Source organism: Maribacter stanieri (assembly GCF_900112245.1).
Classification (GTDB): domain Bacteria; phylum Bacteroidota; class Bacteroidia; order Flavobacteriales; family Flavobacteriaceae; genus Maribacter; species Maribacter stanieri.
On record NZ_FOYX01000003.1, the window covers coordinates 1 to 230,686 of the forward strand.

The window sequence follows — 230,686 nt, forward strand, 5'->3', positions numbered from 1 at the left end:
TGGGTAGCTATGTCGGGATTGGATAAGCGCTGAAAGCATATAAGCGCGAAACCAGCCACAAGATGAGATTTCTTTAAAGGGCCGTGGGAGATGACCACGTTGATAGGCTATAGGTAGAAGGGCAGTAATGTCCGTAGCCGAGTAGTACTAATTGCCCGTCAGGCTTGCGCATACGCTCGTCCCGTTCTTAGGAACGGGGCGGACGACGATCTTTACTTCTTTCTTTTTATACCGAAAATTGCTTAATACTATAAGTGCTTCTTTCCTTTATAGGATCCTGTTCCATTCATGTCAACGATATTGCGGCGGAGGCCGCGCTCGGGAATGCCCGATCTAAAACTTAGGTGGCCATGGCGACGGGGCCCACCCCTTACCATTCCGAACAGGGAAGTTAAGACCGTTTGCGCCGATGGTACTGCTATACCAAGTGGGAGAGTAGGTAGCCGCCTTTTTCGAAAGCCCTTTACAGAAATGTAAGGGGCTTTTTTTTATACCATAAAGTCAAGGTTAGGATTCATACTCTAATCTCTTGTTCTATTTTTGTTCTAAACTTTATAGGAATAATCATTTAATTGAATGGTTGATAATACGATTGTTCGATATATTAAGAACCGATTTACATGTCTTACTTAAAATCCTTAGAGAAAGAAGAAAAGTTCAATACCATTTCACACGGTATAGGTGCATTATTGGCTATTGTAGGTATGGTATTATTGATTAAGTCAAATAGTCATAAATCTGAGTATGCAACGTGGGGAATAGTAATATATAGTTTGTCATTAATAAGCATGTTATTAATATCTACGATATATCATGCAGTCGATAATAAAATTTGGAAACTAAGAATAAGAATTCTTGACCATATAAATATCTATTATCTAATAGCGGGCACGTATACTCCTGTTGCTTTAATAACCCTTATAAATGGTAATGGATGGTTGATTTTCTTTGCTGTATGGGGTATTGCTATTATTGGGACTATTTTAAAGCTTTTTTTTACAGGTAAATATAAAATTGTTTCATTACTTCTTTATCTGGCAATGGGATGGTTAATAGTATTTGATTTTGAAAACTTAGTAGATAATACTTCTGAATTAGGAATTCAATTGTTGATGTTAGGAGGAGCTTTTTATACTATAGGTATCGTATTCTATGCTGTAAGAAAAATTCCCTACAATCATTTTGTTTGGCACCTTTTCGTTTTAGCTGGTGCAATATGTCATTGGTTCTTTATCTATTTAGACGTTATTTAAGGGCTAGCCCTTGTTCTGTTAATTATGAATCTATAATATCTTTATATTCTTCGTAAAATGACTCTATTTGATACATAGAAGTATTCAAGAATTCCATTGTTTGTCTCCAAGTGTTTTTATTGTGAATAGAAACATCGTTTATTTGAACGTAAACCCTTGAAATATCTTTTTGGCTATCTAGTATAAAGAAGTCTTCATAAATAGCCTCAGGAAGATATTCATCTATTAATATTGATTTTAGAGCTACCAGTTGGTCCCAAACTTTCACACGTTGTTCTAGATCTGAATCTACATCAATGGAAACCATTGCCATTTTTAAATTAAAATGAAACTTAAAGGATAGTCCTTTGACCTTAGTTTTATACAAAGTCCATTTATTTGGAAATGATTTTCCAAAAGCAATCCAAAATTCTTCACGTAATTTTCTAGAGTCTTCTTTACTGAACATTTATAAAAAATATGCGATTGTTATTCCTAGTATAATTACTAGTAACTTCCTTAAATTGAATTTATGACCTTCAGAACTTTCAAATAATATTACGGTAGAAATATGTAAAAATACTCCTATTACTAAAGCATTTAGATAAACACCGTATGTAGATAATAAATCAATGGTATGCGCTAAATAGGTACCTAAAGGAGTCATTATGGCAAACAATACCATAAAGAGTCCGGCTTGCACTGGCTTTAAATTAGAACCTAAAAGGAAAATACTTAATATAATCGCTATTGGAATTTTGTGAATTAGAATTCCATAAATAATAGTATCATTAGTGCCTATTGGAAGACCTTCAAGAAGTGAATGTATACAAAGACTGATAAAAAGTAACCATGGAAAATTTTGACTCTCTTTTGATATGTGTACATGACCGTGTTCTGCCCCTTTAGAGAAGAATTCTAAAAATATTTGAAATAGTATTCCTAACATTATGAAAACTCCAATTGACTTTGAATCAATAGTTGAATAAACTTCAGGTAGCATTTCAAATATTGTAAGTGCTAAAAGAAAAGCACCACTAAATGCTAGTAAAAGTTTAAAGGATTCATTTTTTTGTGGCTTAGCTATAAAGACAAAAAGAAAACTAATTAACACTCCTAGAATTGGTAAAATATAAATCATGCAGATGCTAATTAAGCTTTTAGAAAAGGAAATAGGTCATTAATTAAACTAGCGTCAAAATTAGCGTATTTTTGCGGTACGAGAAAAGATGAATATGGGTAATAATTTTAAAATGGTCGCTAAGACCTTATTTGGTTTTGAAGAGCTTTTGTCTAAGGAACTTAGAAATCTTGGTGCCAGCAATGTTGTAGAGGGAACTAGAAATGTATCTTTTGAAGGTGATACGGGGTTTATGTACAAAGCAAATCTTTGTTTGAGAACAGCTATAAAAATTATTAAACCTATTCATTCATTTCGTGTTAGGGATGAAAATGACTTATATAAAAAGATATATGCAATGGAATGGACAGAATATCTTTCTGTCAGTGAAACATTTGCTATTGATGCCACGGTAAATTCAGAACAGTTTACGCATTCATTATATGTCTCTCAAAAAACTAAAGATGCAATAGTAGATAAATTTAGAGATACTGATGGTACTAGACCGGATGTTGATGTAAAGGATCCAGATTTGCGTATAAATATTCATATCCACAATAATGATTGTAATGTTTCTTTAGATAGCTCTGGTACTTCATTACACAAAAGGGGATATCGTACAGCAACAAATATTGCGCCTATAAATGAAGTCTTAGCTTCTGGATTACTTTTATTAAGTGGTTGGGATGGACAAAGCGATTTTTTAGATCCAATGTGCGGTAGTGGAACTATGTTGACAGAAGCTGCTATGATTGCTTGTAATATACCTGCAAATATTAATAGGAAAGGTTTTGCATTCGAAAAATGGACTGATTTTGATGCTGAACTATTTGAAAAGATTATAGACTCTAGCTTAAAGAAGACCAGAGAGTTTCATCATAAAATTATTGGTTATGATAAAGCGCCTTCTGCAGTAAGAAAAGCCCAAGATAATATTGACAATGCTAACCTTACGGATTATATAACTGTTGAACGAAAAGACTTTTTCAAAACATACAAACCAACAGAAGGAACACTACATATGTGTTTTAATCCACCATATGGTGAACGATTAGATATAGATATGGAAAACTTCTATAGCGCTATAGGAGATACTTTAAAACAAGGATATCCTGGCACCAATGCTTGGTTTATAACCAGTAATTTGCCTGCTTTAAAGTTTGTAGGGCTAAGACCTTCTCGTAAGATAAAGGTGTTTAATAGTCATTTAGAATCTCGTTTCGTGAAATATGAGATGTATGAGGGTAGCAAGAAGGCAAAATATCAAAAAGGAAACGAAGAATGAAACCTAAGCATAAAGTTTTAATATATAATTTTTTAGGTTTTGCCAGTCTCTTTGTTTTGTTTCGCTTTGGCTTACAAGTATTACTAACAATAGACTCTTTCTACCTAGCTGTAATTTCAGCTATTGCGGCTTCTTTTTTAGCTCCAAAATTTGCCATTACTAAAATTGACAGCGTAGAGAAGATTGTAATGAAATGGATTTTTATAAAAGGGTTTAAAATATTATAAACGCTCTTTTGGTCTTGGTGGGTCTTGTGGAGGTGCCGATTCTTCAATTTTTTTCTTAACCTTATTTTTCTTTTTGTAAAGAGGTAAGAAATAAGATATGCTGTAATTGTATCCAACTCCAAAATTACTGTCCCAAGTTACTTTATTAAACCCTGGTACATAGAGATTAGGGAAGCGTTCGTCTTCTTTTTGGCTTAATATAAGACCTAGGCGTATACTGGCACCCATATATACATTTGATATTACTTCTATTTTAGTACCAAAAACAGCCTCAATCCAAGTGGCAGAAAGTCCTGAAAATTTTTCGGGCACATCAGAGCCGTTTGCAAAACCATCTGGATTCCAATATCTATTCGTATCAAAGTATTGATAATTATTTAATGTGTTTTCAAAGGTGCTAAATGCTAGTCTACCGCCCATGTAAATTAAATTATGCTCACCGTACCAGTTAGCATATGTATTTTTGTTTACACCTAGTTTTAGATAATTACCAGAAGTAGTAAAATTGTAAAGATCTTCTTGTCTGGTTTTTTCTTCATTTCCAAGTTCAGCGGCTAGATATAAATTCTGATTTAATCTGTAATCCGCAACTATTTCAAAACCTTTATAATTATCATCTAAAGCACCAGTAATGATTCTACTTAAATCTATACCTAACCCTAGACCATAAGATTGTTTATACTCTACCGTATCTTTTGGATTTAAATCTATGGGCTTGCTTTGACTAAGTGCTAAACAAGAACATAGTAGAAATAAAAGATTAATGAAAAATCTTGACATGTGTAGAATCTGAGTTTGTGACTAGGGATTGTGTTATTTCAATATCTTGAATCCAGTTATTATTATCGGCAGTAAGGCTTCCTTGTAATTCATCATAATTTATAACAAAACCACATCCGCGAGATAGAAAATCTTCTAAACGGTTATAGGAAAAAGTAATGGTATCAACGTTTCCAGTTTCTATGCCATCCTCATTTTCAGCAGAACTGCTAATCAATATGAAACTTGTAGCATCTTCATCTGTTTTTAAAGGAATGGATATTGTACTTACCGTACTTCTATCTGTTACAGTATTGATAGTAACATTTTGTCCAACACCTACAGCTCTTAAAGTGGTAACTTCTTTTAAAGCAGAAGTATCTGTAACATCGTAAAATTCTATAACCAAAAGAGGAGTATCTCCCTCAACACAGATATCATCTTTCTCACATGATGATGCGAAGATAATACCTAGGAAAATTAATAATCCGATTTGAAATCTTCTCATTTTAAACTTTCTTTTCTAAAAGTACAACATTTTCTACGTGATGAGTCTGTGGAAACATGTCTACTGGCTGAACTTTATTAATTGTATACATCTCTTTCATTAATTCTAAATCTCTAGCCTGCGTAGCGCTATTACAACTAACATAAACTACTTTTTTAGGAGCGATGTTTAGTATTTGCTGAACAACGTCTTTATGCATACCATCTCGTGGAGGGTCAGTAATAATTACATCTGGTACACCATTTTGAGTAATAAATTGTTCGTTGAATACATTTTTCATATCACCAACAAAGAAATCTACATTCTCGATATTATTACGGACTGCATTTGCTTTTGCATCTAAAATAGCTTCAGGAACAGATTCTATACCGACCACTTTTTTAGCCTTTTTGGAAACAAATTGTGCAATAGTACCGGTACCTGTGTAAAGGTCATATACCAATTCATCACCTTTTAAATCGGCAAAATTTCTAGTTATTTTGTATAATTCGTAAGCTTGTTCAGAATTAGTTTGGTAAAAGGATTTTGCATTAATTTTAAACTTCAACCCCTCCATTTCTTCAAAGATATGGTCCCTACCAGCAAAACAAATGATTTCTTGATCATAAATAGTATCATTCTGTTTTGGGTTAATCACATATAATAAGGATGTAATTTCAGGAAATGTTGTTGAAAGATGATTTAAAAGTAATTCTCTCTTTTCTTTATCATTTTCAAAAAACTGAACCAATACCATAATTTCACCGGTTGATGTGGTGCGTATCATTAAGGTACGCAACATGCCGTGCTGATTTCTTGGATTAAAAAAAGTCAACCCGTTTGCAGTAGCAAATTTTTTTGTTTCTAGTCGAATAGCATTTGATGGGTCTTTTTGTAAATGACATTTTTCTATGTCCAAAATTTTATCCCACATTCCAGGAATATGAAATCCTAATGCATTTTTATCTTCTATTTGATTGTCAGACTTTATTTCATCTAAAGTTAACCAGCGACTATCTGAAAAAGAAAATTCCATCTTATTTCTATAGAAATATTGCTTTTCTGAACCGAGAATAGGGGTTAATTCCGGTAAATCTAAATGACCTATCCTTTTTAAATTATTCTCTACTTCTTTTTGTTTGTAAAACAATTGGTGCTCATAGCCCATATCTTGCCATTTGCAACCGCCACATACATTGAAATGTTGGCACACAGGTTCTACACGCTTGTCTGAAAGGGAGTGGAAAGTTGTTGCGATTCCCTCAAAATATGCTTTACGTTTTTTGGTCGTTTGTACATCAACCACATCGCCTGGTACGGTGTTAGTTAAAAAGATAACTCTTCCGTCAGGTGCTTTACCAATAGTTTTACCTTTTGCTGCTGCATCTGTAACGGTAACGTTTTCAAAAACTAGTCGCTTTGTCTTTTTTCGCATAGCGCAAAAGTAAGCATCCGTTTGCATTTATTATAACAATTACATACACTAGGGTCTATTAATTTTAGTTAAATATGCCTTAGTTTATTTGGCTATAGATTGTTATTTACAATAGAAATTAAAAAAGTCAAGACACCTTATATTAAGGTTTCTTGACTTTTAGGATAAAGGTAATTGTGTTTTTTTACTATTTATTTTTGTTGAATTTATTCAAAATTCTTTCCATCTGTTTTCCTGCAGCTTCTCTACCGCCAAGACCAAAAGAAAGGGCTATTGTAACGGCGATCGTACCCAAGGTAATACCAAACGCCATGTTTATAATATCATCTCCAATTCCCATTGTTTTAAGTCCCATAGCCAAGAATATTGCTAAAATGCACATTCTTACGATTGATGCAACAAAAAGATTATTTTCATCTTTAGCCATTGTTCTATGAGCAATAGATGCAATCCAATTTCCTATAATTAAGATGACTAATCCAAAAAGAATATTACCAGAAACACCCACTAACGTATCAAGCACTTCTGTTAATTTTTGGAATTCTAATTTTTCTAAAGCTGTAGTAATACCAAAAAGTACTATGAAGAAGTAGACAATATTTCCTATTAATTTAGGTAGGTTGGTATTAGAAGAAACGCTACCTAAATTCATCCTGTTAACAATACCATCTAAATTTAAGCTTTCTAATAAATCAGTAACTAACCCAGAAACAAATTTACCTCCAATTACAAAGATTAAAAGTATAAGAACAGCTACTACAATTTTAGGGATGGCATTGAAAAATTGTTCTAGCATATGAGTTGCCGGTACAGAAATAGCATCCATATTCAATATATTCAAAGCAGTAATTAACAAGGGTATAAATATGAAAATAAAAACTACCTTTTTAAGAATGTTGACTAAATCTAAATTTTCTGGTAGTTTTAATTTAGGCACAAAACTCTGTATTGTTTCCCCAGAAAGCCCGACTAGCTCAGAAACTATAGTAGCTAGCATATAACCTATGTAACCTACTAAACCAGCACCTACAATATTAGGTATGTAGCCTGTAAATCCATTAAGTAGATTTTTTACAGGATCTAGAACACTGGTCATACCTAGTTTTTCTAAGGCTAGCATAAAAACAAAAATCATTATAAAAAAGTAAACTAGTTTACCGATAAATGAGGAGAGTTCAATTTTGCCTGACCCAAGTTTACTGTCAATATTGGTTCTTTTAATTAATTTGGTAATTAGTCTTTTTACAAACCCTGCAATAAACCATCCAATTATCAGTATCAATATTGCACCGATCGTACTCGGTAAAAAATCGCCAACTGAATTTGAAAGGCTAGACATCATGTTCTCTAAATAATTCATAGTGTTCTTTTTATATAATAAATTGGTTGTATTAAGTAGGACACAATTTTTTGTTAAAAGTCACATTTTACAGTACTTCATAGGGATTTTTTGTTTTTATGGTGATTCAAAAAAAATATTTGTTAAATTTGTAACTCTACAAGGATGATTTCTCTCCCACGCTGAATTTTCGACTCTTCGAAAGGAAAAAGGTATAGAAGGAATTGCTAAAGTTTTATTTAAAGTAATTTTTACCATGTCAATTTTAGAAAACATCTCTTCTAAGGATGCTATCGCATTAGAAGAAAAACACGGAGCCCACAATTATCACCCACTACCTGTAGTATTAAGTAAAGGTGAAGGTGTATTTGTTTGGGACGTTGAAGGAAAAAAATATTATGATTTTCTTTCTGCATATTCTGCAGTAAACCAAGGTCATTGCCATCCAAAAATTGTTGATGCAATGACAGAACAAGCAAAAACTTTGTCATTGACGTCTAGAGCATTTTATAATGATATGCTAGGCAAGTATGAGAAATATGCTACTGAAACTTTTCATTTCGATAAGCTTTTACCAATGAATACTGGTGCAGAGGCTGTAGAAACTGCACTGAAGATTTGTAGAAAATGGGCTTATGAAAAGAAAGGGATAGCTGAGAATAATGCGGAAATAGTTGTTTGTGAAAATAATTTTCACGGTCGTACTACAACTATAATTTCTTTTTCTAACGATCCTGTTGCCCGTAAGAATTTTGGACCATATACTGACGGATTCATTAAAATAGCGTATGATAATTTAACGGCTTTAGAAGAAGTTTTAAAATCAAACTCAAATGTTGCAGGTTTCTTAGTTGAGCCTATACAAGGTGAGGCTGGGGTTTACGTACCTTCTGAAGGTTATTTAAGTGGCGCAAAAGCATTATGTGAAAAGTATAATGTTTTGTTTATTGCAGACGAAGTACAAACAGGTATTGCTAGAACAGGTCGTTTATTAGCTACTTGTGGTAATTGCTCTTGTTCAGATAAACACTGTAGTGGAACTCCAGAAATTAAGCCAGATATTTTAATTTTAGGAAAAGCTTTGTCCGGTGGTGCTTATCCGGTTTCTGCTGTTTTGGCAAATGATGCTATTATGAATGTTATACGACCAGGAAACCATGGTAGTACCTTTGGTGGTAACCCAATTGCTGCTGCTGTTGGTATGGCTGCTCTAGAAGTGGTAAAAGATGAAAAGCTTGCAGAAAATGCATTTGTATTAGGTGAACTTTTTAGATCAGAGTTGAATAAATTCATACCAACTACAGATTTAGTAAACAGTGTTCGTGGTAAAGGTCTATTGAATGCAATTCTTATTAATGACAGTGAAGAGAGCTCTACTGCTTGGGATATATGTATGGCATTAAAGGAGAATGGATTGTTGGCGAAACCAACACACGGTAATATAATTCGTTTTGCACCTCCTTTGGTAATGACTAAAGAAGAGCTACTAGATTGTGTTTCAATCATTATAAAAACACTGAAAGAGTTTAAACAATAGAAATAAAAAATCCCCGATGTAAATCGGGGATTTTTTTTGTTTATAATTTTTCTTCTATTGAAAATCGGCTGATGCAAATATTGCTATAATTAAACCGAAATAGACTATAGAAAGAATTAAAAGGATAATAGCTATTGCAAGACCAATGTAAGATAAAATCCTGCCAGTATTTATATTTTCATATCCTCTATAATTACCAGGGTTATTTTCATAAAAGCTTTGTGCCTTCTTCGCATTATTTAAACCAATGATACTGAATATGGCGCCAAAAGGACCACAACAGAAAATGGATAAAACAATGGATAAAATTCCAAAAGTTAAAGCGTTACTAGAACCTGGTATTTGTTGATATTCTGAATTGTTCATTTATTCCATTGGTATTCCAAGTTGTTCATAAATTTCAGAGGTTTGTTCTATATATGCATCCCAACCACCCATAGAAACTATTGAGTATACCGTCCATACTAGAGAAAGTACTCCCAAGACTAGTCCAATTATAGCAACAATTTTAGTTGTCTTAAGAGTACTAAAATTGGAATATTCTTGAGGATTTTCCTGATAAGTTTTAGTGTCTTTGTTTACTAAAATTAATGCAATACCAGACAAAATAACACCTCCAATACCAGCACTTACACAGCAGCATAAAAAAGATACGATACTTAGGATAAGAGCGATAGTTACATTAGGTAATTTTTGTTGTTCCATAATTTAAAGGTTTAGTTAAATGAATTTTAAAATGTAATTGGTCAATATAAAACCTACGGTACTTACCATAAGAGTAATCGTAATTGTATTTGAATGTTTAAAGGAATAAATTTTATTGAGCCCTAAAAAACCAAAAAGTAGTAACATAGGGTAAATAGCTGGGTACATTAAAAAAGCAGAAACAAACTCGCCTTTTATTAAAAATAGCAATGAACGTTGTAACCCACAGCCGGGGCAATCAACGCCTAATATCTGTTTTGTAAAACAGGGAAGCATAAAACTTTCTAATCCCAAAAAAATAATTAATGCCTTAAGGCGCATCTTTAAATAAATTAATAGTCCGAAAATTACCATTATTTTTGTGTATTCAAAACAAAAACATGTCTCATTTTAAGATTGGCGATACCGTAGAAACAATTGACGATGTCATAAAAGGCGTAGTTGAGTCTATAAATGATCGCAGTGTCATCATTTTAAGTGATGATGGTTTTCCGTTAACTTTTGATTTTAAGGAGTTGGTTTTAATTTCTGACGATATTCGTGTTTCCAACTATGAAATTGCCAAAATCAAGAAAGAAAAAGAAATTCCTAAAAGAAGAAAAACTACTGTTTTAAGAACAAAGGAGCGTACTGCTCCAAAAATGGAGGTTGATTTACACATTAATCAATTAGTGAAGAATCCAAAAGCGATTAGCAAATTTGATATGTTGAATTTACAGTTAGATACTGCAAAAAGACAACTAGATTTTGCTATTAGTAAGAGAATTCAGAAAATTGTTTTTATACATGGCGTAGGTGAGGGGGTGCTGAAAGAAGAGTTGGGTTATCTCTTTAGAAAGTATGATAACGTTAAGTACTATGATGCGGACTACCAAAAATATGGGCTAGGGGCAACAGAGGTTTACGTTTTTCAAAATTTTTAAATTAACCGGCTGTAGTAGTAACGGTACCAAATTCACTCACTTGCAAATCGGTAATTCTACTTCCGTTTTCGTTTAAAAATGTAATTCCACTTAGTTGAATAGTATGGGTGAATGTTATACTATCTTCAGTAGTAGTGGTGATAATAATACTTCCGCCTTCTGCTTCAATTTCTTCTAAAACTGTTGGTGTAAGTGGTGGTGGCGAATCACAGAAATAAGTACTGGTTACTGTCTCTGAAAATATACGGTAGCTTATTTGAGAGCTGCCAGGAACAGCACTAGTTAATTCTGTAGTACTAACTTCATTTTTTAAAAGCCCACTAGGCAATGTTACTATTAAAGCTTCATCACCATTTATTTTAAACAATACATTTTCGGTTGAGACAGATACTGTATCACAACTTTGAACGGTTTCTATACTATCAAAATCTACGGTTTCTATTTGTAAGTCACCATCATTACATGCAAAGAACAAAATTGAACAACCAATTAAAAGGTATTTTTTCATAATTCAAATTTAATTTAAAATTTGGAAATCTGTCTGTAGCATCACAGTCATTTATGGGTTAATTAACTATTTTTGTGCTTTATTTATTTTTAGAGTATGCTTATATGAAACATGTATATTTAGATAATGCCGCCACTACACAAGTTCACCCTAATGTAATTGCTAAAATGCAAGATGCCTTAGGTACTTACGGAAACCCTTCTTCTACACATAGTTTTGGAAGAACGGCTAAAACTGCTATTGAAAGTGCGCGTAAAACAATCGCTAAATATATTAATGCGCAACCGTCAGAAATTATTTTTACTTCTGGTGGTACAGAGGCAGATAATATGATTATTAGATGTGCCGTTCGTGATTTGGGTGTAAAGACTATAATTACTTCTAGAATTGAGCATCATGCAGTTTTGCATACTGTGGAAGAATTAGAGCAAAAAGCTGCAATTCAATTATTATATGTTGATTTGGATGTATATGGTAATCCAGATTTGGCACATTTAGAAACACTTTTACAAAAAGATGATTCTAAAAAATTGGTAAGCTTAATGCATGTCAATAATGAAATAGGAAATAAAATTGATTTAGAAGAAATTACTTTTTTGTCAAAAAAATACGGAGCACTGGTTCATTCAGATACCGTTCAATCATTAGGTCATTATAATTGGGATGTAAAAGCATTTCCTATTGACTTTTTAGCTGCTGCCGCTCATAAATTTCACGGTCCTAAAGGCATTGGTTTTGCTTTTATTCGTAAAAACTCTGGATTAAGCTGTATGATTTCTGGTGGTTCGCAAGAACGAGGGTTAAGAGCTGGTACAGAATCATTCCATAACATTGTTGGTTTAGAAGAAGCTTTTATACATGCGTATGAGAACTTAGAAGCTGAAAAAAAATATGTTGAAGAGCTTAAGTCTTATTTTATAGCGCAAGTAAAGTCAACTATCCCCAATGCTAAATTTAATGGGCATTCTGGTGATATGGATAAAAGTACTTACACTCTAGTAAATGTATGTTTGCCAATTACAGAAGATAAAGCTATGCTACTTTTGTTTAATCTTGATATGAAAGGAATTGCCTGTTCTAAGGGTAGTGCATGCCAGTCTGGTAGCGATGCCGGTTCACACGTACTTACGCAAATACTATCTGCTGAAGATATGAAAAAGCCATCTGTTCGTTTTTCATTCTCAACATATAATACAAAAGAAGATATTGATTATACTATTGGGGTTATTAAAGATATTATAGAAGCGTAATTAATCTTTATTACGATCGCGTTTTCTTTCTCTTTCGTATGGGAATTTTCTAATGGCTAATTTCATCATTCGGTCAATAAGGTCTGTAGTGTTTTTACCAGTCTTCTTATTTATTTCTTTCTCGTATTTCCAAAGAAGTTTACCAGAATCGCCATCACTTATTTTAATTCCTATTCTACCATAATTGGCGCCACCAGAGAAATAATCTGTAAAACTAAATTCTGTAGGTATACCATTTGATAATAAAATATTTAAATCTAAAGTGCCACTTATAATGCCATCTACACCCAGTATTTCACTTAACTCTTTAGTAGTATAAACATCAATATTTTCATAGCTGATGTTTTCTTTAGCTAAAATGGCAGCGGTATTTTCAATGTTTTGAAAAGTAACAGGTAAATTTTTCTTTTTACTGCGTTTGGAAAAATAAGTTTCTAAAGCATTTTGTACGGCGTAACCTTCATTTTCTTCTAGTCTTTTTTGTTCAGATTTAGATATTTTTTCATTGAGGTCTAAATTGGTTAAAAAAGGTATTATAGCTAGTACGTTGTGGTCTGCACTTAATGCATCAAAGCTTGGGCTTTCGTAAATATTTTTTTGAGCTACGACGGCAAAGGAAGAAATTAGTGTAATTAAGAAAAGTATTCTTTTCATCTGTGTTGTTTATAAGCGAATTCCTAATCTTAAATTTAATACTCTTGATGTAAGGTAATTTGGCACAGCATATTCATTTTTACTGTCCGCATCCCTTACCCAAGTATTGGTAATTGAATTTTGATTATTGAATAAATTGAATATTTCAAAACCTAAACTCAACTCTTTAAAATTGTGAAGCCAATGTGTTTTTGGATATTGTTTGTCCTTATTTGCAAAAATATAGGAAATTCCTAAATCAGCACGTTTATAATCTCTTAATCTATTCTGAAAAATGTATGGGTCAGCATAACTGGGAGATCCACCAGGAACACCTGTTTGATAAACTAAATTCAAATACATTTTCAAATCTGGTATTGTGGGTATATAATCTTGAAAAAGTATTGCAAATTTTATTCTTTGATCTGTTGGTCTAGATATATACCCTTTATTATCTCTGTTCTCTTCTGTTTTTAAATAGCCAAGACTTACCCAAGATTCTGTACCGGGTACAAAAGCACCGTTCATTCTAACTTCCGCACCATATACATAAGCTTCTGTAGTATTATTTGCAGCATAACGTATTCTAACATCTTCTAGAGTATACGGATTTACATTATCCAGTTTTTTGTAATACGCTTCACTAATTAATGTGAACGGGCGTTCCCATAATAAGAAACTATATTCATTACCGGCAACAAGGTGAAATGATTTTTGAGCTTTTACATTTGGTTGAATTGTACCTGTACTATCTCTTAATTCTCTATAGAATGGAGGTTGGTGATACAATCCTGTAGATACTCTAAATAACATATCTTTCTCCCATTCTGGTTTTATTGCAAATTGGGCTCGTGGACTAAATACCGTTTGTGATACCTTTTCTATGTCAGTACCGCTAACCGTCCAATGATGAGCACGTACACCTACATTATAATATACATCTGCATTGTTCCATGTTTTGTGTGTTCCTATTTGAGTGTAGCCAGAAAATCTATTCGTTTTCACAAAATTCAAAGCATTTAACCCGTTATAAGCTATTAATGGGGCCGTAAATGGTTCTGAAGGTTGGTTGTTCACAAACTCAGGCCTTGGTGGTCGAATAGAGAATCCGGCAGAGTCTATAAATTCAGATTCCCGTAACTGATCCCTTATATCTTCATGCGTATATTTTGCTCCCCATTCTAAAACAGAACTGTTCATGACATGGGTTCCTTTATGTTCTAGATTAAAAATAAGGGCGTCTAAATCATTTCTTGTACGGTTAAATTGTGAGCCAATGCCACGAGATGTTAATACCTCGCCAGCCGTATCACTACCTAGATTACTGTCTACTTCGCCAAGTTCGTATGCCGCGACTACATCAGAATATTCTTCCTCGGTGGTGTGGTAGATGGATGAAATAAGTTTTAATGTGGTGTTTTCGTTTAAAAAATAGCTGCCTTTTAAAGCACCTAGTGCAGTTGTGTATTTGTTTGTTTCTTGACCTTCATAATACACAACCAACGCTTGCAGATTATCTATTGTACCAAAATTTGTTTGCCTATTTAATGGCTCGTTATTGTAATCATTAACTGCTATGTTCCCTAGAAAGTTAAGTTGAAACTTTGGAGATATATGATACGTTAAATAGCTTTGAACATCTGTGAATGCAGGGTTAAAATTACTTTTAGTTTGTTGGCTATTTACCAACAAAGAATTATTTCTATATCGAATTCCAGAAACAGAACTTAATTTTTTGTTTTTGGATACTGTTTCTAAACTTGCACTTGCACCTAAAAAACTTAAATCTGCGCGTAATGAAAATAGCGTAGGAGTCTTGTATTTAATATCTAGAACAGATGCCAATTTATCGCCATATTTAGCCTGAAATCCACCAGCGGAAAACTTAACATCTTGAACCAAATCACTGTTTACAAAACTTAATCCTTCCTGTTGAGCAGAACGTATTAAGAAAGGTCTGTAGACTTCAATTTCATTTACATACACTAAGTTTTCATCATAGTTGCCACCACGTACAGCGTATTGTGTACTTAATTCGTTATTTGATGATACACCTGGTAGAAGCTTTAGTATCGTTTCTACGCCAGAATTAGCTCCCGGAATTTTCCGTATACTTTCTGGAGATATGGTTAAAATACCATTTACAGTTTTTTCACCAGTAGCAGAAACAGTAACCCCATCTATTTGCGTAACCTCACTTTTTAATATAGGGTTGAACTCAAAAGTTTCGTTAGTTGTTAATATTAATTTTTCTAAAATCACATCTTTGTATGCGATATGGGAGAAAATTATAGTGGTTTCTTTGTCAGAAGTTATTTCTAAAAGGTAAAAGCCGTCAGGATCCGTTGTTGTGCCTAAACCATTTGCAGTGATATTTACATTTGATAAAGGCTCATTTTCACTACCTAATACTATACCCGAAATAGTAGCATTTTGAGCAAGACCAAAGGTGCCGCACAGCAATATTATAAGGCTTAGTACATTATGTAGTTTCAACTATATTATTTTCTATAAAAAGAGGTGGTTAGGGTATTTGTATTTCCTACATTATCTGTAACGGTAACTTTAAGAACACATTGCGTTTGGTCAGCTATCTTGTCATCAAAATTATAAGTTAAAGTATTACGTTTTGGCTCATATTCCATTAAGATCCATTCGCCATTTAAAGTTGCAGAGTAGGTGTCTACACCACTTAAATCATCTGCTATTTGCACACTCAGGTATTTATAATTGTTAAGCCATTGTTTTTCCTTGAAATTTTTTGTTCTAATTGTAGGAGCAACAGTGTCTCGTGCAAGAGTATATGTCCCTAAGTTTCGTGTCCGGGTGGTAAATTCATTACCTCGTTTATATGTATTTGCATGGTTAGGTCTAAGTTTAGAATCTAACCGAGCAATAAATAATTGTTTTTGTACTTCTTTTGAATATTTAGAGACATCGAAAGTAATAGTGAAATTTCTATGAGCAGGTACTGTGTTATTATGTATGGTTACAGTGTCTTTGCCTTTTTTTAATTCAATATAAAAATCCTCATAAAAGGTATTGGTTGGGAAGTAGACCTTAGCACCGCCCAAATCAAAATTATTCGGTTTTTTAGCGATAACATAATTGTCTGTTGTTTTCTTTTCTTTCTTGTTACCCAGTAAGTTTTTTACACCATCAACCGGAATATTCAATTCAACTTTATTACCGGCATAATCTTTAATCAATAATTTGGCAGTATAACTAAGACCTTCGTTTATATCAATTTTTCCATTATTATATAGTTCTTTATAGATGCTTAGATTGTTTCCGGCAGATTTAAAGCTCTTTTGAATACGCTGTCTATTTCTTCCGTAATATTCATAATCTACAAGTGTATTTATATATCTAGTTTCACCAAAAGAGAAAGATTCAAAGTCGTATAATGAGTATGTTTTACCATTTACACTAAGCTCAACACTATACACTCCGTTTTTGTTCGCAGCCATATCTAGTCTGTCAAATCCTATAAAACCTATGCCAATTTCGCCAAGTGCGGTAACCTTGTCAGCTAAGTAAGTACCATCATTTTGTTTGCTGAAATTCACCTGTGTTCTTTCGTAATTGTTGTTAACATGAGATTTGTCTGTCAACGGATACACGAATAATTTTTCTAGAATAGGATTTGTAGCGTCGGCGACATCCATACCATATAATAAAGGATTGGTCGGCTTTTCTGAAATACTACTTCTAATTTCAAAATGTAAATGTGGACCAGCAGAGCCTCCTGTATTTCCACTATAAGCAATAAGCTCGCCTTTGGAAACTTTTAGTTCACCATAGTCTGGAAATACCTCCACCTCAAAAGACTTTTTATTGTACTGTAGCTTTTTAATGTAGGCTTCAATAGAAGGTGAGAATTTTTGTAGATGCCCATATACAGAAGTATACCCGTTTGGATGCGCTATATACAGAACCTTGCCATAACCCCATAACGAAACTTTTATTCTTGTAATTGTACCATCACCAATAGAATTAACTGGTACACCTTCTCGTTGTTGCGTTTTAATATCAACGCCAGAATGAAAATGATTTGAACGTAACTCACCAAAAGTACCCGCTAAAATAATGGGTATATCCATTGGAGGTGCAAATGCGTCTTTAGGATAATCTTCTTGTGCAAAAAGTGTAAAGCAAAATAACAATAACAGGCTTAGGGATATTTTTCTCATAGGTAGATAGCAATACTGCGAAAATAATTAATCAATAACAATTCCAAGAAGTTGGTTACGCTAAAGTTATTATAAAGCGTTTAACCTAGTGTATTATTATATAAGAACTATTGATTTGCGAATATTTCACAAAACTATTGCTAAGTCATATAATGTATGTTAACTTTGTGTAAATCGCATTGACTGTAATGTATGAGCGAGTTAATTAAAATCGTTGATTCTTTAGAAAATAAAATTAGCAAATTGTTGCATAAACTTGAGGTTTTGAACAATGCTAATGTTGAATTGGAAAAAGAATTAAGGAATATAAAATCTTCACAAGAAAACGCTAGTAAGACGGTTTCAGAATGGGAAGAAAAATATAATTCTCTCAAACTTGCAAATTCAATGCTTGGCAGTAATACCAATAAAACAGAAGCTAAGCTTAAAATAAATACATTAATACGAGAGTTGGACCATTGTATAGCTCAATTATCGGAGTAATGTTTATAATAATATGTCAGATAAGCTCAAAATAAAACTTTCTATTGCTGATAGGGTCTACCCATTGACTATTGATCCTGCTCAGGAAGAAGGCTTGCGTAAAGCGGCCAAGAATATAGAACAGTTGGCTAAGAAATTTGAGCAAAATTATGCTGTTAGGGACAAACAAGATGTATTGGCCATGTGTGCCTTGCAGTTTGCCTCTAAAATTGAGCAAAATGGCATAGAGCAAACGGAAGGAACCAAAGAAGCCGAAGAGCGTTTAAAAGCGCTTGAAGATTTGGTGAGCTCTAAATTAGCTATGAAATAAAAACGTTCTTATAAAAACATTAAGTTACTGCCCACATTGGTAATACCTTTTGACAAACTCAACATTTATTTTTTTTAAAAAGGGTGAGTTTAGATTGTAAAAGCAGGCCCTACTCGTATAGGGATCCTTGATCAGTCTGTTAGCCCTAAACCTGTTTACCGGAGTTTGATCAAAACTTCTCCAATGTGGGCTTTTTTTTTATTAATAAATTACACTATGGATAGTACAATGATAATTATTGCCGCAATAGTTGGGCTGGCAATCGGTTTTGCAATAGCAAAATTTTTGGAAAAAGGGAAAGCCTCTAAGACCATAATAAATGCAAAGAAAGACGCTGAACGTATATTAAAAGATGCAAATGCAGAAGGAGAGAGTATTAAAAAGGAAAAGATTTTACAAGCGAAAGAGAAGTTTTTAGAACTAAAAGCTGAGCATGAAAAGGTCATCAATAGTAAAGACAGAAAGATAAACGAAGCAGAGAAGAGAACGAGAGATAAAGAGTCTCAAGTTAGTAGTGAGCTTGCGAAAAACAAGAACATGAACTCTCAATTAGATAATAAGCTGAAAGATGTAGAACAGAAAAAAGAACTTTTTGAAAAACGTCATGAGGAGTTGGACAAAATGCATAAAAGCCAAATTCAGCAATTAGAAGTAATTTCTGGATTATCAGCAGACGATGCTAAAAACCAATTGGTAGAGAGCTTAAAGGAAACTGCAAAGTCTGATGCCATGGCATATATTCAGTCAACTGTAGAAGAATCTAAACTTACCGCACAACAAGAGGCACGTAAAATAATCATTAATACTATTCAGAGAATTGGTACGGAAGAAGCTGTTGAAAACTGTGTATCTGTTTTTAATATTGAATCTGACGATGTAAAAGGACGTATCATTGGTAGAGAGGGTAGAAATATTAGAGCATTAGAAGCGGCTACAGGTGTTGAAATTATTGTTGATGATACACCAGAAGCAATTATTCTTTCTTGTTTTGATTCGGTTAGAAGAGAGGTTGCAAGACTTTCACTTCATAAATTAGTGACAGACGGTAGAATTCACCCAGCAAGAATTGAAGAAATAGTTAAGAAAACAGAAAAGCAGATTGAAGCAGAAATTGTAGAGATTGGTAAGCGTACTGTTATAGACTTAGGTATTCATGGGTTACACCCAGAACTAATACGTGCAGTTGGTAGAATGAAATACCGTTCTTCTTACGGACAAAATCTTTTGCAACACTCAAGAGAAGTAGCAAAACTTTGTGGCGTTATGGCTGCTGAGTTAGGACTCAATCCTAAGATAGCAAAACGTGCAGGTCTTTTACATGATATAGGAAAAGTACCAAATACTGAAAATGAAGTAGAAACCCCACACGCAATCTTAGGAATGCAATGGGCTGAAAAGTTTGGTGAAAAAGAGGAAGTTTGTAATGCCATTGGTGCTCACCACGATGAAATTGAAATGAAAACATTAATTGCTCCTATCGTTCAGGTATGTGATGCTATTAGTGGTGCTAGACCTGGTGCAAGAAGACAGGTATTAGATTCTTATATTCAGCGTTTAAAAGACCTTGAAGAGGTTGCTTTTGGATTTAGTGGTGTACAGAAGGCTTATGCAATTCAAGCAGGTAGAGAGCTTCGTGTTATTGTAGAAAGCGAAAAAGTAAATGATGATAGAGCAGCACAGTTATCTTTTGAAATTTCTCAGAAAATTCAAACAGATATGACTTATCCTGGTCAAGTGAAGGTTACAGTTATACGTGAGACAAGAGCTGTCAATGTAGCTAAGTAATTTATCTTCTATGTTATAATAAAAAAGCCTTCTATTAAATAGAAGGCTTTTTTATGTTTTATCAAGAGATTCAATCCATGTTCTTAGCATTTTCTCTTCAGTTAGTGTCAGTTTGTTTTTTCTGCCTTTTGGCATTTTCTTCTTTACAAATACTTGGTGTTCTATTACTTCAGCAAAAATATTCATATTTTCTAAAGTAAAAACAGAACGATTCTTCTTATCTAAATGACAATAATTACATTTCTTATTTAATACTGAAAATGCATCCTGTTTCGTATTATTTATCTGATGATTCAAACCTTCAAATTTCATATATGAAGGTTTAAGTGATAAATCAAAAACAGCTAAAATGATCAATAGTATTAGCCTCATAAGCGCAATCCTAATTAAACAAGGTTTTTAGAAAGTGTGAAATTGAAATTTACCCCGTCTTTATTTTCTTTTCTATTCCCAATTTTAATTTCACCGCCAAGTTTATCTATTAATGCTTTAATAGTGGTTAAACCTATACCAGTATCGCTAGCACCTTCGGTTCCAAGTTTTTCGAAAAGGGCAAATACTTTCTCCCAATAACGTTCAGGTATTCCGGGACCATTATCTTCATAGGTGAAGTAATAGAAGTCTTCATCTTCTCGAAATGAGATTATGATTTCAGTATTAGATTTATTGGAAAATTTTATACTATTAGATATTAAGTCTCTAAATATTTGACGAAAACTATTTAAAGAATGCTTGATGCTATGTGAGCAATTAATTAGCTGTAAGTCTGTCGAGCTACTTTCGCACAGTTGTCCATGTATGGTCTGTATCTCTTTTGAGATTTCAAAATCCTCTAAATTTATATCTGCATTGGTAATAGCATTATAATTAATGATTCCATTAATTAATGATTCCATATATTCTACCCTGTTATTTATGATACCTAAATAATTGGGTATTTCTGTCTCCTTGAAAAATTCTGAATAATCTTCTTTTATAAAGCCAACAATAGAACTAATACCCAAGAGTGGCATTTTCATATCATGTGCTAAGCGGTATGACAGATGTTTTAGTTGATTATTTTTAATACGTAATTCTTCATTGATTAGCCTTTGATGAATATTTTGCCGCCTAAGTTCAAATTGCGCCATAACCTGATTCGCTAAATCTTTTAAACTAGCTTGCTGTTTTTCTGAGAATTTAGCTCTAGGTTTTGTGTCAATAACACATAAGGTTCCAATAGATTCTCCCTCTTTGGTATTTAAAGGTGCACCAGCATAAAATTGTACTTTTGACCCACCAGTTACTAAAGGGTTATCAAAGAAGCGTTCATCTTTATTGGCGTCATGTACCAATAATAAGGAGTCTGGTGTGTTAATGGCGTGTGCGCAAAATGCTAAATCTCTAGGGGTCTCGGTAGCATTTATACCATGGTGAGATTTAAACCATTGTCTATCTTCATCTATCAAAGAAACCAACGCCATAGGTGTATTGCAGATATCTGCGGCGATACGGGTAATGGCATCGTATTCTTGTTCTTCTAAAGTGTCAAGAATATTAAAACTTTTTAACGCCTTTAGTCTTTGATGTTCGTTTATTGGTATTTCTGGTTTTAACATATATTAGGTATGACTAATATACCTAATATATAGAAGTAAGTATTTTCTTACTTAAATAACGTACAAAGTATACTATTGTTATATATGTTGTATGTTCAATAAAATGACTCGATATTTTAACCGAATCATTTTATTTTCTAAACTTTTTACTAATCATGAAGATTACTCATCGGCTTCAGGTTCTTCAGCATTTTCACCCTCTTCATCTTTAACCAAATTGTTTTTTAAGATGTTCAGTTTTTTCAATTTTGCCTTCCAAGCAGTCAATGATTCTTTATGTTGATTAACTCTTTTAATAACGTCTTGTACCAATGGATTGCTTTCAGAAGCATTTGAGAAAAATTGTAGGTTATTTTCTAACTGTCTAATTTCATCTTTGCTTTCTTCTATCTTTTTTCTAATGAAAGATCGCTCATTCTGTATAGCACGTTCTTGGTTGTCATTATTAGTGAGCTGTTGAATCTTGTTACCATATTTAAGTAATTCAGATTCTTGTTTGCTGATGCCTAATTTTTGATAAAGGGCATCTATAATTTTATCGAATTTCTGATTGATGTTCTTCTTTTTAAAAGGAACTCTACCGTAAGTTTTCCATTCTTCAGAGAACTTTTTAATGGAAGCTAAATCTTTGGTTTTATCTCCGCTTAGTTCAAATGCTTTAAGTCGATCAATACAATCTTCTTTTAGTTTAAAATTCGCTTCTTCCTCTTTAAAAGCATCATTTTTAAGAGCGTTTAACCTGTCAAAATAGTGATTACATGCTGTTTTAAACTCTTTCCATAACTTGTCGGAGTATTTTCTTGGAACATGACCAATTTTTTTCCACTGTCCTTGAATTCGCTTCATTTCTGAAGTGGCAGCATCAAAATCATCACTGTCTTTTATAGAAACAGCAATCTCTAATAAAGCCCTTTTTTTATCAAGGTTTTCTTGTTGCTCTTTTTTAAGGTTCTTATAGAAAGCATTTTTGTTTTGATTAAATGCTCGTACCGCGGCCTTAAAACTATTCCACGTTTTAGAATTTACTTTTTGCGGTACTTGACCGGCTTTAAAAAAAGCTTCCCTAAGCTCCTCTAATTTTTTAATCTGTTGTTGAAGCGTACCATGGTTACTAGATACATTTTCACTAAGTGTGTTTATTTCAGCAATAATAGCATGCTTGCGCTCTAAATTTTCCTCTTTTATTTTATCAAGATTTTTAAAATAATCTTGTCTTCTTTCGTGTATTATTTTGGTTGCAGCGCTAAAACGATCCCAAATTTCTTCTCTATGATCTTTGCCTACAGGACCTAAATCTTCTTTCCAAATTTTATGTAAAACCTGTAACTCTCTAAATGCTCTATTTAAGTCTGGCTCTTTAGACAACTCTTCTGCTCTAGCAACTATTTTACCTTTCTCTTCTAAATTATGTTTAAAGTCTAAATCTCTTAAATCTCTGTTGATATTTAAGAAATCATAGAAAATTTCAATGTGATGGTGGTAAGTCTTCCATACATTGTTATAATCTGCTCGAGGTATAGGACCAGCATGACGCCATTTTGCCTGTATATCCTTGAAATTATTGTACGTAGTATTTATATCTTCTTCAACGTTTACCAACGCTTTTAACTGTTCTATAAGGTCTAACCTATATGCTAGGTTTTCTTTATGACTTTTTTCTAAGCTTTTGTAATGTTGATTTCTTTTGTCTCTATACTCGGAATAAACTTCGGTAAACTGTCTTTTGTCGACAGAATTATATCTAAAATCTATTTCATTACCACCGTTAGCTATGAACTCTTCCTTTTTTTCTTCTAAAAACTCATCAAACTTTTGGTTGAATTCGTCTTTTATAGCGTCTACGTGTTTTCTTATTGCCTGAACTTTCTCGTTCTTCACCAAGCGTTGTAATTCGCCTACTAAATTTTCCATGTTCATTTCATGGTAATCTGGCATGGGAATTTCATGTCTCTTTTCCGTATCGGTATCCTCAGCATCTTCAGCATTAGAATCGTCAATTTCAACCATGACATCGGCTTCCACTACAGCCTCTTTTGAATCAGTAGATTCTTCTGGCTGTACTTCTTTTGAGATTTCTGGAGAATCAACTGTGTTTTCAGTAGTTTCTGTTACAGCTTTTTCATCAATTGAACTTTCTGGTAGTTCTTGTTTTTTATCCTCAGACATAATCCTAAATTATATGTTTACAAGATAGTGACAACCCCAAGACTAGCAAAGAATTGATTGTTCTTTTTAGTTATTGCAAAAAGTATTAAGCTTGCTGAAACCTATAATTTGCGATGACTGTTGTAAAATAGAAATTAAATATGTCTACTATTGATTCCAGATTTCCCAAGATTTTTCAGCTTGAAATTCTAGCATCTTATGCCCGTTACAAATAGTGGCTCCATTTGCTTTTCCGGCTGCTAGAAATGCAGTTACTTCTGGATTGTAGATAAGGTCGAATAAAAGATGTTCTTTATTGATTTTCGTATAAGGTATTGCTGGCTTATCTTTAATATTAGGGAATGTGCCAACAGGTGAACTGTTGATTATTAAAGTGTGGTTAATTATAATATCATCTGTTAATTCTTGGTAGTTGTAACCATTATTTTTTCCACTTCTGGAAACAAAACTAAAATCTATTTCCAATTCTTGAAGAACAAAGGCAATGGCTTTTGACGCACCACCTGTACCTAAGATTAATGCCTTTTTATGATGCTTTTTCAAGTGAGGTTCTAGAGACTTTTTAAAACCATAAGCATCAGTATTGAAACCAATTAAACCATTTTCAGAAACTTTTATAGTGTTAACGGCTCCAATTTTTTTGGCAGCAATATCTATTTCATTTAAAAATGGAATTACTTCTTCTTTATATGGGATGGTTACATTTAGACCTTTTACATCTGATGTATTTTTTAAAATAGAGGGGAATTCAGAAATGCTTTGCAAATCGAAATTTTGATATGAGTGATTGTTCAACCCCATATCTTCAAACTTCTTTTTAAAATATCCTCTTGAAAATGAATAGGAAATATCTTTTCCTACTAAGCCGAAATTAGCTTTCTGTCTTTCTGTTTTTTCCATACCAATCTAAAAGTAGTAAAATACTAATACCTATTATAATAAAGAATATCGCTGTCCAGTTTTCTACAGTGGTTAAATCTGGAAGAAACCGTTCGTAATTCATTATAATTTTTTTTCCGTTAGTGTCTAAAATCAATTCACCGTCTAATCCGGTTTTAAAAATAGTTTTCTTCCATGGCCACACCACACCTAAGGATCCAGTAATAAACCCTAATATAATTGCAGTTGTAACATGCTTGTAATGTTTCAACACATAAGTTAATAAATGTGATAAGGTAACCAGACCTGTAGCTGATCCCAACGTAAAAACGGCCAGAATTTTAAGGGTATGTAGTCTTTCTTGGTTAGAAGTGAAGCTGAAATCACCTACTAATAGCTCTGAAAATGTATCATATAGGGCATTTACAGAATCTACAAGTAGTAATACATAATTTCCTAATAATATTAAAATAAAAGAACCTGAAAGTCCGGGTAAGGTCATGCCAGATACACTGATCATTCCGCATAGAAAAATGAACAATAGGTTGTCGTTTTCTTTTGCTGGGCTTAGAAAACTAATTGCGACCCCAACACTTAATCCAATAATTGCAGCAGTAAATGTTTTCTTTTTCCAGTAATCGAAATCTTTACCTATATAATATATAGATCCCAGAATCATACCAAAAAAGGTAGCCCAAACAAATAGTTCTCGTTTAACTAAAAAATAGTCTAATACTTTTGATATGCTGAAATAACTAACCAGCATACCAAATATAAGAAGGGTCAAAAAAGAGCCATTAATATATCGGTAGAAACTTTTAAACCTGCCATTAATTAGGAGTTTAAAAGCTTTTGCATTTACTTTTTGAAGTGAATATATAAACTCTTCGTAAAAACCGCCCACAAAGGCAACAATTCCGCCTGATACTCCTGGAACTTTATTGGCCGCGCCCATGCAAAGACCCTTAATGACCAAGAAAAATTTATCGGTAAGGGATCGGGGTTGGTTCATGTATGTTTTCGCTTACTTCTTAGAAGCTGATTTTTCTAATATAAAAATAAGAGAAAAACCGATGATAGCGGCAACAATGGCAAAGGTTAATTGATTATCTCCAGAAAAAGCGAACGGAGAGATATTTTCGTCTATTATAATTTCTTTTTTTCCAATTTGAATGATCTCGATTATATTCTTCCAAGGCCAAATTTTATTCAATGAACCAAGAATAAATCCTGTTAATACGGCAAGGGTTGCATCTTTATAATTGGTGAACATCCACTTTAAAACTCTCGCAAAACTTAATATACCAAATGCGGCACCAAAGGCAAAGGTGATTATAATTCCAAAATCTTTTTCATTAACGGCTTCTAGAACAGTTTTATAAGATCCCAATAAAACCAAAATAAATGAGCCGGATATACCTGGTAGAACCATTGCACAAATTGCTATGGCGCCAGAGAAGAAAATAAAAGGCAAACTACCAGAACTAGCCGATGGGGGTAAGGTAGTTATGTAAAATGCACTTGCTGTGCCTATAATGAATAATAATATTGCTAATATGTTCCACTTTTTTATAGACTTAGCTACAAAAATGACACTTGCCAATACTAGTCCAAAAAAGAAAGACCAAGTTGGTATTGGGTGATCTTCTAAAAGCCACGCAATTAATTTTGATAAAGAGAAAATACTAATCATCATTCCAATGAGCAAAGCCAAAAGGAAATTACCGTTCAGTTTTTTCCAAAACATTTTAAAGCCTTCTTCCTTAAGTACTTTTAAGGTGGTTAGGTTTACATTGTTTATTGAAGTAATGAATTCTTCGTAAATACCTGTAACAAAGGCTATTGTTCCTCCAGATACTCCAGGTACCAATTCTGCAATACCCATTCCCATACCTTTTAATGATATGAAAGTATAATCTTTAAGTTTTCTATTCTCCATGAACTGTAGAACCCTTTCTATGAGGTTTTATTGTATTTTTTTACAATTTCTTGTGTCCATTCAGACTTGCCATATTTTGGAAAATTTTCTGTGAACAAATGTAGTTTTTTCTGCTTTTTATCAATTTTCAATGCATCCATCAACATTATACGTGCGTTAATAGGATCTTCTGCAAGTAAAAGATAGCCAACAGATCGGTATAGTAATTTTAAGCTCTCTGGGTAAAATTCTCTTCCTTGAGATAAAATCTCCACAGCTGCCGCAGGTTCCCCATTATTATGCACTACCTCAGCCCAACTTAGCCACGTTTCTAATTCGTAATTTCCTAAATCTACTGCTTGTTTGAATGCGAAATTGGCTTGGTCATAGTTTTTAAGAGCCATATGAATTTTGGCACACTTTTTCCAATATTGAGGATTTTCTCCATCTATATTCAGTGCCTTATTAATATAAAATACAGCCTTTTCATAATCCTTCTTGTTGTAATAAAGATTTGTAATGGCCAACCAACCCTTATCTAATTGAGGATCCTCGTGTACAGTTTGGTAGAAATAGTATTTTGCCATTTCGGTATCCTTCAACTTTTCATAACATTTTCCTATTCTTAAAAATGCATGAGATGTAGGGTCTTCAATAGAGATAGTTGTCTCGTAATTTTCGATAGCCTCTTTATATCTGCCTAATTTTTCAAGTACTTTTCCTTTTTCAAAATAGGCCCCTATAAAGGTATCATCTGAGATAATAGCAAAATCAAAAGCAGATAGTGCTTCATTAAACATTTCTTTATAGTAGTATTGTTTACCTAGTTGGTGCCAAGCTACCTCACAATAAGGATTCTTCTCTAAATATCCGTTTAAATAAATAATTGCGCCCTCATAATCTTCAAGAAACTCAAAGCAATAAATAACATTATATAATGATGAGTAATCTTGCTCGTCGAACTCTACGCACTTCATAAAACTTTCTTTGGCATTGTTGAAGTTGTCCATGAACAAATACTCCATGCCTAAAAGGCTATAAATGTCAAAACTGTTATTGGTGATGCTTAACGCCTTTTGAAGAAGTGCTATTGCACCTTCATGGTTGTCTAGTTTAGAATAAATATTTGCGCGTTGAATATAAATTTCTTCATTATGGTTGTCTAAAAGTTGAAGTTCATCTAAAAGCGCTTCAGCTTTATCCATTTGGTTTTCAAAAACCATGACTTCAACTTGAAGTAATTTTAACTCAATGGAGCCGGGGTGTTGTTGCAGACCAATCTTAATTCCTTTTTTAGCCAAAGAAATTTTACCATGATTTAAATAATGGTGTACAATATCTTCAAAATCCTCGGCATCAAAGAAATAGACATCATCTGTCTTTAACATTGATTCGAATTTTGTTATTGGCTTGTCCGGTCTCTCGTTAGATTCTAACGCCATAGGAACTTTTTGGGTTTACTAGATAATTTAAAAGTAAGTGTTTGTACGGGGGTTAGGCCATTGTAATCATCTATATTATTAACAAATTAGTTAACAACATTGATTTACAAAGAATTAAGAAGTGCTAAAATAATCTCACATCCTTCTTGAATCTCTTTTTTTGTTATAGTTAATGGTGGCGATATACGAACAGCCCTATTTTCAAATAATAACCAAAACAAGATTAGGTGTTTTTCTTTGGCTTGTAGTACTAACTGATTGGCTGTTTCTGGGGTATCCATAATAAGTGCCAACATTAAACCTCTACCTCTAATTTCTTTTATCTTCGGATGTTTTAATAGCTTCTTAAAAAGTGATTCTTTTTTTAAAGTATCCTCAATTAAAGAGGAATTTAATAACATATTTAAGGTGGCTAAACTTGAAGCGGCAATTACAGGATTTCCTCCAAACGTAGTAATATGACCCATTTTTGGATTTTCACTCAAGGTGTGCATTATTTCTATGCTAGATGTAAAGGCACCAACCGGTAAACCGGATGCCATTCCCTTTCCAATCACCAATATATCCGGAATACAATCAAAGTGTTCAAAAGCAAATAACTTACCTGTTCTGCCAAAACCTGGCTGTATTTCATCAAGAATTAATAAAGCACCCATTTCTTTACAACGATCCATCACTTTCTTTAGGTACCCATTTTTGGGAAGAATAAAACCAGCGCCACCTTGTATAGTTTCAAGTATTACACAAGCAGTTTTATGTGTTATCTTTTCTAAATCTTCTTCATTATTGAATTCTATATGATAGATATCTGGAAGTAAAGGTCTAAATACACTTTTGCGTTCTTCAAAATCCATAAGACTTAAGCTGCCCATCGTATTACCATGATATGCGGATTTTGCCGCTATAATTTCTGAACGTCCTGTATATCTTCGTGCCAATTTTAAAGCACCCTCTATAGCTTCGGTACCTGAGTTTACCAAATAAGTAACCTCTAAAGGTTCTGGTAAATTAGCAGCCAATAATTTTGTATACGTAGTTGCAGGAGATTGGGCATATTCTCCGTACACCATAACATGCATATATTTTTCTACTTGTTCTTTTATTGCAGAAACCACGTTAGGATGACAATGGCCTAGTGTACATGCAGATACACCTGCTACAAAATCTAAATGGGCATTGCCATCGGTGTCATAGATATAACTTCCGCTAGCGTGCGATACCTCCATACCTAATGGATAAGGAGAGGTTTGTGCTTGGTATTTTATAAAGTCTTTGTTCATGTGAAATCTCTATTTCACTTTTTTAGGCTTTACAGATTTTTTAGGGTCTGTAGCTTTATCTTGTGTAGGGATATTATTTACGGGGTCAGATTCGTTTTGACTTCGCTGCATTTCTTCGGCATCAATATCTATAGGGTTGTCAATTCCATTAATAATAACTAGCTCTAGGTTATTATCATCTTCATCAAAAATATCTTCTTTAGTCAATATGCGTTCATCGCCACGCCATACAAATCCTTTTAAAATTCTACTGTTTTTTGGTAAATCTTTCTCAGGGAAAATATCTCCATCAGGGTTTGTATAGAAAGTAAGGTCTTCTATATCGTTATCTACCATAGTAATACGAATCTTACTACAAACAGTTTTGTCAATGCCTATTAATTCGTCATCATCATTGTACATATAATATACAACTTCAGTATTTTGAACTAGGTCAATTAGTTTAAGTTCATTTTCAATAAACTTACCAAAGAGATTAATTCCCTTTGCTTGATTATAGCCCGTCATGCTAACACTATCAAGAGAAATAATGAATGCATTTTTCAGCACTTTTAAGGAGTCTAATTTTTCGGTTTCTAAATTTGATTTTAAATGTATGCTATCACCGGTCATTTGGTTGGCACCGTTCCAAATTATAGGATTTCTTATCAATTGCGTAATACCTGTTTTCTGCTCAGAATGTATACTATCACATTTGCCACTTAAATCTGTCTTGTAGAATTTTGCATTTCTAAATGCTCTTAAAACTCTATCTTCTGGTTTCCCGGTTACCATTAGTGTATCACCATGTACAAATAAAGAATCTTTTTCTTGTACAGAAATTGAAACGGCTCTTCTAGTAGCAAAAACGGAATCCTTGGCTTTGAATACTTCGGCATAATGAGCTCTAATTATTCCGTTGTTTATGGTATCTGTAACAGTAATATTATTGGTAGCGGAAGCAAACTCTTTTGCCTTGTTAAAATAGACGCTGTCACCTTCTATAATTCTATTGTTATAATCTATTCGGGTGTTCTTAATTCCGTAACCGCTTTCAATTTTAGTATCGTAAAAACCTCTCTCGCAATATATTTTATATGACTCGCCATTAATGGTGGATGGACCATACATGTAGGCATTTTTAGAGGTTGTATAATAATCTAATTGTTCAGAATCTACCGTGTATTTAGGGTTTTGAACATGTACACTATCTAAAAATTGATACTTTTTAAGTTCCATGAAATACTTGCCAATTTTACTAGTCAATGTATTCGTAGAATCTACCACCGTGCCATTATCTTGGTAAAATGCTTCTTGCTTTTCTCGATCTAAACGTAAGGTGTCCGTTCTTAAAGTCATGTCAGAATTTGTCAAAACAACGTTACCCCAAGCTTTTGCCAATTTCACATCACCTAAATAGTTGATTTTTTTACTTGTCATTTCAACGGAATCGCCTTGTTTTAAAATGACATTTCCAATAGCTTCTAAACGGTTTTCTAATTGGTAATAAATAGCCACATCGCACCATAGGTCAGCACCTTGGTGTTCAAATTGTACTTGGCGATCATCTTTACTAAAGATAGATGCACCTGGATATTCAACCTCATTTTTAGTGAAATTGGCACCGTAGACAATATTAATTTGTTTCGGTCCTTCTTCAGCTTTCTCTTCTTGGGCTATACCTAATATTGAGAAAGTGAAAAATAATAAGATGGCTACACAAAAGTTTTTCAATCTACTTTTTTTTCAAAAATAGAACATTTTAAAAGAGCGCATAAAACTATTAGCATACATTTAGTAAAGTGCTATAATATAGGCTCTGGTTTACGATTCTTTTTAAATTTTTGACCGAATCCAGAATTATTAGGTAGAAAAGGTTCATCTAAAGTGACATTAACGCCATCTTTGGGTATGCTATCTTCTTTACCTAAAGCCCAATAAATTCCGTTCATTACTATTTTTCGCGTAACAGGTAATTTTAAATCATAAGGATGCCCAAGGGTGGTAAAGAAAATTCTAGCCTTTTTGCCTGATGTTCCCGTATAACTTTTGGTCCATGCTACAGGGTTGTCCAAAGAGTACTCATCTAACTTACCATTTATTTCATGTTGAGATTTTGTTGAATGCCCCATTAAAATTGGTTCACTATCTCCTTGTAATTTCCAATCCCCACCGTCTACATGATATAGCCATGAATAAGCTTCAAATTCAGAAAAACCATTTAATATTGGGTTGTTTTCATGACCTTCTTTGATAGATATATTTGTCACCGGGTACTTGCCATCATCAAAATGACCATGGTGGGTAATCCATTGTTGACCAAAAACTTTTGCGGGCCAAGCATTATTAAATTCAATTAATGTAGAATCATTGTCATATTTAAAAGCATGTGAAGTGGTTCTAAAACCAACCATAGGCTTGCCAGATTCTACATAGTTGGTGATATAATCACGCTCGGTTTTAGGAAGATTTCTAAAACGCATAAATACTACCATTAAATCTGCAGTTTCTAATGCTTCTAACCCAGCAATATGGTCTGTTCTATTAGGGTCAATATAACCCAAACTATCTACAGAATAGACAACTGTAACCTTAGCGCCCAATTCTCTTTTTGCCAACTTGGCTAACATTGGGAAAGATTCTTCTGAACGATACTCTTCTTCTCCTGTAACAAATACAATGTGAGGAGGCTTAACTTCATCTCTCAAATTAGTCTCTTTGCTTTCTTTCGTTTTTTCGCCGCATGCGGTTAGTATACTTAAAAAAAGTAGTGCTATATATTTCAATTTCATAGGATTAATTTTATTATTATTTATTTCATTGGATGTTCATTAAGCAACTCATCTGGTGTATAAAAACTGTTACGATCCTTAGTTGCTGCTCTGACCTCTTTCACTTTATTGGGGTCAATAACTGATGCCTTGTTACCAAAGGAATTTCTAACATAAGTAAGAACTGCTGCAATTTCATCATCTTTTAAAAGTCCTTTGAAAGCCATCATAGGTACCTGACCTTCATAATGATTACCCATTATGTTCATTGGACCGTAAAGTCCGTGCAATGCTAATTTTATCAGCCGTTCTTCATCTCCTAGAACCCATTCTTGCCCTACTAAAGTTGGGTAGCCGGCTTTTTGTAAACCCGTACCCGCTTCTTGGTGGCAGGTTATACAATAGCCTTCGGTTTCATAAATTTTCTTTCCCTTTGCGAAAACTTCTAAATCATCGCCTTTTAGGTGGGAGGCAAGTATTTTTTCTGAAGCCTCTTCTAAAAAATTACCGGTTAACCTAGTTTCGGCAAAATTAAAAGAGTCTTGCATCCATTCATCTAATGGATACTTTCTAGCAACTTCTAATATTTCCATGCCTTCAGATTTTGGTAACCATGATGCAGCTGTAATAGCCTCTAAACGAACCCTTCCATGTTTATCTGTTGCGGCAATTTTCAATAAATCTTGAGAATTGTTCAATTGATGCCTCATATATCGAATTACCCTAACAACGGCAGCGCGAACTCTGTGGTCATCAGATTTTAATAAGGCTTCTAAAAGTGGTGCATCTACTTTATTTAATCCCCATGAAACCCATAAAGCTTCTAAACGGTTATGGTCGTAATTAGAATCGTCTTTGTCTAAGTTGTTCACCCAAGTATTTAAATAACCAAGCACTTCATCTGTATTTCTTCCTCGTAATTCACGACGGGTTCTATAACGAGTTCTGTATTCAGGTAATTTTAAATTTTCAAATAATTGCGCTATTGAAGCTCCGTCAATTTTAGCGGGTTCAACCAAAGGTCTAGAAGGGTAGGTAATTCTATAAATTCTACCATGTACATGATCTCTTAATGGATCACGGGCATTATGCTGCATATGACCTATTAATACATTGTGCCAATCAACTACATATAATGATCCATCAGGTGCAATTTCCATTTCAACAGGTCTAAAATTTGGATCGGTACTAGTTATTAAATCTTGTCTGTGTTTAGATTTGTAGCCTGTACCATTTTCCATCATTTGATGTTGCTTTAAACCTAAGAAACCGATAGAATTTGCTAATAACATATCTCCTTGAACTTCGTCAGGGAAATGGCTGCTAGATATAAATTCCATTCCAGAAGTTGGTCTAACCCGATGTGCTTCTTCAACCAATTCTTCGGTCAATGGAGATGCAATACCATAAATTGGTTTTAGCGAGCTTGGCATCATCCAGTTTACTTTGGGGCCTGAGGTGTGTAAAAAGAAATCTTGACCCCATTCGTCAAATGCAATTCCCCATGGATTTGGTATTGGAACCTGTAGTGTGCGTTCTAAGTGTTTTCTCTGTGGATTGTATCTGTAAAATCCACCATTGGTAGCTCTAACTGGTCCGTATGAGGTTTCAACATTCGTATGGAGAAAAACTCCTTCAGACATGTAAAATGCACCTGAAGGGTCTGCACAAAATGCTGAAATAGCATGGTGTGTATCGTGGTCGTCAAATCCACTTAATACTATTTCTACTTTATCTGCCTTGTCATCACCATCGGTGTCTGTGTAAAGTTTTAAGTTGGTGCCTTGACTTACATAAACTCCTTCAGGAGTAAATTCAAAGCCTATGGGTAAATGTAATTTATCGGCAAAGACAGTTTCTTTATCTGCCTTACCATCATTGTCGGTATCTTCTAATATGATGATTTTGTCATCTGGCTTTGTGTCACCAGGTTTGTAATGCGGGTAAGAGGGTAGGGTAGCGACCCATAATCTACCTTTATTATCAAAAGATATCTGTGCAGGATTGGCCAGATTTGGAAATTCTTTTTCTGAAGCGAATAGTTCTACTTTATAACCTTTAGGTACCGTCAAGGTTTCTATGGCTTCTTCACCATATTTATAATGAGTAATGTCTTCCCCGTTGCCTAAGTTGTAATTGGTTTCTACAATAGGTAGTTTGCTTGTGAGTGCATCAGCTGATTTTATATCATAGGTATTCCCTACTGCAGTTGCCCAAATAGATGAATCTCTAATTGTAGTAAGTTGTCTTGTTTTCTTTATTTCAAATGGATAGTTATCTGGACCATAAGGTGCATGTCTTCTACCAAAAACATGGACACCATTGGGAATTTTATAATCGTTGTGCCAATGGAAATTTTTCTCTTTAACAGCATCGTTTACCGCTACTCTTTTTTCTTCTGATTTTATAGCTTTATTCCCGGTAAGTTTATCGGCTAAGAATTCAGCGAGCTTATTATATCCTTCTTCGTTTAATTGAGAACCATCTATAGTGAAATCAGTTTCAGGGTTCTCAAACCATTTTTTTGAAGGATTGTATACGTCTATAAATGGTATATTATTACTTGCAGATATTGCTTTCATTGCATCTGCCAATAATTTGAGATTTTCATTTTCTAAATCACCATTTGGTACATCTACATGGTCTGATATATTTTCAAAAGCAATAGGCGAAACGATTACCAATTGTGGAGTGGTAGAACCATTATATTTCTGACTTAGGGAGTGTTTTATAAATGCATCTAATTCCGTCTTATAATTTTCTAAGCCAGCAGCACCTTCAAAAGATTCATTGTAGCCGAAAAAGGCTAAGATTATATCAGCTTCTAATCGTGATAGCCATTCATCTGGAGTTTCAAAAACTCCTTCGCTGCCAGAATTTTGTGCTAGTTCTGACTGAAATTTTTCTGCTCCGGGAAAAGCCCAAGGAGAAACACGACCTGAATGTGGTCTAAAACCAGGTGTGTCACCACCATCGCACATGTTTCTAATTATAAGTGAATCGTTTGGGTGCCGAAGTTGTAATTCAGTCTCTAGACTGCCATAATTTAGCATTCTAGAGCCTAAATTGTTTCCTATTAAAACAATGGAAGAATGAGGTGTTATCTGTACTAGCGGTTCTTTGTTTTCGGTACAACTGTAAATCATTAGAATACTAATGAATAGCAAGGCTAATCTAAAAGGTAAGGTAAAGATTTTTGTCATTATTGAGTATGTTGTTTGAGGTTGGTACCTTTAAATATAGATATAAAAAAACCACTCGAAAGTGGTTTTTGTTATTTTACAGTATGATTTAGAAATTTCTATAATCACCTTCTAGAAAAGCATTGGCTTCTTCTTCAGCGAACTTGGCATTTTCACTGTCCCAATGTAAAACTTGATTTGGGAATCTGCCGGCAATTACACCTAACAAAATAGTTTCCGTTAGTCTAGATGCATATGAAAAAGGTGCGGTGGTTTTATCGGTGCCCAAACATGCATCTACAAATTGATGATAATGTTTAGGTCCTTCAGTATCATAGTTACGGATAGGTTTGCCCATATTATTGGCTTTTTCTACAGCTTCTATTTCTGCAGATATATCTACATATTCACCATCTACTATTTTCTTAGGTAGTTGCATAAAGTGAGGAAGTAATAATCTACCCTTCTCGCCAATGAACATAGCCCCTTGGTCTGGTAACGTTCCTTCACCAGCTTCCTTGGTATCTAGAGACATTTTATCTTCCATTGATTCTTTTGAAGTATCTTCGGTAGAAGTCGTGCTCTTTGCGCCTGGTAATATTAAATCTTCATGATCTTCCGGAGCGCCAGGGCCGTCATACCACACCCATTTTAAAGTTTCTGCAGTATATTCAGTCTGTGGAAATTCATAGGTTACTACATTTTTCTGCGGAAAACCAAAACCGTTTGGTTCTCTACATTCATTTTTAATGGTTTTTGGAACTTGTAGGTTTAAAGCATTGTATGGTGTATCAAATATATGAACGCCCATATCCCCTAAGGTTCCACAACCATAGTCTACAAGTTTTCTCCAGTTTCCAGGGTGATAGAAACCTTCTTTATATGGTCTTTCTGCAGAAGTCCCCAACCATAAATTCCAATCTAATGATTCTGGAATGGGATCTGATCCTGTTGGCTCAGTTCCGTCATATCCCCAATCTTTTGGTGACCATGCACGTACTGTATGTACTTTTCCAATGATGCCTGATTGTATTAGTAAGGTAGCAAGTTTATAATCATAAAATGAATGTACTTGAATTCCCATTTGGGTAACCAAACCTTTTTCTTCTGCTAGCTTGTTCATTGCTCTAGCTTCAGATACATAATGGGTAAGTGGTTTTTGACAATAAACTGGTTTGTCCATTTCCATTGCCATCATTGAAGCTGGTGCATGAGTATGGTCTGGTGTAGAAACGACTACAGCATCTATTTCATCGCCCATTTCTTTTAACATCACCCTATAATCTGTATATGTTTTTGCATTTGGATGTAGCTCTTTTGCTGCGGCCAAATTATTAGCATCTACATCACATAATACAGTTACATCAACTTTAGCATGAGATGAAATTGCTTTCAAATCTTCCGCTCCCATGTTGCCAACACCAATATGTGCCGTACGAAGTCTGGTTAGTTTTTTTTCCTCTTTCTTACATGACCAAAGTCCAGAGGGTAATAATACGAATGTGGACAATGCGGCTGCGTTTTTTATAAAATCTCTTTTATTCATTGGTGTGGTGATTATAGTTTTTTAATTTTTATGTTGCGGAACCAGATAGGACTGGAATGATCTTGAAAACCAATGTATCCAGTTTTGAACTTGCCATAATCTTCGCTGTTCTTCCATTTGTCCGAATTCTTTTTTTCGTACCATGCATCGTCCCAAGGAACAAATGAAACTACTTTTTTCCCATTTAACCAGTGCTCAACTTGCTCTGGTGTAAATATGATTCTAGTAGTGTTCCATTCACCTACTGGGTGTAATATTTTACCTTCTGGGTCTGCAGCATGCATGGCATAGTCAGAAGCAGTTTGTTGTAAAGGTTTAAGCTCTTCCGGTTTATCAGTATATCCTAAGCTTAAGTTGTAATCGGTTAAATCATGAATACTGGCATAGTTTTCATCATCGATCAATTGATATTCTGGAGATACTTCTGGTGGACTGTCGTAACCCTCTTTTAAATGGTAGAAAATACCGCTATTGCCACCCTTTGGTAATTTCCATTCTACATACAGTTCAAAATTTTCAAATTCCTCATCGCCATATATAATGTCCGTACCGCCGGTATAATCTTGTTCTTTTCCTAACTCTGTGTCAAATTGTAGTTCACCGTCTTTTGCAATCCAGCCAGGGGGTAATTCTTTTCCGTTGTATGCGCGCCAGCCTTTCGTAGTTTCGCCATCGAATAAGGTTATCCATTCCCCTTCAGATTTTTGTTCTTTAGCGACCTGCTCTTCAACTTTTTCTTTTTTTTCTGTTTTGCATGCCGTAGCTAAAACAAGAAATAAAAGAAGCATAGTGTAGGTTGTTTTTTTCATTAGTTGATTTGTATATAAGTTGTTGTTGAATTGTGAAAATGTAAATTTTGCACAGTATGGAAAATACAAAAAAAAAGAATGGCGATAAAGGTATTTCCCTATATCGCCATTCTTGTAAGTTGAACAACCTGTTCTGGTCGCTAAATGTCTACCTTAGAATTGTTTGAGTTCTGTCTGGTCCTACAGAAACAATTTTAATTGGCACTTCTAATTCTTTTTCTAGAAAATCTATATACTCATTAAGTGCTTTTGGTAACTGATCAGCAGAAGTCATTTTTGTTAAATCTTCTTTCCAACCATCCATTTCTGAATACACAGGAGTTACATTTTCCGCTTCAATATTAAAAGGGAAATGCTCTATTTGTTCTCCTTTGTAGTTATAAGCGGTACAAACCTTAAGTTTTTTGAATCCGCTAAGTACATCACCTTTCATCATCATTAATTCCGTTACTCCGTTTACACGAACTGCGTATTTTAAAGCAACTAAATCTAACCATCCGCAACGTCTTGGTCTACCGGTAGTAGCGCCAAATTCATTACCTACACGACCCATAGTCTCACCATCTTCATCAAATAGCTCTGTAGGGAAAGGACCGCTACCAACTCTTGTGGTATACGCCTTGAAAATACCTTTTACATCTCCAATTTGATTTGGTGCTACCCCTAAGCCTGTACAAGCACCAGCGGCAGTTGTATTAGATGAGGTTACAAATGGATATGTTCCAAAATCAATATCTAATAAAGAACCTTGGGCGCCTTCTGCCAATATTTTTTTTCCTGCTTTTTGAGCTTGGTATAAATATTCTTCACTATCAATAAAAGTTAATTGCTTTAATTCATCTACAGCTTTAAAAAAGTCAGCCTCTAGTTCGGCAAGATCATATTGAATGTCCACATCATAGAAACTGATCATAGCTTCATGCTTATTGGCTAAACTGCGATATTTTTCTTTCCAATCGCTTAATTCTAAATCTCCAATACGCATACCGTTTCTGCCGGTTTTGTCCATGTAAGTTGGACCAATACCTTTTAACGTAGAACCTATTTTAGCTTTTCCTTTAGATGCTTCTGAAGCGGCATCTAATAATCTGTGTGTAGGTAAAATTAAATGTGCCTTTCTTGAAATGAATAATTTAGACTTTATATCTAAATTAAATTTCTTTAATGCATCTAATTCTTTTTGGAAAATAACTGGGTCTATAACCACACCGTTACCAACTACGTTCACTGCATTTTCATGAAAAATTCCTGAAGGGATAGTGTGTAGAACATGTTTTATTCCGTCGAATTCCAAAGTGTGTCCAGCATTTGGTCCACCTTGAAAACGAGCAATAATGTCGTAATCTTGAGTTAATACATCAACAATTTTCCCTTTTCCTTCGTCACCCCATTGTAGGCCTAACAATAAATCTACTGCCATCTAAATATTATATACTTGGTTAGTTCTATTTAATTTCTTTTTTGCCTGCGTCTTTAGCAGGAGTATTTTTAGTCCCATAAAAATAAAGGGAGTGTGTGTTGATTGTAATATCAAAAACCTCTTCTATTGTTTGCTTTATAGATTGTATACGCGGATCACAAAATTCCATTACCTCACCCGTATCTGTTAAAATTACGTGATCGTGTTGGCGATCAAAATAAGATTTTTCATATTGCGCCTGATTTTTACCAAACTGGTGCTTGCGAACCAATTTACAATCTAAAAGAAGCTCTATTGTGTTGTAAAGTGTAGCCCTACTAACGCGATAATTTTTATTCTTCATTTTAATATAAAGTGATTCTATATCAAAATGCTCGTCACTCTCGTAAATTTCTTGAAGAATAGCGTAGCGTTCAGGTGTTTTTCTATGTCCTTTGTCCTCCAAAAAGGCTGTGAAGACGTTTTTTACAATTTCTTGATTTTTATCAGAAGACATATTTACTTATTAATACACAAAGGTACAGTTAAATTTTAATTTCCTTTTTCTAAATACGTGTAACTTTATCAATACCGTTGATGTTCATAAGATTATCGGTCAGCTTTTTTAATACAGCTTTATTTTTGACCACTACGGTAATTTTTCCTTTAAAAGTTCCACCATCGGTACTGAAATTTAAATTTCGCATATTAACATGCATAATATCAGATATAACCTCTGTGATATCACTTACTAGTCCTAAGTTGTCAATACCCGTCAATACTATGTCCGCTTGGTATTCTTGTTGCGAAGAATCTATCCATTTAGCACTTATAATACGATAGGCATAATTAGATTGTAATGAAATTGCATTAGGGCAATTTTTCTTATGAACTTTAATTCCTTCAGATACACTAACAAAACCAAAGACATCGTCCCCAGGAATAGGGTTGCAACATTGAGAAAGTTTATATTCTAATTTTTCTTCTTCTTTACCAAAAACAAGCATATCATATTTAGATGTAATTTCATCCTTATTGATATCTTCTTGCGTAGGCGATTTTCGCATTCTGTTCTTAAAGAAGCTAATGAAAGCGTTACTATAAGAAGATGCGAAATCTTTGAGCATGGTATTATCGATAGAGCCAATGCCCACTCTATAAAATAAGTCTAAACTTGTTTTTAGTTTAAAGAAGGATACCATTTTATTAATGGAATCTTCGTTAAGCGAAATTTTTTGTGACTTAAGTTTTCTTCGTAATATTTCTTTTCCATCTTCGGCAACAGATTTCTTCTCCTCCCTTAAAACGGATTTAATTTTAGCTCTTGCTCTGGCAGTGGTTGCATAATCTAACCAGTTTTGATTTGGTTTTGCTTGGTCAGATGTAATAATTTCTACTTGGTCTCCACTAGAAAGTGTCGTGTTTAAAGGAACCAGTTTTCCATTGACTTTTGCACCTCTGGTTCGCATACCTACTTCAGTATGGATATTAAATGCAAAATCTAACGGTGTAGCGCCTTTGGGTAAAGATTTTAATTCCCCTTTTGGCGTAAATACAAATATTTCTTTTGAATATAAATTCAGCTTAAACTCTTCAACAAAGTCAACTGCATTGGTATTAGCATTTTCCAAAGCTTCTTGAAGTTTGTTTAGCCAAACCTCTATACCTTGTTCTTTTTGATCTCCATGTTTGTATTTAAAGTGTGCAGCATAACCTTTTTCGGCTATTTCATGCATACGTTCACTTCTAATTTGTACTTCTACCCATTTTCCTTTAGGTCCCATTACGGTAATATGCAAGGCTTCATAACCGGTAGATTTTGGAGACGAAATCCAATCACGTAATCTAACTGGGTTAGGGGTGAAGTGATCTGTTACTATAGAGTAAATCTTCCATGCAAGAAACTTTTCATTCTGTACATCAGATTTATAGATAATTCTTATTGCGAATTTGTCATAGATTTCCTCAAAAGTGACATTTTGGGCAATCATCTTTTTACGCATCGAGAAGATAGATTTCATCCTCCCTTTAATAATATAATTGAGTCCTTCCTTTTTTAGAGAATTATCAATTGTTCCAGAGAAAGCATCAATATAGGCTTGTTGCTCTTCTTTGCTGTCCTCTATTTTATCCTTTATGGAATTATAGACTTCAGGTTCCGTATATTTTAGACTTAAATCTTCTAGCTCTGATTTAATATTGTAAAGACCTATTCTGTGTGCTAAAGGGGCATAAATGTATAAGGTCTCAGAAGCAATTTTAACTTGCTTATGCTCTGGCATGGAGTCCATGGTAAGCATGTTGTGATATCGATCGGCAATTTTAATAATGATTACACGTACATCATCATTTAAAGTCAACAACATTTTTCTGAAGTTCTCCGCTTGTTGGGAGATATTCATGTCTTTCTTTAAATGAGATATTTTTGTGAGTCCGTCAACAATGCGTGCCACGGTTTCACCGAACATACGGTCAATATCATCTAAAGTGTACTCTGTATCTTCTACGACATCATGTAGTAATGCAGATGCAATAGATACTGCATCTAAACCAATTTCTGATGCTACTATTTTTGCAACCGCTATAGGATGAAAAATATAGGCTTCTCCAGATTTTCTACGTTGATTTTTGTGCGCATCAACAGCTATCTCAAAAGCACTACGTATTAGTTTTTTATCCTCATCCGTTAGGGTTTGGTAGCTAATACGCAATAATTCTTTGTACTCGTGAGCTATAAGCTTATTTTCTTCTTCTATTGCTGCCTGTGTCATACTAGATTAAAAATAAGATAATCTTATATGATGAGCAACAAAAATTATGCCTTTAAATTACGTATGCGGTCTATTAACGGTGGATGGGAATAATGCATGAAAACATATGCCGGATGTGGAGTTAAGTTGCTAAGACTGTTTTTTGATAGCTTCTTCAAAGATGTTACCAATGGTAATGCTGCATAAGTATGCTTTGCATAATCATCTGCTTGGTATTCAAATTTTCTAGAAAAATGGTTCATTAATAGTCCGGTAATTTCTGAAATAGGACTATATAGTATACCAAAGCCTATTAATGCCGCATGAAAACTAGGTCTATTTACACCGATAGCCAATGAAACTTCTGGGTTATTAATAAATAAGGATAGAATTAATAGCATTAGACCGGTTAACAGAATTGAAGTAGCCAAATTAAAAATAATGTGCTTTTTCTTATAGTGGCCTATTTCATGGGCTAAAACTGCAACAATTTCTTCTTCTTCTAAATCATTGATCAAAGTGTCATACAATGTCACTCTTTTTTCTTTTCCAAATCCTGAAAAATAGGCATTGGCTTTTGTAGAGCGTTTAGATCCATTAATGACAAAAATGTTTTGAAGATCAAAACCTACTTGAGCTGCATAATTTTCAATCTTTTCTTTTAGGCTACCTGCTTCTAAAGGTTCTTGCTTGTTGAATAACGGTACAATCAACTTGCTATAGAATAAATTCATGAATAAAGTAAAGACTGCAACAAGTGCCCAAGTGTAAAGCCAAAAGTTTGTTCCTGCCCATTGAAAAAACCAAATAACCAAGGATAAAATGCCCCCGCCAACAACAACCGTCATTGCCCATTGCTTTAGTTTGTCTACAAAAAAGGTGGCTTTAGATGTTTTATTAAAACCGAATTTTTCCTCGATTATAAAAGTCTGGTAATATGAAAATGGAATGTTTAGAATATCACTTCCAATCATAATAATACCAAAGAAAATTAGTGCTTGAATAATAATGTTTTCACTTTGGCTCTGGGCAATGTTATCTGCCCAAGCAAATCCGCCAAAAAATAAAAATAAAAGTATTAGTGTCAATGAAAAGATCGACGTGAAAATGCCAAACTTATAATTGGTTAGTTTGTAATCTTGAGATTTTGCATATTCTTCTAAATTGTAAACATCGCTAAGGTCTTTTGGTATTGGGTCTTTAAAACGTTTTGCGTTTAAGTAGTTCATTACCGTTGCAAGAATGAACTCCCCAATTAGAATAAAAAGAATGCAATAGAAAACTAGTGATTTATCCATATAGTGTTGTTCCAAACGGAAATTTCAATAAAAAAAGTATATGTATTAGTTGTTTAATTTACGTTGGCGTTTGGCTTCAAAGATAAGTATTGCCGCAGATACCGAAACGTTCATAGAATCTATTTCGCCTTCCATTGGTATAATTATGTTTTGGGTAGCATTTTGTAGCCACTCATCACTTAAGCCAGAATGCTCGGTGCCTACTACTATTGCAGTTGGTTCTTTAAAATCTACAGTAGTATAATCTTTAGAAGCGGAAAGTGCTGCGCAAAATATATTAAACCTTTCTTTTTTTAAATAGGAAATAATTTCCGTTGTACTCCCCATTTTAATAGTTCTGGAAAAAATACAGCCCACACTAGAGCGAATTATATTGGGGTTATATAAATCTGCCTTTGGGTTGGCAATGAAAACAGCATCTAAATTGGCAGCATCTGCAGTTCGTAATAAAGCTCCGATATTGCCGGGTTTTTCTGGTGCTTCGGCAATTAAAATTAAAGGGTTTTTAGTGTCAAAACTTAGACTTGCAAGTTGGTGGTCTTTACCTTTTACTATAGCTATAACTCCCTCTGTGGTATCTCGGTATGCTATCTTCTTATACACATCTAAGCTAACAGATATAAGTTTGTCTATGTTGTAAGATTTTAAAATAGTATTGCTTTCAGAATTTTCTATGATGTCATCACAGTAGAAAACTGTTTCTATCTCATATAAACTATTAAAAGCAATTTGCAATTCACGTAAACCTTCCAGAACAAAAAGACCCGTTTTTTTACGTTCTCTAGATTTTTCTTTTAATAGTAAAACCTTCTTTATTAGAGGGTTTTGTGTACTGCTTATATGTTTCGTTACTTGCATGTAGTGCAAAAATAAGTCAAATTAGTAAGTCTCATATAGTTTCTCGACTAAGCGGTTTCAAAAAATAATAAATAAGTAATTTAAATTATGAACAAGTTTTACCTTTTAGTTTTAGCTCTGGCTATTTTTTCATGTAAAGATGCTCCTAAAAAAGAAATGATAACTGAAGCTGCTGAGGAAGTTGTAGCACAGGTGAATTTAGATAAATATCCAGCGGAATTAATTAAGGTATTTGAAGCCCACGGAGGATTAAACACCTGGAAAGGCTACCAAACCTTAAATTTTGAAATGCCTAATACCGAGTTTAACGAAGTACAAACCATAGATCTTCGTAAAAGATTTGATAAAATTTCTACTCCAACATATGCGCTAGGTTATAATGGTAGTGATGTTTGGTTGTTAGATAATACAGGTGATTATGAAGGTAAGCCAAAGTTCTACCACAACTTAATGTTTTACTTCTATGCTATGCCATTTGTATTATCAGATGAGGGTATTAAATATGAAGAAGTTAGTGCATTAGAATATGACGGTGTTGCATATCCTGGTTATAAAATCACTTATAACAGCGGAGTAGGTGCTTCTTCTACAGATGAATATTATATTCATTATGATGCAAAAACGTATGAGATGAAATGGTTAGGTTATACTATGACATATTTCAGTGGAGAGCCTTCAACAAAAATTAATTGGATAAATTATGGAGAATGGGTAAAGGTCAATGATATATTGTTACCTAAAGCTATTACATGGCATAAAGTTGAAGAAGGTGTTTTAAAAGGAGCTGTTAAAACAGTAAATTTTGAAAATGCTAGATTGTCTAAAGAAGCGATGCCAATGGATTTTTATTCTAAGCCTGAGAATGCAGTAATTGTAGAGTAGAAGTATTTTCAAAATCATATAATTATTTTAAAATAGGTGCCATTTTTATGGCACCTTGTTTTTTATAAGTAACTTGGAATTAATCTAATTTTAGATGATTATGAATGTACTTTTTTTTGGCATTACAAAAGATATCGTAGGTAGTTCAGAAATCAGTTTTTCTAATGAGTTAAAACCTACTAGCGTTGCTTCATTAAAGAAGCGACTTATTGAAAGTTATCCTGAATTTTCAAAATTAAATTCATTAGCGGTAGCGGTCAATAGTGAATATGCTGATGATAGTGTACTATTAAACGGTAATGAAGAAATAGCAATAATACCACCAGTAAGCGGAGGCTAATGAAGAAAGTAATAGAGATAGTTGATGTAATAGATACCGCAAAGGTGTATGCTGAATTAAGCGATGCTAATAGTGGCGGAATTTGTGTTTTCGTTGGTGCTGTTCGTGAGTTTACAAATAATGAAGAGGTTGTTGCCTTAGAATTTGAAACATACGAAGCTATGGCTCTGAAAGAAATGGGTAAAATTGCTGATGCAGCTTTAGCAAGATGGGGTTTGAACAAAGTGGTTATAAGACATGCCGTGGGGGAAAAAAGTGTTGAAGAACCTGTAGTTATTGTAGGGGCATCATCTGCACACCGGGATGCTTGTTTTGAAGCCTGTCGGTTTTTAATTGATACCTTGAAGGAAACCGTTCCCATTTGGAAAAAAGAGAAATTCAAGAATAAAACCGTTTGGGTTTCTGCACATCCATAAATAAAATACTGCTTTCTTATTGGAGAAAAATGAATAGCGATTTTTGAGATTGAATTTGAAGAAAAAAAATGTTAGTAGATAATCATAATAGAGCAATTAATTACCTGCGGTTGGCGGTTACAGATCGTTGTAATCTGCGCTGTAATTATTGTATGCCTGAGGAGGGAATCAATTTTGCAAAAAATGACAAATTGTTTACCATCGATGAGTTGGTAAGGTTAAGTGAAATTGTAGTTGCTCAGGGCATTGACAAAATAAGAATTACGGGTGGCGAACCTTTTGTTCGTAAAGATCTTATGGTGCTGTTGCGTAGTTTATCCAAATTAGAAGGGCTAAATGATATATCGGTTACTACGAATGCTACGCTTATAGGTCCGCATATTAATGAATTGAAGGAGTTGGGTATTAAGAATATCAACGTAAGTATGGATGCTATTAATCGTGAGACTTTTGAACGTATTACACGACGTAATGAATATGATGTGGTGTATAATAATATCATTCGTTTAATTACAGAAGGCTTTAATGTTCGTATTAATTTCATAGCATTAGAAGGTCAGAACACAGAAGATATAATTCCGATGTTAGAGCTTACAAAGCATTATGATGTATCTGTGCGTTTTCTTGAAGAAATGCCTTTTAACGGCGGGTCTAAAAAATTCCAAACTATAAAATGGGATTTTAAGACAATTCTTGAACACATTAGAAATACACATTCTGAGTATTATAAATTAGAATCCCCAAAGACATCCACATCATTAAATTATAAAATTCCTGGTTTTAAAGGGACTTTTGGCGTAATTCCATCTTTTAGCAGAACTTTTTGCGGAAGCTGTAACCGGTTACGAATTTCGGCTACAGGGGATGTTATCACTTGCTTATATGCTAAAGCAAGTATGAATTTAAGAGATATAATGAGAGGTGATGATGTAACTGAAAATATCAAAGAACAAATTTTAAAGGCTGTAGGTAGTAGGGCTAAAACAGGTTTTGAAGCTCAAGAAAAATATAAAGACGTATTCAGTAATTCAATGACTTCAATAGGAGGGTAATGCAGAAAAAATTATCACATATAGATGAATCGGGTAATGCTACCATGGTAGATGTTTCTAAAAAGGTAGCTTCAGTTCGCACTGCCATTGCTAGTGGAACTATTAAATTTCCATCAGAAGTATTTAAATCGTTGTCTGATCAAGATTTTGTTGGTAAAAAGGGAAGTATAGTACAAACCGCTGTTATTGCCGGTATACAAGGGGTAAAGAAAACTTCAGAATTAATTCCTTTATGTCACCAAATAAACTTGTCTAAAATTAATGTAGAAATTGAACCAAGTATAGATTCATTTCAAATTATATGTACTGTAAAATGTAATGAGAAAACTGGTGTAGAGATGGAAGCTTTAACTGGAGTTTCAATAGCAGCATTAACAATTTATGACATGTGCAAAGCTCTTTCTCAAGATATCGTGATAGGAGCAATTCAATTAGAACAAAAAACAGGAGGGAAAAATGATTTCCAACGCTAAGTTATACGGATTAGTGCTTTCTGGAGGAAAAAGTACAAGAATGGGAGAGGATAAGGGGTTAATAACTTATCATGATTTACCACAACGTGAACATTTATATCATTTGTTGAACGAAGTTTGCGAGCAAACATTTCTAAGTATTCGAAAAGATCAAGAGAAAGAAATTCCAAATACTTTTAATACCATAATTGATAAGGATGATTTTAGAGGTCCATACAATGGCTTATTATCCGCGCATATTGCACATCCGGAAGCGGCTTGGTTAGTGTTAGCGTGCGATTTACCGTTAATGGATAAAAAGGCACTGCAAGAATTAATCGTTGCTAGAAATACGGAGAAGATAGCTAGCGCATTTGCAGATGCAACTAACCCATTACCTGAGCCACTTTGCGCAATTTGGGAACCAGAAGCGCTTAAGCAATCTATAGCTTATTTAGAAGCAGGCAATGGTTCTTGCCCTAGGAAATTTTTGATTAATGCCGATGTGAATTTGGTGTTTCCAAAACAAAAAGAAGTACTGCTCAATGCCAATTCAAGAGCAGAATATGAAGAAGCGCTACTTAAAATAGCTCTATGAACGAAGAACGTTATCAAAGACAAATAAATTTAAATGGTTTTGGAATTGAAGGACAGCAAAAACTTAACCAGGCCAAAGTGCTTGTGGTTGGTGCTGGCGGATTAGGAGTTCCTGTTTTAACCTATTTAAATGCTATGGGTGTGGGTACTTTAGGTATCGTAGATGCTGATGTGGTTTCTTTATCTAATTTACATCGTCAGGTATTGTATACGGAAGAAATGGTTGGTACTTCTAAAGTATTAGCCGCTAAAGATCAATTGTTGCGTCAAAATTCTAATACTCAAATAGAAACTTATCAAACCTATTTAACTGTCGCTAATGCTCTTGATATTATCAAAGAATATGATGTAATTGTTGATGCTACAGATAATTTTCCAACTAGGTATTTAATTAATGATGCTTGTGTAATTGAGAATAAACCATTTGTATATGGGGCATTACATGCTTTTGAAGGTCAGGTAAGTGTGTTTAATTATCTAGGAGGACCAACATATCGTTGTTTGTTCCCTACCATGCCTGCGGCAGATGTGGTGCCTAATTGTAATGAAAATGGCGTATTAGGTATTTTGCCTGGTATTATTGGTAATCTACAAACTTTAGAAGTAGTAAAGATTATTGCAGAAATAGGAGAGGTGTTATCAGGCGTACTGTTAATTTTTGACACGCTTACTCAACGAACACAACAAATGAAGTTCAAGTTGCAACCAGGTAACAATGAAATTAAAACATTCGCAACTAGCTACGAGTTTGACTGTGAGCTTCCTTTGAAATCAGTAAAAGCTGAAGAATTTAATACCATTCTGATGGAACAGGCTGTTGAGCTAATTGATGTGCGCACTGTAAAAGAATTTCAAAGACAACATTTAAAAGAAGCCAAACATATTCCTTTAGGTGAACTAACCAATAGAGTGGCTGAGGTTGATTTAGAAACGACGGTTTATGTTATTTGCCAATCTGGTGTACGAAGTAAAAAGGCAATTATCAAGATGCAAGAATTATTCCCAGGTAAAGATTTTGTCAATGTAAGCGGAGGTATGAACCAGATGAAAAATTATGTTGATACCTATTGAGCAATTGGTGTTTTTATGCATTGGTTTTTTTATCATTGCGACCTTGTATTCTTCTGTAGGTTTTGGTGGTGGCTCTAGCTATTTGGCATTATTGACACTTGTATTGACTAGTTTTTTTGCCATCCGGTCTATTGCATTGGTTTGTAATTTGGTGGTAGTTTCAGGTAGTACGTATCTCTATTTTAAAAATAGTCATGCAAAACTAAAAGATTTTCTTCCTTTTGTTTTGGCGAGTATTCCGTTAGCCTACATAGGCGCAACATTCCGATTAAAAGAAAGCGTTTTTTTTATAATTTTAGGATGCTCACTTATTCTTTCCGCATTGTTTTTGGCTGTTCAGACGGTTGAAATTGATAAATCAAAAAAAGAAGTGGAAGATTACCCTAACTATTTAAGTTATGTGTTAGGGGCGGGAATCGGATTCTTATCAGGATTAGTAGGCATCGGTGGAGGTATATTTTTAGCTCCCGTTCTAAATCATTTACGATGGAATAAAGCTATAAAAATAGCTGCTCTTGCCAGTTTCTTTATTTTGGTTAATTCGGTTTCCGGATTATTTGGATTGATAACAAGCGATTCATTGTCATTACCGTGGCGAGAGACTATTTGCTTGGTTATAGCGGTTCTTCTTGGCGGACAGTTAGGTATTCGCATCAGTCTTAAAAAACTATCGGCAAATGGTATTAAAAGGGTTACTGCTTTATTGGTATTTGTAGTAGGTATTCGAGTATTATTGGTTAATGGTTTGGGCTTGTTTTAAAATTTCAAATTAATATTGCTACAAATCTTCAAGAGTAAAGTTTATAATAGTTTTACCTTTAAATCTATGATAACATTTAAAGAAGCATTTCAAAAAGTATTAGATCATCCTCTAGACTTAGGTATAGAGATCGTTTCACTTATGGATAGCTTAAATAGAATATTGGCAGAAGACATTTTTGCCGATCGAGACTTTCCGCCTTTTGATCGTGCCACCAAAGATGGTATTGCCATTCAGTATTCAACTCTTATTAATAATGTTCACATTTTCACAATTGAAGGTGAAGCTGCTGCGGGTGTGGTTCAACAAGTTTTGAATGATAAGAACAATTGTTTAGAGGTAATGACCGGTGCAGTTGTGCCTGAAAATTGTGATACTGTGATTATGTATGAGCATATTTCTATTGAAAACGGAATAGCTACATTAAATAAGGAAGTTACTAAAGGTCAGAATATACATTACCAAGGTAGCGATGAGAAATTAGGAGCATTGCTACTTTCTAAAGGCACAAAAATTACACCTGCGGAAATAGGGGTGATGGCTACGGTAGGGAAAGCAATGGTAAAGGTTAAGGGCAATCCAAAAGTGTGTACAATAGCTACGGGGAATGAATTGGTTGCCGTTAATGAAACTCCCAAACCACACCAAATACGAAAATCGAATATGCTGACTATTGAAGCGGCATTATTGAATTCTAAAATTGAAGCCAGTTCTCTCCATTTATTAGATGAGAAAGAGCTAATAAAAAATGAATTGGAGAAAGCTCTAACTGAAAACGATGTGCTTTTACTAAGTGGAGGAGTGTCTAAAGGTAAGTTCGATTTTATTCCAGAAGTCATGGAATCTTTAGGGGTAGAAAAGGTATTTCATAGAGTTGCTCAAAGACCGGGTAAACCATTTTGGTTTGGTATTTACCCAAAACTGAAAACAGTTATTTTCTCTTTTCCAGGAAATCCCGTTTCGACGTTTGCTAATTACCATTTGTATTTTTTGCCTTGGCTACACACCTCTTGGGGAATTTTAATAGATAAATCGTATATTAAACTGTTCGTAGCATTTACAATTACACAACCCTTAACCAGATTTATTCAAGTGAGTACAATAGTAAAAGATGGTATAATTTGGGCTGTTCCAGTTAATGAGAATGGCTCTGGGGATTTAACCAGTTTAACAAAAGCTGATGGTTTTATATGCTTAGAACCTAGAGAGGATATTTATGAAGTGGGTGAAAGTGTACCATTTATAAAGACTAGATAATAACCAATAAAATTTTTCTATATGAATCCGATAGTAAAGAATATTTTGGCAGTCGTAGCCGGACTAACTATAGGTAGTGTTGTAAATATGCTAATTATTATGGTAAGTGGTTCCATTATTCCGCCACCAGAAGGCGGAGATATAACAACAATGGAAGGGTTAAAGGCTACTATGCATTTATTTGAACCCCAAAATTTTATTTTCCCTTTTTTAGCTCATGCCTTAGGAACTTTGGTAGGTGCTTTTGTAGCTGCTAAAATTGCGGCATCTAGAAAAATGCTCATGGCATTAATAGTAGGTTTATTTTTCTTAATAGGAGGTACTATTAATATTGTATTGCTTGGCGGACCAATGTGGTTCACAGCTTTGGACATAATTGTAGCGTATATGCCCATGGCATATCTTGGTTTTTTATTAGCGAAAAAGTAAATAAGTTAAAAAATAAAAGAGGCTGTCCACATTTGTGGACAGCCTCTTTTTATATATAAATTCCGGTTTTTATTTTCCTTCGTATTTACCCATATAACGTTTCCATAGTTCTGTTTGGTGCGTTTCTAAAGAAACTAACCTTCCGTCAATGAATACATGTGTTAATTGATTTCCTGACATCTCAAGTGCATCGCCTTCTGAAATAAATAGTGTTGCACTTTTTCCATTTTCTAAAGTACCATAAAGGTCATCTATACCTAATATTTTGGCAGTGTTACCAGTTAATAATTGTACTGCAATTTCTTTATCTAAACCTTGCTGTGCTGCTTGACCAGCATAGAATGGTAAATTTCTAGTTTGAAAGTTTTCTGCATCTGAATTTTGTATACCAACTAATAAACCAGCATCCACCAATAATTTTGGTAACTTATAAGGTAGGTCGTAATCATCATCATCAAAAACAGGTAAGTTATGTGTATACTGTACTAAAACAGGGATGTTGTTGCTTTTTAAAAACTCAGGGATTTTATATGCATGGTAACCACCTATTAATACAACATCTTTGGCACCATTACTTTTTAAAGTGTTGATGGCATCAATTATTTGTTTTTCATCATCGGCATGTACATATAGTTTTTGAGTACCATCAAATATACCTTGCATTGCTGCATATGCCGGGTTTACCTCTTTAGGAGTAGATTTACCGTATGCTGCCGCATTTTTAAAGAATGAGGTTACTTCTTCAATTTGATCGCTGTAATCTTTGTTTGGATGGTACCCTGGATCTTCACCAGCCCACCAACGACCTTGCTTAAAAGTGCTTGGCCAGTTTAAATGAACTCCATCATCAACTTTAATAGCTGCATCTTCCCAGTTCCAAGCATCAAACTGTACAATGCTTGATGTACCTGAAATACGACCACCAGTTGGGGCGATTTGAGCGATTAACACTCCATTAGGTCGCATGCTTTCTACAACTTTAGATTCAGCATTATAAGCGATTAAACTTCTTACATGTGGAATAAAATCACCGATTTCATCTTCATCATTGGATGCTCTTACAGCATCGATTTCTACCAATCCTAACGTTTTAGCAGGAGCAATAAATCCTGGATAAACATGCTTTCCTGTTGCATCTATTACCTTTCCTTTTCTGGCAATTCTCATTTTTGAATCACCTACGAAAGTGATTTTCCCATCTTCGAACATAATTAGGGAACTTTCTATTACTTCTCCGTTACCCAAATGTGCAGTAGCGCCTTCTATGGTAATCGCTTCCGTTTGCTTAGGTCCTGGTGTTTGTTGGCCTATGGTTGGTATAATAAAACCAATGGCTATAACTAAGGTTATTAATTTTTTCATTTTAATTGTTTTATATATTTTGATACGTAGCGTTGATTATGAGATTAAAGGCTTTCGCAAGTGAAATCTCTTTTTACACTTTGCTTTGGTCCTTGAGTTTTTTTGCCACCGCTTTTTTCTTTAAGCATCATGGTAACCAACTCGTTTCTTTCCTTTTTTATGGTCTCACGGTTTTTCTTATCTGTTTCTAAATCAAAATAAGTAACACCTTCAATCATTGTTTTTTCAGCTTTTGAATATATAGATAACGGACTACCGGACCATAAAACCAAGTCGGCATCTTTACCTTCTTTAATACTGCCTACACGATTATCTAGATGTAATAGTTTAGCTGGGTTGATAGTTACCATTTTCCAAGCTTCTAATTCTGACATGCCACCATATTTTATGGTTTTTGCAGCTTCTTGATTCAATCTTCTGATCATTTCACGGTCATCACTATTAATTGCGGTGACAACACCTTGCTTTTGCATAATGGCAGCATTATAAGGTATTGCATCATTAACCTCAAATTTATATGCCCACCAGTCACTAAACGTACCAGCACCAACACCATGTTCTACCATTTTATCGGCAACCTTATAACCTTCTAGAATATGAGTGAACGTATTAATTCTGAACCCGAAATGTTCTGCTACTTTCATCATCATATTAATCTCACTCTGTACATATGAGTGACAAGAAATAAAACGCTCCCCGTTTATGATTTCAGCAAGAACTTCCATCTCTTCATCATAACGATATGGCTCGCCATTTTTCTTTTTAGTATCATATTCCTTAGCTCTTTGAAAGTAATTCATGTACATCTGTTCAACACCCATACGAGTTTGTGGAAAACGAGAATAACTTCCCCAGTTACTTTGCTTTACGTTCTCACCCAAAGCAAATTTTATAAACTTAGGAGAGTTTTCATAAATTAATCCGTCTGCTTCTTCACCCCATTTTAATTTTAAGATGGCAGATCTACCACCTATTGGGTTTGCTGAGCCATGTAGTAGTTGTAATGAAGTTACCCCACCTGCAAGTGAATGGTAAATGCCCATGTGTTCTGGGTCTACAACATCTTCCATTTTTACTTCTGCAGAACTATTTTGACCTGCTTCGTTTACTGCTAAGGCAGCTATATGACTATGCTCATCTATAATACCAGCAGTTAAATGCTTTCCGGTCGCATCAATTACAGTTGCGCCACCAGCACTTAAATCTTTTCCTATCTTAACTATTTTACCATTTTTTACAAGTACATCGGTATTTTCTAAATTACCGGCTTCTTCACTTGTCCAAACTGTGGCATTTTTAAATAATGTATTCTCTGCTTTTGGTTTAGCTGCAAAACCATAACCCACATTAGGAAAAGTAACGGGCATTATTTTAACGCCTTCATTGGATTTGTTTTTTTCGTCTTCTTTTTTAGTGAATGATTTGGACTTGGTAGCAGTAAATTGAGATTCTGTACCATCTGGCAATACCAAACGACCAGTTAAGTTGTCTGATGTTTTGGTTACAGCACCTATCATTCTATAGGTTTTCTCACCTTTATCTGTCGCAAAAGACATAGTAACCCAATTAGCATCGTAAGCAATTTTAGAGCTTAATTTGGTAGTATCTTGTTTTACTACGATAGCTGGTTTTGAGATTTCGCCTGTAATAGAAACATCATATGTTTTGCCTTGTACGGTTAAATTATAATCTCCCCTAATGTCTTTCGCATCCATTGAATTAACTACACTTTTTGCTCCTTGAACCCAGTTTTCATAAAGCGTGGTCTCTTTGTCAAAAACATCACCAGAAGTAATTAAGAAGTTGGCAATTGAACCAGATTTTAAAGACCCAATTTCGTTAGATTTCCCTAAGATTTGAGCAGGAACCGTGGTCAATGCTTCTAATGCTTTAGTAGATGAAAGTCCGTATTCAATGGCTTTCATTAATTTCTCCTTGAATTTGGCAGGAGATTTTAAATCATGTGTAGTAAGAGAAAACTGAATTCCATTTTCAGCCAATACTTTTGGGTTAGAAGGGGCTTGGTTCCAGTAGCGCATATCTTGTAGGGATACATAACCAACCGCATAAGGATTAGATACATCATATGCATCTGGGAAGTTAAGAGGTAATATGTATTTTGCATTCGTAGCTTTTATTTCTTCTATACGTTCAAATTCATTTCCTCCACCTAAGATTGTGTATTGAATACCATTTGCATCACCAATTTTATCTGCACGTAAATCATGAGATTTATCTTTAGCTTCAAATATTTGAACTAAATCCTTGTTTGCATTCAAAGCTTCTAAAGATAAATCTGTAGTAGTGGCGTTACCTTTTGCATACCAATCGGCATCGCTATACATCTGTCTTAATAGTGCTAATGTTCCCATTAATGAACCTGGGTAAGATTGTCCTTTTGCAATACTTCTGGTCAGTGAAAAGTATTGGGCAGAACGATCGTCTAATATTCTGTTTGCATTGGTTCCGTTTCCATTTAGTGCAATTAAAACTCCTGTGCCTCTGGCAATACCGTCTTGTAGGTGTGAATTTACAACGCCAAAACCTGCTTCACGTAAAACCTTTGCTTCTTTATCATCATAAGTGAATTTTTCAATAGCCTTGGTTTCAGGCATAATATGGTCGTTCCAATAATAACCTTCTCTAGATGGTTCATATTCGGTAGACCTGCCTCTACCTGGTTTCTTTTTAGCTTGTTCTACACCAAATTTGGAGTACACATCAATAAAAGATGGATAGATAGATTTACCTTGCAAATCAATAACAACAGCATTTTTAGGTAGGTTTACCGAGTTAGATGCGCTAACAACTTTACCGTGTTGAATTAATAAAGTACCCTTTTCAATAATTTGAGTAGGGGTTACAAAGATTTTAGCATTAGTAAATGCCGTATAATTATTGTTGTTGACTTTTACTCCTGCGTTTTCAGGGAAATAGTCTTGTGCAGTTAAGAATGTGCCACACCCAAGTAGGTATAGCGCAAAAAATAGTTTTTTCATTATGTTTGGTTTGAATTAGTCTTTTAAAAATACTGGGAATCCACAGTAAAATAGGTCTATTTCACTTTTGTTTAACAGTTCTTAATGTAGTAATTAAGAATAGTCATTTTTTTCTTAAAATTTTAAAAGAAGGTGTTATATATCTTATTTGGATCACGAAGTTCTAATCTTTTATAAAGGGTGATCTTTATGGTAAGCAACTAAAAACAAAACAACGGCATTGTAACTTCTTATGCCCTCGGTTTGGTTATTGGCTTTAAGAAATGTGTCGAACATAGATTTAAAAACTGGCTCCATTGGATTCTCATACGAATTCCAAAAAATTGCCATTTCCTGAAAGTTACTTTTTACACCAGAATTTAATTTTAGCATTATTTGATCAAAATCTTCTGTATTTGCGCGTCGTATATCATTTAAACAATAACCTAATGCGTATGCATAAGCCGCGTATTTAAAATATGGGTCTTTATTATTAGAAGTAACTAGGTAGCCTATAAAGTTTGTTTCATTTTCTGCTGAGTATCCTAATTGATGACCTATTTCATGACCTGCAACAAAAGGAAACCTAAAATTTGGTAGTAGGTCATTTACTTGAGCTTCATTGGTAAAAGGATTTAAATATCCTGCGTAACCCATATATGTTAATCCAGTACTGAATAATGATTTTTTTATACTTGGTCGTTCGTAAGCCAAGAAAGGGTGAATAGTTTTTAGATGGTCGTAACCTTGAATCGTTTTATTAAAAATTTCCTTTTGAGAGTATGGTATTTTTACGGGTAATGTTGAGTCCTTTGTAATAATTACTTGTGATTCGTTTGTTTTTTGAATTAACCTTTGTGTGAATTCTAGTAAGTCTTGATAATCTTTATTTGGTACTAATGCCAATTTTTGAGATAAAGGCTCTCTGTAATAATTCATTCCCCACATTAAATGAAATGTAAAATAGGCGACAGAAAGTATCACCACTATGTTTTGTAAGAATTGAAGTTTGTGCTGCCAGATATTTTTCCGTTTTATTATTAAATAACCAATGGCAAGGGAAATTAATATGAAGTAAATAATATCGCCAATAGAGAAAGGTACCCAGCCAAAAAGGAATCTAAAAAACTTTGATATAACAGGGTATATTCCTGTACTGTAATATTGTTCAACTAAATCGGTACGCGTGCCTAACCATTTCACAATTATAATTTGAGGAATTAAGGATATAGCAATGGCGTTTTTAAAAGATATCTTCATTATCTCAAAAATAGCGAAATCCTTTTTCTATCAGTATTTTTGTAGACACTAACCTTGAAAAGAATAGAATGGATATTAATACATTAGAACCAACACCGGTTTGGTCAAATTTCTCTAAACTTAATGCGGTACCTAGACCTTCTAAAAAAGAAGAAAGGGTAATTAGTTTTATGCTAGAGTTTGGAAATAAACTTGGGTTAGAAACTTTTTTTGATGAAATAGGTAATGTTATCATAAGAAAGCCTGCTACAAAAGGCATGGAGAATAAAAAAATGATAACACTTCAGAGTCATTTAGATATGGTTCATCAAAAAAATGCAGATACTGTGTTTGATTTTGATACTCAAGGAATAGAAATGTTCATTGATGAAGATTGGGTAAAAGCCAAAGGCACCACATTAGGTGCGGATAATGGTATGGGAGTAGCCGCTATAATGGCACTTTTAGAAAGTGATTCTATTTCTCACCCAGCGCTTGAAGCTTTGTTTACCATAGATGAAGAAACTGGTATGACAGGAGCTTTTGAATTAAAAGCTGGTGTTTTAAAAGGGGAGATACTTTTAAATTTAGATACAGAAGAGGATGATGAAATAGATATAGGTTGTGCCGGTGGCATAGATGTAACAGCTACTAGAAAGTACAATGAAAAAGATGGAAGCCATGGTGATGCAGGAATTGAGATTACCGTAAAAGGATTAACTGGCGGGCACAGTGGTATGGATATTCATAGAGGTAGGGGTAATGCCAATAAAATCATGAATCGCTTACTTTTCTTAGGTCTGGACTATAATGTGCGTATTAGTTCCTTGAATGGGGGTAGCTTACGTAACGCTATACCTAGAGAAAGTGTTTGTAAATTGAATGTTGGTAGAAAGCATGCCGATAAATTCATGAAGAAAGTCAATAAGCTTTCTGAACAGATAAAAGCAGAATTAAGTGTTCAAGAGCCTAATTTAATAATTGAGTTGACCGATGTTAAGCCGGCAAAAAAAGTTATGGGACTTGGTGCCCAAGAGAAATTTATTAAAGCAGTTTATGCAGCTCATAATGGTGTTTACGCTATGAGCGGTGCAATTGATGATTTAGTGGAGACTTCTAATAATGTAGCTAAGGTTGAAGTAGAAAATGGAAAAATTTCTGTGGGTTGTTTAACCAGGTCATCTGTAGATACCGCTAAACTAGATTTGGCGAATTCTTTGCGTTCTGCGTTTGAATTAAGTGGATTTGATGTAGAGTTTAGTGGTGCTTACCCTGGGTGGAACCCTAACCCTAATTCTGAGATACTTACTATTGTTAAGAATACCTACACAGACTTATTTAAGGAAGAACCAAGAGTAGTTGCCTGTCATGCAGGTTTGGAGTGCGGTATATTAGGACAGAACTATCCGGATATTGATATGGTAAGTTTTGGACCTACAATCTTAGGGGCACATTCACCAGATGAACGTGTAAGTATTTCATCGGTTCAAAAATTTTGGAATTTACTTTTAGAGATTTTAAAGAATACCAATTAAGATAAAAAGATCATTTAAATTTAGAATCCTCAGTATTAAAACTGGGGATTTTTACTTTTAAGTTCTTCTCGAACCATGGTTCCGCTTTGGGTTAGGTCGCTAGCATTCCAGTTGCCTGTTGTGCTAGAGTTTGGTAAAAGTGCTGCAGAACTTTCATCTTTATCCGCTATAGACCAGTTACACCAAGATATTTTGTTCTCATCTAAAAATTCCCACCACGTGTTGGCTTCTTGAATATCAATAAAACCATCGCCAGAGGCATCTGTGGTTCCGAATTCAGTGACAAATAGTGCAATGTTGTTATCTAAAGCTTCTTGTGCGGTATCACGTAATTCTTGTTTATGTGTAGTAGCGTAATAGTGCAGCGTATAGGCTACATTTTCATCATCAATTTTGTTGCCAATAACATCATCTACATTTTGAGACCAGTTTCTGGTTCCACAAACAACTATATTATCTAGATCATATTTTCTTATTTCCGCTAGCACAGCTTCATGATATGGTTTTAGCACATTATCCCATGAAACATCTAAAGGCTCGTTATAGATTTCATAAATAATGTTTGGTCGATCTCCGTACTTCTGTGCTACTTCAGAGAAAAACGCTTTTGCCTGTTCTTCGTAATCTTCTGCATGATGACTATGCCAATCTACAATAACATATATGCCCTCTGCGATTGCAGCATCAATAACGGTAAATACTTTATTCTTTTCCGTTTCAGGATTGGTGATGTAACCTTCAGAATCTTCAACAGCCATAGCTGCACGTACGATAGTACATTGCCAGTCTTCTTTTAGCCAACGAACCGTTTGGGGTGTATAAAATTCACCTATCCATTGGCTCCAAAAAAAGGACATTCCTCTTAATTGAACTTCATTATTATTTTGGTCTAGAATTTTAGTGCCCTCAATATGCAATTGCCCGTGTAGGGATACAACGGTGTCTTCTGTATTAGGGTCTGTGGGAGCTGTTGGGGTAGTAGGAATTTCTTCAACCGAAGTTTCTGTTATTATTACCGGACTCGTACTTTCTGTATTTGAAGTGCCACAAGAAAGTATGATAATAGATAAAAGAAAAACTATAATCGTTACCTCATATTTTTTAAACATAACATTGTTTTTTTAAGGTTAACGATTATAGTTTACATAGTTATTTTATTGTGTAAGACCTGTAATTTCTAAATCGAAAACTAAATCTGCATCTGGAGGAATTGGACCTCCACCTTGTGGACCATAACCTAAATGAGAAGGTATGAATAAACGAACTTTATCACCAACTTTCATTGTTAAAAGTCCTTCTCTAAAACCTGCTATTAAACGAGATTCCGGAGTGTAATCCATTGGTACTGGCATGTAGCCACCACCTTGTTGTCTTTTAATATCGAACATACCGTATTTTTGAGCAACTTCTTCATAGTTACTGTCAAATAAAGTACCGTCCATTAAATAGCCTGCATACATAACATTGACTTTTTGACCAACCTTAGGTTTTTCACCGTCTCCGTTTTCTAAAGTTAGTACTTTAAGTCCAGAAGGTAAGGTAGTAGCTTTTGCTTTTTGAGCTTCAATAGAATAGGCAAATTCAGCTTTTATTTTTTGAACTTCAGCCAATTTTTCAGCTTTCTCTTTTTCAATGGCAGCAAGTCTATCTTCTTCGCCGTCAAAATAATCTGTCATAATCTGAACAGCATCAAATTTACGAGCCTCTTTACCGTTTCTGATAATCTCAACAGTATTCATAATTACTGGTTCCACAGGTTTGTTACCTGCGCCTACAGCAACATTTGCTATAGAATCTACCACATCCATACCTTCGACTACTTCACCAAAAACAGTGTGCTTATTATTTAACCAAGGTGTTTCTTTATGAGTAATAAAGAACTGACTACCATTAGTGGTTGGTCCAGAATTGGCCATAGAAAGAATACCTTTCTTATCATGTACCAAAGAATCATTGAACTCATCCATGAATTTATAACCAGGGTTTCCAGTTCCCTGTCCCAAAGGATCTCCACCTTGAATCATGAAATCTTTCATAATTCTGTGGAATGTTAATCCGTCGTAATATTTTTTTCCTTTGTATTCTTCACTAACAAAAGTATTTGTTCCTTCTGCCAGAGAAATAAAGTTAGCCACAGTAACCGGAGTCTTATCTTGCTCTAAACGAACTATAATGTCGCCTTTAGATGTTTTTATATCGGCGAATAAACCGTCTCCTAAATCGGCTCTTTTGCTAGTTTTACAGCTGGTTATTAGTAAACCGATAACTGCAAGCAAGTACATTTTTTTAATCATAATGGTCATTTTAATTTACTGTATTCTCTTCTTGTTTTTCTATTTGTAAAATTGTAATGGTGGATTTAAGAGGAACATTGCTTCCAATCTTATTTTCGTCGCCATGATAGCCAAAGGCTATTGATGAAGGAAAAAGAAAAGTGGCACGTTCATTTACTTTCAGCATCTTGATAGCATCGCGAAGCCCAAGGAAAATTTCTTGCTTGTCCACTTTATAAGTAACAACGCCAATATCTTCTTTAGAATAGATAGTATCATTATCTAAGGTTAAAATATCGTAATTGAATACTACTAAATCATCTGTTTTAGGCGTGTAATCACTATCCTCGTTAACCGTTAAATAATGGTACCACGAACCAGAATTACTGTGTGCGTAATGTTTTAAAGAGTCTAATTCTATAATTGCCTGAATTTTATTTTCTTCTGCTTCTAGAAGTTTACGGCTCCTTTCAATAGACGCTTTAAAAAAACTACCACTTTTTGTTTGAATAGGTTTTCTTGGCTCAGGTCCGTCACAGCTTGTTATGAATACCGCTAGAAATAAAAATAAAACTAATCTCATGATTGTAATTGATTCTTGTACAAAGGTAATAATGAAGTGAAGTATGCAATTGTCTCTTCTTTATTGTCATCACTTTTTCCACCAGCAGCATTTGTGTGTCCGCCACCATGAAAATGCTTCCTTGCAAAATCATTAACAGAAAATTCCCCGACAGACCTAAATGATATTTTAAAAATACCTTCTTCTTTGTTTTCTATGAATATAACAGCAAATTTAATTCCGTCTAAGGTTAAGCCATAATTTACAAATCCTTCTGTATCGCCTTTTTGATAATTATAGGTGTCTAATTCATTTTGGCTTAATGTGATGTATGCGGTAGAATAATCCTCTAAAATGACCATGTTCTTTAGCGCACAACCTAATAAATGCAATCTGCTTGGAGAATTGGTGTCGTAAATACGATGATGAATTTCTGTGCCTTCTGCGCCTTTGTCCATTAGGTCGGCAATAACTCTATGTGTATTACTTGTTGTAGCGGCAAATTTAAAAGAACCAGTGTCGGTCATAATACCGGTATAAATACAATTCGCCATTTCTGGGGTAATACTGTTTTCATCACCTAATTGATTGATAAGTACATACACCATCTCGCAGGTAGAGCTCATTTTTACATCTGAGTACATGATTTTAGCGTAATCTGATGGCTCTTGGTGATGGTCTACCATTACAAAAGTAGCCTTTGCAGATTCTAATATCTCGCTCATTTGACCAACACGACCTAGGTGGTTAAAATCTAATGTAAATATGATATCAGCATTATTAATGCATGATTTGGACTGCGAATTTTCTTTTTCAAAATTCAAGATTTGGTCTGAGCCTGGCATCCATTTTAAAAACTTCGGATAGTCGTTCGGTGCAACAATACTAGCTGTATGACCGGTATTAACCAAATAATGCCAAAGTGCCAATGTTGATCCAATAGCATCTCCATCGGGATTCTTATGTGGTATAATCGCTATTTTCTTTGGTGAAGAAAGTAGCTTTTTAAGCTCGTTTAAGTGCTCTAAATTCATGGCGGCAAAGATACAATTTAATAATATAGGCTTTAAAACGAAAGCCTTAATTTTACCCAGACTTAACTATCTCATATGAAAATTATGTACTTTTTTATCGCTACATTCTTATTGGCGGGGTGTTCTTCAAATAAAAAACCAATTGAAAATGAATCTGCCAAGCCCGATTTTACCTTGGCTTTCGGCTCATGTAATAGAATAGATTTGCCTAATCTTCTTTGGGATGATATTTTGAATACCAAGCCCGATGTATGGGTATGGGGCGGCGATAATATTTATGCCGATACCGATGATATGGAGGCTTTAAGAGCGATGTATAATAAGCAGAAGGAGCAGACGGAATATAAAAAGCTAGTAGAAACCACTGATATTTTAGGTACTTGGGATGATCATGATTACGGCTTGAATGATGGTGGAGTGGAATTTGAAGCTAAAGATGCTAGTCAACAAGAATTCTTGAATTTTATGAATGTACCAGAAGATAGTCCGTTACGTAATAGACAAGGAGTTTACAATTCAAAGAAGTTTAGTGTGGGAAAACATTCTATTACTATTATAATTCTAGATACAAGATATTTTAGAACACAGTTGACTCCTGACAATGAAACCAGTAAGCGAATTAAACCAAATGAATACGGAGAAGGAACTATTTTAGGTGATGTACAATGGACTTGGTTAGAAAATGAACTAAATACATCAAAATCAGATTTTAATATCATTGTAAGTAGTGTTCAATATTTGTCTAATGAACACGGATTTGAGGGTTGGGGTAATTTCCCGCATGAAGTTGATAAGCTGGCAACTATCATAGAAAGTTCTAATGCAAACGGTGTAATTGTATTGTCTGGAGATCGCCATATTTCTGAGTTTTCTAAAACTAATTTAAAGAGGATGAATTATCCTTTAATAGATTTTACTAGTAGTGGACTTACGCATGCGTATAATGGTTTTAGTGGAGAGCCAAATAAATATAGAGTAGGCGAGGTGATTTTTACCGAAAGTTTCGGGATTCTAGAATTTAATTTTAGCGCTAAAAAGGTTGATTTTAAAATAGTTGGAGATAACGGAATAGTGTTAGAGAAACTAGAACAAGTCTACGAATAGTTGTGAGATATGTATAAAAACGTATTTTTGCGCAAAAATTAAGATATGAGTACGAATAGAACGTTTACAATGATTAAACCAGATGCCGTTAAAAACGGACATATTGGGGCTATTTTAGAAAAAATTACTGCTGCTGGTTTTAAAATCGTAGCGATGAAATATACACAATTGAGCTTAAGAGATGCACAAGAGTTTTATGGTGTACATAGAGAGCGTCCTTTCTTTGGGGAGCTAGTTGAATTCATGACAAGCGGTACAATTGTAGCGGCTATCTTAGAGAAAGAAAATGCTGTTGAAGATTTTAGAGCATTAATCGGTGCTACCAACCCTGCAGACGCAGCTGAAGGTACTATTCGTAAAATGTTTGCTACTAGTATTGGTGAGAATGCAGTACATGGTTCTGATAGCGATGAGAATGCGGCTATTGAAGGTTCATTCCATTTTGCAGGTAGAGAAATCTATTAAGACTTTTTATACTATATTAAAAAAGCCAGTTCTTTAGAACTGGCTTTTTTTGTTTCAATAGTAATATAGTTTATCTCAAAACTAGTTTTTTAACTACTTCTTTTCCTATTTCTTCATTGATCATTCGTACAATTTTTGATTTCCCTAAACTTAATTCTTCGCGTAGTACAGAAGAGCTTAATGATACGTAAAGGGTGTCGAATTTTAATTCAATTTCTGTCGTGTAATTGTTTACTCCGTTGCCCATAAGTTTAGCCCATGCAGCTCTTGCATCTACTTTATCCATGCCTTTTTCTAATTTATTCTTTTGAATAAATGCGGAAAGTGCGTCTTTCATTGAAGTGTTATCGTTGCCTCTGCTTGCCATTATGGAGTTATATTTATAGGTTCAAATCTGTTATAATGATAAATTAAACCTTGGCTGTTTTTGACTGAAAAACTTTCTTCAGAGAGTTTGATCAGCACTTCTTCCCAAGTATTATTATCATTGTTGTAACTCATGTATATAGAATCATTCGAAATTCTTATTCGAAATGGTTCCGCATCATTCGATGTTTCAAAAGTACCATTGAATTTAGGGTCTACTTTTTTTCTGAATCCGGTTAAGGAATCCAGTTTAATGTAATCAACAGTACTATTTACGGAGTACTCTTTTTTTGCTCCATCTTTAAAAGTTACTTCTTTTATTTCCCAATACCCATTTAAAAGGTGCAATTGTTTCTTGTCAATCTTTGAGTTGCAAGAAATAAGAAATATAGAGCAGATTATAAAAATCTTTTTCATCATTACAATTTAAATATTTTATAGGATTGATGAATCTTTTTAACAATACTTTCCGTTCTTTCTGCATGTGTGTCACTAATGAAAATCTGTCCAAAGTTTTCATTGTTCACTAAGGTTATAATGTGCGATACCCGATGCTCATCTAACTTGTCAAAAATATCATCTAAAATTAAAATTGGGGTAGTGCCGCTTTGCGATTTCATAAAATGAAACTGAGCAAATTTCAAAGCAATTAAAAATGATTTTTGCTGACCCTGACTACCAAATTTCTTTATAGGGTAATTACTGATTTCAAAACTTAAGTCATCTTTATGTACACCTACACTTGTGTATTGTAAAGCGCGGTCTTTATCTAGATTTTTATTTAAAAGAGTTATTAGGTCAAAATCTTTCAATTTGCTATCGTAAGAGAGAGAGACATTTTCTGTATTACCAGTGATGGATTTATACTGTTCCTGAAAAATGGGAATAAAAGCTTCTAAAAAAGAAGTCCTTTTGTTGAAAATTTCAGTTCCGTAGGTATTCATCTGCTCATTATAAACAGCTAAAGTATCTTTATTGAAAGTTCTATTAGCTGTAAAGTATTTTAAAAGCGCGTTTCTTTGAGAAACAACCTTGTTGTAATTGATAAGGTTTTGCAAATAACTTTTGTCGGATTGGGAAATTACACCGTCAATAAATTTTCTACGAGTCTCACTTCCTTCAATAATAAGGTCTCTGTCTGCAGGAGAAATAATTACCAGTGGTAAAAGACCTATATGGTCGGCAAAACGGTCATATGCTTTTCCGTTTCGTTTAATAATCTTCTTGTTGTTCTTTTTTAAGCTACAAACAATTTTTTCTTCCCTATCTTCTTTTTCAAATGTGCCATCTATTACAAAAAAGTCCGATCCATGTCGAATGTTTTGAGATGATACTGGGTTAAAATAGCTTTTGCCGAAGGATAAGTGATAAATGGAGTCTAAAATGTTTGTTTTTCCAATTCCGTTATCGCCAACAAAACAATTTATCTTTGCATCGAACGTAAGTTCTTTAGACTCAAAATTTTTGTAATTAATCAATGATAATTGTCTCAGCAGCATTAAAAATATTGGATTTTGGATTGGGTAGGATGGTAACTACCTTAAAATATCCAAAAATAACGAATAAATACACTTTGCGATTTCAATAAAACCATTATTTTTGCGCGATCAATAAATTTAGAAATGGCAACATATAAGAAAAGAGGATTTAAACCTGAAACAAAGGCTGAAAAGCAAGAATTTGAAGAACAAGAAAGCACAACAGCAGAGGTGTTTAGTTCTTTAGACGAAGGCGCTTCTAGGTCAGAAGAGTGGGTTTCTAAGAATCAGAATTACATTTTAGGTGCCATTGGGGTTATAGCTATCAGCGTTTTAGGCTATTTAGCGTATAATCAATTTGTAGAAAAACCAAAGGAAGCTAGTGCAGCAAACGAAATGTACTACCCGCAACAATATTTTGACCAAGCTTTAGCTACTACAACGGCTAAAGACTCATTATTTACTTTGGCTTTGGAAGGAGCTGAAGGTAAATATGGCTTTTTAGATATTATTGAAGAGTATAGCGGTACTAAGGCTGCTAATTTAGCAAACTATGGTGCTGGTATGTCATATTTGAATATGAATAACTATCAAGAAGCTATTACTTATCTAGAAGATTTTAGTTCTGATGATGCAGTTCTTGGTGCTTTGGCTAAAGGTGGTCTAGGTGATGCTTTTATGCAATTAGGCCAAGCGTCTGATGCCTTAGGGTACTATGAAGATGCGGTAAAGCACAGTGGTAATGAATATACTGCTCCTAAATTTTTATATAAAGCAGGAATTACTGCTTTGGAAATGGGAGATAAGGATAAAGCATTAGATTTTTTCCAGAGAATTAAAGATGAGTTTCCAAAATCAGAAAATGCTGCTTCTATAGATGCTTTTATAGGAATGGCTAAAAGTGGTGAATAATGGCGACAAAAAATAAAAATTTATCGGCTTACGATAAAACAACAATCCCAAACGCGAACGGACTTCGGTTTGGGATTGTTGTTTCAGAATGGAATTCTGAAATAACTGAGGGTTTGTATTCCGGAGCAATTGATGCGTTATTAGATTGTGGAGCTCAAGAAGCCGATATTGTAAGGTGGAATGTGCCTGGTAGTTTTGAACTTACTTTTGGTTCAAAGAAAATGATTGAAACTCATAAGATTGACGCTGTAATAGCTATTGGTAGCGTTATACAGGGGGAAACAAAGCATTTTGATTTTGTATGTGAGGCTACAGCTCAAGGTATAAAAGATTTGAATGTTATTACAAACGTGCCTGTTATATTCTGTGTGTTAACTGACAACAATATACAGCAATCTATTGACCGTAGTGGCGGTAAGCATGGTAATAAAGGTACTGAAGCCGCAATTGCTGCTATTAAAATGGCGGTTTTAGGTAGCTAAACTTCTTTTTAACTTATCCATTTTTATCTTAAAGCTTAAATTCCGGGTTGGTAATTTAAGCTGTTAACAAATTTTGGCATTCGTAACATGCCCTATTTTTCTATTTTAAGTAACTTTGGAGTTATGGGGATGTTAAGCAAAATAACACGGTTACGAAAAAATAGGTCATTTGAATATAATCCTAGATATTATGATGGCAAGGGAAAAGGTAATCCATTTAAAATGGAACCTAAGTTTGACCAATTTCGTAGTACTCTAAATACATCTCGAGGTTTAAAAAGAAAACTTAATAGTGCTATAGAAGACACTAAAAGGAAAGGAGATCGCAACTTAAAGATTAGAATGATAGTTATAGTTGCCATTTTGGTTCTTATTTTTCTTTACATTATTGATTTTGACCTCTCAATTTTCTTTACTTCATAATGGCCGATATTATTAGATTATTACCTGACCATGTAGCAAATCAAATTGCTGCGGGCGAAGTGGTACAACGCCCATCATCTGTTGTTAAAGAATTAATGGAGAACGCCATTGATGCCGGTGCAACTGAAATACAACTTATTATCAAAGATGGTGGTAAAACACTGATTCAAGTAGTTGATAACGGTAAGGGTATGAGTGGTACCGATGCAAGGTTGAGCTTTGAACGCCATGCAACTTCCAAAATTCAGAAAGCAGAAGATTTATTCAATTTACATACTAAAGGTTTTAGAGGTGAAGCTCTTGCTTCTATTGCGGCAATTGCCCATGTGGAAATGCTGACAAAAACCGAAGATGATGATATTGGAACTAAAATTAAAATAGAAGGGAGTAAAATTGTTACTCAAGAAGTAGTTGTTGCTCCTAAAGGGACTTCTATGCTTGTTAAAAATCTATTTTTTAATATCCCTGCAAGACGTAATTTCTTAAAATCTGATCAAGTAGAATACCGCCATATTGCAGATGAGTTTCATAGAATCTCATTGGCGCATCCGCAGGTAGCTTTTAATTTTTATAATAACGGCAGTGACGTTTTTCAATTACCGGCGAATGACTTTAGAAAACGCATTGTACATATTTTTGGTAGAAAGACAGATGAGAAATTAGTTCCTGTCGAAGAGGAAACTCAGGTTGTGAAAATTTCGGGTTATATTCAAAAACCGGAATTCGCAAAAAAGAGTAGGGGCGAACAGTTTTTCTTCGCCAATAATAGATTTATAAAAAGTCCATATTTACATCATGCCATACTTGGGGCTTTTGAGGGGGTGATACGTCCAGGAACACATCCTGGTTATTTCTTAAACTTAGAAGTTGACCCTGCAACCATTGATATTAATATACATCCAACCAAAACAGAAGTAAAGTTTGATGATGAGCATACATTATATGCTATGCTTAAATCAACTGTAAAACATAGTTTAGGACAATTCAATGTGGTACCAGCTTTAGATTTTGAACAAGATCAGAATTTAGATACGCCTTATTCTTATAAAAATAAAGCGGTAGGTATTCCACAAGTTGTGGTGGACTCTTCTTTCAATCCTTTTGAGACTACCCAGCCACCAAAAGGAAATTCGGGAGGTAGTTATTCAAAACCAAAAGTAGATGGTTGGGAAAGCTTGTATTCTGGATTAGAGACTTCAAGTGATACTAATGCAAGTCACTTAGAGTTTGAGTCGGAGGTTGTAAATAGTAGTATTTTTGATGGTAAGAAGGAAGCAGTAGATCATACCACTACTACTTTTCAGTTGCGAAAAAAATATATTATTACTACGATAAAATCTGGTATGGTAGTAATTAATCAGAGTAGGGCACATCAACGTGTACTCTATGAAAATTTCTTAAAAAACATTACCATTAAAGAGGCTGTAAGTCAGCAACTGCTTTTTCCGCTAACGTTATCTTTTTCACCTAGTGAAATACATATCTTAAAGGAGATTAAAGAAAATCTATGCACGGTAGGTTTTGTCTTTGGAGAGTTGACAGAAGAAGGCGTAGAAATTAAAGGAGTACCTGTTTTAGTTGCGGAGAGTGAAGTGCAAATGATTATGGAGCAATTAATATCAGATTTTCAACAAGAGGTGCCTGGCGATAGTTTCTCTCAAAGTGATATGTTGGCTAAGACATTGGCAAAAACCTTGTCTGTGAAGACAGGAGAGTCCTTAGACGAGTTTTCTCAAGTGAAGTTGGTAAATGACTTATTTGCCTGTAAGGAAACTACCTTGAGCCCGTTTAACAAAAAAGTATACATTACCATTACTGAAAATGATATTGAACGAAAATTTATTTAAATGGGAAGATTAACAGAAACTATCAAGCACTTACTTATAATAAATGTGCTGTTTTTTGTAGCTACGCAAATGTACGGCGAGCAAATGTACGAGTGGTTTTCCCTCTACTTTCCAAAAAACGACCATTTTCAGCTTTGGCAAATTTTAACCCATATGTTCATGCACGGTGGATTTATGCATATACTTTTTAATATGTATGCATTGTGGGCTTTTGGAACTCCATTAGAACGTATGTGGGGTAGAAATAAGTTTTTGTTTTTCTACATCTCAGCAGGGCTTGGTGCAGCTTTAATTCATATTGGAGTAAATTATTACTATTATAATGCAGGAATGAGCGCTTTATTGGATGCGGGGTTGTCTGAGAGTAACATTCTTGAAATTATAAACGGCGGACAGTATAATACAGAATGGTACAAGATAGCTGGTCAGTCTACCATTGATAATTTTTTAGCAGCTTTCAATACGCCGGTTGTTGGTGCCTCTGGTGCTATTTATGGTATACTAGTGGCTTATGGAATGTCTTATCCGGAGAGCGAATTGTTTCTAATTTTCTTACCTGTCCCAATTAAGGCAAAATTCTTTATACCGGTTTTAATAGCGTTAGATTTGTTTTCAGGAGTAACGGGTTATAGTTTGTTTGGACAAGGAATTGCACATTTTGCACACGTAGGTGGGGCACTTTTCGGTTTCTTAATGATGTGGTACTGGAAAAAAAATCAATTTAATAAAAATAGGTGGAACTAAAATATGGCTCAACCAGATTTAAAATATCAATTTAGTAGGTTAAATATAGCAGAGAAGCTAATCGCAGTAAATGTGGTGGTTTTTATCATTAATGCGTTGGTTCCTTTTTTATTGGGAATACCTAAGAATAGTATTGTACAGTGGTTTGAATTACCAAATGATATCGTAGATATTGCATTTCAACCTTGGTCAATTGTCACCTATTCATTTTTTCATGGTGGAGTTGGTCATTTATTCTGGAATATGTTAATGATATATTTTGTTGGACGTATTTTTTTAAATCTATTTGATGCGAAACGATTTCTAAATGTATATATACTGGGAGTAATATTAGGCGGATTATTTTTTGTTTTAGGTTACAATATTTTTCCTGCTTTCTTTAATACAAGTGCTTATTTAATTGGAGCATCAGCCGGAGCTAGTGCAGTATTGATTTTTATTTGTACGTATTTACCTAATCAAGAAGTTAGGGTCGTTTTTTTTAATGTAAAACTTTGGATTGTTGGTGCTGTACTTGTGCTTAGCGATTTAATACAATTGCCATTAAGTAATTCTGGCGGACACTTAGCTCATTTAGGTGGTGCCTTTTTAGGATATTTATATGCAAGTCAATTGACCAAAGGAAATGACATAGGTTCTGGTTTTTCAAAGTTTATGGATAGCATAGCTAACCTTTTTAAAGGATCGGAAAAGAAGGCTCCGATGAAAACGGTTTATAAGAATAAAGCGAAATCTAACGCAGCTAATTCTACCGCTGATTATGATAGAAAAACACATCAGAAAAAGATTGATGCTATTTTAGATAAAATAAGTAAGTCTGGTTATGAAAGTTTGTCAAAGGCAGAAAAAGACTTTTTATTTAAAGCGGGTAAAGAAAATTAAGCATGAAAAGAATGTCTTTTTTTAAAAAGCTCATGTTGTTCTTAAATGTAATTGTAGCTTTTAGTTTGTTTTTGGCGTGCATTGTTCCGTATACATCTATAGCTAGTTTAGCATTTATCAGTTTAACAGTACCTGCACTGGTAATTGTCAATATGCTATTTTTCTTGTATTGGTTAGTTGGCAAAAAGATATATCTATTACTATCTTTTGCTATATTAGTTTTTGGTTACTTTACACTTGGTTCATTTATTGCCTTTAATGGACGATCAAACAGTATTTCTGATCCTAACACTATTTCTTTATTAAGTTATAATGCATTAGGTTTTCATAGTAAATATCATGGAGATTGGGCGAATATAACAAGCCCTGAAGTTATAAAATTTGTAGAAGGGGAAAACCCGGATATAATCTATTTTCAAGAATTTGAGCCTCATAATGTCAAGGGCGATATGTTGAAAAATTATCCTTTTAAAGCAAATAAATTTGAAATTAAAAACGGCGAGTCAAGTAAAAATTTAGCTATATTTTCAAAGTTTAAGATTATTAGTAATGGAGAACTTGATTTTCCTAATACTTTTAATGGTGGTGTTTATGCGGATATTGTATTTAAGAAAGATACTATTCGTTTCTATAATCTGCACCTGGAATCTTTAAGTATAAGACCAAACTATTTTAAAAGAGAGCGGTCAGATAAGCTGTTTGTTAGGCTTAGGGATTCTTTTGATAAGCAGGAAAGACAATCTAATATTGTTAGAGAGCATATTAAGACAAGTCCTTATCCTGTTATTGTCGGGGGTGATTTTAATAACACCCAATTTTCTAAAGTGTATTTTAATATTAAGGGAGATTTAAACGATAGCTTTTTAGAATCTGGACATGGATATGGGGAAACCATTAAGTTTTGGAAATTTCCTTTTAGAATTGATATGATTTTAGGAGATCCTAGTTTTACTTTCTTATCCCATAACAACTACAAGATAAATATATCTGACCACGAGCCCATAATGGCCACTTTTAAGGTGTCCCAGTAATAAACAAGCAATCAACAGTATCTGCTAAAATGTGAATGAGTAATGCTAATCCGAATATCCTAGTTCTTTTAACTGAAAATAATAGAGCATAAGCAGCGATTGCCCAATAGGTGTGGAGCGGGTGGAAATTTATGCTACATCGGTTAGGGTCAAACAATGGTGTGGCTAAAAGATGGTCCAAATCAATTATAATTCCTGATAAAAGTATAATCGCTGCCCAAAGTCTATTCTCTTTATAGAAATAAAATGCAATGATAATGGGAACTACAAAGTGTATCCCATAATGTGCAATAAATCTAACCATTAGAAGGGCTAATAAACTCGTGGTTTAAATAATCAATAGTATTCGGACCAAGATTAAAAAGTAAATCTAATATGCTCAAATTGGGAATAAAGCCATGACGATCTCCAAATACTTGTATGTATGGTTCTATATTTAATTGATGCTTTAATTTCGCACTTATTAAAAATCTGAAATCCTCATTATCTTCCGGCTTGACTTCAAAATGAGTCGATTTTGTTAAAGGCATTTCCATTTGTAAACATTCAAAAATGGTTTCTATAGTCTTTAAATTGAATTCTAACAATTTTTCGTAGGGCTTGTTATAAAGATGTTTTATATCGTCTTCATAAAATTCAAAATAAGGAGATGTCCTATATGCAGTTTGTAAAGTACGCCAATGCTGTCTTTGCCAAGGATACGAATTATCTATTAAGACATCTTCATATTTTTGCCTTCCGTTGGCTTTGCCAACATGAATTATTGGTATGCTTAAAATATGCTTGCCTCTATCATTAGAAATGTAAGTTCTGTTTCTAAAAGTTTGTTTCTGATAATTGTCATGCACCTCCCAACAAATGGGGTGGTGTAGAATATAGCTGAACGTAGTTATATTCGGAAAATAAGAGGGATGAATTAGTTTCATCTGTTTACTTTTTTTCTTTTTTGCGCTTCCAGAAATAGTTACCAACGAAATATGCTCCAAGAAGTATTAGGAAGTACTTGAAATAAGATTGTGGTTCACCATCAACGTTTACTGTAGTGAAAATTCTATCCCATCTAGGTCTCCAATTACTTATGCCCTCAGTAAAGTTGTCAAAACTCATCCATATAAAAATAGGGGTTCCGACAATGTGGTTTTCAGGTACGTAGCCCCAAGCTCTACTATCTTCTGAGTGATCTCTGTTGTCACCCATCATCCAGAAATAATCTTGTTTAAAAGTATAGCTAGTTGCAGGTTTTCCATTTATACTAATTTGATTACCTGATACTGAAATTTCATTCTTTTCGTATTCTCTTATAATCTTTTTATAAAGTGGCAAAACTTTAAGATTCAAGTCTACGGTGGCTCCTTTCTGAGGAATGTAAATAGGTCCCATTTGACTATAGTTCCATGGGTAGTCTGGACTTTGAGGAAATAGATTGATTCCTCTTCTTCCTTTTTCTGCAACATTTTGTACTACAGAATCAATACTTGGATTATTTCTAAGTGCATTGACCATGTCTGCAGTCAAAGGAACAGTTCGTTGGCGATCTGTAATTTCTTTTAATGCTAATCTATATCTAGAAATCATTTTTGCAGGAATTCCACTTCCTTTAGTAAATAATTCAATCTGACCATTATCTGTCTGATTAAAACCTAAAATGTAACTTCTAATACCGTTTACTTGTTCTTGATTTAAAGGGCTTGATAAATATTTTCTAGTGTAATCGGTTATACCCAAATCTTCAAAAGTTCTGGATGATACACCTTTTGAACTATAAACAGTATAGTCTAATTGTGGTTTTGCACTTTTTGGTAATTCTAATTGCTTACCATTTATGAATACATAACCATCACGTACTTCCAATGAATCTCCAGGAACACCTACACATCGTTTAACGTAGTTTGATTTTTTGTCAATTGGTTTGTCTACACCTTTTTCCTTCTTGAAGAATACGCGAACCGTATCTGCCGGCCAGCTAAAAACAACAATATCATTTCTTTCTACTTTAGTGAAACCAGGTAATCTAAAATAGGGTAGTTGCGGTTTTTTTAAATAAGATGGAACTCCAAGCACAGGTAATGTATCATGTACCATAGGAGCGGCAATTGTTGTCATTGGTGTTCTAGCTCCGTAATGAAACTTACTAACAAAAAGAAAATCTCCTACTCTTAAAGTACGCTCTAATGATCCAGTTGGTATTACATAAGGTTGTATGAAATAAGTATGTACCAATGTTGCGGCTACTACAGCAAATAAAATAGAACTAACCCATTCTCCAGTAGCTGTTTTAGGATGTAGGGAGCGGTCTTCAATATAGTTTACCTCTAAGGCGTAATTTACATAATAGATATAAAAACCTAAGGTTAAAACAACTATCCAGGTTTCTAGTCTGCTATTTCTTCCAAAACTTCTTATAGTTTCAACCCATATTACTGGAAACATCAATAAATTAATAATAGGTATGAACAACAGTATTGTCCACCATTTAGGTCTATTGATAATTTGCATTAAAACTATAGAATTGTAAACAGGTATAGCAGCTTCCCAAGCTTTTCTACCTGCTTTTACGTAAAGTTTCCAAGTACCTAAAAAATGTATTACTTGAACAATGAGAATAAAAATAATCCATTGAGTGCCGTTCATGTTCTTTAGTTTTTATTGAAATAGAATGAATTTTTGATGGTGATAATTACATCAATAGTTCATCAGTCTTTTAGATTGCTATTTGTTACGTTTTTAACCTAGGTTTAACACATCGCGCATTGTGAAAACTCCCGATTTACCAATAATCCATTCAGCAGCAGTAACTGCTCCTAAAGCAAACCCCTCTCTATTATGAGCGGTATGTTTTATGGAAATTCTATCAACAACGCTTTCATAATCAACGGTATGTGTTCCTGGTACTTTGCCAATTCTTTTAGAGGTTATTGGTAAAATAGTATCCGATGAATTATCTAATTTCCATTCGCTGTAATTAGAATTAGCAATAACACCTTCTGCCAATGTAATAGCCGTTCCACTAGGGGCATCTAATTTTTGGGTATGATGAATTTCTTCTAGAGAAACTTTATATTCTGGAAGATTCTGCATCATCTTTGCTAAGTAATTGTTTAATTCAAAAAAAATATTTACTCCTAAGCTAAAATTAGAGGCGTAAATAAATGCACCTTTTTTATCATTACATAAAGTAATTGCATCTTCATATTTATCTAACCAACCAGTAGTTCCTGAAATTACAGGTACATTATTGTTGAAACATTTTGTTATATTCCCAAAAGCTGCCTCTGGCATACTAAAATCTATGGCTACATCCATTGAATTGAAATCAATATCTTGGGTGTTCTCGTCAATTTTGGCTACAATTTCATGACCTCGATTTCTTGCAATTTGCTCAATCATTTGTCCCATTTTTCCGTATCCGAAAAGTGCAATTCTCATTCTTAAAATTTAATGGTTAATGCCATGCCGTAGTTTGGGCTATTGGTTATCTGGTTGTAATCAAAGTAAGGTTCAAAATCTATGCTAAGATCATCGTCAATATTGAATTGCTTTAGGTGGGCATCCACATTTGCATCAACTATGTTTAGTGCATACATACCTATTGCTACAACAAGCCAAAGATCACGATCACTTTGATAACGTTCTTGTTGATACTCCAAATCATCTGTATCTAAATCTGGGTCATCGCCAACAGCATTATTACCATCAATATCATAGTATTCATCATCGGTAAAACCAGCTTGTCTTCTTTTAAAAGCGGTTCTGAAGGTTTGATATTGATTGTTGTTCCAGGCGTACATGTAAGCACTACCACCAACAAGTCCCCAAGCAATTGGAGCTTTCCAGTATCGTTTATTGTATATCTGACCCATGCCGGGTAAAATTGCAGAATAGAAAGCGGCTTTACTTGGAGCTAAAGGGTTAAATTCTTCTTTAGCTTTTTTAAATGAAACCGAGTCTTTAATTACAACACCTTTTTTAGCAAGATCACTTTGTATACTATCTTTTTCAGTTTTAGGTATAGAATCCTGTTCCTCTTGAGAAAAAGTAATGTTTATAAATAATAATAGTGTACTAAATAATGTAAGATAGCTACGCACCTGTTATCAATTTTTTGATACGGTCAAATTCCTCTTGAGACTTAAATGGTATGGTTATTTTTCCTCTGGCATTATCCGTAGATTTTATATCCACTTTTACGGATAAGGCGTCGGTTAATTCTTTTATACCCTTACGAACAAAAACAGAAGCTTCTTTTTGAACAGGTTTTGTTATTTCCTCTGTAGGTACATCATCTGCATGATATGCTTTTACGGCACTTTCAGTATCTCTAACAGAAAGATTGTCGAAAATAATTTTTTCGTAGAGAGAAATTTGGTCTTGTTTTTTATCAATGTTTACCAAGGCTCTACCATGCCCCATGCTCAAAAAGCCATCACGCATGCCGGTCTGGATAATTGGATCTAATTTTAACAAACGTAAATAGTTCGCGATTGTAGATCTTTTTTTACCCACACGCTCACTCAGTTTTTCTTGAGTAAGATTTATTTCATCTATAAGACGTTGGTAAGAAAGCGCAATTTCGATAGGGTCTAAATCTTGTCTTTGTATATTTTCAACCAACGCCATTTCTAATGACTCTTGGTCGTTGGCTATACGTATATATGCAGGTATGGTGTCTAAACCTAATAATTTAGAGGCACGATACCTTCTTTCACCAGAAACAAGTTGAAATTCGTTAAAACCTAATTTTCTAACAGTAATAGGTTGAATTACACCAAGTTCTCTAATAGAAGTGGCTAATTCTTTTATGTGTTCATCATTGAAATTGGAACGTGGTTGAAATGGATTAACCTCTATATGGTCTAGATCCAATTCAATTATATTACCAACAACTTTATCTGCATTTTTATCAGATGCTGTGTTTATATCATTTTCCGGATCTTTTAAAAGAGCCGAAAGTCCTCTACCTAAAGCTTGTTTTTTTGTCGCTTTTGCCATACTTAAACCGTCTGCTTATTTTTTTTGACTATTTCATTAGCCATGTTCAAATAGTTTGTTGCCCCTTTGCTGGCAGCATCATACTTGATAATGCTTTCTCCATAACTTGGAGCTTCACTTAATCTAACATTACGTTGAATTACAGTGTCAAAAACCATATCTCCAAAATGCTTTCTTACCTCATCAACTACTTGGTTAGATAGGCGTAACCTAGAGTCGTACATAGTTAATAACATGCCCTCAATATCTAATTCGGCATTATGTAATTTCTGTACACTTTTTATCGTATTTAATAATTTACCTAATCCTTCTAATGCAAAATATTCACATTGGATTGGGATAATTACTGAATCTGCTGCAGTTAGAGCATTTAAGGTCAGTAGCCCTAAGGATGGTGCACAATCGATTAAGATATAATCATAATCGTTTTTAAGGTCTATAATCGCCTTTTTCATCATGTACTCACGCTCATCCTTATCTACCAATTCAATTTCAATGGCAACAAGGTCAATATGTGCAGGAATAAGGTCTACATTAGGCGATGTTGTAGATATAATTGTCTCTCTAGCAGTTTTAGTATGTTCCATAAGTTGGTAGGAACCTAATTCAACACCATCGACATCTATACCTAACCCAGAAGTAGCATTTGCCTGTGGGTCTGCATCTATTAATAATACCTTTTTTTCCAATACACCTAGCGAGGCTGCTAAGTTGACCGAAGTTGTAGTTTTACCTACACCGCCTTTTTGATTGGCTATAGCAATAATCTTGCCCATGTTCAAAGTAAGTTAGGTGGTAAAAATACAATTATTTATGAGGCTAATGAAAGCTTTTTGTTAACACTAAGTGAATAAGCCTAGAGTTTTCATTAATAAAGCGTTAAACTTTTAGTTATTAAATGGTTAGAAGAACATTTATAACGTAGTATAATAAAAGTGATAAACTTATTAAAAGGATATGAAAACTATTCTTTGTTCTTGAGTTTTAAACTGTCTTCGTATTCAATAAGATAGATTTCTTCATTCTTTTTCTTGAGGTAATATTCTTCACGGGCAAAACGTTCTAACTCATCTTCATCAGACAATTTTTCAATAATTTTTTTATCCCGTGCAATCTCCTCTTTTAAGAAATCTTGAGTTTTTTCAAGTTTTTTTATCTCTTTTCTAAGTTCCAAATGAATTAATAAAGAGTTAGTGTCAAAAAACAGCATCCACACAACAAAAACGGACAAGACCAATACATACATATTGGTCATGATTTTAAACCATTTCTTTTGTTTCAAATCTTTGAAGCCCATTATTCTTGCATTAGTTTTTCGTTGATAATACTCTTAACTATCTCAACTGCAACTGTGTTGTATTTATTGTTAGGTATTATAATATCTGCATATTCTTTAGTAGGCTCAATGAATTGTTCATGCATTGGCTTTATAATAGATTGGTATTTTTCTATAGTTTCATCTAAATCCCAACCTCTTTCGTTAACATCTCTTTTAAGTCTTCTAATAAGTCTTTCATCTGTATCTGCATGCACGAAAATTTTAATATCGAACATTTTTCTAATTGCAGAGTTGGTCATGATAAGAATGCCTTCTACTATTATTACTTTGGTTGGATGCGTTAAAACTGTTTTTGCCGTTCTATTGCATTCCAAAAAAGAATAAACGGGTTGTTCTATAGATTCTCCGTTTTTAAGAGCTATCAAGTGTTTTTCAAGTAAAGCAAAATCAATAGAACTTGGGTGGTCAAAATTGGTTTTTCTTCTTTCTTCTAAAGATAAGTGCGAAAGATCGTTATAGTAAGAATCTTGTGAAATTACCCCAACTTCTTCATTTGGTAATTCATTGATAATTTGATTTACTACTGTAGTTTTTCCACAACCAGTTCCACCGGCAATACCTATAATCAGCATACATTACAATTTATTGCAAAAGTACATATTTGAATTTCAAAAAGCATAATCTCAAAAATCAACTTTTAATAACATGGCTTGAATTGTTAAGCCTTATTTTTGCAGGATGCAGAATGAACAGGTAAAGCCTAACTTTGAATTTGTAGCCTTAATGGCATCATTAATGTCTATTGTAGCCTTAACAATTGACGCTATTTTACCAGCAATGGCAGATATTGGTATAGCTATAAACAGCTTGGATCCCACTAAAAATCAGCTACTTGTTACCATGATTTTTTTAGGCTTGGGCGTAGGGCAATTGTTTTTTGGTCCGCTGTCAGATAGTCTTGGTAGAAAACCAATTGTTTACTTAGGTTTTACTGTCTTTTTAGTAGCTAGTATAATTTGTTTATTTGCCCCGAATCTTGAAATAATGCTTGTTGGGCGTGTCTTGCAAGGTATTGGACTATCTGCGCCTAGAACAATAAGTATTTCTATTATTCGCGATACATATAGGGGAGATTATATGGCAAAAATAATGTCTTTTGTTACAGCGTTCTTTATTTTGGTTCCGGTGGTTGCGCCTGCTATTGGCAAAGCTGTTATGGGTATTACAGGTTGGCAGGGTATCTTTTATATGCAATTATTTTTTGCCTTGGTGGTAGGTATTTGGTTTTATAAAAGACAAGTAGAAACATTAAAGCCAGAATATAAGGTTCCCTTTTCTTTCAATGTCTTTATTAAAGGAACAAAGGAAATTTTCAGGTACAAGGAAACTGTTTCTTGTACAATGATATCAGGGTTAATTACAGGTTCTTTTTTGGTCTACTTAAGTTCAGCACAACATGTGTTTGAAGAACTTTATGGCTTAACAGAAACATTTCCTTATGTATTTGCGGGGCTAGCACTGTCGGTTGGTTTTTCAACTTTAATGAACGGTACTTTGGTATTGCGTTTTGGGATGCGGAACTTATCTTTTGCTGCACTTGTGGCATTTACAATAATTGCTTTATCCTATAGTTTGTTATTTCTTAACTCTAAAGATCCAAGTATTACTATCTTATTAATATTTCTTTCACTGCAGTTTTTGTGTTTAGGATTTATTTGGGGAAATATGCGATCTATTGCAATGGAACCTATTGGTCATATTGCGGGTATAGGTGCTGCCATAACTGGTTTTATCTCTACCATTTTATCTATCCCTATTTCTATTTTTGTGGGTAGTTTTATTGAGGATTCCGTTTGGGCACTCTTTGCAGGTTTAGGGGGCTGTGGTCTTATTTCGGTTGTGTTATTTATGATCTTTAAAACGAGACCTTTATTTGCCAATAATCATGCGTTTTCTAATCAAACATAAGATTTGGTCATTTACTTTAATATTGGTTTAAATTTTAACGATTTAGAAATATTTATTAAAGAATAAAAGCCATAAAATAAAAATTCACCAAGTTCTAGATGTTTCGGACTTGGCGAATTTTATTAATTACAGATATTATTTTATCGAAGGATAAATTATAGTGCGTTATCTATAATTTCTTGAACAATCTCCGGATTCAATAATGTGCTTGTATCACCTAAATTACTAGTGTCGTTACTGGCAATTTTACGTAGAATTCTACGCATAATTTTACCACTACGTGTTTTTGGTAACCCGGTTACAAACTGAATTTTATCTAGCTTGGCAATAGGGCCAACATGTTCGGTTATCTGTTGGTTGATTTCTTTTCTTAGATTTTCTCTATCTCTGCTTTCTCCTACTTCTTTTAAAATAACATATCCGTAAAGGGCATTTCCTTTAACGTCATGTGGAAAACCAACAATGGCAGATTCTGCTACTGCTGGGTGTTCATTTATAGAGTCCTCAATTGGAGCAGTTCCTAAGTTGTGGCCGGATACAATAATGACATCATCAACACGACCGGTAATTCTGTAATAACCCACTGCGTCTCTTAGGGCACCATCACCCGTAAAATACATATTCTCATATGCGGTAAAATACGTGTCTCTATAGCGGTCATGATTGCCCCAAATAGTTCTTGCGATAGATGGCCATGGAAATTTAATACATAAGCGACCATCTACTTGATTCCCTTTTATTTCTTTTGCATTTTCATTCATTAGAACAGGTTGTATTCCTATAAAAGGTAATGTAGCGTATGTTGGGGTAGTTGGAGTAACGTAAGGAATTGGTGTAATCATAATTCCACCAGTTTCTGTTTGCCACCATGTATCAACAATTGGGCTGTTCTTTTTACCTACATTGTTATTGTACCAATGCCAAGCTTCTTCATTAATAGGTTCACCTACAGAACCCAAAACTTTTAGGCTAGAAAGGTCATGTTTTTCAAGGTATTCTAACTTTTCCTTTGCTAATGCTCTAATAGCGGTTGGTGCAGTGTAAAACTGATTTACTTTATGTTTTTCAATGACATCCCAAAAGCGACCAAAATCTGGATAAGAAGGCACGCCTTCAAACATCAATGTAGTTGCTCCATTAGCTAACGGTCCGTAAACAATATAAGAATGACCGGTTATCCACCCAATATCTGCTGTACACCAATAAACATCATGTTCTCTATATTGAAATACGTTTTTGAAGGTATAGGCGGTATATACCATATAACCTGCCGTAGTATGTACCATTCCTTTAGGTGTGCCTGTAGAACCTGAAGTATATAGAATAAATAAAGGATCTTCAGCATCCATAATTTCGGCAACACAATCTGCATAGGCTTCATCTAACAATGGTTGTAGCCATTTATCTCTAGCTGGCTCCATATTAATTTTGGTTCCCGTACGTTTTACCACTAAAACATTTGCAACTCCTGGGCATCCTTCCAAAGCTTTGTCTACAATTACTTTAAGGTCAATTGATTTGCTACCACGAAACGAACCATCTGATGTAATTACAAGTTTACAATCAGAATCATTGATACGTGTTGCTAAGGCGTGTGAAGAAAACCCTGCAAATACTACGGAATGAATAGCGCCAATACGGGCACATGCCAATAGGGCTACAGAAAGTTCAGGAATCATTGGAAGGTAAATGCAAACACGGTCACCTTTCTTTACGCCATGATCCAATAGCACATTTGCCATACGACAAACTCGCTCGTGCAACTGCCTATACGTTATATGAAGTGCTTCTTCTTTTGGATTGTTCGGTTCAAATATAATTGCTGTTTTGTCTCCCCTTGTTGGTAAATGGCGATCTAAACAATTTTCAGTAATATTTAGTTTAGCACCTTCAAACCATTTTATTTCAGGTTTCTTAAAATCCCAACTTAGAACATTGTCCCACCGCTTACGCCAAACGAAATGTTCTTCGGCAATTTCTTCCCAAAACGCTTCAGGATTACGAACCGATTTTCGGTAGACTTGATAATACTCCTCCAAATGTTTAATGTGGTAATTACTCATGGTATGCGTTAATTTAATATGCAAAAGGTGTTGCTGCCTTTTGGTTGTTGTTAAATGTTGATTTGTTTGTGTTAATGTCCTGTGGCTTCACCGGCACCACTAGGTATTCTTATATTTTCTACAATTTCTTGAACATCTTCTGGTGGCTCTGGGGTAAATTGCAATACAATAATTGCTACTATAAAGTTAGCGATCATGGCGATACTACCAAACCCTTCCGGAGAAATACCAAACCACCAATCTGTAGCGGTACCGCCACCAAACCAACCAAATTTAAATTTGGTCATGTAGAATAGCATAAGTATAATACCTACTACCATTCCACTTATGGCTCCTTCCTTATTCATTTTCTTATAAAATATACCTAGAACTATGGCAGGGAAAAATGATGCTGCTGCTAAGCCAAATGCTAATGCCACAACCGCTGCTACAAAGCCTGGCGGATTAATACCAAAATAGCCTGCAATAACTACGGCAACTGTTGCAGCACCTCTAGCGACCCACAGTTCTGCTTTATCTGAAATATTAGGTTTAAAAACTTTCTTTACCAAATCATGAGAAACTGATGCGGAAATAACCAATAGAAGTCCGGCTGCGGTAGAAAGCGCTGCCGCAAGTCCGCCTGCTGCTACTAGTGCAATTACCCAAGCAGGTAAATCAGCAATTTCTGGATTGGCCAATACCATTATGTCATTATCAATGGTAAGTTCATTTTTGTTTTTATCAGCTACATATTGAATTTTACCATCCTCATTTTTGTCATCAAAAGATAATAATCCTGTTTCTTCCCAATTTTTAAACCAAACGGGCATGTTTGAGTATTCTTCGTTACTAACGGTATTAATTAAATTGGTTTTTGCAAATACAGAAACAGCTGGCGCGGTGGTATATAAAATAGCGATTAACAGTAACGCTAGCCCGGCAGATTTACGAGCATCCTTAACTTTTTTAACGGTAAAGAATCTAACGATAACATGTGGTAAACCCGCTGTGCCAACCATTAAAGCGAGTGTAATGGCGAAAACATCGGTAATAGATTTTGATCCATCGGTATACTCATTGAATCCTAGTTCTGTAGATAGTCCGTCTAATTTATCTAATAGAAAAGTGCCAGAACCATCATTAAGGGTTGAGCCCATGCCTAACTGTGGAATAGGATTTCCGGTCATTTGTATAGAAATAAATATGGCCGGTACCATAAAAGCAAAAATCAATACGCAATATTGAGCAACTTGTGTATAGGTGATACCTTTCATTCCCCCTAAAACAGCATAGAATAATACAATAATCATCCCTATAATTACTCCTGTATTAATGTCTACTTGAAGGAATCTGGAGAAGACCACACCTACGCCACGCATTTGTCCTGCAACGTATGTGAAAGATACAATCAGGGCGCAAATAACAGCAACTATACGTGCTGTCTTAGAATAGTAACGATCACCAATAAAATCAGGTACGGTGAACTTGCCAAATTTACGTAAGTATGGGGCAAGCAAAAGTGCCAATAGCACATAACCTCCTGTCCAGCCCATAAGGTATACAGAGCCGTCATAGCCAGCAAAAGAAATTATACCTGCCATTGAAATGAAAGATGCTGCTGACATCCAATCGGCAGCTGTAGCCATGCCATTTGCTAGTGGTGACACACCGCCGCCGGCAACATAAAAATCTTTTGTTGATCCGGCCCTAGACCAAATCGCAATTCCGATATATAAGGCAAAAGTTACCCCTACTAAAATATAAGTCCAAGTTTGAACACTCATGTTTTGGTTTTTTGGTTGTTGGTATATTTGGTGTTATTCGTTGTAGTTATATTTCTTATCAAGTTTGTTCATGAGCCTTACATAAACGAAAATTAAAATAACAAAAACATAAATAGACCCTTGTTGTGCAAACCAGAAGCCTAGTTTAAAACCTCCAATTCTAATAGAGTCTAAAGCATCTTTAAAAAGAATGCCTGCACCAAACGATACTACGAACCAAATCGTTAATAGTATAAAAAGATACCTTACATTTTCTTTCCAGTAAGCCGTTGCTTTCTTTTGTTTTTCTGACATTTTTAATGCTATTTTAATTAAGAGAATATTCTTAGTACGAACTAAGGATAATTTCAAGTAAATATTAATTTAAAAAAGAGGAAAACCTCTGGATGCTTAAATTTCGATTATCAAGTAAATTAGGTAAAAAAGTTCAATTGGGTATGAACAATACTCCACTAGAAGAATCTTTCTTTGCTCCCGTAACAGATGAAAGTACATTTGTTAATTGCTCCGATCTTAAAACGCCCATTAATGCGAATACCAAGGCTTCTTTAAATTCTATGATGATTTTTTCTGGTATTACTATTTTAGTGGTGTCACCCAATTTTTGCTGTAATGTTTCTATCAAGAAAGAGTTTAGTGCACCGCCGCCGGTTACTAGTAGTTGTTGTTTGTTATGTTTAAAATTTAGTTGAATTTGTTGTGCTATTTTATCACATATATGGTGAATGCTAGTATGAAGTAAATTTTCAATAGAATCATCAGTATTCTCAACAATAGGAACAACCTCAGCTAAAAACCATTCGTAACCAATAGATTTTGGATGTGGTAATAAATAATATTGAAGACCATTTAATTCTTTAAGCATTTCAGCATTTACCTGGCCACTTCGGGCAAGATTACCGTCTTCATCATACTCTAAATCTACTTTTCTGGTGATGTAGTTTAATATCATATTAGCTAAACCAATATCATAGGCTATTCTTTTGTCTTTTACGTCAAAAGATATATTGCTAATACCACCAAGATTTAAACAGTAATCATACTCATTAAAAAATATGCGGTCACCTATAGGAACTAAGGGTGCACCTTGCCCACCAAGAGCAATATCATTTGTTCTGAAATCAGCAATTACTCTTATGCCACTTACATTTGCTAAATGTTGTCCTGATCCTACTTGAAAAGTAAGTCCCATTTCTGGACGGTGGTGCGTAGTGTGGCCATGACTAGCAATAAAGTCTACTTCTAATTTATTATCGATTATAAAGTTCAGAGCTTGTTCTCCAAGCCATGTGCCATAGGTATTGTGAAGTTCAATTAGTTTTTCAGCAGATAGGTCAATAGCATTTTTCAAAGTATTCATCATTTCTGAAGAATAGCCTACGCTTTTGGTTTCTTTGATTTCAAATTCCCATATGCCTTTCTTTTCCCAAATGTGACAGTAGGCCAGGTCTAGACCATCTAAAGATGTGCCGGACATTAAACCAATAATTTTATATATTTTCATTTGTGATAGGTTGTTTTTTCTTTTGTACCTGATAATAATACATGACTAAAAACACTAATGACATTTCTGTAACTAGTGAAAAAATTGATCCTTCAAAGCCAAATTCACCCCCGTTAATTTTATTGGTTACTGGTATTGTAAATTCAATAATGGAGTAAATATCTTGACCACTTACGTTAAACCCGAATAATGATTGAAATAGGTTCCAGCTGAAATGAAATGCAATAGGGTACCATAAATTCTTGGTGTAAATGTAAGAAGCGCCCAATGCCATGCCCGCCAAAAACAGACCTAGTAAACTGAACCAGCTAATGTTTGGGTTGGCTCCATGCATTAGAGCAAATAGGGCGGCAGATATTGTTAATGCTAAATACTTATTGAAGGATAGCATCAAATTTTTTAAAATATAGCCTCTAAATAATACTTCTTCTAAAACAGCTACAAGTACAAAAAGCAAGGTGGTATAAAATAATTCAGAAAAATTAAAATTCAGTTTATCAAAAACAATTTCATTTGATAACGATAGTCCTAAATATGCTAAAAACATTATTGTTAAGCCAAGGATGGTGCCAATTACAATATCCTTTCCTTTATTCTTTATTTGTAAGCCTACTTCTATGAAAGGTTCTTTGTCAACAAATTTCATGAATAGCCATATTAGCAACAGGGTTCCCAAAAAGGAAAAAGTTATAATGATTAAATGCTGAGTGGTAGATTCTTGAAATTCCGGATTACTAAAGGGTACCTCGGCAATTACTGCTCCAGCAAATTGAAACAACCCTACTAAAATAAAATAGGGAAATATAATAGCAATTACTCTCAACCAGCCCGAATGATTCATATACCGTTCTCAAGTTTAAATGGTAATTCTCCTTTTGCTTCGAAGTTTCCTAAAAAATGCTCAGTTGCCACATCTTGAAATTCTTTGAAATTCTGATAAACAATTACAGTAGCGGTTGTTTTATCTGTATTGAAATATTTTAATGCATACGGGTTACCAAAGTGATAGAATACGACATTTTTAGAAGTTATAAGCTCATTAATAAAGTCTATTTCTTCTTGAAGAAAGCCAAATTTATTAGTTGGTTTTATTTGAGGAGGAGTTAAAAGTAGCAATATTTCAGTCTCACCTTTAACTTCATTTCTCATTTCAAAAATGTTAACTAAAATTTCTTGGTTGGTTTGATCGGTTCCAAAACGCTTTATTGTTAAGGTGCAGAAATTAGTAGCTTTGAATTTTGAAATATCGGCCGCAGTGCCATGATGTAAAGTAAGTGTACGATCCGCAATTTTTCTGTTCAGAGCACTTGGGTCTGTCAATTCTTGAATTGTACTTTCTTCATTAAAGGCTTTTTCTTTTAACTTCCAGATGCGCTCGAGACTTTTATTAATTTGGGTTTCTGAGGCATTTTTTAAAATCATCTGAATACCTTCTTCAATATGCTCTGCAAAGCATAAAACATCGTTTCCTGCATTAAATGCCAGCCATTCTAATTCTCCTTTAATAGGGTAATTTTTAGAAACGGCATGCATATTTAAAGCATCGGAAATAACTACTCCGTCAAAGCCCATTTCATTTCGTAAAACTCCGGTAATAATATCTTTATTGATACTTGATGGCAATTTGGAGTCAGTTGTTAATGAGGGTACAGAAAGGTGTCCTGCCATAACAGAATCAACACCTTCTTCAACTAATTTTTGAAAAGGATATAATTCATTTTCTAAAAGTTCTGCTTTGCTTTTTTCTATAACCGGTAGCCCTAAATGAGAATCTGTAGCCGTATCTCCATGACCGGGAAAATGTTTTATGCTTGTAAGTACACCTTCGCTTTGTGTACCTTTTACAAATGCAGTTGCCATTGCGACCACATTGTGCTTGTCATCACCAAAAGAGCGATAGCCAATTACAGGATTATTCGGATTTATATTGATGTCGACAACAGGAGCGAGATTCCAGTGTATACCTGCTGCCTTACAATCTTTGGCTATTTGTTTCCCAACTTCATATACTAAATCAATATTCTTAGTATTTGCTCCTAAAGTAATAGCATAAGGATATTGTGGTGTGTTTTCTATGCGCATGGCTAATCCCCATTCAGCATCAATGGAAATAAGTAGGGGGTAGGTAGCCGCTTTTTGATATCTCTTGATAAGATTTTTTAATGTATCAAAACTGTTTTCGTTGACAACGATTTTTTTCTTGCCTTCAAAATTGGTTGCCGCACTTGCTCTGGAATGAAAAAAACAGAGTCCGACAACATGTTGTTCTGAAATCAGTTTTTCAAGTTGTTGTATTTCTTCTTCCGTATCATTGATAAAGGCTGCTGGCATAAAAAGTTGTCCAACCTTTTCGGATAGGGAAAGTGTTTCTATAGCTTCTTTAGTAGATATACTATTACTCATTAGGTACTGTTGTTTTTTTACCGAAATCTGCCGGATAAGAAATGAATTTTAATAATAATAAAGCAGGTAAGGCAGCAATAACTACCCAAACAAAAAAGCCATCATAGCCTAGCCATTGTTGTATGTAACCACTGATCATGCCTGGTAGCATCATACCTAATGCCATAAAACCAGTTGCAATGGCATAATGTGATGTTTTAGATTTACCATCTGCTATGTAAATGAGGTACATTAAAAAAGCTGCAAAGCCAAATCCATATCCAAATTTCTCAAATATGACGGTTGCTGTAACCGCATAAATATTGGTGGTATCTGTGGCTGCTAACACTGCGTATAGAATATTGGGTAAATTCAGCGAAAGAACCATGGGTAGCATCCATTTTTTTAGTCCGTCCCGTGAAATTAAAATACCTCCTAAAATACCTCCAATTGAAAGGAAAATTACTCCCGCTGTACCAAATATAGTTCCTAATTGTTCTGTTGAATACCCTAATCCTCCTTTATCGGGTGTATCCAAAAGAAATGGTGATGCCATCTTTACTAATTGTGATTCCCCTAATCGGTAGGTTAAAATAAAGGCTAGGGCAATACCAATACCTGGTTTCTTGAAAAATGAAGAAAACACTTCAAGAAATCCAGCTGGTTTTTCCTTATCCTCAATATTTTCAGATTCGTATTTTGGAGTAACAAAAAAGTTGGCTACAGTCATTATCAACATTAGAAAAGCTGCTGCTGACATGGTTATGCTCCAAGCCTTGGTATTGTCTCCGTATTTATTTTCTAAGAAACCGGCCAATACAACAATTAATCCTTCGCCTGTAACCATTGCCAGCCTGTAGAAAGTACTTCGCATACCAACGAAGAAAGATTGCTTCTTTTCTGTAAGACCTAACATGTAATATCCGTCTGATGCTATATCATTGGTTGCAGAGGCGAAAGCAGCCATCCAAAAACAGGCTAATGATGATATAAAAAACATATTGGTTGGCAGTGTTAAGCCAACGCCTAATAGTGAAATAGCGATTAACAATTGCATTGCTAAAAACCATTTCCGTTTGGTGCTTTTTAAATCTACGAACGGACTCCATAAAGGTTTTAAAACCCAAGGTAAATACAAAAGACTGGTATAAAGACCAATATCTTCGTTGCTGACGCCTAGTTTCTTGTACATAATTACAGATACCGTGACAACCAGTACATAAGGTAAGCCTTGTGTAAAGTATAGAACAGGCACCCAAGCCCAAGCTCCTTTATCTTTTTGAACCATTTTAAGGAATATTCTTTAAGTTAATTACAGTTGGTATTGTTTCCACAGCATACAAATCAATAAAGCTAATACTGTAATATGTCTTTTTGAAATCTGATTTAGGTATGCGAATTGAATTTGAGTTGGAGTTTATTAAAACTTTAGTCACTAGTTTTTTAATGGGATATTCTTCCTTCACCTTTCTGCCAGATGAATAGATGAGCATGTAACGCATACTTTTCAAATCATCGAACTCAAATATTACTTCATCGCCTTCTTTAGTCGTATTTATAAGTTGAGGTTTAATAATACTATGATTTTTAGCTAAAGATGATATAGGGTTCAGCGCAGGTAGTTTGTAATATTTCTTGTTTATATATTCTACAACGTCATCTTTTTCGGTCATTAAAGATTTTGCACTGAACATAATGTTACCTTGAATCTGTGGTGTTTCTCGAGCAAGTTCTAACTGCATTGGTAACTCTTTACTGTCATTCCAAGCTTCGTCACTGTTATTTCTAATTTTGTAAGGACCATTGCCAACATAGAGGTTGGTGTCAAAATTGTTTTTTGACCACCAGTCTACAATTTTTCTATGTGAAGCAACCGGTAAATCCATACTCCAATAGACCTGTGGAGCCAAGTAATCTATCCAACCTTTTTCCATCCATAACAATGGGTCTGCGTATAAATCTTCATAGGTGGTTTGTCCTGCTTTAGTATCTGAACCTTTTGGGTCTGTTGAATTATTTTTCCAAACTCCGAACGGACTAATACCAAACTGTACCCATGGTTTGATAGCTTTAATAGTTTCATGAGATTGTTTTACCAATGAATCAATATTGCTTCGTCGCCAATCATCAATACTTTGATTGTTTTGAGCATAAGTTTCAAATGCTAATGAATCATTGAAAATGGCATCTTTTATTTTGTACGGATAGAAGTAATCATCAAAATGTATTGCATCTACATCGTAGTTGGATACTAATTCAGTTATAATGTTCGAAAAATGTTTTTGCACCTGGGGTAACCCTGGGTTGTAATAATTCTTTTTGCCATAATGTACTATCCATTCTGGATGTGTGCAATAATCATGGGTTTCTGCCAGCACCTCAAAATTCTCATCAAAAGTAGCCCGGTAAGGATTCAACCATGCGTGAAACTCCATGCCTCTTTGGTGAGCTTCAGATATCATCCATTCTAGAACATCTGTATTCCATTTTGGAGGAGTACCTTCTTCTCCGGTTAAAAATCTGGACCATGGTGCATACTCAGAATCATAAAAAGCATCACCGGCAGCACGAACTTGTACAATTACTGCGTTGTAATTTTCCTTTTCATAAAAATCTAGAATTTTAAGATAATCTGCTTTTTGTTTTTCAGAAGTGTCATTACCGTTTTTAGGCCAATCTATATTGACCACGGTAGCAATCCATACACCTCTAAATTCTCTTTTAGGATGTTTTTCGTAAGATTTGAAAATTCCGCAAGAATTAAAAAGTAGTATTAGAGCTAGAAGGGCGAGTTGTTTTGTCATAAATAGTAAAAAGGCCTATTTTATTATTAAAAATAGGCCTTTTAATTCAATTTTGTTGTTAGTTAAATTTATGTCTTACAAAGGCCTCGATTGCAGCATATGAGGATAAGCCCATAGCTTTATATTTATTGGCAGTATCGCGATTTCTTTCTTCTGCTCGCATCCAAAATTCTCTAGAATCGTCTCCTTGAAACATTACACCATCTTTTTGAGATTGGTGACAGAAAATAGCATACCGTTTTTTCAGAACTTGCCCTGGACTCATCGGTACGGCCATTTCAATTTCATTGATATCCCACTCGTGCCATGCACCTCTATACAACCATAACCAGCAATCTTTCATGAAATCTTCTAATTTTATCTTATCACATGCAGCGAAAATAGCATCTAAACACACTTTGTGCGTACCGTGTGGATCTGCCAAATCTCCTGCTGCATAAATTTGATGGGGTTTAATCTCCTTGATGATGTCTATTACAATTGCTATATCCTCATCAGATAAATTCTTTTTCTTGATAGTACCAGTTTCGTAGAAAGGCAAGTCTAAGAAATGTACATTTTCATCTTGTAGCCCCATATATCTTGTAGCTGCATATGACTCTCCACGTCTAATTTTCCCTTTTAAATTTCTAACTTCTGGTGAATCTATTCGGGTTTCGTTTTTATCAGAAATTGATTCAATGATGTTTTTAGCCGCATCGGATGGATTTATCTGCATCGCTATTTCCGCATATTTTCTAGCGTCTGTATCAGAAACCGCAATATTTCCAGAAGTCTGGTAAACGATATGTACATCATGACCTTGTTCAACTAACCTGTCAAAAGTACCGCCCATAGATATTACATCATCATCTGGGTGAGGACTAAATATGATTACACGTTTTTTGGCAGGTTTGGCTCTTTCCGGTCTATGCGTATCATCGGCATTTGGCTTACCACCTGGCCATCCGGTAATGGTATGTTGCAGTTTATTGAACATTTTTATGTTCAAATCATAAGCGTCTTCCGTTGCCAGAAGATCTGCCATTCCATTGTCATTATAATCCTTATCGGTTAAGCTTAAAATGGTTTTACCAGTATTTTCACAAAGCCAAACTATGGCTTTTGATCTTAATTCTTCGGTCCATTTGCATGCATCAACTAACCACGGAGTTTTGTTTCTTGTTAATTCGCTTCCTGCACCTGTGTCCAATACAAAAGTACAGTTGTCATGTTCCTGTAAATAAGTTGCAGGTACATGTGAAGAAATTTCACCTTCAATTGTTTTCTTTATAATGTCCGCTTTATTTTGACCCCAGCCTAATAAAACAATACGCTTAGCTTTTCTTACTGTAGAAATACCCATAGTAATCGCTTTTCTAGGTACATTATCGATTCCTAAAAATGACGGAGCGGCATCTACACGAGTAATATGATCTAACGTAATTACTCTTGTTCCTGAATTAAAGTGTGAACCTGGTTCATTGAAACCTACGTGACCTGTTCTACCAATTCCTAATAATTGAAAATCTAGTCCGCCGTGTTCTTTAATTTTTCGTTCATAACTTAAACAATAGGCCGTAGTTTTGTCAATACTTACGGTACCGTCTGGTATATGTATATTTTTTTCAGGAATATCTACATGATTAAAAAGATGCTCATGCATGAAGTAGAAATAACTTTGAATGTTATTTGGCTCCATTGGCAAATACTCATCTAAATTAAAGGTAATTACATTTTTAAAGCTCAGACCTTCTTCTTTGTGCATGCGTACCAATTCTTCATAGACTCTAATTGGTGAAGATCCAGTAGCTAAACCTAAGACACAATTTCTTTTTTGACCTTGTCTCTTTTTAATTAAGGCAGCTATTTCATGAGCAACTTGAATGGAAGCTTCATTGGAATCTTGAAAAATTACATTGTGAATTTTTTCGAATCTTGTTTCTTCAAACTGACCAATGGGTTTGTGGGTGATGTCGATTTTGGAGTCTTTTACGGCATTTTTCATAAGTCTATGATGAAATTTTTAGGTTTTTAATTCATGCAAATATATGCGTTATTTTAAATATTTGCTGTTTTTTGCAAGAAATAATGCTGTATTGTGCTGTTAATTAATCTTTAATTTATGTTTACATTACATTAACGTCATAAAACGGCATGTGATAAAATTCGCTATCTTTGTGTTATTCACAAGTATAAAAGTTGCTTTTAAATGTTAAAGGAAGAACGTCAACAGACGATATTAAACGAAGTTGATTTGCATAATAGAATTCTTATTACTGATATTGCGGAAGCTTTAGATGTATCTATTGACACTATTAGGAGAGATGTAAAGGAGTTAGATGCAGAGAATAAGCTTCGTAAAGTTCATGGTGGTGCTATTTCAATGGGGTACATGACCAATAGTGCCAGAAATACCAATATATATAAGTTAGAAGATAAAGCCGCAATTGCACTTAAGGCGGTAAGTATGTTGAGAGATGGTGCCGTTATTTTTCTTGATGGTGGTACAACATGTATGGAACTTGCCAGGATTATACCAGAAAATTTAAACCTTACGTGTTTTACTATTAGTTTACCTGTGGCAATGGAACTTTCTCATAAAGCCAATATCAATGTTATTTCTATTGGAGGGCAAATTTCAAAAGAGGCTCAAATTTCTATTGGTGCAAATGCCATTCACCATATATCTGAAATACGTTTCGACTATAGTTTTATTGGTACTGGTTATGTTGATGCTACTTTTGGCTTAACGGAGTTTGATTGGGATATTGTTCAAATAAAAAAAGCGGTAATAAAAGCTTCAAAAAAAACCGTGCTTTTGTCTATTTCTGAAAAGCTCAATTCTCAACATCGATACAAAACATGTGATATAAATTCTATTAATACAATGATTACCGAATTAAACCCCGATGATGAATTACTGAAAGCTTTTAAAAATCTAGATATTAAAATTATATAGTGAAAAATGGATTATAAGAAAATTACAGAAACTCCGTCTAATCATGACAATTTAGAGTTGATGGATACCCAAACCATTCTGCAAAAAATGAATGAGGAGGATAAAAAAGTAGCTGATGCAGTAGAAAAAACTATTCCGCAGGTGACTAAACTTGTTGATGGATTGGCAGAGCGATTTAATAAAGGAGGAAGATTGTTTTATATCGGCGCAGGTACAAGTGGTCGATTGGGTATACTAGATGCCTCAGAAATTCCGCCAACCTTTGGTATGCCTCATGAACGTGTAATTGGTTTAATTGCAGGTGGTGATACCGCTATTAGAAAGGCAGTTGAAAATGCTGAAGATGCCACAGCACAAGCTTGGGTTGATTTGAAAGCTCATGATATAAATGATAACGATGTTGTTGTGGGTATTGCGGCATCGGGTAGTACACCATATGTTATTGGTGGTTTAGAAGATGCCAAGAAAGCGGGTATTTTAACTGCTGCAATAACAAATAACCCTGGCGCGCCTATTGCCAGAATTGCTGATATTCCTATAGAAATTAATGTAGGACCAGAATTTCTTACCGGCAGTACTAGAATGAAAAGTGGTACGTCGCAAAAATTGGTGCTAAATATGATTTCTACTGCTTTAATGATTAAGATTGGCAGAGTGAAAGGAAATAAGATGGTTAACATGCAATTAAGCAATGATAAGTTGGTAGATAGAGGTACTCGCTATATTATGGAAGGTTTGAATATAGATTATACCGAAGCTGAAAAGTTGTTGAAAAAACACGGATCTGTAAAATTAGCAATAGATGCCGGTAAGGCATAAGTTGAGGTTTTTGATAATAAATTTTGAATAAAAAACGCCTGAAATTCCAGTAGTTATGGGAACAGGCGTTTTTTTAAAGTTTACATTTTAGGAATTAATTTATAAATTCCTTTTCCTTCAACGGCTACGTAAATAATACCATCTGGACCTTCCTTTACGGCACGTACTCTTCCTAAACCATCCATTAATTTTTCGCGAGCTATAACTTTGTTGTCATCTAATACTAATCTTTCTAAATATTGAAAAGCCAATGAGCCTACCAATAGGCTTCCTTTCCAATTTTTATAATTGTTCCCAGTAACATATGTCATTCCGCTTGGAGCTATAGAGGGTACCCAAAAATGAATTGGCTGTTCCATCCCTTTCATTTCTGTTTTATCGGTGATAGGTGTGCCTCCATAATTAATTCCATATGTAACTAATGGCCATCCATAATTGCCTCCTTTTTTTATAATATTAATTTCATCACCTCCACGTGGTCCGTGTTCATTATCCCAGATTTCTCCAGTTAGGGGGTGTTTAATTAGTCCTTGAGGGTTTCGGTGTCCATAGCTGTAAATAGCAGTCTTGGCACCGTTTACATCTACAAACGGATTGTCTTTTGGAATGCGACCATCATCGTGTAAACGATATATTTTACCGCCGTCTCTTTTTAAGTCTTGCGGGTTAATATCCCTGTCTCCACGTTCACCGATGGAGAAATAAAGATAACCGTCATTATCAAAGACAATTCTTGATCCAAAATGTTGTCCTTTAGTCGTATTTGGTACTGCTTTGTACAATAACTCTTTTTCGATTAAAGCATTATTTTTCAATTTTGCTCTCATTATTGCGGTATGTCCTCCTTTTTCATTTCCTTCAGTTGATGCATAGGAAAGGTAAATAAATCCGTTTTCCTGATAATTAGGGTGAATTTCAATATCTAATAATCCGCCTTGACCTCGATTATATACTTCTGGAACATTGCTGATAATCGTCTTTTTTCCATTTCTAAAATGAATCAATTTCCCTTCTTTTTCAGTTATTAAAATACTTTTATCTGGAAGGAAGGTAAACCCCCATGGTATCTGTAGCTCATCGACGAACAGCTCAGTAGAAAAAACAGGCTCTTTTGGTGTAATTACTTTGTTTTCAGGATTTTGTGCGCAAGAATAATTTAGCGATACAACGAATAAAAGTGCTATGGTAATACTATTTTTCATATACAGGCGTTAGAAATATGTTAGAGAACACATGATTATTTAAAAGATAAAATATAAGTATAAAAATTACACCAAAGAACTTTATAGATCCCAAATCGGTATTGTTCTTAAAAACGAAACTTAACCTATGCTCCCAAAACAACAGCGGTATGCGCTGTATGTACTTTTACTGATTGTTATATCAGTTATAGGTACTACGGCACTAGCCAACTCTAAAGTAACTACTTTATACGAAGAGGTGGCTCTTGTAATCGAAAAGGCTGTTTCGATTTCTACCAAAAACCAACCCAATTCAGAAAAAGAAGTCATAGTTACACGAAAGTCTAATTTAGCTGCTTCGGCAATGTTTTCAACAATAATTGTAGGTGCAGACGCTACTGAGACTTGTAACGATAACGGATTCACAATTGCACGATTCAATTTATGTGGAGATTATGATGATCGTATTATAAGTTTATCCGGTGGTAGTCATACTTCAGTTTCATGGCAAGTATTGGGAGGTTCTTGTACACCAAATGTAAATACTGAATGTCCAAATACTGGTTCTTGTTATACTGAAGTTTATAATGGGCCTACATTTTCGTTAGATGCTAGTTCGGTCTCTTCAACTACAGGTGGCGAATACCGAGTTGTTGTAGACGGTCAACCATATTACTTTAAAGTAAAGAAAAGTACAATTACCCAAACCTATGTAAAACAAGATTACATCTGTGGAGTAGATGGTAGAATTCAAATAACCAACTTATCTAGTGCCTACGAGTTTAGTATTGATGGTGGTACAACTTGGCAGGGTGCAATATTCTCTGGTCTAGCTCCTGGTACGTATAACGTTAAGGCAAGATTAAGAAATACAGCTAATACATGTGAGTATCCTTATGAGCCTATTGTAATAGAGGAGAAGGAGATCGAAATCGAAGCAACTTTTACCGATGCCTTATGTAGTGGTGATACAGGAAGTATAACAGTTACTGCTTCAAACGTTCCTGGTCCTTATAAATATACTTTATTAAATTCTAGTGGTGTTGCCCAAGAATTTACAGCTTACATAGCAACAAATCCTTATACTTTTTCAGCTGTAGGATTTGGTACATATACAGTACAAGTAGAAACACAACAATGTAAGGGAGACCCTTTAAACGGAATTAGTGCTCCAAGACAAACGGTAGATACCAGTGGAAATCCTTTAACAATAGGTGCTGGGGCTTCTGCCTTAGATGCCTCAACTGAAGTTAATAGCAGTTTTGGATGTTCAAATATTTCTAGCGTAGATATTACTTTAAATACTACAGGTGGTTCTGCCCCATATACTTTTACGGTTAACGGTGGTAGTGTGCAACCTTCATTTGGAGATGCTTCTACAGATTCTGGTACAACAACATATACGGTATCATCTGCAGGAACATATGATTTTGTTATTACAGATAGTAATGGTTGTATTATTAATGCTTCTTCTGATGTAGAGGATTTATTACCACCAGATATTACTGTTACAGGTATTGATGGTACTTGTAGTAATGGTGGTGCAAAATTAGAATTTACTATAAATAACGGTAGAGGTTATAATATATCGTATAGAGAAAGTGCTTCTGAACCATGGGTAAGTACTCCGCAGATTTCAGTAGCTGCAGGAACTTATAATGATATTGAAGTAAGATACCAACAAGGCGGATTTGAATGTACTTTAGATTTGGCTTCTGTAACGGTAGATACGGTTGGCTCATTAACAGGTAGTGCAACTAAAGTTACTGATGTTACTTGTACAGGTGCTGGTACTAATGGCGGACAAATTGATTTTGTTGGTCCATTTTCTGGTGGTTCTGGTAGTGGTTATGTTTTTAGTATTGACGGAGTTAATTTTACGACTACTACATCATATACAGACCTAGCAGCTGGTACATATACACCAATAATTCGTGATGCAGGTGGGTGTCGTTTAGAACTTACTGCTATAGAAATTTTAGACACAGATCCGCCAACAGATATAGATTTTGTAACATCAGATAGTAATTGTGGTAATAATACGGTAGATGTACAATTATTAACTACAAGTAATGCTTCTATTGCTAACTATAGCATAATTAGTCCAGCTTCTGAAGTTCATGATAATTTTGGTAATGACACTTTCGATGATCTTGATGCTTCTCAAGCATATATTTTCCAAATTACAGATGTAAACGGGTGTACTTATACTGAAGGATTTAGACCTGTAGTAATTAGTTCTATTCGTGTTCGTGTAAAGTCTGGCGGAGATTTAAGAGTTTGTAATGGTGAAACAGATGGTACAGGTACTTTTATTATTGACGGATTTGCTAATAACTATACCTATGATATAAATGGAGGTTTATTCACCGGCGGACCTCAAAGTGCAAGTGAAGTAGTTTTACCTTCATCGGGTGTTGGTACGTATACGATTACCGTAACAGATGCTGATACGGGTTGTACGGATACCACTTCATTTGATATTCAAGATGCACCAGTTTTAGATTTGTCTACAAGTACGGTTACAGATATGAGCTGTGCAAATGGCAATTTAGGTGCTGTTAGAGCAAATGCAACCGGCGGCTGGGGTGCATTCAGATATACTTTAACTCCACCGGTAGGTCCACAAGTTGGTCCTAAATCTGGAAGAACATTTAGTAATCTTTCTGCAGCAGGAACATACACATTAACTGTTGAAGATGCAGAAGGATGTACAGATACGTTTTCATTCGATTTAAATCCTATTGATGCGCCAAGTATTTCATTAGATGGTCCAGCTTCTGATTTCTGTTTTGTTGCAGGTGTTGGTGCAACAGTAGCAGTAACTTCTAGTGCAGGTACTGCAGCTATTGGAACGCACCAATATAGAATTAACGGAGGAACATTACAGGCTGGCGCTTCTTTTACAGGTCTTGCACCTGGTAATTATACGATTGAAGTGGTAGATGGTAATGACTGTTCAGATAGTCTACCTATTACAATAGCACCTCAATTAAGGGTAAATACAAGTATTACTACTGAAATACCTTGTGGTGGAGCTGATGGAAGAATTAGTGTAAATGTAAACGGAGGTTATACTTCTGGTGCTGGTGCAAAGCAATATGAAGTTAGTTCTGATGGAGGTGCTACTTTTGGTACTGCAATACCACTTACTTCCGATACTTTTGATTATGATACAAATATACCTGGAGATTATGTTTTCAGAATTACAGATAATAATACTACCAGCAGTGGTTGTATAGCACAATCTGTTTCTATTACTTTAAACCCACCACAGAATATTGCTGCTGCATCTTACGTAGCTAGACCTGTAAGTTGTAGTTCTACAAATAATGGTGCTGTTACAATCATTCCTGATGCAACAAGTGGCGTACCACCATATGAAGTTAATTTTAATGGAAATGGATGGGGTTCAGAAACTGTATTTTCAAATTTAACCGTTGGTACATATTCATACTTGGTAAGAGATGCAAGGGGTTGTGAAACGGTTGTAGATACTTTTGATATTGTTTTGGATACTACTCCACCGCCAGCAACAATTGTTTCTGAAATTCAGGCTACTTGTGGTGGTAGTGGTCCGGTAAGTGGGGGTATTACAGTGGATGTCACCCAAGGTACCCCAAATTTTGATTTTATTATTGAAGATAATACGGGCGTAGAAATTACACGTAGAGAAGATGTTGATCCTACTGCATTACCATTACAAATATTAGATGCGGGCTTGGTAACTGGTAACTATACGGTAATTACAGTAGATTCTAATGGTTGTACAGATATAGATACTGTTACCATTACTTCTGATGAAGTTGTGATAACACCTATACCACCGCCAGCACCAGTTGATTGTGATGATACAGCTTTTACTTATGCTGTTTCTGTTAGTGGTGGATCAGGTTCTTATGAGATAAGATTATTAGATCAACCTGCTTTTTATAACTTAAATAATACACCGGCCACTGATGATCATACATTCAGTAATGTTTCGGACGGTATTCAGTATGGTGTAGCTTATACCGTAGTTGTTTTAGATGTAGGTACAGGTTGTACTTATGAACAAGAAATACCACCAATAGACGGTTTTTCTGCTTTAGGTGTTATAGCAGAATCTACACCTGGCGCTTGTGATACTAATAGGAACGGAGAAATAACTTATGACATTACAGGTTATAATATTGGTGATTTATTAAGAATAGAATTGATAAACAATGAAGATGGGTCAAGTATTATACTTGAGAATTCAGTTTTAACTACAGGCTCAACTTATAATGGAGATTATCCAGAGTTACCAGGTGATTATCAAATATTAGTTACTAATATAACAGATACTTGTACAGCGGCAGATTCGGTTTTAGTCCTTCAAAATTTACCGGACATAGATATTTTACAAGAAGTTCCAGCCAATTGTAATGCATTTGGTCAAGTAACCGTACAAGGTAGAGGAGGTTCTGGCGGACCATATGAGTTTGCCTTTATGGACAATGGTATTTCACCAACTGCTTCAGATTGGACTAATGAAACTACATTCTCTGCGCCAGATGGTAATTATGATGTGTATGTAAGAGATGTAAGTGGTTGTACTTCTTTTGATATTGCGACTATTATATCACTAGATCCAGATTTGGCAGTGCCAGAATTTACAGTTGTAAATCAGTGTGATCCTACATCTACTGCTTTTGATATTACGGTGAGAGTGCCTAATACTATAAATACGCCTAGATTTACCTTAGGTGGTGATGAACAATTACCGACGATAGTAGGTAGTTTTTGGGAATATACGTACATAGTTAGTAGCCCTGGGGATTATGTAGTTGATGTGGTCGATGCTAATGGCTGTACTAGTCAAGGTACTGCTACAGTTTATGACTTTTTATCTGCTACAGGAGAGTTTTCTACAGACAGTACTTGTAATGATGCAGATGGCGTTATAACAATAAGTACTAACGGTGGTAGTGGTGATTTTACTTTTGAACTTACAGGAACGGATTATAATTCAAATTCAGTGGGTCCTATTACCCAAACTAATGATCCGTTATTCACAGGGTTGACACCAGGAACTTATGAGGTGTTAATTACTGACCGTGTTGTATTTGATGGAACTATATATTGTTTTACAAGAGTTTCCAATATCATACTTAATCAAGCTGCACAACCAGTTATTATTTCTGAAGAAGCAATTGATATTAGTTGTAGAGATGAAAATGATGGTTCTATAGAGGTTGTTGTTGGTCCGGCTAATGCAGCTGTTCCATTTACATCACAGGATACACCATTAACATATATTTTAAATAATTTAACGACAGCTACAGAGCAGGACAGAAACACAACAGGTGCATTTTCTGGATTGCCTGCAGGTGATTACCAAGTTCAAGTAGTAACCGCTCGTAATTGTGAAGTTTTATCTGCTATTCAAACAATCGATAATCCTGATGCTTTTAGTATTACTGCTAGCGCTCCGGATTTTGCTTGTGAACCTGGTGCAAATCGTTATAGTTCAACAATTATCACTGTAAATGTTGTTGATGCAGGGACAATTGGTTCTGGTTATCAGTATAGTATTACAGGATTTGAAAATTATCAAACAGGAAATACATTTGAAATAATTGATAACGGTTCACCTCAAAACATTACGGTTTACGCAATAGATGGTAATGGTTGTCAAACTACTTTTGATGTGCCAACTATTAATGAACCTACAGATGTTATACCTACTATTGTCGAGGTTGATATTTTAAACTGTAGAGATGATGAGCGTGTACGTATAGAGGTTAGTGGTACTAGCGATTTTACGGTAAATACTGTTTCTGTTATTCCTGTGGCTCCTGTTTCTAATTCTTCTGGTAATAACTATGTGGATGTTTACTTGCCTGAAGAGGGCGATTACTTATTCGAAATAACAGATAACACGGTTGGTTGTACCTATCCAATGCCGGTACACACGGTAAATGCACCAATAGTGCCTACAGCTTTAATTAGTGAAGCAAAACCCGTTAGTTGTGCTGTTCCTGGAAATGATGGGGCATTGTTTATAACAGTTGGTGATTATGTAGGTGAGTTTAACTATGTTGTCTATGAAGCAACTGATGACACTAGGTCTACACCATTGGCTTCGGGTACGTTTAATACAACTGATTTTCCAGATATTAATGGCGACGAAGCACGTATAAATAATTTACCTGGTGGTAATTTAGTTGTTGATGTTGTTTCTGTTGATACACCGTTTTGTTCAGGAACTAGTAATGTTACCAATATTAGAACTCCAAATGGTCCATTAGTAGTGACAGCGGATTCTATAGGAAATGTTAGTTGTACAAACGATACTGGAGAAATTGTTGCAATAGGTACGGGCGGTTGGGATACTACACCATATGAATATAGATTGTTAATGAGTACCGATGGTGGTGCAAGTTATACTTCTGAAGTTGCAGCATTCTCGGTTGATAATGAATTTACCGGCTTATCTTTTGGTTTCTATGAAGTTGAGGTTAGAGATGTTGAAGGTTGTACAAGTACTGTAGAAATTGAGTTGGAAGAAGTTCCACAAATAATAGCAGGAATTAGAGAGCCACAAAGTCTAGATTGTCCAAATGGTAACAATGCGGTGCTTGAAGCTTATGATACTACATCTGGAGATGCTATTACAGCTACAGCTGGAGCAAGTGGAGGTTTTGCAGGTGCAGGTTATAACTATACACTATTGTATTTAAGTGGTGACGATAATACAGCCGTTGTTTCGCAGAGTGGATTACAGAATACACCTACTTTCATTGGCGATAGTGGAGGATATATAAGCTCAGGTTGGTACGCTATTGAGGTGTCTTCTAGTTTTGGATGTTCATTTGTTACCGATGCTTATTTTGTAGATCCACCACCACCAATTCAGCCAGTATTGGTACAGACAAGAGTACCTGGTTGTGGTGGCGATGGTGAAATGAGAATGACGGTAGAGAATCCTGATCCTTTGTTTACGTATGAATACTTAAGGGTTGAAAACGGAGTAACTATTGGTACTTATGTTCCAATGACAGGAAACTCGGTAACTATTACAGGTGTTCAGGGTATAACGTATCAATTTGATGTTAGAAAGGTGAACTCAGCAGGTGCTTGCCCGGCAATTCGTTCTAATGGTATTACCATGACAGATGCTACGGATGTTACCTTGTTTACAAACTTAATAGATGATATTTCATGTGCTTCTGAATTGGATGGTAGAATAGAATCATTTGTTGGTGGTGGTGTAGGTGAAGATTTATTCTACTTATATATAGGTGATCCTGTAGATGCATTTAATCCTGCGGCTACGGCAACCCTAGTAAGAGGTCCTCAGGATAATGGTACTTTTGAAGGTCTTCCAGAAGAAACACAATATTATATCGCTGTAACTAGTGGGTCTACTTGTATGAGTATAGGTGGTCCGTTTGAAATCGTAAGACCTGATCCAATTATATTTGATGCTGTACCCACCAACGTTACTTGTAATGGTGAAGAAGACGGTACTATTACGGTTTCTGTAAGTGCTGGTGGCGAAGGATTAATTCAGTTTGCAATAGCACCAAACTTTAATGATTTCTTTAATGATTCTGATAATCCAGGTACATATACTTTTGAAGACTTGGCGGCAGGTACTTATGAAATATTAATTAAGGATGATAACGGTTGTTTTGAGAAAGATTTTATCACCGTTGAAGAGCCTGATCAAATTCAAGTTATAAACATTGAAACTACCGATGAATTATGTATTGGTGCAAACAATGGTACTGTTGTTTTTGAGGTTGTTGGTGGTACTCCTTTTGATGATGTGACTGTAAACCCTACACCATATTTTGAGTATAAAGTTGAAATGGTTGATCCCGTAGATGAGACAGGTACAGCTACATTTGCTCCTTATACTGGAGAAATTCTTGAAGATTTACAAGGAGGTGCATCTTATATTATTTATATACAAGATGTTAATATGTGTACTGCTTCAGAATTGTTCACAATAGATATAGGAGTTGATTTAACTGCAAACCCACAAGTACAATATGGTTGCGAAGGTATTTTCCCTACCAGTACCACAACTATTCAATTGGCAAATGGTAATTTGTTGCCTGAGTTAATGTTTGCAATTGATCCAATTGATCCAACCGATGCTATTACGGCAAATGCCACAGATGAGTATGTTTGGGGAGATTTACCGGCAGGTGATCATATTGTGTACATCTATCATGAAAATGGTTGTACGAATATGGTAGAATTTAGTGTAGAAGGATATGAACCTTTGAGTTTGGTCGTAGATAAAACAGGACCTAATGAAGTTTCTGCTTCTGCGGCAGGTGGTTATGGAGAATATGAATTCTTTTTCAATGGTCGATCTTTTGGAGACGAGACTATCTTTACTACCAATGAAAGTGGATTAGTAAATGTACGTGTAAGAGATGCTAGAGGTTGTGAGTTAGAACTTAGTGTACCATTTGAATTTACAGGAATGTTAGAATTCCCTAATTTCTTTACTCCGGATGGTGATAATTTAAATGATATTTGGTCACCTAAAAACAGAGATCTTTTTGATGGTGTTGAGGTGAGAATTTATGACCGTTATGGTAGAGTAGTTGCTGTATTAGATGAAGTAAGCGGTTGGGACGGTACCTACGAAGGTAAAGAAGTGCCAACAGGAGATTACTGGTATGTAGTTAATGCAAATAGTGATGCAATTAAGTATGTAGGTCACTTTACGTTATACAGATAAAGAAGGAATATAATTTTGAAAAAGGAGATGCAATTTGCATCTCCTTTTTTGTTTTACTAAATTCTTATATGTTTAACTTTTTAATCAGGAATTGATCTAAAGATACTTTAACTTCAAAAGAACTTGTTTTTAGGGTACATTTGGTTGAAAATTTTGCTGTCAATGATGAGGTCTATTGTTTATATTATTTTACTAGTTATTTTTCAAAGTTGCGCATCTCAGGTAAAACCAATTCTGATAGATTCAGAAATGGAAACCAATGTAAAAGAAAATCTTGCCTATTACTTGTACTACCCAGAAGATTATCAAGAAGAACCAGAGAAAGATTTTCCAATCTTATTGTTTTTGCATGGTGGCGGTGAATCTGGCGATAGTTTGGTTACCGTGAAAAGAAATGGACCGCCAAAGCTTATTGTACAAGGCAAAAAATTTCCTTTTTTAATACTGGCACCTCAAAATCCGAATGCAAAAAAATGGTGGAATACTAGGGCTGTAAAACAATTGTTAGATTCTATTGTTGACAATAATAGAATAGACAAACGTAGAATATATTTAACAGGATTGAGTAGGGGAGGTGGTGCCGCATGGGAATTGGCAGTGCAATATCCAGAAACTTTTGCAGCAATGGCGGTAGTCTGTGGTATGACACCTTTGCCTTATGCTTCTTGGATCAATAGAAATATGCCTATATGGGTATTTCATGGGGAGAAAGATAAATCTATTCCTATTTCTGAATCGGAAACTATGGTCGCCAAATTAGAGGAAATGGGTTACGAGGTTATCTTTACAAAGTATCCGAATGTTGGGCACAATGCATGGATAAAGGCTTATGAAACTGATGCTTTATATGATTGGTTCATGAATCAAGAATTGAAATAATAATAGAGTTTAAAATGAATAATAGCAAGAATGTAAAATATATCATATTAAGTATTCTTGGGTTATTATTGATTTATCTTTTTTGGTATGTAAAAAATGCTGTTGAGATTTCAGAATACCTTGAGCCCGAAATAGTAGCCACTCATTATAATGGTACTAATTATGTAGGGTCACAAACTTGCCATGAGTGTCATGCAGATATTTACAAAACGCATTTAGAAACTGCTCATTTTAATACTTCATTTTATCCTAAAGAGGGCTCGATTAAAGGAAATTTTAGTCCAGATTCAAATGAGTTGGATTTAGGGAGTGTTCGATTAAAAATGGTTGCGGATGAAGAGGACTATTATCAACTGTCAAATGTTAAGTATAAAACTAAGGAAGTAGTAAAGTCGAAAATTGATATTGTAATTGGCTCAGGTGTAAAAGGACAAAGCCACCTTAATTGGAAAGGGAATGATTTATATCAATTACAGGCTTCTTATTTTCAACCCACGGACTCTTGGGTAAATAGTCCTAATTTTCCAGAAAGTGCATTGAATAGAAAGGTTGATGATAATTGTTTAAAATGCCATGTAACCTTTGCTCAGCATAAAGATGAAACTAGCGAGAGTAAATCTTATGATAGAGAAAGAATAATTTTAGGTATAGATTGTGAACGTTGTCACGGTCCTGCAGAGAATCACGTAAAATATCATCGCCAAAACCCAGATGTTTTAGTTGGGAAGTTTATAGATGATTTCAAGAAATATAATAGACAGCAGCGTTTAGATGCTTGTGCAGTTTGTCATTCTGGTTTACAGGCTCAACAGATAAAAGGAAATCCATTTTCATTCATTGCAGGAGACACCTTGTCTTTGTATTCCAAAAATTATAGAAATGTTAATTCAAATACTAAACTAGACGTTCATGGAAATCAAATGGGACTGTTGAGTGAAAGTTCATGCTTTATAAATTCCCCGAAAATGGACTGTATTACATGTCATAATCCTCATGAAAATCAGAGGGGTAATGCTAGTGTGTTTAATGCCAAGTGTTTATCGTGCCATGAAGTTAATTCTATAAATAAGGTGGTTGAGGGGCAAGAACATACTGCATCTCAAAATTGTATTAGCTGTCATATGCCTTTAGTGCCTTCTGAAGTTATGAAGTTAAAAGCAGAAGATGGAATAAATGAGATACCTGTTTATATAAGAACACACCTTATTGGTATTTATGAATGATTCTAGTAGTATATAAAAATATAAAGAGTGGTTAAAACTGTTTTAACCACTCTTTATGCAACTAACAATTAACAATACTATTTATACTTTAATAAGCTGGATCTTGTGTTAATGTAGGTTGCCCGTCAATAGCTGATCTGTCAATAGCCTCAATAGGAATAGGGAAAAACTCATTCTTGCCCTCTACAAATGATCTACCTTGTAAATAACTTCTCAATTGAGATTCACTTGCGATATAAGCATTAAGTGTTTCTGCAGCGATTCCCCAACGTTGAAGATCAAATAAACGGTGTCCTTCCAATGCAAACTCTAATCGAGTTTCAAATCGTACTGCTTTTCTTGCTACTGCTGGATCTGTCCATGCATCGTCATACGTTGCTATTTCATAATTAGCGGCAGGAGTTCCTTCAACAATTGTAAAGTCATTACGTTCTGCGCCTTGTGTTGCCCTTGGTACAAAACCAGCAGGGTTAGCAGCTCTTGATCGTATTTCATTTACTAATTCTCTAGCTCTTTCTAAGTCACCTAATTCAACTTCAGCTTCAGCTAACCATAAATAAATCATGTCTAATCTCATGATTCTATAATTATTGGCAGAAAGATTACCCCAGCCACCTTGACCAAAAGCTTCTGGCTCTGCCACATGCTTCATTGAAAAGAAAGGTCCTGCATACGTTAAATCACGTACAAAATCAGTTTGGTAAATTTTGAAACCTTTGTATAATATACCTGGTCTACCAACTGAATGATCTAGTCTAGGATCTAATGTGCCTGTATAGGTAGATAGCGTGGTAGTTTCATCAGTTTCAAACGGAACGTTAGAATCATTGAAAGTATCCAACATTGGTAATCCATTTTCCGTTTTGTATGCATTAACTAAGTTCTGTGAAGCTTGGTAGAATCCACAGCAGCCCCAAGGATCAGTGTATGGATGAGCTAACCCAATACCTCTATTAGAAGCACCATCTGCAGCACTACTAATTGCATACTGTACTTCAAAAATTGATTCTGTATTGTTTCGTGTTCCAACTTTGAAATTATCTTCAAATTTATCCATTAATATAAATGGACCATTGTCAATAATATCATCTAGAATAACCTTTGCTTCACCCAATTTAGTGGTGTTTGCGTTACCTGCTTCATCCCATCCTTGGTACATTTTTGCTTTTGCTAAAAATGCTTTTGCTGCCCATTTTGTTGGTCTACCAACGTCACTTTGTGTGGTTGGTAATGTGGCTACCGCTGCCTCAAAATCAGCTTCAATTAGTGGCCAAATTTCTCTGTCATTAGGTATTTTGGTGCTTTCAAGATCATTTAATTGAAAATTTGTGTCATCAACATATACAGGTGATCTCCACATTTTTCTAGCCTCAAAATGAAATAATCCTCTTAAAAATCTAGCTTCAGCAATTATTTGAGCTCTTCTTTCTTCAGATATACCTTCTTCTACCGATGCAAGTGTGGTTAATGTAATATTAGCATTTGCTACACCTTTGTATAAACCTCTCCATTTATCACGTATGTGAACGTTAAATGATTGAAAGTCATAAGCTTCTATGAATGATTGTTCTGGTTGATCCCCAGCATCTGTACCTTTTAAAGCATCATCAGAAGCTATATTGAATACCCAACTATGAATATCATTATGCCATGTTTGTCCTTCAAGACCACCACCTGGCACCATGTTATAAGTACCTATAAGTAAGTTTTCAACACCATCTGGAGTTGCCACGTCTGCCTCACTAAATTGACCTTCGGGCTGTCTGTCTAAAAACTCATCACTACATGCAACGACAAAAAGGAGTGCTGTAATTAATGAGGATATATAAATCCAATTTCTCTTTTTCATGATATATTTAATTAGCATTTTCAAATTATTTTAAAGTTACATTTAAACCTAAAGTAAATGTACGGGCTACAGGTAAACCACCACCATCATAACCTAACGTTAGGTTTCTTCTTGAATCATCAGTATTACTTAATTGTACTTCTGGGTTAAGCCCTGTGTACTTAGTAAACGTTACCAAATTTTGACCTTGAACATAAATATTAGCATTAGCAATACCGCCAATAGATTCTAATAAATTTTGATCAAAATTATAAGTAAGCTGTATGTTTTTCAAACGGAAAAACGAAGCATCTTCAATGAAGTAAGATGAAGGACGACTACTAACAGCATCGTTACGATCCATTATTGGAGTAGTAGCATTTGGATTAGCCGCTACCCAAGTTGAAGGGTCAGATTGTGGATTTGTTGGTTGCCATGCATCATAAAGTGCTCTTGTTGATTTATTACCTTGAAAGGTATTGAAATCCGCAAAATAACGAGTGTAGTTAAAGACATCATTACCTTGAGATCCATTACCGAACACATTAAGCGCAAGGTTTTTATAAGTAAGGTTTATGTTTATGCCATAAGTGAAGTCTGGGTGAGGTGTACCTATTACCGTACGGTCATCATCATTGATTACTCCATCATTATTTACATCTTCAACTTTAAATTTACCAGGAGCGTTGTAATCTCCGTAAGGAGCCCATGCATCTGCTTCTGCCTGAGATTGGAAAAGACCTAAAGTCTTAAATCCATAAAAGGAAGAAACTGGTAAACCTTCTTGTGTTATTGATAAGGCAGGAATTCTTTCACTTCGTCCAAAAATACGAATGTTCTCACCACCTAATTCAGTTACTTCATTATCATAAGTTGACCAGTTTACATTTACACTATAACCAAAATCACCCTTATCATCACTATAACCTAATCCTAAATCAAGACCTTTATTTACCAATTCACCAACGTTAAAAGAAGGTACGGTTGCTTGACCTGCAGTATAAGTTGGTGGAACCTCAATCAACATATCAGAGGTTGTACGACTGTAAATGTCCAAGTTGAAATTCACCTTGTTATCAAACATAACGGCATCTATACCAAAGTTACCTTGAGTTGTAGTTTCCCATTTAGCATTTGGGTTACCGAAGGCTTGAGTAGAGAACCCTATAGTTGGTGAACCTGTACTGCCGTCTATTGGGTAGCCACCAGTATTAATATCTGAACGGAAGGTCGTATAGGCATTGTAATCTCCAATTTGTTGGTTACCTGTTTGTCCCCAACCATATCTAAGTTTTAAGTCATTTATCCATTCAACGCTATCCATAAAGCTCTCGTCAGATGCTCTCCAACCTAAACTAAATGCTGGAAAAACTGCACTATTTGCTGCTTGTTGAAATCTGGATGAAGAGTCATTTCTTAATGTAACTTGTGCAAGGTATTTACCATCATAATCATAGTTTAATTTTCCGAATTGTGACCATAAAGAATAATCTTGCCATACATAACCACGGTTACTTGATGTGGTTGCATCTCCTAAGTCTAAATAACTTATAATATTATTGGTTTCAAATTTGAAACGTTGACGAGATGCTTCAAAACGCTCCTCAAATTGTTGAATAGATTCAACCCCAACATAGGCAGCGAAATTATGCTTTTCATTAAATGTTTTAGAATAACTTACCGTATTGGTCCATGTCCATTGATATTCATATTGCTCACGAGCTGTAGAACTATTGATAAAGTTACCTTCTACATATTCTGGTTGTGGTCTTCCAATATCTCTATTTCTTTCCACTCTACTATCTAAACCAAAACTAGAACGAACACTAATGTTAGGTGTAATGTCATAATTTGCAAAAACATTCCCTAATAAACGTAATCCATATGTACGATCGTCCTGGTTTCTAGATAAGCTTGCAAAAGGATTGAAATTGTTACCCAAGTTAGCACCTCTACTTCCTGCAAAGTTACCGGCAATATCATAAATAGGTAATAGAGGATGATGTTTATACGACCCTTGAACAGGACCTTGTTCATCAAAATTATTTACAACGCCTTTTTTGTTTTCAAAAGAAGCGGTAAAATTTTCACCTAAAGTTAATTTTTGGCTTAGAGCTTTAAATTCTGTATTTGCTCTAATAGATACTCTATTGTAATCAGAAAATTTAATAATTTCTGATTGCTCAAAATAGTTTAAACTAAAAGCATATCGTGCATTTTCAGTAGCACCCGAGGCAGAAAGATTATGACTCATTATAGGAGCGGAACGTGTTATGGCATCCCACCAATTTGTATCTGCCGATTCTGTGATTGCATAGATATTATCTGGTGTCAAAGAATATAAACTTGGGTCAGTACCATCATCACCAGCATTTGCTCCACTTGGAAAAACAAAATCTGGAATAGTTACTTCTCCATTTGGTCCATAGCTATATTGACCGTGACTTGGTGTTACACCAGCGTATAAGTCAGCTAAATATAAATATTCACCCAAATCTGCTGCGTTTAAAGCATCAACATCCTCTGCCGCAGATTGTATTCCATAAAAGGTATTGTAGGTAATTTGTGGTTTGCCCATTTTACCTTTTTTTGTGGTAATGATGATTACCCCATTAGCAGCTCTAGAACCGTAAATAGATGCGGCAGAGGCATCTTTTAAAACCTGTAATGATTCTATATCATTTGGGTTTAGGTTAGATTGTGTCTGAGAAGGAACCCCATCAATAATATATAATGGGTCATTGTTTCCTAAGGTACCAAAACCTCTAATACGCACGGTAGCTTCACCACCAGCTCTTGCGTCGTTAACAATATTTACACCAGCAGCCCTACCTTGAAGTTGTTGGGCGAAGGTTGTTGCCGGAATAGCTAAAAGGTCATCCGTATCAACTACAGTTACTGCACCGGTCAAGTCTTTTTTCGCTTGAGTGCCGTAGCCAGTTACTACTACTTCATCTAACTTACTGGCATCTTCCTGAAGAGTAACGCTAATAGTTGTTTGATTGTCAATAGCAACCTCCATGGTTTTAAAGCCAATATAGCTAATTACTAGTGTCGCGTTACTTGGTGCGTCAATAGTATAATTCCCATCAAAATCGGTTTGGGTACCGTTAGTTGTACCTTTTACAAGTACACTAGCCCCTGGCAAGGGACCCATTTCATCTGAAACCGTTCCTGTAACGGTATTTTGAACAATTGTTAGTTTAACTTCCTCGGAAGTTGTTAATTTCTCATTTGCAACGATTTCTTGCGTGCAAATACAAGCTAAAATCAGTAGAAATCCGTTGCTTAGGAATGATGAGCGTCCTTTGGATTTCACTGATTTAAAATCTAATTTTTGATTCATAATAAGTGGTTGTTTAGTTAATTGTTGAATTATTATCAATTCTTAATGTGTGTTAAGAATTACATAATATTTATATAATATTAGTTAATATTATATCAAATAACCAGTATAAATGCTAAATTTTTAAGAAAAATACACTTATGTGTTGATAAGTGTTACTTATCGATTTGGAGGTGTTGTCTGTCGTTAGTATTGGAAGTATCCTATTGCACTTTTCATCTTTTTTGGTATCTTAAAATATGCAATTAGAGGTATTTGTGTTAAAATATTTTGCTTTTGTAATTATAGAACACAGTATTTTTTTAGTTATTAGGAAATTTTTAATGAAAAGAAATCGGCTGGCACATTTTAAAAATATGCCAGCCGATTTCTTTAGTTTAGTTGCAACTTTTAGTTCTTCTGAAATACCCGAACAGAGTCTCTATTCTGAGTAACGACATAGTATGGATAATTTTCTTTGTTACTTTTAACGGTAGCTATACTTTTTGAATCGCCTGGTACTAAAAATCCGCTTTCTTGAGTAGGTATCGTTTTAAAATTTCCTTTGCCATCATTCTTTAATAATAAGCCGTTGAATGCGTCATATCGTCCTATAAAAACTTCATTTCCAAAATCGTTACCAACTAATAAGATATCTTCATTGCCGTCATTATTATAATCTAATGTTGCAATTCCGTTGATTGGAGCAACTTGTGCTTCTATTGGAAGTAGTTTGTAATTAAATTTTCCACCACCAAGGTTTTCGATATATATACTTTTATCGAAATTGATAGTCAGTTTTTCAACTCCGTCTAGTTCTTCATCTGTAAAAAGTGTCGTTTGTGTTGTATTTGCATAATCTTTATATAAATTAAATTTTGATCTAAATAATGGACTTTGCCCAAATAGGTCTCCTCCAAAATTAACAGGAGCAGAGATATAAGTGGTATCAGAGTAGTTTTTTTTCAAGTATGCAAAAGCTATTGGGTCTACAGTTCCATTCTTGTCAAAATCCTTATAAAGCACATCTACGGGTTTGTTTTTATTTGGCTGGAAAATATTGTTGTTTCCTAGATTGCCTACTATGAAATCTATGTCTCCATCATTGTCAAAATCATGAGCTTTAATATTTTGCCACCATCCAAATAAATGATCAAGCCCTGTTTCTTTAACAGTTTTAAACCCGCTCTCTTCATTTTTAAAGAATGTAATAGGCATATATTCTCCTACTACTATTAAGTCTAACCTGTCATCATTATCAAAATCTAGCCAAATTGCATCCGTTAACATTCCAATATTCCTTAATTCTGGAGCTAACGTGTCTGTTACGTCTTTTAAAACTCCTTTTTCATTAACCAATAAGAAACTTTTTTCTGCAATTGGAAATTTTGCAAATGGGGTTCTACCTCCAATAAATAAATCTGTATATCCATCATTATTGAAATCACCTGCCGTTACAATAGATCCACTAGCTTGTATAACTGGCATTTTGTCTTTGCTCAATTTAAAGTTACCTTTTCCATCATTGATCATTAGGCGATCAGTGTAAAATTCTAACCCTTTCATGAACTCATTACTTCCAGATACTAAGTAAAGGTCTAAATCACCATCGTTGTCAAGGTCAAATAAAACCATACTTTCTTCTTCAAACGTTTTATTATAAACATCAGTAAATAGGGGAGTGTTAGAAAAAATTCCAGCTTTATCTTGTGTAAATAGTCGCGGAGAGGCACCAGAAGAGCTTCCAATTATAAAATCCTCATAACCATCACCATTAATGTCACCCTTTACAATACATGGACCGTTTTGGGTTAGTTTTTTAGGTAAAATTCGCTGAACATTAAAATCAACCATATCCAGTTCATCATGAGCATAAGCAATACCAATATCATTTGATATTTCTTCAAATATTGGAGAATACTCCTTTTTCGCTAGGGGAAAAATTAATGTGTTTGAAGTTATTTCGCTTGCATTATTATAATCTAAGTTAATGGTAGTGTCTATACTTAATTGATCTATTTTTTGATACTTACCATCTGGCCATACTATTTCTAAAGATGCAACTTGGTTTTTATCATTCAACCCAAAATGAATAACATCATCTACACTAGACATGTATCCTCTGGTAAGATATTGCTCATGGTATTGAAACTCCTCTTCATTTGTTCTTAATACTATTTTAGAGCCAATTCCATTTTTATTATGATTTAAACCACTAAGCTTTACTTTTAAAAAGTGTGAATTCGTCTTTTCTGCATTATTAGTATTGTTTTGGAAAAGAAATGCTTCGTCATTTATGTTGTTGACCACATAATCTAAATCACCATCATTATCAAAATCACAATACGCTGCACCATTAGAAAATGAAGGTATATCTAAGCCCCAGTCATTGCTTGAATCATTGAAAGTGCCCTTTTTAGTATTCTGAAATGAATAATTTGGAATTTTAACTACCGGTATAGAATCAAGTATTTGACTTGGACTTAAAAATCTACGTACGTTAAAATTAAACTCTCCAAAATCCAAGTCGGTAATGTCTCTTGGAAATCCGTTGGTAATGAATAAATCCTTGTAACCATCATTGTCTGCATCAAAAAATAGGGGAGACCAGCTCCAATCTGTTCTAGATACTCCGGCTAATAAACCTATTTCACTATATGGCACATTTGGTCCTTGGCCAACTTGTAACATGTTACGCATATATTGGTGGCTGTAACCATACCTTTTGTTCATGACATAGTCATTATATTTTGTATCTCGTATGGTAGTTTTTAGTCTGTAATTTGTTTCTCCTAACATATCTAAAGTGATGATATCTAAATATCCGTCATTGTTAAAATCGGAAATATCATTACCCATAGAAAATTTACTTTGATGCTTTATTAAATCATCTATATTGTTGTTAAAAGTCCCGTCTTGATTATTAATATATAGGATGTCATTGGTGAGGTAATCATTACTCACATAAATATCTGACCAACCATCATTGTTAATATCAGATATGGCAATACCTAAACCATAACCTTCTATGGTTATGCCTGCTTCAATAGTTACATCTGTAAATGTGTTGTCTCCGTTGTTGTGATATAAACGGTCATTACTTAGTGCAGAACCATCCGTTATTTTCTTTCTATAATTGGAAGGGAGAACATGAACGTCAACGTTATTTAATACATATAGGTCTAGTAGTCCATCTTTATCATAATCAAAGAAAGTAGCGTTCATACTATTGCCCGTATCTGCGATACCGTACTCTTTAGCTAATTCTTTAAAAACAGGAACTCCGTTTTCGTCTAGTCCTTGATTTACAAAGAGCATATTAGCTTTGTCTTCTTCCGATGGATACATGGCTGCACATATATAGATATCTAAAAAGCCATCATTATTTATATCTACTACAGCTACACCGGTTTTCCATTTACTTTTTGCGGCTGTTCCACTTTTTTCTGTTACATCGTTAAATTTTAGATCACCTTTATTTAGATAAAGTTTATTACTGACTTGATTTCCGGTAAAAAATAAATCTGGTTTATCATCATTGTTAAAATCACCAATGGCAACACCGCCACCATTAAATATATATTCACTGGTAAGAATATTAAAACTATCTGTCTCTACTATTTTATTAATGAAAGTTATGCCTGAGTCGTCAGAATCAACTTTAGAAAATAGTTTAGGATCTGTTTTGTTGCAAGAAGAAAGTGTTATTAAAACGAGTAACGAAAGTGATAAAATATTTTTCATGCTGATAGGGAAGAGTGGTAGTTGAATACTTTATTGGACTATAAATTATAGACAAATAAAAAGTGATTTGTTTTGTTGATTTTGATAGGCTTAAAGATAATAAAAAAGAGGCTGTTTGTTGAAACAGCCTCTTTCTTTGTACTAAGAATAATTGAATATTATTTTTAATTAATATCCAGGATTTTGAGTTAAAACTCCACCACTTTGATCAATCGCGTTGATTGGAATAGGGAATAAATCAAATTTTTCAGTGTAAGTTCCAAAACGACCGTAGTTAGACTGAGAAATATCTTCAGCCTCTCTTGCTATATAAGCATTGATAGTTTCTTGAGCTATACCCCATCTTCTTAAGTCAAAAAGTCTATGACCTTCCATACCAAATTCTAAACGACGCTCAAAACGAACAGCATCACGTGCGAATTCTTGAGTAGCAAAAGTACCATAAGGCTCTATTTGATAGTTAGCAGCAGCAGCATCTCCAGCTTCGTTTTGAACATAAGTCATACTTTTTGCTCTTTCTCTAACTTGGTTTACATAACTTAAAGCTAATGGTAAATCTGGAGTAGATTTTTCAACAGCAGCTTCTGCAGCCATTAAAAGAACATCTGCAAAACGCATTACGTTGTAATTGATACCAGACCAGTCTGATCCCCAACCACCCGTACCACGGTTGGCATCTACTTCATCAGCTTGATAAATATTCTTCTTAGGAAGGTATGGTCCAGATATATCTGTAAAACCAGCTCTAATCCACTCTTTACCTGGGTTAAGACCAAATCCGTTATAATCTATACCTCTTCTAGAAACTGTATAATCTAATCTTGGATCTAAAGGACCTTCAAAAGGAGTAAAATCTGTTGGTGTTTCACCATCTTCTTCAAAAGAAGCCAAGCCATAATCACTAGTAACATCTGTGTCATAGTAGTTATTCAATAAAGGAAGTCCAGTACCATCTGTTTGGTAAATGTTTACCAAATCTTGAGTTGGTTGATAGAAACCACAACAAGTACCTAATGGTCCACCACCAGGAAAGTTTAATGTACCTGCACCGTTACCATTGAAAGAACGACCGTCATCTGATACAAACTGAATAGCGAACATAGATTCAGAACTGTTTTCTCCAGCAAAGTTGAAATTATTAACAAATTCTGGGTTCAAAGAATATGGACCTTCAGAAGCTACATTGTTTAACAATGTAAATGCATCATCCCATTTTTCTTGATATAAGTAAGCTTTACCAAGAAACGCCTCAGCAATCCATGAGTTAGCTCTACCGTTTACAACATCAGAACTTAACAAGCTCATTGCTTCTTGGAAATCAGCTTCAATCTGAGCCCAAATAGGACCTGGATTTGGTTGATTAAATTCTTTATTGGTTAAATTTTCAACTGAAATAAATGGAACGTTTCCATAAAATTTCTGAAGTTCAAAATTATAATAACCTCTTAAGAAAAGTGCTTCACCTCTTTGTTGTGAAAAATCTCCATCAGGAATCTGACTGATTAATTCAAGAACAGCATTACATCTATTTACACCCCCAAAAAGAGCACTCCATCTACCTAAAAACCAGCTATTACCTGTTTGCCAATCTAAAGTTTCTAATTGAAACAGTTCAGTATTATCACTATCGGTACTACCTCTATGTGCATCATCTGCAATTACATCGGTCCACCAGTTATCACCACCTGCAGAAACACCTTCACCTTGACGGTTAATACGTTCTCCATCCAATACAGAATAAGCAGCGGTTAATTTTAAGTCAACACCAGTGGCATTTTGTAATGCTTCATCTGAAAGAGCTCCTGTTGGAGCAATTTCGGTAAAGTCATCACTACATGCACCTAGCATCATGCATGTGAGTATAGTTGAATAAATTAATTTCTTTTTCATTTTTTTAAAATTTTAAATTAACTCCTAAAGAGTAAATTGAGGCTAAAGGATAGTTGTTATCAGATACGCCTATTGTTAAGTTGTCTATTGCTCCATTATCACCAAATCTTGGTTGTAATTCTGGGTCAACCCCATCATAACCAGTTATAGTAAGCAAGTTGGTTCCTTGAAGATAAAAACGAACACTATCCATACCTAATAAAGCAGAAACTTGCTCATCAAAAGTATAACCGATTTGAAGGTTTTTTAATCTCATGTAAGAACCATCTTCTACGAAGAAAGAGTTAGAGTTTCCTTCGTTGTTAGTAATACTAGCACTTAGTGCAGGTAAAGATGCATCTAAGTTATCTGGAGTCCAAGAATCTAATACTCTTGTACTTCTGTTAGCATTAAAGAATGTTGGAAAATCTGTATAAACTTTATCATTGTTAAAGATTTCATTTCCTTGAGAACCTTGTAAGAAGGCAGACATATCAAAACCTTTATAACCCATAGTTAAGTTGAAACCATAAGTGAAATCTGGGTGAGGACTTCCTATGAAAGTTCTATCGTCATCATTAATAACGTTATCACCATTAATATCACTGTACTTGAATCTACCTACACCGTCAGCAGCAGTTGCGAATCCTTGATCAGCACTAGCGCTAACTTCAGCTTCTGTTGCGAAAATACCTTCAACAATTCTACCGTAGAAAGAAGAAAGTGGCTCACCTTCTTGAGTTCTTGTTACAGTACCAGTAGTTCTAAAACCACCCCAACCTGGTTGGAAAGCATTAATTAACTCGGTAACTTCATTTTTATAACTAGAGAAGTTAACATCAATACCGTATCTAAAACCTGATTCAGTTTGGTCTGCGAAACTTAAAGTAGCATCAATACCTTTGTTTTGTATTGATCCAAGGTTAACATAAGGTGGAGCAGCATCAATTGCAGTTGAGCTAATTAAGCTACCATCTTGGTTAATTAAATCTTTAGTGTTTATAACAAAGTATTCTGCTTCAAGATTTAATTTGTTATTAAAGAAGCCAAGTTCTACACCAAAGTTGGTTGTTTCACTAGTTTCCCATTTTAAATCTGGGTTACCTACAGCATTTAATACAGCTCCTTGAGAAACACCGCCACTACCATTAAATCCGTAGTTACCATATTGTTCACTCAAAACAGAGATGTTAGTTGTAGGGTTGTTTACAGGTAATGTTTGGTTACCTAATTGACCCCAAGATCCTTTAAACTTTAAACGGCTAACTACGCCATCGGTAGGCCAAAAGTTTTCATTACTTACTACCCAACCAGCACTGAAAGAAGGGAAGATGTCACTCTTGTTGTCACCTAAGAATCTAGAAGACTCATCTTGTCTTACTGTTGCAGTTAATAAGTATTTACCATTATAGTTATAGTTTACAGTACCAAATAATGAAAATAAAGATGATGCGTTATCATAAGCATATGCTACGTTTGGAGCACCACCACCATTACTTAGCAAGTAATATTCAGGAGTTTCAAAGAAGTAATCAGTTCTGGTAATTTCCTTTCCTTTACCTGTTACATTAACTGCTTCAACACCTACCAATGCATTAATGTTATGGTCGCCAAAAGACTTGTTATAGCTTAAAGTGTTAGACCAAACCCACTCGTAAGAATCTTGATCAGCTTCCCTTAAAGTGTTTGTAGAAAGTGGCTCTGATGATTCTGGAATAAGAGCTCTAAAACGTCTATCATTATATGCTCTAATAGATCCACCAATTGATGTTTTAAATTGTAAACCTTCAATGATGTCTAAAGTCGCATAAATATCACCAAAAACTCTTAGGGTTTTGTTGAAATCATCTGCTTGTCTGTTTGCTTCAGCTACTGGGTTGTTTGGATTAGAAAGTCCAGTATCATTACTGTAATTACCTGCATAGTTTCCTTCATCATCATAAACAGGTACTAAAGGAGACATTCTAGTTGCAAAGTTGAACCAAGATTGACCACCACTTCTTCTATCAAAAGAAATATTTGTGTGTTCACCAATTTTGATTTTGTCACCAATTTTAAATTCAGAGTTTAAACGAATAGAACCTCTTTTAAAACCAGTTGCAATTTGAATACCTTGTCTGTTTAAATAACTAGCAGAGAAAAGAAATTTAGATTGCTCGTTACCATTTTCTAATGTAATAGAAGCATTTTGGGTAATAGCTGTTCTGTAAATTTCATCTAACCAATCTGTTCCACCGCCTGGTTTTACCGTAGCGCTAACAGGAGCTCTTTGTAAAGTTGCAGGAACCACAGGAGTTGGACCATCACCATATTGAGCGTGAGATGGTACCGCACCGTCGTTTCTTAAACTTTGAAAAATCATTTCACCGTGTTGCTCAGTATTTAAAAGCTCAGGAACATTGGTAGCTTGTGAGAATCCAGTATACATATCTACTGATACTCTAGCAGAATCCATATTGTATCCACCACTTTTAGTTGTAATAATAACAACACCATTAGATGCTCTTGCTCCATATATTGCTGCAGCACCATCTTTCAAAACGTTCATTTGATCGATATCTGCAGGGTTAATAGAATTTAGGATACTGGCATCATCAGTTTGTACACCATCAATAATATATAATGGGTCATTACTGTTACCTGTACCATAACCTCTAATTCTTACTACAGGAGATGCTCCAGGAGAACCGTTATTTGTAATTGTTACACCCGAAACTCTACCTTGTAATGCTTCAGCAGCATTTACAATAGGAGCTTTAGTTGCTTCAGAAACATCTACACTACCTACAGAACCAGTTAGGTCACCTCTAGTTTGTGTTGAATATCCTGTTACAATAACTTCATCAAGTGCAGCAGCATCTTCAGCTAAAGTTGCATTAACGCTTGATTGGCCGTTTACGGCAATTTCAGTGCTTTTAAATCCTATATAGCTGAAAATTAATGTAGCACCATCATTTACATTTAAGCTATAGTTACCATCAAAATCTGTTTGTGTACCATTAGTAGTACCTTTTTCTACGACGTTGGCACCAGGTAATGGTTGTCCAGACTCATCAAGAACGGTTCCGGTAATAGTAGATTGAAGCATTTTTACTTCAACTTCGTTTGAAGTACTTGTGTCTTCATTTGCTTGGGCCAGTTGGGCTCCTAAGCAAACAAGCATTGATAAAACCCCAGACTTAATAAAGGAAGACCTTTTTCTGGATTTCATCAACGTGTAATCACGTTTTTGACTCATAATCATTGTTGTTTGTTAGTTTAAATTAATTGTGTAGAATTTGACCTTTTAAAATTTAGTATTGCAATAGTTAAATGTTAAAAAAATCAAAATCCGGTATAATAATAGCAATTTTAGTTCAAATACCGATAATTCAATAGCGTTAAATTATGAAGCTAATAATACTATTGTGGATCATTGTAAATGTTATAATCTGTGTTTATATACGTAATCATTAAGGTATCAATAATTTAGGGCTATTGAAATTTTCAAATTGTCAAGTTAAAATTTTAACAACTTTAGTTGATTATGTAGATAAAAATTACGTTAAAAGGTAATATATAACGTTGTAGTATTTGATTTTTTCCTTTCGAAAATTTGAAAAAAGGCAAGATGTTTTTAGATTTAAAAGGGTTTTTTTAAGGTTTAAAAGATTTGCGAACAAGAAATAATCGCATAATTATCATTGATATTTGTAGTGCAAAATAGGTAGTTCTCGCCACCGTCTTTAATACCTAATTTTTTTCTAATATTAATAACGGAATCAGGGAAATTTCTAGTTGTAACATTTGCTTTTTTTATACCTGATTTTTTGAAGGATTTCTTAGAATAGTCATATGTATTTTTCATTTTGAAAATGCGACCAGGAAAATCAATTAATTGATCAGAAGTATAAAGGTGCGAATTTGGGTGTATTTTGTGAAGATTATAATTTGTGCCCAAATATTGAAAAGAGCCAGATTTTAAAATAGCGGCATTTGGTTCATATATATAGGTCAGTGGTTGAGAATAAGAAACTAAGGCATTTTGTTCTTCGCTTAATTTAAAACTGAATTGCTGTACTGTGTCGGATTTATAATTAAGTGTTTTAATTATGGGTTCTAAGGCATATTCCTTTTCTATTACCCAAAGAACTTCCTTTACGTCATTGTTAATAGCAACAATATGAATTTCTTTTACATTCTTTAATTCTCTTAAACCCACTTTTAAATCTAATAAAGGACCGGTTTTAATGAGAATATTTAAAGTTTTCGAAAATAAAAAATCCAAATGAGTTGTAACATCTGGTTCGCAGTCAGATAGGTAGAAGACTTTTTTATTATCCTTATCTCTTCTAGACGGATCAATATATATCCAATCAAAAGTTCTATTGCTCTTTTTTAGAAATGATAAACCATCGGAAGAATAACATTCTATATTTTCTCTTTTCAACTGTTTAAAGTTATGAGCGGCAATTTTAGATAAGTCATCATTTTTTTCAATATGAAATACATAATCTAATTTTTTGCTGAAGGCAAAGCAATCAACACCAAAACCAGCGGTAATATCAATTAGGGTTTTACCGATTACAAGTGATGCTTTGTAATTTGCTGTTATCTCAGAGGAAGTTTGAGAAAGATTAAGCTTGTTGGGGTAATATATATTATCTGTGGCAAACCAAGTGGGAAGTTTGGATTTCGATTTTACTTTAGATTCAATTTGTTCTACTAATTCTTTAGAAGATACATCAGTAAATTTCGATTTAGATAAAAGAATTTTATGAATGTCCATATTAAGGTTATCATAGATAAACTGTTGCACTTCACTAGAGAGTATTTCAAAATTCACCAATGTTCTAAAGATTGTGGGTCAAAGATTTTACTATCTGGTTATCTGATAAAAATTCCTTTAATATCACCTTAATAGCTGTGTAACCAGGTACGGCAACAATCATACCTACAACACCAAACAATAAGCCGGCTATTATAATTACTAAGAATATTTCTAAAGGATGAGATTTTACACTATTAGAGAATATGAATGGTTGCGAGAAAAAATTATCTACCAATTGTCCGAATAAAAGACCTAAAAAAACATAACCTGTTTTAGGAAGAATAACTTCACTGAAGTTTGAACCTAAGTTACTGGTCATTGTAAGAGTTAGCATAATAACACCTCCAATAATTGGACCTATGTATGGTATGATGTTGAATAGGGCGCAGAGAAAAGCGATTACAACCGCATTTTCTATACCTACAATTAAAAGCACAATAGTATAGATAACAAACAAGATGAAAATTTGAAGCAACAGACCAACAAAATACCTAGATAGCAGTCCATTGATTTTTATTAAAGAATTGGTGGTTCCTTTCTTTTTTGTTTTAGGAATAAAAATTAAAAGTCCATGTTCAAATAACTTGCTGTCTTTTAAGAAGAAAAATGAGATAAAGAGAACTGAAAACAAGCTAATACTCGCTGTACTTAGTACATTCAAGAAGGAATTTAAAAAGTTGGGTATAAAACCAATATCCAATCCTTCTAAAATATTCTTTTCAAGACCGGCATCATCAATAACGTCTTCAACAATATGTGATGAAAGCCCTAAATAGTTAGTGATTTGATGATACAATGTGTTTAAGCTTGTTTGTAATTCATCAATGTCTAATAGGGATAAATTTTTACTTTGCTCGGATAACAATGGAATAAATAGTGCGACAATACCGGCTAAAACTCCTACCATTAAAAGCATTGTAATGATGACGGCAAGTATATTAGGTAATTTAAGTTTTAACCTAAAAAAACGGACTAACGGACTTCCTATTAAAGCAACGACAGCTGCGATGGCTAAATAGGCCAAAACGGACTGTATGGTGTAGAGAAAATAAATTAAGATAACAATACCTACTATTACCCCTATGGCTCGTAAAATGCCTTGTGAAATTGTCTTTGAAGTCATTGGTTAATTTTTAAAAGCGTAGGTTATAATATTTGCACCCATTTGTAATGCTTTCTCCCTTGTTTCAGGAGTGTCGTTATGTACGGTAGGATCTTCCCATCCATCACCTAAATCTGATTCAGAGGTGAATAATAATACAATTCTATTATTATGGGAAATGGCAAATGCCTGCGGGCGTTGGCCATCATGCTCATGAATTTTTGGTAATCCCTTTGGGAAAGAATAACTATTTTTAAAAATGGGGTGCTCAGATCCTAACTCTTCTAAAGTTATTTCAGGAAATAGTCTTTTTATTTCTCGGGTAATATATGGTTTCATGCCATAATTATCATCGATGTGTAAAAAACCGCCAGAAAGAAGATAGTTTCTCAAGTTCTCTAACTCTTCATCTGAGAACACAACATTACCATGACCTGTCATATGTAAAAACGGGTATTGAAAAATTGAGCTATTACCAACTTCTACAGTTTCGGGTTTAGGGGATAAGGTTGTGCCAATATTGTTATTGCAGTACTTTATTAAATTGGGTAAAGCTGTAGGGTTGGCATACCAATCACCGCCACCTTGATATTTCAAGATTGCTATTTCTTGCGCGTTAATAGGCACGTTTGATAGTACTATGAAAAAGATGAAAGTTGAAACAATTTTTTTCATAGTCAAATCTACAAAATTAGACGGTCTTAAAAAGAAAGGATTATTTGTTCAATAATAGGTGTCATATTTTGATTACCCATTATTAATTGAAGCAACTATTGTGCAAGCGACAATTGCTGCCGTTTCTGTTCTTAATCTTGTAGTTCCCATAGCTACAGGTGCATAACCTTTTGCTAGGGCATTTTTAATTTCATTCGGTGAAAAATCACCTTCCGGACCAATTAAAATTGTGACATCTTTATCTGCGGCAACCCTTCTTTTTAACTCATGACGCTCGCTATCTTCGCAATGAGCTATAAATTGCAGCCCAGTAACTGGCTTATCTAAAAAATCAGAGAGGTTAATTGGTTCATTTAACTTGGGTAAATATGTTTGTAGGGATTGTTTCATGGCAGATTCTAAAACCCTGTGCATGCGTTCTAACTTTAATACTTTACGCTCAGACCTATCACAAATTATAGGAGTTATTTCGTCTACACCTATTTCGGTTGCTTTTTCTAAAAACCATTCAAAACGATCGTTCATTTTTGTAGGAGCAACAACCATATGTAGCCAATGAGATTTAGCATGCGTTTTTTTTGAAGAAATGAGCTCAACCTTACACTTCTTTATATGATCATCGATTATTTTAGCTTCAAACAAATAGCCATTACCATTGGTGATCCATAATTCATCACCATTTTTTTTTCTTAGTACTTTAATGATGTGCTTACTTTCATTGCTGTCAAAAGTGAATGAAGTATCGGTGGCTTGTATGTTTGGGTTGTAAAATAGTTGCATAGAATTTTTCGTTTAAATCAAGAAATTACATATCTGGCTTTTGCCGTAATATCTTGATCGGAAAAAGATTCGTTTTTGTACTTGTGATACCCTACAATACCTATCATAGCAGCATTATCTGTACAGTATTCAAATTTGGGTATATATGTTTTCCAACCATATTTGGTCTGGGCTTCTATTAGTGTTTTTCTAATACCAGAATTAGCAGAAACACCACCACCAATTGCAATTTCTTTTATACCAGTTTGTTTGACTGCTTTTTTAAGTTTTTTCATCAAAATGGTAATAATGGTGTATTGAATTGATGCACAAATATCCTCTAAATTGTTTTTGACAAAATCAGGGTTTTCCTTTGTGTTTCTTTGAATAAAATAAAGAATATTAGTTTTTAATCCGCTAAAACTAAAATCTAATTCTTTGACATTAGGTATTGGAAACTCAAACTTATAAGGGTCACCGTTTGCTGCATATTTATCTATTAATGGTCCGCCAGGGTAGGGTAGCCCTAAAATTTTTGCGCTCTTGTCAAAAGCTTCACCAACGGCATCATCTAAGGTTTGTCCTATGATTTTCATATCAAAGAAATCGTTCACTTGAACAATTTGTGTATGCCCACCACTAATAGTCAAAGCTAAAAAAGGAAATGCAGGTGCCTTCATGGTCTCATCATTTATAAAATGAGCCAAAATATGGGCTTTCATATGGTTAACTTCAATAAGAGGTATGCCTAAACCTAACGATAAAGATTTTGCAAATGAAGTACCTACCAATAAAGATCCCATTAGTCCAGGTCCGCGAGTAAATGCTATGGCTGATAATTGTTTTTTATCGATATTTGCTTTGGCTATGGCTTGATGAACGACAGGGACTATATTTTGCTGATGTGCTCTTGAAGCCAGTTCAGGGACGACCCCTCCATATTCTTTATGAATAGCCTGGGTAGCCACAACATTACTGAGCACTTTATCGTTCATTAAAATTGCCGCAGAAGTGTCATCGCAAGAAGATTCTATAGCAAGTATATATATTGTTTCGTGTTCCAACATTTTTGGAATAAAATTTGAATAACAAAGGTAAAACATAAAGACCTATCAAAAAACTGAGAAAAATATTGGTTAGAACATTATTGGTGCTTTTGCTGATATGTGTTTTAGGTACCATCATTTTTTCATTGCCAATGGTACAAACCTTATTGGCACAGTTTGCTACGAAAAAAATTAACGATCAATATGGTACTCATATTAATATAGACCGTTTAAAAGTTTCATTAATTTCTTGGAATACAGGTTTAGAAGGTGTTTTTATAGAAGATTATAAAAAAGACACGCTCTTCTATGTAAATGAGCTTAAAACTTCCATTTTAAGTATTGGAAATTTAGCCCAAGGTAATTTGGAGTTTGGTGATATTTCTGTAGATGAATTAAACTTTAAACTAAAAACATATTTTGGAGAAAAGAATACCAATTTAGAGGTCTTTGTAGATAAACTTGATGATGGTAAGCCAAGGGCACCTGGTACTCCGCCTTTTAGATTATCTTCTTCCTATATAGCTATTAAAAAAAGTAGGTTCAAATATATCGATGAGAATTTAGAAAAGACCACTGTTTTAAATTTTGATAGTCTAAATATTAATGCCGCAGATTTTTTAATACTTGGACCAGAAGTTTCAACAGATATTCAAGAAATGTCCTTTTTTAGTAACCGTGGACTGAAAGTAGATAGGTTAGCTACTAATTTTAAGTACACGAAACAGCAAATGCGTTTTGATTCTCTAAAGATAAAAACGCCACTTTCAGCTTTAGATGGTAATCTGGTATTTAATTACAACCGTGAAGATTTTAAAGACTTTTTGAATAAAGTAAATGTTGTAGCAGATTTTAAGGAGTCTAAGGTAGCATTTGACGAAATCAACTTGCTTTACAATGAATTTGGTAAAGGAAAAGAAGTAACTTTTAATGCGAATGTAAACGGAGTATTAAATGATTTGAATACCGATAATCTCTTTTTGTTTTCTGATGATACAGGTATACGTGGAGATTTTAATTTTAAAAATTTATTCAGCAAACAAAAGCCATTCAGCTTAAATGCTGAAATGAAAAACGTAACCAGTAGTTATTATCAATTAAATGCATTGTTGCCTAACTTAATAGGTAATTCACTGCCATCTTCTTTTAGTAAATTAGGGCAGTTTACTATCCGTGGTAATGCTTTTATCACAAACTCTTCTGTAGATGCCAAAGTAAACTTGAATACTGCGGTTGGTAGTAGTTATGCCGATATTGTTTTGAGTGATTTTAACAACATTGATAATGCAACGTACAAAGGTTTTATTTCTTTAATAGATTTCGATTTAGGTGATTTTACAGAGAATAAAAATTTAGGAAAAACTACTTTAGATTTTAATGTAGAAGGTAAGGGTTTCATTAAAGAGAAGTTGAATACGGAAGTAATCGGACAGATATACTCTATAGAATTTAATAATTATAATTATCAAGATTTACGGGTTTCTGGTATAATTAAAGACCAGTTGTTTGATGGTTCTTTAGTGAGTAATGATGAGAATTTCAAATTCGATTTTAAAGGGTTGGCAAATGTTGCCGAAGCCAGAAATAACTTCAACTTCATTGCATCTGTAGATTATGCCGATTTAAAAAAATTGAATTTTATTAAAGATAGCGTTTCTGTGTTTAAAGGAAATGTTAGTATGGACATTACGGGTACTACGCTAGATAATATTGTGGGTGATATCAATTTTACCCAAACTAGTTATCAAAATGTAAACGATACTTATTATTTTGAAGATTTTGCCGTAACCTCTAGTTTTGATAGTGAGCGAGCACGGACAATTAATATTAATTCTCCTGATATTATTACCGGTTTTATGAAAGGTAATTTTAAAGTACGCGAATTGGGTAAACTTGTGCAAAATTCATTGGGTAGTATTTATACAAACTATAGGCCTTTTCAAATTTCAGACGGTCAAAGCCTTTCCTTTAATTTTAAAATTTATAACAAAATTGTAGATGTATTTTTTCCAGAGGTACGGTTTGATCCAAATACTTTTATAAAAGGAAATATTGTTGCTGATGAAGGGGACTTTAAGTTAAATTTCGAATCTCCAAGCATAGAAGCTTTTGGTACTGCTGCAGATAATATTGAGGTTAGAATAGATAATAAGAATCCGCTGTTTAATACATTCGTTTCTGTTGGTGAGTTAGATACACCTTATTATAATTTCAAAGATTTTAACCTTATTAACACTACTTTAAAAGATACGCTATTCTTTAGGTCTGAGTTTAAAGGAGGTAGTAATTTTAATGATTCTTATAACCTGAATTTCTACCATACATTCAATAAAGACAATAAGTCTGTTATTGGTCTTAAAACGTCAGACGTTAATTTTAAGGGTAATAAATGGGTATTAAATAAGGATGGTGATACCAAGAACAAGGTTATTTTAAATAGGGCATTAGACAGTATTACAATTCAGGAAATTGTAATGAATAATGAAGAAAAAGAACAAATTCGGTTGAAAGGTCAGTTGGCAGATTCCACCTATAAAGATCTTCAATTGCAATTTAAAATAGTCTCTTTAGATAAAATAACACCAGTCATTGATAGCCTTAAGCTACAAGGCGAGGTCAATGGTACTTTAAATGTTTTGCAGAAAGACGGTATATATTTGCCTTCCTCTAATCTGAATATAGAAAAGTTTGGCATTAATGATATTCCTCTTGGAGATTTAGCCATAAGTATCATTGGTAATAAGGATTTATCAGAGTTTCAAGTTAATTCTCAATTGTCAGACAATGGGCTTGAAAAGTTTAGTGTAGTTGGTAGTGTAGAGAATAAAGGAGACGTGCCTAGGGCAAATTTAATTGCCAATTTTAATAACTTCGGATTAGAACCCTTTAGTCCATTAGGGGAGGGTGTTATTGATCGGATTAGAGGTGATATAGATGGTAGGGTAAGTATACAGGGTAATGTGGATAACCCTAGTTTTAACGGACTCCTTACTTTAGATAATGCCGGTATTGCAGTGCCTTATCTGAATGTGGATTATGGTTTTGCGCCAAGGTCTAGGGTAATACTTAAAGATCAGACATTCGACTTTGAAAATATAGCTTTAGAAGATGTAGCTAAAGGTACAAGAGCAAATTTAGACGGAACCATTACCCACAGTTTTTTTAAGGATTGGGTATTAGACTTAAATGTGGACACTAAAAATGATCGATTCTTAATTCTTAATACCGAATTTAAAGAGGGAGATTTATATTATGGAACTGGTTATTTAAACGGAACAGGGCGTATTTATGGTCCAACTACGGCCTTAAATATTACTGTTGATGGTGCTACTGCTAAAGGAACTTCATTAAAAATTCCTTTAAGTGATGTGGCTAGTTTAGGTGACTATTCATTTATCAATTTTATAGAAAAGAATGATGAGAAAAGAATTGAAGGTCAGCGTCAATTAAAAGATTATCAAGGGCTTGAGCTAGAATTTAACCTTGATGTTACACCAGATGCTGAAATTGAAATTGTAACTGATACTAAAACCGGAAGCGCATTAAAAGGTACGGGTGTTGGTATTATTTTGATACAGATCAATACCAACGGTAAGTTTGAGATGTATGGAGATTATGTTGTTGTTACGGGAGAGTTCAATTATAAATTTGGCGGTATAATAGATAAGAAGTTTAAGGTGGAACCTGGTGGAACTATTAATTGGGATCAAAAGCCCTTAGAAGCCATTCTTGATATGGAAGCGGTTTATTCTTTAAATGCCAATCCTGCACCGTTACTTGATGATGCCGGTTTTACACGTAGAATTCCAACAGATGTAATTATAAGTTTAACAGGGCAACTTCAAAGTCCAGATATTGATTTTGGAATTGATTTTCCCGGTACTAACTCAATTGTGAAATCAGAATTGGAGTATAGATTACAAGATCCAACAGTAGAAGAAAAGAATGCCATTTTTCTATTGGCACAAGGTACGTTCGTGAATTCTCAAAGTGGAATTAATCAACAAGCAATTACGGGTAATTTGGTGCAAAGTGCTTCCAGTATCTTAAATTCTATTTTAAGTGGTGGTAATGATAAATTCAATCTTGGTTTGTCTTATGAACAGGGAATACTAGATAGGTCTGCAGATATAGAAACCGATGACCGTATAGGTGTTACAGTGTCCACACAGATTTCAGATAGAATTTTATTCAACGGTAAAGTAGGGGTTCCGGTAGGTGCATCTAGCGAAACATTGGTTGCAGGTGATTTTGAAATACAAGTTTTGTTGAATGAAGAAGGTACCTTAAGTGCGAATTTCTTTAGTAGACAAAGCGAGATTCAAGCATATTTATCCGATCAGCAAGGGTCTACACAAGGTGCTGGTTTGTCTTACGAAGTAGATTTTAATAATTTTAGAGAGCTTTTTCAAAAAATATTAGGAACAAAACCAATTGAAAAAGTGGAGCCCTTACCTGTAAAAGAAATTGAAACCCCATCTTCTGTAATGGGCAATGATAGTTTAATTCGTTTTTACGATAAACCAAAATCATTGAATCAGTAGGTTATTTCATGATTATTGTTAATTAATAAACAACTTTAAGAGTTTAGGTTAGAATGTGTTAACACGAAATCCTTTTCGTTGATTTTTTCTTAAAATGAGTCTCATCTTTATTCCTTTTTAGCATAAGATTTCTTACTTTCGTTGGCTTAAATTTTTCAATGTCTTCAGAAATAAAAAAAATAGCGGTACTGACTTCAGGAGGTGATTCTCCAGGCATGAATGCTGCCATAAGATCAGTAGTTCGTACATGTGCCTACTTAAAAGTGGATTGCGTTGGAGTCTATAGAGGGTATCAAGGTATGATAGAGGGCGATTTTAAACCAATGGACGCCCGTAGTGTAAATAATATAATTAATAAAGGTGGTACTATACTTAAGTCTGCCCGGTGCGATGATTTTAGAACTCCAGAAGGTAGAAAAACAGCGCATGAGCAATTACTTAAAGCTGGTATAGATGCGTTTGTTGTAATTGGAGGTGACGGTAGTTTTACTGGTGCAATGATATTCAATAGAGAATATAATTTCCCCGTAATAGGTATACCTGGTACTATTGATAACGATATTTTCGGAACCACGTTTACCTTAGGTTTTGATACCGCTTTAAATACGGTAGTAGAGTGTATCGATAAAATTAGAGATACAGCTAGTTCTCATAACAGACTTTTCTTTGTGGAAGTTATGGGTAGGGATGTTGGCCATATTGCATTAAATGCAGGTGTTGGTGCTGGTGCGGAAGAAATTCTGATTCCGGAAGAGAACTTAGGTTTAGATAGATTGCTTGAATCTTTAAAGAGAAGTAAGGAATCTGGTAAGTCTTCTAGTATCGTAATCGTTGCGGAAGGTGATAAATCTGGTAAGAACGTATTTGAACTTAAAGAATACGTTGAAGAACATTTACCAATTTATGATGTTCGTGTATCTGTATTAGGGCATATGCAAAGAGGAGGAGCTCCTTCTTGTTATGATCGTGTACTAGCTAGTAGAATGGGAGTGAAGGCTGTGGAAGCTTTGTTAGAGGGGAAAACTAACTTAATGGTTGGTATCCAAGACAACAAACTGACATTGACGCCTATTAATAAAGCAATCAAAGGACATACTAAGATTGATAAGGAACTTATTAGAGTTTCAGAAATAATGACTACATAATATTAAATAATAAAAATAGAGAAAATGTCAAATTTGAAAATAGGAATAAACGGATTCGGTAGAATAGGTAGATTGGTCTTCAGAACAACGGTAAAACGTGGTGATGTTGATGTAGTAGCTATCAACGATTTATTAGATGTTGAGCACTTAGCTTACTTATTGAAATATGATTCAGTTCACGGTAAGTTCGATGGTACTGTTGAGGTAAAAGATGGTCACTTAATCGTAAACGGTAAAACTGTTCGTATTACTGCTGAGAGAGATCCTAAGAACTGTAAGTGGGATGAAGTTGGTGCTGATACTGTTGCTGAATGTACTGGTATTTTTACAACTTTAGAAACTGCTCAATATCATATTGATGGTGGTACTAAAAAAGTTGTAATTTCTGCTCCTTCTAAAGATGCCCCAATGTTCGTAGTGGGTGTAAACCATAAAGATGTTAAAGCAACGGATACTATCGTTTCTAATGCTTCTTGTACTACAAACTGTTTAGCGCCTTTGGCTAAAGTTGTTAATGATAACTTTGGTATTGAAGAAGCGTTAATGACAACAGTTCATGCGACTACTGCAACGCAAATGACAGTTGATGGTCCTTCTAGAAAAGACTGGAGAGGTGGTAGAAGTGCAATGTTGAATATTATACCTGCATCTACAGGTGCTGCGGTTGCAGTAACTAAAGTAATACCTGCATTGAAAGGAAAACTTACTGGTATGGCTTTTAGAGTGCCAACTGCAGATGTTTCTGTAGTAGATTTAACAGTGAAAGTTAAAAAAGAAACATCTTTAGAAGAGATTAAAAAAGCTTTTAAAGCAGCTTCTGAGGGTGAATTAAAAGGTGTATTAGGTTATACTGAAGAGAGCGTTGTTTCTCAAGATTTTATTGGTGACCCTAGAACTAGTATTTTTGATGCTGGTGCTTGTATCGAATTGAACTCTAGTTTCTTCAAGTTAATTTCTTGGTACGATAATGAAGCTGGTTTCTCTAATAAAATGGTAGACCTAATTCAGCACGTTAACACGTTATAACCTTCATTTTAGTATAACATAGATAATACCTGAAAATGAGGCTTTTTTTCCTTATTTTCAGGTTTATTTTTTAAAGACATTCGGTATATGATTTTAATAGTAGATAGTGGTGCAACCAAGTCAGATTGGATTGCTTTGAATGAAAATGGCGAACAACTTTTTTTGACACAAACTTTAGGTTTGAGTCCAGAAGTGTTGACAAAAGATGTTATCGAAGATCGCCTTGCAAATAATTTTGAGCTTTCTAAAAATAGAGATAAGGTATCTCACCTTTACTTCTATGGTGCAGGTTGTGGAACCGATCGTATGAAATTGTTTTTGAAAGGCATTTTCAAAGACTTTTTTCCTAACGCAAAAGCAGATGTTAAAGAAGATACTTATGCTGCCATATTTGCTACAACAAAAGTTGGTCATCAAGGTATCGTTTGTATTTTAGGTACAGGTTCTAACTGTAGTTATTATGATGGAAATCAACTTTTTCAGAAAGTTACATCATTAGGCTATATACCTATGGATGATGGTAGTGGTAACTTCTTTGGACGTAAATTAATACGTGATTATTATTTCCATAAAATGCCTGCAGATTTAGCTCATAAATTTGCAAAGCAACACGATTTGGATGCCGATGTTATAAAAGAAAACTTATACAAACAGCCAAACCCAAATACTTATTTGGCAACATTTGCTAGATTTTTGATTGAAAACAAAGAGCATCCTTATGCTAAAGGTGTTATTGATAAAGGTTTTCAACAGTTTATAAATAACTATGTTATGCAATTTGAATTGGCAACTAAAGTTCCAATCAATTTTGTGGGTAGTATTGCGCATTATCTAAGAGATGAATTAACATCTGTATTACTTAGAAACGATTTAATAGTGGGTGTTATTAGACAAAGACCTATTGAAGGTCTTGTAGATTTTCACCGTGCCAACATGTAAATCTTATTTTACAGCAATCATAGAGATTTCAACATTTACAAATTTCGGTAAATTTGCAACCTCTACTGTTTCTCTTGCAGGTGCTGTTTCAGCATTAAAATAAGAAGCATATATTTCGTTTACTTCAGTGAACTGATTCATGTCACTAAGAAAGATAGACGACTTAACAACATTTTCAAAGGTCATTTCAGCTTCGGTTAAAATGGCCTTTAAATTTTCCATAGATTGTTTGGTTTCAAGCTTGATGTCTCCAGAAACTAATTCGCCACTTTTAGGATTCAAAGGAATTTGACCTGAAATATATAAAGTCCCATTGCTTAAAATTGCTTGATTATACGGTCCTATAGGAGCAGGAGCATTCTCTGTATTTATTACTTTTTTCATGTTGTTTAAAATTTAGGGATTAGTTTTGACTTCTGTTTTCCCATTTAAGATCTTTAAGAATAGAAGAATCTATACCAATAAAGAAATACCATCTTTTATAAGTTCCAAATGGTGTCCAGTTAAAACGCATGGTAAAACTTTTTAGATCTCTTTGAAAACGTAGCTGGGTTAATGTAAAACCTTGATTTTTAAAATCGTAACCGGAAGAACCACCTACAGACCAACGTGGTGCAAGTTCTATATCGCCTGAAAACATTAGGGAATGACTGCTAAATTCATTTTGTCGCGCAGAGTTACTATAATTAGCGGAATATGCTAATCTAAAGTTCCAAGGGATTTTTGTCCCGAAAATGGGGTTTTCTACATCGGAATCTTTTTCGCCTCTTTTAACAGGGTTGGAATTGAAATCATCTGCCCTACCAAAAAGATCATCATCTCTACCACCACTTTGAGCTACATAATCAAAAGGGTCCTCTTCTTCTTCGTCTCTATTCTTATCATCTTTCTTACCGAACATTTCACTGCTTATAGAGTACGAAACGTTTGCATTTGCTCTTGTAAGTCTAAAGAGGCTACCTCCATTATCTATGTTGAAAGTATTTATTCTAGTTCCATTGTTATCAATAGCATAAGGGTCTAAGCCAGCAGAAAAGTTAATCGACATTTTATTGTCAAGAATATTGGTACCACCATTAATGCTTAAAGGGTTTAATCGTAGGGAATCAGATTCAAAATTATACCCAGTTGAAATATTGAAATTGCTTAATAATGATATTTTCTTAGGTTCTGTTTTAGTGGAATCTTTATCTTTTACCTTTGCTTCTAAAGTATTTGCCAATGAAAAACTTAAGCTATTAGATTTGCCTAAAGATGGTGCTCCATTTAATGTCCCTTGAAAACGACTATATTGTACTTCAACTCCATCTTCATCTAAATACTCATCATAAAACTGTTCAAAAGATGGGGCATAGCCATAACTTATAGATGGTCTTACGGTATGTCTAAGTGCTTGAAACTTTTTGTCCTCACCAAAAACATATGTTCCGTACAGCGTGGTACCAATACTTGCGCTAAAATTATAGGTGTTGTAACGGTCAAATCCACTAATGGAATCTATAACCACCTCTTCCAAATCATTGTCATAGCTTCTGTTGTAGGTCTCTAAAGCCCAAACATCTTCATAATTACCACCGACACTTACACTGAAAAATTTAGCTACTTTAAAGTTTGTAGCTATTGGTATACTGTGGCTAACACCTGCACGAGCATTATCAAACATTTTACTGGTTAAAAAATCTTCATCATTGGTGGTAAGCCTGTTTTGGGCATTTACGCTATACTGAAAATTGATGTTATCTATAATTCCCTTTTTTATGCCATCACGCTTTACGAAAGGGTAAATACGCTCTACACTTGCTTGAAAAGTAGGTAAGGTCATGGTAATATTATCTGTGTCAGACTCTGTAGCTGTTGCTGAAGTCAGTTGCGAATGTGTAGCGGTTAAACTCATATTCACCGACGGATAATTAGGGAATGTTTTTGAGTATGAAATTGAAGATGATAAAGTATTATTCTGTGTGTTAGGTAAATTTCGTTGTTGTAAAGAATTTCTATAATACTCACTACTACCTAAGTTTACAGATGCAGAAAATCTTGAATTAGGACTTGATTTAGTATCCTGTGAATGCGAAAATTGAATATTATAATTACGTGATAAACTATAATCGCTAAAACCTTTTTGACTGTTAACTTGATTTTCGAATCGTAAGTTTACATTACCTCGATATTTATATCGTTTTGTATAAATAGAAGCTGTTCTGAAAGCATAACTACCATTTGTATAAAAATCTCCTGAAAGTGTAACATCGGCATAATCACCCAATGGTACATAGTAGCCCATATCTTGTAGAAAATAGCCAGTGTCTGGGTCGTTACCAAAAGAGGGCATTAAAATACCAGCAGATCTACCTTGAGAAAGAGGGAAATAAGCAAAAGGCATTGCAATAGGGGTAGGTACATCTGCAATATATAAATTACTGAAACCCGCAATAACCTTTTTCTTGGGTACGAATTTTGCCTTTCTTACCCTAATGTAATAATCCGGGTTTATAGTATCTGTCGATGTGGTAAGTTTACCTTCGCTTAAGAAATAAACAGAATCATTTTCTTTTTTGGTAATCTCTGCATATACCTTCATGGCATCACTGCCTAAAGCACCTGCGGCAGCTTGTTGTTCCGTTCTTGAATTCCAAATTAAGGCTTTTTGTGTATCGAAATTAAATCGTATAGAATCTGGAATAACAATGTTTGAACCTTGTTTGAAATAAGGTAATTGGGAATAATTACCAAGAGAATCTACCATTCTACCAGCATAAACTTCATTTTTAATGTAGTCCATGATGATGATGCCAGCTTTAAGTTCGGTATCTTGATAATAGATTTCTGCTTCGTTGTATAGATATATTTTATTTTCTTTCTGGCTTAGTTTAACGTAATCCTTTGCTTTATATGTAATTTTATCTAATAGCAAAGGTTGTTTTTGATTGAGAGAATCTGATGCTAGCGAATCTGTTGCTGTTGAGTCTTTTAAAGCCTCTGGTGGGAATAATGGCGCGATTATTGAATCTCTTTCAGCAGTTATTTTAAGAGGCGTAATTTTACCTTCTTGACCGATAGCAGAAAAAGCACCGGCAAGAACCATGAATAGGAAAAGTAAGTAATGTTTGTTTGATTGCAAGGCTATATATCCTATTTTTGTAAAGGTTTGGCGGTCCAATGAGCCGTTGTTTAAGATGTCAAACTTACATATATTTTTTAATCTCTATATAGGGTCTTACAATAAATTTAACCATAATAAGGGCGATATAATCCCTAACACATATGAAAATAAAAGTCTTTAGCATTGCATTAGTTTCAATAACAGCGTTATTACTACTGTCTTTTTCGGTTTCTGAACAAGAAGTGAAATCAGATGATCCTTTTATTGTTGTATTAGATGCGGGGCATGGTGGTCATGATCCAGGAAACTTAGGTAATGGTTATTTAGAGAAAAAAATAGCTCTTAATATAGTTTTGAAGGTTGGTGAGATTCTTTCTAAAAACAAGGATATTAAAGTAATCTATACACGTAAAGATGATACTTTCATAGATTTATACGTTAGGGGAGAGGTAGCTAATAAAGCAAATGCAGATTTGTTCGTTTCTGTGCATTGCGATTCTCATACCTCCGATGCTCATGGAGCCGGTACTTTTGTATTAGGACTTCATGCTAACAAACAAAATTTTGAGATAGCGAAGAAAGAAAACTCCGTTATCTACTTAGAAGATAATTACGAAAACAGATATGCGGATTATGATATTAATTCACCAGAATCTGTTATCGGACTAACTATTATGCAGGAGGAGTTTTTAGATCAAAGTGTTGCGTTGGCGACGATGATCCAAGATAATTTTTCAAACAAACTTAAAAGAACAGATAGAAAAGTTAAGCAAGCAGGTTTTATAGTTTTACATCAAACTTTTATGCCAAGTGTACTAGTGGAAACTGGATTTTTAACGAATAAAGATGAAGGAGCTTATTTAAATTCTACTAAAGGGCAGAATGATATGGGCGATGCTATTGCGAAAGCAATTTTACATTATAAGGAAGGTGTTAAACCAACTATAAAGAATGTAGAAACTAACGTTGCCAAGCCAAACGCACCACCGATTAAGGAAGAAATTGTAGAAAAAGCAGAGGAGAAAAAAGAAATTATAACAGAGGCAGTTGAAGAAAAAGTTGCTGAAGTAAAAAAGCCGGAGGTTACTAATACTCTGCCTAAAGTTGAAGAACCAAAGAAAGTAGTGGAAGTGCCAGCGGTTAAGGTGAAAGAAGCTATAGATGCTAATGAAGTAGCGAAATCTATTGTTTTTAAAATTCAATTAATGGCTAGTAGTAAAAATGTAGCTCTTAATCCAAGTAATTTTAAAGGACTTTCTAATCTTTCTCAAGAACCGTATAAAAATCTATATCGCTATATGTATGGTGAGACAAGATCATTTAGAGAGGCTAAAATGATGCAAACTCAGGCAAAAGAAAAAGGTTACTCGTCAGCATATATTGTGGCTTATAAATTAGGTAAGAGAATTCCAATTCAAGAAGCAATAGACGAGGTTTCTGAATTTACTCCATAAAGTGTAAATATTATTCATAATTTTGAGTATACTAAAAATATAATTTCTTGAAACTATCTAGAGAATTAAAAACAGGTATTATTGTTATAGGTGGCATATTACTGTTCATCATGGGATTCAGTTATCTGAAGTCGACCCCAATTTTTGACAACAGTAAAACCTTCTATGCTATTTACCCAAATGTTGGCGGATTACAATCTGGTACAACCGTTTCTATTAACGGTTTTAGTGTTGGTAAGGTAAACGATATTAAGTTTTTAGATGAAAAAGGGAATTTGTTGGTGACATTTACTGTTGGCAATGACTTTAAATTTTCAAAAGGCAGTACCGTTGAATTATACGATACAGGTATTATAGGTGGTAAAGGCTTACAGATTAAACCCGTTTTTGATCAAGTAGAGGCTCAATCTGGCGATACTCTGCGAACAGAAACAAGACCTGGTATTACAGATTTGGCTCAACAAAAGTTAAATCCATTAGTCCGTAAGGTAGAATCTGCCATTTCAGGTGCAGATTCTGTACTAGTAAACGTTAACTCTGTTTTAGACGAAAAAACTAAAAAAGAACTTAAAGAGGTTATTGGAGGTTTAAATGTTCTAATATCAAATCTTAATAACACGGCCTTATCCTTAAATACCGTTTTAGGAAATAATAAGGAAAAGCTAGATAGCTCAATTGAAAATTTTGAAAAGCTTACTGCTAATTTTGCCAAACTTTCAGATTCATTAAATTCTGCAGGTCTTGGACGAACTTTGGCAAGTCTAGAATCTACAATGGCAAGTTTAGATAAAGTAACAGAGAAAATTGAGAATGGCGATGGAACATTAGGGTTACTAATGAACGATAAGGAAATGTATACTAATTTAAATAATGCATCACGAGAATTAGACTTGCTGCTTCAAGATTTCCGTTTAAATCCAAAGAGATATGTAAATGTTTCAGTTTTTGGTAAAAAGCAAAAAGAGTATGAAGTTCCAGAAGATGATCCTGCTGCAAGTTCTATAGAGAATAAAGAAGATTAATTTATATGCAATATCTCCCTAATATTATTTTCATAATCCTACTTATTGTAGGTGTTGGTTTTTTTGTAAAGAATATTTCAAAGTTAAGACGCAATATATTTTTAGGTAAAGAAGCCTCATTAACTGATAATAAACCACGGCGTTGGAAGAACATGGCAAAGATTGCTCTTGGGCAATCTAAAATGGTTGTACGCCCAATTGCAGGTGCATTACATATCATAGTATATATTAGTTTTGTCATTATTAATATTGAAGTTCTAGAAATAATTTTAGACGGTATTTTTGGAACCCATAGGTTATTTGCTGTTTTAGGTCCTGTCTATAGTTTTTTAATAGGATCTTTTGAAATTTTGGCTTTTCTAGTCATTGTTGCTGTTGTAATTTTTTGGATAAGAAGAAACGTAATTAAACTGAAACGTTTCTTTAAGCCAGAAATGGAAGGATGGCCTAAAAAAGACGGAAATCTAATTCTTTATATAGAATTGGTATTAATGTTATTGTTCTTAACTATGAATGCGGCAGATTATCAGTTGCAACAAATGGGGGCGGATCATTATGTAGCTGCTGGGTCATTTCCTATAAGTAGTTTTATCGCTCCAATTTTTGAGAACGTATCTGTATCTACATTGATAATAATAGAACGTACAGCATGGTGGGCACATATTGCCGGAATTTTGTTTTTTCTAAACTACTTATATTACTCAAAGCATTTACATATTCTATTGGCGTTTCCAAATACATACTATGGAAGACTAACACCAAAAGGACAGTTTAAAAATTTACAATCTGTAACGGATGAAGTTCGTATGATGATGGATCCTGATGCAGACCCATATGCTGAACCTGCGGAAGATGCGGCAGTTCCAGATAAGTTTGGTGCGTCTGATGTACAAGATTTGAGTTGGGTACAACTTATGAACGCCTATACGTGTACCGAATGTGGTCGTTGTACTAGTGAGTGTCCTGCAAATCAAACTGGAAAAAAATTATCTCCTCGAAAGATAATGATGGATACACGTGATCGATTAGAGGAAGTAGGTAAAATAATTGATGAGAATAATGGCGAGTTTAAAGATGATGGCAAACAATTATTAAACGATTATATCTCTCCAGAAGAATTGTGGGCATGTACATCTTGTAATGCCTGTGTTGAAGCTTGCCCAATCAGTATTGATCCATTATCTATTATTATGGATATGAGACAATATTTGGTGATGGAACAATCTGCTGCTCCTACAGATTTGAATAACATGATGGGTAATATTGAGAATAATGGAGCACCTTGGCCATTTAACCAAATGGACCGTTTAAATTGGAGTAAAGAATCTTAAAGATAAATATGGCAAGTGAATTAAAAGTGCCTACAATGGCAGAGTTTTTTGCGTCGGGAACTGTACCGGAAGTTTTATTTTGGGTAGGTTGTGCTGGTAGTTTTGATGATAGAGCAAAGAAGATAACGAAAGCTTTTGTTAAGATTTTGAACAAGGCAAATGTATCTTTTGCAGTTCTTGGGACTGAGGAAAGTTGTACCGGAGATCCTGCAAAACGCGCGGGAAATGAATTCTTGTTTCAGATGCAGGCGGTAACAAATATAGAGGTTTTAAATGCCTATGAAATAAAGAAGATTGTTACAGCTTGTCCACATTGTTTTAATACGATTAAAAACGAGTATCCTGGGTTGGGTGGGAATTATGAAGTAGTTCACCATACACAATTCTTAAAACAGTTACTTACCGAAGGAAGAATATCAATGGAAGGCGGTACCTTTAAGGGTAAGCGCATTACATTTCATGATCCATGTTATTTAGGTAGAGCAAACGGTGTTTATGAAGCTCCTAGGGACTTAATTAGAAAACTGGACGCAGAGCTTGTGGAAATGAAAAACTGTAAGCAAAAAGGTCTATGTTGTGGTGCTGGTGGTGCGCAAATGTTCAAAGAACCAGAGAAAGGTGATAAGGATGTTAATATAGAACGTACGGAACAAGCTTTAGAAACTAAACCGGATATTATTGCCGCAGGTTGTCCTTTTTGTAATACAATGATGACAGATGGGGTTAAGAACAAAGAAAAGGAAGATGCTGTTGAAGTAATGGATATTGCTGAAATGATTGCAACTGCAGAAGATTTATAATACTAAAACAATAAAATTTGCTAGTAGAATTTAATACATTACCCGAAACCGCAAGAGTTTGGATCTATCAATGTAGCCGTTCATTTTCTGATAGTGAAATGGAAGAAATAAGTTTAGATCTTGATACTTTTCTAACATCATGGACCGCACATGGTAATGATTTAAATGCTGGGTATGAAATAAAGTATAAGCGTTTTATTGTTATTGCACTTGATCAAACTACCCAAGGAGCTACAGGTTGTTCTATAGATGCCTCGGTACATTTTATACAAGCTCTTGAAAAGAAATACAATGTACTTTTATTAGATAAAATGAATGTTTCCTATAAACAAGGTGAATTTGTTGCCTATAAAAGTTTATTGGATTTTAAGGCTATGGCAAAGCAAAAAGCAGTTTCTAAGAATACAATTGTGTTCAACAATCTGGTTACCAATAAAGGGGAGTATCTTGAGTACTGGGAAGTTCCTGCTTCTGAGAGTTGGCATGCTCGTTTTCTTTAACATAAATTCTTCTTAAGTATCAGAATTTATTGGGTTTTATCGATGAAATGCAATAATTTCAATCCGTAATAGTTATCTCAGTACATATATTTTTATGCGCTATATTTTTATTCTTATTTGTGGGTTATTTTGCTATTCAAATGCATTTGCTCAAAACCCTTTAGTGACCAAAGACAGTATTGCCCAACAAGCGTGGGTAGATGGTCAATATGCTCAAATGAGCTTAGATCAAAAGCTTGGCCAGCTATTTATGGTTAGCGTAGCTTCTAATCAAAGCAAGCAGGCTACCGATCAAATCAAAAACCTTATAGTTAAAGAGAATTTAGGTGGTGTAATATTTTCTAAAGGTGGCCCTGTAAAGCAGGCTAAGCTTACGAACAACTATCAAGCAGCATCAAAAATTCCTTTGTTAATTGGAATGGACGCTGAGTGGGGACTTTCCATGCGGTTAGATTCAACTTACGCGTTTCCTTGGAATATGACCTTAGGCGCCATTCAAGATAATTCAATTGTTGAAAAAGTAGGCTATCAAATAGGTAAGCATGCAAAACGATTGGGTGTTCACATTAATTTTGCTCCAGATTTAGATATTAATACCAATCCGAAGAATCCTATAATTGGTAATCGTTCTTTTGGTGAAAATAGAGACAATGTAGTGGATAAAGGTACAGCCTTTGCTAGAGGAATGGAAAGTGCTGGTGTTTTGGCAAATGGTAAACATTTTCCAGGTCATGGCGATACAGAGGTAGATTCTCATCATAATTTGCCTGTAATTCCTTTCTCAAGACAAAGGTTAGATAGTTTAGAGCTATATCCATTTAAGAAATTAATTAGTTCTGGTTTAAGTAGTATTATGGTAGCTCATTTAGAAGTGCCATCTCTTGAAATGAAGAAAGGTTTGCCATCTTCATTATCAGAACAAATTATAACCGGAATCTTAAAAGAAGATTTAGGTTATGAGGGTTTAATATTTACTGATGCCCTTAATATGAAAGGTGTTTCTACTACAGGTAAAGATGGTAGTGTAGAACTTGCAGCGTTCATGGCAGGTAACGATATGTTATTAATGCCAGAGAATATTGTTAGTGCCAAAGAAAAGTTGACTAAAGCGTATGAGAAGGGTAAGTTGTCTGAAGAGCGCTTGGCGTATTCGGTCAAGAAAATATTAATGGCAAAATACAAGGCAGGTTTACACAAGTATAAGCCTATTCCTTTAGAGAATTTATATGAGGATTTAAATAGTCTTGAAGATGATATTATATATGAACAAGCTATAGAGAATGCCATTACAGTTGTAAAGAATAAACTTGATTTACTATCTATTAAAAATCTTGACAATAAAAAAATTGCTTATGTGAAAATGGGTAGTTCTGACAATGAAGCATTTGTAAATGGTTTAAAAAACTACGCAAATGTCACTGTGGTTGAGGCAAATGATATTAATTCACTGAAAATAAAATTAAAAGAATTCAATCTAGTTATTGTAGGTCATCACACCAGTAATGAGAGTCCTTGGAAATCGTATAAATTCTCTACCAAAGAATTAAATTGGTTGCAAGAAATTGGTAATGAGAGAACCTCTAACCTAATCCTATGTGTATTCGCAAAACCTTATGCTTTATCAGATGTAACTTCTTTCAGTAATATAGATGCTGTAGTTATGTCTTACCAAAACAGTGCGATTGCACAAGAGAAAACTGCCGAAATTTTATTTGGTGCAGTAAGTGCAAAAGGCAAATTACCTGTAAGTGCCCACCCAGATTTTCCTGTACAGACGGGTGTTCAGGTGAAATCTTTAAGTAGATTAGGATATAGCATACCAGAACGTGTTGGTATGAGTTCTAAAGGATTAGAGCGAATAGATGAATTAATGGGTAATGGTCTAGATAGTTTAATGTTTCCTGGAGCTCAAGTTTTGGTAGCTAGAAAAGGAAAGGTTATTTACCAGAAAGGTTTTGGGAAGCCTACATATCATTCAAAAGAAAAAATCACCAACGATTATATATATGATTTAGCTTCTCTAACAAAGATATTAGCCACATTGCCTATGGTTATGAAGATGGAGGAAGAAGGTAGAATTGGACTCAATAATACTTTTGAGGAACTGGTTCCAAATTATTCAAATACAGAAATTAAGAACGTAACTGTTTTAAAAGCGTTGTCTCATTATGGACGGTTACCAGCATGGATTCCTTTTTACATTAGAACGTTAGATGAGAATAAAAAACCATCTGGCGAATTTTATAGAAATTCTCCTTTACCAGGTTTTTCTACCAAAGTGTATGATAACTTGTACTTAACCGATGCATACCAAGATTCTATATATAATAGAATTGGAAGACAAGATTTGAAATCTAACAGATACCGTTATAGCGATGTACCGTATTACGTAATGAAAAAAGTGATTGAAGATAGCTATAATCAAAGGTTAGATGGTTTGGCAAATAGTTTTCTGTATAGTAGATTAGGTGCGAATCATACATCTTACAATCCGTTGGAAAAGTTCGAGAAAAAGATGATTGTACCTTCTGAGGAGGATGATTATTATAGATATGGAACTGTACAAGGTTATGTGCATGATATGGGTGCCGCAATGCAAGCAGGAGTAGGTGGTCATGCCGGACTCTTTAGTAACTCAAATGATATAGCTAAGATTATGCAAATGTATCTTCAAGATGGATATTATGGCGGAACTAAATTTTTTGATTCTAGAACAGTAAAGAAATTTAATACCTGTTACTTTTGTGAAAACAATGTGCGTAGAGGAGTAGGTTTTGATAAACCTCAATTACAGCATAGCGGACCCACTTGTGGTTGTGTTTCAAGAAAAAGTTTTGGTCATAGTGGTTTTACAGGTACATATACTTGGGCCGATCCAGAAGAAGAAATTGTTTATGTGTTTTTATCTAATAGAACATATCCATCTGCATCAAACACACTTTTAGTTAAATCTGGGTTAAGAACTAGAATTCAACAGGCTATTTACGATTCAATTCTGAATTAAAAAAGTTAGTTTTGTTGTGATGAAAATAGCAATAGTATGTTACCCTACCTTTGGTGGTAGTGGTGTTGTCGCAACAGAATTAGGAATAGCATTGGCTAATAGAGGTCATGAAATTCATTTTATAACGTATAAGCAACCTGTAAGATTAGAGTTGCTGAGCAATAAAATATTCTTTCATGAAGTTCATGTGCCAGAATATCCACTCTTTCACTATCAGCCTTATGAGCTTGCTTTGTCTAGTAAATTGGTAGATACTATAAAGCTTCATAAAATAGATTTATTACATGTGCATTATGCCATACCTCATGCTTATGCTGGTTATATGGCAAAAAAAATGTTGGAGGAAGAGGGAATTTATGTGCCAATGATTACAACATTACACGGTACTGATATTACGTTAGTTGGAAAACATCCATTTTATAAACCAGCGGTTACTTTTAGTATTAATCAATCTGATGTGGTTACATCGGTATCAGAGAGTTTAAAACAAGGAACATTAGATATTTTTGATATTCATGGGGAAATAGAGGTTATTCCTAACTTTATAGACGCAAAAAAATATAGTACATCTTTTACCGATTGTCAGCGTTCTAATATGGCAACTGAAGATGAGCGCATTGTTACCCATATTAGTAACTTTAGAAAGGTAAAACGCATACCTGATGTAATTAAGATTTTTAGTAAAATTCAGCTAGAAATTCCATCAAAACTTATAATGGTCGGTGAAGGACCGGAAAAAGAAGGAGCAGAGCGTTTGTGCGAAGAATTAGGTATATCCAATAAGGTTATATTCTTAGGCAATAGTAATGAAATTGATAAAATTTTATGCTTCTCAGATTTATTTCTTTTACCATCAGAGTCAGAAAGTTTTGGACTTGCGGCATTAGAAGCTATGATTAATAAAGTACCGGTTATTTCTAGTAATGCAGGCGGAATTCCAGAAGTTAATACAGAAGGAGTAAGTGGTTTTTTAAGTGATGTTGGCGATATTAATGATATGGCTGCTAAGGCAATTACTATTTTAAAGAATGACAAGGTATTAGAAAGGTTTAAGCTTAATGCATTAAAAGAGGCACAGCGTTTTGATATTCAAAAAGTGGTCCCTCTTTATGAAGAAGTTTATGAAAGGGCCTATAAAAGAAGATTTAAAAATGTTTAAATATTTTATTTGTTTTTTTCTATTAGTAGTAGTTCAATTAAATTCTTGTAAGAGTATAGCTCAAAGTAATTTACAAGATTCTAACGATATGGGCATGGAGCTAATCTTAAATGAAAACTACAGTGGTTTTGAACAAGAAGAGTATATTCTAATTAAAAATCAAAAACAATTAAATGCTTTCTACGGTAAAATTAACCGAACAAGAAAACCGGGATTAACACCACCAATCATAGATTTTACTACCGAAATGATTTTAGTTTGGTGTGGAGATAGTTCTGCTTCAAATTATGCTAGTTTAGAACTGAACGAAAATGATGATTTTTTACAAGTGCAAAAAATTAATTCTAAAAAATCTAAAGACAAATCTAATTTAGTAGTAAGTCCTTTTAGTATTTATAAATTACCATTTAACTCTAAAGACTTAAAAATTGAAAAGTAATTAATCGATGAATATTCTACATTCAACTATCAATCGGTTTTAATTGCTGTATACAGTAATTATTTGTTAACTATCTCTTCTTCAATTAATTTTACATTTTGTAACCCAAATTTTATATTATGAAAAAGGCTAAAATCTTTAGTTTATTATTATTTCTCATGGTATCGTCTATAGCATTTGCCCAAGATGAACTTCAAATAACGGCAAAGGATAGTATAGTACAGAGCTCTTGGATTTTCGGAGTTGGCTTAAATGCTGTCGATGATTCAGGTAATGTTTTTGACGGAATCTTTAATGTAGGTCAAGAATGGAATATTGTTCCTTATCCGTCACGTGTAAGTATTGGTAGATACTTTAAAAGTGGCTTAGGTTTGGAAGCTATTGGTACTTATAATCAATACAAAGAAGGGAATATTATTGATGCAAAAGTAATTACAGAAAATGTAAGTTATTTTGGTTTTGATGGTAGGGTTACTTATGATATTAATAAAATAATTGGACAAACTGGTTGGTTTGATCCATATGTGGGTGTTGGAGCAGGTTATACCGATGCTAATAACTTAGGTAGGGGAACTTATAATGCTGTCGTAGGCTTTAGAACATGGTTTTCAGATAGATGGGGATTAGATTTTAGTTCAACAGGAAAATGGGCTATGAGTCAAAGTGACGGCGCTACAAATCATATACAACATGCAGCGGGAGTGGTTTATCAATTCGGAATCGAAAAAGGCCTTTCTAAACGAGGAGAAGAGAAATTAGAGCTATTAGCCGCTATAGAAAAGGAAAAACGACGTCAAAATGATTCTATAAACGAAGTTAATCGTTTAAAAGATGAAGCTTTATTGGCAGAAAGACTCAAAAAACAACAAGAAGAAGATGCATTGGCTGCTGCTGAGAAAGCAAAAGTAGATGCTATTAATAAGCGTAAATCAGAAATTAAGTCTAGAATTGAGAATTTAGGAAACGTATATTTTGGTTTAAATTCATCTGTAGTGAGTACGTCATCTAAAAAAATATTAGATTCTTTGGCTCAAGTATTAGAAGAGATACCAACATTAAAATTAAAGATAACTTCACATACAGATTCTCGAGGAAGCTCGAAGTATAATGATTGGTTATCTCAACGAAGAGTCGATAAAACCAAGGCTTACATGATTTCTAAAGGTGTTTCTGAAGATAAATTAACTACAGAGGCATATGGGGAATCTATGTTATTAAATGAATGTGATGACAATACCTATTGTCCAGAAGAGAAACATGCGGTAAATAGACGTTCTGAGTTTGTTATTTTAGAGTTTTAAATGTTAATCTAAATAGCTGTTGTCCGTGTTTTATATACATTTCTGTTTTATATAGAAATTGAATTAATCGGTTTTCTATACATAGGGAAAAAATCGTTTGTATTTGGGTCTGAATAATTAATGGAGCTCATTGTAAGTGAATTTTTAATTTCTTCATTTAAATACTTGTATATTTCTTGGTTAACGATTTTTCTTCCGGTATAGAATGTAATATCATTTTCTTTTGGGAAAAATGATTTTTTATAAGCATAAAGATTGTCATTGTCCATTCTTCCACCACCTAGAACATAGGTTTTATAGCCGTTTTCTATTGCCCAATTAATAATATTTACTTTTAAAAAATCATTTGGACGACAATTAAAGAAATCTGCATTGGTACCGCCAAGGTAAGAGTATATTGTATCTCTTGATAATAATAAAAATTCCGCGGAAATAGGGGTGTTACTTTTAGAAACTATAGCGATAGCGCAATGTTGTGGATTCAATTTTACATAATTTTGGAAATAGTTTAAAGAAAAGTATAAATCAATATCCGCATTGCGTCTAATCATTGTGTTTTTGTATATGTCATAAAATTGAGAAACGATTTTAGGTTCCATGTTACCTGAATATATATGAAATGTTAATTGATTTTCTACAGACTTTCTGTAGTTATTTCGAACCTTTTTATCAAACTTATTCCATATGGTATTTGGATCTGTGAGTTCCCCACAAACATTTTTTAAGGTCGGTATTATTTTACCATTATAGCCTAAGGTGTTATTGTTAAAGCTAAACCTTATAAATTCTGTAATAACATTATTTTCCTTATACCACAGGTCAGCAAGTTGCCAAAACTCATTCATGTCTTTTTCGTTGGTCTCTTTTGATATTAGTGGACCGCTATATCCATATGGACTAATAACGTCATTAAATGTTGTTTGTTTATTATTGATTGTAATAGGCCGAAGAACTATTGGCATTAGGATTATGGGATTGTTGGCTTTATGCAATACAAAATAATGGATTGAGTTTTTTGAAAATTTATTGTTAAGGTTTAAATCAAATTTGAAAAAAGGGTTGTCATCGTTAATTTTTGCACATTCTTTTAGGTAAGAACTAAAGTTCTTTGGTGTGTCTATATTGAAAACTTTAAAAGTGTTGGATTTCATTATTTATTTTTAATGGCTTGAAATTCATCAGTGATTTTAATAATTGTTTTGACAATTATTTTGAATCCTTTTTTACGAAATTTTGTGTAAAGTAATTCAAAATTATCATTGTCATTTATTTTAATAGCTACTTGATTTAATATGATTCCTTTGTCATATTCATGGTTTATGATGTGAGTGGTAATTCCTGTAATTTTTACTCCATATGCCAAAGCATCTTGAATAGCAGTCTTTGTTCCTAAAAAGCTAGGAAATAGAGACGGATGAATATTTATTATTCTGTTTGGAAACGTACTTAACATTTCTTGTTTAATTAAGTATTTATAGTTCAGGAGAAATATAAAATCTATTCTTCTCGATAGTATTTCGTGGATTAGTTTTTTTTGATGTTTAATAGAATCTTTAAAAGTGTTTCTTGATATTTGCAAAACATCAATATGGTTACTCTTTGCTATTTCAATCGCACTAAAATCGCTTGATTCGTAAATGATTAAAGAAATATAGAAGGAGTTTTGATGAGGATTTTTTTGATAATAATTAATGATGTCATATACATTATTACCTTTTCCGCTACACAATAATGCCCATTTTACTTTATCGGAATTCTTCATGTAATCTCATTGAAGTAAGTTTAATCTATGATTACAAAGAGTAAGATTATATAGTAAATGTATATTTAATTAAATACATTATATCCTCTCATTAAGAATATTTTAAGAGAGAATTTAATTTCCAACATTGAAATTGAAAACCGATGAGGAAGTTTCATTTCCAACATAGTCTCTTGTTACTATTTTCCAATAATATGTATTACCGGCCTCAACGGGAATATCGTTATATCTAGTTGTTTCAATATTCTCGGTAAAAAGTTCGGGAATCTCAGATTCACCAAAATATAAATCATAGTTCAATATGTCATTGTCTTCATCTTCGCCCTTCCATATTAAATTTACGGTGGTACTGGTTTGCGATATTGATGCTCCTGATACTGGTGATATTGCAATTGCAGCCAAAGGGGCCGTTGATGTACCCCAAGGACCTATATTTTTAAAAGTCCAAAGGGAACTTCCGTGATTCATAGAATCACTTACTGACCATGAATAAGAGTTGTTTCGTTTAAGTGGAATTGAAGCTTTATTACCAGTATTTTCATACACTTGAACAATTTTGTTATCGAGGTTGATCAGCTCTAGGTAAAATATTTGATTCTCATCTTCAGTTGAAGATTCCCATTTGAATTCAAGTGAATTGGTTGAATCTGTAAGTATAATTCCTTCTTCAACCTCAGAATTGTCTTCTGGATATAATAATTTAATGCTATTTTTTTGGTATTCAAGAACTTCAGTATCAACACCACATGAATATATTCCAAGTAAAACTAAGAATATGAAGATTATTGTTGTTTTTCTCATTTTAATTAATCGAGTGTGGAGTTGGTAAAAGTGCAAAAAGTCTAAAATTAAAGATTATATGTTCAACGCTCTAAGTATTGATTGTAAATGTAACTATTTCATGTTAATTGATTTAAATGGTTTAACTAATTCAAAGAAAATAAGTAATCAATGTATATTTTGACAAAGTTGCAAGTAACTAGTTCATATAGTAGTTGTTGACTTGTAAACAATAGTAGATAAATGTAAATTTATTGTAAGAATTATTCGGTTAAATCGTTGTTTTTAAATCCCCTTAAATAAGCTATATATATTGAAATTAAACGTTTTTATATGGCGTTGAACGATATTAATCGAGTGTTCGTTATTATTGCTTTTTTTTTGTTTTATAATTATACCCATCTCTATATTAATTAGAATTATGATTAAAAAAATTACTTCATCTTTTCGTAATGTAAAAAAATTACTGTTAGCAACAAGTGTTGTAGGTTCAGTAGCGGTTTTTATGAGTTTCAGTCCAATGTTTTTTGGACCTGGTTTAACTGAGGCTACTCCTTATTTAGCATTTTCGGATACCAACTTTCCAGATCTTAATATTAGTACTCAGCCTTATGAAGTTGCATTTGAAAATTTAACTTTTGATTATCCTTTAACATTTAATCCTGTACCAACTCAAAATCGTATTATAGTTGGTCAACTAAACGGGGAGATTTTTTGGTTTCAAGATGATCAAAATGCAAATGTTAAAAACTTAATTGTTGATTTTTCTGAAGAAGTCGGCTCTGCTGCGGGTACTAGAACTGATGGAAATATTGAAGTTTGGGACGGTGGTCTATTAGGACTAGAATTACATCCTGATTTTGGGACAGGTAGTAATAATTATGTATTTATTTATTATACAACAGAATCAGAAACAGGTGACGATACCTTAAATGATGGAGGAAATGGTACCTTCGGATGTGATTTCAATAATTTTCATGGAAATTACATTCATTTAGAGCGTTTTGAAATTGACCCTGTTGATCTTTCCTTTGTTGAAGGTTCTAGAACCAGGCTAATAAGACGTAGAATGTTAAACACTGCACACCGTGGTGGGGCTTTGGTATTTGGAGATGATGGTTTTTTATATGTAGCAATAGGGGAACAAGGACGTGCTATTAGCTCTCAAGATATATCTGAGAATATAGATGGAAGTATTTTACGTATAGATGTGGATATGGACATTACTAAAAGTCATCCGGCAATAAGAAAAATGCCTGAAGACATAGGAGCTGCAGAAGAAGTTACAGGGCAGAACTATTTTATCCCTAATGATAATCCTTTTTTAGATGCAACAGGTGAAAATTTTGAAGAATTTTATGCCATAGGAATAAGGAGTCCTCACCGTATGAGTAAAGACTCTGACACTGGTTTAATATATATAGGTGATGTTGGGCTAAGTACTCATGATGAAATAAATGTACTTTCATATGGAGGAAATTATGGTTGGCCTGTATATGAAGGAATGGCTCAAGGTCCAGAAAATGGTTGTGGAATTGTTACTTTATTGAATGATATGGAGCATCAAGAACCATTAACTGCATTCTCTAGGGAGGATGCTGGTTCTATTATTGGCGGTCATGTATATAGAGGTTCAGAATTCACGTCTTTTAATGGTAAGTATATTACAGCGGACTACATTACTGAAAAGATATTGTCTGTTGATATATCATCGGGAGAGGTTTCCACATTGGGTTCTATGCCTAGAAGAGCTATTTCATTTGGAGAAGATTCTGATGGAGACATATTTTACCTTACTGCAGGTAATAATATACAATTACTGAGATTTGTGGAACCAGGAGTTGTTACTGGTGTACCCCAAACCTTGACAGCAACAGGAGCTTTTACCGATGTTGAAAATTTGGTGGTTAAAGATGGTTTTTTACCGTACGAACTAATTGACCCTTTCTGGTCAGATGGAGCATTGAAAAAGCGTTGGATGGCTATACCAAATGATGGTAATCCAGATTCGGCTACTGAACAAATTAATTATTCTGAAAATGGTATTTGGGAATTTCCTGTTGGTTCTGTAATGATTAAACATTTTGATTATCCTATTGATGAGAATAATCCTAATATTACCCAAAAAGTAGAAACCAGATTTTCTATAAAAAATAGTAATGGAAATTGGACTTTCTTATCATATAAATGGAATGCTGCTCAAACTGAAGCAACACTAATTGATATGAGTACTGGTGATGAACAAGATGTTCAAGTTACTTTAGAAGGGGGAGGTAGCAAAACAATAACTTGGCAGTATCCATCAACTAGTGAATGTTTAAGTTGCCACAATGAAATATCAAAAGGTACTTTAGGACCAAGAACTAGGTACCTGAACAGTGAATTTGATTACGCTGAAGTTGGTGGTGTTGTGGGCAATCAATTAGTGACATTAAGTGAGCTTGGTTTTATAGAAGAGACCATAACTGATGGCGACACACAAAATTTCTTAACTCATGCTTCCATTAATGATTTAAATGCAAGTATAGATGATAAGGCAAGATCTTACTTAGATTTAAATTGTGCCTATTGTCATCGATCAGATAATAATCTTCGTGCAGACTTTGATTTAAGGCTAGCAAATAGCTTGATAGAAACTAATTTATTAGCTGCTTCAATAGCAGAGCCAGTTGAAGAAATGTCAACTGATCAGCAAATTATTTTTGTTGGTGATGCATCTAAATCTCAAATTTACCATAGAGCAAATAGCATTACACCAGGTGTAATGATGCCATGGTTAGCCAAAGGTCAAGTAGATGAAGCAGGTGTAGCCTTATTGGAGGAATGGATTAATAATTTATCAATTCCACCTACCCCGGTAATTACGGCTGATAAATCACTTGGTAATATAGACTTGATAGTTAATTTTACGGGTAATGAATCTTCAGATGACGAATCTATAGATTCGTATGATTGGACTTTTGGTGATGGTGGGACATCTACAGAGATGGATCCTAGTCATACGTATACAGTACCTGGTATCTATACCGCTACTTTGGCGGTTACTGATAATGATGGTCAGACAGAATCAAAATCAATTGAGATTACTGTTACTGGTGGTGCTATTGATAATGTTGCAGATGAAAATATAAATATAGCTTTGGCTGGTGATGCTATATTATCTAGTCAAATCCATGGAGAAGAGGGGCGTGGTGTAGCTCAAGACATTTTATATGACCCTTCAATAAATGACTACGTTGTTGCTACGGATTGGAATGAATTTGGAGTCCTTCGTTACCATGATGCAGGTACATTGCCCGTAGATGAGGCCATTACTTGGAGAGTAGATTGGTTGAATAAAAAGTTAGTTAACTATATCACTTTTGGGGGGGCTTATGAAAACCAAGCTCAACCCAATACAGCTTGGAGACTTAGTTATCGTCAAGGTGATAATTGGATAGTAATTGAAGAAGGTATTGGTGGTTGGATAGATTCGGGAATTTATGAATGGGGAGGTAAAAATCAAGAGCCAGTTGAAGCTGATGCTTTCCGTATGCAATTATATAGTGATGGCGTAAATGATATTGAAAGTACGCATTTAAGGGCACGAGGAGGTAATTCTTTAAGAATTGACGACACTGACCAACCTATAAAAGCAACCTTGTTTCAATATTTGGAAGATGATGGTGCTCCAACGGCAAGATTTGATTATGCGACTAATGATCTGGAGGTAACTTTTGATACTTCCGAAAGTACTGATGATGTTGGTATTGTTACCTTTGATTGGGACTTTGGAGATGGTGAATCTTCAACCGAACAGAATCCAATTCATAGTTTTGTAGGCCCTGGGACTTATGATGTTACTTTAACGGTTACGGATGCTGATGGTTTAAGCGATAGTTTTACTCAAAGTATAACTGTTGATGGTGTTCCTGTTATACCGGTAGCCAATGCTTCTTCCAATGTTCAATCGGGTCCTGCGCCTTTGACTGTTGAGTTCACGGGCAGTGGTTCTACAGATGACGTTGGCATAGTATCATATGTTTGGGATTTTGGAGATGGCTCTACTTCTTCGGAAGAAGATCCAATGTATGAATATACGGTGCCTGGTACTTATAATGTTACATTAACGGTTACCGATGCAGATGGTAACGCTGATGAATCAACAATCAAAATTGTTGCAAATGGAGGTGCTGTGGATAATAATGCAAACGCTAATGTGAATTTAGCTTTATTGTCAGATGCTGTGTTAAGCGGTTCGGTAGAAAATGGTCGAGGTACACCTGAAGCTATATTATATGATCCATTACAGGAAAATTACTTTGTTGTAACTGATTTTAATGAATATGGTGTTGCTAATGGTGAAAACTTAGGAACCCCAGATGTAGATAACGGTTTTAAATGGCAGGTAGATTGGGCCAATAGAAAGGAAGTGAATTATATCACCTTTGGTGGAGTATATCCTAATCAACCACAACCAAATTCTGAATGGAAAATTAGTTATAGAATTGGTAATGATTGGACTATCTTAGAAGAAGGAACTGGTGGGTGGATTGATGCTGGCATCTTTGAATGGGGTGGTGCAACTACAACACCAATTCAGATGGACGGTCTTAGGGTTCAAGTGTATAGTAATGGTGTAAATGAAGTGGTAAGTATTCATCTAAGAGGTCGAGGTGGTATTTCTAATAGGTTGGATGATAGTGATACCCTAACAAAAGCTACCTTAATACAATTTTTACCAGATACCGGTGCACCAGAAAGTGCTTTTGATTACACTATAAATAATTTAGAAGTAACTTTTGATTCTTCTGAAAGTACAGATAATGTTGGAATTGTTTCCTATACATGGGATTTTGGAGATGGTAACGGTTCTACCAGTGCAAATCCTGTACATACTTACGAAACTTCTGGTACATATGATGTTACTTTAACGGTTACGGATGGCAATGGCTTAAGTGATATTTCAGTTCAAGAAATTACTGTAATGGAAGATAATTCTATACCAGTGGCGATTGCTACTTCAGATGTGTCCGTAGGTCCTGCACCATTAAATGTACAGTTTACAGGTAGTGATTCTAGTGATGATGTTGGTGTGGTCTCTTATTTGTGGGATTTTGGAAATGGAGAAACTGCTAATGTGGCGAACCCAAATTATACTTACTTGGTATCTGGTAACTATACTGTTACTTTAACGGTTACCGATGCAGATGGTAACACCAATATAGACGAACTTAATATTTTAGCTAATGGAGGAGCTGTGGACAACAATCCGAATGCCGGTTTAAATTTGGCATTACTTCCAGATGCAGTATTAAATGGATCTGTTTTAAATGGTAGAGGAACACCGCAAGCTATTCTTTTTGACCCATCAAGAAATAATTACTATGAAATAACTGATTTCAATGAGTATGGGATTGCAAAAGGTGAAAACCTTGGTACACCTGATGTTGATAATGGATTCGTATGGCAGGTAGATTGGGCCAATAGAAAGAATGTTAATTACATTACGATTGGTGGTGTTTTTGATAACCAACCACAACCAAATTCATTATGGAGAGTTAGTTATAGAGTTGGAAATAGCTGGACTATCTTAGAAGAAGGTATAGGAGGTTGGATCGATGCTGGTATATTTGAATGGGGTGGTCAAACTCAGGCACCAATAGCTATTGATGGACTTCGTGTGCAAGTTTATAGTGACGGTGTAAATGATTTAATTAGTGTTCATTTAAGAGGTAGAGGTGGTGTATCTAATAAAGTAAATGATAGTGCAACGGAAACAAAGGCAACGTTGATCCAATATTTGCCAGATACCGGGGCTCCCGAAAGCAATTTCGATTATGTCATTAATGATTTAGAAGTTGATTTTGATGCTACTTCTAGCACTGACGATGATGGTATTGTATCTTATGAATGGGATTTTGGAGATGGAAATACGTCAACTGAACAAAACCCAAGTAATGTGTTTGCAAATTCAGGTTCTTACAGTGTTATGTTAACGGTAACGGATACGGACGGTATAAGCGATACTTCAACTCAGGTTATTAATTTGGGTGCGCCGGATAATGAAGCGCCAGTTGCTATTATCGAAACAAGTTTAATTACCGGGACGGCACCACTTACTGAAGATTTTATCGGTAGTAACTCAACAGACGACGTAGCCGTAGTATCTTATAATTGGAATTTTGGTGATGGTAATACTTCTACAGAGGCAGATCCATCATATATTTACACCCAACCTGGTAATTATACAGCGACCTTAACAGTAACGGATGAACAAGGGTTGACCGATCAGGTTTCAGTGGACATTGTTGTAACCAGTGACCAACCGGACAATGTACCAAATGCAGGTATTAATATTGGATTATTACCAGATGCAACAGTAACTGGATCTGCCACGAACCCAAGAGGAACTGTTCAATCTATATTGTACGACCCTTCTAGAGATGATTATTTTGTACGTACAGATTATAATGAGTATGGCGAACAGTTTGGCGCTAATTTGGGCACACCAGATGCTGATAATGGTTTTAGATGGCAAGTTGATTGGGCTTCACGTAAATTAGTGAATTATATCACCTTTGGTGGAGTTTATGCTAATCAGCCACAACCAAATTCACTTTGGAGAATAAGTTATCGTGTTGGTAATGATTGGATTATTTTGGATGAAGGAGCAGGTGGCTGGATTGATGCAGGTATATTCGAATGGGGTAGTGAAGAACAAACTCCAATAGAAATGGACGGATTAAGGGTTCAAGTCTATAGTGATGGAATTAATGATTTGGTAAGTATTCATTTACGTGGAAGAGGTGGCGTGTCAAATTCTGTAGATGATAGCGCAACGGAAACAAAAGCTACATTAATACAATATTTGCCAGATACCACTGCACCTGAAAGTGCTTTTGATTATACCATAGATGAACTTCAAGTAAGTTTTGATTCTTCGTCTAGTACGGATGATAACGGAATTGTATCCTATTTCTGGGATTTTGGAGATGGAAACACTTCTGACGAACCAAATCCAATTCATGTATACGCTGCCTCTGACACCTATAATGTTTCCTTAACGGTTACGGATGCAGATGGTAAAGTAGATACTTCTGCCGCTAATATTTCTGTGGCTGGTAATGGTATTCCTATAGCGCTTGCTACCGCAGATGTATTGGAAGGTGATGCTCCGCTAACGGTTTCCTTTAATGGTAGTGGGTCTTCTGATGATAATGGTGTTGCATCCTATTTATGGGATTTTGGAAATGGTGAAACTTCAAATGAAATAAATCCTGTATATACTTTTGATGAAGCTAATGTTTATGAGGTGATATTAACGGTAAGCGACGCTGAAGGTCAAACTCATAGTACTTCATTAACCATTACCGTAAATGAACCAAATGTGGCACCAGTCGCCATAGCTAGTTCAGATATTGTTTCTGGTGAAGCGCCATTTACTGTGTCTTTTGTAGGTAGTAACTCAACAGATGATGTGGGTATAGCTAGCTATACATGGGATTTTATTGATGGAGGAACATCAAACGTAGCAGATCCAGAGCATGTTTTTGAAACTGCGGGTGTATATGACGTAGCCTTAACCGTTACAGATGAAGAAGGATTGTCCAATACCACAACGCTGACTATAACGGTTGAAGAGGGCATGGTTGTAAATGAAGCACCAATTGCAATAGCTAACGCAGATATCATATCAGGTGAAGCACCGCTTTTAGTATCCTTTGTAGGGGGTAATTCTACCGATGATAATAGTATTGCTACTTATTCATGGAACTTTGGTGATGGTGGAACTTCTATTGAAGCCGATCCTGAGCATGTTTTTGAAACTGCAGGTGAGTTTACAGTGGTATTGACCGTGACCGATGATGAAGGCTTAACAGATGAAGCATCCCTAGTGATCACAGTGGTTGTTGAAAATGAATTCAACGAAGCACCAGTTGCTGTGGCTAGCTCAGATGTGGTTACAGGTGAAGCTCCGCTCACGGTATCATTTACAGGAAGTAATTCAATTGATGATAACGGTATTGTTTCATATGAATGGAATTTTGGTGATGGTAACATAGTATTTGAGGCTGATACTGAATTTGAGTTTGAAGCAGCTGGTACATATGAAGTTGTTTTAACGGTAACAGATGGGGAAGGTTTAACGGATTCAACTTCATTGTCAATTGTGGTAGAAGAAAATGAAGTACTTGAAGAAGTAGCATTGGATATGGTATTATCACCTAATCCTTCTGTAGATTTTGTTGAAATAACTTTAAATGGTATTGTTGATGATGAAGATATCATCGGTTTTATGCTCCATGATTCCGCTGGTAGATTAATTAAGCAGTACACCCCGAATGAAATTTTTGTAAGTGGCATTTATAGAATATCATTAGAAATTTTAACGGCAGATGTATATGTTGTTACTGTTGTATTGAATAATGATGAACCTGTTTCTAAAAGACTAATTTTAAGAAGGTAAAATTTGTTTCATAATTTAAGTCGTGTTAAAGATTTTTACTTTAGCACGACTTTCTTGTTTAAATCATGTTATGCTATTAATTATATAGTTTTATCGAATAATTATAATAAAACTTATTATTTAGGGTTTAATTTGTCAGCAGGCATAGGTATTAATGTTTAGAACTTAACCAGCTTTTTAGATTATATTTATTAGTAGCCATTAAAACAATTCAAATTGAACAACACAATACAAAATATCAAGAATAATTCAGCAGTAAAAGTTGTTTTTACCGACTTATTTGACACCTTGATTCATAGAGGGGTTCACCCAAATTATGTATATAGAATTTGGGCTAAATTTCTTATTAGAGAATTAGGGCTTACTATAGATATTAATGCCTTATTTAAAATTAGGGCAAACGCAACAACCAAGTTAGCATCAGATATGAAACTTAATAAGGTAGAGGTACCTTATGAATTTGTAATGAAAGAGGTTTATAAGAGGCTGGTCAATTCAGATAATTTAAATGGGGTTGAGTGGAGTACATTTCAGAAAATAAGCAAAGAATCAGATTATAGAAGTGAAACTTCTGTTCAGTATATTAATACTTCTTTGGTAGAAGGGCTTAAAACATTGAAGTCTGAAAATTATAAAATCTTTATTGTATCTGATTATCATTTATCTAAGGATGTTATAATGAGGTTATTAGAATTTCATGGTATATCTTCTATTTTTAATGATGTATTTATTTCTTGTGATTTAAAAAAGAGTAAAGAGAGTGATGGTAGTTTGTATCCATTTGTACTAGAAAAGACTGGTTCATTGGCAGAACATACAGCGATGATGGGAGATAATAAAATTAGTGATGTTATAAACTCTTCAAAGCATGGTCTTCATGGTTATTTTTTAAAACATTATTCTCATAAATTCAGAAATAAAAAGAATTTATTTGGCAGTGAGGAGAAAGAATTTAATAAGGCATGTAAAGAAATAGAACAAAATTGTAGAAAAAGTGATTTCCCTTTTAGTGAATATATTATTCATTTTTACTTCTTTACGGAAAGGCTATATACCGAAGCTAAAAGGAAAGGAATAAAAGATTTATTCTTTCTGGCAAGAGAAGGTCATTATTTAAAACAGTTATTTGATACTTATCAAAAGTTTAATGGTTTAAATGATGAGGATTATATAAAAACTCATTATTTCAAGGCATCTAGACATTCTGCCAAACAAGTGTCCCTTAAGCCTATTGAAGAAGAGAAATTTGCGCCTATAAAAAAGAACTATGATGTAATGACTACTGGTCAATTTTTATCATCCTTTAATTTAAATGAAGATTCTATTTTAAATATTGCCAATGAATTAGATATTGATAAGGATTTAGAAATTGAAAATTTCAGTACTTCCAGTGTATTATTGAAACTTAAGAATAATAAAAATTTTAGTGTAGCTTATGAGTCTCATAGAATTGGACAGCGCAATGCATTTAATAATTACCTAAATTCATTTAACGTAGATTTTAAATCTGACGGTATGGTTTTAGTAGATGTGGGTTGGGGAGGTACTATGCAAGAATGTATCTATGAGTATTTAGGAGGTAATGTACCTGTAACAGGTTATTACATTGGATTACGTGAAATATATAATATAAAAGATAAGACAAGAAGATATGGTTTAAACTTTTCAGTTTATCCCAAGAAAGGATATTCTGATTATATTCTACAAGCTAACGGTCAGTTATATGAACAATTATTGGCCGCTCCTCATGGAAGTACTTTAGGTTATAATGGAGACCCCAGTTCGCCAACAATTGAATATCATGAACCAAATGAGAAAAGAGTTTTTGATGAATTCATATCTTCTATACAAAATTTTATGGATGGGCAATTTGATGAATTGTGTAATGGCTTAAACGGGCTTTCCTATACTGAAATTATGGTTCAGGATTATTTAACGGCTATGGCTCTTAGATTAGGATTGTTTACAAATAGGAAGAAATTAAAATTCATTCAATTAATTTCTAGAGGTTTTTATCAAAATGTAGGAGGTAATAAAGTAGGTATGGTGTATGATCCAAGTCAACTTTCCCAGACTAAAGCACAGTTGGTTAAGGAGTTTTTATGGAGTCCGGAAAAAACTTTTAGATACATAGTAAAACTAAAACCACTTTTATATGATAAAAAACTTGCGTGGTTAGGTTGGATGGTTAGTAGTACATACTACTATATAAAAGTTAACAGGTCTATTAAGAAACGAATCTTTAGTAAAGATTTAATTACCTAATAAAAAAGTCAACTACGAATTAAAATTCGTAGTTGACTTTTTTTATAGATATATTAGATAGTATATTGTTCAACAGTAAGTATTATCTATTTCTTATTAAGAATTAGATAATACTTACTTCTTCAAAAGAGCGAATAAGGTATTCAGGTACGTTTAATTGAAAATCACAACTATTAGGGTGTATGTTCATTCCGTTGTCCATGACACCGACTGTATGCCAGCCCAATACTAAAGGAGCAATAAAGTCTTTTTTGAAATTATCACCAAAATAATAGTAAGTATTTAATTTTAGGTCTTCTTCAACCAATTTAAAATTTTTCAAATTTGGTTTCTCACTACCTATACTTTCAGAAATAATGCAGCAATCTATGTCTTCCCAAATACCCAAAGATTTTAGTTTGTTAGATTGAGTAATTATACGACCATCTGTTATAATACCAAGTTTCCCGTTTTTTTTCTTAACCTCTTTAATGACGTTTAGAACACCTGGAAAAGGTTTTATTTTAGGGGTATGGGTACGGTAAGTATTTAATAATTGCTCAATAGGAACACAAAAAGTTTCCGAAAGGTACAGAAACGGATTTTCACCATTTCTGTACAACGAAAATACGAAGTTAAAAAGTGTATAAACATCCTTGGGTTTCAAATTAAAGCAAATTTCCCAGTATGCAGATTTTAAAAACTCTAGTTCGTTATACAACGTATCATCTAAATCAAATACTAGCGCGGTATGTTTATCAATCTTTATATCCATGTACTAAAACTTCACCATCATAACGTAACATAAGTAAATCTTCTGCCCAATCTTCATAGTAATTATTAGATAAATCTTCACCAAGAAGGTACTCTTTTAAAATCCATTGTACATAATTAGCACCAGAGCTATGTGTTAAAGGATAACCTCCTCCAAATCTTGGGTTAACCTCAATACCATATATATCTTTGGTTTCTTTATGCATAAAGAATTGCACGGTTAAACATCCCCTTACTCCATCTATTTTATTTAATTGTTTTTTAATAAAAGGTACCAATTCATTTTTTTTGATAAGCCCTTTATTTACTTCCCCAGCCCTTACAAATAGTCGTTGTCTAGGTACAACACATTTTAAATACCCATTTTTTGTGTAATATAAATCACAAGTGAACTCATCATAGAAATCATGGTCTAAATATTCTAAAAACATTAATTTCTTGTTTTCAAAGTGATACTCTGTCATTTCATCTTTGTTTTTAATAACATAGTTATCTACACTACTACTACCGTCATAGGGTTTAATATATAGAGGAAGCTGAAATGTGTTCTTACAATATTCTTCAGCTACTTGAATACCTTTAGACTCAAAAAAGTCGTGTATCATCCTTTTGTCTCTACATTTATGTACAAAATCGGTATCTGGTACCACAACCCTAATATTATTTTCCAAAAACAATTCTTTGTTTTCTGATAATGGTAATAATGATGGGTCAATTGTAGGAACAATTAAAGTAATCCCTAATTTTTTGCATTGTTCTAATATGACTTTAATGTAGTCTTCATGTTTTACATTTGGAACTTTAATAAATCCATCTGCAACCATGCATCCCGCAGATAGTTCGGGGTTCATATCAGAACCGTATACTTTAGCTTCTGGAAATATTGCTTTTAATTCTTTTTTAAAAAATCTGACCAAAGACACCCTTCGACCTACTGAGGTAATTAAAATATTGTTCATTTTACTAGTTTGTCTGGGCTAATTTATTGTATATAAATAGTGTGGGGGTTAATAAAAACATATAATTTTTAAGTTTATTTTAACATAATAATCAAAAATACTATTTCTTTATACAATTTCAATTGAATAAATCTTTTCTTTCAATATCAAGGTCCGCCATGTAAGAACTTTGATCCAATTCCACATCAGAGGTTTTAAATACCTTAATTAAAGTTTTATAGAATATTTGCACGTCTTGCACAAAACCTAAGTGTTCAACATAATAAATGTCTTTTGTAAATTTTTCATCCCAGCTCATGTAATTACGACCTGAAATTTGTGCTAATCCAGTAATACCGGGTCTAACAGAAAATCGAATTCTTTCCTCAGCCTTGTAATAGGGTAAGTATTTTACCAATAATGGTCTTGGACCAATAAGGCTCATATCACCTTTAAGTACATTAATTAATTGAGGAAGCTCATCTATAGAAGTTTTACGAATAAATATACCAAGAGGCGTTAACCTAATAGTATCAGGAAGTAGTTCACCATTTTTATCCCTTTTGTTATTCATAGTTTTAAATTTTAAAACCTTGAATATTTTCTCATTTTTACCTGGTCTTTTTTGAGTGAAAAATGGGGTGTCTTTGAAATCTATGGTTAAGATGATGGCAACTATCATTAAAATCGGAAATAATAGTAAAAGACCTATAAATGATAAAATAATATCAAATAAACGTTTAAGAATTGGGTACATTTTTAATTTTTAATTTTAAGTATTATAAAATCACTAAATTTTAATTGAATCTACGACGGCGGCAAATTGCTTGCAAAGCAGAGATTTATCGTAAACTGTCTCTGCTAACTTTCTTGAGTTTTTGCCCATAACCTTTAGTTTTTCTGGCTCTTTTTGTAATGCAATTAATTTTTCAGCAAATTCTTTAGGCGATTCTGGATCAACATAAACACCACAATTATGCTTTTCTACCAAATCTTTTGTCCATCCATTAGAATTAACAATAATAGGTTTTTCGGCAGATAAAGAATCGAATAATTTGTTAGGTGAGTTAGTGCCTAGTATCGGTATATTACTAAAAGTCACCAATGATATATCACAGAAATTTACAATTTCAGAGGTTTTCTCCATATTAAAAAAACCTAAGTAAGTTACATTGTTACAACTTTCTTTAGCTTGGTAATTTTGAATTAATTCTTTACCAGGACCACTGCCTATAAATAAAAACTCAATTGTTTTATTTTCTTTTAAAAGATGAGCTGTTTCTAAAATGTATTCTATAGCATTAGCTTGCCCTAAAGCACCAAAGTAAATAACTTTGAAGGTTTCCTCACTTATATTTAATTCCTGCATGAGAGCCATATTAGGTTCTCTAGACCAAAATGCGTCAATTTTAGCCATATTAGGTATCATACTAACTTTACTATTTGGCGTGCCTACTTTTAAAACTCCATCTTGCATTCCTGGCGATAGGGCAATGACATGAGAGGCATTTTTGTAAATACTTCGTTCAAACCATTTAGCAAGCTTAATAGCAGTCTTATTAGTAAGACCCCCCATTTGAATAGGAACCTCCGGCCATAAATCTCTTACCTCAAATAAGTAAGGTATTTTTTTAAACTTTTTTAAAACTAAAGCCGGAAATCCAATTGTTAATGGGGTAGAGGTGGCAATTACAAAATCTATATTTTTTTCTTTTAACGCTAAATATGTAGAGTAGAACATAAAATGCAAAAATGATTTCAGTCTAGATGCAATACTCATGGTTTGGGAATATGGCACTCTAACATAGATGACATCAATACCATCTACGGTTTTTCTTTCAAATCTTTTTTTGTTTTCTTTACCTAATGATATAACAGTAACCTTATGACCATTTTTAATAAGTTCTAAACTGTTCCAATAAGATCGGGTACCACCTGGTTGATCAGGTGTTGTGAAGTATTGATGTAGGTATAGAATGTTCATGCTCAAGTTGGTTTAATATTTTAATTGCTTCCGCCGGATTTAAATTCCAATACTTAGATTCTTTTATACTTTTAAAAGTCTCATCACTTAATCTTTTTTTGTAAAATTTTGCAGGGCTTCCGAAATAAATTGAATTTTCTGGTATATCTGTATTAACAAAAGACATAGCACCTATTACCGCACCATCTCCAATAGTTACACCTTGTTTAATAATACAGCCTGCTGCTATCCAAACGTCATTGCCAATTGTTGTAACTTTATCATATACACAATGCTTACTTAACCTTGGTGATGTACTTCCCCACCAATATGAGTGTTGCATACCACCTATTTGTACGCCAGGAGCTATGGATGAATAATTACCTATTCTGGTATTTATTATTACAGTATTACAAGCAATATAATTTTCTTTGCCAATTTTTGAATCAGAGATTAACGTATTATTACTAATTTTAGTAGTGTAATGAATTTTGTTCTTTTTGATATAATCTTTAGGTATTCTTAATATTACTTTTATAAAAAAGAATATATTTTTAATTATTTGCATGTTTATTATAAAGTTGTGTGTATTTCGTTGCTATATTACTCCAACGAAATAAAGAGAAATCTATTTTGTCTAAATTATATACTTTGTAATTATCAATAAGATTTATTAGACTTATTTTAATTTGTTCATAATCATCAATTTTACATTTTTCACCTACAGGAAAATTAAAAACCTTATCGATTCCATCATTTTCTAAATAAAGTAATGGTAAGCCTTGAGATAAACTTTCAATATATACTAAACCAAAAGTTTCGCCTTTTGAAGGCATTGCAAAAATATGATTTTCGTTATAGATTTGCTTTAATTTATTTTTATCATTAACACTACCTATTAAATTAATAGAGTTTTTATTATTAATTGATAGTTCTTTTATTTTTTGTTCATCCTTACCGCCAGAGCCAACAATATTTAATTGTAAATTATATCCAGATTTATTTAAATTAATAATTACTGTAGCTAATTTTATTAAATTTTTTCTTGGAATTAATCTTCCAACATAAAGAATTTTAAATGGAACAATTTCTTTTTTCTTTTCCTGATTATCTAACCAAAAATCATTGATGCCATTGTAAATTATTTTAGACTTGCTTTTTAGAGCATCTTTATTTCCTAATATTAGTGGATGTTTAAAAAATTTATTTTGTAGCGAATCACTTATGAAAATTATTTGCTCCGCTTCATTTAATATCTCTTTTGCCATGAAAATTAAATCAGGGCGAAATTTTAAAAAAACCTCCAAATCAGTTGATCTTACCGCTACAATATATGGTATGTTATACTTTTTTTTTAATAAATATGATATACCACCATCGCTAAATAAAGTAGTAGCATGTGATATTGTTATTTTTGTTATGTCAATTTTAGAAATTAAATCATCACATAAATATGAAATTTTATTACGATATAAAATTTTATGTGCTTTTTTAAGTTTTTTCGAATATAAAATTTTACTATAACTCGTTTTAAAATTTATATTGTTATTACCAATTGGTGTTGCTTCTCTAACTGGATTAAATATTATTTGGGGAATATTTAATTCATCTATAGACTTATATAGGTTGCTATGAACCTTTGTTAAAGAAAAATCATTACAAATATGTAATATCATAATATTACGTTCTAATTAAGGTTTTTTTAATAAGGTTGACCTAAAAATTATTTCTATAATTAAATAGAATTTAAGGTTTGAATCCATTTATCCATAATAAAGTTTAAATTAAATGAATTTACTAAAGGCAAGTTACTGTCGCTAAATTGGGTTCGTAAATTAGTGTTGGCTATCAAGTCGGATATTTTCTCTGCCATTTCATTAACGTCAAATGCTTCAATTAAGTATCCATTCACTTCACTTTGTATTATTTCATTTGGTCCAGTAGGAATATCAAAACTAACTAACGGTAACTTGCATGCTAATCCTTCAATTAAGCTCATAGGAAAACCTTCATATCTAGAAGTCATTACCATCATAGCGTAATCTTCATATAATTTATATAAATTACTGCTTTGCCCCATTAGGTTTACTCTGCCGATTAATTTTTTTTCTTCAATTTTGTTCTTAAGCATTTCTTCTTCTTCCCCAGAACCATAGATATCCCATGTAAAATCATGGTGTTTATTTAAAACAATATCCGCAACGTCAATTAGCGTTTCAAAATTTTTCTGGGCAGTTAGTCTGCCTACACTTATAATTTTTTTAGATTCTGTATTGTATGTTATATTATTTTGTTGTAAACTTTTGTCTATTGGGTTATAGATTTGGACTATGTTTTTAGCCCTAGTTTCTTTTTTGTAATTAAGTTCATCTGTTTTGGTAAGGCTTATTAAACAATCAGCAAAGTATGCTGTAAAATGTTCGTTGAACATTCTAAATTGTTTATTAGAAGTGCCCTTAAAACTTGAGTGAGACCAGTATATTAGCTTAGTGTTTTTAAAAAGAGTGGCAAGAACTCCTAGTGGACCAACTATAGCGCCACAGGATATTAGAATATCAATTTCATTGTCGGTAATTATTTTACGTAATTTCTTGGAAGCATTGAAAATACCTTTTTTCATAGGTATTTGATCTTCTAATAAATAGTGATATGGTAATTCATGATTCCAATCGTAAGAATTTTGTTTCTTTTTAGCATAGCTAATAATATGAATGTCAAAATTAGGGTTAAAATTTAATTCATTTGAAATTATTGAGGTAACCCTACCTATACCTCCTCTTTCAGTTATTATACTTAAGAGGAATCCAATTTTTAACTTACCGTTCATTGATAATATTTTTTCAAAAGAGACAACAGTTTGTTTCTGACTGTCAAATATTCATTATGTTTTAAAAGTTCATTTGCAAGAATAAAAACGGTAATGCCTATGATAAGTTGTACAGAGATCATTAAAAATAAATTTATAGCTGTAAATGTTACCCCTAGCATTGAAATAAATGTTAAAACCGATATTAAGAAAAAAGGTAAAAAATCTTTAAATTGGTCTTTAAGATTGTAATCGATGATTTTTTTAGTATAAAAACTATTGATAAAATATTCAAGTATAGAGAAAAATATAAGCCCATAAATCATATAATCAATACCAAAATTTACGGTAATTAAAATAATTGGAATTAAGATAACTTTCTTAATAATTTCCAACTTAAGGTTTAGGTTAGAATAGCCTTTAATAAGTAAAAGATTCAAATGTAGAATCTGCAGGGGATACAACATACCCGGAATACATAACAACTGTAAGTAGAAAATTGAAGTTTCCCATTTTTCTCCTATAGTAATTAAAATTAATGGTTTAGCAATCGCGGCAATAGCAAGCATTATTATAAAATTTAAAAACATGCTAAAACGAATGAATTGTATGAACTTTATTTTTAGGTTTTTTTTGTCATTTTGGTAATTTGATAATATTGGAAAACTAATCCTTCTTATAGCGAATGTTATATTGGTAGAAAATGGGGTTTGAAATTGATCTGCTCTAGTATAAAATCCTAATGATGTTGGTGAAAAATATTTCCCGATAACAAAATAATACACGTTTTTATATGCGGTATTAACTAAATTGGTGATTAAAAGTTTATAACCGAAATTAAATAATTCTTTAAAGCTATTCTTAGAAAACTCAAGTTTAGGTTTCCAGTTAGAGCTTAACCATAGCATTATACTATTTAAGAAAGGTCTTAGGACAGAAAAAGCAATTAAACTCCAAACTCCATAATCTCTATATGCCATAGCAATGGCTATACTGCCAGCCAATAAAGAAGAAACAACAGCAAAAATGCCTAATTTTTTAAAATCTAGTTGTTTTGTTAAAATTGTTCGTTGTATAATAACTAAGCCATTAATAACGAGAATAGTCCCAGAAACCTTTATTAGGTTGGTTAGTATTGGTGTATTGAAAAAAGCGGCAATATTATTTGCGACTGCCCATAGTAAAAGATATAATAAAACAGCAGTAATTATATTGGTATAGAAAACAGTATTATAGTCTTTTTCAGTAGCATCTACCTTGCGTATTAATGCACTTCCAAAACCTGCCTCTACAACTGAATTGGTGACTGTTATAATGGCAGTTATGATGCCCACAACACCAAAATCTTCAGGTGTTAATAGTCTGGCTAAAATAATTCCGACGATGAATATTGCGCCTTGGCTAAAAACACCTTCAAATACGGTCCAACTAAAGCCTTTAATGGCCTTTTTTTTTATTGACACAATATTTGGATTAAAGAGTTAAGAGGTTGGTTCATCTTACTAGTTTAATTTAGTTATAGTGTCATTTTTTTGTAAGCTAATTATCAGGAAAAAATACATCATGGAAAAAGGAAATTTATAAAACACATAAAAATTGTTGTAAATTAAAAAAGTTATAAAAAATAATAAATAGAACTTGTATAAAGGATTATTTTTATCTGATCTGTAGTTTTTAATACTTTTAAAAGTTGGAATTAAATAAAAAGAAAACAGTAAAATACCTCCAATGACGCCTTGTTCTGCTAAAATTTCTGTATAGGAATTATGTGTAAATAACCGGTATTTACTGTAAAAAGGAAACTGGCCTAAACCAACTCCTAGAATTGGATTTTGTATAAAAACTTCTATACCTTCTTCAATAAGTATTTCTCTCGAATCTTTCTTGTTTGCAGTTTGTGTAACTCTGTTTTGTATACGTGATCCTTGATAAATTTTTAAGAACTGAAAACCTAATATTATTAATGCCAAAATAATGACAAATTTTCTTGTTATTTTCCTAAATTTTGATGGATTAATCGGTTTGTTGATAAATAACCAAAAACAAATATTAATTGTAGTTATTAATAATAGACCAGCTCTAGATTGGGTTGTAAATGCAATTACTAAAAATAATAAAGGAAGAATTAGTGTAGATAAAAATAATAATTTATTCTTAAATTTTAAATAAAGATAGAACAAAGAAAAATTAGCAAAAATACAAAAGTAGGAATATGCATTAGCGTTTAACATGAATCTGTCACGAAAATCAATTGCTGATGCAAAATTTGCACTTATATTACCATTGATAATCATTATAATAAAAAGAGTTAGAATTGAAAAAATATAGCCGATATGGAAAAACAAACTGAAATCTACTTTTTTTGTTAATCCAATAGCAATATATGCCGCTACAACAGCTCCAAATAATGAACTTAAAGTTGTGGTAAATTCATCAAAGCCTTTGAAATAATAAATGGTGGTAAAACTTAAAAGTAAAATCATTAAGAAAATGATAAATTCCTTATTCTTGGTGTGAATAGATTTACCATCATATAAAAATGCAATACCTGCTAAGATAGGTAGTAAACCCATTGTAGCTATTTGTTGCAGTTGAAAGAATGGACCTAGTGCATTTAAAAAAACAATTACAAAAATTATAAAAATCCCAAGTAATGTTTTTGATTGTTTGCTTTTTTTCATTTTACTTAACTACTAAGGTTAGTTCTTGCTTTACCTGATTTGTATTTTTTAACAAAAATAGGAATATCAAAAGAACAAGTATGCTATAAAGGATAAATATAAAAGGAGCGAATTATTGTTTAACAACAACAATGTAATTTAAGTAAAAGCCTTTTTGGATTTATATATTTTTAAGTTTTATTATAACTTCCTTGAAGCAAAAATAGTGCTCAAAATGATTAGAAAGATAAAAAATCGATGTTTTACTGCTATCTACGTTATTTATCTCAAAAAAGGTAAATAGTAGGAATAAAAAAAGCCCATAAAATGGGCTTTTTTTACTCAAAGTAAAATTTATTGTTCTGGATAAACAGGATGTCCATCTTCCAGTATTTTTGCATTAAGGGCAGCAATCCCTAATGGTTGTATGCCATAGTAAGTTAAATTTTTACCAGTATAATCGTTTTTAATTCTGTTTTGAATTTCGCTGTCATAACTACCTAAAATAAGCCATTCATGTATTCTGCCGTGTAAATCGAATTCCCCCGTACCATCAACATTGGACATGAAGTTCGACCCATATTCTTTCTTCCAAATAACATTTTTAAGAGTTGATTTTAAAGAATTGATATCAGCTTCATTCCAATACATATCATTCTCATAGGCAGTTACTATAAAGCTAACTATAGCACCTGCATGGTCCGTATCTTGTATTGAATTAATGTCCCAACGTTGGCTCCATGTAACTGCAGAAGAAACTTTGTTATTAGATTGTAATTGATTCCTTAGGTTAGAAGGACGCCCCACCATTGTACCGAAAGATATATTGTCAAAAACTGTTTTGTATTTTTCCTTTCCAGTAATGATGTAAAGCTCCATTCCAATTCTAGCCCAATGTGTAGTCATGTGGGTGTTGATTCTATAAAAATTATTAAGGCCTTGAGCCTCATATCTTTCCCATATGTTCTTTTCGGAAAAAGCCAAAAGATTTTCATATTGCTGTTGATAGTTTCCGGTTGCTCTTAAATTTGGGGATTGGTGCATTATTCTAGTTAAAGTTGCAACATATCTCCAGTAATAACTATCCCATAAAGCATAACCATTATTATCATTATTAGGCCAGCCTAAGTAACCATTCCCAACATTTACTGCATCATCAATTGTAAGGTTTATTAATTTTAGTGCTTCATCTAAATAACTGTTATCTCCTGATGCCTGCCACATTTTTATTAGTCCATCAACATAGTATGCTAGAAAATAATATTCTTGACCAACATTTGCAGTTTTAGCTTTTGATAAGGCATCGGCATAATCGACTTGGTTGTCATTTTCTAACCATTCTTTATCAAATTTTTCTTGCCATTCCATTACTGTCTCACTAATTTCATTTATTGCTCTGTGGGTATCTTCAACTATAATGGACTCGTCATTTGTAATTGTTACAGTAGCCTCTTCTTCAGTTACAGTACCTACTTCATCTACTTCTTCTGCTGTATAAGTGAATGTGTCGGTAAAATCTTCTGTTTCAATAATTTCTTCTTGTGGTGTATATGTTAATGTATTGTCATTATTAATAACAATAGAACCGTTTTGAGCCACAGAGGTTTCCGTGATATTTACATTACTTAAGTCGGTGAAATTATCATTGTTTAAAACATCCAAAATTATATTATTGGAACTTGAAAGATAAAATATATCATTGACTACATAATTTTGTATTTCAATACTATTGTCTTTTGATATTACATATTCCGATAATAAATCAGAATCTTTACTGCAGGATTGGAAAATAAATAGAAGACATAAAAAGACTGCCATGCGTGTAGGGTTTTGTAGGTTTCGCATCATGGGGTAAAATTGTTTAATTACTTAAGATTTAGGAATTTAAAAATATTTCTTTTTTTTAAAATAACGATGAAATAAATGGTTTATTCGATGAACTACTTTATATCAACTTTATTATTACGTATTGAAATTACGTTTTGGATTAAAAAAAAATCTTTTTTCGATAAAATACTGTTTTCTTTAACATTTTACCTCTAATTACAGAGTAACTGTTCGTTTTTAAAGTCTTGGTGTTTAATAATATTTTAACAAGCAAGGTTTAAAACCTTACTATAATTGGGGAAATATTAAATGCCTGGACTTTACACATTAATTGAAGATGATTGTAAATAACGATACATTTGTTATAATATTATTTTAGAACTACAATAGTTGTTTTATAAAATTCTTTCAAAACAAAAGGTGTTGTTATCCAAATTTATAGAATAACAACACCTTCAAAATATAATTTGCAATAAGTGACTAAATCTCTAACGTATCCATTTTCTTGGTTAAAGTTGCGCGGTATTGTGGAAAGAAACTTATTTGATTTTTATCTACCTCAGGATATTGGTTGAATTTTTCATTTGTTAGTTTGTTATATATGTCATGGTTAACAATATATTTCCAAAGTCTGAAATTTTTAAATTCTTTTGAAAACCCACTTTTAAAACGAAATAAAGAATCTTCGTTACTGCCGCCTCTACCGCCACCAAGATTTAATAATTGGTACCCTTCAGCCGTACTTATAAGGCGCATTTCGTCAATAATAAGTTTTATAGGGTTTAATTCGTAAAAATCGGCATCTAAACCTGATAGGTGGTATTGAACAATATTATCTTTTTTTATAAAAATTGCAGCACCAATTATTTTCTGACTATCATTATCTCTACATATCATTAATTGTGGATTGTAGTCTTTGCTTGCCATAATGCGTTCAAAGTATGTTTGATCGAAAAAATAACTATCAGTAGCATCTACGCGCCTCATATTTTCGTGATATAATTCGATAAAGCTTTTCAAGTCCTCTTGATGATTACCTTCCGAAACAGTGCATACCTTTCGCGCTTTATTTAGGTAGGTTTTTAAGCGTCTGTTGAAATTTGCACGTTGTATTTCAATCGGTAGGGATAAATCTAGATATACAACCATTCCTTGATCTGAAATTTCACCTAAACCTGAGAGCAACGATTCTTGATTATCTAAAAACGGATGTAATCTTGAGAAGACAGAGATAATTTTGTTATCCATTAAATAGCTATGAAGAATCTCTTGAAATTTAGATTTCTCAAAAGAATTGTCATTTATATTTGATAATACACCAGCATATCCATATACTGAAGTTGCATCAATATATGATGTTCCCTTTATATTTCTTAATAAAAGAGGCAATAAGATGGTGGAGTTCCCTTCGTTATACTTTAATAAAACAGGGTTTTCATCATCATTTTTAGATAATTGGTGATAATCATACGTAAAATAAAAATCTGTATTACCAATTAATTCTAATTGTTTTACCCATTCTTCTTTTTGTTTAATTGTCTCAATCATAAGATGTAAAATTGTATTATTAAGTATAACTAAATACCTATTTTATTTATTATTCTGGTTTACTAAATTTTTCTAATTCTATTATAATTTGAATTCTATCAAATTTAATTTATAACCAATTTTTATATTTTCAATATATTTAAATTCTAAACATCGCCGCTGTTGGTTTTAGGCCAACATAAGCCATACCAGCTTGATTCATCCAATGTGGTTGAATAATTCCGTGCTGAAGTACCGCATGAACATCTCTATGTATTCTTTCAATTCTAAATTTTGTATATAAAGATGAAGTGCCCGCAACTGCGTAGATTTCAGATATTAAAAATCTAGCTGCTGTAGCTGCTTCACAAGATGCTGCCCATACATCAGCTAGTTGAACGTCCGTATAAATGTTTTCATTTACAGATTCTTCCCATAGCGTAGATACAGAGCTATGTAATTGAGCTCTATTTGCTGCTAAAGCTGAATTAGCTTTGGCTAAAACAGTTTGTACTGTTAATCTATCACGTAAATCGGGATTTTTCCCTGGTGTTACCCTATCTAAACACATTTTGGTCAACTCATCAATGGCACCTTTAAGCAAGCCTAATGACATTGCAGCACAACCAGAAGCATTTATAGCTCCTATGGGAAGCCTATTATAAGCAGTATTATTTTCTACAGTACTTTCAAAATCTACAGCATAACTTTCTTGTACAAAAGCCTCTTCGATTTCAATATCATGGCTTCCTGTGCCTCGTAAACCACCAACATTCCATGTATCTATAATTTTTACGAATTTTTTAGGAACATACATTAACTTTAATTTTGCTCCAGGTCCTAAATTGGTAGGTAAGTCTCCTCCAGTAACCAAACAACGTAAAACAAACCAATCAGCTAGTTCACAACCTGAAACTAAAGTCCAACGTCCAGAAACCATATATCCGTCAGGAACAATTTTAGCAAACCCTTCTGGTCTAGTAGAATTTGCATATATATCAGTTTTATTCTTATAAATCTCATTAATGCTTGTTTTATTTAGAAATTTACCAAAAGTACATGCTAGATGGTTGTTCCAAACAATCCAAGCTACAGAAGTTTCTGCGCTGGCTAGGGTCTCGTAAGTTTTTAATGTTTCTACTGGATTATCTTCAATACCGCCTAAGTGTTTAGGTAATGCCATTCTAAATAACTCATAATCAGTAAGCTTCTCTATTATTTCAGGTGCAAGTTTTCTGGAATTTTCGCTTAGTTCTCTGTTTGCAAGTGCGATTTTGTAAATATCTTTAGCAGCTTCAGATGGTTTTATTTTAAGAGTATCTGATGATTTTGTATAGCTCATTAGTTTGAAGTTTATTTTTATTTAATGAATAGATTTCACTCGTATTATTAAAACTCAAATTTTCATTAAAAATTATAAGTTATTAAAATTTACAGTAAAGCTATGTAGTAATTTTAATACAATAGTAAAAACTAGTTCAAAAGCAATAAAAGGGGATGATTAGAATTCTAATCATCCCCTTTTATTTTTAACGAAATAGCTTCTTAACTTCTAATTAGGAATTAAAAGTTTAAAAATATTAATATTTAAGTTTATTATAACCTTCCATGAACTTTACCAGGAAGTGTTCCTTTCACGTCATAAATTATACCGTTTACATTTAAAAGGTCAGCAATATTTATAGTTTGAAATTTTTTGTGAGCTACAGCGGATATTACTACATCATAAGTATCTCGTGGCATTTCTTGCGTTGTTGTTATTCCATATTCTTTTAGGACTTCTTGAGGCTCTGCCCATGGATCATAAATCGTCGTATGCACTTTGTAATCATTTAAGCTTTTAATCATATCAACAACTTTGGTATTTCGTATATCTGGACAATCCTCTTTAAATGTGATGCCCATGATTAAAATTTTTGAATCTTTAACCATTAAATCATGTTTGAGCATTAATTTAATTATTTGTAAACTTAGATACTCACCCATACCATCATTTATTCGTCTACTAGCTAATATTAAGTCAGGATTATAGCCGTTTTCTTGAGCTTTTTGAGCTAAGTAATATGGGTCTACACCTATACAGTGCCCGCCAACTAAACCTGGTTTAAAAGGAAGAAAGTTCCATTTAGTACCGGCAGCTTTTAGGACATCATTCGTGTCGATATCTAATAAATGAAATATTTTTGCTAATTCATTCATAAATGCAATATTGATATCTCGTTGTGTGTTCTCTATAACTTTAGATGCTTCAGCTACCTTAATGGTGGGGGCTAAATGTGTGCCGGCAGTTATAACTGAGGAATATAAATCATCTACTAGTTTAGCGGTTTCTGGAGTAGACCCGGCAGTCACTTTTAGTATTTTTTCAACTGTATGTTCCTTGTCACCCGGATTAATTCTTTCTGGAGAATACCCGACGTAGAAATTTTTATTAAAAGTCAATCCACTAGATTTTTCTAATTCTGGAACGCAAATTTCTTCAGTAGCGCCTGGGTATACTGTGGATTCGTAAATAACAATGTTGCCTTCTTTTAAAACTTTACCTACTGTTTCACTTGCTTTAATTAATGGAGTAAATACTGGTCTTTTAGTGTCGTCAACAGGAGTTGGTACAGTAACAATATAAAAATCACAATCTTTTAATTCGTCAATATTCGCAGTACAAAACAATCCATAATTATCAATATTAGATGTTTTTTTGAGTACATTGTCCAAATCAAGATCTGACAGTTCTAAGGTTGTATCTTTTCCAAGGTTAATTTCTTGTACTCTCTTTATATTAATGTCATAACCTATTACTGAGTACTTTTTAGCAAATAATGCTGCCAAAGGCAAACCAACATACCCCAAACCTATAATTCCTATTTTCATATTTAAATATCTATAAAAGGTTAAATTGCCACGATTTTTAATATAATAATTTACGTGAATTTAACTATCAAAGTTGGTTATTTGGATGTTAGATACCAGTTTATAAACATTTTAACACCATCATCTAAATTTATCTTAGGGGAATAATTGTAATTTTCGGTGAGTTCTGTGGTGTCTGCCCATGTTTTAAAAACATCACCGTCTTGCATTGGCTTCATTATTAAATTTGCCTCTTTATTCAAATTTATCTCTATCGTCTTTATAAAATCCATCAGTTTTACTGATTTTCCTCTGCCAATATTATATATAGCCGCATTGCTTTTAGAATTTGAATTAGGTATGAAGCCTTTTTCTATAATCAAACAGATTCCGTTAACTATATCATCAATATATGTAAAGTCCCTTGCTAATTCTCCATTGTTATAAACATTAATAGGCTTATTTGCTAAAATATTTTTAGTAAATGAAAAATAGGCCATATCGGGTCTGCCCCATGGACCATAGACAGTGAAAAACCGAAGTCCTGTGCATTGGAATTTATAAAGATGGCTATAGGTATGTGCCATTAGCTCATTACTTTTTTTGGTAGCAGCATATAGGCTAACTGGATGGTCTACCGGGTCGGTAGTTTTAAAAGGTACTTTGTCATTTAACCCATATACACTAGAACTACTAGCATATACTAGGTGTTTGATTTCATTGTTACGGCAACATTCTAAAACGTTTAAAAAACCAACTAGATTACTATCTACATAGGCTTCTGGGTTTTCTAAACTATAACGAACACCTGCCTGCGCAGCTAAATTACAAACTACATCAAAATTCTGTTGCTTGAATAAAATGGGTAAATTTTCACGGTCTTCTAGTGCCAACCTTATAAATGAAAAAGGGGCTTTTGTAGTACTATTAGTTAAAATATTAAATTGTTCAGCATCATTTTTTTCTATACCAAGTTGATTTAATCTCGCATATTTAAGATTTACATCATAATAGTCGTTGATATTGTCTAAGCCAATAACTTCATGACCTTGCGCGACTAAATTTTTAGAAACAAAAAAACCAATAAACCCAGCAGCCCCAGTTACTAGAACTTTCATGATTGCCCTATTTTGTAGTAATTAAAGCCAATACCTTTCATAGTGTCAGTTTCTAATAAACGTCTACCGTCAAACACAAAAGCAGGTTTAAGCATTTGCTTATAAATTGTTTCCCAGTCATAGGTTTTAAATTCATCCCATTCGGTTAAAATTGCAATTGCATGCGCATCTTTCGTAACTTCAATAGGTTCTTTTGTCACCTTTAATAATCTTCTATTCTCTTCTGGTGATCTTGTATTTAGGTAGTCTAAATCGGCATAAATGCGTTCTTCTGATACCTTAGGGTCATATACTATTATTTCAGCACGTTCTTCTAACAAAGCATCGGCAACTGCAATAGCGGCAGATTCTCGGGTGTCATTCGTGTCTTTTTTAAACGCCCAACCATACATAACAATTTTTTTACCTGAAATGGTATTATAAAGATTAGTTATAATATTTTCAGCAAAGCGACTTTTTTGATAATCATTAGCTATAATTACCTGCTCCCAATAATCGGCTACTTCATTTAAACCGTATGACCGTGCAATATATACTAAGTTTAATATGTCTTTTTGAAAACAAGACCCACCAAAACCAACGGATGCATTTAAAAATTTTGATCCTATTCTACTATCAAAACCAATGGCTCTAGAAATTTCTTGAATATTGGCATCTGTTTTTTCGCAGAGAGCCGATATGGTATTGATAGACGAAACACGTTGCGCTAAAAAAGCATTAGCAACTAATTTTGATAATTCTGAAGACCAAACATTCGTCTGTAAAATACGTTCTTTTGGTAGCCAATGCTCATAAACAGCACTTAATGCGTCTTTGGCTGCTTGTCCACTAGGCGTGTCATTTCCACCAATTAATACACGGTCTGCATGAATTAAATCTTCAATGGCAGTACCTTCAGCTAAAAACTCTGGGTTTGATAAAATTTCAAACTTAACAGAGTTGCCAGTATTATCCAAAATATTTTGAATTGCCTGGGCTGTTCTTACCGGAAGTGTAGATTTTTCAACTACTATCTTATCATCTTTAGCAACTTTGGCAATGTTGCGGGCACAAAGTTCTATAAATTTTAAATCTGCAGCTTGCCCTTTACCTTTTCCATATGTTTTAGTAGGGGTGTTTACAGAAATAAATATCATTTGAGCTTCATCGATGGCTTTATCTACTTCGGTAGAGAAGAATAAATTCTTTCCTCGTGTTTCACCAACAATTTCTTTTAAACCTGGTTCATATATAGGGAGTTCATCTAAATTAACAGTATTCCATTGATCGATACGATCTTGATTAATGTCTACTACTGTTACTTGTATTTCTGGACATTGTTTTGCAATAACCGACATTGTTGGGCCACCTACGTAACCAGCACCAATACAGCAAATTTTTGTAATTTTTTTCATTTTATTTAAATAGGATTTAAAAAAGCAAAGATTAAAAAATAACGTTCGATTAGAAAATATATTTTAGATGAAGTCGTTATTTACTGGGTTTAAAAGTCTGAGAAGACGGTAAATGGTAGATAGTATTTCCTTTAACCGATAATTTACACATATTAAACGAAATATAATGTTAATTCACTGTTTTGATTAAATCTATAGTTAATTTTGAGCCTTATATTTGTAATCCTAAATTGACAACTATTGAAAACCGTTTCAAACCTAACCAAAGTATGGCTTTCTTCTCCGCATATGGGAGGAACAGAGCAAAATTATGTTAATGATGCCTTTGATACTAATTGGATTGCTCCATTAGGACCGAATGTTAATGCTTTTGAAAAGGCAATTAAAGATGAGTTAGGCAACGCTGTTCATGTTGCCGCTTTAAGTTCGGGGACTGCAGCCATACATTTAGGCCTTGAGTTATTAGGTGTAGGAAAGGGTGATGATGTCATTTGTCAAAGTTTTACATTTTCTGCTTCTGCCAATCCGATTTCTTATTTAGGTGCTGAACCAGTATTTGTAGATAGTGAAACCGATACATGGAATATATCTCCAAAACTTTTAAGAAAGGCTATTGAAAGCGGAATCAAAGAAGGTAAAAAGCCAAAGGCAATTATTGCTGTCCATTTATATGGAATGCCTTATAAAGTTGCTGAAATTAGAGCATTAGCGGATGAATTTGAAATACCTATTTTAGAAGATAGTGCAGAAGCCCTTGGTAGCTATTTTAACAACAATGCATGCGGAACTTTTGGCGATATTGGAGTTTTGTCTTTTAATGGAAATAAAATAATAACTACTTCCGGTGGTGGAGCCTTAGTCTCTAAAAATAAGAATTATATCGAAAGGGCTATATTTTTAGCTACACAAGCAAGAGATGATGCACCCCATTATCAACACTCTAATATAGGCTATAATTATAGGATGAGTAATGTATTGGCCGGTATAGGTCGTGGGCAAATGGAGGTTTTAAAAAACCGAGTAAATGCCCGTAGAGCCAATCATCAGTTTTATATGGAGTCTTTGGATCAATTTAAAGAAATTAAATTTCTTTCTGAGCCTGAAGGGTATTTTTCAAATAGATGGTTAAGTTGTATCTTAACACCATCTTATGAAATAAGAGAAAAACTCAGGTTAGCTCTTCTTGAAGTTAATGTTGAGTCTAGACCATTATGGAAGCCACTACACTTACAGCCGATTTTTAAAACTTCAAAGCAGTTTGTAGATGGTACCTCAGCATCATTGTTCGAGAGAGGTCTCTGTTTGCCTAGCGGTTCTAATTTGTTAAATGAAGAATTAGAACGAGTTGTAACAACTATCAAAAACGTTTTATCATGATACAAAAATATCTAAATTATAATGCGCAACGTTATGCCTCTAAATGGCTTGTGTTATGCATTGACCTACTAACGGTAGTTTTCGCTTTTATATTATCTTATTTTATTCGATTTAATTTAACCTTAAATTTTGATGTTCATAATTTTTTGGTTCAAATACCTTTGGTAGCTGTAGCAGCATTAATGGCTTTCTTAATTGTAGGGTCTTATAAGGGAGTTGTTCGGCATACAGGGGTTAGAGATGTATATAATATTTTTAACGCAGTATGTTTCTTTAGTATATTGGTCATTTTTATTGTAATGATTAATAGGCAGATGGATATTTTAAGTCAGTTTACAATACCGCTATCTATTATTATTATAAATAGTTTAATTGCTTTTATAGGTCTTGCCGCTTCTCGTTTTGTTTTTAAATCATTTTATAACAAAATGAATAGCACTATAAAAGTGACTAAGAATATCTTGATTTATGGTGCTGGAGATTCTGGAGTGTTAACACATGGTGCGATTGAAAATAACAGTAAAAGTCGTTATAAAGTTATTGGATATATTGATAGAGATGCCAAAAAAATCGGTAAGAATATTAATGGAGTACCTGTATTTGCTAGAAGAACGTTAACTGAGGCTTTTATAGTTAAGAATAATATTTCTGAAATTATTTTTTCAATACAAAATATTGATTCAGTCAAATTGAGAAAAACAGTGGAAGGCTTAGTTGATTTACCTATTGTTGTTAAAATTGTTCCACCTATTGAAGATTGGATTAACGGAGAGTTGAAAGTTTCTCAAATAAAGCAAGTTCAAATTGAAGATTTATTAGATCGAGCTCCAATTACTATTAAGAATAGTAAAATTGCAATGGAGTTGATGAATAAAACTATAATGGTAACAGGTGGAGCAGGGTCTATAGGTAGTGAAATTGTTCGACAGATTTGTAATTATGGTTATAAATCGTTGATTATTATTGATTCCGCTGAATCAGCATTATATGATTTACAACAAGAATTAAAACAAAATGGTTTTCATAATTTTATACCGATTGTCACAGATATTCGAGATAAAAATAGGATGAATGCTCTTTTTGGAGAACATAGGCCAAATATTGTTTTTCATGCTGCGGCATATAAACATGTTCCATTGATGGAATACAATTCTTATGAAGCCATAAAAATTAATATTGGAGGAACTAAAAATGTTGCAGATTTATCTGTTTTACATGGAGTAGAAAAATTTGTTTTTGTTTCTACGGATAAAGCTGTAAACCCAACTAATGTAATGGGAGCAACTAAGAGAATTGCAGAAATTTATATTAGTTGTATGCAAAAGGAAAATAAAACCAAATTTATTACTACCAGATTTGGAAATGTTTTAGGTTCTAACGGTTCAGTTATTCCACTATTTAGAAAACAAATAGAGAAAGGTGGACCTTTAACTTTGACACATAAAGATATAACGAGATATTTCATGACCATACCAGAAGCTTCACAGCTAGTTTTAGAGGCAGGGGCAATGGGAGAAGGAGGTGAGATTTTTATTTTTGATATGGGTGAATCGGTTAAGATATTTGATTTGGCTAAAAACATGATTAAATTATCCGGTTTACGTTATCCAGAAGATATTGATATTAAGATTACAGGTTTGCGACCGGGTGAAAAGCTATATGAAGAACTTTTGGCAAATTGAGAAAATACCTTGCCTACATATCATCAAAAGATAAAGATTAGCAAGGTTCGAGAGGTAGAATATGCTAAAGTAAGGTCAAAAATTGATGAATTGTGTATTACCAATATGTTTTTCAGCGGTAATACAGTAAAATTGATGAAGGAGATTGTACCTGAATATATATCGAAAAATTCTGATTTGTGTGACTTTGATAAAGAAGAGTCAAAGAAAGACTCGGAACAAAAGCTTAAAATAGTAAAATCTTAAAATCAATCTAAAATTAAAATTAAATGAATCGTTTATCTGTAATTAAATCAAAAACATTTCTTTTTTTGAGTACAATATTTTTATTGCACTCGTGTGCTTCTCATAAAGATGTTGTGTATTTTCAAGGTGTTGGAGATTATGAAACAAATGTTGGTGAGAATAATCATTCTCAGACATTCAAGGTAGATGATGTTGTTTCTATAAATGTATCTACTTTGGATCCCCAAGCGAGTATGCCATTTAATTTAGTTAAAGGTATGGATGAAAGTAGTTTAAGAGCAGAACAATTAGATTACATTATAGATAAAAGTGGGAATATAGATTTTCCGGTTGTTGGTCAAGTGAAAATTGCTGGTTTAACAGCAGAAAAGACTAAAGAATTATTAAAGGAAAAATTAAGTAACTATTTGAAGGATCCAATTATAAATATTCGTTTAAAGAATTTTACTGTTACAATATTAGGAGAAGTAAAATCTCCGGGAACTTATCCTGTTATTGGTGAACAAATAACTATTCTTGAAGCTTTAGGCTTGGCAAATGATTTAACTATAAAGGGTAAAAGAGATAATGTTTTAGTAATTCGTGATTTTGATGGTACTAAGGTTTATCATCGCATTAATTTGACAAGTAAAGAAGCTCTTGACTCTCCAGTATATTATTTGACACAAAATGATGTAGTATATGTGGAACCTAATAAATCAGCGATTACTGCTTCATCATTGGATAATAGAGCTACCATTTTGGTATCTATAGCTTCTGTTTTAATCACTTCTTCCGTTTTAATTTTAACTAGAAATTAAGTAGTTATAAATTATATCAATATAATAATATATTTTCATGAGTGAAACTGTAAATACAAATCAAACCTTAAGTGAAACACTTAAGGTTTATACAAAAAAATGGAAATGGTTTGTAGTGGGTGCAATAATAGCCATTTTGTTGGCCACAATTTATTTAAGGTATGCTACTCCTCAATATGCAGGGCAAGCTAAAATTCATATTATTGAAGAAAAAAATGCCTCGTCAGAATTAGCTGCTTTTAGCGATTTAGATATTTTGGGTGTGGGTGGAACGAATAAAGTTGAAGACGAAATTGAAATATTAAACTCAAGGTCAAATTTTATTGAAGTTGTTAAAGATTTAAAATTAAATATTAGATATAATGTACTCGGTAATGTAAAAACATCTGAGGTATATAGAAAAAGACCTTTTAACATAAATTTTATTGCTAATGATTCTATTATCAATAATTCTCAATTGACATTTTATGTTGATATTCAAGATTCTAATAATTTTGGATTTAATCTTTTGGAAGATGGACCTGTTAAAATTTATTCTTATGGTAAGAATATTGAAACACCAATTGGGGATATAGTACTAACTCCAAATACTGAATTTCTTAAACAATTTTCAGGAAAGAGAATATTCATTGAAATTATGCCAATTTTTACTGTGGCAGAAGCTTATCAACTTAATACGTTGATAAGTGCTATAGGTGAAAAATCTAATATAATTAATATCGAATTAACGGATCCAATACCTCAAAAGAGTATAGATATTCTAAATGGTTTGATTAATGAATATAATGAAAATGGGATTCTTGATAAAAAAATAATAGCTGATAGGACTTCGAATTTTATTGACGATAGAATTAAAGAAATTTCAGGTGATTTGACTTCGGTGGATCAAGATGCACAAGATTTTAAAACTTCAAAAGGGGTTACTGATATTGCCAATGAATCTAATATTGCTCTAAATTTAAGTGCAGCCAATAGGCAAGAACTGGAGAATGCTAAAACACAATTAAATATAGCTAACGGAATGAACCAGATTCTTTCTGATGAGAATGGATTTGATGTTATTCCTTCAAACGTTGGTCTTTCTGACCCTAGTATTGCAAATACTACAGCTAAATATAATGAACTTGCTTTAGAACGTAAGCGTTTATTGAAAAGTGCAGATGAACAAAATCCTATTATTGTTAATCTAGATGAACAATTAGCTGGTTTAAAAGGTAATATTAAGAGCAGTTTGTCCGGTATGGAGAGGAATTTAGGAATGCAAGTGAATAATTTGAGCGGACAATTATCTCGTATAAATTCAAAAATCTACTCTGCCCCCAGTAATTCAAGACAGCTTAGAGATATTGAAAGACAACAGCAGACTACGGAGTCATTATTTCTTTATCTTCTTCAAAAGCGTGAAGAGTCTCAGATTGCCATGGCTTCAAGTTCACCTAAATCCAAGGTTATAGATAGTGCTCATCTTGTGCAACAAGAACCAGTTAAACCTAAAAATGGGTTGGTTTATTTATCATCGCTGATATTAGGACTATTAGTACCTTTTGGATTCATTTACGCTAAAGATTTATTGGATACTAAAATTCATAACAAACATAGTTTAGAGAAATTTACAAATGAAGTACCAGTATTAGGTGAATTACCTAGACTGTCGAAAAAGGATAGTAAGATTATTATTAATGATGATCGATCGGTTTTAGCAGAAGCTTTACGTATTATAAGGGCTAATTTAGATTTTTTAATTAAAACTAAACACGCTAACGATAGAAATAAGAACAATATAATATATGTTACCTCTAGTACACCTGGTGAAGGAAAAACGTTTGTTTCTTCTAATTTATCAATGATATTAGCAAGTACTGATAAAAAAGTTCTTTTAGTAGGTGCAGATATTAGAAATCCTAAATTATATTCTTTCTTTTCTGGAGATGCGGTCGATAAACTTAAAACTCCTTCTAGAAATAAGGATGCAGGTTTAACGGAATTTTTACTAGACGATACTATTCAAGTTAAAGATATTATTAGACCAATGTTGGTACATCATAATACTATTGATGTTATATATTCAGGTAAAATCCCGCCAAATCCTGCGGAGCTATTATTGAGTACTAAAGTGAATGATTTATTGAAGGAAGTGTCTGAAATGTATGATTATGTAATTGTAGATACAGCGCCAATGATGGTTGTAAGTGATACCCTAATGATAGCACCTTATGCAGATCATATTATTTACGTAACTAGAGCAGGGGTTACGGATGAAACTGCTGTTAAGTTTCCATTAAGTCTTCGTGATGAAGGTAAGTTGAAAGGAATATCTTTTGTAGTAAATGATGTAACTTTAGACGAATTGGGCTATGGCGGTAAATATGGTTACGGTTATAGTAAGACAAGTAAAAAATGGTGGAAATTTTAATCTACCTTATTTAAAATTATAAATAGTTTTTTCTATTACAGGTTTTATAAGCATCAGTGTTTTTTCATTGATGCTTATTTTTTTTAAATAATTTAGTTGAGAGATTTTGTGAACGTCGCTCGCCATAAAATCTATTAAATTATTTTTAAGTAACCACAGGGCTGTCTTATTTACTTCTTTTCCGTAATAATCACTTAAAGACAATATATTCAATTGAAATAATAATCCTTCATCTTTATATTGCGTATAATTTCTAAGATTTTTATGTAAATACGCATACCGTTCTGGATGCGCGAAGATTGGAAACAACCCGGAACTCTTAATTTTTTGAACTGCACTATCAAAATTAATAGAAGCCTGTAAATACGACATCTCAATTAGAAGGTAGCTTTTGGTTAAAGGCATTATATTTTTCTCGTCAAGTAGTTTTGCAAAGCCAGAATCAATCATATGTTCTGCTGCTATATCAACATTTACGTGCTCTAAATTATTCATATTGAGAGCATTCTTAAGTATTGATAGGGAGCTATTGATAGTTAATGGTGTATTGGGATAATAATTCTCCATAATATGAGGGGTACAAATAAAATCTGTCACTCCAAATTCATTAAAACCTTTAATCAGTTCAATGGAATCTTCAACAGTCTTTGCACCATCATCTATACCTGGTAATAAATGGTTATGAACATCTATAAAACCTTCTAAATGATCTATTAAAAAATGTTTCTTGGAGAAAAAATTAAACATAAGTAAGAATTAGATTTTTGTTATTTACAAGCACAAAAAAAAGTGCCTGAAATTGCATAGAAATTAGCGTTTATAGGATAGCTCTGTACGAAATTAACTATTCGTCTTTGATTATATAGAGATATAACTAAATTTTCTTATCATAATTGTTTGGTGTTTTTCAACGAATCTATTTGCAACACCATAAAACTTATGTCCTTATGGCTTAATGCCTTAGATGATTGTGAATTATGCTTATTTATAAAATTCAAGCTATTATGATAGATATACACCTATTTTTACGGTAAAATAAATAGTCATGCTTCATTTAAAACTTGCCACAGACCCAAGATGGGTGAATATCGTTGAAAAGAACATAGAAGAGATACTAACTGATCATGCATGGTGTGAACAAAAGGCAGCTACTAATGCTATTACTATTATTACTCTAAATTCTGAATACCCGGATTTAGTGACAGATTTGCTTCTTCTAGCTCAAGAAGAATTGGTTCACTTTCAAATGGTTCATGAAATTATTAAAGAGCGTGGGTTCACACTAGGTAGAGAGCGAAAGGACAGTTATGTAAACGAACTTTATAAGTTTATGAACAAAGGTGGTAATAGGTTACAATCTATGGTAGATAGACTTTTATTTTCTGCTATGATAGAAGCAAGAAGTTGTGAACGTTTTAAATTACTTTCAGAGGAAATTCAAGATCCAGAATTATCTAAGTTTTATAAGGATTTAATGATTAGCGAAGCAGGTCATTACACCACATTTATTGGTTTTGCCCGTAAATATGGTAAAGATGTTGATGTGGATAAACGCTGGAAAGAATTAGTAGAATTTGAAGCAGAAGTAATTAAGAATTACGGAAAAGATGAAACCATACACGGCTGATATTTTGTTGCTTAGTTTTACTTCCCGATACAAAAATTAGCAAAAATATTCCCTAGCAACTCATCATTGGTTACTTGTCCTGTGATTTCTCCTAAATGGTAAAGCGCTTCCTTAACATCAATAGCCATTAAGTCACTAGAAATATTTTCTTTCATACCAAATTGCACTTTTTCTATTTCTTCAAGTGATTTAAGTAATGAATCATAATGTCTAGTATTTGTGACAATAGTTTCGTTGTTACGAAGTGCGCCTGTATTAACAAATTCTAAAAGGCTATTTTGTAATTCTTCTACTCCTTCCCCTGTTTTTGCAGAAAGGTATTTAACGCTATCTAAGTGCTTTCCTATCTTATCTTTATCTAATTCTGAAAGCGTATCTGATTTATTTACCAAAAGAACTAAAGGTTTCTGAGGATTTTGATTCTTTATTTTTTCATAATCTATTACAATGTTCTTAAGTTTCTGATCATCGTTTAGAAGCTTTGAGCCATCAACTAGCAGAAGGACTACTTGAGCCTGTTCAATTTTCTCAAAAGTTCGTTTTATACCCATTCCTTCAACGACATCCTTTGTTTCACGAATACCGGCTGTGTCTATAAACCTGAAACCAATTCCGCCAATAGAAATCTCATCTTCAATAGTGTCACGGGTTGTGCCTGCAATATCTGAAACCAATGCACGCTCCTCATTTAAAAACGCATTTAGTAGCGTTGATTTTCCAACGTTGGGTTCGCCTACAATAGCTACAGGTATTCCATTTTTAATTACATTACCAACGGCAAACGAGTCAATTAAGCTCTGTAATACTTTTTGAATTCGTGTTAAGAGTTCTTTGAATTGGGTGCGATCGGCAAATTCTACATCTTCTTCAGAAAAATCGAGTTCCAGTTCAATTAAAGAAGCAAAGTTTAATAGTTCGGTACGTAATTGTTTTATTTCATTACTAAACCCGCCACGCATTTGTTGTACTGCAATTTGGTGGCTAGCGGCATTATCACTAGAGATTAAATCGGCTACAGCTTCGGCTTGACTAAGATCCATTTTTCCATTTAGAAATGCTCTTAATGTAAATTCTCCTGCATCGGCTGTTCTACATCCATTCCTTAAAAATAATTGAATGATTTGTTGTTGAATATATGGAGAGCCGTGGCAAGATATTTCAATCACGTTTTCTCCAGTATACGAATGCGGATCTTTAAAAATTGATATTAATGCTTGATCTAGTACATTTTTTCCATCCTTAATATATCCTAAATGAATAGTATGGCTTTTTTGATTTTTAAGAACTTTACCAGAGACTGACTCAAAATGGTTAGAAGCTATGGAAATAGCCTCTGGTCCAGAGAGTCTAATAATTGCAATGGCTCCAGCGCCTGCTGGAGTTGCTAAAGCTATTATGGTATCAGTTTGATTCATCGTGCAAAAATAATCAATTATTAACTGTTGTAGTTTTCTTAATTTAAATGCATTTTGTTTTCAGTATTCAATTATATAGTAATTTCGCATGTTATAAAATGTAATCAAAAAATGAAAAAAATAGTATTGTTGGTAGTGTTTATGTTTGTTTGCTCATTTGGTATTGCTCAAAGTGATACTCAAGAAACTTCAACTGAGGTTACCATTGAGCAAGAAAAGGAAATGGAGCAGGTAAGGAAACAGGTTGAAAAAGCTGAAGCTGAAGCTAAAAAAGAAAAGAAGGAAGCTGCCGAGAAAAAGAAAGAAGAAAAGCTGAAGAAACAAATCAACTCAAAAGAAAAATCTATTTCTAAGGAGGAAAAACAAATTGATAAATTAAAAAATCAACTTGAAAAAGGGAAATTAAAAGGAACCCTTTCTCCAGTAGATATACAGAAGATTGAGGATAAAGTTGCTAAAAGTCAAATGAAGGTTATGAAAGAGCAGGAGAAGTTAAATAAATTGAACAGAAAATTATAACTGCTTTAATGTGTAACATTTAAAGGACTTCTGCGTCATATTTATAGTATTCATCTAAAATCAATCAAAAATGGAACTAGTAAATAAAAACGCAGTAGTAATTCGTGAAGATCGAAATCTTTTGGTCATTACACATTTATCTCAATATTTAGACTTTATAACAGGATTTGGCGGACTGGTTGTACCGCTGGTAATTTGGTTAACAACTAAAGATTCGGTTATAGGTATGGAAGAACATGGTAAATCTGTCATTAACTTTCAGCTTACTTTAATCTTATACCTGATAATAGGTATACCTGGTATTTTGTTATTCGGACTCGGTATTTTATTATTAATATTTGCAGGTGTGTTATCCATAGTAATGCCCGCAGTAAATGCCATAAAAGCCAGCAATGGAGAATCTCCAAGTTATTTTGGAACTATACGTTTTATCTCATAGAAAAATATAGTAATAAAAAAAGGGTCAGTTAAGTAACTGACCCTTTTTAGTTTTATCTGGTTTATGTTAGCTGTTAAGCATAACAGGCATTACCAACATTGTAACATATTCGCCCTCATCTAAACCATCTGTAGGAGTAAGGATACCTGCGCGGTTTGGTAAGCTCATTTCTAATGAAACTTCATCAGAACCCAAATTGTTCAACATTTCTGTCAAGAATCTTGAGTTGAAACCTATTTGCATATCATCACCTTGGTATGAACAAGTTAAACGTTCTTCTGCCTTGTTTGAGTAATCTATATCTTCTGCAGAAATGTTCAATTCAGCACCCGCTATTTTTAAACGTATTTGATGTGTTGTCTTGTTAGAGAAAATAGAAACCCTTCTAACTGAACTTAAAAACTGATTTCTAGCTATTGTAAGCTTATTAGGATTCTCTTTTGGTATTACTGCTTCATAATTAGGATACTTGCCATCAATTAGTCTACAAATTAATTCAGTTTCTTCAAAGCTGAATTTAGCATTGCTCTCGTTGTATTCTATAAGTACATCAGACTCACTACCTGCCAATATCCCTTTTAATAATGTCAAAGGTTTTTTGGGCATAATGAATTCCGCTACTTGAGAAGCCCTAACATCTGTACGTTGGTATTTTACCAATTTATGTGCATCTGTAGCAACAAACGTTAAGTTCTCTGGAGAAAATTGAAAAAAGACTCCGCTCATTACGGGTCTCAAATCATCGTTACCAGCAGCAAAAATTGTTTTGTTGATAGCAGTGGCTAAAATATCTCCAAGTAATGTTGTGGAACTTGGATTAGATAAATCAACCGCTTTTGGAAATTCTGCACCATCTGCATACGCAAGTGCATATTTACCATGGTTAGAACTAATCTCTACTGTATTGTTATCCTCAACAACAAATGTAAGTGGTTGCTCAGGAAAAGTTTTCAAAGTTTCTAAAAGCAATCTTGCCGGTACAGCTATGGTACCTTCGTTGTCAGAATCAACTTTAATAACCGAACTCATGGTTGTTTCCAAGTCAGAGGCAGATACTGTTAGTTTATCCTTTTGCAAATCGAATAGGAAATTATCTAAAATTGGTAACGTATTACTGTTATTGATAACACCTCCTAAAATTTGAAGTTGTTTTAGCAAATAGGTACTTGAAACTATAAATTTCATTCTTTTGATTTTATTGATATTATTCTTAAATTAATCAAGAACAATAGGTTTAAACTCCTAATCGTTGGCAGTTTTAGTTACCAACAAAGATATTTTAATTGGTCTTTTTAAGGAAACAAACTTATTAACAGTTTCTATGTGCTAAAGGTGATGTGTAATACTAGGTTTTACTAGTTAAACCCCATCAATATTAGTTCTTAAAAATAGTTATTAACTTTTGTTTTCTTTTGCCAAACTATAGATTCAATTTATAAACTGAATAATATACTTTTTTAATTTATTCAAAATCGACCATAATGGTGTCTCTATAATCTAATCCTAATAGGGTAGATGCACCACCTACGGTAGTCAGATTACTTTTATAAATAGCCAGCTCAATATAGTCAGAAGAATTGAATATGGCTAAAAGATCACCTGCACTTTTACGTTGGTTTTTTTCTAAACTATAATCTATAAATTCGTTATATGCTTTATGAATGGTCGTAATCTTGTGATTGCGAACTAATAGTGTATAATTTCGGTCTTTACGGTAAGCATCAAACAGGTTTTTACGAATATTAGTAATGACATTACCATAGTTATCAATATAGATAACACTACCAATAATCTTTTTACCATCTTCTGCAATTCTAGGTGCAAATTCTCTCAAATTATTCAATGCTGTGAATGGCTTACCAACAATTTCTAAGGTGCCGCCACGCGCAATATGACATGCAACTTGAATGAACACATTTAAGACAGGAAATGAGTTTGCGATGGAGTCTGGTAAGTTAATTTCCACTACTTTATCAGGAGTCATTTCTGAGGTGATAAGCCCAATGACACCAGTGTTTGCACTAATAAAATAATGGCCGTTAACTAGAGCTACTACATGCTTATTGTCGGGCGTTTCTTCAGAATCTACGCCTACAATATGTATAGTTCCTTTTGGGAAGCTTTTATAAGAATTAGAAAGAATATATGCGCACTCTTGAATGTTGAAGGGCATGATGTCATGCGAAATATCAACAATCTTAGCATCGGGCAATTCACTATATATGGAACCTTTTAATACGGCAACAAAGTGATCTTTTAATCCGAAATCTGTTGTTAGGGTGATGATTGCCATACAGCAATGTTGATATGTTTTTGGTTAGTCAAACTTAAAATTTGCTTAAATTTGATATACAAAATTAAACAAAAAAACAGCGATTAGAAATTAATCTTCGCTAACTATAAATCATTATAAAACTGACTGTTTGAACGAGATAATTCTAGAACTTACCGAAATTAGCCCGAGAGAGTTTTTTGGGCAGCAAAATGAACATATTGATTTATTGAAAAAGTATTTTCCAAAACTAAAAATTGTTGCACGTGGCAATAAAATCAAAGTTTTTGGAGATGAAGAGCTTTTAGAAGAGTTTGAAAAACGATTCGATATGCTTACCCAACATTACATAAAATTTAATAAGCTGGACGAAAACAGCATTGAAAGGATTTTGACAAGTTCTGAAGAAGATGAATCTAAATCATCGAATAACAGCGGCGAAACTTTAGTACATGGTGTAAGTGGTAGGTTAATTAAAGCCCAAACTGCAAACCAAAGACGTTTGGTTGATGCTTCTAAAAAGAACGATATGGTTTTTGCCATAGGACCGGCTGGTACAGGTAAAACCTATACAGGTGTAGCTCTTGCTGTAAAAGCATTGAAAGAGAAGCAAGTAAAGAAAATTATATTAACAAGACCTGCTGTTGAAGCTGGTGAGAATTTAGGGTTTTTACCAGGTGATTTAAAGGAGAAGCTTGATCCTTATATGCAACCTCTTTATGATGCGTTAAGGGATATGATACCCGCTGAGAAGTTGGTACATTACATTGAGAACGGAACTATACAAATTGCCCCTATGGCATTTATGCGCGGTAGAACGTTAGATAATGCCTTTGTTATTTTAGATGAGGCACAGAATACGACCCACGCACAAATGAAAATGTTTCTTACCAGAATGGGAAGAAATGCTAGATTTTTAATAACCGGTGACCCTGGTCAGATCGATTTACCTAGAAGAACAGTATCAGGATTAAAGGAGGCTTTGTTGATTTTGCAGAATGTTGAAGGTATAGAAGTAATCTACCTTGATGATAAAGATGTAATTCGCCATAAGCTTGTTAAGAAAGTAATTGAAGCTTATAAAACTATTGAACACCACAATTAATAAAATACATGTCTAACAATACTATTTACGAAACCGAATTCAATTTCCCAGGTCAAAAGAATGTCTACAAAGGCAAAGTAAGGTCTGTATATACACTTGAGAACGATATGTTGGTGATGGTGGCTACAGATAGGTTATCTGCTTTTGATGTAGTAATGCCAAAAGGAATTCCTTATAAAGGTCAAATTCTAAATCAGATTGCAACGCAAATGATGGCTTCTACAGAAGACATTGTTCCTAATTGGTTAACTGCCACTCCCGATCCAAATGTGGCTGTAGGGATTGCTTGTGAACCTTTTAAAATTGAAATGGTTATACGTGGTTATATGTCTGGTCACGCGGCTAGGGAATATAAAGCTGGGAAAAGAATGCTTTGCGGAGTTGCTATGCCCGAGGGAATGAAGGAAAATGATAAATTTCCGACTCCAATTATTACTCCAGCAACTAAAGCAGAAATGGGAGATCATGATGAGGATATTTCTAAAGAAGACATTTTAAGCAAAGGCATTGTATCTGCTGAAGATTATGCTATTCTTGAAAAATATACTTACGCACTATTTGAAAGAGGTACAGAAATAGCTGCAAAAAGAGGATTGATTTTAGTTGATACAAAATATGAATTCGGAAAAACGAAAGACGGTAAAATTGTATTGATAGACGAAATACATACTCCTGATTCCTCTAGATATTTTTATTCTGAAGGATATCAAGAAAGGCAGGATGCCAATGAACCACAAAAACAACTTTCTAAAGAGTTTGTAAGGCAATGGTTAATCGCAAATGATTTTCAAGGATTAGAAGGACAGACCGTACCTCATATGACTGATGAGTATATTGAATCTGTTTCTGAGCGATACATTGAGCTATATGAACACATTACAGGCGAACCTTTTGTAAAAGCGGATACTACCCATATAAATGACCGTATCAATAGAAACGTTTTAAATTACCTGGAAAGCCTTTAAGAACTTACCTAATTAAAGATTTAAGGGAGAAGTTTTTCTTCTCCTTTAATCTTGATATAATTTTTAAGAATGCTACTGCAGTAATATAGGCATCTCCCAAAGCTGTGTGCCTATCTTTTTTAGAGATGGAAAACTTCTCCGCCAATTCATCTAAAGTATAGCTAGGTTTAGGTTGTACTAAATAAGATTTTATCAGCGTTTTTTTATAGATAACACTTGTGTCTAATACAGTGTTTTTTAATTTAGGCAATCCATGTCTTATGAGTGCGGTATTGAGCATTCCCATATCAAACCCCGCATGGTGGGCAACTATGATGGCATTTCCAACATAATCTAAAAATTTTTCTAAGGCTAAAATTTCACTGATGCATTCTCGCTGACCGTTTTTTAATAGACCGTGTACATGCACGGTGTCTTTATTAAACTTTTCTTGTTCTAAATAAATATCAAAAACCTCCTGTACGGAAATAGTCTCTTTTTTGATTTTTACAGCTCCAATAGATAGTACTCTATCATCCTCAAAACTAAAACCTGTTGTTTCTGTATCAAGAACAACAAAAATTAAATCATCGATGTTTTTGCTCTGCGAGTCCTTAAAAAGGGTCTCATATTTCAACCAATATTCCGGTAAATTCTTAGGTGCTTTTTTAAATAGTCCCATTACCCTAAAATATTAGTAACCTTAAAGCGAAGTGTAATTAATTCTTGAATTTCCTTAATAGCTTTGAACGTTCGCTTTAATTTCATTTTTTCTTGTTTTGTCAATTGATCTAGTTGAATAAACCTTCCTGAATCATGATTGGCTAGCCCTTGACGTGTTCTAAATTTTAATAAAGCTTTAGTGGCATAAGAACAAGCCAAATATAACTCTTGATTATTGGGTTCAATTTCCGCAAGCTTCTCATATCTTTCCCAAGTATTACTGATAGCCTTAACGGAATGCGATAGTATCAAAACTCTAGCAGCATCAATTAACGGTCTTAGTGCTCTACTTTTTAAGTCAAAAGAATCTTTGTGTTGTCCATCTTGCTCCACAACAAATTGTCTAAAAAATCCTGTTGGTGACGGACTTTGTAATGCCCCGTTTGCCAAATGCACTAAGAAAATAGGGTATTTTTCAACGGTTCTAAATATATGTTCAGACATGTTGTCCAATAAGCTACGTTCACCATATGCCAGACTATAATCAAAAAAGATGGAAGACATTAATACCTCATTAGGTCCTGGGTTACTAATCCAATACGATAATTTGTTTTTCCATTCTTGTAAGCTCAAGCACCATTTTGGATTGGAAGCCATCATATCTGCCGGGCAATATTCGTATCCTATTGTATTTAGTCCTTTAGTTATGTGCTTTGCAAGGTCTAAAAAGTAAGTAGTGGTCTTGGGTAAATCTTCTTCGGGAACATCTTCAAAAACTAGTGCATTATCTTGATCTGTGTGCAAAAGTTGCTCACTTCTACCTTGGCTACCTAATGCTAACCATGCAAACTTTGCAGGTGGCGGAGAGTCCATTTTTGCGATGGAGATTTCAACAACTTGCTTAATACAAGTGTCGTTCAGTTCAGAGATAATTTTAGCAATTAATCCCAAAGGAATATTTTGTTCCAAATACCCCGTTAAAAGTACCATGACACTTTTTCTGAGCTGCTTTATTTTTTTAATTTTTGAAGTACGTTTAATAGCTTTTACCAATACGGCTGGGTTGTCACCCAATGAAACCATAACATCATGCTTGGATAAAATACCTAAGGCAGCAGAATTAGGCGTCCCATCTTCCGTAATGACCAAATGACTAATGTTACTTTTCATCATTGCCATTTGTGCCTGCGTAATTGTTAGATTCTTTGGATAGGTAATTACAGGCGTAGTCATTATAGATTTAACCGTGGCAGTAATTGGTTGCTTACCAGATATTACTTTGTTCCTAAAATCTTTATCTGTTATAATACCTACTGGTAAATATTTTCTGATTACTAAAATAGACCCAATTTGTCTCTTGGTCATTATTTCAGCAGCCTTCTGTATGGTTGTTCTCGTAGAACATGTCACTAGTTTTTTTGAATAGCTGGCTAATTGTAAATCTGGGATTATTACCTCGCTACTAGCAGTCTCTTCACCTTCGCTTTCATAGAGTTGTCCTTTTTGATTTTTAGCATATGGGTTACGAGTGTTTGAAGCAAAACTCTCCATTAGAAAAACAGTTACTTCTTCGTTCTGCTTAGCAATAGGTCTAAAAATATCTATAGGTATACCGTACAGAATAGATTCTTCATGGGCTCTAGCTTCTAACTTGTAGTTTTCATTGGCAAATAAGGGGCGTAGACCAAAAATATCTCCCTCGTCACAAAAATCGAGAATGTTAGAAGTGGCAGGATTGTTTAATGTTACAGCTCCTTTATGTACTAAGTAGAAGTGAGAATGCTGACTTTCATCTACCGAAAATATAATACTGTTCTTTTCCTTATAAACTATAAGGACTTGCTCTGCTAACTGAAATAAAGATTTACCATCTAGAACATTAAAAGGGGGGTAATTTTTAATAAAATCGGCTACCCTTTCAGAAATCAAGTTTTTCATAAATTAAATTTAGCGAAACTATAGTTTATTAAAAAGGCGATTTTATAAATGACTATAATATATAAGGTTATAAGATAAAGTGTATTTAGCAATCACTTAGAAAAACACCAACGGCTAATCCGCCTTCAGAAGTTTCTTTGTATTTAGAGCTCATATCTTTTGCGGTTTCCCACATGGTTTGCACCACCTTATCTAGAGGTACTTTCGCTGCGGAAGGGTCTGAACCTAAAGCTAATTCTGCGGCGTTTATTGCTTTTATGGCACCCATAGAATTTCTTTCAATACAGGGTATCTGAACTAATCCGCCAATAGGATCACAGGTAAGCCCTAAGTGATGTTCCATGGCAATTTCTGCTGCCATAAGTACTTGTTCTGGTGTACCGCCCAATAGTTCTGTAAGAGCGCCCGCTGCCATTGCCGATGATACGCCAATTTCAGCTTGGCATCCACCCATGGCGGCAGAAATTGTAGCTCCTTTTTTAAAAATACTGCCAATCTCTCCGGCAACAAGTAGAAATTGTTTTACATGCTCAAAATTTCCTGCATGATTTTCAATAACCATATAATACATTAATACGGCCGGTATTACACCTGCACTACCATTTGTAGGTGCGGTTACTACACGACCCAACGATGCGTTCACTTCATTGACACTAAGGGCAAAACAACTTACCCATTGTAAAATCTGTCTAAATTTCACTTCGGTTTGGCGAATGGTCTGTAACCATTCTTCAGGGGTAGTGTAGGGGATGTCACTTTTTAATTTGTTGTGCATTTCAAAAGCCCTGCGCTTAACATTTAATCCACCCGGTAAAGTTCCTTCTGTATGGCAACCCGTATACATGCATTCTAGCATGGTGTTCCATATTCTCTCTAGCTCATGGTCAATTGTCTTATCGTCTCGTAATGACTTTTCATTTTCCAGGACTAGTTCCGAAATCATTAAGCCTTCTTTTTTACAGAAATCTAAAAGTTCGGTTCCTTTTTGTACAGGAAAAGGAAACTTGTTGAACATGTCAACTTTGCGTTTGGCATTTTTTCGTTCTTCACTAATAACAAATCCGCCACCAATGGAATAATAAGTTTTAGAAATCTTTTTACCGGATTTTAGTATTGCTTGAAACTTTAATCCGTTGGCATGGAAGGGAAGAAATTTTCTATTGAAAACAATATGTTTTTTCGGATTGAAAGTAATCTTATAAGTACCATTTAAACGTAGCACATGCTCATTCTTTATAGTGTTGATTAAAGAATCAATGGAGTCTATTGGTATTAATTCTGGATCTGCACCCAATAAGCCTAACATTACCGCATAGTCAGTGGCATGACCTTTACCTGTTAATGATAGAGAGCCATATAGGTGAACTTCTACTTCTTCAACTTTTTCAAGATTGTTTTTAGAATTTAAACGCGCCAACCATCTTTCGGCAGCACGCCATGGTCCAAGAGTATGTGAACTAGAAGGACCCACGCCAATCTTTAACATATCAAAAACACTAATACTTTCTATCTCCAAACCTTATGTATTTTGTAGGCTAAGGTACAATGTTTCAATAACCTTTTATCAAACAAAATTGGCATATATCTAGAGGGATTAATGATAATAATGACATCATGTCAGTTTTTCTTGCTTGGCATATTGTTTGTCATTTACAAATCGATTGTAAAATAAAGCACTTAATTTAAAACATATAATAATGAGTAAGATTATAGGAATAGATTTGGGTACTACCAACTCCTGTGTTTCTGTTATGGAAGGTAACGAGCCAGTAGTAATTCCGAATGCAGAAGGAAAAAGAACAACACCATCAGTGATTGCTTTCGTTGAAGGTGGTGAGATCAAGGTAGGTGACCCAGCAAAAAGACAAGCGGTTACTAACCCAGAAAAAACCATTTATTCTATTAAAAGGTTTATGGGTAACAAATATTCAGAGTCAAGTAAAGAAGCTGAAAGAGTACCTTATAAAGTAGTAAAAGGAGATAACGATACACCAAGAGTAGATATTGATGGTCGTTTATATTCTCCACAAGAATTATCAGCTATGATTCTTCAGAAAATGAAGAAAACTGCTGAAGATTATTTAGGACAAGAAGTAACTCGTGCGGTAATTACAGTACCAGCTTACTTTAACGATTCTCAAAGACAAGCGACTAAAGAAGCTGGTGAGATTGCAGGTTTAACTGTTGAGCGTATTATCAACGAACCTACATCTGCATCTTTGGCGTACGGTATGGATAAGAAAGATACCGAGCAAAAAATTGTAGTATTTGATTTTGGTGGTGGTACACATGATGTTTCTATCTTAGAATTAGGAGATGGTGTATTTGAAGTATTAGCTACTGATGGTGATACTCACTTAGGTGGTGATGATGTTGATCAAAAGATTATTGATTGGTTGGCTGATGAATTCAAATCTGAAGAAGATATGGATCTTAGAAAAGATTCTATGGCACTTCAACGTTTACGTGAGGCTGCTGAAAAAGCTAAAATCGAATTATCATCTTCTGCTCAAACAGAAATTAATTTGCCATATGTAACGGCAACTGCTTCTGGACCAAAGCACTTAGTAAGAACTTTGACAAGATCAAAATTCGAGCAATTAATTGCTGATTTGGTTAAAAGAACAATAGAGCCATGTGCAAGCGCAATGAAATCTGCAGGTCTTACAAATAGCGATATTGATGAAATTATCTTGGTTGGTGGTTCTACTAGAATACCAGCTGTACAAGAAGCTGTAGAGAAATTCTTTGGTAAGAAGCCTTCGAAAGGAGTTAACCCAGATGAGGTTGTAGCGATAGGTGCTGCAATACAAGGTGGTGTATTAACTGGAGATGTAAAAGATGTATTATTATTAGACGTTACTCCTCTTTCTTTAGGTATTGAAACAATGGGAAGTGTAATGACCAAATTAATAGAGGCCAACACTACTATCCCAACTAAAAAGTCTCAAGTATTCTCTACCGCTGCTGATAACCAACCATCGGTTGAAATTCACGTATTGCAAGGAGAAAGACCAATGGCAAACGATAATAAAACTATTGGTAGATTCCATTTAGATGGTATTCCACCAGCACAAAGAGGTACACCTCAAATTGAAGTTACTTTCGATATTGATGCAAATGGTATTATTAAAGTATCTGCTACAGATAAAGCAACTAACAAATCGCAAGATATTCGTATTGAAGCTTCTTCAGGTTTAACCGAGGAAGAAATCAAGAAGATGAAAGCAGAGGCAGAAGCTAATGCAGAGTCTGATAAAAAAGCGAAAGAGACTGCTGATAAGTTGAATGAGGCAGATGGAATGATTTTCCAAACTGAAAAGCAATTAACTGAATTTGGTGATAAATTATCTGATGATAAGAAAAAACCAATTGAAGATGCTTTGGCAGAATTAAAGGCAGCTTACGAAAGTAAAGACCTTGCAGTTATTTCTCCAGCTTTAGATAAAATCAATGAAGCTTGGAAAGTAGCATCTGAAGAAATGTACAAAGCACAAGCTGAGGCACAAGGTGGTGCTCCTCAAGGAGAGCCTACTGCTGACGGTGGAGCTTCTGAAGGAGATAATGTTGAAGACGTAGACTTCGAAGAGGTTAAATAATATAACTCTAATTTGTTATGGAAAAGGGACGGTATTTACCGTCCCTTTTTACTTTTACGGTAATTTTTTTCTAACCCAGTATTATTAAAGTAATTTTGCAGTATGATTAATAAATACTTACAGACAATTTTTTTGACTTTAGTAGTAGCCTTAGGAACTATGCAAGGGCAAGAAATTCAGATTTTTACCCTTGACGATTTTGATTTAAAGGGAGAGGTCAAATTCTGTTTGGTAAGTACTGATTATGGTAAAGAGGAATATGATTTTAATAAGAAAGGATTTTTAACAAAGGCTGTTACCAGGTACAATGCCCAAGACTATGATGTTGTACATTATAAGTATAGCAATGGTGAATTAATTGAAAAACGTTCAGAATCTTATAGAAATAATGCGTTTGATTCTAGTACGTCAATTGCTCATTTTTATGAAATTGATTCTACTGATAATATCAAAATAGAAGAGCGAATTTTTTCATACGATAAAGAGTTTTTAGATGAATATATTTACGGTTATGATGAGTTCGGTGATTTAATTAGTATTAAAAGAACTAATAATGACGGTACAGATATTACATTAATTGAACACAAGAAGTTTAAAGGTGAGAATACAGTTACTTATATGATTAATGAAGTGCCACTAAAGTCCATTCGTACGTCAACTCAAAAACCAAAAAATAAACCAGCTCAAAAGATTGTATTGACAAAAGAGTACTTAAAAGGGGAGGAAAGTTACGCCTTTGAAGAAGTCTTTAGCTTGGACGGAAAGTTAATGGCACAGCAAGAGTTTGAATTCAATATTCAAACAAAAAAGTTTGAGCCTACAACACGTACTAGTTATGAGTATGATGATAAAGGTATGCTAATAGCTGAGGTAGCTAAAAGAGGTGCTGGTATTATCAAGAAAGAGTATGTTTACCAATATGATAAAGCAGTAGAAGGTAATTGGATTAAACAGATAGTTACTCCAGACAATACATATACAACTAGAAAAATTACTTATTACCCTGAAGAAACTAAAGTTATTAAGGAATAATTCTATTGATTCTTATCAAGCCATTCTTCACGTAGTAATCCATAGCAGCAAGTGTTTCTTTTGAAACCATCTAATAAATAAACATCTTTGCGGAGAATACCTTCTAAAGTGCATCCTAATTTCTCAACAGCTTTTCTTGAAGCTATATTGCGTTCGTCTATACGAAATTCCACTTTTTCAAAATTCAAATTGTTAAAGGCAAAATCAAGCATTAATTTTTTCATTTGGGAATTTAACCCAGTGCTTTGAAATTCTTTGCCAATCCAAGTAGACCCAATATGTAGAACTTTGTTCTTATGATTTATATTCATATAACGGGTACAACCTGCATATTTTTCATAAAGCTTGTCATATACAAGAAACGGTATACTGGTGCCTGCTTCTAATTGCTGCATTGCAGTATCTACGTAGCTTTTTAAACTACTTGGCGTTTCTATGTCTGAAGGTGAGAATTGAACCAATTTCTTTTGTGAGGCAATAGGGATAAGATGCTCAAAATTATCTAATGTGAGGGGACTTAATTGTACTCTTTCATTTTCTAATGTAATATCGTTTTTCATATAGCCAATTGATTAATAATTTCTTTTTTTACTTCGTGTGCGCCCTTAAAATTTATATGCCTAATATTAACTCCAAAGAGTGAGTTAAGCTTTCTGTTCTCTTCCTCTAATCGTTTTGGAGTAAGGTATTCGTCATGATCACCAATTATAGATACTATTTCTGTTTTATTTTCAAAATAGCTGAAATCGGTCTTATTTAGTTCTTTTGGAATTCCGCCTGCGTAAATAATTATTTTTGAGCATTGTAGTTTAGAGTAAGCCAAGTAGCGCAATGCTATGGATACTCCTTGTGAAAACCCAAAAACAATGATTTCACAGTCAGTAGGTAGATTTTCATTTTCTAAAACAGCATCTAAATAGTTAAATAGATTTTCTGTTTCTATTGCAGTATTCTCTTTCGTCAACCAACTTGCACCTACATGTTTATATTCATTTTTCAGATAATATTTAGAAGGTGCCTGTGGTGCAAGTATGTAATTTTCTTCTTTAGGTAATTCATTAAAATATTTCAAAAAAAATCGACTTAAAAATCCAATGCCATGGAATACTAACCACACGCGTTTTGTGTTGCTATTTATTTCATTTAAAGTCTCATAGGTGTTAGTGGTTTTATAAGTGACATTTTTTATTTGGTTTTCCATAGTATGTACAATTCAATCAAGCTTTTCAGTTGGTAATGTAATGCTTAATTTTACAAAAAAAAGGATGAACGACTACAAAGAAAAAATTCTAAAGATTTGTAACGAAACTTCTAAGAATACCTTAATGGAAACCTTAGAAATAGACTATATAGATGTTGGTGAGGATTTCTTGTTGGCCAAAATGCCGGTAACTACAAAAGTGCATCAACCAGATGGAGTTCTACATGGTGGTGCAATGGTAGCTTTGGCAGAGAGTGTTGGTAGTGCGGCATCCTATATTTTTTTAGATGCTAGCAAGTTTTTTGTAAGAGGTATTGAAATTTCAGCAAACCATGTAAAAAGCGTCAAAGATGGTTTTGTTTATGCCAAGGCTGTAATATTGCACAAAGGTAGAACAACTCAGTTATGGGAAATAAAAATTACTAACGAAGCAGACGAACTTATTTCTCTTTGTAAACTAACAACAATCGCTTTACCAAGAAGTTAGTATGATGCAAGAACTTTTTAATCGTGCTGCAACATGCTTGAAAGAGCAGTTACCCTTTGTTCTGTATAGAAAACCAAATGAAATTGAGTTGACCGGTGTTTTTCAGAATAATGATGAGGTGCATAAGATTAAGGATTTTACAGAAAAAGGATTCGTATTTGCTCCCTTCAATTTAAAATCAGATGCTATTCTTTTAAAGATGGATAGTATTCAAAAGGAGTCGAATTCAATTGTTGATAGTGTGATGGCTAAGGAGATGAGTTCTAAACCTCTTGATGCTGTTGAGAAATCTAGATATCTTAAATTGATAGGGAATGCTTTAGATAAAATAAACGACGGAGAAATTAATAAGGTTGTTTTATCAAGGAAAATTGAAGTTGATTATAAAGATGATTACAGTGAAACCTTTAAAAGACTTTTAAAACAATACCCAAAAGCTTTTTGTTATTTCTGGCATCATCCTAAAATTGGTACTTGGATGGGGGCTACACCAGAAATATTGGTTAAAACCAATGGTTCACAATTTACTACAATGTCTTTGGCTGGTACTCAGAATTCAACAGGTTTAGAAAAACCTCAATGGTCTAAAAAAGAAATAAACGAGCAACAATTGGTAACCGATTATATTGTTGATGCTCTAACAGAGAAGGTTGTATCTATACGAGCTTTGGAACGCGAATCTATAAAGGCTGGTTTGCTTTGGCATCTTAGAACAGAGTTGAAAGGTACATTTTCTCCTAATCAATTTGGTAATGTTTTAAAGGCATTACACCCAACACCGGCAGTATGTGGAAGTCCGTTACAGAAAGCTAAAGAGTTTATTTTGGACAATGAGCTTTATGACCGTTCTTTTTACACAGGGTTTTTAGGAGAATTAAATGTGAAATCTGAATTACCAAGAAATAGAAACCGAAGAAACCAAGAGAATAGCGCTTACCGAAGTGTTACTAATACCTCAGAGCTTTTTGTAAATCTACGTTGCATGCAATTACATAAAAGTAAAGTTTCTATTTATGTGGGTGGAGGAATTACAAGCGATTCTATACCTGAAAGTGAATGGCATGAAACCTCTTTGAAAAGTAATACCATGTTACGTGTCTTGGGTAGTAATTAAGTATTCAACTTTTGGGTAATAACAAGCATTGGTCGTATTTTTGAACTACATGAAATACTCCGCTATACCTACCGCACAATCTATTGTTCAACATTGCCAGGCAAAGAATATTTCTAATATTGTTATATCGCCAGGTTCAAGAAATGCACCATTAACAATTGCCTTTGCAGAGAATCCGTTTTTTAACTGTTACAGTATTGTTGATGAGCGTTGTGCTGCATTTTTTGCATTAGGTATGGCGCAACAATTACAGGTTCCCGTAGTAGTTTTATGTACATCTGGTAGTGCGCTTTTAAATTATTATCCTGCTTTGGCGGAAGCTTATTTCAGCAACATTCCTCTTGTAGTTATTTCTGCAGATAGACCTATTTATAAACTAGGAATAGGGGATGGGCAAACTATTAATCAGCAGAACGTATTTAAGAATCATATTGGATATTCGGCTAATTTAAAACAAGATGTAAGTCATGCTACAGAAAAGGTTTTACATTATAAACCAGAATGGATTATAGATGAGAATGTTAGTGAGGTTCAGCAGAAAATTCAAAGCTATAATGATGTTGAGCTAAATCATGCTTTTGAAATAGCAATGAATTTAAACCATCCAGTTCATATAAATGCTCCTTTTGAAGAGCCCTTATATAATACGTTAACTGAAAATATAATTACACCAAGAATAGATGCTGTTAAAGTTGGGGAAGTTACTCAGCCGAATATAGAGTATCATAAAAATATTTGGAATATTGCTGTTCGAAAAATGATTCTAGTAGGAGTGAGCACTCCTGGTACTGTTAAAGATTATATTTTAGAACATTTGGCAAATGATCCAAGCGTTTTGGTTTTGACCGAGACTACATCAAACATACATCATCCTAATTTTTTCAACAGTATAGATTCGCTGATTGCACCTATTGATATGCATGAAAATAAATTTGAGCAATTCAATCAATTGCAACCTGATGTATTGGTAACTTTTGGTGGTTTAATTGTTTCTAAAAAAGTAAAAGCATTTTTAAGAAAATATAAACCAGAACATCATTGGCATATTGGTGGTCAACAAGCTAATGATACTTTTTTCTGTCTAGAAGAGCATATCAAAGTTTCTGTAAATACTTTTTTTGATAAGATGTATGCAGATTCAATTGTATTAAAGAGTGATTATTTTGAAAAATGGAATCAAGTAAAACAGAAGTTTGAACAAAAAAGAGATTTATATTTAAAAGAGATTCCTTTTTCAGATTTCTTGGCTTTCAGTGAAATATTGAAATCTGTACCCAATGAGTATATGCTTCAGTTGGCCAATAGTTCTACAATTAGATATACTCAGTTATTTAATTTCAATACTACTTTAAAAGTCTTTTGCAATAGAGGTACAAGTGGTATTGATGGTAGTACATCTACAGCTATAGGGGCATCTATAGGTAATAACTCTCCAACACTTTTTATTACGGGTGATCTTAGTTTTTTCTATGATAGCAATGCATTATGGAACAACTATATCAAAAGTAATTTTAGAATCATTGTAATAAATAATAAAGGAGGTGGTATTTTTAGAATACTACCTGGAAAAGAAAACTCAGATGTTTTTGAGACTTATTTTGAGACTAGGCACACTTTAACTGCAGAGCATCTTTGTAGTATGTATGGGTTGGATTATAGAAAGGCAAAATCAACTCAGGAACTCCAGGATGAATTAAGTTACTTTTTCAAAGAATCGGCTCGTCCGCAATTACTGGAAATTACTACGCCTGCATTAAAGAACGATAAAATTTTGATTGATTATTTTCGTTTCATATCTTAGGGGTGTATTAACCATTAATTATACATTTAACATGAGTAAAAGAGACGATTTAATCGAAAAGTATGCTGCGGACATCAAAGATAAATTTGGTGAAAATGCAGATATGGACTTGCTTAAAAAAGTAACCGTTGGTTTAGGACCATCAATTTACAATATCGATGCTTCAAAAGTATCTGGTAGTGATCAAAAAGAATTGGATACTGTAAAGAACAATTACTTGATCAAAAAATTAGGTCTTGCCGATGATTCTAAATTAGATGACGCTATAAAAACTGTTATGGACAAGTACGGTTCTTCTAACAGAAATAAGCATAGAGCAGTTATCTATTACAAGCTTTGTCAACATTTCAATAAAGCATCTGTTTACGATAAATAGTCAGATGTCAAATATTTTGAAGACCGTTACCATTTTGGTAACGGTCTTTTTTTTTTACGTGAAGATTTTTAATATTTAAAAATGTAATTTTGCAACATGATAGAATTAGGACGTAAAAACAATCTTGAGATATTAAGAGATACCAGTGTTGGTCTTTTTTTAGGTGATGAAGAAGGAAATGATGTTTTGTTACCAAATAAATATGTTCCTGCCGAATATGAAATAGGAGCTAAAATAACAGTTTTTTGTTATTTGGATTATGATGAAAGACCTGTTGCAACTACCTTAGAGCCAGACATTATGTTGGGTGAATTTAGGTTGTTACAGGTGGCTGAAGTAAATGAATTCGGTGCCTTTATGCAATGGGGTCTAGAAAAGCATCTTTTAGTTCCTTTTAGAGAACAACGTGTAAAGATGAAAGAAGGACAGTGGTACGTGGTACACTGTTATTTAGATGACCGTTCAGGTAGATTAGTGGCTTCAAACAAATTAGATAGATTTTTAAGTAATGATACTATTGACCTTAAAGAATGGGAGCAGGTAGATTTGGTGGTTACAAGACAAACCGATTTAGGTTGGGAAGTAATTGTAAACGAAAAACATAAAGGTCTAGTTTATTTTAATGAAGTATTTAAACCAATTAATATTGGCGATGTAATACCTGGTTGTATTAAGACCATTAGGAAAGACAATAAATTAGATATCTCATTACAACCTTTAGGTGCTAAGGTTTTAGAACCTGCTGCTAATAAGATTTATGAAGTTTTGGTTGAGAGCGGTGGCTTTTTAGGTTTGCACGATAAATCTGCTCCAGAGGAGATTAGAGATGTTTTTCAAATGAGTAAAAAGACCTTTAAAAAAGGATTAGGTACTCTATATAAAGAAAGAAAAATTAAGATTGAATCTGACGGTATCAGTTTGCTGGATGAATAATAACTAAAAGTAAGAAAATTCTTATATATTTGATTTTCAACCGAATATCTTAAAAAAACATCGTGTTTATTGCGATAAATTACTTTTAATTTTATTTTTGTATGAATTGAAAAGTTATTAACAATTTTTGACTTACATTTAGGTTTTAAGCTTAAAAATTACCCCTGTATATGCCTTTTATAGAAGAAAGCGATTTATTAGAATTACATAAAGACGTCGATAAAGCACAAATTATTAATGAGCGTTTATTAGATCAGATAAAGTTCAAGAACAAAGAATTAAAGAAGAGTAAGATACAGCGTAATATTTTAGCTGGTATTACTGGTCTATTCTTAATAGGTGGTTTGGCTTTTACATCTTTTACAGCAGGCTTGTCAAGTTCAGGAGGATTCAATAGAAAAGCTTCTAACGATTTAGTTTTGACATCTATTGATAGTGTTGATGCTATTAGAACTCGTTTAGAAAACTTAAAAGAACAAAATGAGGAATTAAGCTTGGTAAAGGAATTTTACTTGGCTAAAGAGTTTTTACAAAAAGAGAAAATTTATTCAGTACAGGTTAAATCCTTTGTTGATAATAATGTGACTTTAGCTTCTGAAGCACTTACCAATACACTATTTGTTAAAACCAATCCTTTTTATTCCTACTCTTTAGGAAACTTTGAAACTTTAGAAGAAGCTCAATCTTTTAGAAAACAGTTGGTAGATATTGGCTTTGGTGATGCCTTTGTTGCTTCTTATCAAGACGGTAAGAGAATTCAAATAGAAGATCCTTTTTAGTGACTAAAGTTAAAGCTTGGCTTAACGCAGCAAGACTTAGAACGCTTCCTTTGTCAATTTCGGGTATTCTTGTAGGTACTGCTATTGCAGCATTTCATAATGCTACTAATGTTTGCATTTTTATTCTTGCCATTCTTACGACTATTGGTTTACAGGTAACTTCCAATTTTGCCAACGATTATGGTGATGGGGTTAAAGGTACTGACGGTGACGATAGGGTAGGGCCAAAACGAGCAATGCAAAGCGGACTTTTAACCGCTAAGCAGTTAAAGAGTGGCATATATATCAGTGTTGTTATTAATGCTATTTTAATTATTCTGTTAATTCTTACCTCCTTTGGATTAGATGATATTTTATACCCTATATTATTTTTAGGTCTTGGTGGTTTTGCTATTTGGGCGGCAATTAAATATACAGTTGGCAAATCTGCATATGGCTATAATGGTCTAGGTGATATTTTTGTTTTTATATTCTTTGGATTGGTAAGTGTTTTAGGTTCAATATTTTTGTTTCTGAAATCTATTCCTTTTAACTCAATTTTGCCGGCAATCGCAATAGGGCTATTAAGTGTTGGGGTTCTTAATCTCAACAATATGAGAGATATAAAATCTGATACCACAGTAGGTAAAAATACGATGGTAGTAAAAATGGGATTGTCTAAAGCAAAAAAATACCATTATTCGTTGCTGATAATCTCAGTATTATGCCTGTTTTGGTATGTATTTACAACAAATGCATCGCTGTTACGTTATGTAAGTCTTATTGGCTATGTGCCAGTGTTCTTTCATATGAGAAAAGTAGCGGTAACTTTAAACGAGGCAGAACTTGATCCTGAGCTTAAAAAAGTGGCATTAAGCACCTTTTTGATCGCACTATTGTTTTTTATTAGTTATTATTATTTTTTGTAATTTTGAGTATAACCCACAAACCATTTTAAGCCTTGGAACAACCCATAAAAATTCTAATTGTTGAGGATAATGTCATCATAGCAGATGATATGCAATCTATGCTAGAGGAAATAGGATATGAAATTGTTGATAACGTAATTGTTTATGAACAGGCTGTTGAAGTTTTAAAAACCCAACAGGTAGATCTAGTTCTTATTGATATCATTTTAGCTTCAGATAAAACGGGTATTGACTTAGGTAAGCATATTAGAGAGAATTACGATATTCCTTTCATTTTTGTAACATCTAACTCAGACCGTGCTACGGTTGAGAATGCTAAAACTGTAAAGCCGAATGGATATTTGGTAAAACCTTTTGAGCAGCAAGATTTATATACTTCTATAGAAATAGCATTATCTAATTTTATATATGGAAAGCAAAATGCTAGTAATAGTACTGCTCCACAAGATAATACCGAAGATGTGCCGTTGTCAAATTCAATCTTGAAAGATTCAATTTTTGTTAAAAAACAGCATTTATACTATAGAATACAATTCGGGGATATTCAATTTATTAAAGCCGATAATGTATACTTAGAAGTTAATACGATTGATAAGAAGTTTTTGGTACGATCGCCTTTAAAAGATTATTTAGAGAAATTACCGCAGAACAAATTCTACAGAGCACATAAATCTTACATTGTAAATGTAGATCATATTGATGCTATTAATTCTAAAGATATCATGATTAACAATACGTTGATACCAATTTCTAAAGATTTTAAAGAATTTATTATTTCAGCTATGAATTCATAAGCCACGATTTATAACATATAAAAACACCTTTTTAAGGTGTTTTTTTTTGAATTAATTTCAGATAAAAGGTGTTTATTCATCGTTAAAAGGTATCTTTTTGCCGTTGTATAACGTATTTGTAAAGGTGAAAATCGTTTCACCACAATTATTGATAGTTACACAACAAATAATGCGAGTTCCTATGGCTTATTTATAATTTTGAGGTAATAGGAATTGAAGCGTTTTTATCCCTAAATGTGTTTTTAAAATAGGGATTGACCACAATTTTTATAGAATTTTTAAAAAGTACGTAGAACACGCTTTTTGAACTTATTGTTAGTTGATGGTCAATTAACAATAGCTCACAACAAAAATTTAGTAGGATCAGGTATTAGGTTTAAGTTTGATTCTGCTTTTATTGAGATATGAAAAAACATTTTATTTTGAGATTTATATGCACTGTGTTTTTTAGTGCTTTTACGTGCCTTGTAATTGCGCAAGATAATGTGCAGACTCAGAATGAAGATTACTACAAGCAATTTCAAGATTTAGAGAACGGTGAATTACGTTCATTCTTCTTTTTTAATACACCAAACCGTTATAATCAGAACTCCCCTTACGATTGGTTAGATACTGTGAAGGTTTATCTAAACAGTTCTGAGAAGACTAAAGATTCAGTTTCAATTCGTAATTATCAGCTTATAGAGTCTCAAATTTATTATGATTTGGGGAATTATGAGAAGAGTTTGGGCATTGCTAGACCTCTGTATGAAGATTTAGAAAAATTAGATATAGAATCTAAGCAAACAATTCTCGGTATTTTGGATAGCAATTATGCTATGTTACAATTGTACGATAAGCAAATTGAGATAAGAAGAGTTAAGCGTGAGTTAGGCTTGACTAACGATGTCGCCTTTTATGACATTTATGCAAGTCTTGGTCAGTATAGAAAAGCTATGCGTGATTATATGACCGAGGAGAAAAAAGAATTAAAAGAAGATGATTACTACGGTCAAGCTATTTATAATAATACTATTGGTAATTACTTAAGATTAGATAAATCTACACCTACATCTCTTAGTTATTTTAAAAAAGCCGAAGGATTAATAAAGGTTTTCTTAAGTGATGTAACTAATCAGCATTCTGATAAAGAAATTGCTGATGGTAGAATTCTAAATGGTATTATAATTGGTAATATTGGTAAGTGTCATGTTCAGTTAGGAGAATATGAAAAGGCAATTCCGTTTCTAGAAGAGAGTAGGGAAATTATCAAAAAATATAATAAGAGTAAATTTTCATCAGATATTATTGAGAACACTTTAGCTTTAGCGGAATGTTATTTGAAATTAGATAATTACGCCAAAGCCACTGACTATTTAAGTGACGACCTTAATCCTATTAAATCTGATAACATTTTAAAACGAAATAGAATCTATGCGGATTACTATTTTAAAACAGGAGATTTTAAAAATTCAACGGTTTACTTAAAAAAGAATATAAGAATTAGAGATTCTATTGATGCTCTGGCATCAAATATTAAAAACCAACAATTAACATCTGTTGTTGCACAAGATTTAGAGAATTCTAGAAAAATGATGGAGCAACAAAAGGCTCAGTTAGAAGAATCTAGAAAAGATATTAAAGCAAGGGATGATAAAATTAGTTTGGTGTTTGTTTCCTTGATATTTACACTGATTGGTTTTGCTGGTTTAGTTTATGCATACTTAAAAAGTATAAAGAATCAACGTTTAATAGCAGAGCAGAAGTTCATCATAGAAAATTCATTGGTAGAGAAAGATTCATTACTTAAAGAAATTCATCATAGGGTTAAAAACAACTTACAAATGGTTTCTAGTTTGTTGAGCTTACAAACTAAGAATACACGTAGTAAAGCCGCAATAGAAGCATTAGAGGAAGGGAAAAGTAGGGTGAAAGCTATGGCTTTAATTCACCAGAAATTATATCAAAATGACGATTTATCTGTTATTGAAATGCAAGGGTATATTGAAAGCTTAATTAATAGTATACAATCCGTTTATAAGAAAGGCGGACATAATATTAGTATTACTATTGATGCGGAAGGCGTTGAGCTAGATATCGATAGAGCAATTCCATTTGGTCTTATATTAAACGAACTTGTTTCCAACTCATTTAAATATGCATTTCCAGATGATGATAGCGATGGCAAAATCTATATTCACTTACGTAAAATATTAGGTCAAGAAGGCTTTTTTGAATATACCGATAATGGCATTGGTTTACCTGAAGATTCAGAAGAGCGTGCTAATTCTTCAATGGGAATACGTCTTATGAGTAGATTAGCAAATCAACTCCAGACTTCATTGAATACAGATAAAACGCAAGATGGAGTTCGTTTTTGGTTTAATTTTAAATAGGGTTACCTAACCTTACTTTTTAAAACCACTTTATGTAATAATTTTGGGAAGAATCTTTTCAAGTAAATACCAAACTTTTCTTTACCACCAATGTAAGTTTCAAAGCGGTTCTTTTTAATTGCGGTAATAATTTGTGCAGCACATTTTTCTACAGGCATACCATTTTCGGTTGCGGCATCTTCTTTCTGTAAAGCGGAACCGTCACCGGTAAGTGCATTTTTAGCCACATTGGTTTGTATAAATCCTGGGCAAATAATAGATATATTAACATTATCCTTTTCATGCTCCATTCTTAATGCATCAAAGAAACCATGTAGTGCATGTTTAGCACCACAGTATCCTGAGCGGTATGGCGAAGCAAATTTGCCCATTAAGCTAGTAATGGTAACGAAATGTCCACTTTTTTGCGCGATAAAATAAGGTAAGAGGTGTTTGGTCAATTTAATAGTACCCAGATAATTAACATCTATCATTTGCTGATATACTTCAAATTTGGTGTCAATAATAAGAGAACGTTGGCTAAGTCCGCCGTTATTAACTAAAATGTCAATTTTTCCAAAAATAGAATGCGCGTTTTCAGTAATACTCTCTAGTGTGTTAAATTGGGCTAGGTCTAAAGGTAGAACGATTGCATTTTCAGCAAATTTACAGTTACTTTTGACTTTTAATAATGCATCTTCCCTTCTAGCGGAAAGGATTATTTTTGCTCCTAGATTATTTAATTGATATGCCAATGCTTCTCCAATTCCAGAGGATGCCCCCGTTATCCAAATCACCTTATTCTTCATACTTGTCATTCAATCGTTATTAAACTCAAAATATAGTTAAATTTGAAGGATTATATGAAGGCTACATTTAAAAAGTATCTCCTAAATTTTAAAAATCCGAGTGGCACATCTAGAGGTGTTTTGCGTACTAAGGAGACCTATTTTCTTTTTTTAGAAGAAGCGGGAGCATGGGGTGTTGGTGAATGTGGATTATTTAGAGGGCTAAGTTTTGACGATGTTCCTGAATTTGAAGAAAAGTGCACTTGGGTTAGCAATAATATTGATTTAGGTAAAGATGAATTACAAAAGCAGTTGCAAAATTTTCCCAGTATTCAATTCGGCGTAGAACAGGCTTTTATGTCGCTGCGTTCTAAAAATCCGTTTCATCTTTTTGAATCTACTTTTTTAAATCATCAAGAGCCAATTTCCATAAACGGATTGGTTTGGATGGGTGATAAAGAATTTATGCATCAACAAATAGAGGATAAACTAAATGATGGTTTCTCTTGTATAAAAATGAAAATTGGAGCAATAGATTTCGATACTGAAATAGCATTGTTAAAATCTATTAGACAACGTTATTCAAAAGAAGCTATTGAATTACGTGTAGATGCCAACGGAGCATTTTCTCCACAAGAAGCTTTATCTAAGCTAGATGTTTTATCTAAACTAGATTTACATTCTATTGAACAGCCTATTAAGCAAGGGCAAATAGAAGAAATGAAAAAGCTTTGTAGCAATACACCTCTGCCGATTGCTTTAGACGAAGAACTTATTGGTATTGTAGATGTAACAAAAAAGGCAGAAGTGCTACAAACTATACAGCCGCAATTTATTATTTTAAAACCAAGTTTGGTAGGTGGCTTTGCAGGAAGCAGTGAATGGATTTCTATTGCAGAAAAGAATAATATAGGGTGGTGGGTAACGAGTGCATTAGAAAGTAATATTGGTTTAAATGCTATTGCGCAGTGGACGGCTACGCTACATAATGAAATGCCGCAAGGGTTAGGCACCGGATCTCTTTTTACAAATAATATAGAGAGTCCGTTAGAAGTTGATAATGGAGGCTTGTTTTATAACAGCTCTAAAAAATGGAATAAGAATTTAATTGAAAGTTTATGTATATAGAACAAGCGTATAAAGGTCTAATTGATAGTTGGCGGTATATTTTGGGAATTGTTGGCATTGTAATAGTTTGGCAATTTTTAGGGGCATTTCCATTATTGGCTGCCTTGGCGACTAAAGAAGGAGGTATGTCTGCTATGATGAGCGGCAATATTACAGAAATGTCTAATGTGCTGGGCTCAAATACATTTTTGTTCTTCATGCTTTTAACTTTTGTGTTTGGATTGATTGCTGTTTTTTTAGTAGTAAAATTTATTCATAAACAATCACTAAAAAGTTTAACTACATCAAGAAAAAAAATAGATTGGAAAAGAGTTTCTTTTTCATTTATACTCTGGTCTACAATTTCTGTAGCCTTCATATTTTTAGATATTTATTTATCGCCAGAAGACTATGAATTTAACTTTCAGCTAGTTCCATTTTTAGTTTTAGCGGTTATTGCAATAGCAATGATTCCTCTACAAACCAGTATGGAAGAATATCTAATGAGAGGTTATATGATGCAGGGCTTAGGCATAATTACTAAGAATAGGTGGTTTCCTTTATTATTTACATCATTATTGTTTGGTATGTTGCATATCATGAACCCTGAAGTAGATAAGTTGGGGTATGGTATATTAATTTTCTACATTGGAACAGGGCTCTTTTTAGGTATCATTACATTGATGGATGAAGGCTTAGAACTTGCATTAGGTTTTCATGCGGCAAACAACTTAACGGCAGCGTTATTGGTGACTGCAGATTGGACTGCGTTTAGTGTAGATTCGTTATATAGAGATGTTTCAGAACCAGTTTTGGGCTGGGATATGCTAGTTCCTGTCTTTGTGGTTTTTCCGATACTCTTATTAGTTTTTTCTAAAAAGTATGGCTGGACTAACTGGAAAAATAAATTAACCGGTAAGGTGCTTTCGAAAGAAGAATTTTTCAAGCTTGAAAACCTAGACAATGGGTAAATCTTCTTTACATCCTAGTTTTGCTATTCATGGTAGAATTCTTTCTCTAAACGATTTAACAGAGCTTAGTTACAGTTTTATAAAAGAAGGTGAAGAATTTGAAAAGCAGATTGGCGAATTCATTATAGATTGGATAGATGATTCATCTACAATTTTGGTACATACCTCTGGTTCTACGGGTACTCCAAAAACCATTGTTTTAAAGAAAGTACAAATGGAGAATAGTGCTTTGGCAACAGGCAGCTATTTTAATCTATCACCAAAATCTTCTGCCTTATTATGTTTGCCTGCTACTTATATTGCTGGTAAAATGATGTTGGTTAGGGCTATGGTTTTGGGCTTAGATATTCATTTTGTTGAACCTACTTCAAATCCGTTAGAAGATATAAATAGGTCTTTTGATTTTGGAGCAATGGTTCCCTTGCAAGTTGCTAATTCACTACCTAAGCTTTCATTGTTGCACAAGTTGATTGTTGGTGGTGCTCCTATTGCTGCCTCTTTAAGAAAGGAAATAAAAAGTATTGCCAATGCTAGTTATGAGACTTATGGTATGACAGAGACCATAACGCATATTGCAGTTAAGCCCTTGAATAATGGTGTAGCAGCTGATGCACCTTTTTCTATTTTACCAGACGTTGAAATATCTAAAGATAACAGAGCGTGTTTGGTAATTAATGCGCCAAAGATTTCAGACAATATTATTGTTACCAATGATGTGGTTGAATTAATATCACCTACAGAATTTAAATGGTTGGGTCGGTTTGATAATATTATAAATTCAGGCGGAATCAAACTTAATCCTGAGCAAATAGAATCAAAACTCTCTAATATTTTAGAGCAAGCTTTTTTCATTGATTCAGTATTTGATGCAAAATTAGGTGAGCAACTTCTTTTGGTCGTTGAAGGATCTGTTAATGTTGAATCCTTATTGAAAGATATCAAAGAAACAAATGTGTTGTCTAAATATGAGATTCCTCGTCAAATTAGAACAGTAACAGTGTTTGTAAGAACTAAAAGTGGTAAAGTAAAACGAAAAGAAACGATGACCTTATTAAAGGCATAACTTCCCTCACGCAAAACTACCCTTCACTCATTTCTCATTTTTATAAAGTTGCTTTCTTAATAGGTTTATTGCTCAAACTTTAAACCAATTATTATGAAAAATGCAACTTTCCTATTCTTTCTGCTTAGTAGTATGCTGTTGTCTTCGCAACAAGTTAAAATTAGTGGTACTGTTTCTGATCATGTAGGGGATCCTATGCCTGGTGTAAATGTTAGGGAGAAAGGAACGACCAATGGTACGCAGACAGATTTTGACGGACATTATGCTATAACAGTATCAGAAGGAGCTGAATTAACATTTTCGTATATAGGCTGTAAGAATATGATCGTAAAGATCAGAGATTCAGTGGTTGTTAATGTGTCACTTGAAGAAGATCTTCAAATGTTAGAAGAAGTGGTGGTAACTGGGTATGGTATTCAAAAGCGTCGTCATGTTACGGGTTCAGTTGCAATGATTAATATGCAATCTCCTAAATCCAATATTAGTAGAACCTTACAAGGTAAAGTAAGTGGTGTAAATATTCGTGGTTTGGGTTCTGTGGAAGATAAAAATGTTGGAACTAAAATAAACAGCCCTCTATATATTGTAGATGGTGTACCTATTCAAAAGCAATATAATTCAATTGTTCAAAGCCTTAAAAGTGAAGATGTTGATAGTAGAAAAGTACTTAAAGCTTCTGAAGCTAAGAGTTTGTATGGTCAAAATGCTAAACACGGTTGTATCGTAATACAAACCGTAAATGGTAATTATGCTATTGAAGAAGATGAGAATTATGCACGAATTACTGAAAATCAGTTTCAGAATGTTGCCGTAAACCCGTTATCAACTTTTTCAATAGACGTTGATAAAGCAGCGTATAGCAATATTAGAAGATTCATTAATAACGGAAAAGAAGTTCCGGTAGATGCAGTTAAGATTGAAGAAATGATTAATTACTTTGATTATGATTATCCACAACCTACAAATGAACATCCTTTCTCTGTAAACACTGAGGTAGCACAAACCCCTTGGAATGTAGATACAAAATTAGTGCGCATTGGTTTGCAGGGTAAAGAATACTTGAATGAAGAATTACCGGCATCTAATCTTACTTTTCTAATAGATGTTTCTGGTTCTATGTCAGCAGGCAACAAATTACCGTTATTAAAATCCGCATTTAAACTATTAGTAAATCAGTTAAGAGAAAAAGATAGAGTTTCTATTGTAGTTTATGCAGGGGCAGCCGGTGTTGTATTAGAGCCTACATCTGGCAACAATAAAGAGAAAATCATGAGCGCTTTAAATAATTTAGAAGCTGGCGGTTCTACAGCTGGTGGAGCAGGTATTCAATTAGCTTACAAATTGGCAGAGAAACATTTTAAGAAAACTGGTAATAATAGAGTGATATTGGCAACCGATGGTGATTTTAATGTTGGGTTGTCTAGCGATAAAGACATGGAAGATTTGATTACAGAGAAAAGAGAATCGGGAGTCTTTCTTTCTGTACTAGGTTTTGGTATGGGGAATTATAAAGATTCCAAATTAGAAACTTTGGCAGATAAAGGGAACGGAAATCATGGTTACATAGATACCATGCAAGAAGCTCAGAAGTTATTCGGGAAGGAATTTGGAGGTACTTTATTTACCATTGCAAAAGATGTAAAATTACAGGTAGAGTTTAATCCTGCAAAAGTAAAATCGTATCGATTGATTGGTTACGAAAATAGATTGTTGGCTGATGAAGATTTTATTGATGATACCAAAGATGCAGGTGAGTTGGGTAGTGGACATAAGGTAACTGCGTTGTACGAGATAGTAGAAGCAGGTGTGGCATCTGACTATGTTAAAGAAACACATGACTTAAAGTATTCGGAGGCTGTTACAGGAGATAAGTTTTCTGATGAGTTGTTCACTGTAAAATTTAGATACAAAAAACCTGATGGTAATAAGAGCATTGAATTGGTACATGTCCAAAATTCAAATACTCAAGAAATGTCTAAAGATTTCCAATTCTCTGCAGCCGTTGCTTTATTCGGTCAGCAATTAAGAAAATCTGCTTTTAATAATAAAGCTTCATTAAATGATGTAATTGTTATGGCAGAAAACGGTAGAGGTGTTGATAAAAACGGGTATAGAGCTGAATTTATCAGGTTGGTTAAAAGTATAAATGAGAAATTGGTAACAGACAACTATTGAATTTAACTAGAATGTAAAATTCTATTGATTTTAAAGGAATAGGGTATTTCTAATGTGTGTTATTTTGTATTTTCAAGGCTTAAACCAAACAACACTCATGAAAAAACTATTCCTTTTTGTATGCCTAATTTTTATAGGGGAAATTAACGCTCAGCAAATTCTAAATGAAAAAGAAAGAGCGCAGGTGATTGATGAAATATTAGACGACCGTTTCAATAATTTGTTGCCTGAACTTATGGATGCCGCAGATTTAGATATGTGGGTGGTTATTTCAAGAGAATATAACGAAGATCCTGTAATTAAAACTATGCTTCCCGCTACGTGGTTAAATGCGCGTAGAAGAACTATTCTATTGTTTTATAGAGATAAGGCGAAGAATACTATAGAGAAGTTGGCTATAGCTCGTTATAATGTCGGTAAGAATATTGTTTCTGCATGGGATAAGGAGAAAGAGCCAAATCAATGGACACGATTAATGCAATTAATAGAGGAAAGAAATCCGAAGAAAATCGGACTTAATTATTCCGCAGATCACAATATAGCTGATGGTTTGGTAAAGACAGATTATGAAGAGTTCATGGCTAATCTTCCAAAAAAATATTCACCTAAAGTAGTTTCTGCACAAGAACTTGCTGTTCGTTGGATCGAAACAAGATCTGAACGCGAAATGGTTATATATGATCAATTAGTAGATATTACACATGATATTATTGCAGAAGCTTTTTCTGAAAAGGTAATTACACCTGGTGTTACAACGACATCTGATGTAGAGTGGTGGATGCGTCAAAAGGTAACTGACTTAGGGCTTGAAACTTGGTTTCATCCAACAATCGATGTGCAACGAAGTAAAGAGGAATTAGTAAGTCATTTATATTCATTCTCAGGTAGACCAGAGGATACGGTAATTCTGCCAGGGGACTTGGTACATTGCGATTTTGGAATCACTTATTTACGTTTAAATACCGATTGCCAAGAGTTAGCCTATGTCTTAAAACCAGAAGAAACATCTGCACCTGCATTTTTGGTTAACGGTTTAAAAGACGGGAATAAAGTGCAAGACTTTTTGACTGCCAATATGATTAAGGGAAGAACAGGGAACGAGATTCTAGCCAAATCCTTAAGTGAGGCTAAAGCGGCAGGATTAAAGCCTTCTATTTATACGCACCCATTGGGTATGTATGGTCATTCTGCAGGTACTACTATTGGAATGTGGGATTCTCAAGATGGCGTAATGCGTGACGATGGTGAAAACTATCCATTAAATCCTAATACGGTTTATGCTATAGAATTGAATACTACTATTACTATACCTGAATGGAATAGAGATATCAGAATTATGCTTGAAGAAGCTGGTTTTTATGGTGAAGATGGGTTTAGATATGTTAATGGGCGACAGACAGAATTGTTATTAATTCCACGTGTAAAAGGGCATCAAGGTAATTGATTTTTGATATATAGGTTTGTTTATTGCTTATGTAATAAAATTCTTATTTATTTTTAAGATAGTATTATTTAATTAGCTGTTATTCATACCTTTAAAAAGGTTACTGAATAACAGCTAATTACATTTGTCTATGGTTCTTGAATTAAAACGCTATAAATATCTCTTTTTCTTCTATTTTTTATGTGCATTAAATTTTAGTGTATTTGCTCAAGATCAGATAAGAGGAGTTGTAATTGATTCTGATACGAAAGAGACGCTTCCATTTGTAAATATTGGTATTGTAAATAAAGGCGTAGGTACCGTAAGTAATTTTGATGGTAAATTTTATCTAGAGATAGATAAAACTAATTTTTCTAATTATGATATACTACAATTTTCATCTGTAGGTTATAAAACCGTACAGTTCAAAATTTCAGAAGTAAATTTTAATAATGCCCTGTTTCAAAAAATTGTTATGCAACCTGAAGCAATGCAATTAAATGAGGCGATTGTATCAGCTAAATTTTTAAAAAGTAAAAAAGATGATGTCGTTGGTTTTTCCTATCCCAGTAAAAACAAGTACGGGTATTGGAAAGGTGATGGTTCATTGGGTGCTGAATTGGTAACAAGAATAAGCGTAGATAAGAAGAAGCACTACTTAAAAGATTTTCATTTTTATGTAAACGAAAATTATTCTGATAGTGTATTGGTGCGCATTAATGTATATAAAGGTGGCACCATCTATCCTGAAGATAAATTATTGAAAAAGAACGTTACCAAAATGATAGGCAAATCTTCTGGAAAGGTAACCGTAGATTTAAAGCCGTACAACCTTATTGTAGATGAAGATTTTAGTATTGGTCTAGAATTATTGAAAGTATATGGTAAACGTGTGGGCTTGGTTTTGGCTGCGGATTATAGACCAAGCACATCGTACAGAAGATATGTGAGTCAAGGGCAGTGGAAAACGTTCAGGGGAGATGCAATGACTTTTTATGTAAATACTTCTACTTTGAGTGATGGAGACATTTCTCAAATATCAAATTATTCCAGAAACAAAACTCTTCAAAGTTCTTTTAAAACTCCAATAATAAATACTAACCCTATTAAAACACATAGATCAATTACGGGTTTTGTTTTTAATAATGGTAAGCCTGTTGAAAATGCTACTGTTCAAATAGCGGAGTCATTAAAGCAGACACAAACAGACGCGTATGGTAGGTATACCATTATGGCACAAATAGGTGATGTCATTAGTTTTGATTATTTGGGTTTCGAAAAAGTGGAACGTACCGTATTGGAGACCATACATAATATCAACGTCACCATGAATGTGATGGTTGAAGAACTAGCAGGTGTTACTGTTACTGAAAGAGCGCGTTTAAAGAAAACCGAGGCAGAAATGTTCTCTGAATATTTAACAAATGATGAATTCGCTAAAACTGCTTATGGAACTCTTGATAAAAAAACAATTGGTCATGCAATAACTATTGTAGATGGTAAGAGTTTAAATTTAACTGCCCCGAATATCCTTGCGGCTATCAACGGTAAAATAGCTGGTGTTCGGGTAGGGAACGTAAAAGTTGAAAATCCCTGTTTTGGATGTTCTTTTACAAAAGTTGCTGTGTTTATAAGAGGAGGTAAAGGGTCAATTAATAATATTAGACCTGCAATATTCGAAATTGACGGAGTAATTTATGAAGATGTCCCGTATTTTTTAGATTTAAATGTTATTGAGCGCATAGCGGTAATACCTGGTCTTGCTGGCGTTGGAAGATATGGGCAGGTTGCCGCGGGCGGTGTAATTGCAATAAGTACAAAACATGCTAATTATGCAACCAAGAATAATAGAGCTAGTGACCAAGCTCAAATTCGAAATAATATTTATGAACACGATGCTATAAGTAAAGAGCAGGTAAATAAAAATTTACCAAGCTACCTTCAAGCTCTTTTTGCTAGTAATAGTTTCGAAGTGGCTAAAAAAGTATATCAAAAAAATGAGAAACTTTATAGTAGTTCTGCTTCATTTTTTCTTGATGCCTATATTTATTTTACTGCCAATTGGGAGCAAGAAAAATTCAATAATGATATCATTTCCAATCATCAATCGTTAATTGAGAATAACATCAATGAAATGAAGGCATTGGCATATGCTCATCAGCGAGAAGGTGAATTTGAAAAAGCAAACAAACTATATACCAGCATTTTTGTAAAAAGACCTAATTATGCGCAATCGTATCGGGATATGGCGAATAGCTATGTTGAGGTAAATGAGGTACAAAAGGCAGCTAATCTTTATAGTAGGTACACCAAATTATTGAACGATTCTTTTTTAGTGGCAGATACAATAGGATTACATCCCGTAATTACAACTGAGTTCAATCACTTTTTAGAGCATAAAACCGATTATACCATAAGTTCAGAAGATTTAAAAGAAATGGCGGCTATGCGCGAAGGTACAGATACCCGTCTTCTTTTTGAATGGAACGATGATGAGGCTGAGTTTGACCTTCAGTTCGTAAATCCAGAAAATCGTTATTTTGTTTCTAGTACATCGTTAAACAATCAAAATGAATATTTTGGTAAGCCAGAATATTCATCTAGTAAAGAGTTCTTCCTTGAAAGTGATATTAAAGGAGAGTGGATTATAAATATAAATTATAAGGGGAATAAAAGCGGCTTGCCTACTTATTTAAAAGTGACTGCTTTCTCTGGCTACGGTACAGATAATGAAGAAAGTACTATTAGAATTTATAGGTTGTCTTTAAAAAATGTGAATCAAAACCTATTTTATTTACCGACTTTAGGGGTGGATAAGTTGAATTAATATATTCTTGATGTTTTTATTTCATAAAACTTTAATATGGTTTAATTTTTGATACTATAAATTAATGTAATCGTTAATAATATTTCTATGAAAAATATTCTGATTCTTCTAGTCCTAGTAACTTTTGTCACGAATATTCAAGCACAAAGTAATACTGTGAAAGGTAAGGTTACACAAATGGATAGTCCCTTGTCGAATGTTCAGATTTCTATAATAGATTCAGAAACTGCGACCAAGACAGATGCAAACGGGTTTTACCAGATATCAGCTGAGCCAAGAGATGTCATTCAATATACTTATCCTGGTCTAAATGATGTTCAAATTCTAGTTGAAGACGTTACGCGTATATTGAATATAGAAATGAGTCAGGAGATACATCAACTAGATGAGGTTACTGTAAAAGGTAGCAATAGAAAATCACAGAATGAGCTACAACAAGAGTATAGTTATAACCCAAATCTTATAAAAACGGCATATGGTATTCTAGATAGCGAGACTGCACCAGGCAAAATTAGATTTTTACAAGAAAATCAAATTAATGATGTTGGTATTTGTATTCTTGACTTAATGAAAAATGAGTTTCCAGGAGTAAACGTTGTAGGTGATTGCGTATATGGAGGTCTAATATATATTAGAGGGTTAAATTCCGTTAGTCAAGCACCACCTGCGGTTTATGATGTTGATGGACAGGTATTGACTCAAGCTCCTACTTGGATAGCACCCGCTGCTATTCAACGATTGGCTGTTTTAAATAATCTAGCTATGACTACACGATATGGGTCTATAGGAGCTGGAGGCGTTATTGTGATTAACACTAAAGCTAGTGCATATTCTAGAACGGTAGATGGTAAACCTATTGATTATGCAAAAGTTAAAAATAATAAATATGATAATTCAGCGCTAAACACTGTTGATTTTAACGAAGGGAGACCAAACTATTTAATTGAGCTTTTAGGAGCTGGTACGGAAGAAGATGCTAAGGCTATTTATGCTAAACAAATTAAAAAATATAGTAGCTCTTTTTACTATGTTTTAGATGCCTACGATTATTTTTCTAATAGATGGAATAATCAAGATTTTGCTGATATGATTGTTGAGGATAATAAAAGCATTATAAGTAGTAATCCTATAGCTTTAAAATCTCTTGCATATATTTATCAAGCACAGGGACAGTTTAAAAAGGCAAATAAATTATATGAAGATGTATATACACTCAGAGCAGAATATGCACAATCTTATTTAGACTTGGCAAATAGTTATAGAGAATTAGGTTTAAATCAGAAAGCTGCAGCAATGTACATGCGTTATGATTATTTATTGGCAGAAGAATTATTGGAAAAAGAAGAACAAGTGAAAACCATTATGGATCGAGATTTAAATAATTTAATATCCTTAAAAGGCGCTGATTTAGTTTCAACAGATAGGGTGAATGAAATTAAACTTGATGATGATTTTAAAGGAACACGCTTGGTTTTTGAATGGAGTGATAGTGAGGCAGAATTTGAATTACAATTTGTAAACCCAGAAAAGAGATACTATAAAAGTAAGCATTCATTAGTTGCAAATGCTGAGAGAATTCAAAGCGAAAAACGTTCAGGTTTCTCTAGTGAAGAATATTTAATAGATGATACGCTTCGTGGTAATTGGTTGGTTAATGCTACGTATTTAGGTAATAAAAGTTTGACTCCTACATATTTGAAAGCTACTGTGTATTATAATTACGGTAGTGCATCGCAACGAAAAGAAACAAAGGTTTTTAAACTTGGTCTACGTAATGTAAATCAGCAATTGTTTTCAGTATCAAATGCTGTTAGTATAGTTGCTAATTAAACCCAGTTTACTTTTCCTGACAAAAAGTAAAATTGTTTAGTATACAGATAAATTTAAATACCCACAATATGCTTTAAGTGTATTGTGGGTGTTTTTTTATAAAACTATTATTTATAGCAACTTATCCGTTTCTTTAATTGCGTTTCTTATCTTTAAAGTATGGTCTAAAAATTTGATTATGAGAATGTTCGTTGTTTTTGGTTTTCTTTTAATATTTGTAAACCACTATGGACAACAGCAAATACAAGGACGTATAAGTACAGATGGTATTTCTTTATCTGATGTAAATGTTTCCAACCTTTCTTCGGGTGTGAACACTTTTACAAATAAGAATGGACAATATGTTATCATAGCCAAACCTAAGGATGAGTTAAAGTTTACTCATATTGGAATGGATACAATTTTAATTCTTATTGAAGATGTTACATCCATCTTGAATTTAAAAATGCAGCCTAAGGTAGAGGAATTAGAAGAGGTAGTATTAATAGAAAAAATAGGTAAACAAAAACGACTTGCGATAGATTATTTTACTGACCCTACAATTGTAAATACTTCTTTTGGGTATATCAGTCCCGCAACTATTGCCTATCATTTAAAAGTTATAGATGGGTCAGAATTTATGCCTGGATCAGATTTATTAAGTGCCATAGCAAGTAGACGCTCAGGAATTCGCGTAGGTACATATTTAGATAGGAATGGTGTTTCAACAAGAACCCTATTTCTTAGGGGAATGGGGTCTGTAGGGCAAAAATCATCAGCACTATTTGAGGTAGATGGTAATATTTTTATTGATCCGCCAGTTTGGATTGATATTTCTATAGTACAAAGAGTAGCAATTATACCTGGTCTTCAAGCGGTATGGCGATATGGACCTATAGCGAATGGAGGTGTAGTAATAATAAATACTAAAAATGGGGTTCACGGACTTAGAGAAGAAAATAGTTTAAAACGTTATGATCAAGCTCGATTAAGAAATAACTATGTAAATGAAAAGATTCTTAGTAATATAGAAAAGGAAGAAAATCTTCCTACTTATATGAGGTCACTAAATTCTTCAGCCAACTTAAAAGACGCTTTTAATGTTTATGAGGAGTATTCAGTACTGTTTTCTTCAAGCCCTCATTTTTATATTGACAGTTATAATTTGTTCTATGAAAAAGTTGGAATAAATGCCGCTGATAATATAATTGAATCTAGTTTCCGTAGATTTAAAAACAATCCGGTTTGGTTAAAAGCCTTAGCGTACTATTATGAGTCCCAAAATAGATTTGAAAAAGCCCATGAACTTTATGAAAAGATATTTGTACTAAGACCTGATTATGCGCAGAGTTATTTAGATATTTCTAGAAGTTATCGAAATTTAAACAACCCAGAATCATCTATATCATTTTTGGCAAGACATAAATTTTTAATAGAAGAGGGTTATTTTAAAGGAGAGAGTGATGACTTTGAGACTTTGATTAAAAAAGAAACAGACAACCTGATTTTATCTAATATTTTTTTGAATGATAAGGGTATTGAAAGTGAAGTTTTGAATACGAGATTGGTATTTGAATGGAATGATAGTGAAGCTGAATTTAATCTTCAATTCGTAAATCCGAATAATCAATATTTTAATTGGAATCACACATTAGAAAACATGCCTGATAGAGTAAGGCAAGAAAAGAAACTTGGGTTTTCTATCACAGATTTTGAGGTAGATGAAACACTTTTAGGTAAATGGCAAGTGAATGCAACATATTTTGGCAACAAGCAATTAACCCCCACGTACTTAAAAACTACTATATATAGAAATTACAACACAGTTAATCAAACTAAAGAAATTAAAGTCTTTAGGTTAGATGTTAATGGTGCGAATCAATATCTATTCGGTTTCAATGTTACTAATGAACCCTATAAAAGTCAGTGAAAATTAAACCTGCAATACCCCCATGTTAAAAGGCTTCTCGATAGGCGCATGGTCTGCAGCTTCAATTCCCATAGAAATCCATTTACGGGTGTCTTTAGGGTCTATGATAGCATCTGTCCATAATCTTGAAGCTGCGTAATACGGGGATACTTGATCGTCATATCGCTGCTTGATCTTATCATAAAGCTCCTTCTCTTTTTCTTCGGTAATGGTTTCACCCTTCTTTTTTAAAGATGCCTTTTCAATCTGTAATAATACCTTTGCAGCAGAGTTACCGCCCATTACAGCAAGTTCTGCACTTGGCCAAGCAACAATTAATCTTGGGTCATAAGCTTTACCGCACATGGCATAATTTCCTGCACCGTAGCTATTGCCTATAATAATCGTGAATTTTGGCACTACGGAATTACTTACCGCATTTACCATTTTTGCACCATCTTTAATGATACCGCCATGTTCACTCTTACTGCCTACCATAAAACCGGTAACGTCTTGAAGAAAGACTAACGGAATTTTCTTTTGGTTACAATTTGCTATAAAGCGGGTTGCTTTATCTGCGGAGTCAGAATATATTACTCCGCCAAATTGCATTTCACCTTTTGCAGTTTTTACTACTTTTCTTTGGTTGGCAACAATACCAACGGCCCAACCATCAATACGTGCATAACCGGTAAGAATCGTTTGTCCGTACCCAGCTTTATATTCTTCAAAATCAGAATCATCAACTAATCGTTTAATGATTTCCATCATGTCATACTGTTCAGCTCTAGAGCTTGGTAGAATGCCATATATATCTTCAGGATTTTCTTTTGGCTTCACACTCTTCTTACGGTTGTATCCCGCTTTAGGGAAATCGCCGATTTTATCCATAATATTTTTTATGGTATCTAGAGCAGCTGCATCATCTTTCGCTTTATAATCAGTTACTCCGCTAATTTCACAATGCGTAGTAGCGCCACCTAATGTTTCGTTATCTATGCTCTCTCCAATGGCAGCTTTTACTAAATAACTACCTGCTAAAAAGATGCTAGCGGTTTTATCTACAATTAATGCTTCGTCACTCATAATTGGCAAGTAGGCACCACCGGCCACACAACTGCCCATAACCGCAGATATTTGGGTAATACCCATGCTGCTCATTACTGCATTGTTTCTGAAAATACGACCAAAGTGTTCCTTGTCAGGGAAAATTTCATCTTGCAGCGGTAAATACACACCTGCACTATCTACTAAGTAAATAATAGGAAGTTTATTTTCAATAGCTATTTCCTGTGCTCTTAAATTCTTCTTTGCGGTAATTGGGAACCAGGCACCGGCTTTAACGGTAGCATCATTGGCAACAACAATGCACTGTTTTCCTTTTACGTATCCAATTTTAATAACGACTCCGCCAGAAGGGCATCCGCCATGCTCTTTGTACATGCCGTCACCAACAAAGGCACCAACTTCAATCTGTTCCGCTTTAGAATCTAAAAGATAATCAATACGTTCTCTGGCAGTCATTTTACCTTGGTCATGCTGTTTAGCTATTTTCGCCTTTCCACCACCTAAATAAACCTCATTAAGCTTTCTTCTTAGGTCTGATAATAACAACTTATTTCTATCTTCGTTTTGATTGAATTTTAAATCCATTCTGTATAATTACTTTTCTTTGGATAAAGATAAGGAGTTAATTTTGGTGTTCATGCAACAAAAACAAAAAGTATGATAAAGTGGGGAATAGTAGGGGCAGGAAACATTGCACATAGTTTTTCTAAAGATTTAGCCTTGGTAAATGGTGGTAAATTAGTTTCTGTTGCTTCAAGAAGTTTAGAGAAAGCACAAGATTTTGCAGGTGAATATGGTGCGCCAAATGCATATGGCAGTTATGAAGAGTTGTTTAATAGTAATACCGTAGATGTTATTTATTTAGCTACACCACACACTTCTCATGCAGATTTAAGTATTGCTGCAATGAAAGCTGGTAATGCTGTACTTTGTGAAAAGCCAATGGGTGTCAATAAAAGCGAAGTAGATCAAATGGTTGCTGTAGCCAAAGAGAATAATGTTTTTCTGATGGAAGCATTATGGACACGTTTTAACCCAACTATTAAAAAGGTAAAAGAATTAGTGGATAACGGTACCATTGGAGATATTGGTTATTTACACGCTGATTTTGCTTTTTATGCTTTAGATAGAGATGAAAACGGTAGGTTGTTGAATCCTGATCTTGCTGGTGGTTCGCTGTTAGATATCGGAATCTATCCTATATTTCTGGCTTACTTAATGTTAGGAAAGCCAAAGGATATAAAAGCCTCAGCAAATTTTTATAAAACGGGGGTTGAGGTACAGTGCAGTATGATTTTTAATTATGATAATGCTCAGGCTATTCTGTATAGCGGACTCAATTCTAATTCCGAAAAGAAAGCTGAAATTGCTGGTAGCGAAGGTTCTATATTCATACATCCAAGATGGCATGAAACTACAGGGTATACTATAGAAAAAGATGGCGAATCAACTTCTAATGAGGTTGGTAAAAGGGGTAAAGGCTATGTGCACGAGATTGAAGAAGTACAAGATTGTTTAGCTTCTGGGAAGAAGCAGAGTGACCTTTGGAGTCATCAAAATAGTTTAGATTTAATAGAGATTATGGATTCTGTTCGTAAATTAACAGGTATTGTGTTTCCTTTTGAATAATAGCAGGGTTAATAGTGGACAAATATCTTAAATTTTACGATATTTGAAGTTCGCTAAAATTTTAATTGACTAGAAAATGAATAAGAATACTGTGCTCTCTTGGGCTACGTTTATAATGATCTTTGTAGGTCTGGCGCTTATTGCTTTAGGTGCTTTTCGCTATGATGATGTTGCGGGTTGGGGTTTTGCATCTGTAGGTATTGGCTTTTTTGCTATTGCTTGGGTGTTTAACGCACTTAAAGGTAGAGTATAATATATTTTATTGTCACCAGTGAATTCTTCTGGTATGCTTTAATATTTCACTTAACACTATAATTTTATGTCAGACGATAAGAAGGTAATCTTCTCCATGTCAGGAGTTACGAAAACCTATAAAAATGCGAATACCCCAGTTTTAAAGAATATATACTTAAGTTTTTTCTATGGTGCCAAAATTGGAATCTTAGGTTTAAACGGTTCTGGTAAATCTACTTTGTTGAAAATCATTGCGGGTGTTGATAAAAACTTTCAAGGTGATGTTGTTTTTTCTCCAGGTTATAATGTTGGTTACCTAGAACAGGAACCTGAATTAGATGAAAACAAAACAGTTTTAGAAATTGTAAAGGAAGGTGTAGCGGAGACTGTTGCTATTCTTGATGAGTACAATAAAATAAACGACATGTTTGGTCTTCCAGAGGTTTACGAGAACCCTGATAAAATGCAGAAGTTGATGGATCAACAAGCTCTTTTGCAAGATAAAATTGATGCTGCAAATGCTTGGGAATTAGATACCAAGTTAGAAATTGCGATGGATGCACTTCGTACGCCAGATCCTGACAAGAAAATTTCAGTATTGTCTGGTGGTGAAAGAAGAAGGGTTGCATTGTGTAGACTGTTGCTTCAAGAACCAGAAATTTTATTATTAGATGAACCTACTAACCACTTAGATGCAGAATCTGTACATTGGTTAGAGCATCATTTAGCACAATATAAAGGAACTGTAATTGCGGTTACGCATGATAGATATTTCTTGGATAATGTTGCTGGTTGGATTCTTGAGTTGGATAGAGGAGAGGGTATACCTTGGAAAGGTAATTACTCTTCTTGGTTAGATCAAAAATCTAAACGTATGGCCCAAGAGAGTAAAACGGCTTCTAAAAGACAGAAAACTTTAGAGCGAGAGCTTGAATGGGTACGTCAGGGTGCAAAAGGAAGACAGACCAAGCAGAAAGCACGTCTTAAGAATTACGATAAGTTAATGAGTCAAGATCAAAAGCAACTTGATGAAAAGCTGGAGATCTATATACCTAACGGACCTCGTTTGGGTACCAATGTAATTGAAGCAAAAGGAGTTAGTAAGGCTTTTGATGATAAATTGCTTTACGAAGACTTGAACTTTAAATTGCCACAAGCAGGTATAGTTGGTATTATAGGACCAAACGGTGCTGGTAAGACAACTATTTTTAGAATGATCATGGGTGAAGAAACTCCTGATAAAGGAGAGTTTGAAACTGGTGAAACAGCTAAAATTGCTTACGTAGATCAAAGTCACTCTAATATCGATCCTGAAAAAACCATTTGGCAGAATTTCAGTGATGAACAAGAAATGGTGATGATGGGCGGTAAGCAGGTAAACTCTCGTGCTTATTTAAGTAGATTCAATTTTACAGGTAGTGAACAAAATAAAAAGGTAAATATGCTGTCTGGTGGTGAGCGTAACCGTTTACACTTGGCCATGACATTGAAAGAAGAAGGAAACGTTCTATTATTGGATGAACCTACCAATGACTTGGATGTAAATACTTTAAGAGCCTTAGAAGAAGGTTTAGAGAACTTTGCAGGGTGTGCCGTAGTTATTTCGCATGATAGATGGTTCTTGGATCGTATTTGTACACACATTTTAGCTTTTGAAGGTGATTCTCAGGTATATTTCTTTGAAGGTTCTTTCTCTGATTATGAGGAGAATAAGAAGAAACGATTGGGCGGAGATCTAATGCCGAAACGTATTAAGTATAAAAAGTTAATTAGATAAGAAATTTAATTATATAAGAAAAGCCCGCAATTGCGGGCTTTTTTATTTTCAGCTAACAGCTAACAGCTAACAGCTAACAGCTAACAGCTAACAGCTAACAGCTAACAGCTAACAGCTAACAGCTAACAGCTAACATTAATATTCATCATTAGGATACCAATCTAATTGTATCACTTCGATGTCTTGATTACCAGCATCTACCAGTTGTTTGAATTTAGCGACATCACTTACATCTGGTTTACCTCTATAGTGATATGGGTATACTTGCTTTGGTTTAAAATCTAAAACAGCAGAGGCAGCGCTTTCAACTGTCATTGTGTAAGGTAGGTTCATACAAACAAAAGCTTTGTCAATATTTTTTAAAGAACGCATTTCTGGAATATCTTCGGTATCACCAGAAAAGTAAATGCGTTGATCATCAATGTTTAAGACATATCCGTTACCTCGACCTTTCTCATGAAATTTAAGAGCTTCATTTCTTAAATTATA

Annotated in this window: 181 protein-coding genes, 2 rRNA genes, 1 other RNA gene and 1 pseudogene (1 of these 185 cut by a window edge); 83 read left to right on the forward strand and 102 right to left on the reverse strand. The window is 33.8% G+C overall.

Going from position 1 to position 230,686, the window contains the following annotated elements:
* The 3 genes from BM296_RS13905 to trhA all read left to right on the forward strand — a co-directional run.
* Positions 1–172: ribosomal RNA gene (locus tag BM296_RS13905) — 23S ribosomal RNA — on the forward strand; the annotation flags it as partial.
* A gap of 168 nt (positions 173–340) precedes the next feature.
* A 5S ribosomal RNA gene (rrf, locus tag BM296_RS13910) occupies positions 341–452 on the forward strand.
* Between the two features lie 168 nt (positions 453–620).
* On the forward strand, positions 621–1,253 hold the full coding sequence (gene trhA, locus BM296_RS13915; RefSeq protein WP_091903829.1) for a PAQR family membrane homeostasis protein TrhA: 633 nt from the start codon (positions 621–623) through the stop codon (positions 1,251–1,253).
* 22 nt (positions 1,254–1,275) lie between these two features.
* Here the strand turns inward: trhA and BM296_RS13920 are convergent, their stop codons facing one another.
* Positions 1,276–1,701: a DUF4268 domain-containing protein gene (locus BM296_RS13920; protein WP_027064533.1), complete on the reverse strand. Its 426-nt coding sequence runs from the start codon at positions 1,699–1,701 to the stop codon at positions 1,276–1,278.
* Positions 1,702–2,373, reverse strand: coding sequence for a ZIP family metal transporter (locus BM296_RS13925; protein WP_091903831.1), 672 nt, complete (start codon positions 2,371–2,373; stop codon positions 1,702–1,704).
* A gap of 94 nt (positions 2,374–2,467) precedes the next feature.
* Here BM296_RS13925 and BM296_RS13930 point away from each other — a divergent pair, with 94 nt between their 5' ends.
* Positions 2,468–3,637 carry a THUMP domain-containing class I SAM-dependent RNA methyltransferase gene (locus tag BM296_RS13930; RefSeq protein ID WP_091903833.1) on the forward strand — a complete coding sequence of 390 codons (1,170 nt, stop codon included), beginning with the start codon at positions 2,468–2,470 and terminating at the stop codon, positions 3,635–3,637.
* Complete coding sequence (locus BM296_RS13935) at positions 3,634–3,864, forward strand: hypothetical protein (RefSeq protein ID WP_091903835.1); 231 nt, start codon at positions 3,634–3,636, stop codon at positions 3,862–3,864. Before BM296_RS13930 ends, BM296_RS13935 begins: the two co-directional genes overlap by 4 nt.
* On the opposite strand, the gene BM296_RS13940 is transcribed toward BM296_RS13935, so the two are convergent.
* From BM296_RS13940 to BM296_RS13955, 4 genes are all read right to left on the reverse strand, one after another.
* Positions 3,859–4,644 (reverse strand): DUF6048 family protein, encoded by a 786-nt coding sequence (locus BM296_RS13940; RefSeq protein ID WP_091903837.1) that lies wholly within the window; start codon positions 4,642–4,644, stop codon positions 3,859–3,861. The genes BM296_RS13935 and BM296_RS13940 overlap by 6 nt on opposite strands.
* Complete coding sequence (locus tag BM296_RS13945) at positions 4,625–5,131, reverse strand: DUF6452 family protein (protein WP_091903839.1); 507 nt, start codon at positions 5,129–5,131, stop codon at positions 4,625–4,627. Before BM296_RS13945 ends, BM296_RS13940 begins: the two co-directional genes overlap by 20 nt.
* Before the next feature lies 1 nt (position 5,132).
* Complete coding sequence (gene rlmD, locus BM296_RS13950; protein WP_091903842.1) at positions 5,133–6,545, reverse strand: 23S rRNA (uracil(1939)-C(5))-methyltransferase RlmD; 1,413 nt, start codon at positions 6,543–6,545, stop codon at positions 5,133–5,135.
* Between the two features lie 187 nt (positions 6,546–6,732).
* A complete protein-coding gene (locus BM296_RS13955; RefSeq protein WP_091903844.1) occupies positions 6,733–7,905 on the reverse strand; it encodes a mechanosensitive ion channel in 1,173 nt (390 codons plus the stop codon).
* Positions 7,906–8,140: 235 nt separating this feature from the next.
* Here BM296_RS13955 and rocD point away from each other — a divergent pair, with 235 nt between their 5' ends.
* On the forward strand, positions 8,141–9,421 hold the full coding sequence (rocD, locus tag BM296_RS13960; protein ID WP_091903846.1) for an ornithine--oxo-acid transaminase: 1,281 nt from the start codon (positions 8,141–8,143) through the stop codon (positions 9,419–9,421).
* 54 nt (positions 9,422–9,475) lie between these two features.
* Here rocD and BM296_RS13965 read toward each other — a convergent pair whose 3' ends face one another.
* From BM296_RS13965 to BM296_RS13975, 3 genes are read right to left on the reverse strand one after another with little or no spacing between them, the layout of a single operon-like run.
* Positions 9,476–9,787, reverse strand: coding sequence for a CCC motif membrane protein (locus BM296_RS13965; RefSeq protein ID WP_091903848.1), 312 nt, complete (start codon positions 9,785–9,787; stop codon positions 9,476–9,478).
* On the reverse strand, positions 9,788–10,126 hold the full coding sequence (locus tag BM296_RS13970) for a CCC motif membrane protein (protein ID WP_027066378.1): 339 nt from the start codon (positions 10,124–10,126) through the stop codon (positions 9,788–9,790). It abuts the gene before it with no gap.
* Between the two features lie 15 nt (positions 10,127–10,141).
* On the reverse strand, positions 10,142–10,480 hold the full coding sequence (locus BM296_RS13975; RefSeq protein ID WP_316930010.1) for a DUF2752 domain-containing protein: 339 nt from the start codon (positions 10,478–10,480) through the stop codon (positions 10,142–10,144).
* A 26-nt stretch (positions 10,481–10,506) separates the two neighbouring features.
* Here BM296_RS13975 and BM296_RS13980 point away from each other — a divergent pair, with 26 nt between their 5' ends.
* Positions 10,507–11,049 (forward strand): DUF8465 domain-containing protein, encoded by a 543-nt coding sequence (locus BM296_RS13980; RefSeq protein WP_091903850.1) that lies wholly within the window; start codon positions 10,507–10,509, stop codon positions 11,047–11,049.
* A gap of 1 nt (position 11,050) precedes the next feature.
* On the opposite strand, the gene BM296_RS13985 is transcribed toward BM296_RS13980, so the two are convergent.
* Positions 11,051–11,557, reverse strand: a complete 507-nt coding sequence (locus BM296_RS13985) for a hypothetical protein (protein WP_091903852.1) — start codon at positions 11,555–11,557, stop codon at positions 11,051–11,053.
* Between the two features lie 104 nt (positions 11,558–11,661).
* Here BM296_RS13985 and BM296_RS13990 point away from each other — a divergent pair, with 104 nt between their 5' ends.
* On the forward strand, positions 11,662–12,807 hold the full coding sequence (locus BM296_RS13990; RefSeq protein ID WP_091903853.1) for a cysteine desulfurase family protein: 1,146 nt from the start codon (positions 11,662–11,664) through the stop codon (positions 12,805–12,807).
* Here the strand turns inward: BM296_RS13990 and BM296_RS13995 are convergent, their stop codons facing one another.
* Genes BM296_RS13995 through BM296_RS14005 form a run of 3 tightly spaced genes read right to left on the reverse strand, consistent with a single transcriptional unit; the run spans position 12,808 to position 17,633 of the window.
* Entirely contained in the window at positions 12,808–13,461 is a 654-nt protein-coding gene (locus BM296_RS13995; protein ID WP_091903856.1) for a hypothetical protein, read from the reverse strand.
* A 9-nt stretch (positions 13,462–13,470) separates the two neighbouring features.
* A complete protein-coding gene (locus tag BM296_RS14000; RefSeq protein WP_091903858.1) occupies positions 13,471–15,936 on the reverse strand; it encodes a carboxypeptidase-like regulatory domain-containing protein in 2,466 nt (821 codons plus the stop codon).
* Between the two features lie 5 nt (positions 15,937–15,941).
* Positions 15,942–17,633 (reverse strand): M23 family metallopeptidase, encoded by a 1,692-nt coding sequence (locus BM296_RS14005; RefSeq protein WP_091903860.1) that lies wholly within the window; start codon positions 17,631–17,633, stop codon positions 15,942–15,944.
* A 192-nt stretch (positions 17,634–17,825) separates the two neighbouring features.
* Between BM296_RS14005 and BM296_RS14010 the strand changes: the two genes are divergently transcribed.
* The 4 genes from BM296_RS14010 to rny all read left to right on the forward strand — a co-directional run bounded on the left by BM296_RS14010 (position 17,826) and on the right by rny (position 20,211).
* Complete coding sequence (locus BM296_RS14010) at positions 17,826–18,116, forward strand: coiled-coil domain-containing protein (RefSeq protein WP_027066385.1); 291 nt, start codon at positions 17,826–17,828, stop codon at positions 18,114–18,116.
* Between the two features lie 13 nt (positions 18,117–18,129).
* On the forward strand, positions 18,130–18,426 hold the full coding sequence (locus BM296_RS14015) for a cell division protein ZapA (protein WP_027066386.1): 297 nt from the start codon (positions 18,130–18,132) through the stop codon (positions 18,424–18,426).
* Between the two features lie 56 nt (positions 18,427–18,482).
* Positions 18,483–18,593, forward strand: a non-coding RNA gene (gene ssrS / locus BM296_RS14020) — 6S RNA.
* A gap of 49 nt (positions 18,594–18,642) precedes the next feature.
* The gene (rny, locus tag BM296_RS14025) at positions 18,643–20,211 is read left to right on the forward strand and encodes a ribonuclease Y (protein WP_027066387.1); all 1,569 of its coding nucleotides are present in this window, start codon (positions 18,643–18,645) and stop codon (positions 20,209–20,211) included.
* Positions 20,212–20,262: 51 nt separating this feature from the next.
* Here the strand turns inward: rny and BM296_RS14030 are convergent, their stop codons facing one another.
* The 18 genes from BM296_RS14030 to BM296_RS14115 form a co-directional block, all read right to left on the reverse strand.
* Positions 20,263–20,523, reverse strand: coding sequence for a hypothetical protein (locus BM296_RS14030; protein WP_143099080.1), 261 nt, complete (start codon positions 20,521–20,523; stop codon positions 20,263–20,265).
* Between the two features lie 74 nt (positions 20,524–20,597).
* The gene (locus BM296_RS14035; protein ID WP_091903862.1) at positions 20,598–21,809 is read right to left on the reverse strand and encodes a sensor histidine kinase; all 1,212 of its coding nucleotides are present in this window, start codon (positions 21,807–21,809) and stop codon (positions 20,598–20,600) included.
* A 162-nt stretch (positions 21,810–21,971) separates the two neighbouring features.
* On the reverse strand, positions 21,972–23,975 hold the full coding sequence (locus BM296_RS14040; RefSeq protein ID WP_027066390.1) for a DUF349 domain-containing protein: 2,004 nt from the start codon (positions 23,973–23,975) through the stop codon (positions 21,972–21,974).
* A 147-nt stretch (positions 23,976–24,122) separates the two neighbouring features.
* Positions 24,123–24,875 (reverse strand): shikimate dehydrogenase family protein, encoded by a 753-nt coding sequence (locus BM296_RS14045; protein ID WP_091903866.1) that lies wholly within the window; start codon positions 24,873–24,875, stop codon positions 24,123–24,125.
* Positions 24,847–25,866, reverse strand: coding sequence for a DUF368 domain-containing protein (locus BM296_RS14050; protein WP_091903868.1), 1,020 nt, complete (start codon positions 25,864–25,866; stop codon positions 24,847–24,849). Before BM296_RS14050 ends, BM296_RS14045 begins: the two co-directional genes overlap by 29 nt.
* Positions 25,867–25,878: 12 nt before the next feature.
* Positions 25,879–26,793 carry a DUF368 domain-containing protein gene (locus BM296_RS14055; protein WP_091903870.1) on the reverse strand — a complete coding sequence of 305 codons (915 nt, stop codon included), beginning with the start codon at positions 26,791–26,793 and terminating at the stop codon, positions 25,879–25,881.
* Between the two features lie 17 nt (positions 26,794–26,810).
* Positions 26,811–28,214, reverse strand: a complete 1,404-nt coding sequence (locus tag BM296_RS14060) for a tetratricopeptide repeat protein (RefSeq protein ID WP_091903872.1) — start codon at positions 28,212–28,214, stop codon at positions 26,811–26,813.
* A gap of 104 nt (positions 28,215–28,318) precedes the next feature.
* Entirely contained in the window at positions 28,319–29,494 is a 1,176-nt protein-coding gene (locus tag BM296_RS14065) for an aspartate aminotransferase family protein (protein WP_091903874.1), read from the reverse strand.
* A gap of 9 nt (positions 29,495–29,503) precedes the next feature.
* Positions 29,504–31,207 (reverse strand): OstA-like protein, encoded by a 1,704-nt coding sequence (locus BM296_RS14070; RefSeq protein WP_245787026.1) that lies wholly within the window; start codon positions 31,205–31,207, stop codon positions 29,504–29,506.
* A 71-nt stretch (positions 31,208–31,278) separates the two neighbouring features.
* Positions 31,279–32,265 (reverse strand): ThuA domain-containing protein, encoded by a 987-nt coding sequence (locus BM296_RS14075; RefSeq protein WP_091903876.1) that lies wholly within the window; start codon positions 32,263–32,265, stop codon positions 31,279–31,281.
* 20 nt (positions 32,266–32,285) lie between these two features.
* Positions 32,286–35,447, reverse strand: a complete 3,162-nt coding sequence (locus BM296_RS14080) for a PVC-type heme-binding CxxCH protein (protein ID WP_091903878.1) — start codon at positions 35,445–35,447, stop codon at positions 32,286–32,288.
* A gap of 88 nt (positions 35,448–35,535) precedes the next feature.
* Complete coding sequence (locus tag BM296_RS14085; RefSeq protein WP_091903881.1) at positions 35,536–36,972, reverse strand: Gfo/Idh/MocA family protein; 1,437 nt, start codon at positions 36,970–36,972, stop codon at positions 35,536–35,538.
* Positions 36,973–36,983: 11 nt separating this feature from the next.
* Positions 36,984–37,781, reverse strand: coding sequence for a 3-keto-disaccharide hydrolase (locus BM296_RS14090; RefSeq protein ID WP_091903883.1), 798 nt, complete (start codon positions 37,779–37,781; stop codon positions 36,984–36,986).
* A 148-nt stretch (positions 37,782–37,929) separates the two neighbouring features.
* The gene (locus BM296_RS14095) at positions 37,930–39,201 is read right to left on the reverse strand and encodes an adenylosuccinate synthase (protein ID WP_027066400.1); all 1,272 of its coding nucleotides are present in this window, start codon (positions 39,199–39,201) and stop codon (positions 37,930–37,932) included.
* Positions 39,202–39,226: 25 nt separating this feature from the next.
* Positions 39,227–39,697: a Fur family transcriptional regulator gene (locus BM296_RS14100; protein ID WP_027066401.1), complete on the reverse strand. Its 471-nt coding sequence runs from the start codon at positions 39,695–39,697 to the stop codon at positions 39,227–39,229.
* Between the two features lie 49 nt (positions 39,698–39,746).
* Positions 39,747–41,951 (reverse strand): RelA/SpoT family protein, encoded by a 2,205-nt coding sequence (locus tag BM296_RS14105; protein WP_027066402.1) that lies wholly within the window; start codon positions 41,949–41,951, stop codon positions 39,747–39,749.
* A 44-nt stretch (positions 41,952–41,995) separates the two neighbouring features.
* Positions 41,996–43,228 carry a M48 family metallopeptidase gene (locus BM296_RS14110; protein WP_091903885.1) on the reverse strand — a complete coding sequence of 411 codons (1,233 nt, stop codon included), beginning with the start codon at positions 43,226–43,228 and terminating at the stop codon, positions 41,996–41,998.
* A gap of 45 nt (positions 43,229–43,273) precedes the next feature.
* The gene (locus BM296_RS14115) at positions 43,274–44,086 is read right to left on the reverse strand and encodes a TrmH family RNA methyltransferase (RefSeq protein ID WP_091903887.1); all 813 of its coding nucleotides are present in this window, start codon (positions 44,084–44,086) and stop codon (positions 43,274–43,276) included.
* A gap of 87 nt (positions 44,087–44,173) precedes the next feature.
* Between BM296_RS14115 and BM296_RS14120 the strand changes: the two genes are divergently transcribed.
* From BM296_RS14120 to BM296_RS14165, 10 genes are all read left to right on the forward strand, one after another.
* Complete coding sequence (locus BM296_RS14120; protein WP_091903889.1) at positions 44,174–44,968, forward strand: DUF6503 family protein; 795 nt, start codon at positions 44,174–44,176, stop codon at positions 44,966–44,968.
* Between the two features lie 100 nt (positions 44,969–45,068).
* On the forward strand, positions 45,069–45,308 hold the full coding sequence (locus BM296_RS14125) for a MoaD/ThiS family protein (RefSeq protein WP_027066406.1): 240 nt from the start codon (positions 45,069–45,071) through the stop codon (positions 45,306–45,308).
* Positions 45,308–45,724, forward strand: coding sequence for a molybdenum cofactor biosynthesis protein MoaE (locus tag BM296_RS14130; RefSeq protein ID WP_091903891.1), 417 nt, complete (start codon positions 45,308–45,310; stop codon positions 45,722–45,724). Before BM296_RS14125 ends, BM296_RS14130 begins: the two co-directional genes overlap by 1 nt.
* Positions 45,725–45,792: 68 nt before the next feature.
* Positions 45,793–46,776, forward strand: coding sequence for a GTP 3',8-cyclase MoaA (moaA, locus tag BM296_RS14135; protein ID WP_091903893.1), 984 nt, complete (start codon positions 45,793–45,795; stop codon positions 46,774–46,776).
* Positions 46,776–47,249, forward strand: a complete 474-nt coding sequence (moaC, locus tag BM296_RS14140; protein WP_027066409.1) for a cyclic pyranopterin monophosphate synthase MoaC — start codon at positions 46,776–46,778, stop codon at positions 47,247–47,249. The genes moaA and moaC overlap by 1 nt, the downstream gene beginning before the upstream one ends.
* On the forward strand, positions 47,233–47,826 hold the full coding sequence (locus tag BM296_RS14145; protein WP_091903895.1) for an NTP transferase domain-containing protein: 594 nt from the start codon (positions 47,233–47,235) through the stop codon (positions 47,824–47,826). Before moaC ends, BM296_RS14145 begins: the two co-directional genes overlap by 17 nt.
* Complete coding sequence (moeB, locus tag BM296_RS14150; protein ID WP_091903897.1) at positions 47,823–48,896, forward strand: HesA/MoeB/ThiF family protein; 1,074 nt, start codon at positions 47,823–47,825, stop codon at positions 48,894–48,896. Before BM296_RS14145 ends, moeB begins: the two co-directional genes overlap by 4 nt.
* On the forward strand, positions 48,880–49,656 hold the full coding sequence (locus BM296_RS14155) for a sulfite exporter TauE/SafE family protein (protein ID WP_091903899.1): 777 nt from the start codon (positions 48,880–48,882) through the stop codon (positions 49,654–49,656). Before moeB ends, BM296_RS14155 begins: the two co-directional genes overlap by 17 nt.
* 66 nt (positions 49,657–49,722) lie before the next feature.
* Positions 49,723–50,913: a molybdopterin molybdotransferase MoeA gene (locus BM296_RS14160; RefSeq protein ID WP_091903901.1), complete on the forward strand. Its 1,191-nt coding sequence runs from the start codon at positions 49,723–49,725 to the stop codon at positions 50,911–50,913.
* A gap of 21 nt (positions 50,914–50,934) precedes the next feature.
* The gene (locus BM296_RS14165; RefSeq protein ID WP_091903903.1) at positions 50,935–51,342 is read left to right on the forward strand and encodes a hypothetical protein; all 408 of its coding nucleotides are present in this window, start codon (positions 50,935–50,937) and stop codon (positions 51,340–51,342) included.
* Between the two features lie 69 nt (positions 51,343–51,411).
* On the opposite strand, the gene BM296_RS14170 is transcribed toward BM296_RS14165, so the two are convergent.
* From BM296_RS14170 to BM296_RS14180, 3 genes are all read right to left on the reverse strand, one after another.
* A complete protein-coding gene (locus BM296_RS14170) occupies positions 51,412–52,704 on the reverse strand; it encodes an amidohydrolase family protein (protein WP_091903905.1) in 1,293 nt (430 codons plus the stop codon).
* Between the two features lie 44 nt (positions 52,705–52,748).
* Positions 52,749–55,703: an amidohydrolase family protein gene (locus BM296_RS14175; RefSeq protein ID WP_091903907.1), complete on the reverse strand. Its 2,955-nt coding sequence runs from the start codon at positions 55,701–55,703 to the stop codon at positions 52,749–52,751.
* Between the two features lie 171 nt (positions 55,704–55,874).
* Positions 55,875–56,942 carry a DUF3810 domain-containing protein gene (locus BM296_RS14180; protein ID WP_091903909.1) on the reverse strand — a complete coding sequence of 356 codons (1,068 nt, stop codon included), beginning with the start codon at positions 56,940–56,942 and terminating at the stop codon, positions 55,875–55,877.
* A 68-nt stretch (positions 56,943–57,010) separates the two neighbouring features.
* Between BM296_RS14180 and BM296_RS14185 the strand changes: the two genes are divergently transcribed.
* Positions 57,011–58,456 carry an aminoacyl-histidine dipeptidase gene (locus BM296_RS14185; RefSeq protein ID WP_091903910.1) on the forward strand — a complete coding sequence of 482 codons (1,446 nt, stop codon included), beginning with the start codon at positions 57,011–57,013 and terminating at the stop codon, positions 58,454–58,456.
* 35 nt (positions 58,457–58,491) lie between these two features.
* Here BM296_RS14185 and BM296_RS14190 read toward each other — a convergent pair whose 3' ends face one another.
* From BM296_RS14190 to BM296_RS14205, 4 genes are read right to left on the reverse strand one after another with little or no spacing between them, the layout of a single operon-like run.
* Positions 58,492–59,565, reverse strand: coding sequence for a glycoside hydrolase family 5 protein (locus BM296_RS14190; RefSeq protein WP_091903912.1), 1,074 nt, complete (start codon positions 59,563–59,565; stop codon positions 58,492–58,494).
* A gap of 45 nt (positions 59,566–59,610) precedes the next feature.
* Positions 59,611–60,747, reverse strand: coding sequence for a peptidylprolyl isomerase (locus tag BM296_RS14195; protein ID WP_394365310.1), 1,137 nt, complete (start codon positions 60,745–60,747; stop codon positions 59,611–59,613).
* 13 nt (positions 60,748–60,760) lie between these two features.
* A complete protein-coding gene (gldI, locus tag BM296_RS14200) occupies positions 60,761–61,312 on the reverse strand; it encodes a gliding motility-associated peptidyl-prolyl isomerase GldI (protein WP_027066420.1) in 552 nt (183 codons plus the stop codon).
* A complete protein-coding gene (locus tag BM296_RS14205) occupies positions 61,309–62,325 on the reverse strand; it encodes a DHH family phosphoesterase (RefSeq protein WP_091903914.1) in 1,017 nt (338 codons plus the stop codon). The genes gldI and BM296_RS14205 overlap by 4 nt, the downstream gene beginning before the upstream one ends.
* A gap of 75 nt (positions 62,326–62,400) precedes the next feature.
* Here BM296_RS14205 and BM296_RS14210 point away from each other — a divergent pair, with 75 nt between their 5' ends.
* Both BM296_RS14210 and BM296_RS14215 read left to right on the forward strand, forming a co-directional pair.
* Entirely contained in the window at positions 62,401–63,429 is a 1,029-nt protein-coding gene (locus tag BM296_RS14210) for an alkaline phosphatase D family protein (RefSeq protein WP_091903916.1), read from the forward strand.
* A gap of 45 nt (positions 63,430–63,474) precedes the next feature.
* Complete coding sequence (locus BM296_RS14215; protein ID WP_027066423.1) at positions 63,475–63,894, forward strand: nucleoside-diphosphate kinase; 420 nt, start codon at positions 63,475–63,477, stop codon at positions 63,892–63,894.
* 70 nt (positions 63,895–63,964) lie between these two features.
* Here BM296_RS14215 and BM296_RS14220 read toward each other — a convergent pair whose 3' ends face one another.
* The 3 genes from BM296_RS14220 to recF are packed head-to-tail and all read right to left on the reverse strand — an operon-like array spanning position 63,965 to position 65,759.
* Positions 63,965–64,261: a DciA family protein gene (locus BM296_RS14220; protein WP_091903918.1), complete on the reverse strand. Its 297-nt coding sequence runs from the start codon at positions 64,259–64,261 to the stop codon at positions 63,965–63,967.
* Complete coding sequence (locus BM296_RS14225) at positions 64,261–64,677, reverse strand: lipocalin family protein (protein ID WP_245787027.1); 417 nt, start codon at positions 64,675–64,677, stop codon at positions 64,261–64,263. The genes BM296_RS14220 and BM296_RS14225 overlap by 1 nt, the downstream gene beginning before the upstream one ends.
* A gap of 2 nt (positions 64,678–64,679) precedes the next feature.
* Positions 64,680–65,759: a DNA replication/repair protein RecF gene (gene recF, locus BM296_RS14230; RefSeq protein WP_091903921.1), complete on the reverse strand. Its 1,080-nt coding sequence runs from the start codon at positions 65,757–65,759 to the stop codon at positions 64,680–64,682.
* Between the two features lie 123 nt (positions 65,760–65,882).
* Here recF and BM296_RS14235 point away from each other — a divergent pair, with 123 nt between their 5' ends.
* From BM296_RS14235 to BM296_RS14265, 6 genes are all read left to right on the forward strand, one after another.
* Complete coding sequence (locus BM296_RS14235) at positions 65,883–66,650, forward strand: tetratricopeptide repeat protein (RefSeq protein ID WP_091903923.1); 768 nt, start codon at positions 65,883–65,885, stop codon at positions 66,648–66,650.
* A complete protein-coding gene (gene ribH / locus BM296_RS14240; RefSeq protein ID WP_091903925.1) occupies positions 66,650–67,132 on the forward strand; it encodes a 6,7-dimethyl-8-ribityllumazine synthase in 483 nt (160 codons plus the stop codon). The genes BM296_RS14235 and ribH overlap by 1 nt, the downstream gene beginning before the upstream one ends.
* A gap of 422 nt (positions 67,133–67,554) precedes the next feature.
* Positions 67,555–69,402, forward strand: coding sequence for a DNA mismatch repair endonuclease MutL (gene mutL / locus BM296_RS14250; protein ID WP_091903927.1), 1,848 nt, complete (start codon positions 67,555–67,557; stop codon positions 69,400–69,402).
* Complete coding sequence (locus BM296_RS14255) at positions 69,403–70,146, forward strand: rhomboid family intramembrane serine protease (RefSeq protein ID WP_027066431.1); 744 nt, start codon at positions 69,403–69,405, stop codon at positions 70,144–70,146.
* A 3-nt stretch (positions 70,147–70,149) separates the two neighbouring features.
* Positions 70,150–71,028 (forward strand): rhomboid family intramembrane serine protease, encoded by an 879-nt coding sequence (locus BM296_RS14260; RefSeq protein ID WP_091903929.1) that lies wholly within the window; start codon positions 70,150–70,152, stop codon positions 71,026–71,028.
* A 2-nt stretch (positions 71,029–71,030) separates the two neighbouring features.
* Positions 71,031–72,059: an endonuclease/exonuclease/phosphatase family protein gene (locus BM296_RS14265; protein ID WP_091903931.1), complete on the forward strand. Its 1,029-nt coding sequence runs from the start codon at positions 71,031–71,033 to the stop codon at positions 72,057–72,059.
* Here the strand turns inward: BM296_RS14265 and BM296_RS14270 are convergent.
* From BM296_RS14270 to udk, 9 genes are all read right to left on the reverse strand, one after another.
* On the reverse strand, positions 72,043–72,363 hold the full coding sequence (locus BM296_RS14270) for a DUF6122 family protein (protein WP_091903933.1): 321 nt from the start codon (positions 72,361–72,363) through the stop codon (positions 72,043–72,045). The genes BM296_RS14265 and BM296_RS14270 overlap by 17 nt on opposite strands.
* Entirely contained in the window at positions 72,356–72,985 is a 630-nt protein-coding gene (locus tag BM296_RS14275) for a WbqC family protein (protein ID WP_091904860.1), read from the reverse strand. Before BM296_RS14275 ends, BM296_RS14270 begins: the two co-directional genes overlap by 8 nt.
* A gap of 4 nt (positions 72,986–72,989) precedes the next feature.
* Positions 72,990–74,690 carry a signal peptidase I gene (lepB, locus tag BM296_RS14280; protein ID WP_091903935.1) on the reverse strand — a complete coding sequence of 567 codons (1,701 nt, stop codon included), beginning with the start codon at positions 74,688–74,690 and terminating at the stop codon, positions 72,990–72,992.
* 93 nt (positions 74,691–74,783) lie between these two features.
* Positions 74,784–75,485 carry a 4-hydroxy-tetrahydrodipicolinate reductase gene (dapB, locus tag BM296_RS14285; RefSeq protein WP_091903939.1) on the reverse strand — a complete coding sequence of 234 codons (702 nt, stop codon included), beginning with the start codon at positions 75,483–75,485 and terminating at the stop codon, positions 74,784–74,786.
* A 2-nt stretch (positions 75,486–75,487) separates the two neighbouring features.
* Entirely contained in the window at positions 75,488–76,147 is a 660-nt protein-coding gene (locus BM296_RS14290; RefSeq protein ID WP_245787028.1) for a DUF5683 domain-containing protein, read from the reverse strand.
* Positions 76,140–77,048: a ParB/RepB/Spo0J family partition protein gene (locus BM296_RS14295; protein WP_091903941.1), complete on the reverse strand. Its 909-nt coding sequence runs from the start codon at positions 77,046–77,048 to the stop codon at positions 76,140–76,142. Before BM296_RS14295 ends, BM296_RS14290 begins: the two co-directional genes overlap by 8 nt.
* Before the next feature lie 2 nt (positions 77,049–77,050).
* Positions 77,051–77,824: a ParA family protein gene (locus BM296_RS14300; RefSeq protein ID WP_027066440.1), complete on the reverse strand. Its 774-nt coding sequence runs from the start codon at positions 77,822–77,824 to the stop codon at positions 77,051–77,053.
* A 188-nt stretch (positions 77,825–78,012) separates the two neighbouring features.
* Positions 78,013–78,345 (reverse strand): FtsB family cell division protein, encoded by a 333-nt coding sequence (locus tag BM296_RS14305; RefSeq protein ID WP_091903943.1) that lies wholly within the window; start codon positions 78,343–78,345, stop codon positions 78,013–78,015.
* Entirely contained in the window at positions 78,345–78,959 is a 615-nt protein-coding gene (udk, locus tag BM296_RS14310) for a uridine kinase (protein ID WP_027066442.1), read from the reverse strand. Before udk ends, BM296_RS14305 begins: the two co-directional genes overlap by 1 nt.
* A 106-nt stretch (positions 78,960–79,065) precedes the next feature.
* On the opposite strand from udk, the gene BM296_RS14315 reads away from it, so the two are divergent.
* Complete coding sequence (locus BM296_RS14315) at positions 79,066–80,295, forward strand: multidrug effflux MFS transporter (protein WP_091903945.1); 1,230 nt, start codon at positions 79,066–79,068, stop codon at positions 80,293–80,295.
* A gap of 155 nt (positions 80,296–80,450) precedes the next feature.
* Here the strand turns inward: BM296_RS14315 and acs are convergent, their stop codons facing one another.
* From acs to nagB, 9 genes are all read right to left on the reverse strand, one after another.
* The gene (gene acs, locus BM296_RS14320; protein WP_091903947.1) at positions 80,451–82,358 is read right to left on the reverse strand and encodes an acetate--CoA ligase; all 1,908 of its coding nucleotides are present in this window, start codon (positions 82,356–82,358) and stop codon (positions 80,451–80,453) included.
* A 71-nt stretch (positions 82,359–82,429) separates the two neighbouring features.
* Positions 82,430–84,124: a sodium:solute symporter family protein gene (locus BM296_RS14325; RefSeq protein ID WP_027066444.1), complete on the reverse strand. Its 1,695-nt coding sequence runs from the start codon at positions 84,122–84,124 to the stop codon at positions 82,430–82,432.
* A gap of 33 nt (positions 84,125–84,157) precedes the next feature.
* On the reverse strand, positions 84,158–84,418 hold the full coding sequence (locus BM296_RS14330) for a DUF4212 domain-containing protein (RefSeq protein WP_027066445.1): 261 nt from the start codon (positions 84,416–84,418) through the stop codon (positions 84,158–84,160).
* A gap of 133 nt (positions 84,419–84,551) precedes the next feature.
* Positions 84,552–85,628: an anhydro-N-acetylmuramic acid kinase gene (locus BM296_RS14335; protein ID WP_091903949.1), complete on the reverse strand. Its 1,077-nt coding sequence runs from the start codon at positions 85,626–85,628 to the stop codon at positions 84,552–84,554.
* Positions 85,615–86,469 (reverse strand): CPBP family intramembrane glutamic endopeptidase, encoded by an 855-nt coding sequence (locus BM296_RS14340; protein ID WP_091903951.1) that lies wholly within the window; start codon positions 86,467–86,469, stop codon positions 85,615–85,617. Before BM296_RS14340 ends, BM296_RS14335 begins: the two co-directional genes overlap by 14 nt.
* Entirely contained in the window at positions 86,466–88,031 is a 1,566-nt protein-coding gene (locus tag BM296_RS14345; protein WP_091903953.1) for a glycoside hydrolase family 3 protein, read from the reverse strand. Before BM296_RS14345 ends, BM296_RS14340 begins: the two co-directional genes overlap by 4 nt.
* Positions 88,024–89,298 (reverse strand): MFS transporter, encoded by a 1,275-nt coding sequence (locus BM296_RS14350; protein WP_091903954.1) that lies wholly within the window; start codon positions 89,296–89,298, stop codon positions 88,024–88,026. Before BM296_RS14350 ends, BM296_RS14345 begins: the two co-directional genes overlap by 8 nt.
* 1 nt (position 89,299) lies before the next feature.
* Positions 89,300–90,814, reverse strand: a complete 1,515-nt coding sequence (locus BM296_RS14355) for a glycoside hydrolase family 10-like protein (protein ID WP_091903956.1) — start codon at positions 90,812–90,814, stop codon at positions 89,300–89,302.
* Positions 90,815–90,872: 58 nt separating this feature from the next.
* The gene (gene nagB / locus BM296_RS14360; protein ID WP_027066451.1) at positions 90,873–92,801 is read right to left on the reverse strand and encodes a glucosamine-6-phosphate deaminase; all 1,929 of its coding nucleotides are present in this window, start codon (positions 92,799–92,801) and stop codon (positions 90,873–90,875) included.
* 204 nt (positions 92,802–93,005) lie between these two features.
* Between nagB and BM296_RS14365 the strand changes: the two genes are divergently transcribed.
* Positions 93,006–93,755 carry a DeoR/GlpR family DNA-binding transcription regulator gene (locus BM296_RS14365; RefSeq protein WP_091903958.1) on the forward strand — a complete coding sequence of 250 codons (750 nt, stop codon included), beginning with the start codon at positions 93,006–93,008 and terminating at the stop codon, positions 93,753–93,755.
* Between the two features lie 6 nt (positions 93,756–93,761).
* Positions 93,762–94,574: an N-acetylmuramic acid 6-phosphate etherase gene (murQ, locus tag BM296_RS14370; RefSeq protein ID WP_027066453.1), complete on the forward strand. Its 813-nt coding sequence runs from the start codon at positions 93,762–93,764 to the stop codon at positions 94,572–94,574.
* Positions 94,575–94,654: 80 nt separating this feature from the next.
* On the opposite strand, the gene BM296_RS14375 is transcribed toward murQ, so the two are convergent.
* Positions 94,655–95,776, reverse strand: coding sequence for a PQQ-dependent sugar dehydrogenase (locus BM296_RS14375; protein WP_091903960.1), 1,122 nt, complete (start codon positions 95,774–95,776; stop codon positions 94,655–94,657).
* Positions 95,777–95,903: 127 nt separating this feature from the next.
* On the opposite strand from BM296_RS14375, the gene BM296_RS14380 reads away from it, so the two are divergent.
* From BM296_RS14380 to BM296_RS14390, 3 genes are all read left to right on the forward strand, one after another.
* Positions 95,904–104,480: a T9SS type B sorting domain-containing protein gene (locus BM296_RS14380; RefSeq protein ID WP_091903963.1), complete on the forward strand. Its 8,577-nt coding sequence runs from the start codon at positions 95,904–95,906 to the stop codon at positions 104,478–104,480.
* 249 nt (positions 104,481–104,729) lie between these two features.
* Positions 104,730–105,359, forward strand: coding sequence for a carboxylesterase family protein (locus tag BM296_RS14385; RefSeq protein WP_245787029.1), 630 nt, complete (start codon positions 104,730–104,732; stop codon positions 105,357–105,359).
* A 14-nt stretch (positions 105,360–105,373) separates the two neighbouring features.
* Complete coding sequence (locus tag BM296_RS14390) at positions 105,374–106,582, forward strand: multiheme c-type cytochrome (protein ID WP_143099081.1); 1,209 nt, start codon at positions 105,374–105,376, stop codon at positions 106,580–106,582.
* 88 nt (positions 106,583–106,670) lie between these two features.
* On the opposite strand, the gene BM296_RS14395 is transcribed toward BM296_RS14390, so the two are convergent.
* The 10 genes from BM296_RS14395 to tsaD form a co-directional block, all read right to left on the reverse strand.
* Positions 106,671–108,431, reverse strand: a complete 1,761-nt coding sequence (locus BM296_RS14395) for a RagB/SusD family nutrient uptake outer membrane protein (RefSeq protein ID WP_091903970.1) — start codon at positions 108,429–108,431, stop codon at positions 106,671–106,673.
* A 25-nt stretch (positions 108,432–108,456) separates the two neighbouring features.
* Positions 108,457–111,756, reverse strand: a complete 3,300-nt coding sequence (locus tag BM296_RS14400; protein ID WP_091903972.1) for a SusC/RagA family TonB-linked outer membrane protein — start codon at positions 111,754–111,756, stop codon at positions 108,457–108,459.
* A 390-nt stretch (positions 111,757–112,146) separates the two neighbouring features.
* A complete protein-coding gene (locus tag BM296_RS14405) occupies positions 112,147–115,479 on the reverse strand; it encodes a VCBS repeat-containing protein (RefSeq protein WP_091903974.1) in 3,333 nt (1,110 codons plus the stop codon).
* A gap of 168 nt (positions 115,480–115,647) precedes the next feature.
* A complete protein-coding gene (locus tag BM296_RS14410; RefSeq protein WP_091903976.1) occupies positions 115,648–117,369 on the reverse strand; it encodes a RagB/SusD family nutrient uptake outer membrane protein in 1,722 nt (573 codons plus the stop codon).
* A gap of 4 nt (positions 117,370–117,373) precedes the next feature.
* Entirely contained in the window at positions 117,374–120,586 is a 3,213-nt protein-coding gene (locus BM296_RS14415; RefSeq protein ID WP_245787030.1) for a SusC/RagA family TonB-linked outer membrane protein, read from the reverse strand.
* Between the two features lie 405 nt (positions 120,587–120,991).
* On the reverse strand, positions 120,992–122,173 hold the full coding sequence (locus BM296_RS14420; RefSeq protein WP_091903978.1) for a THUMP-like domain-containing protein: 1,182 nt from the start codon (positions 122,171–122,173) through the stop codon (positions 120,992–120,994).
* A gap of 7 nt (positions 122,174–122,180) precedes the next feature.
* Positions 122,181–123,281 carry an AI-2E family transporter gene (locus tag BM296_RS14425; protein ID WP_091903980.1) on the reverse strand — a complete coding sequence of 367 codons (1,101 nt, stop codon included), beginning with the start codon at positions 123,279–123,281 and terminating at the stop codon, positions 122,181–122,183.
* 3 nt (positions 123,282–123,284) lie between these two features.
* The gene (locus BM296_RS14430) at positions 123,285–123,935 is read right to left on the reverse strand and encodes a DUF4159 domain-containing protein (RefSeq protein WP_091903982.1); all 651 of its coding nucleotides are present in this window, start codon (positions 123,933–123,935) and stop codon (positions 123,285–123,287) included.
* Between the two features lie 72 nt (positions 123,936–124,007).
* Positions 124,008–124,715, reverse strand: coding sequence for a 16S rRNA (uracil(1498)-N(3))-methyltransferase (locus BM296_RS14435; RefSeq protein ID WP_091903984.1), 708 nt, complete (start codon positions 124,713–124,715; stop codon positions 124,008–124,010).
* A 17-nt stretch (positions 124,716–124,732) separates the two neighbouring features.
* Complete coding sequence (tsaD, locus tag BM296_RS14440) at positions 124,733–125,761, reverse strand: tRNA (adenosine(37)-N6)-threonylcarbamoyltransferase complex transferase subunit TsaD (protein ID WP_394365309.1); 1,029 nt, start codon at positions 125,759–125,761, stop codon at positions 124,733–124,735.
* 65 nt (positions 125,762–125,826) lie between these two features.
* Here tsaD and BM296_RS14445 point away from each other — a divergent pair, with 65 nt between their 5' ends.
* The 4 genes from BM296_RS14445 (at position 125,827) to BM296_RS14460 (ending at position 133,394) form a co-directional block, all read left to right on the forward strand.
* Positions 125,827–130,284, forward strand: coding sequence for a translocation/assembly module TamB domain-containing protein (locus BM296_RS14445; RefSeq protein ID WP_317041553.1), 4,458 nt, complete (start codon positions 125,827–125,829; stop codon positions 130,282–130,284).
* 158 nt (positions 130,285–130,442) lie between these two features.
* A complete protein-coding gene (gene pfkA, locus BM296_RS14450) occupies positions 130,443–131,429 on the forward strand; it encodes a 6-phosphofructokinase (RefSeq protein WP_027066468.1) in 987 nt (328 codons plus the stop codon).
* 24 nt (positions 131,430–131,453) lie between these two features.
* The gene (gene gap / locus BM296_RS14455; protein WP_091903988.1) at positions 131,454–132,455 is read left to right on the forward strand and encodes a type I glyceraldehyde-3-phosphate dehydrogenase; all 1,002 of its coding nucleotides are present in this window, start codon (positions 131,454–131,456) and stop codon (positions 132,453–132,455) included.
* An 87-nt stretch (positions 132,456–132,542) separates the two neighbouring features.
* Entirely contained in the window at positions 132,543–133,394 is an 852-nt protein-coding gene (locus BM296_RS14460; protein WP_027066470.1) for an N-acetylglucosamine kinase, read from the forward strand.
* 3 nt (positions 133,395–133,397) lie between these two features.
* On the opposite strand, the gene BM296_RS14465 is transcribed toward BM296_RS14460, so the two are convergent.
* Both BM296_RS14465 and BM296_RS14470 read right to left on the reverse strand, forming a co-directional pair.
* On the reverse strand, positions 133,398–133,778 hold the full coding sequence (locus BM296_RS14465) for a RidA family protein (RefSeq protein ID WP_027066471.1): 381 nt from the start codon (positions 133,776–133,778) through the stop codon (positions 133,398–133,400).
* A gap of 19 nt (positions 133,779–133,797) precedes the next feature.
* Positions 133,798–136,479: a putative LPS assembly protein LptD gene (locus BM296_RS14470; RefSeq protein ID WP_245787044.1), complete on the reverse strand. Its 2,682-nt coding sequence runs from the start codon at positions 136,477–136,479 to the stop codon at positions 133,798–133,800.
* 179 nt (positions 136,480–136,658) lie between these two features.
* Between BM296_RS14470 and BM296_RS14475 the strand changes: the two genes are divergently transcribed.
* The 9 genes from BM296_RS14475 to BM296_RS14515 all read left to right on the forward strand — a co-directional run bounded on the left by BM296_RS14475 (position 136,659) and on the right by BM296_RS14515 (position 147,507).
* Entirely contained in the window at positions 136,659–137,951 is a 1,293-nt protein-coding gene (locus BM296_RS14475; RefSeq protein WP_091903991.1) for an N-acetylmuramoyl-L-alanine amidase family protein, read from the forward strand.
* Between the two features lie 47 nt (positions 137,952–137,998).
* Positions 137,999–138,973 (forward strand): MlaD family protein, encoded by a 975-nt coding sequence (locus BM296_RS14480; RefSeq protein ID WP_091903993.1) that lies wholly within the window; start codon positions 137,999–138,001, stop codon positions 138,971–138,973.
* 5 nt (positions 138,974–138,978) lie between these two features.
* A complete protein-coding gene (locus tag BM296_RS14485; protein ID WP_091903995.1) occupies positions 138,979–140,304 on the forward strand; it encodes a 4Fe-4S dicluster domain-containing protein in 1,326 nt (441 codons plus the stop codon).
* An 8-nt stretch (positions 140,305–140,312) separates the two neighbouring features.
* Positions 140,313–141,104, forward strand: coding sequence for a (Fe-S)-binding protein (locus tag BM296_RS14490; RefSeq protein WP_027066476.1), 792 nt, complete (start codon positions 140,313–140,315; stop codon positions 141,102–141,104).
* Positions 141,105–141,121: 17 nt separating this feature from the next.
* Complete coding sequence (locus BM296_RS14495) at positions 141,122–141,604, forward strand: ABC transporter ATPase (RefSeq protein ID WP_091903997.1); 483 nt, start codon at positions 141,122–141,124, stop codon at positions 141,602–141,604.
* Between the two features lie 94 nt (positions 141,605–141,698).
* Positions 141,699–144,608, forward strand: coding sequence for a serine hydrolase domain-containing protein (locus BM296_RS14500; protein WP_027066478.1), 2,910 nt, complete (start codon positions 141,699–141,701; stop codon positions 144,606–144,608).
* Positions 144,609–144,627: 19 nt separating this feature from the next.
* On the forward strand, positions 144,628–145,767 hold the full coding sequence (bshA, locus tag BM296_RS14505) for an N-acetyl-alpha-D-glucosaminyl L-malate synthase BshA (RefSeq protein WP_091903999.1): 1,140 nt from the start codon (positions 144,628–144,630) through the stop codon (positions 145,765–145,767).
* Positions 145,718–146,206 carry a hypothetical protein gene (locus tag BM296_RS14510; RefSeq protein WP_143099082.1) on the forward strand — a complete coding sequence of 163 codons (489 nt, stop codon included), beginning with the start codon at positions 145,718–145,720 and terminating at the stop codon, positions 146,204–146,206. The genes bshA and BM296_RS14510 overlap by 50 nt, the downstream gene beginning before the upstream one ends.
* A 119-nt stretch (positions 146,207–146,325) precedes the next feature.
* The gene (locus BM296_RS14515; protein ID WP_091904003.1) at positions 146,326–147,507 is read left to right on the forward strand and encodes an OmpA family protein; all 1,182 of its coding nucleotides are present in this window, start codon (positions 146,326–146,328) and stop codon (positions 147,505–147,507) included.
* A gap of 47 nt (positions 147,508–147,554) precedes the next feature.
* Here the strand turns inward: BM296_RS14515 and BM296_RS14520 are convergent, their stop codons facing one another.
* The 3 genes from BM296_RS14520 to BM296_RS14530 all read right to left on the reverse strand — a co-directional run bounded on the left by BM296_RS14520 (position 147,555) and on the right by BM296_RS14530 (position 150,070).
* On the reverse strand, positions 147,555–148,658 hold the full coding sequence (locus tag BM296_RS14520; protein ID WP_091904005.1) for a GNAT family N-acetyltransferase: 1,104 nt from the start codon (positions 148,656–148,658) through the stop codon (positions 147,555–147,557).
* Complete coding sequence (locus BM296_RS14525) at positions 148,658–149,269, reverse strand: formyltransferase family protein (RefSeq protein ID WP_027066482.1); 612 nt, start codon at positions 149,267–149,269, stop codon at positions 148,658–148,660. Before BM296_RS14525 ends, BM296_RS14520 begins: the two co-directional genes overlap by 1 nt.
* Before the next feature lie 114 nt (positions 149,270–149,383).
* Positions 149,384–150,070, reverse strand: coding sequence for a hypothetical protein (locus tag BM296_RS14530; RefSeq protein WP_091904007.1), 687 nt, complete (start codon positions 150,068–150,070; stop codon positions 149,384–149,386).
* Between the two features lie 400 nt (positions 150,071–150,470).
* Here BM296_RS14530 and BM296_RS19750 point away from each other — a divergent pair, with 400 nt between their 5' ends.
* Together BM296_RS19750 and BM296_RS14540 are read left to right on the forward strand one after the other, a co-directional pair.
* Positions 150,471–158,498, forward strand: coding sequence for a PKD domain-containing protein (locus BM296_RS19750; protein WP_091904009.1), 8,028 nt, complete (start codon positions 150,471–150,473; stop codon positions 158,496–158,498).
* Between the two features lie 216 nt (positions 158,499–158,714).
* Positions 158,715–160,763: an HAD hydrolase-like protein gene (locus BM296_RS14540; protein ID WP_091904011.1), complete on the forward strand. Its 2,049-nt coding sequence runs from the start codon at positions 158,715–158,717 to the stop codon at positions 160,761–160,763.
* 103 nt (positions 160,764–160,866) lie between these two features.
* On the opposite strand, the gene BM296_RS14545 is transcribed toward BM296_RS14540, so the two are convergent.
* From BM296_RS14545 to BM296_RS14615, 15 genes are all read right to left on the reverse strand, one after another.
* Positions 160,867–161,517, reverse strand: coding sequence for an HAD family hydrolase (locus tag BM296_RS14545; RefSeq protein ID WP_091904012.1), 651 nt, complete (start codon positions 161,515–161,517; stop codon positions 160,867–160,869).
* Entirely contained in the window at positions 161,501–162,475 is a 975-nt protein-coding gene (locus BM296_RS14550; RefSeq protein ID WP_091904014.1) for an ATP-grasp domain-containing protein, read from the reverse strand. The genes BM296_RS14545 and BM296_RS14550 overlap by 17 nt, the downstream gene beginning before the upstream one ends.
* Before the next feature lie 118 nt (positions 162,476–162,593).
* Entirely contained in the window at positions 162,594–163,211 is a 618-nt protein-coding gene (locus tag BM296_RS14555) for a sugar transferase (protein WP_091904016.1), read from the reverse strand.
* A gap of 33 nt (positions 163,212–163,244) precedes the next feature.
* Positions 163,245–164,438 (reverse strand): glycosyltransferase family 4 protein, encoded by a 1,194-nt coding sequence (locus tag BM296_RS14560; RefSeq protein WP_091904018.1) that lies wholly within the window; start codon positions 164,436–164,438, stop codon positions 163,245–163,247.
* Positions 164,398–164,985 carry an acyltransferase gene (locus BM296_RS14565; RefSeq protein WP_091904019.1) on the reverse strand — a complete coding sequence of 196 codons (588 nt, stop codon included), beginning with the start codon at positions 164,983–164,985 and terminating at the stop codon, positions 164,398–164,400. The genes BM296_RS14560 and BM296_RS14565 overlap by 41 nt, the downstream gene beginning before the upstream one ends.
* On the reverse strand, positions 164,972–166,093 hold the full coding sequence (locus BM296_RS14570; protein ID WP_091904021.1) for a glycosyltransferase: 1,122 nt from the start codon (positions 166,091–166,093) through the stop codon (positions 164,972–164,974). Before BM296_RS14570 ends, BM296_RS14565 begins: the two co-directional genes overlap by 14 nt.
* Before the next feature lie 59 nt (positions 166,094–166,152).
* On the reverse strand, positions 166,153–167,244 hold the full coding sequence (locus tag BM296_RS14575; RefSeq protein WP_091904023.1) for a glycosyltransferase family 4 protein: 1,092 nt from the start codon (positions 167,242–167,244) through the stop codon (positions 166,153–166,155).
* Positions 167,241–168,686, reverse strand: a complete 1,446-nt coding sequence (locus BM296_RS14580; protein ID WP_177214964.1) for a lipopolysaccharide biosynthesis protein — start codon at positions 168,684–168,686, stop codon at positions 167,241–167,243. The genes BM296_RS14575 and BM296_RS14580 overlap by 4 nt, the downstream gene beginning before the upstream one ends.
* Before the next feature lie 39 nt (positions 168,687–168,725).
* On the reverse strand, positions 168,726–169,904 hold the full coding sequence (locus tag BM296_RS14585) for an O-antigen ligase family protein (RefSeq protein ID WP_091904027.1): 1,179 nt from the start codon (positions 169,902–169,904) through the stop codon (positions 168,726–168,728).
* A 333-nt stretch (positions 169,905–170,237) separates the two neighbouring features.
* Positions 170,238–171,731 (reverse strand): Ig-like domain-containing protein, encoded by a 1,494-nt coding sequence (locus tag BM296_RS14590; protein WP_091904028.1) that lies wholly within the window; start codon positions 171,729–171,731, stop codon positions 170,238–170,240.
* 459 nt (positions 171,732–172,190) lie between these two features.
* Positions 172,191–173,258: a peptidoglycan bridge formation glycyltransferase FemA/FemB family protein gene (locus BM296_RS14595; protein WP_036146762.1), complete on the reverse strand. Its 1,068-nt coding sequence runs from the start codon at positions 173,256–173,258 to the stop codon at positions 172,191–172,193.
* Between the two features lie 139 nt (positions 173,259–173,397).
* Positions 173,398–174,579 carry an acyl-CoA dehydrogenase family protein gene (locus tag BM296_RS14600; protein WP_091904030.1) on the reverse strand — a complete coding sequence of 394 codons (1,182 nt, stop codon included), beginning with the start codon at positions 174,577–174,579 and terminating at the stop codon, positions 173,398–173,400.
* 254 nt (positions 174,580–174,833) lie between these two features.
* The gene (locus BM296_RS14605) at positions 174,834–176,108 is read right to left on the reverse strand and encodes a nucleotide sugar dehydrogenase (protein ID WP_091904033.1); all 1,275 of its coding nucleotides are present in this window, start codon (positions 176,106–176,108) and stop codon (positions 174,834–174,836) included.
* Between the two features lie 77 nt (positions 176,109–176,185).
* Positions 176,186–177,205 (reverse strand): NAD-dependent epimerase/dehydratase family protein, encoded by a 1,020-nt coding sequence (locus BM296_RS14610; protein WP_091904035.1) that lies wholly within the window; start codon positions 177,203–177,205, stop codon positions 176,186–176,188.
* The gene (locus BM296_RS14615; protein WP_027066498.1) at positions 177,202–178,599 is read right to left on the reverse strand and encodes a nucleotide sugar dehydrogenase; all 1,398 of its coding nucleotides are present in this window, start codon (positions 178,597–178,599) and stop codon (positions 177,202–177,204) included. Before BM296_RS14615 ends, BM296_RS14610 begins: the two co-directional genes overlap by 4 nt.
* 288 nt (positions 178,600–178,887) lie before the next feature.
* Between BM296_RS14615 and BM296_RS14620 the strand changes: the two genes are divergently transcribed.
* From BM296_RS14620 to BM296_RS14635, 4 genes and pseudogenes are all read left to right on the forward strand, one after another.
* Entirely contained in the window at positions 178,888–179,976 is a 1,089-nt protein-coding gene (locus BM296_RS14620) for a DegT/DnrJ/EryC1/StrS family aminotransferase (RefSeq protein ID WP_091904873.1), read from the forward strand.
* Positions 179,973–181,904 (forward strand): annotated as a pseudogene (locus tag BM296_RS14625) (polysaccharide biosynthesis protein). The gene BM296_RS14620 and the pseudogene BM296_RS14625 overlap by 4 nt, the downstream one beginning before the upstream one ends.
* A 23-nt stretch (positions 181,905–181,927) precedes the next feature.
* The gene (locus tag BM296_RS14630; RefSeq protein ID WP_027066501.1) at positions 181,928–182,704 is read left to right on the forward strand and encodes a polysaccharide biosynthesis/export family protein; all 777 of its coding nucleotides are present in this window, start codon (positions 181,928–181,930) and stop codon (positions 182,702–182,704) included.
* A gap of 37 nt (positions 182,705–182,741) precedes the next feature.
* On the forward strand, positions 182,742–185,117 hold the full coding sequence (locus BM296_RS14635) for a GumC family protein (protein ID WP_091904037.1): 2,376 nt from the start codon (positions 182,742–182,744) through the stop codon (positions 185,115–185,117).
* A gap of 6 nt (positions 185,118–185,123) precedes the next feature.
* On the opposite strand, the gene BM296_RS14640 is transcribed toward BM296_RS14635, so the two are convergent.
* A complete protein-coding gene (locus BM296_RS14640) occupies positions 185,124–185,864 on the reverse strand; it encodes a tyrosine-protein phosphatase (RefSeq protein WP_091904039.1) in 741 nt (246 codons plus the stop codon).
* A gap of 298 nt (positions 185,865–186,162) precedes the next feature.
* Between BM296_RS14640 and miaE the strand changes: the two genes are divergently transcribed.
* On the forward strand, positions 186,163–186,744 hold the full coding sequence (miaE, locus tag BM296_RS14645; RefSeq protein WP_091904041.1) for a MiaE family protein: 582 nt from the start codon (positions 186,163–186,165) through the stop codon (positions 186,742–186,744).
* A 17-nt stretch (positions 186,745–186,761) separates the two neighbouring features.
* Here miaE and mnmE read toward each other — a convergent pair whose 3' ends face one another.
* Positions 186,762–188,159, reverse strand: a complete 1,398-nt coding sequence (mnmE, locus tag BM296_RS14650) for a tRNA uridine-5-carboxymethylaminomethyl(34) synthesis GTPase MnmE (protein WP_091904043.1) — start codon at positions 188,157–188,159, stop codon at positions 186,762–186,764.
* Between the two features lie 111 nt (positions 188,160–188,270).
* On the opposite strand from mnmE, the gene BM296_RS19440 reads away from it, so the two are divergent.
* Positions 188,271–188,678, forward strand: a complete 408-nt coding sequence (locus BM296_RS19440) for a hypothetical protein (RefSeq protein ID WP_091904045.1) — start codon at positions 188,271–188,273, stop codon at positions 188,676–188,678.
* A gap of 70 nt (positions 188,679–188,748) precedes the next feature.
* Positions 188,749–189,117 carry a DUF4870 domain-containing protein gene (locus BM296_RS14660; RefSeq protein ID WP_091904047.1) on the forward strand — a complete coding sequence of 123 codons (369 nt, stop codon included), beginning with the start codon at positions 188,749–188,751 and terminating at the stop codon, positions 189,115–189,117.
* 66 nt (positions 189,118–189,183) lie between these two features.
* Here BM296_RS14660 and dnaN read toward each other — a convergent pair whose 3' ends face one another.
* The gene (gene dnaN, locus BM296_RS14665) at positions 189,184–190,302 is read right to left on the reverse strand and encodes a DNA polymerase III subunit beta (protein ID WP_091904049.1); all 1,119 of its coding nucleotides are present in this window, start codon (positions 190,300–190,302) and stop codon (positions 189,184–189,186) included.
* 277 nt (positions 190,303–190,579) lie between these two features.
* The gene (locus BM296_RS14670; protein WP_091904051.1) at positions 190,580–191,410 is read right to left on the reverse strand and encodes an SAM hydrolase/SAM-dependent halogenase family protein; all 831 of its coding nucleotides are present in this window, start codon (positions 191,408–191,410) and stop codon (positions 190,580–190,582) included.
* 130 nt (positions 191,411–191,540) lie between these two features.
* On the opposite strand from BM296_RS14670, the gene BM296_RS14675 reads away from it, so the two are divergent.
* Entirely contained in the window at positions 191,541–192,494 is a 954-nt protein-coding gene (locus BM296_RS14675) for a PhoH family protein (protein WP_091904053.1), read from the forward strand.
* Between the two features lie 8 nt (positions 192,495–192,502).
* Positions 192,503–193,459 (forward strand): phosphoribosylaminoimidazolesuccinocarboxamide synthase, encoded by a 957-nt coding sequence (locus tag BM296_RS14680; RefSeq protein ID WP_091904055.1) that lies wholly within the window; start codon positions 192,503–192,505, stop codon positions 193,457–193,459.
* A gap of 4 nt (positions 193,460–193,463) precedes the next feature.
* Here BM296_RS14680 and BM296_RS14685 read toward each other — a convergent pair whose 3' ends face one another.
* The 3 genes from BM296_RS14685 to BM296_RS14695 form a co-directional block, all read right to left on the reverse strand.
* Positions 193,464–194,120 (reverse strand): 3'-5' exonuclease, encoded by a 657-nt coding sequence (locus tag BM296_RS14685; RefSeq protein WP_091904057.1) that lies wholly within the window; start codon positions 194,118–194,120, stop codon positions 193,464–193,466.
* Complete coding sequence (locus BM296_RS14690; protein ID WP_091904059.1) at positions 194,120–196,039, reverse strand: DUF294 nucleotidyltransferase-like domain-containing protein; 1,920 nt, start codon at positions 196,037–196,039, stop codon at positions 194,120–194,122. Before BM296_RS14690 ends, BM296_RS14685 begins: the two co-directional genes overlap by 1 nt.
* Before the next feature lie 85 nt (positions 196,040–196,124).
* Complete coding sequence (locus tag BM296_RS14695) at positions 196,125–197,549, reverse strand: L-serine ammonia-lyase (RefSeq protein ID WP_091904877.1); 1,425 nt, start codon at positions 197,547–197,549, stop codon at positions 196,125–196,127.
* 187 nt (positions 197,550–197,736) lie between these two features.
* On the opposite strand from BM296_RS14695, the gene dnaK reads away from it, so the two are divergent.
* Positions 197,737–199,638: a molecular chaperone DnaK gene (dnaK, locus tag BM296_RS14700; RefSeq protein WP_027066515.1), complete on the forward strand. Its 1,902-nt coding sequence runs from the start codon at positions 197,737–197,739 to the stop codon at positions 199,636–199,638.
* A gap of 132 nt (positions 199,639–199,770) precedes the next feature.
* Positions 199,771–200,670 (forward strand): hypothetical protein, encoded by a 900-nt coding sequence (locus BM296_RS14705; protein WP_143099083.1) that lies wholly within the window; start codon positions 199,771–199,773, stop codon positions 200,668–200,670.
* 2 nt (positions 200,671–200,672) lie between these two features.
* On the opposite strand, the gene BM296_RS14710 is transcribed toward BM296_RS14705, so the two are convergent.
* Positions 200,673–201,230, reverse strand: a complete 558-nt coding sequence (locus tag BM296_RS14710; protein ID WP_091904063.1) for a GNAT family N-acetyltransferase — start codon at positions 201,228–201,230, stop codon at positions 200,673–200,675.
* Complete coding sequence (locus BM296_RS14715) at positions 201,227–201,871, reverse strand: alpha/beta hydrolase (RefSeq protein WP_091904065.1); 645 nt, start codon at positions 201,869–201,871, stop codon at positions 201,227–201,229. The genes BM296_RS14710 and BM296_RS14715 overlap by 4 nt, the downstream gene beginning before the upstream one ends.
* Positions 201,872–201,935: 64 nt before the next feature.
* Here BM296_RS14715 and BM296_RS14720 point away from each other — a divergent pair, with 64 nt between their 5' ends.
* From BM296_RS14720 to BM296_RS14760, 9 genes are all read left to right on the forward strand, one after another.
* A complete protein-coding gene (locus tag BM296_RS14720) occupies positions 201,936–202,358 on the forward strand; it encodes a PaaI family thioesterase (RefSeq protein WP_091904067.1) in 423 nt (140 codons plus the stop codon).
* 1 nt (position 202,359) lies between these two features.
* Entirely contained in the window at positions 202,360–203,472 is a 1,113-nt protein-coding gene (locus BM296_RS14725; RefSeq protein WP_091904069.1) for a chorismate-binding protein, read from the forward strand.
* Between the two features lie 49 nt (positions 203,473–203,521).
* A complete protein-coding gene (gene menD, locus BM296_RS14730; RefSeq protein ID WP_091904071.1) occupies positions 203,522–205,273 on the forward strand; it encodes a 2-succinyl-5-enolpyruvyl-6-hydroxy-3-cyclohexene-1-carboxylic-acid synthase in 1,752 nt (583 codons plus the stop codon).
* Positions 205,274–205,304: 31 nt separating this feature from the next.
* Positions 205,305–205,649 (forward strand): DUF2853 family protein, encoded by a 345-nt coding sequence (locus BM296_RS14735; protein ID WP_027066522.1) that lies wholly within the window; start codon positions 205,305–205,307, stop codon positions 205,647–205,649.
* 96 nt (positions 205,650–205,745) lie between these two features.
* Complete coding sequence (locus BM296_RS14740) at positions 205,746–206,582, forward strand: CvfB family protein (protein WP_027066523.1); 837 nt, start codon at positions 205,746–205,748, stop codon at positions 206,580–206,582.
* Between the two features lie 170 nt (positions 206,583–206,752).
* Positions 206,753–207,361: an SPOR domain-containing protein gene (locus BM296_RS14745; RefSeq protein WP_027066524.1), complete on the forward strand. Its 609-nt coding sequence runs from the start codon at positions 206,753–206,755 to the stop codon at positions 207,359–207,361.
* Positions 207,361–208,269 (forward strand): 1,4-dihydroxy-2-naphthoate octaprenyltransferase, encoded by a 909-nt coding sequence (gene menA / locus BM296_RS14750; RefSeq protein ID WP_091904073.1) that lies wholly within the window; start codon positions 207,361–207,363, stop codon positions 208,267–208,269. Before BM296_RS14745 ends, menA begins: the two co-directional genes overlap by 1 nt.
* A 32-nt stretch (positions 208,270–208,301) precedes the next feature.
* Positions 208,302–209,063 carry a LytR/AlgR family response regulator transcription factor gene (locus tag BM296_RS14755; RefSeq protein WP_091904075.1) on the forward strand — a complete coding sequence of 254 codons (762 nt, stop codon included), beginning with the start codon at positions 208,302–208,304 and terminating at the stop codon, positions 209,061–209,063.
* Between the two features lie 422 nt (positions 209,064–209,485).
* Complete coding sequence (locus tag BM296_RS14760) at positions 209,486–211,438, forward strand: histidine kinase dimerization/phosphoacceptor domain -containing protein (RefSeq protein WP_231500545.1); 1,953 nt, start codon at positions 209,486–209,488, stop codon at positions 211,436–211,438.
* Between the two features lie 2 nt (positions 211,439–211,440).
* On the opposite strand, the gene BM296_RS14765 is transcribed toward BM296_RS14760, so the two are convergent.
* A complete protein-coding gene (locus BM296_RS14765; protein ID WP_317041557.1) occupies positions 211,441–212,226 on the reverse strand; it encodes an SDR family oxidoreductase in 786 nt (261 codons plus the stop codon).
* A 54-nt stretch (positions 212,227–212,280) separates the two neighbouring features.
* Here BM296_RS14765 and BM296_RS14770 point away from each other — a divergent pair, with 54 nt between their 5' ends.
* The 8 genes from BM296_RS14770 (at position 212,281) to BM296_RS14805 (ending at position 225,510) form a co-directional block, all read left to right on the forward strand.
* Complete coding sequence (locus tag BM296_RS14770) at positions 212,281–213,333, forward strand: o-succinylbenzoate synthase (protein WP_091904081.1); 1,053 nt, start codon at positions 212,281–212,283, stop codon at positions 213,331–213,333.
* Positions 213,324–214,283 carry a CPBP family intramembrane glutamic endopeptidase gene (locus BM296_RS14775; protein WP_091904083.1) on the forward strand — a complete coding sequence of 320 codons (960 nt, stop codon included), beginning with the start codon at positions 213,324–213,326 and terminating at the stop codon, positions 214,281–214,283. The genes BM296_RS14770 and BM296_RS14775 overlap by 10 nt, the downstream gene beginning before the upstream one ends.
* On the forward strand, positions 214,276–215,346 hold the full coding sequence (locus BM296_RS14780) for an AMP-binding protein (protein ID WP_091904085.1): 1,071 nt from the start codon (positions 214,276–214,278) through the stop codon (positions 215,344–215,346). Before BM296_RS14775 ends, BM296_RS14780 begins: the two co-directional genes overlap by 8 nt.
* Positions 215,347–215,439: 93 nt before the next feature.
* On the forward strand, positions 215,440–217,521 hold the full coding sequence (locus tag BM296_RS14785; protein ID WP_091904086.1) for a vWA domain-containing protein: 2,082 nt from the start codon (positions 215,440–215,442) through the stop codon (positions 217,519–217,521).
* Between the two features lie 97 nt (positions 217,522–217,618).
* Positions 217,619–218,965 (forward strand): M24 family metallopeptidase, encoded by a 1,347-nt coding sequence (locus tag BM296_RS14790; protein WP_091904088.1) that lies wholly within the window; start codon positions 217,619–217,621, stop codon positions 218,963–218,965.
* A gap of 130 nt (positions 218,966–219,095) precedes the next feature.
* Complete coding sequence (locus BM296_RS14795; RefSeq protein WP_091904090.1) at positions 219,096–221,771, forward strand: carboxypeptidase-like regulatory domain-containing protein; 2,676 nt, start codon at positions 219,096–219,098, stop codon at positions 221,769–221,771.
* A gap of 87 nt (positions 221,772–221,858) precedes the next feature.
* Positions 221,859–223,601 carry a DUF2135 domain-containing protein gene (locus BM296_RS14800; RefSeq protein WP_091904092.1) on the forward strand — a complete coding sequence of 581 codons (1,743 nt, stop codon included), beginning with the start codon at positions 221,859–221,861 and terminating at the stop codon, positions 223,599–223,601.
* A 178-nt stretch (positions 223,602–223,779) separates the two neighbouring features.
* Positions 223,780–225,510, forward strand: coding sequence for a DUF2135 domain-containing protein (locus BM296_RS14805; protein WP_091904094.1), 1,731 nt, complete (start codon positions 223,780–223,782; stop codon positions 225,508–225,510).
* Between the two features lie 3 nt (positions 225,511–225,513).
* On the opposite strand, the gene BM296_RS14810 is transcribed toward BM296_RS14805, so the two are convergent.
* Entirely contained in the window at positions 225,514–227,142 is a 1,629-nt protein-coding gene (locus tag BM296_RS14810; protein WP_091904096.1) for an acyl-CoA carboxylase subunit beta, read from the reverse strand.
* A gap of 72 nt (positions 227,143–227,214) precedes the next feature.
* On the opposite strand from BM296_RS14810, the gene BM296_RS14815 reads away from it, so the two are divergent.
* From BM296_RS14815 to ettA, 3 genes are all read left to right on the forward strand, one after another.
* Positions 227,215–228,186, forward strand: coding sequence for a Gfo/Idh/MocA family protein (locus tag BM296_RS14815; RefSeq protein ID WP_091904098.1), 972 nt, complete (start codon positions 227,215–227,217; stop codon positions 228,184–228,186).
* A gap of 76 nt (positions 228,187–228,262) precedes the next feature.
* Entirely contained in the window at positions 228,263–228,439 is a 177-nt protein-coding gene (locus BM296_RS19445; RefSeq protein ID WP_091904100.1) for a CAL67264 family membrane protein, read from the forward strand.
* A gap of 66 nt (positions 228,440–228,505) precedes the next feature.
* Positions 228,506–230,197 (forward strand): energy-dependent translational throttle protein EttA, encoded by a 1,692-nt coding sequence (ettA, locus tag BM296_RS14825; RefSeq protein WP_073246451.1) that lies wholly within the window; start codon positions 228,506–228,508, stop codon positions 230,195–230,197.
* A 135-nt stretch (positions 230,198–230,332) separates the two neighbouring features.
* On the opposite strand, the gene BM296_RS14830 is transcribed toward ettA, so the two are convergent.
* A protein-coding gene (locus BM296_RS14830; RefSeq protein ID WP_091904102.1) for an MBL fold metallo-hydrolase crosses the window boundary here: on the reverse strand, positions 230,333–230,686 show its final stretch. 468 nt of this gene lie beyond the right edge of the window; 354 of the gene's 822 nt are visible here — the last part of the coding sequence; its start codon lies beyond the right edge, outside the window; it ends in the stop codon at positions 230,333–230,335.

Excerpts from the sequence above, each read along its gene's own strand:
- trhA (WP_091903829.1), top strand. The coding sequence starts at position 621 with ATGTCTTACTTAAAATCCTTAGAGAAAGAAGAAAAGTTCAATACCATT.
- BM296_RS13920 (WP_027064533.1), bottom strand. The coding sequence starts at position 1,701 with ATGTTCAGTAAAGAAGACTCTAGAAAATTACGTGAAGAATTTTGGATT.
- BM296_RS13925 (WP_091903831.1), bottom strand. The coding sequence starts at position 2,373 with ATGATTTATATTTTACCAATTCTAGGAGTGTTAATTAGTTTTCTTTTT.
- BM296_RS13930 (WP_091903833.1), top strand. The coding sequence starts at position 2,468 with ATGGGTAATAATTTTAAAATGGTCGCTAAGACCTTATTTGGTTTTGAA.
- BM296_RS13935 (WP_091903835.1), top strand. The coding sequence starts at position 3,634 with ATGAAACCTAAGCATAAAGTTTTAATATATAATTTTTTAGGTTTTGCC.
- BM296_RS13940 (WP_091903837.1), bottom strand. The coding sequence starts at position 4,644 with ATGTCAAGATTTTTCATTAATCTTTTATTTCTACTATGTTCTTGTTTA.
- BM296_RS13945 (WP_091903839.1), bottom strand. The coding sequence starts at position 5,131 with ATGAGAAGATTTCAAATCGGATTATTAATTTTCCTAGGTATTATCTTC.
- rlmD (WP_091903842.1), bottom strand. The coding sequence starts at position 6,545 with ATGCGAAAAAAGACAAAGCGACTAGTTTTTGAAAACGTTACCGTTACA.
- BM296_RS13955 (WP_091903844.1), bottom strand. The coding sequence starts at position 7,905 with ATGAATTATTTAGAGAACATGATGTCTAGCCTTTCAAATTCAGTTGGC.
- rocD (WP_091903846.1), top strand. The coding sequence starts at position 8,141 with ATGTCAATTTTAGAAAACATCTCTTCTAAGGATGCTATCGCATTAGAA.
- BM296_RS13965 (WP_091903848.1), bottom strand. The coding sequence starts at position 9,787 with ATGAACAATTCAGAATATCAACAAATACCAGGTTCTAGTAACGCTTTA.
- BM296_RS13970 (WP_027066378.1), bottom strand. The coding sequence starts at position 10,126 with ATGGAACAACAAAAATTACCTAATGTAACTATCGCTCTTATCCTAAGT.
- BM296_RS13975 (WP_316930010.1), bottom strand. The coding sequence starts at position 10,480 with ATGGTAATTTTCGGACTATTAATTTATTTAAAGATGCGCCTTAAGGCA.
- BM296_RS13980 (WP_091903850.1), top strand. The coding sequence starts at position 10,507 with ATGTCTCATTTTAAGATTGGCGATACCGTAGAAACAATTGACGATGTC.
- BM296_RS13985 (WP_091903852.1), bottom strand. The coding sequence starts at position 11,557 with ATGAAAAAATACCTTTTAATTGGTTGTTCAATTTTGTTCTTTGCATGT.
- BM296_RS13990 (WP_091903853.1), top strand. The coding sequence starts at position 11,662 with ATGAAACATGTATATTTAGATAATGCCGCCACTACACAAGTTCACCCT.
- BM296_RS13995 (WP_091903856.1), bottom strand. The coding sequence starts at position 13,461 with ATGAAAAGAATACTTTTCTTAATTACACTAATTTCTTCCTTTGCCGTC.
- BM296_RS14005 (WP_091903860.1), bottom strand. The coding sequence starts at position 17,633 with ATGAGAAAAATATCCCTAAGCCTGTTATTGTTATTTTGCTTTACACTT.
- BM296_RS14010 (WP_027066385.1), top strand. The coding sequence starts at position 17,826 with ATGAGCGAGTTAATTAAAATCGTTGATTCTTTAGAAAATAAAATTAGC.
- BM296_RS14015 (WP_027066386.1), top strand. The coding sequence starts at position 18,130 with ATGTCAGATAAGCTCAAAATAAAACTTTCTATTGCTGATAGGGTCTAC.
- rny (WP_027066387.1), top strand. The coding sequence starts at position 18,643 with ATGGATAGTACAATGATAATTATTGCCGCAATAGTTGGGCTGGCAATC.
- BM296_RS14030 (WP_143099080.1), bottom strand. The coding sequence starts at position 20,523 with ATGAAATTTGAAGGTTTGAATCATCAGATAAATAATACGAAACAGGAT.
- BM296_RS14035 (WP_091903862.1), bottom strand. The coding sequence starts at position 21,809 with ATGTTAAAACCAGAAATACCAATAAACGAACATCAAAGACTAAAGGCG.
- BM296_RS14040 (WP_027066390.1), bottom strand. The coding sequence starts at position 23,975 with ATGTCTGAGGATAAAAAACAAGAACTACCAGAAAGTTCAATTGATGAA.
- BM296_RS14045 (WP_091903866.1), bottom strand. The coding sequence starts at position 24,875 with ATGGAAAAAACAGAAAGACAGAAAGCTAATTTCGGCTTAGTAGGAAAA.
- BM296_RS14050 (WP_091903868.1), bottom strand. The coding sequence starts at position 25,866 with ATGAACCAACCCCGATCCCTTACCGATAAATTTTTCTTGGTCATTAAG.
- BM296_RS14055 (WP_091903870.1), bottom strand. The coding sequence starts at position 26,793 with ATGGAGAATAGAAAACTTAAAGATTATACTTTCATATCATTAAAAGGT.
- BM296_RS14060 (WP_091903872.1), bottom strand. The coding sequence starts at position 28,214 with ATGGCGTTAGAATCTAACGAGAGACCGGACAAGCCAATAACAAAATTC.
- BM296_RS14065 (WP_091903874.1), bottom strand. The coding sequence starts at position 29,494 with ATGAACAAAGACTTTATAAAATACCAAGCACAAACCTCTCCTTATCCA.
- BM296_RS14075 (WP_091903876.1), bottom strand. The coding sequence starts at position 32,265 with ATGAAATTGAAATATATAGCACTACTTTTTTTAAGTATACTAACCGCA.
- BM296_RS14080 (WP_091903878.1), bottom strand. The coding sequence starts at position 35,447 with ATGACAAAAATCTTTACCTTACCTTTTAGATTAGCCTTGCTATTCATT.
- BM296_RS14085 (WP_091903881.1), bottom strand. The coding sequence starts at position 36,972 with ATGAATAAAAGAGATTTTATAAAAAACGCAGCCGCATTGTCCACATTC.
- BM296_RS14090 (WP_091903883.1), bottom strand. The coding sequence starts at position 37,781 with ATGAAAAAAACAACCTACACTATGCTTCTTTTATTTCTTGTTTTAGCT.
- BM296_RS14095 (WP_027066400.1), bottom strand. The coding sequence starts at position 39,201 with ATGGCAGTAGATTTATTGTTAGGCCTACAATGGGGTGACGAAGGAAAA.
- BM296_RS14100 (WP_027066401.1), bottom strand. The coding sequence starts at position 39,697 with ATGTCTTCTGATAAAAATCAAGAAATTGTAAAAAACGTCTTCACAGCC.
- BM296_RS14105 (WP_027066402.1), bottom strand. The coding sequence starts at position 41,951 with ATGACACAGGCAGCAATAGAAGAAGAAAATAAGCTTATAGCTCACGAG.
- BM296_RS14110 (WP_091903885.1), bottom strand. The coding sequence starts at position 43,228 with ATGGATAAATCACTAGTTTTCTATTGCATTCTTTTTATTCTAATTGGG.
- BM296_RS14115 (WP_091903887.1), bottom strand. The coding sequence starts at position 44,086 with ATGCAAGTAACGAAACATATAAGCAGTACACAAAACCCTCTAATAAAG.
- BM296_RS14120 (WP_091903889.1), top strand. The coding sequence starts at position 44,174 with ATGAACAAGTTTTACCTTTTAGTTTTAGCTCTGGCTATTTTTTCATGT.
- BM296_RS14125 (WP_027066406.1), top strand. The coding sequence starts at position 45,069 with ATGAATGTACTTTTTTTTGGCATTACAAAAGATATCGTAGGTAGTTCA.
- BM296_RS14130 (WP_091903891.1), top strand. The coding sequence starts at position 45,308 with ATGAAGAAAGTAATAGAGATAGTTGATGTAATAGATACCGCAAAGGTG.
- moaA (WP_091903893.1), top strand. The coding sequence starts at position 45,793 with ATGTTAGTAGATAATCATAATAGAGCAATTAATTACCTGCGGTTGGCG.
- moaC (WP_027066409.1), top strand. The coding sequence starts at position 46,776 with ATGCAGAAAAAATTATCACATATAGATGAATCGGGTAATGCTACCATG.
- BM296_RS14145 (WP_091903895.1), top strand. The coding sequence starts at position 47,233 with ATGATTTCCAACGCTAAGTTATACGGATTAGTGCTTTCTGGAGGAAAA.
- moeB (WP_091903897.1), top strand. The coding sequence starts at position 47,823 with ATGAACGAAGAACGTTATCAAAGACAAATAAATTTAAATGGTTTTGGA.
- BM296_RS14155 (WP_091903899.1), top strand. The coding sequence starts at position 48,880 with ATGTTGATACCTATTGAGCAATTGGTGTTTTTATGCATTGGTTTTTTT.
- BM296_RS14160 (WP_091903901.1), top strand. The coding sequence starts at position 49,723 with ATGATAACATTTAAAGAAGCATTTCAAAAAGTATTAGATCATCCTCTA.
- BM296_RS14165 (WP_091903903.1), top strand. The coding sequence starts at position 50,935 with ATGAATCCGATAGTAAAGAATATTTTGGCAGTCGTAGCCGGACTAACT.
- BM296_RS14170 (WP_091903905.1), bottom strand. The coding sequence starts at position 52,704 with ATGAAAAAATTAATAACCTTAGTTATAGCCATTGGTTTTATTATACCA.
- BM296_RS14175 (WP_091903907.1), bottom strand. The coding sequence starts at position 55,703 with ATGAAAAAACTATTTTTTGCGCTATACCTACTTGGGTGTGGCACATTC.
- BM296_RS14180 (WP_091903909.1), bottom strand. The coding sequence starts at position 56,942 with ATGAAGATATCTTTTAAAAACGCCATTGCTATATCCTTAATTCCTCAA.
- BM296_RS14185 (WP_091903910.1), top strand. The coding sequence starts at position 57,011 with ATGGATATTAATACATTAGAACCAACACCGGTTTGGTCAAATTTCTCT.
- BM296_RS14190 (WP_091903912.1), bottom strand. The coding sequence starts at position 59,565 with ATGTTTAAAAAATATGAGGTAACGATTATAGTTTTTCTTTTATCTATT.
- gldI (WP_027066420.1), bottom strand. The coding sequence starts at position 61,312 with ATGAGATTAGTTTTATTTTTATTTCTAGCGGTATTCATAACAAGCTGT.
- BM296_RS14205 (WP_091903914.1), bottom strand. The coding sequence starts at position 62,325 with ATGAATTTAGAGCACTTAAACGAGCTTAAAAAGCTACTTTCTTCACCA.
- BM296_RS14210 (WP_091903916.1), top strand. The coding sequence starts at position 62,401 with ATGAAAATTATGTACTTTTTTATCGCTACATTCTTATTGGCGGGGTGT.
- BM296_RS14215 (WP_027066423.1), top strand. The coding sequence starts at position 63,475 with ATGAGTACGAATAGAACGTTTACAATGATTAAACCAGATGCCGTTAAA.
- BM296_RS14220 (WP_091903918.1), bottom strand. The coding sequence starts at position 64,261 with ATGGCAAGCAGAGGCAACGATAACACTTCAATGAAAGACGCACTTTCC.
- BM296_RS14225 (WP_245787027.1), bottom strand. The coding sequence starts at position 64,677 with ATGAAAAAGATTTTTATAATCTGCTCTATATTTCTTATTTCTTGCAAC.
- recF (WP_091903921.1), bottom strand. The coding sequence starts at position 65,759 with ATGCTGCTGAGACAATTATCATTGATTAATTACAAAAATTTTGAGTCT.
- BM296_RS14235 (WP_091903923.1), top strand. The coding sequence starts at position 65,883 with ATGGCAACATATAAGAAAAGAGGATTTAAACCTGAAACAAAGGCTGAA.
- ribH (WP_091903925.1), top strand. The coding sequence starts at position 66,650 with ATGGCGACAAAAAATAAAAATTTATCGGCTTACGATAAAACAACAATC.
- mutL (WP_091903927.1), top strand. The coding sequence starts at position 67,555 with ATGGCCGATATTATTAGATTATTACCTGACCATGTAGCAAATCAAATT.
- BM296_RS14255 (WP_027066431.1), top strand. The coding sequence starts at position 69,403 with ATGGGAAGATTAACAGAAACTATCAAGCACTTACTTATAATAAATGTG.
- BM296_RS14260 (WP_091903929.1), top strand. The coding sequence starts at position 70,150 with ATGGCTCAACCAGATTTAAAATATCAATTTAGTAGGTTAAATATAGCA.
- BM296_RS14265 (WP_091903931.1), top strand. The coding sequence starts at position 71,031 with ATGAAAAGAATGTCTTTTTTTAAAAAGCTCATGTTGTTCTTAAATGTA.
- BM296_RS14270 (WP_091903933.1), bottom strand. The coding sequence starts at position 72,363 with ATGGTTAGATTTATTGCACATTATGGGATACACTTTGTAGTTCCCATT.
- BM296_RS14275 (WP_091904860.1), bottom strand. The coding sequence starts at position 72,985 with ATGAAACTAATTCATCCCTCTTATTTTCCGAATATAACTACGTTCAGC.
- lepB (WP_091903935.1), bottom strand. The coding sequence starts at position 74,690 with ATGAACGGCACTCAATGGATTATTTTTATTCTCATTGTTCAAGTAATA.
- dapB (WP_091903939.1), bottom strand. The coding sequence starts at position 75,485 with ATGAGAATTGCACTTTTCGGATACGGAAAAATGGGACAAATGATTGAG.
- BM296_RS14295 (WP_091903941.1), bottom strand. The coding sequence starts at position 77,048 with ATGGCAAAAGCGACAAAAAAACAAGCTTTAGGTAGAGGACTTTCGGCT.
- BM296_RS14300 (WP_027066440.1), bottom strand. The coding sequence starts at position 77,824 with ATGGGCAAGATTATTGCTATAGCCAATCAAAAAGGCGGTGTAGGTAAA.
- BM296_RS14305 (WP_091903943.1), bottom strand. The coding sequence starts at position 78,345 with ATGGGCTTCAAAGATTTGAAACAAAAGAAATGGTTTAAAATCATGACC.
- udk (WP_027066442.1), bottom strand. The coding sequence starts at position 78,959 with ATGCTGATTATAGGTATTGCCGGTGGAACTGGTTGTGGAAAAACTACA.
- BM296_RS14315 (WP_091903945.1), top strand. The coding sequence starts at position 79,066 with ATGCAGAATGAACAGGTAAAGCCTAACTTTGAATTTGTAGCCTTAATG.
- acs (WP_091903947.1), bottom strand. The coding sequence starts at position 82,358 with ATGAGTAATTACCACATTAAACATTTGGAGGAGTATTATCAAGTCTAC.
- BM296_RS14325 (WP_027066444.1), bottom strand. The coding sequence starts at position 84,124 with ATGAGTGTTCAAACTTGGACTTATATTTTAGTAGGGGTAACTTTTGCC.
- BM296_RS14330 (WP_027066445.1), bottom strand. The coding sequence starts at position 84,418 with ATGTCAGAAAAACAAAAGAAAGCAACGGCTTACTGGAAAGAAAATGTA.
- BM296_RS14335 (WP_091903949.1), bottom strand. The coding sequence starts at position 85,628 with ATGAAAATATATAAAATTATTGGTTTAATGTCCGGCACATCTTTAGAT.
- BM296_RS14340 (WP_091903951.1), bottom strand. The coding sequence starts at position 86,469 with ATGAATCATTCGGGCTGGTTGAGAGTAATTGCTATTATATTTCCCTAT.
- BM296_RS14345 (WP_091903953.1), bottom strand. The coding sequence starts at position 88,031 with ATGAGTAATAGTATATCTACTAAAGAAGCTATAGAAACACTTTCCCTA.
- BM296_RS14350 (WP_091903954.1), bottom strand. The coding sequence starts at position 89,298 with ATGGTTCAAAAAGATAAAGGAGCTTGGGCTTGGGTGCCTGTTCTATAC.
- BM296_RS14355 (WP_091903956.1), bottom strand. The coding sequence starts at position 90,814 with ATGACAAAACAACTCGCCCTTCTAGCTCTAATACTACTTTTTAATTCT.
- nagB (WP_027066451.1), bottom strand. The coding sequence starts at position 92,801 with ATGAAAAATGCCGTAAAAGACTCCAAAATCGACATCACCCACAAACCC.
- BM296_RS14365 (WP_091903958.1), top strand. The coding sequence starts at position 93,006 with ATGTTAAAGGAAGAACGTCAACAGACGATATTAAACGAAGTTGATTTG.
- murQ (WP_027066453.1), top strand. The coding sequence starts at position 93,762 with ATGGATTATAAGAAAATTACAGAAACTCCGTCTAATCATGACAATTTA.
- BM296_RS14375 (WP_091903960.1), bottom strand. The coding sequence starts at position 95,776 with ATGAAAAATAGTATTACCATAGCACTTTTATTCGTTGTATCGCTAAAT.
- BM296_RS14380 (WP_091903963.1), top strand. The coding sequence starts at position 95,904 with ATGCTCCCAAAACAACAGCGGTATGCGCTGTATGTACTTTTACTGATT.
- BM296_RS14385 (WP_245787029.1), top strand. The coding sequence starts at position 104,730 with ATGGAAACCAATGTAAAAGAAAATCTTGCCTATTACTTGTACTACCCA.
- BM296_RS14390 (WP_143099081.1), top strand. The coding sequence starts at position 105,374 with ATGAATAATAGCAAGAATGTAAAATATATCATATTAAGTATTCTTGGG.
- BM296_RS14395 (WP_091903970.1), bottom strand. The coding sequence starts at position 108,431 with ATGAAAAAGAGAAATTGGATTTATATATCCTCATTAATTACAGCACTC.
- BM296_RS14400 (WP_091903972.1), bottom strand. The coding sequence starts at position 111,756 with ATGAATCAAAAATTAGATTTTAAATCAGTGAAATCCAAAGGACGCTCA.
- BM296_RS14405 (WP_091903974.1), bottom strand. The coding sequence starts at position 115,479 with ATGAAAAATATTTTATCACTTTCGTTACTCGTTTTAATAACACTTTCT.
- BM296_RS14410 (WP_091903976.1), bottom strand. The coding sequence starts at position 117,369 with ATGAAAAAGAAATTAATTTATTCAACTATACTCACATGCATGATGCTA.
- BM296_RS14415 (WP_245787030.1), bottom strand. The coding sequence starts at position 120,586 with ATGAGTCAAAAACGTGATTACACGTTGATGAAATCCAGAAAAAGGTCT.
- BM296_RS14425 (WP_091903980.1), bottom strand. The coding sequence starts at position 123,281 with ATGACTTCAAAGACAATTTCACAAGGCATTTTACGAGCCATAGGGGTA.
- BM296_RS14430 (WP_091903982.1), bottom strand. The coding sequence starts at position 123,935 with ATGAAAAAAATTGTTTCAACTTTCATCTTTTTCATAGTACTATCAAAC.
- BM296_RS14435 (WP_091903984.1), bottom strand. The coding sequence starts at position 124,715 with ATGCAACTATTTTACAACCCAAACATACAAGCCACCGATACTTCATTC.
- tsaD (WP_394365309.1), bottom strand. The coding sequence starts at position 125,761 with ATGTTGGAACACGAAACAATATATATACTTGCTATAGAATCTTCTTGC.
- pfkA (WP_027066468.1), top strand. The coding sequence starts at position 130,443 with ATGTCTTCAGAAATAAAAAAAATAGCGGTACTGACTTCAGGAGGTGAT.
- gap (WP_091903988.1), top strand. The coding sequence starts at position 131,454 with ATGTCAAATTTGAAAATAGGAATAAACGGATTCGGTAGAATAGGTAGA.
- BM296_RS14460 (WP_027066470.1), top strand. The coding sequence starts at position 132,543 with ATGATTTTAATAGTAGATAGTGGTGCAACCAAGTCAGATTGGATTGCT.
- BM296_RS14465 (WP_027066471.1), bottom strand. The coding sequence starts at position 133,778 with ATGAAAAAAGTAATAAATACAGAGAATGCTCCTGCTCCTATAGGACCG.
- BM296_RS14470 (WP_245787044.1), bottom strand. The coding sequence starts at position 136,479 with ATGGTTCTTGCCGGTGCTTTTTCTGCTATCGGTCAAGAAGGTAAAATT.
- BM296_RS14475 (WP_091903991.1), top strand. The coding sequence starts at position 136,659 with ATGAAAATAAAAGTCTTTAGCATTGCATTAGTTTCAATAACAGCGTTA.
- BM296_RS14485 (WP_091903995.1), top strand. The coding sequence starts at position 138,979 with ATGCAATATCTCCCTAATATTATTTTCATAATCCTACTTATTGTAGGT.
- BM296_RS14490 (WP_027066476.1), top strand. The coding sequence starts at position 140,313 with ATGGCAAGTGAATTAAAAGTGCCTACAATGGCAGAGTTTTTTGCGTCG.
- BM296_RS14500 (WP_027066478.1), top strand. The coding sequence starts at position 141,699 with ATGCGCTATATTTTTATTCTTATTTGTGGGTTATTTTGCTATTCAAAT.
- bshA (WP_091903999.1), top strand. The coding sequence starts at position 144,628 with ATGAAAATAGCAATAGTATGTTACCCTACCTTTGGTGGTAGTGGTGTT.
- BM296_RS14510 (WP_143099082.1), top strand. The coding sequence starts at position 145,718 with ATGAAGAAGTTTATGAAAGGGCCTATAAAAGAAGATTTAAAAATGTTT.
- BM296_RS14515 (WP_091904003.1), top strand. The coding sequence starts at position 146,326 with ATGAAAAAGGCTAAAATCTTTAGTTTATTATTATTTCTCATGGTATCG.
- BM296_RS14520 (WP_091904005.1), bottom strand. The coding sequence starts at position 148,658 with ATGAAATCCAACACTTTTAAAGTTTTCAATATAGACACACCAAAGAAC.
- BM296_RS14525 (WP_027066482.1), bottom strand. The coding sequence starts at position 149,269 with ATGAAGAATTCCGATAAAGTAAAATGGGCATTATTGTGTAGCGGAAAA.
- BM296_RS14530 (WP_091904007.1), bottom strand. The coding sequence starts at position 150,070 with ATGAGAAAAACAACAATAATCTTCATATTCTTAGTTTTACTTGGAATA.
- BM296_RS19750 (WP_091904009.1), top strand. The coding sequence starts at position 150,471 with ATGATTAAAAAAATTACTTCATCTTTTCGTAATGTAAAAAAATTACTG.
- BM296_RS14545 (WP_091904012.1), bottom strand. The coding sequence starts at position 161,517 with ATGGATATAAAGATTGATAAACATACCGCGCTAGTATTTGATTTAGAT.
- BM296_RS14550 (WP_091904014.1), bottom strand. The coding sequence starts at position 162,475 with ATGAACAATATTTTAATTACCTCAGTAGGTCGAAGGGTGTCTTTGGTC.
- BM296_RS14555 (WP_091904016.1), bottom strand. The coding sequence starts at position 163,211 with ATGTACCCAATTCTTAAACGTTTATTTGATATTATTTTATCATTTATA.
- BM296_RS14560 (WP_091904018.1), bottom strand. The coding sequence starts at position 164,438 with ATGAACATTCTATACCTACATCAATACTTCACAACACCTGATCAACCA.
- BM296_RS14565 (WP_091904019.1), bottom strand. The coding sequence starts at position 164,985 with ATGCAAATAATTAAAAATATATTCTTTTTTATAAAAGTAATATTAAGA.
- BM296_RS14570 (WP_091904021.1), bottom strand. The coding sequence starts at position 166,093 with ATGATATTACATATTTGTAATGATTTTTCTTTAACAAAGGTTCATAGC.
- BM296_RS14575 (WP_091904023.1), bottom strand. The coding sequence starts at position 167,244 with ATGAACGGTAAGTTAAAAATTGGATTCCTCTTAAGTATAATAACTGAA.
- BM296_RS14585 (WP_091904027.1), bottom strand. The coding sequence starts at position 169,904 with ATGAAAAAAAGCAAACAATCAAAAACATTACTTGGGATTTTTATAATT.
- BM296_RS14590 (WP_091904028.1), bottom strand. The coding sequence starts at position 171,731 with ATGATGCGAAACCTACAAAACCCTACACGCATGGCAGTCTTTTTATGT.
- BM296_RS14595 (WP_036146762.1), bottom strand. The coding sequence starts at position 173,258 with ATGATTGAGACAATTAAACAAAAAGAAGAATGGGTAAAACAATTAGAA.
- BM296_RS14600 (WP_091904030.1), bottom strand. The coding sequence starts at position 174,579 with ATGAGCTATACAAAATCATCAGATACTCTTAAAATAAAACCATCTGAA.
- BM296_RS14605 (WP_091904033.1), bottom strand. The coding sequence starts at position 176,108 with ATGAAAATAGGAATTATAGGTTTGGGGTATGTTGGTTTGCCTTTGGCA.
- BM296_RS14610 (WP_091904035.1), bottom strand. The coding sequence starts at position 177,205 with ATGAAAGTTCTAGTAACTGGGGCTGCTGGGTTTATTGGTTTTTTTGTT.
- BM296_RS14615 (WP_027066498.1), bottom strand. The coding sequence starts at position 178,599 with ATGAAAAAAATTACAAAAATTTGCTGTATTGGTGCTGGTTACGTAGGT.
- BM296_RS14620 (WP_091904873.1), top strand. The coding sequence starts at position 178,888 with ATGGGAGGAACAGAGCAAAATTATGTTAATGATGCCTTTGATACTAAT.
- BM296_RS14630 (WP_027066501.1), top strand. The coding sequence starts at position 181,928 with ATGAATCGTTTATCTGTAATTAAATCAAAAACATTTCTTTTTTTGAGT.
- BM296_RS14635 (WP_091904037.1), top strand. The coding sequence starts at position 182,742 with ATGAGTGAAACTGTAAATACAAATCAAACCTTAAGTGAAACACTTAAG.
- BM296_RS14640 (WP_091904039.1), bottom strand. The coding sequence starts at position 185,864 with ATGTTTAATTTTTTCTCCAAGAAACATTTTTTAATAGATCATTTAGAA.
- miaE (WP_091904041.1), top strand. The coding sequence starts at position 186,163 with ATGCTTCATTTAAAACTTGCCACAGACCCAAGATGGGTGAATATCGTT.
- mnmE (WP_091904043.1), bottom strand. The coding sequence starts at position 188,159 with ATGAATCAAACTGATACCATAATAGCTTTAGCAACTCCAGCAGGCGCT.
- BM296_RS19440 (WP_091904045.1), top strand. The coding sequence starts at position 188,271 with ATGAAAAAAATAGTATTGTTGGTAGTGTTTATGTTTGTTTGCTCATTT.
- BM296_RS14660 (WP_091904047.1), top strand. The coding sequence starts at position 188,749 with ATGGAACTAGTAAATAAAAACGCAGTAGTAATTCGTGAAGATCGAAAT.
- dnaN (WP_091904049.1), bottom strand. The coding sequence starts at position 190,302 with ATGAAATTTATAGTTTCAAGTACCTATTTGCTAAAACAACTTCAAATT.
- BM296_RS14670 (WP_091904051.1), bottom strand. The coding sequence starts at position 191,410 with ATGGCAATCATCACCCTAACAACAGATTTCGGATTAAAAGATCACTTT.
- BM296_RS14680 (WP_091904055.1), top strand. The coding sequence starts at position 192,503 with ATGTCTAACAATACTATTTACGAAACCGAATTCAATTTCCCAGGTCAA.
- BM296_RS14685 (WP_091904057.1), bottom strand. The coding sequence starts at position 194,120 with ATGGGACTATTTAAAAAAGCACCTAAGAATTTACCGGAATATTGGTTG.
- BM296_RS14690 (WP_091904059.1), bottom strand. The coding sequence starts at position 196,039 with ATGAAAAACTTGATTTCTGAAAGGGTAGCCGATTTTATTAAAAATTAC.
- dnaK (WP_027066515.1), top strand. The coding sequence starts at position 197,737 with ATGAGTAAGATTATAGGAATAGATTTGGGTACTACCAACTCCTGTGTT.
- BM296_RS14710 (WP_091904063.1), bottom strand. The coding sequence starts at position 201,230 with ATGAAAAACGATATTACATTAGAAAATGAAAGAGTACAATTAAGTCCC.
- BM296_RS14715 (WP_091904065.1), bottom strand. The coding sequence starts at position 201,871 with ATGGAAAACCAAATAAAAAATGTCACTTATAAAACCACTAACACCTAT.
- BM296_RS14720 (WP_091904067.1), top strand. The coding sequence starts at position 201,936 with ATGAACGACTACAAAGAAAAAATTCTAAAGATTTGTAACGAAACTTCT.
- BM296_RS14725 (WP_091904069.1), top strand. The coding sequence starts at position 202,360 with ATGATGCAAGAACTTTTTAATCGTGCTGCAACATGCTTGAAAGAGCAG.
- menD (WP_091904071.1), top strand. The coding sequence starts at position 203,522 with ATGAAATACTCCGCTATACCTACCGCACAATCTATTGTTCAACATTGC.
- BM296_RS14735 (WP_027066522.1), top strand. The coding sequence starts at position 205,305 with ATGAGTAAAAGAGACGATTTAATCGAAAAGTATGCTGCGGACATCAAA.
- BM296_RS14740 (WP_027066523.1), top strand. The coding sequence starts at position 205,746 with ATGATAGAATTAGGACGTAAAAACAATCTTGAGATATTAAGAGATACC.
- BM296_RS14745 (WP_027066524.1), top strand. The coding sequence starts at position 206,753 with ATGCCTTTTATAGAAGAAAGCGATTTATTAGAATTACATAAAGACGTC.
- BM296_RS14765 (WP_317041557.1), bottom strand. The coding sequence starts at position 212,226 with ATGAAGAATAAGGTGATTTGGATAACGGGGGCATCCTCTGGAATTGGA.
- BM296_RS14770 (WP_091904081.1), top strand. The coding sequence starts at position 212,281 with ATGAAGGCTACATTTAAAAAGTATCTCCTAAATTTTAAAAATCCGAGT.
- BM296_RS14775 (WP_091904083.1), top strand. The coding sequence starts at position 213,324 with ATGTATATAGAACAAGCGTATAAAGGTCTAATTGATAGTTGGCGGTAT.
- BM296_RS14780 (WP_091904085.1), top strand. The coding sequence starts at position 214,276 with ATGGGTAAATCTTCTTTACATCCTAGTTTTGCTATTCATGGTAGAATT.
- BM296_RS14785 (WP_091904086.1), top strand. The coding sequence starts at position 215,440 with ATGAAAAATGCAACTTTCCTATTCTTTCTGCTTAGTAGTATGCTGTTG.
- BM296_RS14790 (WP_091904088.1), top strand. The coding sequence starts at position 217,619 with ATGAAAAAACTATTCCTTTTTGTATGCCTAATTTTTATAGGGGAAATT.
- BM296_RS14795 (WP_091904090.1), top strand. The coding sequence starts at position 219,096 with ATGGTTCTTGAATTAAAACGCTATAAATATCTCTTTTTCTTCTATTTT.
- BM296_RS14800 (WP_091904092.1), top strand. The coding sequence starts at position 221,859 with ATGAAAAATATTCTGATTCTTCTAGTCCTAGTAACTTTTGTCACGAAT.
- BM296_RS14805 (WP_091904094.1), top strand. The coding sequence starts at position 223,780 with ATGAGAATGTTCGTTGTTTTTGGTTTTCTTTTAATATTTGTAAACCAC.
- BM296_RS14810 (WP_091904096.1), bottom strand. The coding sequence starts at position 227,142 with ATGGATTTAAAATTCAATCAAAACGAAGATAGAAATAAGTTGTTATTA.
- BM296_RS14815 (WP_091904098.1), top strand. The coding sequence starts at position 227,215 with ATGATAAAGTGGGGAATAGTAGGGGCAGGAAACATTGCACATAGTTTT.
- BM296_RS19445 (WP_091904100.1), top strand. The coding sequence starts at position 228,263 with ATGAATAAGAATACTGTGCTCTCTTGGGCTACGTTTATAATGATCTTT.
- ettA (WP_073246451.1), top strand. The coding sequence starts at position 228,506 with ATGTCAGACGATAAGAAGGTAATCTTCTCCATGTCAGGAGTTACGAAA.